We start from the raw sequence: 180,724 nt of genomic DNA on the forward strand, positions 1-180,724 counted from the left end.
TCCCTCCCTCCCCCCCCCCCCCCCCCCCCCCCCCCCCCCACCCCTCCCCCTCCCCCCCCCCCCCCCCCCCCCCCCCCCCCCCCCCCCCCCCCCCCCCCCCCCCCCCCCCCCCCCCCCCCCCCCCCGGCCGTGTTTTCCCGCTCAACCGCCCAGCGGCCCCGGTGCGCGAGGGGCGTCCGGCGCCGGCTCGGGGAGCGGTCCGCGCGCGAGGCGCAGCAGTTCCTCCGGGGTCAGCTCGGCCAGGCGCTCGCGGCTGAGTCGCAGCACCTCGGCGGCCGCGGCCAGCAGCTCGGCGGCCGTCCCGGGGCGGTCGGGCAGGTCGCCGGTCCGGGCAGCGCCGCCTCGGTCGCCGGCGCGCTGGTCGCCGGCACCCCGGGCTCCGGAGCCGGGGGAGGTGCCCGCGGCCAGGAACTCGCCGACCGCGGCGCGCAGCCGTCCGGTGCCGACCTCCCGGACGGTGAACGCGAGGTGCACCGACAGTCCCTGACGACCCGTCGCGGTGTGCGGCGCGCCGCGCGGCACGTACAGCACCTCGCCCGGGGCGAGCACCGTGTTTAGCGCCACCGGCCCCGGCTCCGGGGCGAGCCCCGGGCGCCAGCGCCCGTCCGCCGGCGCCTCGTGGACGGTCCACTCCTTCTGCCCCGCGAGCTGCACGACCAGCACGTCGGCGTCGTCGCGGTGCACGTCCAGGCCGCGCCGGCCGGCGCCCGTCGCGAAGCAGAACACCTCGGTGCGGCGGCCCAGTTGGAGGGCGATGTCGGTGGCCAGCGCGCGCACCGGGGCGTACCACTGGTCCAGCTGCGGCAGCAGCAGGGTGGCGCCCTCGGCCAGCAGGGCGGTGATCCGCTCGGGGTCGGCCCAGCCGTCCTCGCGACGCCCGGCCACCGTGCGGGCGGCGCAGAAACGTTCCGGCTCGACGACCTCGCCGTCCTTCACCATCTCCACGTACGGCACCCGCAGCAGACCGCCGTGCAGGACGGCGTCCAGCTCGCCCGGCCGGGGCAGCCCGGCGGGCCACCCGGCGGTGCGGAACACCCGCGGCCTGCGCTCCTCCAGCGCCCCGGCGAACGCGTCGGCGTCCCCCACCAGGTGGTCCAGTACTCGCCCCATCGTTGGTCCCCTCTCCTCGGACGCGCGGTTCGACGTCCCGTTCGGCCGCTCACCGGCGGCCGGCTGTCCCATGACCAACGGATGAACAAGGGGAACCGGTTGAACGACATCCGCCGCCGTGGCGGGAACCGGCCAGCTTGGCCAGCCCGGCGGACCATCCGCCCGGCGCCGCGATCCCGCAGGTCGGCGGGGTCCGCGGCGGGCCGCCCCCGCACACGGAGGGCCGGAGCGGCGGCTCGGCGGACGGAATCCGGTGACAGTGGGATAGATCACACCCGGTCCGGACCGCCCGCCGGGGTGCGCGATTTTCCCCGAACCCGCCCCGGGCGCCGGGCCGCTCTGGCATGCTCACCCGAATGGCAGTGAGCTGCGGGTGACCGTGGCGTCACGGAACGTCACTGACTGGGCCGGAGGCGGGCAATGGAGTACACCATCAGCGCGACGGCGTTCGTCGCGATCCTCATCGTCATGCGGCTGCGCCGCCGCACCGAGGCGCGCAGCCGCGGCGACGAGGCCTTCACGGTCTTCACCGGCGTCGTGTTCGGCGTCCTGATCGCCGCGACCGCCGGGGGCCACGCGATCCGCCAGCTCGTCGGCATCGCCGCCGACGCCACCCACTGAAGGGGCGCCACCCCCGGTTGGGGCGCCCCCCGGGCGGGGCGCCGGTCGGCGCCGTCACCGGCGAGCCCGTCCCCTTCACCGACGCCCGGCGGCGGCCGACCAGCGGCCGAGCCGGGCCGCCGGCGCCCGGGAGGCCCCGCGCACCGGCACCGTGGCAGCGCTCACGCCGGGTCGGTGTGGACCTCCGCTGCCGCGTCCCGGACGTCCGGCAGCGGGTGGCGTCGGCGGCGTGCGCGGCACCTCCCGCCGGGCGGCGGGCCGGCCGCGCTGCTCCCCGGGCCGCCGCCAGGACGACGGCGAACGGGCCGGGGGCGAGCGGGTCCTCGGCGGCCGGCCGGCGGGCGGCCGTCAGGGCGTGCTCGGGAGCCGCCCGCCGTCCTCGGCGGTGTCCGCGCGGCTGTTCGGTGGCGGCCACCGCCGGGGCCGGGCGGTCGGCGACCGGCTAAGGCCTGTCGTCGGACGGCGTGGTGACGGTGTGGTGGAGCCGGGCGATCTCGGCCTCCCAATCGGGGACCGCGCGGGCGGGGACCAGGATGACGTGCTCGACGCCGGCGTCCGCGAACTCGGCGAGGCGCTCGCGCAGCGCCCGGTCGCCGCCGACGGCGTAGACGTCGCGGCTGGTGCAGCCCTGCTTGTGGGCCGAGACCTCGGCGTCCAGCTCGCGCCGGAGCTCGGGGGTGTCGATGACCGGCGGCACGTAGACGAGCTGTACCGCGCGGGTGATGTGCCCGGTGCGGCCGAGGCGCCGCTGTTCCTCGTCGAGGACCGCCAGGCGCCGGCGGTACTCGGCGGGGGTGATGAACGCGGGGACCCAGCCGTCCGCGAGGGCGGCGACGCGCCGTACGGTCCGCTCCCGGCCTCCGCCCAGCCACACCGGCGGCACCCCGGTCGGGCCGCTGCCACCGGCTTCACCGGCGGACTCCCCGGCGAGGCTGCGCAGGCGGCGCAGGATGTCCTCCAGCGCGGCGGCGGCTTCGGCCGGGTCCCGGATGAGGGCCTCGCGGGGGCCGCCGATGCCGAGCTGGGCGACGAACCGGCCGTTGGACCGCCGGTACAGCTCCGTCAGTTCGCGGACCACGGCGGACGGTTCCAGGCCGGCGGCGACCAGGACGTGCGGGCCGAATACCAGGGCGGATGTCCGGCGGGCCACTTCCCGTGCCAGCTCGAGCGGCGGGGGCATGTCGTCCCCGTTGTTGTTGTAGAACCAGAACGAATCGAACCCGTACTGCTCCACCGCGTCGAGCAATTTCCACAAGTGGTCCCGCGTCACGTCATGGCGCAACGAGGTACCGAAACAGAAGCCGAATTGCAGACCCATGAGATCTCCCTGTCGAGATATTGCCTGCCAGTCCTCGGGAAGTGCGCCCATCCGGGCCGGAAGCCGGTTTACCGGGCCACATTAGGTTCTTCAACCAACCTTCGCAAGATCCACAGGTTTCACCCAAATCAACAGTGCGGTTCGCCCCGAAGTGCACCCTTGCGCGGGCCCCGAGGCGGCAGGAACGCCGGCGAAAGCACCGGATTCGGTGACGGAAGGGGCGGGGGAAGGTCTATGTCCGGAATGTCATGTCCCCGGCACCTGCGAGAATGAGACATCCTCTTTACTCGTTCTTGAAAACTTCCCAGGGCGCCTACAGACTCGCCTCATGAACGGACCCCGGCCTGCCGGAGGTCCGGCCCGGGACGCCGGTCCCGAGAGCGCCGACGCACCTCCAGGTCATTTCGCGGCGCCGGCTCCCACCCGCTCGCGGGCGAACCTCTTGTGTTTGCGGGCTCCGTTCCGGATGGCCGCGCAGCCTCATTCTTCTTCTCGACACCCCACTCGGACCACCGGCCGAGTGCCGCCAGCCCGTACGGAAGGGGAAACCGAAGTGGACAGGAGCGACCTGGTCGCGAATTCGGGTCCGGCCGCGGACACCGAATTCGCATTCCCGCTCTCGGCCCCGGAGTTCGGTATCTGGCTCACCTGTCGGGACCAGCCGGAGTCCTTCAACATCCACCGCGTCTGGGAACTGCGCGGGAAGCTCGACGAGCAGGCCCTGAAGGAGGCCGTCGAGGAGACCGTCGCCCGGCACCCCGTGTTCGCCCGCCGGCTCGTCGACGAGGACGGCGTGCCCTCCTGGGTCCCCGGCGCGCCACGGCCGCGATGGACCACGGTGGACACCGGCGCGGCGGCCGGCGCAGCGCCCTGGGCGCCCCTCGGGCGCCACCGGTTCGACCTCAGACGGGACTGCCCCGTCCGCGTCGACCTGTTCCGGCACCGGCCGGACCACCACGTGCTCTCCCTCCTGGTGCACCACATCGCGTGCGACGGGGCGTCACTGGAGAACGTGCTGGTGGACATCGGTGCCGCGTACGGCGCCCGCACCGCCGGCGGGCCCCCCGTCACCCCGGCACCGGCACCGGCACCGGTACCGGAACCGCCCGCACCGACCGAACCCTCCCGCTTCTGGCCCCTCGAACTGGCGGACGCCCAGTGGCCGGAGGCCCTGCCGCGCACCCCGGGCCCCCGGACGGCCGAAGCCGACGTCCTGGTGCTCCCGCTGCCCCCCGACGAGGCCGACGCGGTGCGCGCGGCGGCCCGCCGCCTGCGCGTCACCCCGTACCTCCTGGGACTCGCCGCCCTCTACGCGGCGTTCGCGACGCAGGGCAACGCCCCCGACATCATGGTCGCCACCCCCTTCGCCTCCCGGACACCGGCCACCGTGTCGCTGGTCGGCTGCTTCGCGCGGATGGTCCCGCTGCGCCAGCGGTGGCCCTCGGGCGCCTCCGGCGCCGAGCTCTGCGACGGTGTGCGGCGGACGGTCGCCGAGGCGCTGTCCCACGCGCACGAGCCGATCATCGAGAGCGCGGACCTCTTCGACGCCGCGGCGCCCGGGCTCACCGTCAGTTTCCAGCTGCGGGATCCGCTCCCGGGGCCGGCACTCGACGGCATCACCGTCCGTTCGCTGGACGCCGATCCCTCGACCGGGTCCCCTCCCGCGACGAACGGCCTCACGCGTTTCGACCTCGAATTCGACCTCTGCCTACGGGCGGACGACGCCTCGGTGACGGTGACCCGCCGGATGCGCGGCGGCACGACCCACGCGGCCGCCGCCGACCTGCTCGCCGTCTACCGCCGGGCCCTGCTCGCCCTCGCCCGCGACCCCGGGGCGCCGCTGCCCCGCTCGACGAGCGCGGCGACGCCGTCCCTGATCGTCGCGCCGACCGATCCGTCGGAGCACGCCCAGCCCCTCATGGACCGGTTCGACACCTGGGTGCGCGCACAACCCCGGCGGCCGGCGGTGCGGTGCGGCGACGACCTCCTCACCTTCGCCGGCCTGGACCGCGAGGTCACCCGGCTCGCCACCGCCCTGCGCCGCCACGGCGCGGGCCCGGGCACGGCGGTGGGCGTCCTGCGCGAGCGGGGCGTCGCCCTGGTCGCGTCCGTGCTGGCGGCGTGGCGGGTGCGGGCCCACGTCGTCGCCCTCGACCCCTCCCAGCCCGACTCCCGTCTCGCGTACGTCGTGGCGGACACCGGCACCCGGGTCGTGCTGTGCGATCCCGCGTCGCGCCACCGGCTCGACCCCTCGCTCACCTTCGTCGACGAGACCCCGGAAACCGAGGACACGCACGCCGGGACTGCGGCCACCGAGGATACGCACGCCGGGACCCTGGCCACCGAGGACGCCGCCCGCCCCCACGACCTGGCGTACGTCCTGCACACCTCGGGCACCACCGGCAGCCCCAAGGGCGTCATGGTCGAGCACCGGGGCCTCGCCGTCCTGGTCGACGCGCAGCCGGCCGGCGCCGGGGCCGCCCGGGTCGGCGTCACCGCCGCCGTCTCCTTCGACGTCTTCTTCCAGCAGCTCCTCTACCTCTTCCGGGGCAGCTGCCTGGTGGTGGCCGACCAGGCCACCTACCGCGACCCGCAGGCGCTGGTGGAGTGGGTCGAGCGCAACGACGTGCGCCTGCTCAGCACCTCGCCGTCGATGTTCGCCGCCATGCGCCCCTTCGGCGTGGAGGAGATGCTCCGGCGGACGGGCCTGGAGCTGGACTTCGGCGGCGAGGCGGTCGACGCCACGACCTGGCGCAGGCTGAGCGAGCTGGGTGTCCGGGGATCCAACGGCTACGGGCCGACCGAAGCCACGATCCAGACCACGTGGTGCGGCTTCGACGAGTACGGGACCCCCAGCATCGGCCGGCCCCTCGACGGCACCTCGGCCTACGTCCTGGGCGCCGACCTGCGCCCCGTGCCGGTCGGTTCCCGCGGCGAGCTGTACCTCGCCGGCCCGCTGGTCACCCGCGGCTACCTCAACGCCCCCGCGCTGACGGCCGAGCGCTATCTCCCGGACCCCTTCGCCCCCACACCCGGCGCCCGGATGTACCGCACGGGGGACCGCGTCACCCTCGGCGCCGACGGGCACCTGATCTACCACGGCCGGACCGACCACCAGCTGAAGGTGCGCGGCCAGCGGGTCGACCCGTACGAGGTGGAGGAGGTGCTGCGCGGCATGCCGGGCGTCCAGGACGCCTACGTGGCACGCCGGGGCCCGATCGGGACGGCCGGGCTCCTCGCCTGGGTCACCCCCCGCCGCCCCGGGCCCGCCCCGGTGCCGGGGGAGCTGCGCGGCCTCGCGGCCCGGCGGCTGGCGCCCGCCGCGGTGCCCGCACACATCGAGGTCGTGGACGCGTTCCCGCTCACGCTCAGCGGAAAGGTCGACGAGCGCGCCCTGCCGGCGCCCGCGCCCGTGCGGCCGCCGGACGGCGACGCGAACCCCGTGGTCCGGCTCTGGGCGCTGACGCTCGGCCGCCCGCCCGCCTCGGACGGCGACAACTTCTTCTCCTGCGGCGGGAGTTCACTGGACGCGGCCCGCCTCGTCGCCGAGGTCAACCAGGAGTGCGGAGTGCGCGTCGACCTCGCCTCGTTCTTCGGCGACCCCACACCGGAAGGGCTGCGGCACCTGGTCGCGCGGGCCGTGCCCGCCGGCGGCGAGCGCCCGTCCACGGCGGCGCCCGCCGGTCTGTCGGCCGCTCAGCGGCGGCTGTGGCTGCTGCACCGGGCGGAGCCGGACAGCCATGAGTTCACCGTGTACTGGGCGCTGCGGCTGAGCGGTCCGCTGGATCCCGCGCGGCTGGAGACGGCCTGGCGCGACGTGCTCGCCGCCCACCCCGAGACGCGGCTGCGGGTCATCGACGACGACGTGGCCCCCGGGCGCGGGCAGTGGCCCCTCACGGCGTTCGGCGTGAACGTGCGGGACGTGCCCGGGCACGCCCTGGCGGAGCACCTGCGGCGCGCGGCCCACCGGCCCTTCGACCTGTTCGAGGAGCCCCTGGTCGAGCTGCGGGTGCTCAGGACCGCCCCCGAGGAGCACGTCCTGGTCTTCGTCGGCCACCACCTCGTGCTCGACCGCCGCTCCACGGAGCTGATCACCGAACAGCTGCTGAGCCGGCTGGCCGGCGGCCCGGCGCTTCCGCCCGCCCCGGCGGGCGCCGTCCCCGGGCCCTCGCCCGCCGAGGCCGAACGGCTGCGCCGGTTCTGGGCCGAGGAACTCGCCGGCGTGTCCGCCCACTCGCCCGTCGCCCTCGGCGGGCCGCCCAGGCCGGGCCCGCTCCGGCGCACCGCGGCGGCGGTCGGCGTCCCGCTGGACGCGGCGCAGTGGCGGCGCGTGACGGAGGCCGCGCGGACCCACCGCACCACCGTGCTCGTCCTCGTCCTGTCGGCGTTCGCGGTGACGGCCGACCGGTACGGCGCGGCGGGCGACGTCCTGGTCGGCACCACCATGGACGTCCGGCCGCCCGGCTTCGACGGGGCCGTCGGCCTCTTCGTCAACCCCGTCCCGGTACGGCTGCGCCCCCGCCCCGGCGGCACCGCCGGCGAGGCGGTCGCCCAGGCGCACGAGGCCTTCCTGCGGGCGCACGCGCACCGCGCGCACCCCTTCGACGAACTCGTCCGCGAGCTCGGCCTGCGGTCCGCTCCGGGGCAGGCCCCCCTGTTCCAGGTGCTGATCGACCACGAGCCGCCCGCCACGGCGCCGGCCGCGCCGCCCGGGCTCCGCGCCCACCCGGTGGAGATCCCGCCGGCCATCGCGAAGTACGACCTGGAGATCCTGGTCCGGGAGACGCCCGACGGCGCCCGGCTGGACGTCCTCCACCGCACCGACCGGTGGACGACGGAGCAGGCCGCGCACCTGGCCGAGCGGATCCGCGGCGCACTGCTCGCGCTGGCGGCCGGGCCCGCCGCACCGGCCGCGCTCCCCGCGGCGCTGGACCCGGGGCGCCTCCCCCTGGAGTGGGGGCGGGGCCCGGAGCCGTCGGCGCCGGCCGTCCCGGTGAGCGAACTCGTCGCCCGGATCGCCCGGCAGGCGCCGGACCGGACCGCCGTGGTCGGCGGGGGCGAGCGGATCACGTACGGGCGGCTGCGGGCCGACGCCCTGGACCTCGCCGCCCGGCTGACCGCCCGGGACGCGGGCCGGGGCGCCCGGGTGGCGGTGCTGACCGAGCGTTCCGCGGGCCTGATGACCGCGCTGCTCGGCGTGCACTTCGCCGGTGCCGCGTACGTCCCGCTCGATCCCCGGCACCCCGACTCCCGCATGGCGGCGTGCCTGGCCGACTGCGGGGCCCGCGCCGTGGTCACCGACGCGGCCATGGCCGGGCGGGCGGCGTCGTTCGGGCTGCCGCTGGTCCCCCTGCGCCCGGCCGCCGAGCCGGGGGCCGAGCCTGCCGCCGAGCCGACCGCCGAGCCGACCGCCGAGCCGGGGGACGAGCCGGGGGCCGATCGGAGTGCCGGACCCGCCGACCCCCTCCCGCCCGGACCGCACGACCCCGCCTACGTCATCTACACCTCCGGGACGACCGGGCGGCCGAAGGGCGTGGTGATCGAGCACGGCACGCTGGCCGCCTCCACGGCCGCCCGCCGCACCGTCTACCCGGGGCGGCCGGTCTTCCTGCTGCTCTCGCCCGCGGCGTTCGACTCGGCCGCGGCCGGCATCTGGGGAACGCTGTCGGCCGGTGGCCGCCTGGTCGTCGCGAGCGACGATGAGGTCCGCGACCCCGAGGCGCTTCTCGCCCTGATCGCCCGGCACGAGGTCACCCGGCTGCTGTGCGTGCCCTCGCTCCACGCCCTGCTGCTCACCGCCGTCGAGCGGGCCGGCTCCACCGTGGTGCGGAGCCTGCGCGAGGTCGTCACGGCCGGGGAACCGCTCCCGGAGGAACTGCTGCGGCGCCACTTCGCCGTCCTGCCACGGGTGGCGCTGGTCAACGAGTACGGGCCCACCGAGGCCACCGTCTGGGCCAGTTACCGCCGCTACCACGGGCCGGAGGCCGTCGACATCGGCGGCCCGGTGCCTGGCTACCGCCTCTACGTCCTGGACCACGCCCTGCGCCCCGTCCCCCCGGGGGTCGACGGCGAACTGTACGTCGGCGGCGCGGGCGTGGGCCGGGGGTACGTCGGCCGGCCCGCCGAGACGGCCGACGCCTTCCTGCCCGACCCGTTCGGCGGCGAGCCCGGGGCCCGGATGTACCGCACCGGCGACCGGGTGCGGTGGCAGGCGCCGGGGTCGCTCGCCTTCGTCGGCCGGCTGGACCACCAGCTCAAGATCCGTGGCCACCGGGTGCAGCCCGCCGAGGTGGAGGCGGCGCTGCGCGGCGCCGAGGGCGTCCGGGAGGCCGCCGTGGTCGCCGACGGCGGCGCACGCCTGGTCGGCTTCGTCACCGGCGGCGCGCGGCCGGACGCCGTACGGCGCGAAGTCGCCGAACTCCTGCCGGAGTTCATGGTCCCCGCCGCGGTCCACGGGCTGGAGCGGCTGCCGGTCACCCCCAACGGCAAGGTGGACCGGCGGGCCCTGGAGCAGGAGGCGGCCCGGCTCCGGGCCGCGGCGCTCGCCCGGCCCGCCGGGGACGTGCCGCCCGGCCACGCGGCGGTCACCGCGGCGTGGCGGGAGGTCCTGGGCGTCGCCGACGTCCCCGGCGACGTCAACTTCTTCGACCTCGGGGGGCACTCACTGCTGGTCCCGACGCTTCAGGAGGCGTTGCACCGGCACACCGGCGTCCGGCTGCCGATCCTCGACCTCTTCCGCCACAGCACCGTCGCCGACCTCGCGGCCCGACTGGCCCGGCCGGCCCGGCCGTCCGACGCTCCGGACGGCGCGACAGCCGGCGCGACGGCCGCTCCGCCCGCCCCCGGCGCGGAACCACCGCCCTCAGCCGGTACGCCCCGTCGCCGCCGCGGCGACGCGGCCCGTACGCTCCGCGACCGCCGCGCCCAGGAGGCCGACCGATGAACCGCGACCGTTCCCTCGACATCGCCGTGACCGGCATGACGGGGCGCTTCCCCGGAGCGGCCGATCCGGCCCAGCTGTGGCGGGCCCTGCGCGACGGACGGGTGCTGACCCGGCGGCTGAGCCGGGAGGAGCTGGCGGCCCGTGGCGTCCCCGCGCCGCTCGCCGACGATCCGGCCTACGTTCCCGTCCACGGGGCGCTCGACGATGCCGACCGCTTCGACCACGAGTTCTTCGGCGTCAGCCCCCGCGAGGCCGGGCTGATGGACCCGCAGCACCGGCTGCTGCTGGAGTGCGCCTGGGCCGCTCTGGAGGACGCCGGCCACAGCGTCACGGCCGGCGACGGGCTGCGGACGGCGGTGTACGCGGCCGCCAGCGGCAGCGGTCACCTGCGGACGCTCCTGGCCTCCGGCTCGCTGGCGCCCCCGGAGTTCGAGGAGGCGCTCCTGGTCAACGAACGCGACTTCCTCGCGACGCGCATCGCCTACAAACTGGGCCTGACCGGGCCCGCGCTGACCGTCCTCACGGCCTGCTCCTCCTCCCTCGTCGCGGTCCACCTGGCCGCCCAGGCGCTGAACAACGGGGAGTGCGACCAGGCCCTGGTGCTCGCCGCCTCGGCCAACGCCCCCCAGGCGGGGCACCTCGCCATCGCGGGCGGGGTGATGTCGCTCAGCGGGCACTGCCGGCCCTTCGACGCCTCGGCGGACGGCACCGTCGGCGGCTCGGGGGCGCTCGGCATCGTCCTGCGCCGCCACGAGGACGTGGCGGACGGCCCGCAGCCCCTGCACGGCGTGCTGCTGGGCTCCGCCGTCAACAACGACGGCACCGCCAAGACGGGCTTCCTCGCGCCCTCGGCGGCGGGTCAGGAGCAGGCGATCCGCGCCGCGCTCGCCGCCGCCGACGTGGACGCCGCGTCCGTCGGCTACCTGGAGAGCCACGGCACCGGCACCCGCATCGGGGACCCCATCGAGTGGTCCGCCGCCTCCTCGGTGTACCGGTCGCTGGGCGCCGCTCCCGGCAGCATCGCGGTCGGCGCGCTCAAGGCGACCATCGGCCACCTCGACGCGGCCGCCGGACTCGCCGGACTGGTGAAGGCGCTGCTGGTGCTCCGGCACGGGTACGTGCCCGCGATTCCCGGGCTGAGCCGGGCCAACCCGCTGCTGGAACGGGAGGACTCGCCGCTGTTCCTGCCCACCGAGGCCGGACCGTGGCGGGGCCCGCAGCCGCGCCGGGCCGCCGTGAGCTCCTTCGGCGTGGGCGGGACCAACGTGCACCTGCTGGTGGAGCAGCCGCCGGAGCCGGCCGCCGCGCCGCCCGCCCCGGCGTCCGGGCGGGAGCGGCTGGTGGTGCTCTCCGCGAAGGACCCGCGGGCCCTCGCCCGGATGCGGGAGCGGCTCGCCGCGCACCTGGCGGACGCCGAACCCGCGCCCGCGCCGGCGGACGTCGGCCGCACCCTCACCCGGCGGGCGGTCCTCCCGTACCGCTCCGCGGCCGTGGGCGCGAGCGCGGCCGAGGTCGTGGCGGCGCTGCGGGCCCCGGCCGAGGCGGCCCCGGAGCCCGCCGCGCACGCCGCCCCGGCGCTGCTGCTCTTCCCGGGGCAGGGGACGCAGTTCCCCGGCATGGCGGCACCCTTCGCCGCCGCCCTGCCCGCCTTCGCCGAGGCACTGGACGCCTGCCTGGCCGCCTTCTCCCCCGAGCTCGCCCGCGAGGTGGGCGAGGCGCTGCACGACGCCGCCTTCCCCGCCGGACGGCTCGCCCGCACGGCGCTCGCCCAGCCCGCGCTGTTCGCCGTCGAGTACGCCGCCGGGACGGCGCTGCTCGCCCTGGGCCTGGTGCCGTGCGCGCTGCTCGGGCACAGCCTGGGGGAGGTCACGGCCGCGACCCTGGCGGGCGCGCTCCCCCTCGACGCCGCCGCCCGTCTCGTGGCACGCCGGGCCCTGCTGATGGAGGACTGCGCCCCGGGCGCGATGGTCTCCCTGGCCTGCGGCGAGGCCGAGGCCCGGGCCCTGCTGGCCGAGACCGGCGCCGCGCTGAGCGTCGCGGCGGTCAACGCCGCCACGAGCACCGTGCTCGCCGGGTCCGCCGAGGCGGTGGCGGCCTTCCGGGAGCGGATCGGCGGCCGGTACACGGCCAAGGTGCTGCGGACGACCCGCGCCTTCCACTCCCCGCTGATCGAACCGGCGGCCGAGGCGCTGCGGGGCACACCGACGGCCGCCGAGGTGCGCCCCGCCGCCCTGCCGTGGATCGAGAACACGCAGGGGCAGCTGCTTCCCGAGGGCTCGCTCACCGACCCGGACCACTTCGCCGGGGCCGCCCGCCGGCCGGTGCGCTTCGCGGACGCGCTGGCGACGGCGCGGGCGAAGTTCCCCGACGCCGTCGCGGTCGAGGTGGGGCCCGGCCGGGTGCTGAGCGGCTTCGCGGAAGCCGCCGGGCTGCCCGCCGTCCCGCTGCTGGACTGCGCGCCGCCGGCCGCCACCGCCCCGGCCGCCTCCCCCGGCCGCCCGGTGCTGACGGCGATCGGCCGGCTGTGGTGCTCCGGCCTCGCCCTGGACCTCTCGCCGCTCCAGACCCCCGGGCGCTCCGTCCCGCTGCCGACCTATCCGTTCCACGGCCCGCGCCATCCGGTGCCGGTCGCCCCGGCGCCCGTACCGGTGCCCGGACCACCCGCCGGGTCCGCCGGCACCGGCGGACCGGCCGACCGGCGCGACGGCCCGGCCGGGGAGGCGGCCGACCCCGTCGAGGACACCCCCGCCGGGATCCTCCGCGCCCTGTGGGCCGAACAGCTGGGGGTGACCGACGTGCCCGACACGGCCGACTTCTTCCACCTGGGCGGTGACTCGCTCACCGTGGCCCGGCTGGCGCGCGGGATGAGCCGCCGGTTCGGCGTCGACGTCCCCGTCGCCGAACTGCTGCAAGCCCGGTCCATCGGACTCCAGCACGCGCTGGTGGAGCGCCTGATCGCCCAGCAGATCCTCGACGAGGCCGCGGAGGAGCTCGGATGACCGCCTCACCCCTCGACCGGCTCACCCCCGGGCAACGCGCCGAACTGGCCGCCCGGCTCCGGGGGCGCGGCCCCTCGGCGGCGCCCGTACCGCCATCGGCCGTACCGTCACCGTCCGTACCGTCACCGGCGCCCCCGTCCCGCCCGGAGGCCGTGACCGGGAGCCACCCCCTCTCGGTCACCCAGTACCGGATGTGGCTCGCCGAGCAGGCGTCCCCCGCCGCATCGGCGGCCTACACGGTGCCCCTGGCCCTCCAGCTCACCGGCCCGCTGGACATCGACCGGCTCCGCGCGTGCCTGGACGCCCTCGCCGGCCGCCACCTGGCCCTGCGGGCCCGCTTCGTCCAGGAGGACGGGGTGCCCCGGCAGCGGTTCGACCTGCCCGCCCGCATCCCGCTGGAGGTACGGCCCGTGCCCTCGGGGGCGCCGGAACGGGACCGCGTCCTCGACGCCGAGGCGGCGCGCCCGTTCCGCCTGGACCGGCCCCCGTACGTCCGTGCCGTCCTGCTGGCCCAGGGGCCGGGGCAGCACACCCTCCTCCTGACCTTCCACCACGCCGTCTGCGACGGATGGTCGTTGGGGGTGCTGATCGACGACCTGCTGGACGCGTACGCCGCCGGGGACGGCCCCGGTTCCACCCGCCCCGCGCCGGCCGCCCAGCACCTCGACTACGTCCACTGGGAGCAGTCGCCGGACGGGCGGGCCGCGCTGGCCGCCCACGCCGCCCACTGGGCCCGCGCCGCCGCCCGCGCCGACGACGGGACGGAACTCCCCTTCGCCGTCGACCCGGCCGCCACGGAGCGGGCCGTCCCGAAGCAGGCCGCCACGGAGCAGGCCACACCGGGACGGGCCGCCCCGGAGCAGGCCGCCCGGATGCCGCACGCCGAGCTGACGCTGCCCCCGGACCTCACCCGGCAGGTCCACGAGTTCGCCCGGCGGCACGCCTGCACCGCGCACGCCGTGTGGCTCGCCGCGTTCGCGGCCACCTGGAGCGCGGTCACCGGCGCCCGGACGGCCTCCGTGAGCGTTCCCACCGCCAACCGGTCAGCGGAGCGCTACGACCTCACCGTGGGCGCCTTCGTCTCCGCGATGCCCCTGATCCTGCCCCTGCCGCCCGCGCTGGGCTTCGCCGAGCTGGCCCGGCGGACCGGCGAGCAACTCCTGACCGGCTCGCAGCACCCGACCCTCCCCCTGACCTCCGACGACACCGCCGTACCCGTACCCGCCGCCGCCTTCGTCCTGACCCGCGAGGACAACCGGCCGCGCCCGGCCGGCCCCCTCACGGTCACTCCGCTGCCGGTGCGCGTCCAGGGCGACCAGGGCGCGCTGACCGTGCAGCTGACGGAACACGCCCACACCGCCGTCGTCCGGCTGACCGGCTCCCCGCAGCACTACACCGACGCGGCCCTCACCCGGCTCGGGCGGGCCTACCGGCGCTGCCTCACCTCCGCGCTCGCCGCCCCCCACGCGCCGCTGGCCACGCTGGACGCGCGCGCCCCGGCCGAGCGCGCGGTCATCGCCGCCGCTTCGACGGCGCCGCCCGCGGCCGGGGCCCGCCTGCCCTACGACGCCTTCGCGGACTGGGCGCGGCGCACCCCCGAGGCGTTCGCCGTCGGGGACGCCACCGGCGGCCACCTCACCTACCGGGCGCTGCACGAGCTCACCGGGCGCACGGCGGCCCACCTGTCCCTGGCCGGGGTCGGCCCCGGCTCGGCGGTGGCCCTGGAGGTGCCGGCGGGCGTCGACTACCCGGCGCTGGCCCTGGCGGTCTGGCGGCTCGGCGGCTGGATCATCGCGCTGCGCCCCGACGACCCCGTGGAACGCCGCCGCGCCCTGCTGCGCAGCGCCCGGGCGGACTTCCTCGTCCGCACGGCCGGCGCCCCCGGGCCCGACGCCGACGGGCACGACGCCCCCGGGCCCGACGCCGACGGGCACGACGCCCCCGGGCCCGACGCCGACGGGCACGACGCCCCCGGTGAGGGCGGTGCCGACAGCGGAGCGCCGGGGAGGGCCCCGCGGACGATCCGGCTCCCCCGAGGGGGCGTGCGGGAGCTGCCGGCCACCGGGGCGGTGCCGCCGGTGGCCCGCACGGGCCCGCAGGACCTCGCCTACGCCGTGTTCACCTCCGGCACGACCGGTACGCCCAAGTGCGTCCCGGTGCCGCTGGGGGCGCTGGCCAACGAACTCGCCTGGCGCCGCGAGGCGATCGGCCTCGCCGCCCCCGACCGGGTGCTCCAGACCATTCCCCTGGTCTTCGACCCGTCGCTGTGGCAGTGCTTCGGACCGCTGGTCGCCGGGGCCGGCGTGGTCTTCCCCGGCGTCGACCTCGGGACGCGCCCGGCCGCCCTGGTGGAGGCCGCCCTGGAGCACTCCGCGACCGTGGTCGACGTCGTCCCGTCCCTGCTCGCCGCCCTGGACGACGAGGACCTGCGCCGGCTCCCGGCCCGGGTCGTCTTCTGCGGCGGGGAGGCGCTGCCCTCGGCGCAGGCCGACCGCTACCTGCGCGTCGGCCGCGGTGAACTGCGCAACCAGTACGGGCCGTCCGAGGCCTGCATCGACGCCACCTCCTACCGGTGCGCGGCGGGGGCCGACGACGGCACCGCCCCCGTGGGCCACCCCATCTCCGGCGTGCGCCTGCACATCCTCGACGGCGCGCTGCGTCCGGTGCCGATCGGGGTCACCGGCGAGCTGTACATCGGCGGCACCGGGGTGGCGCACGGCTACCGGGGCCGTCCGGCCGAGACGGCGGCCCGGTTCCTGCCCGACCCGTCCGGCCCCCCGGGCTCGCGGATGTACCGCACCGGGGACCGGGTGCGGTGGAACCCCGACGGAAGCGTGCAGTTCGTCGGCCGCAGCGACAACCAGGTCAAGGTGCGCGGCCACCGGGTGGAGCTGGAGGAGGTCGACCGGCACCTCGTGGACGCGCCGGGGGTGCGGGAGGCGGCCACCGTGGTCGTCGGGGAACGCGTCAGCCGCCTGGTGGGCTTCGTCACCGGCGAGCCCGCCCCGGACCCTGCCGCGGTGCGCGCCCACCTGGCCCGTACCCTGCCGCCGTACATGGTGCCCGGCGAGATCCGGGTGCTCCCGAGGCTGCCGGTGACGGCCAACGGGAAGGCGGACCGCCGCGCGCTGCTGGCGGCGGCGCGCTCCGCGCGCACGGCGGAGGGCCCCGCCGCCGTCCACGACCGGGCGGCCGCCGCCGTGGTGGAGGCGTTCGCGGCGGCGCTCGACCGGCCGGCGGCCACCCTGGACGACCACCTCTACGACCTCGGCGGGGCGTCGCTGGGGGCGGCCCGGATCGCCGCCGCGCTGAGCCGCCGCCTCGGGGTGGAGGTCCCCGTGCGCACGGTGCTGACGCACCCGCTGGCCGCCGAACTCGCCACCGAGGTCCGCACGTTGCTCGCGCAAGCGGCTCCGGAGGCGGAGGCGGCACCGCCCGGCGCCTCCGACGGTTCCCGCACCCCCGAACAGCTCCTGGTGGCCCAGCAGGAGCGGGCCCTGGGACGCCCCGCTCCGCCGATCCCGCTGCTGCTCGGGCTCGACGCCCCCGTGGATCCGCGGGACGTGGAGCGGGCGGTCCGAGCCCTGGTCGCCCGGCACGAGGTGCTGCGGCCCCCGGCCCCGCAGGCCGCGCCCGGGACGACGGAGGAGGCACCGGGAGCCGCCGGACCCGGACGGCACGACCGGTGGCAGCCCTGCCCCGTGGCCCCGCTGCCGGCCCGGCCCGCCCTGGTCCACTGGGACACCGCGCTGGTTGAGCGGCCGCTGCCCGCCGGGTCACCGGGGCTGGAGGTCGTCCTGCTGACCGGGGAGGACGGCACCGTCCGGCACCTGCTCCTGCGGCTGGCCCGCCACCGGGGCGACGGCGCCTCCGTGGGCATCCTCGCCGACGAGCTCCTCACCCTGCTCGCCGGCCGTGACCTGCCGCGGCCGGCCCCGCGCTACAGCGACTACGCCCGTGCCAGGGCCGCCCGCCGCACCGCCCGGCGCGCCGAGCTGGAACGGTACTGGCGCACGAGCCTGGGCCCGGTCCCCCCGGATCCGTTCGCCGGGCGCCGCGTCGGCCCGAGGACCTTCCGCAACCACGGGGTGCGCTCCCTCCTGCCCGCCGACGCGTACGCCCGCCTCCAGCAGGCGGGCCGGACGGCGGGGACGACCACCACGGCCGCCTTCCTCGACGTGCTCGGCCGGATCGTCTCCCGGATCTCGGGCGGCACGTCCACGGCGATCGGCATGCCGGTCTCCCACCGCTCGGCGGCCACCGAGGGATCGCTCGTCGGCCGCGCCGTCGACCTGCTGCCCGTGGTGCTCGGCGCCACCGGGGCCGGCCACGCCCACCGGGCGCTGCTGTCCGCCCTGGACCACGCCGACCTGCCGCTGCTGCACATCGCCGAGCTCACCGATCCGGTCGATCCGGCGCTGCGGCCGCCGGTCTGCGCGGCCGGGCTGGTCGTCCACGGGCAGGAGGAGAACCCGGCCGTGGTGCCGGACGACCTGCCCCACGACACCGTGCCCGAGCACTGGGCGGACCTGGACCTCGTCCTCCATGTGCAACCGACCCGCTCGGGAGGGTGCTCGGTGCTCCTGACCGGAGCCGTCGGCCTCTTCACCCAGGCCGAGCTGCGCGGGCACCTCGCCCGGGCCCTGGCGGAGCTCGAACCCGACCGGAGCTGAGCTCCACCCCAGCCGTACCCCCGCGCGGTGCCTCCCCCGGGCCCGCGCCCCACCGCCCGCTCTCCGACAAAAAAGGAAGAGTCATGGACGAAGAGCAGAAGTACCTGTTCGACCTGCGCGGCTACCTGGTCCTGGAGGACGTCCTCTCCGCGCAGGAACTCGCCTCCGTCAACGCCGCACTCGACGGCCACGGCCTGTGGGACGGCGAGAACAAGCTCGGCTACCCGCTGCTGAAGCAGTACAACCCGTTCATCGCCAACGCCGGGCCGCTCCACACCACCCCGCGCCCGGTGCGCGACCTGATCAGCCACGAGAAGGTGCTGCCTTACCTGGAGGAGGTGCTCGGCCCCGACCTGCGCTACGACGAGGGCCAGGTGCTCTACGCACGCAAGGGCGCCGGAGCGCTGATCCTGCACAACGGCAACACCCCCTGGGAGTACCCGCCGCTGACCTACCAGGTCCGCGACGGCCGGATCTACGGCGGGCACATGATCGCCGCGTTCTGCCTCACCGACGCCCTCGCCGACCAGGGCGGCTTCGCCGTGGTCCCCGGCAGCCACAAGTCGGCCTTCGAGATCCCGGAGGACTTCCAGACCTGGCAGAAGGTCGGCGACTGGGTCTCCCGCGTCCCGGTCAGGGCCGGCTCGGTGGTCCTCTTCGCGGACACCGCCACCCACGGCAGCTGGCCCTGGGCCGCCGACTTCGAACGCCGGGTCGTCTTCTGCCGCTACACCGCGGGCATGGTGCAGCACACCGCCCCCGCGCCCGTACCCGAGGACCTCCCGGACGAGGAGTGGACCCCGGTCGAACGCCGGCTGCTCCGCCCGCCGTACGCCTGGCACTTCCACGACCGGGGCGCGGGCTACACGGAGCAGCAGCGCACCTCGGTGCGCACCGCCGAGGGCTGGACGATGAACGACCACTCCCAGCAGATCATCACGCTCGCGGGAGACGCGGCAGACGCGGGAGCCGTGAACGACGCGGGAGACGCGGGAGACGCGGAGGCGTCCGCCGGGGGGCGGGGTTAGCCATGGCGAGCATCACCGTGAGTTCGCTCGGCCACCAGGAGTTCGACCAGGAGCTCGGGAGCGACCCCCTGGGGCTGATGACGCGGCTGCGCGACGAAGGGACGGTCAGCGCCGTCCCGCTGGAGGACGGCACGCGGCTGATCGTCGCGGCGGAGCCCGCCGTCGCCGCCGCGGCCCTCGCCCACGGCACCCGCAACCACCGGGGGCTGCTGCGCGAACTGGTCGGCAGCGGACTGTTCGTGGTCGCCTCCGGGGAGCAGTGGCGCCACCGCCGCGCCCTGCTGCGCCCGATGTTCTCGGCCCGGGCCGTCGCGACGCTGCACACCCTGGTGCTGGAGAGCGCGGAGGACTTCGTGCGCCGTCGGCTGCTGCCCGGGGCGGGCCGCGAGTTCGACCTCGGGCACACCCTCCAGCAGCTGAGCATCGAGATCATCCTCCGGCTCGTGGACCCGGAGCTGACCGGCGCCGAACTGGCGCGCCTGGCCTCGGCGGTGGACGCGGCCGTCCACTACCTGGACCGGCGGCTGTTCGCCCCGGACACCGTCACCGACGCGGACGGCGAGGCGTTCGTGCGGGACAGGGCGGTGCTGGAGGAGTTCATCGCGCACCGGGCGGCCCGGGAGACCGAGACGGCCACGGCCGACGGGGTCCTGCCGTCGCTCGTCGCCGCCCTGCGCCGGCGGGGGGAGACGCCCGGCGAGCGCCCCGAGGACGTGCTGCGCGAGGAGCTGATGTCGGTCTTCGTGGCCGGGGTGGAGACCATGGGCACCCTGCTCACCTGGATCTTCCACAACCTGGCCGGCTCGCCCCCGGCCCTGGCCCGCACCCTCGACGAGGTCCGCGCCACCGACCTCGGCGCCCTGCGCGCCGCACCGTCGATCCCCCAGGGGACCCTGCCGTACACGCTGGCTGTGGTCGAGGAGTCCCTGCGGCTGCACCCGCCCGCGTGGGCGCTCTTCCGCCGCATCGACACCCCCGTCGAAGCGGCCGGCGTACGGCTCGATCCCGGTGACCTCGTCCTGGCGAGCACCTACGCCATCCACCGCTCCCCGGCCCTGTGGGAGGCACCCGAGGAGTTCCGCCCGGACCGCTTCCTGGGCCGGCGCCCGCCCGTCCAGCAGTACTTCCCCTTCGGAGCGGGCCCCCACCAGTGCCTGGGGCGGCAGTTCTCGCTGCTGGAGGCGCAGCTCGCCACGGCCACGATCCTCGCCCACGGCCGGTTCGCCCTGCGGGGCGACCGGGCCGCGACCGGGCTGCGACCGGCCATCGCGCTGACTCCGGACCCCAGCCCGCGCGCGGTGTTCACCCCGCACCCCGACCCCGGTACCGGCACCGCCGGCCTGGGCACCGCCGGCCTGGGCACCGCCCGCAAGCACCCGTCGGGGGCACGATGACGACCGCGCCGCACCCCCGGATCGAGCAGTGCTTCACCACCGTGGCCGAGGCGTTCCCCGAGCGTGTGGCGCTGGCCGACCGGTACGGCGAGATCCGCTACGGGGAGCTCCTGACCCGGGTGCGCGCCGCGGCGGCGTCGCTCCGCGCGAAGGGCGTCACCCCCGGCACTCCCGTGCTGATCGTCGGACACGGCGACCGCCGGACCGTCCTCGCCATGCTGGCCGTCCTGATGGCGGGCGGCTGCTACGTGCCGGTGGACCCCCGGTACCCGGCGGACCGCGTCCGGCTCATGGCCGGCACGGCCCGGGCGGCCCTGGCCCTGCACGCCGACGACGGCGCCCGGGGTGCCGACGGCGCCGACGGCCCGGCCCCGGCGGACCTGGGCGTACCCGTGTACGCCATCCCCTCCCTCCTCACGGAGCCGGCCACCACGGCGGTGCCGGCCTCCCCGGCCGGCCCCGACGACCTGGCCTGCGTCATGTTCACCTCCGGCACCACGGGAGCCCCCAAGGCCGTGGGCGTCACCCACCGGGGGATCACCGGGCTGGCGCTCGGGGCGCAGTCCCTGCGGCTGGGCCCCGACGACGGCGTGCTCCTGCACTCCACCCTCGCCTTCGACGCGTCCACGTTCGAGATCTGGTCCCCCCTGCTGGCCGGGGCCCGGATCACGGCCGCGGACCACCACCCCCTCGCCCTCCACGAACTGGCCGCCCTGCTGGCCCGGCCGCAGGTCACCACGGCCTGGCTGACGGCCCCGCTCTTCCGCCTCATGGCCACCCACCACGGCCCGGCGCTGGGCACCCTGCGCACCCTCGTCACCGGCGGCGACACCGTCCCGGCCGGCGTCGCGCGCTCCTTCACCGCCGCCCACCCCGCCACCCGGCTGGTCAACGGCTACGGACCGACCGAGAACACCACCTTCAGCACCCTGGGGGACGCCGCCGCGTGGGACCGCGAGCACTGCGCCGCGTTCCCCATCGGCACCGCCGTCGCGGAAACGACCTGCCACGTCCTCGACGAGCGGCTGCGGCCCGTCGCCCCGGGCGTGGTGGGCGAGCTCTTCCTCGGCGGCCCCCGGCTCGCCCGCGGCTACCTGCACGACCCCGCCGCGACCGCCGCGCGGTTCGTGCCCGACCCCTTCTCCGACCGGCCCGGTGCCCGGATGTACCGCACCGGCGACCGCGTACGGCAACTCCCCGACGGCGCCCTGGACTTCCTCGGGCGCGCCGACGACGAGGTGAAGGTCAGGGGCTTCCGCACCGATCCGGCGGAGGCGGCGGCGCTCCTCGCCGCCGACCCCGCCGTCGACGACGCCGTGGTCATCGCCGGCACCGGGCCCGACGGCGCCGTCCTGACCGCCTTCGTCACACCGGCCTCCGTCGACACCGACGCGGTGCGCCGGGGCGCGTGGCAGCGGGCACCGCGCCACCTGGTGGCCGAGCGGATCATCGCGGTCGACACCCTGCCGCTGGGGCCCACCGGGAAGGTGGACCGCGCGGCCCTCGCCCGCCTCGCGGACGCCCGGACGCACGACGCGGGCGACCCGGGTGACGCGCACGACGCGGGCGACGCCGCCGCACTCGACCACCCCGCACTCGCCGTGGTCTGGGAGGCCCAGACGGGGTACCCCCCGCTGCCCGATTCCGACTTCTTCGCCGACGGCGGCACCTCCCTGGGGCTGATGCGGCTGGTCGAGCAGGTGCGCACCCAGCTCGGAACGACCCTTGACTTCGCCCAGCTCTACGCCGCTCCCACGTACGCCGATCTGTGCCGGATGGCCACCCCGAGCGCCGCCCCGGCACCCCACGGCGACCGAACCCAGGAGACCGTCGCATGACACAGGTGATGCGGGATCAGGACAATGATCTGGCCAGAATGGACGGCCTGTGGATCCGGGTGATCGAACCCCAGTCGCCCGCCCGGCACGCCCGGGACTTCACCCGGGTCCACACCTGGCTGCGCCAGTACCTCAGCCGGCCCCACGACGAGATCGGCCGCACCGGACCGGTCTGCCCCTTCATCCCGCCCGCCCTCAGCGGCAAGGACGTCCAGTTCAGCTTCCGCTACGACATCGCGGGGGAGGACGAGCGGCAGCTGCGCGAGGCCCTGGAGGCGGAGATGTCCACGTTCGCCCTCGGCACCGAGCGCAGCCGCACCCACACCGGGGCCTCCCTCGACTGCCGCATCGTGGTGCTGCCGGCCACCGGGCCGGAGGGCTGGCGGGTCCTCGACGAGGCGTACGAAGGCCTGAAGAACAGCGCGGTCGCCCAGGGCCTGATGGTAGGTCAGTTTCACCCGCACTGCGACGAACGGGCCGTGCGCAACCCGCTCTTCCCCGTCTCCGTGGCCCCCGTCGGCCTGTTCGCGATCCGCCGGATGGCGCCCCACGATGTGCTTTTCTTGTACGAGCACGACGCGTGGTTCAGGATCTACGATCAGAACTTCCGCGCCCACTACGAGCGGGGCCGCGTGCGCGACCCGCTCCTGCGCGAGTTGTACACGACCGCCGTGGAACGCCACGGCCTGCCCGAGCTCACGCCGAAGGCAAAGGAGGACGAGGCGCCGTGACCGAGGACCAGTACCACATCGTCGTCAACCACGAGGAGCAGTACTCGATCTGGCCCACCTACCACGACGTCCCCCAGGGGTGGCGGACGGTGGGTGAGCCGGCCTCCCGCGAGGACTGCCTGCGCAGGATCGCGGAGGTCTGGGACGACATGACCCCGAAGTCCGCCCGGCGCGAGGCGACTTCCGCCACACCGGTTCCCGTCGCACCGGCTCCCGCGGGTCCGGCTTCCGTCGCACCGGCTCCCGGCGCTCCGGCTCCCGTTGCACCGGCTCCCGGCGCTCCGGCTCCCGCGGGTCCGGCCGACCTCCCGGGGTCCCCGTGACCGACCCCCTCCCCACGGTCGCCGTCGTCTACGGCAGGGGCTCGGCGGGGCCGGCCGAGATCCTCAGCGCCGCCCGCGGCCTGTGCGACGTGGTCTTCGTCTGCGACCCGGCCGTACCGGGCGTGGCCCCGCTGCTCGCGGGGATGCGCCGACGGGCACGGGTCTGCGAGATCAGCGGAGACGGCGCCCCCGCCGCCGAACTGCTGCGCGAGCACGGCCCGGTGGGCATCGTCACCTTCAGCGAGTACTGCCTGGCCGCCACCGCGCGGCTCGCCGAGGCCCTCGGCCTGCCCTACCACCGGCCGGATACCGTCCGGCTGCTCACCGACAAGGCCGACCAGCGCGCGGCGTTCGCGGCGGCGGGGGTCGACCACACCCCGAGCCTCGTGGTGCGCTCCGCCGCCGAGGTCGACGCCGCCGTGCGGCGCCTGGGCTACCCCGTGGTGCTCAAACCCCGCACCGGCGCGGGCAGCCAGGACACCGTACGGCTGGCGGACGCGGAGCAGCAGCGGCACGCCCTGGCCGACGTCGGCCTGGCTCACGTCGACCCGGGCGGCGACCCCGATGACGGGCGGGCGGGCCCGGGCGGCGGCCCGCGCGACTTCGTCGTGGAAAAGTACCTGCCAGGGGACCCGGAGGTGGCCGGACCGGACTGGGGGGACTACGTCTCCGTCGAGGCCGTCGTGCAGCGCGCGGAGGTCACGACCCTGTGCGTCACCGGCAAGTTCGCCCTGGCGGACCCGCTCCGGGAGACCGGCCTGTTCCTGCCCGCCACCCTCACGCCCGCCGTGGAGAAGGACGTCGCCGAGCTCGCGGCGGCCGCGGTCCGGGCCCTCGGCGTGACGACCGGGGTGACCCACACGGAGGTGAAACTCACCCCGGACGGCCCCCGTGTCATCGAGGTCAACGGACGTGTCGGCGGCCGCGCCGTGGGCCTGCTGGACCGCGCGCTGGGCGTCGATCTGCTCGCCCTCGCCTTCGCGCTGGCCCTGGGACGCACCGTCGAGCCCGTCCCGGCCCCCCGGCCGGCGGCGGTGACCTTCGAGTACTTCATCGTGCCACCGCGCATCGTCGGCACCGTCCGGGCGGTCGACGGCGCCGACGCCGTACGGGCCCTGCCCGGCGTCGACGAGGTCGACGTGGCGACGGCCCCGGGGCAGCCCGTCGACTGGCGCCACCCCGCGCAGCGTCTGGCCTTCGTCCGGGGTGCCGTCGCCACCCATGAGGAACTGCTCCGGCTCGTCACGTCCGTCCACGACAGATTCCACCTGGAGTTCGCAGCCCAGTGAAGAGAACGTTCCCCACCACGGATCACAGTGGAAAAGCGGAGAAGCAGAGAGGAAGTCGATGCTCGACAAGGTGCGGCAGCCACTGAAACACCGGCCCTTCCGGCGGGTGTGGCTGGGCGAGACCGTCTCCCTGGTGGGGGACTACAGCTTCGAGGTCGCCTTCATCTGGCTGATCCTGAACGAGACCGGGTCCACGACCGCGCTGGCCACGATCCTGCTCGTCCAGGCCGTCCCCCGGGGCGTGCTGATGCTGGTGGGCGGCGCGGTGACCGACCGGTTCTCCCCGCGCGCCGTCATGTTCTGCTCCCACACGCTCCGGGGGCTCGCCGTCACCACCCTGGGGCTGATCGCCCTGACGGACCACGTGAGCACATGGCACTTCTACGCCCTCGGCGCGCTCACCGGCATCGCCGAAGCGTTCTTCTGGCCGGCCGCCGGCAGCATCATCCCCTCCCTCCTGCCGCCCGAGCACCTCGCCCGGGGCAACGCGCTGGTCGGCTTCGGCGAGCAGGGGGCCCGGCTGCTGGGCCCGATCCTGGGCGGCGCCCTCGTGGGCGCGGTGGGGACGTCGACCACCATCCTGCTCAACGCCTTCACCTTCTTCTTCGCCGCCCTGACGGTCTTCGGCTCACCGCGCAAGGAGCCGTCCGCCCAGGCCTCCGAGCAGGCGGGCGAGGCCGACGAGCCCGCCAAGTCCCTCACGGTGATCCGGCGGGAGATCGTCGAAGGGCTCCGCTACGCGGGACGCAGCCGGGAGATCCGCACCGTCCTCCTGCTGATCGGCGCGGCGGCCCTCAGCTACAGCGGCCTGTTCAGCGTGGGGCTTCCCGCGCTGGCCAAGACCTTCCCCGAGGGCTCGCTCGCGCTGGGCGTCCTGCTGTCCGCCTGGGGACTGGGGCAGCTGATCGGCACCATCGGCGCGGTCTTCACCGGGCTGCCGCGCCGTTGGGGGCTGCTCATCATCGGGATGACGCTCTGCGAGGGGACCGCCTTCGTGCTGCTGGGCTTCCTGCCCAGCGTGTGGAGCGCGGCGTTGGTGCTCACCCTGCTGGGGATCGGCGTCGCGTACTCCAGCGACGTCGCACTGCCGACGTTCATCCAGACCAGGACCCCGACGGACGTACTGGGCCGGGTCAGCAGCGTGATGGAACTGCCCCGGGCCACGCTGGAACCGCTCTCCATCGCGGCCATGGGCCTGCTGGTCGGCTGGGACATCGAGTGGGGGTTCGCACTCGCCGCGATCCCCATGCTGGCCGTCGGCCTCCACCTGGCCCTCGACCGCGAGGCCCGCGCCCTGAGCACCACGGCCCCGGAGGCCCACCCCCCGGCCAAGGACCCCCTCGTCTTATAGGCCCGCTCCTTGTCGGCCCGCTCCACCCCGGGGGCGGTCGGCGGCCCATGCCCTGGGCCATCGGCCGCCCCCACACCCGGCCTCGACGCCCGACCTCGACGCACGGGCTCGACGCACGGGCACCGACCAGCCCCAAGCGGCCCCTGCTGGCCCGCCCCAGCATCCGCGCCGCCGGGGAGGAGGGGGAACTGCCGAGGTCTCCGAGTACCCACCGCCCGCTCAACGGGCCTTTCTCGTCGACCCGTTGGCCGGTGCGGGGGCCGGCCGGTGCGCGGGACGGCCGGGGCGGGGCGGCGGTCGCGGGGTGAGGCAGGTACCGGCAGGACGACGTCGCCGCGCCCTGTCACCGACGGGCTGTCGGGGGTGCGACTGCCGCGCGGGCGCACGGGGCGGAGTTCGAGGCTGGCTTCGCGTACGCCCGCCGTGCACCAGGTGACCCGCCCGCTGCACGAGCGGATCGGGCGGTCGCCCGCCGCGCGGCGGGCGACCTGTCGGTGGCGCTGGCGCTGGGCGAGGGGGCGCGCCGAGCCGTTTCGCCGTCGGCCCGGCCCTGTCGGGGCCGCTGTCCGATGCCGCGCAGGAGAGGGCCGTGGTGTGCGTGGTGGACGACGCGCAGGCGCTGGCGTTCGCGGCCAGGCGGGGGAGCGGACCTTCGCCGAGGCGCGCGCGGCAATCCGCTGGCGCTGCTGGAGCTGCCGCGCCGATTCGGCCCCGCCGCGCTGGCGGGCGGCTTCGGCTCCCGACGCCGCTCTCCCCGGCCGGCCGGATCGAGCAGAGCTACCGGCAACGGGCCTTTCGGCTCTCCCCGGACGCCCGGACGCCCGCTGTTGGTGGCGACCACCGAACCCCTGGGGATCCCGGGCCGCTGTGGCGGGCGGCCGGTCTTCTGGGCGTGGGGCTGCGGGCCGGACCGGAGGCCGAGGCAAGCGAACTGATCGAACCGGGCGGGCAGCCGTGGTTCCGGCACCCGCCGGTGCGCTCGGCGGCGTACACGGTGGTGTCGCCCGCAGAGCGCCGTCGCGTCCACGGGGCCCCTCGCGGCGGCCACGATCCGCCGACGGCACCCGACCGGCGTTCGTGGCACCGCGCCGAGTCCCTCTCCCGGCCGGACGAGGGGGAGGCGGCGGATCCACTGCGCTGCGCGGAGCGGACGCGGCCCCCGGTCATCCGGTTTTCCGGCCGGAGCCGGGGGGTGGCTCACGGACGGGGGCTCACTGGCCCTCGATCTCACGGAGTCCCGTCGGCGCGGTGAACGTCGGCTCGACACCGGTCAGTTCGCAGCTGGCCTCCCACAGGCGCGCAGCGGTCGTCGTATCGGTCAGGTGGTTCCAGAGCGGTTCGACCCTGGGCGCACCGCGCAGCCCGAACGCCCGGGGGCTCAGCATCAGACCGCCGCGCACGCCCGGGTCGAGCACGGCCCGCACGGCGGGCCAGGCGGCGGCGTCCTTGCCCTGGACGACCAGGCCGAGCGGCAGGCGGCTCAGCCGCTCGCCGGTGGTCCGGACATGGATGGGCGGGCGCGAGGGCGTCAGGGAGTCGAGCGCGCCGCCGGGATGGACGAGCACGCTCGTCGTCGTGCTGCCGGCGGCACGCAGCCGGCGGTCGAGTTCGAGGGCGAAGAGCATCTGGGCCAGCTTGGAGCGCGAGTAGGTGCGCTTGGGCCGGTAGTCGTGGGCGCTCTGGAGGTCGTCGAGGTCCAGGCGTTCGGACTTGGCCGCGAAGCTGCCGGTGGTGACGACCCGGCTCCCCGGGGTCGCCGCGAGCAGGGGGGCGAGGTGGTGGGTCAGCGCAAAGTGCCCCAGGTGGTTGGTCGCGAACATCAGCTCGTGGCCGCCCGTGGTCTCGCGGCGCGGCGGATGGTCGAGCGCCACCCCCGCGTTGTGCACGACCGCGTCGAGGCGGTCGGACCCGAGCGCGTCCACGGAGGCCCTGAGCGAGGCGAGGTCGGCCAGGTCCAGGGGCACGTGCCGCACCTCGGCACCGGGGACGCGCGAGCCGATGGAGGCGATCGCGGCCTCGGCCTTCGCCCGGTCGCGGCTGCCGAGGACGACCGTGGCGCCGGTGGCGGCGAGCTGCTCGGCGACGAAGTAGCCGATGCCCGCGTTGCCGCCGGTGACCAGGAAGCGCTTCCCGTCGGCGCGGGGCAGCCGGTGGACGTCCCACTGCGGGAGCCGGTGGACGGACCGTGCGGAGGGCGCGGAGGAGGTGGTGGGCATGGCGGGCTCCCGGACGTTCGACGTGGTCTGAGGGGCGGGCGGGCCCGCGCCTTCACGGTCGGCCTCGCCCAGTCCCCACCGTCCCGGGGGCCGCTCACATCCCACCGGCAGGCCGCTGTCCCCCCTGACAGCCGACCGGCACGGCGGGCACCGGGCAGGTGCCGGAGGGGGCCTGCCGGGGCAGCCCGCCGGTCATCCTGGCGGCGTTGGACGCCGACGCGCTGACTCCACCTCACCACGACCACGTGATGTACGGGTTGGCGATGAATCCCGCACTGCCGCCGGCCCCATGATCCGGCGGCTGTTCGCATGGCGGCATGGCTTGGGGCGGGTGGCACGGCGTCCGGACCTCACCGAGGCCATGGTCTCCGAGATCGTCGCGACCGGCGACGGCTGGCTACTGCACAGCCTGGCGCTCAACGACCGGCTGCCGGACCGCTTCCGCGTCCGTCTGGCCGCCCATCGGGACAGCGGGGTGCGGTCCGCGCTCGTCATCCGTGCCGAGACCGCGCCGAGCGAGATGCTGGAGCGGCTCATCGATGATCCGGATCCTTTCCTTGCAGTGGTACCTGAACTCCGCCGCACCCACGGAACTGCGGCCCCTGCGCCTGCCGTGGGTCGCGGCCGATCCGCTGCCCGCATGTCGACTCGCCCTACGTCAGCTTCTGGGCCGTCGGCGGCCGCGAGCAAGGCAATTCCTGCCGAAGCGGTGGCCCGGTTCCTCGACGACAAGGAGGAGGTCGTCCGCCTCACCACGGCAGCCACCGCCCCGCACCCGGCCGATCCCGCGACCGCCGAGAACATCGAGCGCCGCTACCGCCGCAGACGGGACAAGCTCACGCTCCGGTGGGACAAGGCTGGGGTTCTACCGTTCCCGCCGGCGACCCTGCGACGCTTCGCCACGGACCCCGAGCCCCGGCTCCGCTCGCTCGCACCCCGCGATCCGGACCTGCGACCTGCCCCGGAACTCGCCGAGCAGCTGGCCCACGATGCCGAGGAACGCGTCCGCCTCACGGCTGCGGCCCACGCAACCTCCCGCTCCCGTCGTTGCTGCGCCTCCTCGCCGACGCCTCGGAGCGCATCGCGGAGACCGTCGGCGCCTCGCCGTACCTTCCCGTCGAGCACATGGACCGGCTGCTGACGCGGGCGGGCCTGTAGCCGTAGAGCCACCCGGCTCCGCTGGGGCGGTGGTTCCGGGCCGGCCGGTGGCCGATCCGCATCACCGCGCCCACGTTCCGGCCGGTCAGTACGTGGGACAGATGTGCTTGCGGACCGCCGCCAGGATCTTCGCCGCCTTCTCAGACCCGAAGCCCTCCGGGTGCTTGGGCGAGGTGAACCGCTTGTTGGCGAGGTCGACGAGCTTCGCCTGGTCCGTCGGCCACTCGGAGACGGACGTGCACTGGTCGCGACCGCGGCTGACCGCCCGGTCCGGCTTCTCGCCGACGATCTCCGGATCGATGGCCGTCAACGCCGCGATGTAGGCGGAGGTGGTCGCGGCATCCGGCTTGGGCGGCGGCCCGCTCGGCTTTGCCCCGGCGGCCTCGGGCGCCGTCGTCACGGCGGGTGCCGGGGCCTCGGGCGCAGCGGGCACGGCTGCCGCCGAGGCCGGCTGGGCGGCGGCCGTGCTGCTCGCGGACGCCTTGGTGCCGCCGGCGGACGAGGTGGAGCTGGAGCAGGCCGCGAGGCCAAGAGCGGCCAGACCAGCGATGACGGCTGTGGTGGTGGTACGGGTACGCATGGTCCCCCCCTGGGACGGTGTGGTGTCCGCCGACCGTATCGAGTCACCGGCCGGTCACAACAGGTTCGTGGCCGATCTGTGACCCGGCGTCGGCCGCCGGGCCGGTCAGCCGCCCGGGTCACCGGACCCCCGTGGTCCGCGATTCCGGCAGCCTGGCCGCCGTGCAGGCCGCCCCCGGCTGGCCGGCTACCGCATCCGGATCAACGCGATGATCAATAAGCGGGAGGGCTTCCGGCCCTTCGCCCCGATGGCCGTGCCCGAGGCCGCCGGCACCTATTTCGAGCTGACCGACACCGCCGCGAACCACGACTTCATGTCGTTCGTGGTACGGGTGCGCCCGAACACCGGGACGCGCTCGACGCCGTCACCCACCTCGACAGCACCGCCAGACTCCAGATCGTTGCCCCGGAGGGGGAACGAGCGGGGCCATCGCCTCGTCACCCGCTTCGGCGACCTCATCGGCGTGCCGGTGCTGCACAACACCTCGATGAACAACGGCGCCGAGCCGATCGTCCAGAGCGTCGGGTACGCGCTGACCTGCCTGCTGACCAGGGCCCTCGACCGCCTCGTCGTCGAGGACTTCGTGGTCCGCCGTCGGCCCGGCTTCCTGCCCGCGCTCGACGCCTGGCGTGTGACCGGCCGGCATCCCCGACTACGGCGACGAACTCATCGCCCTCACCGGGCTGTCCACCTCGCCAGGGCAGCCTCTGGCTCCGACGTGGTCGTGGACTGCCTCTATCCCGAGGTAGCGGCCGCGCACCTGGGCGGAGTCCACCCCCGGGGAGGAAGCGGTGGACGTCGCGCGCCCTTCTCCCTGTCGCCGGACACCGAACCGACGCTGACGGTCCCACGTCCACCGGCTGCCGCCCGCCAACAGCATGGAGCTGCTCCTGCGCCGCGTGGTGGACGCCGTCCGCACGCGCTCCCACGAGTTCGACGACCCGCTCCCCAACGACGCCCGCACGCTCGACCGCCTGATCCGGGCGGCGGAGGGTGCGGGACGGGGAATGCACCTCCGGAGATGCGGCCAGGCACATAGGATGCTCCGCAAGCTCTTTGACATTCGACACACGCGCGTAAAGAAATGGCAAAGCCACCCCATCGCCCCAGGCCGCGAAGGTCCTCCCCGCACCCGCAGGGGTCGGCCGTCGACGTCGGGAAGGGGGTCGTCCTCGCACCCGCAGAGGCCAGCCGCCGGCCAGCCACCTCCCGGGGTCTCCTTGTCGTCCTTGAGTGGCCCGAGCTGGCTGCTCCCGATCTGTCCGCCGCTAGGCTGGGCGACCCCGCCACAGAGGAGGACCAGGTGGACGACGAGGGCGAATCGCTGGAGCAGTGGGCCGCGCGACGGGATGCCCGGCGTAGGCCGGTCGGCGAACGCAAGGCGCTGACCATCGGTCACGAGACCGCCTCGGCTCACCTCCACCAGGACGCACCTCGGCTCGTCTCTAGCTGGGACGGCTACCAGTGGGTGCCGGAGGCGATCGCCCTGGACTACGCAGCCGCGCAGCGCCTCCTCCACGGCATCGACGGTGACGGGGTGATCCCGATGCCGGCCGCCCAGCCCCCGAAGAAGCCGACGGGGAGGCACCGCAAACCCTGACCGGCCGAGCGCTGGCGCGTGCATGCTGGGCTGGCGGATACATCTCCGGAGATGCGGCCAGGCGCATAGGACGCTCCGCGAGCCCTTTGACATCTCATCACCAACGCGTAAAGAAGTCGCAAAGCCGCCACATCGCCCCAGGTCGCAAAGGGTCTTCCCTGCACCCGCAGGGGTCAGCCGCCGCCGAGGGCGCCCCACACGTTGAAGCTGGGGTCTTCCCTGCACCCGCAGGGGTCAGCCGGCCGGCGGGTCCAGCGCACGGGCCGTCGACACCGTCTTCCCTGCACGCGCAGGGGTCAGCCGTCACACCGACCCCCTTCGGGGGAGAGGTGTGTGTCTTTCCTGCACGCGCAGGGGTCAGTCGAGCGGACTGGAGAGCATGCAGTGACCGACATCGTGCAGACCAATGCCTTGGCCGTCCAGGGCCGTTGCCCTCGGCGCCGCCCTCGCGCCGCTGGTCTGCTCTGGTGGGTAGTCCGTGGGCCCCACTGGGCGCTGGAGGCATGCTCCGAGGGGTGGCGCAGAACCTAGGCCAGCCGCCGTGGCCCCCGCCCATCCCGGCGTGATGGTGAGGCTGGCCGATATCGGACAACTTGGCCCTCACCAGGGAATGCGGTCCTCAGGGACGAGCAGTCCGTTCAGGAGTTCCAGCAAAGACCCTGAACCACCGCCCCCGCAACACGGCCCGCCCGGCCGCCGCCGGGCGGGGCGCATCGTCGGTTTCGCGAGGGCTATCCGAACGGCAGCACCGCGGTGCTGCGAGCGGTCAGCGTACGTGAGTAGTCGGCTGCTTCGTCGGTCACAGGCCGGTAGTTGAGCACCGGGTCACCTGCGGCCACCAGGGCGGTGGAACACGCCAGGCACCAGGGCCGAGGGGGATCGACGTCCATGTCCTCGATGGCTGCGTCCGCGGTTTGGCACTCGGTGCAGAGCGGCATGCTGCCGGCCTCCTCTAGCTCAGGCCCAGGTCGAGCCGCACTGGGTGCAGCCCCACCGGCCGTCCATGGTCTGATAGGTGGCACCCGATCCGCAGACGGGGCACACCATGGCGGCCGCGGTTCGGTGGCTGTTCAGCACGGTACCGGGCTGAGGGTTGTCGTGGGCCGCGTTCGGGGTCTCGGGACGGTCGAGCAGGGCTGCACTCATGACGCACGCTCCTCCGGTGAGGATCGGGATGGGGATGCGCCCGGCCGGGGCACTTCCCAGACAACCCGCTCGGTGGCCGCCTGGGGAGGCACGGACGGGGCTTCCGCACGCCGTGTGCGTGCTCCGCACACGCCGTGCGCGCCCTGTCCACGGGTACGTTCCCGTCGGTACGGTGGCGGCCCCGTGTGGACAGAGGGGGCGTCGTGTCCTATCAGCGTCGACTCGGGACGGCCATCAGGGCCGCCCGGTGCGCACAGCGGATGACGCAGGCCCAGCTGGGCCGGACATGCGGCTATTTGGCATCCGCGATCAGCCGGGTGGAGGCTGGCCTGCTGCGCCCGGCCGACCAGCCGCTCGCGGTCATCGTTCAGGTGCTGGGCCTGCGACTTGATGCCCTCGGCCTGGCTGGAGCGGATACTCTGGCACGAGATATGACCCCGGATCAGGAGGATGCCATGCTCCGCAGGCAGCTGCTCGTGGCTGGCATGGCGGCGGCCGGCGCCTCGGTGGTCCCGTCGACGGCCGCGGCCGCGACCCGACCGGACGCGTCGGCCCGGATCATCGGGGCGCTCTACGAGTCGACGGCGTCGGCACCGGTGCCGTTGCAGCAGCTCGGCCGGTCCCTGGCTGCGGCGCACACGCAGTTCACGGCGGCCCGGTACGAGGATCTCGCCGCTGCTCTGCCCGGCCTGCTGGGTGCGGCCCAGGCGACCCGGGATGCGTCGTCCGGTCGGGTCCGGGAGGAGGCGCATGCGATTGTGGCCCGTGCCTGGGTCCTGGCGACGGAGCTCGCGTTGAAAGCGCACCACTCGGACATCGCGTGGCCGGCTGCGGACCGGGCCCTGGCCGCGGCCGAGGCCAGCGGCGACCCGGTGGTCCAGGGCGAGGCAGCACGGGTCCTGGCGATCACGATGCGGCGTGCCGGTCGGCCGGCCGCCGCCGTCGACCTCCTGCGTCGTACGGCCCGATCGCTTGACCAGGGCCCGGGCGGCACCTCCCGGGCGGTGGCGGCGACATTGCTGATGACGGCGGCCTACACGGCGGCGTGCGGGCAGCGCCGTGCGGACGCTGTCGAGCTGATGGCGGGAGCCGAGGAAGCGGTCAGCCGCCTGGCCGTCGCCGCCACTCGACCGCGGTCGCAGCTGTTCACGGTCGACGCCACCAGCGCGCAGGCCAACCTGTACTGGGTCGGCGTGCACACCGCCCTGGGGACCCCGGACGAGGGGGTGCCGTACGCGGCACGGATCGCCGCGGGGCGGCTGCCGACTGCGGAGCGCCGGGCTCGGTACGGCACGGACTGTGCCCGCATGTGGCACCGCCTCGGCGACCATCGCCGTACGTTCGCCGCCCTGCGGTTCACCGAGCAGGTCGCCCCGGAGGAGGTGTGCCGACCCGCCCTGCGGGCGCTGACGGCGGACCTCCTGTACGCACCGGTGACCGTGGCCGGAGTGCGTGAGTTCGCCGCGCGCACTGGCGTGTCGTAGCGGGTCGGGGCCCGGGGGTCCCGTGCGCGGTGACCGATCCCGACCCGATCAGTGCGATGCCGGCGGTCTCGGCCGGACGAGTGCTCAGGGCGGGCCTCAGGCGCTGTACTCGTAGCCGATGGTGTATCTGGTCGGGATGCACCACTCGCCGTACTCGATCACGCCTTGTTCGTCCGACCAGCGGTGGACTCCGGCGAGGATCGCGGCGCCGGTGGGGATGCCCAGCGCCGAGGCTTCGCGCTGGTTGGCGGTCCGGCCGTGCATGTCGTCGCGCGCGTGGGTGATGGTCCGGCCGGTGGCTTCGAGGATGCGACCGAGGAGCCCGGCGCTTTTCCCCGGCGCGGTGCTCAGCAGGTCGGGGATCCGGGCGGCGAACTCGGCCGGGTAGTAGACCCCTTGGTACATGGTCCGCTGCCTGCCCCTGCCGGTGACGAACTCGCGTCGCACCAACTGGTCACCGGGATCGAGCCCGAAAAGCTCCTGGACGTACAGCGGGGGGACCTTGAGTTCGGCCACGGTCACGACGCACGTCTCGTGCTCCATGAGGCTGGAGCGGACTCGCTGGACCTGGAGCAGCCGGTCACGGCCGGACGCCGCGACGATGGGCTCATCGGCCACGAACGTTCCGCGCGGCGAGGTGAACAGGTAGCCCTCGACGACGAGTTGCTGGAGAGCCCTGGTCATCGTGGCGGCGGACACGCCCCACGATTTACACATGTCACGCTGCGTCGGCAGTCTGGTCCCGGCGTCGAGTTCTCCAGTGAGTATCTGCTGCCGGTAGTGGTCGGCGATTTTCGAGAACGTGTTGCGGGCAGCCATCAAGGATCGCCTTTCCTGACTGTCACTCATGAGTGAACTAGGACACCGGCACAGAGTATCGCGTGACGCCTCGAATGCGTAGCGTTATGTCCTGCTACAGCCTGGCGGAGTCCTAGGAGGCTAGTGATGAGCGCTGTCGTCAGACGCGAGGTTCCGAAGAGGGTCGTCGAACTCCTGGCCGCTTGTCGGGCGGACTACCTGGAAGGCGAGGCCGAGCGACGAATGAACCCCCCGGCGTTCCCTAAACCCCCGTGCTGCCGTTGCCCCGACGCCGAATGCCGAGCGGCGAGGGCAGCCGGAGAGGCGGACGGCGATGCAGACTGACGCCGAGGTCCGGTCCGGTGCAGACAAGGATCCGATGCCTGTGCAGGAGTGTTCCAGGTGCCGGGAGTTGGACGCGATCGCGTGCGCGGCGTTGCGCGCCACCGACCCGGCGACCGGCCACTGGTACCGGGACGTCTCACGCCTGAGCGACGTTCGCGTGCTGCGGGAGCGCCACGCGCCGTACTGTGAGCACCCCCGGGGTGGTGGGCGTGGGTGAGCCCGATTCCCTGCCGCCGGAGGACCCGGCGGCGGAGGGCCTGCTGCCGGAGGACCCGGGGACGGTAGGCGCCGTGCAGGTCGGCGGCGGTCCGCCGCCCCTGGAACCCGCCGAGTCGGACACCATGCGGCTCCTGCGCGAACGCACCCGGGAGCTGCGGCACCGCCGCGCCGCCGATTGGCGCTGGATTTTCGAATGAGGAACACCATGACCGACACCCCCGCGAGCCCGGCGCCCGCGCACCCGGGCTGCGCCCCGATCGAGCAGCACCTGGACGATCTCCCCGCCCCGCGTGAGGACGACCCCGCGCCTCCGGAAGGTCTGGCGCTTCACGGACTGGACGCAGAGCCGCGCCGCGGACGAGCCCGACCTGCCCCCGGTGAGGCACCGGTTCCAGTGCCTCTCGGAGGACGAGGACGGCCGGGTGTGCGGGGCCGAGGGCCCCGAGCAGGAGTCCTTCGAGACCGCCCAGGGCTGGCCGTTCCCGCCCGTCGAGGACGCCCCCGACCACCGTACGTACGACCACGTCGCACGGGTGCCGTGGACGGTCTCGCCGGCCTCGTGACGGGCGGCTGATACGGCAACGTCGAAGCCTGTCCGTCCGGTGCTCCCAAGTGCCAGATCCGTCCGCTGGCGGCCCTCGGGGGACCTCGTGCGGGCAGTCCGTGCCGGTCTACCGTGGCGGGGTGAGCGAGGAGACGAACGGGTGCACCGGGCGGGTACTGGTACTGGTGCTGCCCGAGGTGAATCTGCTGGACCTCGGTGGTCCTGTACAGGTTTTCGATGCCGCGGCGCACCTCGGCGGCGGCTACAGGCTGGAGTACGTCGCCGAGGCGGGTGCTCTGCGGTCCGCCCAGGGCCTGCGGCTGGCCGGTCTGGCACCGCTGCCGACGATCCGGCCGACGGCCGGTGACCTGGTGCTCGTACCGGGGCCCCGGCTGGCCGGATCCGACCGGCTGGTGACTCCCGCCGTGGTGCGCTGGGTGCGCGAGGCCTACGACGCGGGCGCCCGGGTGGCGTCGGTGTGCAGCGGCGCCGTCGTCCTGGGGGAGGCGGGACTGCTGGACGGCAGGGCGTGCACGACCCACTGGTCACTCACCTCGGCGATGCGCGACCGGTACCCGCGGGCCCGGGTGCGCGAGGCCGCACTCTACGTCCACGACGGGCGGATCAGCACCAGCGCGGGCATCTCGTCGGGGATCGATCTCGCGCTGTCCCTGGTCGAACGGGACCGCGGCCCGGAACTGGCCGCAGGAGTCGCGCGCGAACTGGTGTTGTATCTGCGGCGGGACGGTGACACGGCACAGATCAGTCCGTTCCTGCGGCACCGCAACCATATCCAGCCCGCGGTGCACCGGGTGCAGGACCATCTGGCGCAGCACCTGGACGCCGCATTCACCCTGCGTGAACTCGCCGGCGTCGCCGGGCTGTCCCCACGCGGTCTGACACGGGCCTTCACCGTGGTCACCGGCATCACCCCGTTCGCCTACCAGCGGCAACTGCGGCTGGAGAGGGCCCGCGCCCTGCTGTTCGGTACCGACTTGACGGTGGAGGCGGTCGCGATCCGCTGCGGTTTCCGCGACGCACGGCAGCTGCGCCGGGTGGTGACCGCCGCATTCGGTTCCCCGCCCTCGCGGCTGCGCGCGCCTCTGCGGCCGTCCGCCTGACAGACCAGGCCCCCTGTGTGAGGGCGGTTTCCCTCCCACGGTCTCCCCCGCTCTTCCCGTTTCCACGAGGGCCGACGGCACCACGCTGCCGATCAGTGCCCGGATTGTGAGGTATGTCTTGTCCGAGGTGAGTTCCGAGGTCCGCCAGGGGCACCGGGCCCTGCGCCGTGTCGGCTGGGCACTGCTGGCTACGGCGCTGTCCGCGGCCTCCTTCGCGGGGATCGCCTTCGCGGGGGTGCGCGCGTCGATGGCCGAGAGCTTCGCCGCCGCCCCCCGCGGATCCGACGCCAGGGCGTGGCCGGCCGCCCGGCCGGTTCCGGACGGCCGGATCACGGTGGCGGTCGCGGTCAGCAACGCGGGCTCCGTGGCCACCGACGTACTCGCGCCCTACCAGGTGTTCGCCGAGTCGCCGGAGATGTTCGTCTACACGGTGGCCACCGAACGCCATGTCGCCCCGCTGTCCGGCGGTGCCCATCTGCTGCCCGACCACACGCTGGCCGAGGTGGCGGACGGCACCCTGCCGGAACCCGACGTGGTGGTCGTGCCCGCGGTGACCGACCCCACTGGCGCGGGCGAGGAAAGCCTGCGCCGGTGGATCGTCGAACGCCACCGCAAGGGCGCCCGGATCCTCGGGGTGTGCGCGGGCTCCGAGCTGCTGGCCGCTTCCGGTCTGCTCGACGACCGCGACGCCACGTCGTTCTGGTCCAACATCGGCTCCCTGGAACGCGATTACCCGAAGGTCAACTGGAAGCGCGGGCAGCGCTACGTCGAGGACGACCGGGTGACCACCACTGCGGGCGTCACCTCCGGCACCGTGGGCGCCCTGCGGGTGGTCGAGGAACTGATCGGCGGGGCGGAAGCGACCCGTATCGGCACCGGGCTGTCCTACCCCGGCTGGGCTCCGGACGGACCGACCGCGATACCGGCCAACCACCTCGCCCCCGGCGACCTGCCGTACGCCCTCAACGCCGCGTTCCCGTGGCTGCGCCCCACCACCGCCATCGGCCTGGTCGACGGGATCGAGGAGATCGACGCGGCCGCGGCCGTCGAAGGATACGGCGGAGTCTCCTTCGCCACCCGGACGGTGGTGATCGGCGCCGGCGACACCGTCACCACCCGCCACGGCCTGGTCCTCGTCACCCGGCCGGCGAACGAGGACGTCCACGGGGTGGACCGCTTCGTGGTGCCCGGCGTCAAGGACCCCTCCGGCCTCGGCAATGCGCTGAGCGGCTGGGCCCGCCGCAACGGGCTCACCGCCGAACTGCCCGACGGGGGACGACGGCCCGGGGAGTTCGGCTTCGATCCCGTTCTGCGGGACCTCGCCGAGCACAGCGACCGCCGTACGGCGCTGGCCACCGCGAAGTTCTCCGAGTACCCCTCGGCCCATCTGGAGCTGACGGGCCCGTCCTGGCCCTGGCGGTCCACCCTGCTGGCCGCAGCGACGGTCGTCCTGAGCGTGGGAGTGGGGCTGGCGCCGACGGCGATACGACGGACGGTACGACGGCGGCGTCCCCCACGGCATCCGGCCGCGTAGTCCCCAGGACGCCGTGAGCACGCCGGTGCGCGGGGACACGTCAGGGGAGCAGGCTGTCGGACGCCTGGGGGGCGATCCCCCCAAGACGATCCGGATCCGGGGGAGTTTCAAGGTGATGCAAAGTCATGAAGCATCAGAGCAGGCCGAGTCGTCCAGGCGGTGAAAGGTTCCTCGAAAGCCCTCTGGACACCACCGAGCAGGCCGTTCACCAGGCAGGTTGCTCATGGTCAGCCCGCCCGGCTGTTGCTGACCAGTCCCCGGAAACGCTCTCTTCGCAGGGACCCATTGCCAACGAGTCCGTGGAACCCTACAGCAGAGCCGTAGGGTGAGTTCTCCGACGAGGTGACGCGAGGGCAGAGCTGGGGAAGTGACCGCGGACCCAGCCGCGTTCGGCGGCGTCGCGGGCGAGGGTCTGCTCGACTTCGCGTCGTGCCCGCAGCCGTGGCGCGCACTCGGGTGTCGTGACGAATTTGGCGCAGGTCAGGCAGAGGTCGCCCTCGCAGGGGCCTTCGGCGGGCCCCCGGCGCGGATGCACCGCCGGTGGCAGGCAGCTCCGGAAGTCGCTCGTCGGCTCGCCCCCGGACGGAACCGGCGGCGCACCGGCGTGACCGGCACCGGGCCCGTTCGTTGCACACCGAGGGGTCGCCCTCACCGCACGGGCGACCAGGAGCCGGAGGTGCGCGCAGCATGGGGTTGGCCGAGGGAACAGCGGGAAGTGGGCGGACCCGGCGTCGTTTCCTGGCCGGCGCCGCCGCGCTGGGCGGGGCCCTCGCCCTCGGGCCCGGGGCGGGCGCCGCTGCCGGGCTCCCAGGGCTCTCCGGCCTCCCGCGCAGCCGCCGTGGCTCCGGGCCGGCCGTGGCGGTCCTCGGCGGCGGGGTCTCCGGCCTGAGCGCGGCGCACGAACTGGCCGAGCGCGGTTACCGGGTGACGGTGTACGAGTACTACGCCGCGCTCGGCGGCAAGGCCCGGAGCATGGACGTGCCGGGCAGCGCGACCGGCGGCCGGCGGGCACTGCCGGGCGAGCACGGCTTCCGGTTCTTCCCCGGCTTCTACCGCAACCTGCCGGACACCCTGCGCCGCATCCCCTACGCGGGCAACCCTGGCGGCGTCCACGACAACCTGCGCGACGCCACCCAGGCGCTGCTGGCCTACGACGCCCCGCGCCCGGGCCTGCTGCTCCCGTTCCAGACCCTCACCCGTCCGCTCAACCTGGGCGACCTCGCCCCGGACGCGCTGCGGCGGACCCTGGCCGGCGCGCTGGACGAGGTGCTGCACCTGCCCGCAGACGAGCTGCTCTACTTCGTCGACCGGCTCCTGGTCCACCTGACCAGCTGCGACCTGCGCCGCGAGCAGCAGTGGGAGCGGGTGCCGTGGTGGGAGTTCATCAGGGCCGAGCGGATGTCCCACGACTACCAGCGCCTCCTCGGGGTCGGGCTGACCCGGGACCTGGTCGCGACGCGGGCGGAGCGGGCGAGCACCCGTACGGTGGCCCGTACCGTCGTCGAGGCCTTCCTGCTGAACGGGCTGCTCGGGCGCGGCGTCGACGGACAGCCCGACCGGGTGCTCAACGGCCCCACCAGCGAGGCCTGGATCGACCCGTGGGTGGCCCATCTGTCCTCGCTGGGCGTCGAGTTCCGCACCGGGACCGAGGTCCGGGAGGTGTTGTACGACGGGGTCCGGATCACCGGGGTCCGGGTGGCGCCGGCCGGCGGCGGCGGGGGCGAGACGGTGCGGGCCGACTACTACCTCAGCGCGCTGCCGGTCGAGCACGCCCGCGCCACCTGGGGCCCGAGGCTGCGTGCCGCCGATCCCCAGCTGGCGCGGTGCGACGCGATCGAGACGGACTGGATGACGGGCATCCAGTTCTACCTGCGCCGTCCGGTGCGGATGGTGCACGGCCACGCCGTCTGCCTGGACTCTCCGTGGTCGCTCACCACGGTTCACCAGGCGCAGTTCTGGGACCGGGACTTCGCGGCCGCCTACGGCGACGGAACGGTGCGCGACTGCCTCTCGGTCTGCGTCTCGGACTGGGACCGCCCCGGGATCCTCTACGGCAGGACGGCCAGGGAGTGCACCCGCGAGCAGGTGGCCCGCGAGGTGTGGGCGCAGTGCCGGCGGGCCTTCGACCGGCCGGGCGCCGAGTGGCTCGCGGACGAGGACGTGCACTCGTGGTTCCTCGACCCGGCCGTCACCGGCCTGGGCGGGCCGGCGCCCGCCAACCGTGAGCAGCTGCTGGTCCACCCCGTCGGCACCCTCTACCACCGGCCGTCCGCCGCGACCGCCGTGGGCAACTTCTTCCTGGCAGGCGACTACGTCCGCACCGAGGTCGACCTGGCCACCATGGAGGGCGCCAACGAGTCCGCCCGGCGCGCCGTCAACGCCCTGCTGGACGCGGACGGCTCGGCGGCCGCGCGCTGCCGGATCTGGGGGCTGTTCCGGCCGCCGGAGCTGGAGCCGCTCAAGCTGGTCGACGAGGGCCGCTACCGCCTCGGCCTGCCGAACACCTTCGACCTCGGGTGACCGTGGCCCGGGCGCCCGCGCCCGGCCTGGTCGGCGGCGGGCCGATGTGGCGGAGTCGACGTCGGCTCGGGTGAGTTGGTCCAACCTCTCCTGGTCGCGGTGCGTGCACCTGACGGGCTGAGTGTCGAGGGGGGACGGCGTCGTGGAGCTGCTGGCGGACGGCCATGCGCTGGGCGGTATGCGTCCGGTCCTGGAAGCGGGCGAGGCCGTCCTGGGCCACGAGCCTGAGGACGCCTTCCCGGACCGCTGCTGGGTCCTGCACACCGCCAGGGTCGACGGCGAGCGGGTCCGGTGGAACGACGTGCTGGCCCAGGTCGGCAAGCGCCTGGAGGACTGGCCGTACACCCCCTCCTCCAGGGTCTTCGCCGGGCTGGACCTGCCCGAGGGCTTCGAGCGGCCGCGACTGGGCGAGATCGACCGCGACAGCCTGGACCGCCTGATCGAGGTCCTCGCGCGCCACAGCCCCGAGGGAACGCGGACGGAGTGCTACTGGGCCCAGGCGGCGATCGAGTGCCTGGGCTACCCGGTCCCGGCCCGCCGGGGACGGCTGGACGAGGCGGCCGCCCACCACGAGGCCTGCGCCTCGCTCCATGGGGCCGTCAGCACGCAGTTCCCCGCCCATTGGTGGCCCGTGGAGAGGTCGTCGTGGTTCGTCGTGACCAACTGGGACCTCAGCGCCACCGAGGTCTTCGGCCCCCCGGCCCTGATCGCCGATCTCCTCTCCGACGAGGGGCTGGACGCCGTGCGGCACCCGAGCGTCGGCGAGGTGCAGCCCTACCGCGCGCAGTGGCGCGAGGAGGGCCCACGAGGCTGACGGGTCCTACCGCTGTGGTTCGACACTCCCGCAGTCGGGTGTACGGGCGTTCCTCCGCCCTGTCCGACGCGCCAGTGAGACGCCGGCGCGCGCCGGAACGGTGACCGCCATCGCCAGGAAACCGCCGCCGAGGGCGAGGACGAAGCTCGCCGCCACGGCGGGCACGAGGAGGACGGCGACGAACAGGAGCCTGCCCAGCGGCATGTCGTCGAAGCGGCCGTCGGTCGCGGACCACAGCCGTCCCACCGCGTAGAGCACACCGGCGAGGAAGGTGATCGCCGCGCCCGTGAGGTAGGAGCGCTCGGCCCTCCCCGGCGTGACAGAGGGCTGCCCGGATGGCGATGCGGCCGCTCTCCGAGGTGCCGGCCCGACCCGGTACCCGCTGGAAGTCCCCACTCGCCCCACCCAACTCCTGCGTCACGGAGGGCACATCGTACCCAGCGCGGCGGTCGCCGCCGGGGGATGCCGCCCCTTCGTCCCCGCAGCGCGAGTCGCCCTCGTGCTCAATCCGTTCGTGCGTCTCCGGCGTCCAGGCGCTCGGATGACTTGAGCAGATACTCGGGAAGCTTGGAGTCGGCCGCCAACACCTCGATGCCGATGAGGCGCCCGTGCTCGTCGAAGTCGAGGTTGATCATGCCGTCGCCCCCCGCTGGATCACAGGGATACGTGTACGAGGACTTCGTGCGTACCTGCGGATCCGTGAGGTACACGTACGCCGCGTTCGCGGTCTCGTCATAGGTGACTCGGACGTCTGCCATGGCTGGCATGCTCCCCTGGTGTAGTCGGCGGCGGCAAAGACGATCTTCGGCCGCGAAGATCCAAACAGACAGGGGCACCCCGCGCCACCCGGCAGAGCCGCCGGGGGATCGGTTTGGGTGGGCACGTCTCCTGCGGGTTCTTACACGCCTTTGCCGTCGCTCTGCCGAGCGGCTGACGGGCGCCCGGCACAGTCGTACCCACACCGACCGCAGGACGCACGGAGGGCACGGCGATGACGACGAGCACGAACACGAGCACGACCACGACGAGCACGAACACGAGCACGACCACGACGAGCACGAGCAGGACCAAGACCACGAACGGCGCGAAGAGGCGTGCCACCCTGGCGGCCGCGACCCTGGCCGTCCTGGCGGCCGCACTGCCCCTCACCTCCGCGCAGGCCGCCCCCGCCGCGCAGGCCGCCCCCGCCGCGCAGGCCTCCTCCGCCGACACCCAGGGCCGACCCGCATGGTGCCCGACCGTCCCCGGGCACCAGGTCGACTGCACGACCATGCGCCGCCCGCTGGTCGCCGACGAGCCGCGCCTGGGCGGCATCGACGTGAGCTACGCGGTGGTGCGCCACAGCCGCCCCGGCCCCGCGCTGGGCACCGTCGCGCTCAACCCCGGCGGCCCCGGCGAGACCATGATCGACCGCGCCGAGCAGGTGGCCGGCGCCTTGCAGGGGGTGCTGGACGACTACGACGTGCTGCTGCTGGACCCGCGCGGCACCGGCCGCTCCGGCCGGCTGCCCTGCGACGTCACCGAGGCCGAGTACCGCTGGGCCCCGCGGGCCGGTCAGCGAGAGGCCGTCGCCGAGTGCGCCGAGGAGCTCGGCCCGCGCGCCCGCGGCTACACCAGCGCCGCCACCGCCGACGACATCGACGCCGCCCGCGAGCGCCTGGGCGCCCCCAAGCTGGTGCTGTACGGCCTGTCGTACGGCACCTACCTGATGCCGGTCTACGCCGACCGCCACCCCGAGCGGGTCGAGAAGATGGTGCTCTCCGGCGCCTACCCGATCGCCTTCGACTCCCTGGCCCGGGCCGGCGCCCAGCAGGTCTCCCTGACGCTGCGCCGGATCTGCGAGCGCAGCGGCGCCTGCGACCCGGACACCGTGCTGCACGACCTCGCCGCCGTCACCGAACGGCTGCGCACCCGCCCGCTGAAGGTCACCGGCACGGTCGGCGGAGAGCGGCGCACCGTGCTGTTCACCGAGGACAAGCTCGCCAACCTGATGTACGAGCCGGCCACCCGCGGCATCGGCCTGCACCCCGGGGAGCCCGGGCTGCTCGGCGCCCTGCCCGCCGCCCTCCACGCCTTCGCCGTGGGCGACGAGGGGCCGCTGACCGCCCTGGTGCGCGGCGAGATGGAGGGCACCGGCACCGAGGACCAGGCCTCGTTCCTGGCCGTCACCTGCAACGACTACGTCCGCGCCTGGGACCCGGACGCCCCGGTGGCGGAGCGCCGCCGCCAGTACCGCGCCGCCCTGGCCGCCGCCGACCCGGCCGACTTCGGGGCCTTCAGCCCCCAGGGCTGGACGGAGGGCCAGACCGACGGCGGGGACAACTGCCTGAACTGGCCGCGCCGGGGCACCGCCCGCCCGCAGCCGACCGACCTGAAGGACCTGCCCGACGTGCCCGTCCTGGTGCTCTCCGGGGACCTCGACACCAACACCTCCGAGGTCAACTCCCGCCAGTCGGCGGCCCAGTTCCGCCACAGCGCGTTCGTCTCGGTCCCCAACAGCGGACACCTTCCGGAGATGGAGTCCACCGGCTGCGCCCTGGAGATCTCCAGCCGCTTCGTCCGCACCGGCGAGGTCGGCGACACCTCCTGCCTGGCGCACGTCCCGCCGGTCACCGTCGTCCCCGTCCCGCGCTGACCAGCCCCTTCCGCTGACCCGCCCCGCCCGCCCTGCCGCTGGCCCGCCGCTCCTGCCGCCCTGCCGCCCTGCCGCTGGCCCGCCCCCCCAGGGTCCCGCGCTGACCGACCCGCCACCCCGACCGGCATGACCACGCCCCCCACCAGCGAAAATGACGCCATGACAGATCCCACCGCCACCGCCCGGCGCACCATCCTGGTCGTCGAGGACGACCCCGGCGTCCGCAGCACCCTCGACCACCTCCTGCGCTTCGAGGGCTACCGGGTGCTCACCACCGCCGACGGCCAGGAGGCCCTGGAGCTCCTGGAACACCGGCGCCCCGACCTCGCGGTGGTGGACGTGGTCATGCCCCGCCTCGACGGCCTCGCGCTGTGCCGGATGCTGCGCCGGCGCGACGACCGCCTGCCCGTCCTGGTCCTCACCGCACGCCACCAGCTCGGCGACCGGGTCGCCGGGCTGGACGCGGGCGCCGACGACTACCTCGCCAAACCCTTCGCCACCGAGGAACTGCTGGCCCGGATACGCGCCCTGCTGCGCCGCACCGAGCCGCCCCGCCCCGAGGACGGCGAGGGCACCGGCAGCGCCCGCCTCGCCCTCGCCGACCTCGCCCTGGACCCCGCCGCCCGCCTCGCCCACCGCGGCGCACGCCGGCTCGACCTGACCAAGACCGAGTTCGACCTGCTGGAACTGCTCCTGCGCAACCAGGGCACCGTCCTGACCCGCCACCAGATCTACCAGCGCATCTGGGGCTACGACTTCGACACCGACTCGCGCTCGCTCGACGTCTACGTCGGCTACCTGCGGCGCAAGACCGAGGAAGGCGGCGCACCCCGGCTGATCCACACCGTGCGCAACGTCGGCTACACCGCCAGGACCGCCTGATGCTGCGCACCAGGATCGGCCTCGTCGTCCTCGCCTCCGTCCTGCTGGCGATCGCGGTGCCCGTCACCGCCGCCTACCGGGGCGTCAGCACCCTGGTCTCCGACCAGCTCGACCGGAGCCTCCAGGACCGCGCCCACACCGTGCTCGCCGCCCTGGACCTCGGCCGCCTGCCGCCCGCCAGGCCCGACACCGTCGAACAGCTGCTGCCCGCCGACGGCACCGCACGCCCGCTGGCCCCGGGCGGCCCCGCCCTGCCGGTCTCGGCCCGCGCCCTGGAGGTGGCCCGCACCGGGCAGGGCTCCCACCAGGAGGACGTCACCGTCGACGGCACCCCCTACGGCGTCCTCACCCGGGCCCGCCCGGACGGGCAGGGAGCGGTGATGGTCGGCCAGACCTACGCCGGGGCCGCCGAGGTCGACGAGGCGTTCCTGCGGCGGATCACCGTCACCAGCGCGGCGGCGGCGGCCTCCTGCGCCCTGCTCAGCTGGCTCGTCATCGGCCGGATCCTGCGCCCGGTGCGGCGCCTGGCCCGCGCCGCCGAGCACATCACCACCACCCGCGACCTGACCACCCCGCTGCCGGCCGCCGGGCGCGACGAGGTCGGCGGCCTCACCCGGGCCTTCGAGTCGATGGTCGGCGCGCTGCGCCGCTCGCGCGAGCAGCAGCAGCGCCTGGTCCAGGACGCCAGCCACGAGCTCCGCACCCCGCTGACCTCGGTGCGCGGCTGCGCCGAACTCCTCCAGCGCGCCCGCGGCCGGCTCGCCCCCGAGGACGAGGAGCAGATCCTCGCCACGCTGGTCACCGAGACCGTCGCGCTCGACGAAATCGTGCGCGAGCTGGTCGAGTTGGCCACCGACCGGCAGACCGCCGAGGACCCGGAGCCGCTCGACCTGCCGGCCGCCGCCGAGGACAGCGCCCGGCGCTTCCACCGCCGTACCGGCCGCGAGATCGCCGTCACCGTCGAGCGCCCGGTGCCGGTGCTCGCCCGCCCGCGCGCACTGCAACGCTGCGTGGACAACCTGGTGGGCAACGCCGTCAAGTTCAGCCCGGAGGGCACTCCGGTGGAGATCCGGGTCACCGGCACCCGCCTGTCCGTGCGCGACCACGGGCCCGGCATCGCCCCCGGCGACCGGCAGGCCGTCTTCGAGCGCTTCTACCGCGGCGCCGGCACCCAGGCCACCCCGGGCTCGGGACTGGGCCTCGCCATCGTCCACGACCTCGTCGCCGCCGACCACGGCACCGTCTTCGCGACCGCCGCCCCCGACGGCGGCGCCGAGGTCGGCTTCCACCTGCCGCCCGCCCCGCGGCACTGACCACCCGTCGGGGGAGCGGGCGCCGCCTCGTGCCGACGAGCCCGGCCAAGCCGCGAACTCACCGTAACCTCCCAGGAACTGACCGCGCTGCTGCCCGAGGACGTCCGACATGACAGGCTCGCCCGCTGCCACGAAGTGCTCCCCCTCGGCTGCTCGCGGCCCTTGAGGCCGTCGTCAACCGGCCGACGGTCCCGTGCGACGAGGACTCCGGCGAGGGGCCCCAGCCCTCGCCCACCCTTGCCGGACCGCCGGTGGCTCAGGGACAGGGCTTCCGGTACGGCGTACCGCCGGGCACGTACCGCTCCCACTGATCTTTCGTGATGGTGTCGCCCACGGACCCGCAGATGGCCTCAAGGGTGCCGGGCTGGTTCGTGCTCCAGACGTCCACGGTCTCGCCGACCGTCGCGATGAGCTTCCCGTCGGGACTCACCGAGATCTCGGAAGGCCGGAGCGCGTTCGTCGAACCCATGGCAACCACGGCCTGGAGCGTGGGGACCCGCCAGTTGCCGACATCCCAGAGCTCGATGTGCGAGTACCTCGGTCCCACGGCGGCGTAGCTGTCTCCCGTGCCCGTCATGGCAAGGGTATGGCCGTCCGGGCTGAAGGAGATCCCGGGGCCGGTCCCGGGCGCTTGCACGACCACCGGCTCCGCGTCGCTCAGCCGGTCGCCGTTGACCTCCCACAGCCTGGTCGCGCCCGTGGAGTCGGACACCGCCAGCAGGCGGCCGTCCGGGCTGAAGGCCGGCTCGGACATGTCCGCACCGGCGGTGAGCGGCTTCGGCGGCAGGGCGGCCGGCTGCCGGAGGTCGGTGGTGTCCCAGAGCCACAGCGAGTCCGCGCCGCCACCGGCCAGCAGACGATGGTCGGGGGAGAAGGCCAGGCGCCGGACATTGCCCGGCAGGACGGCGATCCGCCGGGGACGCGTGTGGTCCGCCAGGTCGTACAGCTTCACCGCCGGAGTGATCCGGCCGTCCAGGGCGTCGTTGGTGTCGGACACCGCCAGCGTGCGGCCGTCGGAAGCGAAGGCGAGGGCACCGGCGGAGTTGTCGAGGTCGTCGATGGTGGACAGCACGGCCACGTCCGGCTGCTCGGTGCTGCGCAGGCGGACCACGGGGTTCCCGTTCTGGTCCAGCTCGCCGGTGGCCAGGACGCGGCCGTCGGGGCTGAAGGCGACGCCGCCCGCGCCCAGTTGGCCGCTGCCGGGCAGGACGGCGAGCCGGTGGTGCGGTGCGTCGCCGCTGAGATCCCAGAGTGCCCCGTCACTGTCTCCTTCCCAGGCGAGCAGCCGCCGCGGGCCGGGACTGAACGCCACCGGCACGACGAACCCGCTCGGCGCCTGGCCCAGGCTGGCCGCTGCGCCGGACTGGAAGGGGTTGGTCACATCGGTCAGGTGCACCCCCCGTCCGGTGGCGGTGAGCAGCAGGCTCGTCACGGACTTGGCCAACAGCGGGTTGCCCGCGGGTACGAACAGGGCGGGGCCGGCGGTGTTGCCGGCTTCGTCGACGCTGGGCTCGTCCAGCGCGTTGATGGCGACGACGTCGAGCGGATCGTCGCTCACCTGCCACAGCAACGCGGAGTGCTCGCAGGTGGTGGCGAGCAGGTGCCCGTCCGGGCTGAACGCGGCCGACACCAGGCGCGATCGGCAGTCCGGCACGGCGGCGCGGTCCGCGGTCTTCGCCAGACGCGGCCGGGCCGGGCTCCGCACGTCCCAGAGCCGGAGCGCGTTGCCGTCTCCGTCCCCGGGGCCGGCCAGCAGGTGCCCGTCCGGGCTGAACGTCAGCCGGTGCAGCGGCTTGTGCTGGAGATCATTGGTGAGCGGGCCGCCGTCGAGTTCCGGCAGGGCGACCGGCCGGGCGGGCTCGGCGAGATCCCAGAGGTGCACCGACGTGTCGGCGCCGGCGCTGGCCAGGGTGCGCCCCGAGGGGGCGAAGGTGAGCGAGTCGACGACTCCGGTGTGGCCGGTCAGCGCCGGGAGGGGCTTCGGCGCGGCCGGCTCGGACAGGTCCAGGAGCCGGATCGCCCCGCCGTCCGTACCGGCGGCGAGCAGGTGTCCGTCCGGGCTGAAGGCGAGCGACGTCACGCCGGGCTGATCGGTCGCCGGGGGTATCGCACGTTCCTCGGGGTGGGCGGGATCGCCGATGTCCCACAGCCGTACCGCCTGCTTTCCCTGCGGACCGGCGGCCGCGGCGACCAGGCGCCCGTCCGGGCTCAGGGCGACCGGGCCGGCGCCCGGAAGCTGGACACGGCCTTCGCTGAAGCCCGCCGTGCTCCAGAGCGCGACCGAGTTCCCGGTCGAGATGGCCAGGCGGCGCCCGTCCGCGCTCTGGGCCAGGTCCGCCACCCGGTCCTGGCCGTCGAAGACGCCGTCCGTCCCCACTGCGGCGAACAGCGCGGCCGTGTTCGCCTGCGGGTCGAGCCGGTACGCCGTCACAGCGAGCTGCTTGGCCAAGCCGGGCTGGCTGTTGCGCAGGTCGACGGCTTCGGCCGCGACCAGCTGGGCCACCGCGTGCTGCTGCTGGGCGCGGGATTCCCGCTGGAAGGCGAGTGCCAGGCCACCGCCGCCCACCGACAGCAGGGTCAGCACCACCAGGGAGGCGATCGCCGCCCTCCCGCGCCGGACCCGGCGCAGCTCGTACCGCTTCGAGCGGTCGAGGAACTCCGCCAGTCGTGGCGGAAGTTCCTCCGCCAGGCCGGCCTCGGCAGCACCCTCGCGGGCGGCCGTCAGCCGGGTGCCGCGATACAGCAGCGAAGGGTCCTGTCCGGCCTCCCACCAGGTCTCGGCGTCGGCGGCGAGCCGCTGACGGGTGCGCAGCCAGTCGCGGTCCGCGTCCACCCACTCGCGCAGACGCAGCCAGCCGCGCAGGAGGGCGTCATGGCTCAGCGCGACGGTCTGCTCGTCCAGGACGAGCAGCCGGGCCTCGGCGAACCGGTGCAGGGCCCGCTCAGCCGCCTCGGGGTCGGGCAGCCCGTGCACCAGGCCGGCGCGGTCGACCCGCTGGGCGGTGTCCACGCTCCGGTCGTCGACCCGGACCAGGCGGGGCAGCATCCGGCGGAGGGCACTGCGGCCCGCCTCGTCCAGCCGGTCGTAGGTGTCGTCGGCGGTGTGGGCGATCGCCTGGGTGATCCCGCCGGTGGCCCGCAGCCCGGCCACGGTCAGCCGGGCGCCGTGGCGCTGCCGCCAGATGGCCCACAGGGTGTGGGAGAGCATCGGCAGCGTGCCCGGCTCCGGGCCGGTGAGCTGGGTGGCGCCCAGTTCGTGCAGCAGGAGGTCGGCCAGGCCCTCGTCGAGCGTCAGCCCCGCCAGCTCGGCCGGCCGCTCGATCGCCGCGCGCAGTTCCTCCGGCCGCATCGCCACGGCCTGCACCTGGTGGTCGCGCAGGGCCGCCGCCAGCTCCGGGAAGACCAGGGCCTGACCGTAGAAGTCGGCCCGCAGAGCCAGTACCACCAGGGCCGGGCAGTCGGCGGCGAGGGCCGCCAGCGCGGCCAGGAAGGCCCTGCGGTCCGCCTGACTCCGGCAGACGGTGAACAGCTCCTCCAGCTGGTCGATCACCAGCACCAGCCGCTCGGCGGACCCTTCCGCCAGTGCGCCGCGGACCAGCGCCACCGCCGAAGCAGGGTCCGCACGCAGGGCTCCGGCGGTGCCGTCCGGGCGCAGCGCAGCGGCCAGGGCGTGCAGTGGCTGCGCCCCGGGGGTGAGCAGCACGCTGGGCCAGCCGGCCGAGCCGGGCAACTCCGGTACGCCCCGGCCCAGGGCGGCGACCAGCCCGGCGTGCAGAACCGATGTCTTCCCCGCGCCGGAGGGCCCGACCACGATCACCGGCTGCCGCCCGGCCAGCGCTTTGCCGCAGGCCCGCACCAGCTCTGCCACCAGCCGCTCCCGGCCGTGGAAGAACTCCGCGTCGTCCACGGCGAAGGATTCCAGGCCCGGGTACGGGCAGCGGCCCGGGGACGGTTCCTCCTCGACCGGGCCCACCGGCTCGGGCTGGGCCGGGTTGACGGCGAGCACCAGCCCGCCCGAACGGTCGCCGGCCTGGCGACGGGGCAACGGGCCCTGCTGGGCACGGAGGGTGCGGAACAGATAGTCATACGCCGCGTCCAGGGTCAGCAGCCGTGGGCCACGCGGATCACCCTCGTCGAACAGCTTGATCAGCGCCCCGGTGAAGGCGGTGTACTGCCCGTCCTCGGGTGCCAGGGCGAGCTGCTCGGCCGAGCCGAGCAGATACATGCCGTGGGCGGGCGGGAGCGTGAACTGCTGTGGCGAGCGGTTCGCGAGCTTGGCGCGCCCGGAGAAGCAGCAGTCGAGGACCACCACGACCGAGTGGGCCCGGCAGGCGCTCAGCGCTTCCCGCAGGTCAGCCAGTCGCAGCGCCTGATGGGCAGCCAGTCCGGGCGTCAGCTGGTCGGTGCTGCTCGCCGCGAGGTACAGCTCGTCGCCGGGGCCGATGAGGCCGTGCCCGAGGTAGTAGACCAGCAGTGTGGTCCGGGCTTGCAGCGCCTCCTCGGCGACGGCCGTGGCCATGTCCCGGGCGGTCGCCGGGTCGGCCAGTAGGCGCACCTGGTCGGCGGGCACGCCGCACCGGCTGATCAGACGATCCCGTAGGGCTTCAACGGTCCGGAGGACGGCGGGAACGGAAGTCAGCGTCGGACCCGCGTGCGTTGCCGTGCCGATCAGCAGCACTCGGACGCCCGCCCCCGACAGATCCGTCATCGCGGGCCCTCCACCTCGCCCGTGTCCTGCACCGCTTCCAGTACGCGGGTGGCGTCGGCCAGCAGTGCCCGGATCGCGCGGTCGTCCAGACCCTGGACGCGCTTGCCCGAGAACTCGACCGAGGCCCCGTCCGGCCGGCTGATCTTGAGGGTCACCTCGCCGCGACGCTGACGGATCCAGGAGAAGACCGCGGTGGCCAGCGCTGTCGCGACGCCGCCCGGCCCGAGAGCCACGGCCAGTGCGTCGAGGACCGGGCCGAGCGTGCCCGGGACAGGCGGACTCTCCACCGAGGTGACCCGGCCGCGCAGTTCGTCGACGTCGGCGAGCCAGGCGCGCAGCGAGCGCAGCTCGTCCGCTTCCTGACCGCCTGCTGCGGTGAGCGTTACGTCCAAGGTGCTCCCCTTGCCAGATAAGTGACGTACCGTCAACAGTACAAGTGGAGAAGCCCCCTGTGGGGCTGGTTGTGGCAACGCGTGAACCGCACCGCTCCGTGGACTTGTGCATCCCGTGCGCAGTGGTCGTCGACCTTGCGCGTCGACTCGTGGACACGGGTACCCGTGTGGGTTGAGCCGCTTCGTCCGCGCTGGTGCGTCGAAGGGCGGACGCACATCGCGTGTCCGCCCTTCGACGCACGTGGCCCACTCGGGGGCGTCAGTTCGAAGGTTGACTACGGCCAGTTGGGTGGGTGACGCTATGTCATGTCCACTCGCCGAGTCGTACCTTGGGGGGACTGTGGGCGATCTTCTGACGATCAGGGTGGCCGGCGACGACCGGGCCGCCGTCGCTTCCCTGCTGGCCTGGCTGCGGGCCGAGGACGAACTCCGGGGGCGTGTCGAGCTGGTCGGGGCGCCGCCCCCGCCCGGCGCGCTGGGCGCGGTCGCGGACGTGCTCACCGTCGCGGTCGGTGCGGGCGGGGCGATCTCCGGCCTGACGAGCGCGCTGATAGCGTGGATCCGGCGTCGCGCGGGCAACACCGTGGTTCAGGTGACGCGTGCGGACGGGAGTTCCATCGAGCTGCGGGCGACGGCCGTTCATGGACTCAACGCCGAGGGAATCGCCGCCCTCGTGCGGGAGGTCGGCGAATCGCTCACCAGCGAGCCGAGCCCAGGAGCTGCCGCAGGACCGGCCTCGACCCAGTCAACCCGCGGTGAGTGACAGCGGCCTGCCGCTGGGGCTTCCCGGAGCGCGGGTGCTGGTGGTGGGGACCGGGAGCCACGTGCCCGGCTCGGTCCTTCCGGCGGTCCCCGCGGCGGCCGGCACCGTGCACGCGGTCGCGAACGCGCTGATCACCAGGTGCGGCCTCGACCCGGCCCATGTGCACACCGTGGTCGACCCGGAGGACCCGTACACGTTCGGCGAGGCGCTGATCGGGGCGGCCGAGTCGGCGGAGACGGTCCTCCTCGTGTACTACGTCGGCCACGGCCTGGTGGGCCTCGACAACGAGCTGTACCTGGCGACCCGCATCACCGACGACCTGACCCGGGGGCTCGCCTACAAGGCGCTGCGCTACTCGGACCTGCGCGAGACCCTGGCCTCCTCCAGGGCGCGGTCGGTCGTCCTCGTCCTGGACTGCTGCTTCTCCGGCCGGGCGGCACCCGTCGGCGGCGCGGCCGACACGTTCGAGACGTCCTATCCCGGCGGCGGGTTCGTCCTGGCCTCCGCCGCACCCGAGGAGCTCGCGCTGGCACCCGCCGGCGCCCCGTACACCGCTTTCAGCGGCGAGCTGCTGCGCCTGCTGGAGGAAGGCGACCCCACCGGGCCGACGCAGCTGACGCTGGAACACGTCTACCGTTCCCTGCGGCGCCGCCTGCGCGAGAAGGGCTTCCCGCTGCCGCGCCGCCAGTCCGAGGGCCAGGTCGGTGAGCTGGTACTGGCTGCCAACCCCGCCTACCGGCCCCCGCACGGACCCCTGGGGGCAGGCGGCTCGGACGGCTCGGACGGTTCGGACGGCGAGGGGCCGAACGGGCCGAACGGCGGCCCGGAGCCCGACCTGGACACCTGCCCCTACCGGGGCCTGGCCCCGTTCGGCTCGGAGGACGCCCGGTTCTTCTTCGGCCGCGAGAAACCGACCCGCGAACTCGTCTCCGCCGTGTCCGCGCGGCTCTCGGACAGCGGTCCGCTCGTGGTCGTCGGCCCCTCCGGCGTCGGCAAGTCCTCTCTCCTGCGCGCGGGCCTGCTGCCGGCGCTGGACCGCGGACTGCCCGCCGCGCCGGAGAGCTTCCGCTGGCCGCGTGCGGTGATCACCCCGGGCGAGCACCCGTTGGCGCAACTCGCACGGGTGCTGGCCGACCTGATCCACCAGGACCCGGAGTCGCTCCGCGAAGAACTGGAGGCGCGACCGGCGTCCGTCGCCGGCCGGCTGGCCGACGGCCTGGCGGAGAGCGGTTCCCGACTGGTGCTGGTGGTCGACCAGTTCGAGGAGCTCTTCACCGCCTGCTCCGACGAACGCGAACGGGAACGGTTCGTCCGGGCGCTCTGGGCCGCGTGCACGCACACCGAGGAGGGAGCGGACCCGCGCGCACTGGTGGTGCTGGGACTGCGCGCCGACTTCTACGGGCACTGCGCGGCCTACCCCGTCCTGGCGGAGGCGATGCGGAGCAGCCAGGTGCTGGTCGACCCGATGCCTCACGAGGAACTGCGCAGCGCCGTCGAGAAGCCGGCCCGGCTCGCCGGACTGAGCCTGGAACCAGGCCTGGTGGACCTGCTGCTGCGCGACCTGCGCACCGGCGCGTCCGACCGGCACGGTACGACGGCGCTGCCGCTGCTGTCGCACGCGCTGCTCGCCACCTGGCAGAACCGGGCGGGCCGCACCCTGACGATGGCGGGCTATCAGACGGCAGGCGGTGTCTGGGGCGCGGTCGCGCGCACCGCGCAGGCCACCTACGACGGATCGGACCCGGCCGCGCGGGAGGCCGCGCGGCGGGTGCTGCTGCGCATGGTGCGCCTCGGCGAAGGCACCGAGGACACCCGGCGAAGGGTCTCACTCGCCGAACTGGACCGCGACGCCGACCCGGCCGTCGCGGCCGTCCTCGACGCGTTCGTCCGCGCCCGGCTGATCGTCCTGGACGGCGGGTACGCCGAGCTGGCCCACGAGGCCCTGCTGCGGGCCTGGCCGCAACTGGCCGAATGGATCGACCACGACAGGGCCGGCCTGCTGGTCCGCCAGCGCCTGCACGAAGCCGCGGACGCCTGGGAGCGGGACGGACGCGACGAGGGGGCGCTGTACCGGGGCGTGCGGCTGGCGGCGGCGCGCCAGTGGATCGAGGAGTCCGCCGAGCATCACGGGATCACGTCGGTGGCACGGGAGTTCGTCGCCGCGGGCACTGCCCGGCAGGAGGCCGAACAGCGGGCCGAGCGCCGTCGCACCACCCGGCTGCGCGCGCTGGCGCTCACCCTGTCCGTGCTGCTGGTCGCCGCGGTCGCCGGGTTCGGTGTGGCGGTGCGGCAGACCCGGGTGGCGGACGAGCAGCGCGACGTCCTCGCCTCCAAGGTGGGGGCGCAGGCCTCCGACCGGGTCAGGGCCACCGATCCGACCCTGGCCCTGCAACTGGCCCTCTCGGCCCGCAAGGTCGCGGACACCCCGGAGGCGCGCGGCAGCCTGTTCAGCGCGGCGATGGCCCCGTACTACACACCGCTCACGGGGCACACGGGCAAAGTCACGAAGCTCGTCCACAGCGCCGACCGGCACCTGCTGGCCAGCCTGAGCGGCGACCGCACCGTCCGGCTCTGGGACCTGTCGGATCCAGGCCGGGCCGAGCCCCGGGCGGTCCGGGACGCCGCCTCCGACAAGGCCGGCCTCGCCCTGAGCGGGGACGGCCGGCTGCTGGCGGTGGGGGACACGGACACCTCCGTGCGGCTGTGGGACGTCACCGATCCCGCCGCTCCGGTCACGGTGGCCACCCTGCCCGACACCAGAGGATCGCTGGCGTTCCGCCCGGACGGCCACGTGCTGGCCGCCGTCGGCAAGGGCCGGTCCGCCCTGTGGGACCTCACCGATCCCCGACGGCCGGTGCGGGCGGGTGCCTTGCCGGACGACACCACCAGGGCGTCGGGCGGCTCCTTCAGCGCGGACGGGCGTCTCCTGGCCGCCGTCGTGGACCTGCCGGACGGCAGCACGGAGGCCCGGCTGTGGAACGTCACGGATCCCGCCAAACCGGTGTTGACCGCCGGGCTCCCCAACAGCCACGCGCTGACGGTGGCCTTCAGCCCCCGGGGAACACTGCTGGCGGTCGGCACCAACCACTGGGGTGTGCAACTGTGGGACACCGGTGACCCGGCCAAGCCGGCCCAGGTCACCCAGCCGGAGAGCAGCCGGAAGCCGGGGCCGCCCTACTCGGAGTACCCGGTGAAGATCGCCTCCGGCCAGATCGTGGCGGCCGTCGCGTTCTCGCCGGACGGCCGGATCCTGGCGTTCGGAAGCTCCGCGGACGACCCGTACAAGGTCGGCCACGCCGGAGCGGTGGACATCACCGACCCGCACGTACCGGACCCCACCGTCAGCTACCCCACCTCCGGCAAGGTCTACTCGGTCGCGGTCGGCGACGACCCGGCGTCCCTGCTCAGCGCGAGCGACGAGCAGGTCATCCGGCGCTGGCACCCCGCCCCCGCGCCGATGATCCCCGACACCGGTGTCCAGGGGACGTTCACCCGGGACGGTGGCGTCCTCGCCTGGGAGTCCGACAGGGGCGGCTACTCGGCCGACCGGGAGCTGCGGCTGTGGCGGACGGCCGGACCGTACGACCTGCGCCCGGCGGGCACGTTCACGGTTCCGAACGGTGGGATCGTGCGCGCGGTCAACCCCCGGACCGTTCTCGCGTTCAGTGACGTGGGCCTCCCGCAGTTGTGGGACGTCACCGACCCGGACCACCCGAGAGCGGGCGGCACGCTCAACCAGATCGCCCCGTTCGTCGAGCACACCGGCAGCATGTCCACCTTCGACACCGACGTGGACTTCGCGGACTGCCTCGTCGTCGTCAACGGGAGCGACGGCCGGATCCACGTGTGGGACGTCGGCGACCCGCTGGCACCGCGACTCCTCTCCACGGTCGAAGCCCCGCAGCCCCCGGGCCGGCTGCACCTCGTCAACCGCAGGCTCGTCTCCGTCGACCGGCTGGAGGACGGCCCGGCACGGGTCTGGGACCTCAGCGACCCCCGCCACCCGATCGCCCTCGCTCCCCTCGACACCGGTGGCGGCTCCGTGGAGGAGGTGCGAGGCGCCGGGGTGATCGCCTTCGCCATCTCCGCGAGCGCGGAGCTGAACCCCAAGATCCTCCGGCTGTGGAACCTGAACGACCCCCAGCACCCTGACCGCGGCGAGCTGCCGGGCGGGATCGTGCACGACTTCTCGATCAGTCACAACGGGCGAACCCTCGCGGTGGCGACCGACAAGGCCATCGACCTCTGGGACATCAGCGACGTCCGCCGGCCCGTGAAGGTCAGGTCCCTCGCCGCCGAGCGGCAGTACTCCGTGGGGTTCAGCCTCGACGACCGGCTGCTCCTCAGCCGTTCCGACTCGCAGCGGCGGGGCGACCCCGAGGCGGCACAGGTACGGCTGTGGCAGGTGGCGGACCCGCGCACCGCCGGCGAGATCGGCACGCTCACCGCTCCCCGTCCCATCCGCATCGCGGGAGTCAACCCCGACGGGAACAGCGTCCTGATCAACGACACGCCCGACGACGACGTGCGCGGCCGGGTCTACCTCGCCGACACCGACATCGACCGGCTCACCGGGCGGCTGTGCGGGGCCGTGGGAGGCACCATCACCATCGAGCAGTGGAAGCAGTACTTTCCCGGTACGCCCTACCAGCCGCCGTGCCGTTGACAGGGGGGCAACGGTCGCCGGACAGGAGGTGAGGGACAGTCGGGACCGTCAGCGCCCGCACCCGGGCGATCAGGGAAGCCGCCGCGGCCTCGCCCGGGGCCGCCCGCCAGTACTCCGGCCACGGCAAGGTCGGCAACGGCCGGATCGGGACGGGTGTCCTCGACCACATCGAGGGGACGGACGGCGCGGTCCGCATCCGCTTCGGCGCCGTTCCGGTCGGACTTCCCGAGCCGGTCGCCGAGCTGACCCTCCACCATGTCGCCGTCCGCCGCAGCCATGCCGTCCGAGCGTGAGCGGACGCACGCCGGCTCTTTCCCGGCGGCCGGCCCGGCCGTCCGATCAGCGCCTGGGCGATGGGAGAATGACTGCGCAAGCTCGGCACCAAACTCTCGGAGACCCGCTCAACCGCTCTGTTCCAGCCGGCCGCCGAGCCGCCGGCTGCCGTTCTCGCCCGCACCCTCGGCATCGGCGTCACCGTCGCCGTCAAACGGCAGCGCGCCGCCGTCGGCGACTGGGCCGCCCACGCCGCCGAGGTCGGCCGGCGCTCCAGCCGTGTTCACCAGCAAGGAGAAGACCGACATGCCCCTCGACGACCGGCACGCGTGGACGCTGCTGCGAGAACTCGATGATCCGGAGCACATGGAGTTCCCGCGCGATTACGACCACACGGCTACCCGGGCCCGGTTCGACCAACTCGCTGCCAGGCTGGATCAGCGGTTCGACTGCACCTGCCTCGTCGACCGAGGCGTCCAGGACGCCAGCCACCACGGGACGATCGTCATCCCCACCAGCGCGACGGCCAGCGGCGACCACATCGTCATCCGTGTCAGCAACTTCGGCAATCTGGCCGCGGTGACGCTGGGCCACCCGGGCAGCTACGACGAGGAAGAAGAGAACCTCCTCCTCGACACTGCCGACCGGCACCGCATCGAGGACGAACTCGAAGGGCTCGGCTACATCGCCATATCCGGGCACCTGCTCCGGACCGACTACGACGGTGCCAGCGAACTCGTTTCCTACTTCCCGCCCGAGTACCCCCCGACCTGGCGGACCCGCTTCTTCGACTACCTGTGAGTCAGCCCCCGAGCAGCCCTTGGGGGCAGGCATTCGGACGGTTCCAGTACCGACTCCACCATGACGCACTCGCAGGAGCTGGAGACCGGGATGGCGCCGGTGCCGGACGGCTGGGAGCCAAGGGATACCGTCGCCCGATCCGAGGGCGACCCGTACGGGTTCCGTGCGCTTCCCGGTGACGGCGACGAAGGCTCAGTGACACGCGCTACGGATCGGTGGGGCCGAGGCCGGACGGTGGGCGCGGCGGGCCGGGGGCGAGGTGTTCCAGGATCTCGTCGACGCCGCCGTCGGGCCGGTAGAGGGTGCGGTAGGCGTAGAGGTGGGTGGCGCCGGGGAGGGTGGCGACGCCTTCGGCGGTGAGGGTGCGGCCCTCGGTGATGGCGCGCAGCCGAAGGTCGACGTCGGGCGGCAGGCGGGCCTGGTCGGGTGCGGGCGGGCGGCGGTGGCGGCCGGGCATGTCAGGCCCCGGCCTTCTCGGCGGGCCCGATCAGGGCGCGTGGGTCCGCGCCGGGGGCCCAGCCGTGGACGGAGAAGCCCCGGCCGCCGTTCAGGTAGGCGGTGAGGGCGGCGTGGGCGGTGGGGAACATCGGGGTCGGCAGCGCGCCGACGTCCCGCCACTCCACGGCGAGGTGTTTGTCCGGCTCGGTGTTGGCCGGCTCGCCGTGCCAGCGCGTGGCGGCGAACGCGGAGAGCAGGAACGGGGTCCTGCCGTCCCAGCCGGCCCTGACCTGGACGGTGTGGACCAGCCGCAGTTCCTCGGGGTCGACGGTGAGGCCGGTCTCCTCCCGCAGTTCGCGGGCGGCGGCCTCGTCCAGGCGTTCGCCCTCCTCGACCTTGCCGCCCGGCACCGTCCACACCGGGTTCGCGGACCAGCCGTGGTTCGCGTAGTGGACGCAGAGGATCCGGGCCGCCGCCTCGTCGTGGACGATGACACACACGGCCTGGCGCAGGGACTCCATGGACGACACTCCGACCGGTAGGGGGACTTGGGGCGCGACGGCTCCGCGGCGGTGCTCGGCCCGGCCGGCCCGGCGGCGGAGACCGCACTGCCCTCGGTGATCCGGGCTCCGGCGTGCGCGGTACCGACAGTGACAGGCAGCTTACTGCGCGCGGGCGCGGGACGACCCCGGGACTACGGAGCTTGCCTGCCATGAACCGGCTACCGCCGTACCGGAGCCCGGCCATGCCCTTCCCCGGCCACCCGCAGGCCCACCGCCCTTACCGGGCAGGGGACTTCCGGTCGCCGAGCACGCCCACGCGCACACGACCAAGCTCCCGGTCCGGCATCGTGAGCGGGATCGTCCGTCGGCCGAGCGGTACGTCCGCGCGGCCGTCAAAGTGAGCGACCACCACGAGGAGTTGCTGTCAGCGGGGACGCGCACCGAGCCGTCGGCCAGTGCTCCCGGGGCGAGGTCGTGGCGGGCCCGGGGGCTGCCGAGCCGCCGGCCAGGGGCGTCAGCCGCGATGGTGCCCGGCCGCCTCCGCCTGCTCCCGGGCTGCCATCACGTCGTCGCCGTGTTCGAAGGCCCAGGCGCCGAACGCCTCCACCGGCTCCAGCAGTGTCCGCCCCAGCCCGGTGAGGCCGTACTCCACGTGCGGCGGTGAACCGGCGTACGCGTGGCGCTCCACCAGGCCGTTGAACTGGAGCCGACGCAGCGTCTCCGTGAGTACCTTGGGGCTGATCCCCCCCGATCCGCTCGCGCAGGTCACCGGGCCGCGAGGGCCCCTCGCGCAGCGCCCACACCACGACGGCGTTCCAGGTGTTGGCGAGCAGGTCGAAGGCGAGCCGGGCGCGGCAGTCGGCGATGAAGCCGTGGTCAGTGGTCACTTACCAGATGGTGCCCGAGCGGTTTCCTAGTGTCGTCCCGATTCGACTGACAGGTCGTCGCGAGGAGGTCGGGCAGGATGAGGATCGGGATCGCCGGTACGGGAAGCATGGCGCGGGCACTGGGTGCGCGGTGGGCGCGGGCCGGCCACGACGTGCTGGTGGGCGGGCGGGACACGGCCCGTGCCGCTGTGCTCGCCGACCGGATCGGAGCACGGGCGGGAACGGTGCGGGACGCCGCCGAGCACGGCCGGGAGGCGGTGTTGCTGGCCGTGCCGTACTCGGTGGCGGTGGGCGTGGTGTCCGGCCTGGCGGACGCCCTGCGGGGACGGACGCTGGTCGACTGCACCAACCCGGTGGCGCCGGGCTTCGTCCTGGAGACCCGGGGCGGGCCCTCGGCCGCCGAGCGCATCGCGGCCGCGGCGCCCGGCGCGTCGGTGGTCAAGGCGTTCAACCTCTGTCACGAGAGCGTGTGGTCCAGGACCCCGCCCGTCTTCGGCGGGCGCCCGCTCGCGGTGCCGCTCTGCGGTGACGACGCACCGGCTCTCGAAACCGTCCGGCTCCTCGTCCGTGATCTCGGCTGCGTGCCGCTCAACGGAGGAGGGCTCGACCGGGCGGGCCTGCTGGAGGCGACGGCGGCGTTCCTGATCGGTCTGTGGGTGGGCGAGGGCGCGGACGCTCAGGCGATCGCGCCGCCGCTGGAGTACGCGGGGGTCGACCCTTCCTGATCCGCGATCCCGCCGCCGGATCCGCCAGGGCGGCGACGGCCACCGGGTGATCACCGGGGTTGTGCCGACTCCCCACCGTCCGCCCGTCCGCCCGTCCGCCCGGCAGCAGCCGGCCGGCCGGGCGCCGCAGTCAGCTGAAGGTGCGGCGGTAGGTCTGCGGGCTGACTCCGGTGGTGCGCTTGAAGCGGTCGCGGAAGGTGGTGGGGGAGCCGAAGCCGACCTGGGCGCCGATGCGTTCGACGGAGTGCCCGGTGGTCTCCAGCAGGTGCTGTGCCCGGCGCACGCGGGCCCGGTACAGCCACTGGAGCGGGGTGGTCCCGGTCTGCTCGCGGAACCGGCGGATCAGCGTCCGGGTGCTGGTCCCGGACTGCGCGGCGATGTCGGCCAGGGTGAGGTCGCGGGCCAGGTTGTCCCGCAACCAGACCAGCAAGGGCTCCAGTTCGGAACCCTGCGGGGTGGGCGCGTGGTCGGCGACGATGAACTGCGCCTGCCCGCCCTCCCGTTCCAGGGGCATCACCGACAGCCGGGCCGCGTCGGCGGCGACGGCCGAACCGTAGTCGCGGCGGATCAGGTGCAGGCACAGGTCCATGCCCGCGGCCGCGCCCGCCGAGGTGAGGAACTGGCCGTTGTCGACGTAGAGGACGTCCGGATCGACCTCGATCTCCGGGTGCCGGGCGGCCAGCAGCGGGGCCGCGAGCCAGTGCGTGGTCGCCCGCAGCCCGTCGAGCAGGCCGGTGGCGGCCAGCGGGAAGGTGCCCACGCACAGGGAGGCGATCCGCGTTCCGTCGGCGGCGGCCGACCGCAGGGCGTCGCGCACGGACGGCGGCAGCGGCGCCACGGGATCGCCGATGCCGGGCACGATGATCGTGTCCGCGCCGCGCAGACCCTCCAGGCCCCAGGGGGCGCGCAGCCGGAACGTCCCCGTGTCGATCTCCTCGCGCTCCGCGCAGACCCTGATCCGGTAGCCGGGGCGCCCGTCGGGCAACCGGGTGCGGCTGAACACCTCGATCGGGGTGGACAGATCGAACGGGATCACCTGTTCCAGCGCCAGGATCGCGACGGTGTGCATGGCCGGAACCCACCCTCTCGTCGGCTCGGCCGCGTCCCGGCCGGCAGTGCTGAACCATCATGTCAGCGCAGTGCGACAGCTTGCGGAAGCCGTTGGCGTTTTCCCGTTGAAGACTGTCACTCGTGCCACTGGGCGATCACGGTGGCGGCCGGTTGACTTCAGGCGTCCGTCAACGACACCCGGAGGTACACCCATGCACATCGGCGCGCACCCGACCGGCCAGGAGCGCCGGGCGTGACCAAGCTCTTCCTGTCCCTGCACGTCCTGGCCGCCGTCGTCGCCGTCGGCCCGGTCACCGTCGCCGCGAGCATGTTTCCGGCGACGCTGCGCCGCGACGGCTCTGACGGCCGCGACGACTCCGGCGGCTCCGGCAGCGACAAGCAGGCGACCCTGCGGACGCTGCACCGGATCTGCCGGGTCTACGCGGGGGTCGGCATCGCCGTTCCCGTGTTCGGCTTCGCGACGGCCGCCGGCCTCGGTGTCCTCGGCAGCCCGTGGCTCATCACCTCGATGGTGCTGACGGCGGCCCCCGCCGGGGTCCTGGTCCTGCTGATCCTCCCCGCGCAGAGCCGAGCACTGGACCGGGCAGCAGGCTCCGGCCCGTCCGGGAGACGGCCGCCGCCCCGCCGCCGGGCCGACTGGCCATGTTCACCGGCGTGTTCAACCTGCTGTGGGCCGCCGTCACCGTGCTGATGATCGTCCGTCCCGGCTCCACGACGGGGGTGTGACCGTGCACCCACGCCACCTGCGGCGCCCGCGCCGGCCACATCACCCGCGCCACCTGCACACCGCGGCCCATGCCGAACTCGCCTCGCTGGCACTGATGTCGGCCAACCTGTTCACCGTCCACCTGAAACCCGTCTCCGCGCTGCTGGGCCCCACCCACGGCTGCGCCTACCTGTTCGTCGTGGTCGCGACCTGGCGCCTGGCGGAGGCGACGGCCGCTGCCAAGGCCCTGGCCCTCGTCCCGGGAGCCGGCGGGCTGCTCGCACTGCGGCGACTGGGCACCACCGAACCCACCCGGGACCAACCGAAGGAGGCCGTCCCGTCATGAGCTACGTCGCGCCGATCATCGTCGGCATCGTCTACTGCCTGCTGATGTCCCTGATCAAGGAACCGCACCGGCGCCGCTTCAACGCGATCATGGTGGCCGGGGCCGGCGCCGCCTACCTGAGCGGCGGCGGCTTCGGCCCCTGGGAACTGCCGGTCGTCGCCCTCACGGCGTACGTCGCCTACCGGGGCCTGGAATCCTGGACCTTCATCGGCATCGGCTGGCTGCTGCACACCGCGTGGGACGTGGCCCACACCCTCAAGGGCAATCCGATCCTGCCCTTCGCCCACACCTCGTCCACGGGCTGCGCCATCTGCGATCCCGTCATCGCCCTCTGGTGCTTCCGCGGCGGCCCCACGGTGACCATCCTCGTCCGCCGCCGGGCCGAACCTGCCTCTGACGGCGGGATCTCCGACGCCGGCCGGGCTGGCCGTCCTGACCGGGAGATCGCGGCCTGACGGCGGCGCCGCCCTCTCGGCGGGCGTTCGGGACCGGTTCGGGCTGCCGCCGCGAGGGGCCGCGGGTGGAGGCCGTGCCCGATTCCGGCGGTCCCCCGCGGTCGGATGGAGCCGCCGGTGCGGGGTAGCGCTTCGCGCCGGCCGTGGCCGGCCGTACGGCGCGTCGGAGCGGCGACCGGACCCGGCCCGGGCATTCTCCGCTCGGGCACGGGGGCCGTCGCGCCCGGGGCCGACGCGTCCCCACCACCCCTCCGCCGTACCGCGCCGCCCGCTACCGCAGCACCGACTCCAGGAAGTCGCTGCCGAGCCGCACCACCACCGACAGGTCGAGCTGGTGCAGGACGTAGCGCCCCCGGCGCCGGGTGATCAGCAGCCCGGCCTTCCGCAGGACGGCGAGGTGGCGGGAGACCTCGGGGGCGGTGATGCCGTACGCGTCGGCCAGCTCGCTCGTCGAGTACGCGCTGCGCGAGAGGTTGCGGCACAGGCTCATCCGCATCGGGTGGGTCAGCGCGTCCAGGCGCAACCTGACCGCCTCCACCGGCTCGGTGCCGCCCACCTCGTGGGAGGCGGCCGGGTACTGGATCACGGGCTGCCAGCCCGGCGAGTACAGGGAGAACAGGTGCGGCCAGCCGAAGACCGTCGGCAGCAGGGTGACGGCGGTGCCGCGCGCCTCGGTGCGCCCGTGCACCAGCTTGTCGACGACGATGCGGCTGCCGCTCTCGTCCTCCTCCAGGCTCAGCGCCGACGACGCCGCGGTGAGCGCCTGCGCCAGGCCCTTGCGGCGCAGCAGCTCGGTCTTGTGCCGGGCGTCGGCGGCGAGCTGGACGCCGACCCGGCGCCAGGTGTCGGCGAAGAACGCCTGGTCGCAGTCCTCCAGCAGGCGCCGTATCCACGCCCGGGTGGCGGTGGGCTCGGCGAGCATCCGCTCGACGAAGGCCGCCTGGCGCGGGCCGCGGGCCGCCGCCAGGTCGAGCGCGCGGCGCCGTGCCCACGCGTCGACCAGCGGCGATGGCAGGCCCTTGGGGTAGTGGCTGGTGCTGCACGAGATCTCCAGGGCCGCGCCGACGAACCTCTCGTCGTCCATGCGGTCGAGGTCGTCCAGCTCCTCGGCGAGGGTCTCCCGCGGCTGGGCGGGCATCAGGAAGTCGGAGCGCGTCGAGCGCCACATGAAGTCGGCTTCCAGCAGCCGGTCGGCCAGCTCCGCTTCGAGTGCGGCGGAGGTCGCCGTCGTCCAGGCGTGCAGCCGGACGTGGTGAGCGGGTTCGGCGAGCGCGTGCAGCGCGTTGCCGAGCTCGGCCAGCGGCGAGGGGCAGAAGGTGATCCGCTCGTGCGGCAGTCCGGTGATGTCGATGGTCACGCTCACCCCCCAATGATGCAGGTCCGGGCGAGGACGCCCGCACGTCGTTTGACCAGGGCCGTCAATCGACGGGACCTGCGGCGCGGCCCCGGTGGAAGGTGAGCGCATGAACGCACTCCAGCAGCACCTCTTCGACAGCTACCGGGCCGCCCAGCACGGCGAACCCGCCCCGCCCCTGCCCGGCACCCACGACGTCGCGGCGCTGCGCGCGGCCCGCGACCACCGCCGCTTCGAGGCCGTCCTCGCCGGCCGCCCCACCACCGGGCGGCTGCGCTTCGCCCTGCGCCGCTGGCTCGACCCCGGGGCCTGCTGAGGGGTGTCCGGCGGGTGGCCTCCGAGCCGCCACGGGCGTGCCCGGTCGTGCCGGGGAATGCCGGGGAATATCGGAGAGTGCCGGGGAGCGCCTCCTCCACGGGACAGCCCTCAGTGACCGGCCGGGGCCACCGCTCCGGTGTCCGTGTCCGTGTCCGTGTGGGTGTCCGCGCCCGTGTCGCGTTCGCGGAACGCCCAGTAGCCCGCGATGCCGACGCCGACGAGCAGCCATACCAGGCCCACGAGTTGGGCGTGCGGATTGGCGTTCCACAGGGCGTAGCCGAGCACCAGGATGCCGAGCAGGGGCGAGATCCAGTGCAGGAACCAGTTCCGGCTGCGCCCCCGGATGCCGAAGTGGACGACGACGGCGACGTTGAGCAGGATGTAGGCGGTCAGCGCGCCGAAGGTGACGAGCGTGGTGAGCAGTTCCTGCTGGGTGGTGCCGACGACGCCGACGACCAGGGACAGTCCGGCGATCAGGAACATCGCGTTCCGGGGCACCTGGTGCTTGCCGACTTCCGCGAAGACGGCGGGCAGTTGACGGTCGCGGGCCATGCTGAACACCAGGCGGCTGGAGGTGGCCTGGGAGGCGATCGAGTTGGCGAAGATCGCGACGAGGGCGGACGTCAGGGTGATGACCACCTTGAACCACGGCCCGACGACCTTGCTGGCGATGTCGTAGAACGCGTTGTTGACGGGATCGCCGTCCGCGAAGACGGTGTCGGTGGGCACGAAGATCGCGGCGAGGTACACCTGACTGACGAACAGCAGGGTGACGACGACGAGGACGATCATGGTCGCCTTCGACACGGTCCTTCCGCCACCCTTCGCCTCTTCGTTCAGGGTGGAGATCGCGTCGAAGCCGATGTAGCTGAGGGCGGCGATGGGGATCGCGCCGAAGACGATCTCCCAGGAGAACTCGTCGGCCCGGAAGATCGGGTCGAGGGAGAACGTTCCGCGCCCCTGGGCGACGGCGATCGCGGCGCCGATCACGAAGACCGCGAGGACGAGGCACTGGACGACCAGGAACACCAGGTTCATGCCGGCGGTGAGGGTGATGCCGCGCAGGTTGATCGCCGCCGCGAGGACGACGAAGAGGATCACCCACACGAATCCCGGCACGCCCGGAACGACGCTCGTCATCGCGGCCGCGGCGAACACCGAGAGCAGGGCCGGGAGCAGGAGGTAGTCCAGCAGGATCGCCCACCCCGAGACGAATCCGAAGAACCGGTTGATGCCGAGGCGGACGTAGGAGTAGACGGACCCGGCGACGGGGAAGCGCTTCGCCATCTCCTTGTAGCTCATCGCGCTGAACACCATGGCGACGCCGGCGACGACGTACACCAGGGCGGGCATGCCGTGGGAGAAGTTGTAGATGATGCCGAAGACCGCGAGCGGTGCCATCGGGACCATGTAGATGAGCCCGAACACGACGACGTCGCCGAGCGACATCGTCCGCTTGAGTTCCTGCGCGTACCCGAGTTCTTCGAGGGTGGCGTCAGGTCTTGACAGGTCGTGGTGGTGCGGACTGGCCAAGGGACTTTCCTTCCGGAACTAGTGGGCACCGAGGAAGCCGCGGAGCGCGGCGAGGTAGGCCTCGGGCTGTTCGAGGTGGACGTTGTGGGTGCCCGGCAGGACGGCGAACTCACTGCGCGGGTTGGCTCCGGCGAACTCGCGGAGGGTGCCGGGGCGCGCTTCGTCGTCCGTGCCGGAGATCCAGAGCGTGGGGACGTCCACGGAGGCGGCGATCCCGGAGAGGTCGGTGCCGCGGAGGGTCCCGGTCTGGCTGAACTCGTTCGGCCCCCACATGCTCTCGTACACGTCGGTCGCCAGTCGGCTCATCGAGTCCCGCAGGGGGCTCGGCCAGGGGTCCAGGGCGCAGAAGTGCCGGCGGTAGAACTCCTTCTCGGCGTCCGCGTAGCCCGGCTCGCCCGGCCCGGCGTCGATCGCGTGCCGCATCGGCGCCGGCAGGTCGCCGGTCAGCCGCCGGGCGTCCTCGCACCACCGGTCGACGCTGACCAGGGGGCTCGCGAGGACCAGGGACGCGACCCGTGCGGGGTGGGCGGAGTAGGAGGAGAGCGCGAGGAGCCCGCCCCAGGAGTGCCCGAAGAGGTGGACCCGGTCGTAGCCGAGGTGTTCGCGCACGAGGTCCACGTGCTCGGTGAAGACCCCGAGGGTGAGGGCGGCCGGATCGGCGGGGCTGTCGGATCGTCCGCAGCCGAGCTGGTCGAACACGATCACGGGGCGTTCGTCGGCGAGTTCGAACAGCGGGGACAGGTACTCGCCGGGCATCCCCGGCCCTCCGTGCAGCACGAGCAACGGGAGCCCGGCGGTGTGGTCCGGGACGTGTGCGCGGTAGGCCAGACGCCCTTGCGGGGTCGGGACGAAACCCGTCCGAACATCGACTTCAGGTCGTATGGGGGGAGATGTCAGCACCTCGACTCCTTTGGCTGGTGGCCCACCTTCTCACAAAAGGTTCTGTGGGGGAACCTTTAAGGGGATGGACCCCTGGCGGATGATGGAGGGGTGCCGGAACCTGAAGAGATCCACGTCGAACCGTTCCCGCGGGACGCCCGGTCGCGGACGCTGGGGGAGCAGATCGGGGACCGCCTGATCGTCGCGATCGCGATCGGCGAGTACCTGCCCGGGGTGCAACTCCCGCCGGAGCGAGAGCTCGCCGAGTCCCTGGGGGTGGGGCGGGTGACGGTGCGCGCCGCGATCGCCCGGCTCGTGGACCTCGGGCTCCTGCGGAAGCGGCGCGGGCGCAGCGGCGGCACCTTCGTCATCGGCTCGGACGCCGTGCGCACGGAGTCCGAGATCGTCCGGGTCCTCACCGCCGCACGCGCACGACTGCTCGACCAGTACGAGGCGGAGAGCTGGATGCACGGAGCCATCGCGGCGGCGGCGGCGCAACGCCACACCGGGTCCGACCGGGAGACGCTGCTGGTCCGCCTCGACGAGTTCCGGGCGGCGGGCTCGGGGCCCGAAGCCCAGGCCGCGGACGAGCTGCTGCACGAGACGATCGCGAACGCGGCTCAGAGCCCGGCGCTGCACGACGCCCTGCTGACGCTGGAACGCCGCATCCACATCCGTGCTCCGCTGCATCCCTGGGGGACGGAGCCGACCTGGCAGGACATGGAGCGCCGGGCCCTGCGCGATCACGAACGCCTCGTCGACGCGATCCTCGCGCGGGACGTGGCCGCGGCCCACGAGATCGGGCGCCTGCACGCCCGCATCAACATCGAGCACATCGAAGCGGCCCACTTCAACGCGGCCCACTTCAACACCCGGACAGGGACGGACGAACAGCCCGGGGCCTGAGGTCCGTCGCCGGGGCGTTCCGCCGCCCGGCGAAGGACCTCACTGAGGGGGCGTCGCTCAGCGTTCCACGGCGAGGCGCACGCCCAGGCCGATGAACACGCCGCCGGTCGCCACGTCGATCCGGCGGCGTGCGGCCCGGCGACGGCCGAGCCAGTTCCCGATCCGGCCCGCGAGCACACCCACGGTGCCGTCCACCAGGAACTCCAGCCCGACGAAGACCGCGCCGAGGATCAGGAACTGCAACCAGACGTGGCCGAGCCGGGGATCGACGAACTGGGGGAGGAAGGCGATCGTGAAGGTGACCATCTTCGGGTTCACCAGGTTCGTCAGCAGCCCGCGGAGGTACGCGCGGCGGCCGGAGATCCGGCCCGCGCCCGCCTGCTCGACCTGCTCCTCGCCACGGTGGCGGATGGCCTGCACGCCGAGGTACACGAGGTAACCGGCGCCCAGCAGGCGCAGCGCGGTGAACGCGGTCGGCGCGGCCGCGAAGAACGCGGACAGTCCGCCGGCCGCGAGCGCGATGTGCACGATCTCGCTGGTCGCGACCCCGGCGGTGGCGAGCAGTCCGGCCCGCGCGCCGCCGCGCATCCCGCAGCCGAGGACGAACAGCATGTCGGGTCCCGGGCTGATCATCGCAACGAAGGTGGTGATGAGGAACAGGGCGAAGAGGTGCTGTTCGACAGGCATGGGCCGATGCTCGTGCGGGCGGGGTGGCCGCGCAAGCGATATTCGGGCCCCGGGACGCGGCCGCCGCCGCCCGGTTTGGGCCCACGCGGGCCGGAAGCGTCCCGCGCGCACGGTCACGGATCCGGACGGACTTCGTGTCAGCCCCGGCCGGGTGCCTCGGGGTTCAGGAGGGCCGTCCGCCGAACTGCCAGCCGTGCACCTCGATGTCGGCGTACCGGGCGGGGGTCAGGATGGCGCGGGCCGCCTCCGGGGCCGGTGCCCGGACCAGCGCCGCCGTGCCCAGCCAGGTGGCGCCGTCGTCGGACAGCAGCGGCCCGTAGGCGATCAGCTCGTCCTGGCCGGACGGCCGGGCGAGGTCGGCGGGCCGCACCGGACCGAGGCCCAGCACCAGGTAGCGGTTGCCGCCGGTCCGGCCGCCGGGGAAGTCCCACATGGTGCGCCCCAGCAGGTTGCGCCAGCGCCGCAGCAGCACGTCACGGTAGGCGCCGGCCTGGTAGCCGGGCTCGTCGAAGGCGAACGCGCGGGCGGCGGCGGGATCCGGGAGGTCGACGATGTGCACGCTGCCGGTGAGCGTGCCGCCGTCGGCGGAGAAGGTCGGGCCGCGGGCGATCATCTCCTTCGCGTACCGGTCCATGTAGGACCAGTGCTCCTCCAGCAGTTCCCTGCGCAGTGCGCCGGAGCCCGGCCGATCGCGGTGGTAGACGAAGAACTCCATGGCTGGAGGATCTCCTGAAGCCGGTCGCCGCGTCGAGCGGCGGGGAGAAGGGCTCCGCCCCGAAGGCGGAGACGACGGCTCAGTGCCCGGCCGCCCCCTGATCGGTCGCCAGCCGCGCGGGTCCGTCGGGCTGCCCCTGCCCCTGCCCCGCCGCCGTGCCGCCCGGTGTCCCGGGCCGGGTGCGTTCGGCCCAGGCGGCCACCGGCGGGCCGGCCGCGCCCAGGGCGGCGAAGAACACGGCGAGGAGCAGCCACCCGGTGTGGCCGAGCGCGAGGACGACGCCGGTCAGGATCGCGGGCGCGAGGGCCTGGCCCGCGTCGAAGCCGATGCCGAGGAAGCCCTGGTACTGCCCCTGGGCGTGGTCGGGGGCGAGCCCGAAGCCGAGCGCGTAGCCGCCCGAGGACTCCCACACCTCTCCGACGCTGTGGACGCTCACGGCGAGGACGGCGAGCACCGGTGCGACCCAGGTGGGGACGTCGGCGGTCAGCGCCATCAGCGGGCAGCTGACGAGGAACAGGATCCCGGCGAGGCGCAGGGCGCGCCCGCCCTGCCGGGGGGTCTCCACCGTGGAGCCGAGCCTGCTCTGGAGCAGGACGCAGACGACGCTGTTGACCGCGTAGACCGCGGCCACCGTCCAGCGAGGGGCGTCGGTGTGGGCGCTGAGCCAGAGCGGCAGCAGCAGGGAGACGGTCGGGTACTGGAGGCCCAGGGCGCTGTAGAGGGCGACGAAGGACACGTACGGCCGGTCGGTCAGGACGGCCCACTGGCGGTGTTCCCCGGGCCGGGGCAGCGGCGGGTAGTGCGGCAGGCCCAGGAGGGCGACCAGCGCGGCGCCGGCGAAGCTGGCGGCGTTGGCGAGGATCAGCGCGGTGTAGGCGGCGCGGGTGTCGGCCTGGATGGCGAAGGCCGCGCCGACGGTGCCCACCACGACGCCGAGGTTGACGAAGGTGCGCAGTCTGGCCCGGAAGGCGGCCGGGCTCTCGCTGCCGACCCTGGCGATCAGCGCGCCGCCCGCGGCGCCGGCCGCCGTGGCCGCCAGCCGGTCCAGGGTGGCCACCAGGGTGAAGGCGAACCAGCCGTCGATGAGGACGAACGCCGCCATGGTGACGGCCTGAAGGGTCTGGGCCGTCAGCCAGACCGCGCGCGGCCCGTACCGGTCGGCCAGGTTCCCCGCCGGCACCCCGGCCGCCAGGCCGCAGACGCCGGCGATCGTCAGACCCGCTCCCACCTGGGCGGCGGGCAGGTGCACCACGAGCGTGAAGTAGAGGACGGCGGCGGTGTTGAACAGACCGTTGCCGACCCTGCTGACGAAACTGGCGATGATCAGCGCTCGCTGCGGTCCGGTATCCGACCCGCCGCCCGCCCACCGCCTGGACCCCCTCCTGGACATGCCAATCAGGCTAACAGGAGCGCCCGCCGCCGCTTCGACGCCACTGCCCGGCCCCGCAGCTGGTGGTGCCGCCGGCGAGGAGCGTCAAGTGGCCCTCCCCGAGCCCGGGTTGACCTAACCGGGCCCGGGATGTCCCCGCCCGCCGCGCTACGGCGACGGGCGGGGGCCGACCGCCAGGCGGTGCCCGGCGGATGGCCGCGCCGGGTCGGGCGCCGCGGAGGCCGTCGCCGGGAGGGCGGGCTCCTCGGGCGCCGGCCCGGCGTGCCCGGCGGACTCGGCCCGTTCCGCTCCCCGGGTGGCGACGGTGAGGCAGGCCGCGATCAGCACGATGTTCTTGAGGACGTACTGCCCGTCCATCGTCGGGACGGGCGGGACACCGTCCACCCACACGTCCTCCGGCAGCAGGACGAGCGTCGCGAACACCCCGGCCATGTGCGTGAAGAACACGGCCAGGGTGAGGGGCAGCAGCAGCCCGGTGACCAGCCCGGCCCCGATCAGGACCTCCATGAGCGCCAGCAGGGGCCGGGAGACGCCGGGTGGCACCAGGTCGAAGGTCATCACGCTCATGCAGCGGGTGGCGAGGTCCTCCGCGGGGCTGGCCCCGGGGACGAACTTGAGCAGCCCGAACCAGAGGTAGACCAGCCCGACACTGATCCGCAGGACCGCGGGGGCCACCCGCCGGTAGCCGCGGGAGAAAGCCCCGGCCCGGCGTCTGCCCGACCGCACCGCCCGTGCGAGATACGACTCCATCCGCCCCTCCTTCAGATCCCTTCACGGTCCCGGGCACCGAAGAGGACGGGACGCACCGGGGGCTGGCGGGATCCGGGTGAGGGGCTGCCCGAAGGACCAGCCGGGCGCGGACTGTCAGGTGCCGGCTCGGAGTTCCGCAGCTTAGCGCCCTCGTGGCGCCATGGATAGGTTGATCGCTTTGCCAGATCGTGGGATGACGCTCCGTCCGCGCGGCTGTTCGCTCCGTCTCCGGAATCGAACCGGCACCCCGGCCGCCGCCGGGCCGGGGTCCTGACCGTCGCCGGGCCGAGGCCCTGACCGTCGCCGGAGCGCAGCCGGGCCGACGCCGCTGACGTGGCATCAACCAGGCGCGAAGAAGCCCGGATCGGCGTGGAGCCGGCCCCGCGGACTTGACAGAACTTGACACCCCCGGCCCCCAGTGGTCCAAACCATTGACCAGGCCATGACGTCGTGTGAATGTTCGGGAACCCGAGCGCGGACGGCCCGCACGGCCGTCCCCACATCACGGCCCCGCGGTGTGCCACCAGCCATGCCGTCCGCGTCGAGGAACCCCCACATGCAAGGAGCCTCGATGCAACACAGAGTTTCCGCGGGCCGGTTGCTGACCGCTGCGACCACCCTGACCGTGCTGGCCGGCATGATCGCCGCCACCGCCGGGCCGGCCACCGCCGCGCCCACCCCGGCCCCGGCGCCGAGCGCCCTGGCCGCCGCCGTGAACGCCGCCGACGCCGCGGCCGCGAGCGGACTGGATGCGCTGGCCAAGGGCCAGGACGAGACGTACGAGCGCAAGGCCGTCACCCCGTGGCTCGGCGGCCTCTACTCCGTCGCGTACGAGCGCAGCTACCACGGCCTGCCCGTGGTCGGCGGCGACGCCGTCGTGCTCTCCGACGGACAGGGCAAGGTCCGCGGCCTCCAGTCGGCCGCCCGCGGCCCGGTCAGCGCGCCCACCAAGGCGAGGATCAGCGCCGAGAAGGCGGAGCGGACCGCGCGCACCAAGCTGGCCTCGGTCGACGCGGTGGAGTCCCGCCGCCTGGTCGTCCGGGTCACCGACGGCGCCGCCGGCCGGCTCGCCTGGGAGACCGTGCTCACCGGCCGCACCGACTCCGCGCCCAGCCGGCTGCACGTCTTCGTGGACGCCGTCACCGGCGAGGTCGTCGACAGCTACGACGACGTCCGCGCCGGCACCGTGAACAGCAAGTGGAACGGCCCCGGCCCGCTCACCATCAGCACCACCAACTCCGGTGGCTCGTACTCGCTGCGCGACCCGGGCCGCCCCGGCCTGAGCTGCTCCGACTACAGCACCGGCCAGGTCTTCTCCAAGTCCAGCGACTCCTGGGGCAACGGCAGCCCCTCCAGCAAGGAGACCGGCTGCGGCGACGCCATGTACGCCGCGCAGCAGGAGTGGAACATGCTGCGCGACTGGCTCGGCCGCAACGGACACGACGGCAACGGCGGCAGCTGGCCGATCAAGGTCGGCCTCAACGACGTGAACGCGTACTGGGACGGCAGTTCGGTGTCCATCGGCCACAGCCAGGCCGGTGAGTGGATCGGCTCCCAGGACGTGGTCGGCCACGAGTTCGGGCACGGCATCGACCAGTACACCCCGGGCGGCGCCAACAACGAGAACGGCCTCGGCGAGGGCACCGGCGACATCTTCGGCGCGCTCACCAAGGAGTACAGCAACCAGCCGGCGCCCTACGACTACCCGGACTACCAGGTCGGCCGGCAGATCAACCTGGTCGGCAACGGCCCGATCCGCAACATGTACAACCCCTCGCTGGTGAGCAACAACCCCAACTGCTACTCGGCCTCCATCCCCAGCACCGAGGTCCACGCGGCCGCCGGTCCGCTGAACCACTGGTTCTACCTGCTGGCCCTGGGCTCCAACCCGGGCGGCGGCAAGCCCTCCAGCCCGACCTGCAACAACTCCTCCGTCACCGGCATCGGGGTCAAGCAGGCCGGCCAGGTCTTCTACGGCGGCATGCTGCTCAAGACCAGCGGCATGACCTACAAGCGCTACCGCACCACCACCCTGACGGCGGCCAAGAACCTCGACCCGACCTGCGGCCTGTTCAACCAGACGAAGGCCGCCTGGGACGCGATCAGCGTGCCCGCCCAGACCGGTGACCCGACCTGCTCGTCCAACCCGGGCAGCAACGACTTCTCGCTCTCGCTCACCCCGGGCTCCGGCTCCGTCCAGCCCGGCGCCTCCACCACGGCGACGGTGAACACCGCCGTCGTCTCGGGCGCCGCGCAGAGCGTCAGCCTGACCGCCTCGGGCCTGCCGTCGGGCGTCACCGCCACGTTCAACCCCTCGTCGGTGCAGGCCGGTTCGTCCGCCACGCTGACCCTCGCGGCCTCCTCGACGGCGGCCTCCGGGACGTACCAGATCACCGTGACCGGCACCGCCGGCGCCACCACCCACACCGCCCAGTACACCCTGGCCGTCGGTGGCGGCGGCACCCCGAACCCGGGCGGCACCTGGGCCGCCGGAACCACCTACCAGGCCGGTGACGTGGTGACCTACAACGGGGTCAGCTACCGCTGCCTCCAGGGCCACACCGCCCAGGTCGGCTGGGAGCCGCCGAACGTCCCGGCGCTCTGGCAGCGGGTGTGACCGGCAGTCGGTGACAGTTGGTGACAACTAGTGACAACGGGTGACAACCGCTGAAACCCGGTGAAACACGCCGCGCCGCGGTCCGTCGAGGGGGACGGACCGCGGCGCGGTCGCGGGTGGGCCACCGGGGCGGGGCACCTCAGCGGTCGGTGCTCAGTGCTCAGTGCTCAGTGCTCGGTGCTCGGTGTTCAGCGCTCAGCGCGGACGCGGTCAGAAGACGAGCCGCCAGGCGTCGATGCGGCCCGAGTCGGTGCGGTACATGTCCTGCACCCGCAGCCGCCAGGTGCCGTTGGCGACCTGGGTGGAGGCGTCCACCGTGTAGGTCTCGACGACGTCGGCGGCCGAGTCGCCGATGTTGCTCTTCTTCAGCGGGTACACCGTGCCGTCCGGGCCGACCAGGTCGATGGCCAGGTCACCGCGCCAGGTGTGCTTGATGTCCACGCCGACCTTGAGGTCGCTCGGCGCCCGGCCCGGGATGCGGTCGACGACGATGTCCGAGAAGACCGCCGGGCCCCCGTCCGGGATCGGCGTCGACGTGCTGTTGGTGAAGATGCCCGGCGAGACCTTCCAGGTGAACGTCGTCGAGGTGCTGCTGTGGTGGGAGGCCTTGGCGGTGACGGTGACCGTGTAGGTCGCGGGAACGGTCGGGGTGCCGGTGATGCGGCCGGTGACCGGGTGGAGCTTCACGCCCTCGGGGAGTCCGGTCGCGTGGAAGGTGACGGCGCCGGGGTTGAAGTTGGTGGCCGTGACCTGGAGGTCGGCGGGGGCGCCGACCTCGGTGATCTGGCCGGCGACGGTGTCCAGCAGGATGCCGTCCACGACGCGCGGGCCGACGTTGACGGCTGCCCAGGCGTTGGCGGTGTTCATGTAGGTCGCGCTGGTCGGCCCGTACAGGTCGGCGGCGGCCCGCAGGGTGGCGGTGCGGGCGCCCGCGTAGTCGGTCGAGGAGGTCATGTAGGTGGTGAGCGCCCGGTACCAGATCTTGGCGGCGGCGTCCCGGCCGATGCCGGTCACCGGCAGGCCGTCGGAGGTCGGGGAGTCGTAGGCCACGCCGTTGACGGTCTTGGCGCCGCTGCCCTCGGAGGCCAGGTAGAACCAGTGGTTGGCCGGGCCGGAGGAGTAGTGCACGTCGACGGAGCCGAGGTCGGGCGACCAGGAGTCCCGGGAGCGGCCGTCCTTGGAGGGCTTGTCCATGTAGCGCAGCGGGCTGCCGTCGCCCCGGATGTCGATCTTCTCGCCGACCAGGTAGTCGCCCGGGTCCTGGGGGTTGTCGGCCCAGAACTCGATGGCGGCGGCCATGATGTCGGAGGTGGCCTCGTTCAGGCCGCCGGACTCGCCGCTGTAGATCAGCTTCGCGGTGCCGGCGGTGACACCGTGGGTCATCTCGTGGGCGCCGACGTCGATGGAGGTCAGCGGCTTGACGTTGCCCGCGCCGTCGCCGTAGGTCATGCAGAAGCAGCTGTCGGACCAGAACGCGTTGACGTAGTTGTTGCCGTAGTGGACCCGGCTGTAGGCGCCGACGCCGTCGTCCTTGATGCCGTTGCGGCCGTGGACGTTCTTGTAGTAGTCCCAGGTGAGCTGGGCGCCGTAGGCGGCGTCCACGGCGGCGGTCTGCCGGTTGGCGACGGTCCCGTCGCCCCAGGTGTCGGTCGGATTGGTGAACAGCTTCCTGGTGGAGCTGGTGCCGTTCAGGTCGTAGGTGCTGTGGCCGCCGCGGGTGGTGTCGGTCATCGCGAAGCCGCCGTCGGCCGCCGTGGTGCCGATGGTGACCTGGCCCGAGTACTTGCTGTTGCCGATGCCGGTCTCGATGCCCTGGTACTCCAGGATCTTCTTGCCGGTGTTCGCGTCGGTGATGACGTGCAGCTCGGACGGCGTGCCGTCCTCCTGCGTGCCGGTGACCACCGTCTCCCAGGCCAGCCGGGGGGTGCCGGACGCGGCCCAGACCACCTTGCGGGCGTTGTCGACGGTCGGCTCCACGACCTTCGCGCTCCCGGCGCTGTCGAGCGCGAGGCCCCGCGCGGCGTCGGCTCTCCCCGGCGGTGGTGTCCACGGCGATGTTCGCCTTGGTGGCCTTGGTGACGCCCTTCGTGGAGCCGTCCGCGGCGGTGTGGACGACGAGGTCGCCGCCGAGCACCGGGAGTCCGTCGAAGGTCCGCTCGTAGCGGGTGTGCAGGGTGCCGTCGGCGTCCTTGGTGACGCCCTTGACGACCAGCGCCTCCTTCGGCCCCAGCTCCAGTGATCTGGCGGTCTGCGCCAGCGACGCGTCCGCCGAGGCCAGCAGCGCGCCGCGCTGCTCCGGTGACAGCTGCACCGGCAGCGCGCCGGCGAGGGCGCGGGCCTCGGCGGGGGCCTGGACGGGGGTGTCGTCGGCGGCGGCGACGCCGGACGTCAGAGTGGTCACGACCATCGCGGCGCCGGCTATCAACGCGCCTGCGGCGGTGGACTTTCGGAAGGATCGAGTCACACTGAACTCCTTCTGCGGCGGCCGCGAGGGTACGGCCGGAGTCAGCCGGGCGGCCGAGCGTGATGCCGTCCGGTAGAGCTGGTGGTTCGCGTGGGGGGAACAGCCTCCGGGTGATCGCCGCAGGGGGTGGTGCGCGTGCGGCTGTGAGGGTCCCTGCGTCTGCGAGGGCCTCTGCGGCGATGGGACGGTACAGTGCCAGCTTTGTTGGGGACGCGTCACTGGTGCCGCGGCAAGTTGGCCGAAATGCTGTGCCGAAGTCGTAATGTCGAGGTAATCGATCGTCAGAAGCCGGGTAATGCAGGCGAAAACAGGCGGGAGTGGGGGCCGGCCCGGCATCGGCCCCCGCTCCCGGTGCCGGTGAACGGCCGGACGTCGCGGCCCGTCGCCTTCGGTTCGGCCGGGGGTTCCGGAGAAGCCCGATCGAGAAGCTTGATCGAGAAACCCGATCGGGAAGCCAGATCGGAAAGCCCGATCGGGAAGCCCCATCGCCCCCGTGCGGTGGCCGCCACGTGAGCGAGCGGCGAACGCCCGCAGACCTTCCGTCGTCGCCCGGGTGGCGGGGGCTTCTCCCCCTCCGTGGGATCTCCCTCGGGGCGGGCACGGAATTCCCCCCTCCGCGGCCGGGAGAGCGGGGATTTTGACATTCCTCTGGTCTTCGGAGATTCTTCTCGGCATGTCTGACCGTCACCCGATCGAGTGCGCCGCCATCGAGCTGGCGCTGATCGGCGTGGCCGCGCACTGCGTTTCCGACAACTTCTGTCGCTGAACCCGCCTGTCCCGACGCGTTGCGGTGATCGCCGCTTCGGGGCGCCCCTTCCCGCGGGCGTGGTGCTGCTCACCCTTTCCCCGAAGCCTCACTGCCGCCCGCCTTCCTCCGCACACACCATCGGTAGCGAAAGGCTCCCTTTCCGATGTCTCGAACCACCCTCACCCCCCGCCGTCTCGCCGCGGCGACCGCCACCGTCGCGCTCGTCGTCGGACTGGCGGCGTGCGGACCGAAGGCCGACGGCGGCGCGAGCGCCGACAGCAAGGCGGCGCCGCAGCGGGGTGGCACCCTCACCGTCCTCAACCAGCTCCCCCAGGAGCAGTTCGACCCCGCACGGCTCTACACCTCCGGCGGCGGCAACGTCCCCTCGCTCGTCTTCCGCACCCTCACCACCCGCAACCGGGCCGACGGCGCGGCCGGCGCCAAGGTGGTCCCGGACCTCGCCACCGACACCGGCACCCCGTCCGAGGGGGCGACGGTGTGGACGTTCCGGCTCAAGGACAACCTGAAGTTCGAGGACGGATCGCCGATCACCACCGCCGACATCAAGTACGGCATCGAGAGGTCATTCGCTCCCGAACTCTCCGGCGGCGCACCGTTCCTGAGGGACTGGCTGGTCGGCGCCGCCGACTACCAGGGCCCGTACAAGGACGGCCGCACCCTGGACGCCATCGAGACGCCGGACGAGAAGACCATCGTCTTCCACCTCAACAAGCCCGAGGGCGACTTCCCGTACCTCGCGACCCAGACGCAGTTCGCACCCGTTCCCAAGGCCAAGGACACCGGGGCGAAGTACCAGGACCACCCCGTCTCCTCCGGCCCCTACCAGGTCGTCAAGAACGAGAACGACGGCGCCCACCTCGTCCTCGAACGCAACCCCAACTGGTCGGCGGAGACGGACGACCAGCGCAAGGCGTACCCCGACACCATCGACGTGCAGTCCGGGCTCGACCCGGCGGTGATCAACCAGCGGCTCACCGCCGGCACCGGCGCCGACGCGGCCGCCGTCACCACCGACACCAACCTCGGCCCCTCCGAACTCGCCCGGGTGAAGGACGACAAGGCGCTCGCCGCCCGCGTCGGCACCGGCCACTTCGGGTTCGTCAACTACCTCGCGTTCAACCCCAAGGTCAAGCCCTTCGACGACCCGAAGGTCCGGCAGGCCATCGCCTACGCGATCAACCGCACCTCGGTGGTCAACGCCGTCGGCGGCTCCTCGCTCGCCGAGCCCGCCACCACCTTCCTGCCCGGCCAGGAGACCTTCGGGTACACGCCGTACGACCCGTTCCCGGCCGGCGCCACCGGCAACCCGGAGAAGGCCAGGGAGCTGCTGAAGGAGGCCGGTCACCCGGACGGCCTGACCGTCACCCTCACCCACTCCACCGCCTCGGGCAAGGCCTACGGCCCGGACGTGGCCACCGCCGTCCAGGACGGGCTGAAGGCGGCCGGGATCACCGTCCAGCTGGAGCCCCTGGACGCCACCAGGTACTCCAAGACGGTCCACGACGTCAGCACCGAGCCCGGCCTCTTCCTCACCGGCTGGGGCGCCGACTGGCCCTCCGGCGGCCCGTTCCTGGCGCCGATCTTCGACGGCCGGCAGATCGTCACCGACGGCTCCAACTTCAACTCCGCGCAGCTGAACGACCCTTCGGTGAACGACGAGATCGACCAGATCAACAAGATCACCGACCACGCCGAGGCCGCCAAGCGCTGGGGAGCCCTGGACAAGCGCATCGGCGAGCAGGCCCTGACCGTCCCGCTGTTCCACCCCGTGTACAAGCGGCTGTCCGGCAAGGACGTCCGCAACATCGTGATCAGCGACTGGACCGGCGTGCTGGACATCTCCCAGGTCGCGGTCAAGTAGCGGACGCGGCGGACGGATCGAACGGACAACCATGGCTCCACAGGAACCCAGCGCCGGGGAGGCCCTCGCGGCCTCCCCGGCCCCCGGGGGACGGCAGGTGTGGCGGCGGCTGCTCGCGCGGCGCACCGCCTGCGCCGCCGGCCTCGTCATCGTCCTGCTCGTCCTGATCGCGGCGGCGGCGCCGCTGCTCAGCGCGCTCGAAGGGCAGGACCCCACCAGCTTCCACAACGACCTCCTCGACTCGGCGGCCGGCGGCGTGCCCACCGGCTCCTTCGGCGGCGTCAGCGCCGAGCACTGGCTGGGCGTCGAACCGGGCACCGGGCGCGACGTCTTCGCCCGGCTCGTCCACGGCGCCCGGATCTCGCTGCTCGTCGCCCTCGGCGCCACCCTCGTCCAGGTCACCATCGGCGTCCTGCTCGGCCTCGCCGCGGGCCTCGGCAGCCGGGTGCTCGACCAGCTGATCGGCAACACCACCGAGGTGATGCTCGCCCTGCCCACGCTGGTCTTCGCCATCTCGCTGATGGCCGTCGTGCCCTCCGGCTTCCCCCGCCCGCTGCTGCTGACCCTGGTCATCGGGCTGCTGGGCTGGGCGGGCACCTCGCGGATCGTCCGGGCGCAGACGCTCGCCCTGCGGCAGCTCGACTACGTGGCCGCGGCCCGGCTGGCCGGCGCCGGCCGGTGGCGGATCGCCCGCCGGGAGCTGCTGCCGTCGCTGGCCGCGCCGGTCATCACCTACGCGGCGGTGCTGCTGCCGGGCAACGTGGTCGCCGAGGCCGGGCTGTCCTTCCTCGGGGTGGGCGTCAAGCCGCCGACCTCGTCCTGGGGCCAGATGCTCTCCGGCGCGACCACCTGGTTCCGCGCGGACCCGACGTACGTGCTGCTGCCGTCGGCGCTGCTGTTCGTCACCGTCCTCGCCTTCACGGTGCTCGGCGACGCCGTGCGCACCGAGCTCGACCCCAGGGCGTTCTCCCGGCTGCGGGTCGGGGCGTCGGGCGCCCGCGCGGGCTCGGCGGGCACGGCGGGCACGGGGCCGTCCGGCGCCGGTCCCTCCGATGCGGGCCGGCCCGGTCCGTCGAACGCCGTCGAGGGGGCGACCGCATGACCCGCTTCCTGCTCCGCAAGGCCGTCGGCATGCTCGGCGTGCTGCTCGCCCTCTCCGTGATCGTCTACGCGGTGTTCTACATCGCCCCCGGCGACCCGGCCCAGCTCGCCTGCGGCGAGAAGTGCAGCCCCGCCCAGGTGGCCCAGGTGCGCGAACGCCTCGGCCTGGACGCGCCCGTGTACCTCCAGTACGCCCACTTCCTCCAGGGCATCGTCGCCGGCCGCGACTTCAGCGCCGGCACCGGACTGCTGCACTGCCCGGCCCCCTGCCTCGGCGTCTCCTACCGCAGCGGCGAGCAGGTCACCGACATGATCACCGCCCGGCTCCCGGTGACGGCCTCGCTGGCGCTCGGCGCGATGGTGGTCTGGCTGGTCCTCGGGGTCGGCACCGGGCTGCTCTCCGCGCTGCGCCGGGGCCGGCTCAGCGAGCGCCTGCTGACCGGCCTGACGCTGGCCGGCAGCTCCGTGCCGGTGTTCATCATCGGGCTGGTGCTGCTCATCGTGCTGTGCGCCCAGCTCCAGTGGCTGCCGTTCCCGAGCTACGTGCCGCTCACCGAGGACTCCCAGCAGTGGTTCTGGGGGCTGCTGCTGCCCTGGATCTCGCTCGCCCTGATCGAGTCCGCCAAGTACGCCCGGCTGACCCGCTCGTCCATGCTGGAGACCCTCGCCGACGACCACATCCGGACCTTCCGGGCGTACGGCGTTAGCGAACGGCACCTGGTGACCAGGCACGCGCTGCGCGGCGCGCTCACCCCGGTGATCGCGCTCACCGCCATCGACCTCGGGACGATGTTCGGTGGCGCGGTGCTGACCGAGTCGCTCTTCGGCCTCCCGGGGCTCGGCAAGCTGCTGGTCACCTCCGTCGGCCTGATCGACCTGCCGACCGTCGTCGGACTCACCCTCGTCACCGGGTTCTGCGTGGTCCTCGCCAACGTCGTCGCGGACGTGCTCTACGCGGTGACCGATCGAAGGGTGGTCCTGACGTGAGCACCGCACCACTGGTCGACGTCCGGGACCTGGTCGTCGACTTCCCGGTCGGCGACGGCCACCTGCGCGCCGTCGACGGCGTGGGCTTCACCCTGGAGGCCGGGCAGGCGCTCGGCATCGTCGGCGAGTCCGGCTCCGGGAAGAGCACCATCGCCCACGGCCTGCTCGGCCTGCACCGGGGGACCGGCGCCCGGATCGGCGGCTCGGTCCTCGTCGCCGGGGTCGACGCCGTCACGGCGCAGGGCGCGGAACTCCGGCGCCTGCGCGGCGGACTGGCCGCCATGGTCTTCCAGGACCCGCTCTCCGCGCTCGACCCCTACCACGCGGTGGGCGACCAGATCGCCGAGGTGGTGCGGGTCCACCGCGACATCTCCCGCCGGGCCGCCAGGGCCCGGGCCGTCGAGGTGCTCGACCGCGTCGGCATCCCCGACGCGGCGCGGCGCTCGCGCTCGCGCCCGCACGAGTTCAGCGGCGGCATGCGCCAGCGGGTGCTGATCGCGATGGCCCTGGCCTGCGAGCCCCGGCTGCTGGTCGCCGACGAGCCGACGACCGCGCTGGACGTCACCGTCCAGGCCCAGATCCTCGACCTGCTGCACGAGTTGCGCACCGAGACCGGAGCCGGGCTGGTGCTGGTCACCCACGACCTGGGCGTGGTCGCCGGGAGCGTCGACCGGGTGCTGGTGATGAAGGACGGCCGGGCGGTGGAACACGGCCCGGTCACCGAGGTGCTGGGCACTCCGCGCGAGCCGTACACCCGCGCACTGGTGGCGGCGGTGCCCCGGGTGGAGGCGCCGCAGGCTCCGGCCGCGCCCGACGCCCCGAGCGGGCCGGACGCGGGCGAGGTGCTGCTCGAAGCCGTCGACCTGCGCCGGGAGTTCGCCACCCGAGGCCGCCTCACCGGGCGCACCGCCCCGGTCACCGCCGTCGACGGCGTCTCGCTCACCGTACGGGCGGGCGAGACGCTGGGCGTCGTCGGCGAGTCCGGCTCCGGGAAGACCACGCTCGGGCGGATGCTCGTCCGGCTGCTGGATCCGACCGGCGGCCGGCTCCACTACCGGGGCCGGGACATCGGGGCGCTCGGGGAGAAGGAGCTGCGTCCGCTGCGCCGGGAGCTCCAGATGGTCTTCCAGGACCCGGTCTCCTCGCTCAACCCGCGCCGCACCATCGGCGAGTCCGTCGCCGACCCGCTGCGCGTCGCCGGCGAGAGCGACGAGCGCCGCATCCGCACCCGGGTCGGTGAGCTGCTCGAACGGGTGGGGCTCGACCCCGACTGGTACCACCGCTACCCGCACGAGTTCTCCGGCGGGCAGCGGCAGCGGGTCGGCATCGCCCGGGCGCTGGCCCCCGAGCCACGGCTGATCGTCTGCGACGAGCCGGTCTCCGCGCTGGACGTCACCACCCAGGCCCAGGTGGTCGAACTGCTCGGCGAGTTGCAGCGGGACCTCGGCCTCGCGCTGGTGTTCATCGCCCACGACCTCGCCGTGGTCCGGCAGGTCAGCGACCGGGTCGCGGTGATGCGCGCCGGGCGGATCGTGGAGCACGGCGACGCCGCCACCGTGTACGACTCGCCCCAGCACCCCTACACCCGGGGCCTGCTGGCCGCCGTACCGGTGCTGGACCCGGCCGAGGCCGCCGCCCGTCCAGGCGGCGGGTGCCACCACGGCCTACGGCGCCAGTCGTCGGGCTTCCTCCCCGGCTCGATTCAGAGGATGTTCCACGCGAGCCCGTGGTGGCCGGACCGCAGTCCTTGGACGCGGCGTCGTACCTCCAGCAGTGTCGGGCTCCCGGGTGAGGCCCGCTTGGCGTTGGTGGTGATCATCCGCAGCTCGCGGAGCGCGGACAGCACGGGGTAGCCCGACCACGAGGTCACGTCGAAACCGTACCGGTCGGCGAACTCCTGGTAGTGGGCCGAGCCGTAGCCGAAGCGGCGGCAGTGGATCTCGACGGTCACGAGGTCGAGTTCGGGCTGCCCGAAGCAGGCGGTGTCCCAGTCGCACAGGACTGCGGCGTTCCCGTGGTGGAGGGCGTTCCGGTGCTGGGGGTCGCCCTGCAACAGCCCCGGCGGCAGAACGTACCGCACATGGGGAAGGGCCTCTTCCAGCTCGGCCAGCCGCTGTTCGAGCCAATCGGTGTCTTCCCGAGGCAACGCGGTGATCTCCGTGATCGACCGTTTGATGGCCCCGGCGGTGTCGACGGGGCGGATCTCGAAGGGGGGAGGCGGGAGCCGGTGAAGGGTGCGGAGGGGAACGGCGAGGTGCGCCGCCGGAACAGGGCGGTCAGGCTGGGGCAGATAGCGCCAGAACGTCACGGCGTGCCCGCCGACCACCACCGGTTGCCGCACCGGCAGCAGCTCGACGGTCGGGAAGTTCTCGCTGGTGAGCCACCGCACGAGCCGGAGGGTACGGCGGACGCTGTCCAAAGGCGTGCCCGCCCTCGCGATCTTGGCGACCGCCCCGGCGGTCGGCAGCGTGTAGACGGCGTTGGTGTGGCCGCGCAGCAGCACAGCGTCGACCGGATCGATCCCGACCCGGTCGCAGGCAGCGTTGAGAACGGTGACAACCTCGGATTCGGCGAACCCGCCGATCCGGAGAACCGGAGTACTCATACCCGCCAGGCTGACGGGCACGGGAGGCGACTGTCACGCCCTGTCGGCGGGAAGGGCCAGAAGTTCGCCGAGTTCTCGGGCAGCGCGAGGCCGTACTTCCCTCGGCGTTATTCTGATGATGTCCGCCGCGCGGGCGCCGAGGATCTGAGTGCGGTGGTCCGCAGGCACCGCCAGGTAGGCGGCCCGCGCCAGCTGGCAGGCCTCGGATACGCTCCGCTGCCGAACCAGGCACATGGCCTGTTCCAGGTGCAGCAGTGCCGGGTCGATACCGGTGTGGTCGGGATAGAGGCGCAGTGCCTCCTGCTGGGCCCGGCCGGCGTGAACCGTGTCGCCGAGGGCGGTGTAGGCGCCCGACAGGTAGAGCTGGAGCCGCCGGTAGGGGAACGCCCAGGCGTCGTCCTCCGGGGCCGTCTGACGGCTGCGCTCGAACAGTGCGCGGGCTTGTGCGATCGCCTCGCGGGCGCCTTCTTCGTCGCCTTGACAGGCCTTGACCCGGGCCTCCGCAGCGAAGGCGAACGCTCCTGTCACGGACGGCCGCCCGCGGTTGAGGAGCACGGCCTCGTGAGTGAGGTCTGCTGCCTCGGTCAGGGGCCCGTAGTAGAACGGCAGCATCGCCGCTTGCACCCGTACCCGTGTACGTAGCTCTCGGTTGCCGCTGTCATCGGCGGCCGACTTCGCGGTCCCGTACCAGTCCCGCGCCTGCTCTGTGCGCCCCAGCTTCATCAGGGCGTCCGCGGTCAGGGTCGCCAGCACGGCGATCATCTCGGACAGCCGCACCTGAACGACCGCGGGCTGCCGTTCTTCGGAGTACTGCCGGACCTCCTCCAGGGTCGTCAGCAGCCGTGCCAGCATCACCATCGGGGGGTCGGACACGTAGTCCCGCCGCAGTGTGAGGAGCTTTCCGTCCAAGGACTCGAGTTCGCCGGCAGTGAGCGTCGTGCTGGCCAGCGTGCGTTCGATGGCACGCCGGTGGGAACGTGCGATGGTGTCGAGCGGGTCGCCCGCACCCAGCAGCGCGGGGACAGCCGCCTGCTCGGCTGCCGCCGGAAGTCGAGGTTCGGGAAACGGGGTGAATACGGCCATGGACGTGGAGGCGTCCGTCCGGTAGCCGCCGGCGAGTCCCAGCCCTTGTGCGTCGGTCCGGTAGAGACGGCACAGCAGATCGATGGTCCGAGCACGCGGCATCCGGGAGTTCCGTTCCCAAGCGCCTAGCTGCTCAGCGTCCAGGCTTGGACGATCGAGCGCCAACTCATCGCACAGGTCGATCAGTTCGCTAACAGCGCGAGCTCGTGTCCACCCCCGGGCGAGGCGGTGAGCACGGAGGAGCGTGACGCCGCAGCACTCGACGATCACGGCCGCCGTCATGTCGATCGTTCAGCCCTTCGCCGCGGCACTGGCCCTGGCGCGTGCTGCGCAGGAGGGCTTGTGAACCACGCCTCACCTCCTCTGCTGCTGAGGGCAGCCTAGCCATTAGCGGCTGCTGATTCCTGGTCAAAAGCAGTAACTCATTACCGGTTTGCATTGCTTGGCGCGTCGAACCAGTGACTTCGGCTCACAGCAGCAACTTCTTCCGGTTGCCTCCCGGCCCCGACGGGGCGAGTCTCGGTGGACACGCGATGACCACCACTCGCCACCCCCGCCACGGCCCGGAGGAACAGCCATGCACCGTGTCCTGGAGTTCAGCGCCAAGATCACGACCGCCTCCCTCGGTGCCGTCCGAAACCTGCTGTCCGAGGAGGTCGTGAGAGCCGGCATCGTCCTCGACGACTCCAGGGCGTACGCGCTTCGCGTGTGTTCCTCGGAGTTCATCGACAACGCGATCAAGCACGTCGTCGGTGAAAGGCGCGGGTATGAAGCCGGGCTGTTGATCGAGGCTGATGTCGACCGGGGGCGCGGTCGTTTGCGGATCACCGTGACGGACCCGAGCGTCGTCGTGCCGACGATGAACGGCAGCGTCGACGACCTGGACGCGACCTGCGGCCGCGGACTGGTGGTCGCGGCCGGGTACGCGGACGACATCGGATGGCACCAGCGTCTCGACCCCCGAGGACGGCCGACCGGTTGGTCCGTGTGGTTCGAACTCGATGTGGCACCGGAGACCTTCGGCCAGACCGCCGCCGGTTACGCGCGAGTGCGGCCGGAAGCCGTCATCCAGCTGCCGGAGTACCAGGAGAAGGCTGTCTCCGGGACGCCGCGAAGGAGCGCGGACAAGCCGCACTGGCCGGTCCGACGGCACCAGGAAGGCCCGGTCCCATAGACGATTCCCCGTCTCCCGCCCCCTACCTACCCACTTCGACCCGAGGACTGCGCCGTGAGTGTCGGACCACGAACCACAGCACTGCTCAAGACCGCCACCCCGGCCCACAGGTCGGACATCGCCGTCTCCTACCGGGCCCTGACACAGGCCTGCGCGGCCGGCGCCGACGACGCAGGGCGGGCCGAGCTGGTCAGCGACAGTCCCAACCACCTGTGGTCACTGCCCACCTCGCGCGCCCTCGCGATCGTGCACCCCGACCCGCACGAGGGCAGGGCCCTGCTGAAGAGCGCACAACTCCTGCGCCGCCACCACATCGCCGTCATCTCCCCTCGGTACACCGACGTCCACGCGTGCGCCGAGGGGCGGGCGGTGACGTTCTGGCGGCCCTGTGGGAAGCCGAGCACCGACACCTCCCTGTCCGCGTGGGTGACCGTCCTCACCCACCGCATCGACCCGGCGACGGCAGCGTGGCTCCAGGAGCACGACCCGTTCGCCGCCCTGCCGACCGAGCCGGAGGGCCTGGACGACGACCTGCTGGACGAGCCGAGCCGCGCCTTCCTGTGCGAGCACACCGCTCAGCTTCGTGAGGAGTGGGACTACCTCGACTGGCCGACACCCGATGCCGTCGTCCTCGGTGGCCACGGCATGGTGCCCGTCCACGACGACGGTGTCCACGTCGGGCTCCTGCCACGCCGCCCACTGACGCGCGGCCACCGGGAGTGGGACCTGGTCGCCGCCCGCTGGCGCAGCGAACTGCTCACCGGCCCGCGCGACGGCCACCGGACCTACGCCGAGACGTATCTCTCCTACCAGTGCGAGGACCGGCTCCCGAGCTACCCCTACATCGGTGCCTGGTCCGGCTACCGGACCGTACGCGACGTCATCGTGCTCAGCACGGTCATGGACACGGTGCGCCGCGCCCGTTTCGACGCCCGGGCCCGCCACCTGGTCACCCATCAGGTCGCGTGCCTGCGCGGCGCCCACCCCGCTCCGTGGAACCGGGGACCGCGATGAGGGCCGCCCTTCCGCTCGGTGAACACCGCAAGTACCCTGCTCCGGATGCGCGGGTGGCACGGAAACCCGGCATCGCCCGCGCCCTCCGCCTCCGGCCCGCACCCCCCTTGGACAGACTGTGAGCAACCGCTTCGACGGCCACCGCGTCGTCATCACCGGCGCCTCGCGCGACTTCGGCCGCACGCTCGCCATCCGTTTCGCGCAGGAAGGCGCGGAGGTCTTCCTCTCGGCCCGTACGCTCGCCGGAGCACGGAAGGTGCGGGACGAGATCCGCGCCCTTGGCCACGGTCCGGTCCACGCCTTCGCCTGCGACCTCGCCGATCCTGCCTCGATCCGCGAGTTCGCCGCGGAGGTGGCCGGGGTGACGGACCGGATCGACGTCCTGGTCAACAACGGGGCCCGCTGGCTGGAGGGTGCCGACCTGCTCTCCGCCTCCGACGAGGACGTGGTCGACACCATCGCCTCCGGCGCCGTCGGTACGGTCCTGGTCACCAAGAACCTGTTGCCGCTGCTGCTCGCCTCCGAGCGCCCCGACATCGTCACGATGGTCTCCACCTGCGGTGCCCAGGGATACAGCCGGTCCAGCGCCCACGACGCCTTCTACGCCGCGAAGCACGCCCAGGCGGGCTTCTCCGACATCCTTTCCGAGCGGTTGCGCGGCCAGGGCGTGCGGGTGATCTCCCTGTACCCGCCGGACTTCCGCAACGCCGATCCGCTGTCGGACGACTGGGAGACCGCGCCGCGCACCGCCGACTCGGCGCTGACCTCCCAGTCGCTGTCGGAGTGCGTGCTCTTCGCGGTGGGGCAGCCCCGCGACTGCTTCATCAAGTCCTTCCACTTCGAGCAGGCCTGACCGGGGCGGCGGGCGCGGTTCCGAACGCCGCCCCGGCCGGCGTCGAGGCGCGGGAGATCGCCCCACCCGGTGACGGCCTAGAACTCGTCCCCCACGTCGGCGTCGGGCAGCGTCTCGCCGAACCGCTCCCGCGCCGCCTCCGGTCCGCAGCCGAAGGCGCGGCCGATGTACTCCCAGGTCATCAGGTTGTCGCGGGCCCTGCGGCCGGCCAGCAGCGCGGTCGAACCGGCGGCGCGCTCCAGCCGGGCGGCCGCGCGGGCGGCGGCGTACGGCTTGCTCTCCGTCAGGTCGCAGATGCGGTCGACCAGCGCCGCGATCAGCTCCTCGACCTCGCGCGGCACCACACCCTCGGCCAGGTCGACGTGCTGCTCCCAGTCCGCGAACGGCCCGGTGGCCTCGCCCACCGCCTCGGTCGCCGCGTCGTCACCGAAGTCCAGCGGGTGCATCCGCTCGCCCCGCCAGCCGCAGGCGCAACCGCCGCGCACCGCGACGGCCCGAGGGCCGTCCGCACCGTTGTAGAGCCACCAGGTGGTGCGCCCGTCCGGCAACGGCGCCGGCTCGCTGCCGTCCGCCAACACCGCCGCCGGGAAACCCCGGTGGCGCTTGCTCTCGTCAACCCATGGCATGCCGTGTCCTCGTGTCCTCGGAGTACGGCACCAGGGTTCTCAGCCCGTGACGCACCTGTCAAGCCGCACGACGGCCGGAATCCCCCGACCCTCCCGCCGGCATGGCGGAAACGCATCAGTCTCGGTGCCACGACCCACCCCTGTCAGTCCGTATGGTTCCGGATTCCGCACCCAGCGGCAGGTGGCTACCGTCCGAACCGTCGGAACTCCGGCGGTCGGAGCGGACCGCCGCCACGCGCGCCCTCAGGAGGTCACGGTGACCACGAACCACCCCACCCGCAGGAGCATCCTCAAGTCCGCCGGCGGCCTCGGCGCCGCCCTGGCGCTCGGCGGCGCGGGCGTCCTCGCGACGGCCTCGGCCGCCCACGCGGCCGGCGACGGCTTCGGCCTGCACATCACCGACCGCAACGAGGGCGACGCCCGGATGTGGTACTACCGCTTCCACACCGCCGAGATCGGCTGGGACCCGGCCGTCAACGTGCTGCTCCCCGACGACTACCACACCAGCGGCCGCACCTACCCCGTCCTCTACCTCCTGCACGGCGGCCTCCAGGACTTCATCGAGTTCGACCGCCGGGGCGTGCGCGACTGGACCATCGGCAAGCCGCTGATCGTCGTGATGCCCGACGGCGGCCAGGCCGGCTGGTACTCGAACCCGGTCAGCACCAACGTCGGCCCCCGCAACTGGGAGAACTTCCACATCAACCAGCTGATCCCCTGGGTCGACGCCAACTTCCGCACCTTCGCCGAACCCGAGGGCCGGGCCGTCTCCGGCTTCTCCATGGGCGGGTTCGGCGCGCTGAAGTACGCGGCCAAGTACTGGGGCCACTTCGCCTCGGTGAGCGCCCACTCCGGCCCGGCCAGCATCCGCCACAACGGCGGCGCGGTCGTGCACTGGGCCAACGTCTCCTCCGCCGTCAAGGACCTGGCCGGCGGCACGATCTACGGCGCGCCGCTGTGGGACCAGGCCCGGGTGAGCGCCGACAACCCGGTCGAGCGCCTGGAGAGCTACCGCAACAAGCGGATCTTCCTGGTGGCCGGGACCAGCCCCGACCCGACCAACCCCTTCGACCAGTTCAACGAGTCCGAAGTGCTCGCCGAGCAGCGGGAGTTCCGCTCCCTGCTGGACGGCGCGGGCATCCCCTACGAGGCGCACGAGGAGCCGGGCGGCCACTTCATCCGCCCCGACATGATGCTGCGCGACATCGACGGCATCATCGGCCGCCTCCGCAAGGCCTGAGGGGCACCGCGATGGCCTCCCGCACCTCGTGGCCGGCCCTGGCCTCGGTCGCCCTGCTGCTGGCGGTCGGCGCGCCGGCCGCCCCCGCCGTAGCCGCCCCCGCTCTGGCCACCCCCGCCGCAGCCGCCCCCGCCGCAGGTCCCGCCGTGGCCGCCCCCGCCCGGATCGCCGGTTTCGCGGCGGCCTGCCCGGCCCGCGGCCAGATCTCCCAGCACTACACCGCGGAGCACAACGGCATCGACATCGCCAACGACTACGGCACCCCGATCTACGCCGTCGGCGACGGCAGGGTCATCCTCTCCGGCACGGAGCCCGGCTACGGCCAGTGGATCCGCATCCTGCACCCGGACGGGACGATCACCGAGTACGGGCACATGCAGCGCCGGGACGTGTTCGAGGGCCAGGACGTGACGGCCGGCCAGCAGATCGCGCTGATGGGCAGCGAGGGCAACTCCACGGGCCCGCACCTGCACCTGCGGGTCTGGGCCGACTCGAACGCGTCCCAGCGCACCGACCCGGAGCCCTACCTCGCGGATCGCGGTGTGATCGTGCCCTGCGTTCCCGGCAGCGGCCCCCGTCCCACTCCGGTGGTGTATCCGGCGGAGTCCGGCCGGGTGGTCTCGGCCCGGTCGGCGGACGGGCGCCTCGAAGTCTTCGCGGCTGGCCGGAACGGTGTTTCGCACGCCTGGCAGACCGCGGCCAACGGCGGCTGGTCCGAGTGGGAGGACCTCGGTGGCCCGGCCGGGGCCGAACTCGCCATCGGCCCCAACGCCGACGGGCGGCTGGAGGTGTTCGCCCTCAACGGCTCCACCTTCCAGCACCGTTACCAGCTCCAGCCCTCCGGTGCCTGGTCCGGCTGGGAGGACTTCGGTGGCGGGGGTCACGACATCGCCGTCGGCGCCAACCAGGACGGCCGTCTGGAGGTCTTCGCCTCCGGACCGGTGGGTGTCTTCCACAAGTACCAGACGGCACCGAACAGCGGCTGGTCCGGCTGGGAAGGCGCCGGCGGGGGCCCCGCGAACAGCGAGATCGAACTCGGTAAGGCCCCCGACGGCCGTCTGGAGGTGTTCGCCCTCAACGGGAGCACCTTCCAGCACCAGTGGCAGACCGCCGTCAACGGAGGCTGGTCGAGCTGGGAGGACTTCGGCGGCGGGGGCCACGACCTCACCGTCAGCCACAACCAGGACGGCCGCCTGGAGGTCTTCGCCTCCGGACCGGTCGGTGTCTTCCACAAGTACCAGACGAATCCGACCAGTTGGTCCGGCTGGGAGGCCACCGGCGGCCCCGCCGACTCCCGGCTCACCAGCCAGCAGACCGCGGACGGCCGGGTCGAGGTCTTCGCCATCAACGGCAGCACCGCGCAGCACATCTGGCAGACCGGCCTCAACGCCCCGTACGGCCCCTGGGACACCTTCGGCACCGGCGGCACCGAGATCGGCGCCGCCACCAACGCCGACGGCCGGATCGAGGTCTTCGGTTCCAACACCGACGGCGTCCACCACAAGTGGCAGACCGGCTTCTCCACCTGGTCCGAATGGGCCTGGCTCAACACCACACCCGGACCCGCCGTCAGCCGAGGAGCCACCCCGTGACCGGCCCGCAGCGCGCCCGCCGGGCGCCCCACCGCGTCCTGCTGTCCGCGATCGCCGCCCTGGGCGTGACGACGGGCCTGATGGTCGCCGCCCCCTCGGCGCCCGCCGCCACCGGCAGCGACCTGTGCGCCGAAGTCGGCTACCGGGCGGGCTTCCGGGGCGAGGCCCTGGTGACCGCGATCGCCGTCGGCCTCGCCGAGTCCAGCTGCAACCCGCTGGCCTCCAACACCCAGGGCAACACCCCGAACACCTCGACCGACCGAGGCCTGTGGGAGATCAACGACCACTGGCACAGCGAGGTCTCCGACGCGTGCGCCTACGACGCCCAGTGCAACGCCGACGCGGCCTACCGGATCTCCAACGGCGGCCTCGACTGGCACCAGTGGTCGACCTACAACGCGGGCGCGCACCTGCGGCACATGGACGAGGCGCGGGCCGCCGCCGACCGGCTCGGCCACCAGGAGCCCGGTCCCGCGCCGCTGGTGTACCCGGCGGAGTCCGGCCGGGTGGTGGCGACCCGGTCGGCGGATGGGCGCCTCGAAGTCTTCGCGGCCGGCCGGAACGGTGTCTCGCACGCCTGGCAGACCGCGATCAACGGCGGCTGGTCCGAGTGGGAGGACCTCGGCGGCCCGGCCGGCGCCGAACTCGCCATCGCCCCCAACGCCGACCGCCGCCTGGAGGTGTTCGCCATCAACGGCTCCACCTTCCAGCACCGTTACCAGCTCCAGCCCTCCGGTGCCTGGTCCGGCTGGGAGGACTTCGGCGGCGGGGGCCATGACATCGCCGTCGGCGCCAACCAGGACGGCCGTCTGGAGGTCTTCGCCTCCGGGCCGGTGGGCGTCTTCCACCGCTACCAGACGGCACCGAACAGCGGCTGGTCCGGCTGGGAGGGCGCCGGCGGGGGCCCCGCGAACAGCGAGATCGAACTCGGTAAGGCCCCCGACGGCCGTCTGGAGGTGTTCGCCCTCAACGGGAGCACCTTCCAGCACCAGTGGCAGACCGCCGTCAACGGCGGCTGGTCCACCTGGGAGGACTTCGGCGGCGGGGGCCACGACCTCACCGTCAGCCACAACCAGGACGGCCGCCTGGAGGTCTTCGCCTCCGGACCGGTCGGTGTCTTCCACAAGTACCAGACGAACCCGACCAGTTGGTCCGGGTGGGAGGCCACCGGCGGCCCCGCCGACTCCCAGCTGACCAGTGAGCGTTCGCCCGACGGCCGGGTGGAGGTGTTCGCCATCAACGGCAGTACGGCGCAGCACATCTGGCAGACCGGCCTCAACGCCCCGTACGGCCAGTGGGAGACGTTCGGTACGGGCGGCACCGAGATCGGCGCGGCCGGCAACGCCGACGGCCGGATCGAGGTGTTCGGTTCCAACACCGACGGCGTCCACCACAAGTGGCAGACCGGCTTCTCCACCTGGTCCGAGTGGGCCTGGCTGAACACCACCCACGGACCCGCCGTCGGCTGACCGAACGCCCCGCCGTCGGCTGACCGGACCGGCAACCCCTGGAGCACAGCGATGTACCCGATCAGCAGGCGCGGCCTGCTGCGGGCGGCCGGAGCGGGAGCACTCGTGCTCCCGCTCGCGGGCCGTACCGCCCTCGCCGCGTCCACCGGCCCCCACCTGTGGGTCGGCACCGGCCCGTTCGAGCACGTCTACGACCCCTCGACCGCGCGCCGCCGTTACCTGAACGACCACACCCTGGTGCGGGCCGGTGGCCGCTGGCACCTGTTCGGCATCGTCGGCGACAGCGCGCCGCCCGGGCGGGTGCCCGACAGCGCGGCCGAGGTCTCGTTCGCGCACGCCTCGGCGCCCACCCCGTCCGGGCCGTGGAGCAGCCACCCGGACGCGCTGACCGTCGACACCTCGTACTTCGGCGAGGAGCACCTGTGGGCCCCGCACGTGGTCGAGTCGGGCGGCGTGTACTGGATGTTCTACGCGGCGGGCGGGCGCGCCGGGGCGGCGATCAACGCCGCCACCTCCACCGACCTCTTCACCTGGACCAGGCTGCCCTCCGGACCGCTGTTCCGCGGGATCGCCGCCCGCGACCCGATGGTGCTGCGGGCCGGCGCCGAGTGGGTGATGTACTACACCGAGCTGTCCGCCCCCGGCGGCCGCCACCAGGTCTGCTACCGGCGCTCCGCCGACCTGCTGACCTGGGGCGAGCCCGGCGTGGCCTTCGCCGACGCGGCCACCGCCGCCGACGGCGTCTCGGTCACCGAGTCGCCCTTCGTGGTGGCCCGGGACGGCTGGTACTACCTGTTCCTCGGGCCGCGCAACGGCTACGAGGGCACCGACGTCCTCGCCTCCCGGGACCCGTTCCGCTTCTCCCTCGACGGCTACGCCGGCCATGTGCCCGGCCACGCGGTGGAGGTGGTCACCGACGGGCAGCGGTGGTGGGCGAGCGCCGCCGGCTGGTTCCGGCGCGGCCTCCACCTGGCCCCGCTGGACTGGCGGTCCACCCCGCCGCCCTGGCAGAGCCCGGACAACCCGGTCGCCGCCCTGGACGGGCAGGGCCGGCTGAACGTGTTCGCCCTCGACGCCGCGGACCGGTCGGTGCTGCGCCGGGTCCAGACCGACCCGGACGCCGACGCCTGGTCCGACTGGGAGGTGTTCGGAACCCCCGCCGGCGCCGTCCCCGTGCCGGCCCGCAACGCCGACGGCCGGCTGGAGGTGTTCGCGCTCGCCCCGGGCGGCGCCGGACTGCACCGCCGCGTCCAGCGGGCGGACGGCGGCTGGACGGACTGGGAGGTTTTCGGCGGCCCGGCCGGCGCCGCCCCCGCCGTCGCCCGCGACGCCGACGGCCGGCTGGAGGCGTTCGCGCTCGCCCCGGGCGGAGCCCTGATCGCCCACCGCCGCCAGTCCTCGCCGGGCTCGACCGCCTGGGACGACTGGGACGCGGGCTTCGGCGGTGCGGCGGGCGCGCCGCCGGTGGCCGCCGCCAACGCGGACGGCCGGCTGGAGGTGTTCGCGCTCGCCCCCGGCGGCGCGGCGCTGACGCACCGCTGGCAGACCTCGCCCGGCGGCGCCTGGTCCGCCTGGGAGCGCTTCGGGACGCCCGCCGGGTCCGCGCCGCGAGTGGCCCGCGACGGCACCGGGCGGCTGAACGTCACCGCGATCGCCCCCTCCGGCACGGCCGCCTTCCGGCGCCGCCAGTCAGTGCCCAGCGGGGGCTGGGACCCCTGGCAGCCGCTGCTGGACTGGTCCACCGCCGCACCCCTGGCGATCGCCGGCGCGGACGGTCGACTGGAGGCCTTCACCCTCTTCCCCGGCGGCGAACGGCTCGCCCACCGATGGCAGTCGGCGCCCGACGGGGCCTGGGCGCCGGCCGGCGCCGACGGTGAGGACTTCGGCGAGCCGGGACCGGTGCTCGCCGCGCCGCCCTCCGCCGCCGCCGACCCCACCGGACGGCTGCACGTCTTCGCCGTGGCCGAGGACGGGCGGCTGCGCACCAGGGTCCAGGACCGGCCCGGAGGTGCCTGGCGGCCGTGGGCCGCCTTCACCGACCGCCCGGTGGCACCGCTGCGGACGGGCACGCCCATGCTCTGACCGAACGCCCGTACCCGCTTCTCCGACCTTGTCAAGTAGCCTGCGACATCCGGTTTATTGTCGTACGCGAAGAGGTACCGTTCGTCCGTCCCGTTCGTCCGTCCGGCAACGAGCCGGTGCGCGGAACGGGGGAGCGGTGAGGGAAACGGGGGAGCGGTGAGCGGGATTGTCGTCCACCTGCCGGCGGGGAACGGCGACGACACGGTGACGTTACGGCTCGGGCCGGGGGAGCGGGCGCGCTTCGGTCGCGGCTCCGCCCACACCCCCGTGGAGCTGCGCCTCGGCGACGAGTCGGTCTCCCGCCTGGCCGGCGAGGTCCACGCGACCGACGACCACTGGCAGTTGAGCAATTTCAGCAACACCCACGCCTACCTGGTGGAGAACCCGGAGGGCGCCGGCGAGTACCTGCGGGTGCCGCCGCGGCGGATCGGCGCGCCGATCCCCTTCGAGTTCTCCCGGGTGGTGCTGCCCTCCCGGCGGGAGACCCCGCTGTCCTTCCAGGTGTTCGCGCCCGACCACGTCTACCTGGACCCGGACGCCCGCGGCGGCTCCCGGGAGAGCCGGACCATGACGGCGTACTCGCTGGACGAGACCGCCACCTACTTCCTGGTCCTGGTCGCGCTCTGCGAGCCGTGGCTGCGCGACCACTCCCTCGCCGCCGTGCCCACCACCCCGCAGGTGGTCGCGCGGCTGCAGGGCCACCCGGCGTGCGCCCGGCTCACCGCCCGCGCGGTCAGCTCGCACCTCGACTACCTCGCCGACGAGAAGCTCCGCATCGACCTGCCCGACGGCGACCGCGCCGACCGCCGCAGCGGCAAGCGCGAGGCCGTGGTCGGGCTCGCCCTGAAGTTCGGCATCGTCCGCGAGGAGCACCTCGCGCTGCTGCCGAGCCCCGAACCCGGCCGGACCGGACGGTAGGGAGGGCCGGCGATGCTGCGAGACCCGGCCTTTCCCGGGGACGGCGAGGACCTGCTGCCGGCCGGCCACCGGATCGGCGAGTGGACGGTCACCGGGTCGATCGGCGAGGGCGGCTGGGCGACGGTCTACGCCGCCCGCCGGACCGACGGCTCCGGCGGCCCGGACGACACCGTCGCGCTGAAGGTGCTGCCGACCGCCGGACTCGCCCCCCGCCAGGCCCGCCAGGTCGCCGAAGCAGCCCGCCGCGAGGCCGAGTTGGGCCGCAGCGCCCCGCACCCCCGGCTGGTCCGGCTGCTCGACACCCTCGTCCTGGCCGCCCCCGACCAGCCCGCGCTCGACGGCGCGACCGTCCTGGTCATGGAACGGGCCCGGTGCACCCTGCGCGACCTGCTCGCCACCGGCGTCGACGAGGCCGAGGGCGCCCGGATCGTCACCGGCATCTGCGAGGGCCTGGCCCACCTGCACCGCTCCGGCTGGGTCCACACCGACCTCAAGCCGGAGAACGTCCTGATCGGCGCGGACGGCGAGGTCCGGCTCTCCGACTTCGGCCTCGCCATCGAACTCACCGGCACCCACGGCCACAGCGCCCCGATGGGCACCCCCGACTACCTCCCGCCGGAGCGCTGGCGCGAACCGCTCGGCGCACACGGCGTCAAGGTCCGTGCCACCGCCGACATCTGGGCACTCGGCATCGTGATCCACGAGGTCTTCGCCGCCGGCACCAGCCCCTTCCCCGGCGCCACCCCCACCGCCCGCAGCGCCGCCGCCCAGCAGTACGCCGAAGGCCGCGCCGCCCTGCGACTGGCCGCCTCCGTCCCCCCGTTCTGGCGCGACCTGGCCACCGACTGCCTCGCCCCGACCCACGCCGCCCGCGCCCCGCACACCGCGGAGAGCCTGCTCGCCCGCATCCGCGCCCACCACGGCGGCCGGCGCCCGCGCCGCCCCCGCCTTCGCCCCCGCCCGCGCACCGCCCTGATCGCCCTCGCCTCCTGCGCCACGGCCGTCGCCACCGTCACCGCGCTGTGGCCGCACCAGGAACCGGCCGGACAGCGGGCCCACATCCGGGTCTTCAACGCCGAACGCGGCTGCCAGGAGCGCACCGACCGCGACCCCCGGTGCAGCCTCGGCCTCGCCGTCGACCCGCTGCGCCCGTACACCGCCGACAACACCGTCCCCGTCCGGGTCTGGCACGACGACACGCTCGACGCCGACTGCCAGCTCCCCACCGGCCTCCCCGTCATCAACGAGGAGGACGCGGCCTCCACCCTCTGGTACCGCGTCCGCCTGCCCGGCCCCACCACGGCCTGGCTCCCCGCCGTCCGCACCCGCGACCGCCCCGCCCTCCGCCGCTGCCCATGACCCTCCACCCGGCCGGGGCCACCCGCGCCGCTGTACCGCACGACCCTGCGGCCGCCCGGGGCCGGCTCAGCGCTTCGCCGCGGCCTGAGCGGTCGGCGACCAGAGCGCGGCCCACAGGGGGATCACCTCGACGGTGGCGGTGCAGCCGCCGGAGGGGGCCTCGGCGGTACGCCCGGCCACGGTGGCCTGTCCGGCGGTCGTCGGGAAGGAGGTCATGTTCGTCACGGGGGTCATGCACGGCAACGTACCGGTGGGCACTGACATCGGTGCTGATACTCGGGTGCCGGCGGGCGCGGGACAGGGGTCGACGCGCCGGTGGCCGAGGCGCTCCCGTTCTCGTCTGCCGCGCGTTTGCCCTGGTCATTTGTGGTTGGCTCCCCGAGCTGCCAGGGTGAGCGGCATGAAGATCACCATCACCGTGGAGGACCCGACCCCTGAGGCCCTCGAAAAGCTGCTCGCCCTCGCGGCCATGCCCAGCGCTGTCGTCACCGCCGTACCCGACGACCACTGGACACCGGAGCGCGCCCGCTCGTACTACGACCGCCTCCCGCCCCGCGCCCAGCAGATCCTGCTCCAGGTCGTCGAGGGCCAAGGGGAGCGCTCCGCCGAGGAGTTGAAGGCCGACGGCCGCAGCCTGCGCGGCTCCACCGGCGCCTTCCGCCGGGTGCTGACCGAGGGCAAGCGCACCGGCCTGTGGCCGGACGCCCTGCCCGTCCCGCTGGTCTCCCACATCGTCAGCGGGCAGCTCAAGAAGCTGGAGATGCCGGGGTACGGCACCGACCACTACCTGTACCCGGCCTTCGAAGACGGCTTGCGCGACCTGCTGGGCCGGTGACCGCCGGGTCGACCACCGGGCCGCTCGGCGGCCCAGGCGTCGAAGAGCAGCACCGGCGTGCAGACATCCTTCTGGCGCCGTGCTGGCGCTGCGCCATGAGGCGTTGGCGCGCTCGCCGTACGATGTGCCCCTGCCCACACCGCACGTCACCGGATTCCCCGGTCGGCGGGAATCCGTGGCCCAACCCGTCCGGAGGCTGCTGCCATGTTGTTGGCCCATCACGTTCCCATGTGCCGTCAGCGCATCGAGCCCGACGAGTGGGAACGCCACGGCGGGGCCGCCCTGGGCGACCGGGCCGAGTGGTCCGATCGGGCCTGCGGCATGGCAGCACTGCGGATGATCCTGCTGGCGTACGGCCGGCAGCCCCCGACCCTCACCGAGCTGGTTCAACTCGGCGTCAAGAGAGGCGCGTTGACGGAGCACGGTTGGCTGCACGCCGGCATTGCCGGTCTGGCGGAGGACTACGGCGTTCCCGGCCGTGCCGAAGCGGTGCCGGCCGAGGAGCTGATCGACCGCCTGAAGGAGGCTCCGCTGATCATCTCCGTCACGGAGCGGTTCCCCGAGGACGGCCGCAAGGGCGGCCACCTGGTGGTGGCCCGGGGCTTCGAGCCCGGGGAGGACGGCGAGGACCCCACCGTCCTCTTCCGTGACCCCTCGGGCTGGGGGCAGCAGAACGACCGCGTTCCCCTGAGCCGCCTCAGCGCCTCCTACAGCGGGCGCGCCATCGTCTTCCCCGCCCTGACCCGCACCATCGCCGTGCTCGGCGAAATGCTGGAGCTGGGCGAGACGGCCGGGGAAGAACACCGGGCCGTAGGACGCATGGTCGGCGAACAAGGAATCGATCAACTCGTCGTCGTCGGCAACAGCCCCAACGTCATCCAGCTGACTGCCGGTGCGCTCGCGGGCGGCGTGGCCGAGGTCGCGAGGGTGGCGGACAACCACACTGCCGCCGCCTACCTGGAGAGCATCGTCCGCCCCGGGGACAAAGTCCTCCTGAAGGCATCGCGCAGCGGAGAGCTGTGGCAGATCGCCCAGGAGCTCTTGGGACAGCCGGTCACGGGCCACTGAGCCGCCCGTTCTTCATACTTCCCAGGACACCGCACAACGCGGCCCCCGAGGCTGGTAGAAGTGCTGGTGGCACTCACAACTCCCCGCCAGGAAAGCGGATTCAGGTCTCCGCACTCTGGCGGGCCCCACGGAGGGACCAGCATGGGTAAGCACGGAGGCGGGGACGGCGACGGCAAGGGCGGCGGCCGGCAGGACGACAGCAACAAGGGAGCGACGCACGGCGGCGGCGGTTCGGACGAGGGCGGCAACACCTCGGACGGCCAGAACCCGGCCGGCGGCCGGTGACCGGCCAGACGCACCAGGAGGCGGGCCCCCAGGGGCTCGCCTCCGCGCTGGTGGCCAAGGGCGCTCTCCCATCGGACTGGCTCCCCTCCTTCACCGCCGTACCCCGCGAGCTGTTCGTCCCGGAGCGGATCTGGCCGGGCATCGCGGACGGCACGCGGCAGAACCCCGTGGTGCACCGGTCGCAGGACCCCGAGGCGTGGCGGAACGCGGTCTACTCCGACATCCCGCTGACGACACAGTGGGACGACGGCCGGCACGAGGGCGACGGCCTCGGCACGGCCCCGACGTCCTCCAGCTCCATGCCCACCATGGTGGCCTCCATGCTCCGCGACCTGGACGTCCGCCCGGGGGCCAAGGTGCTGGAGATCGGCACCGGCACGGGGTGGAACGCCGGACTCCTGACTCACCGGCTGGGCAGCTCCAACGTGGTGTCCGTCGAGTACGACCCGGACGTCGCGCGCGGTGCCCGGAAGAATCTGGAGAGCGCCGGACTGGCGCCCACCGTGATCGAGGGCGACGGCCGGGACGGATGGGCCGAGGGCGGTCCGTACGACCGGATCATCGCCACGTGCTCCGTGCTGGAGATTCCTCCGGCCTGGCTGGAGCAGTCCGTACCGGGCGGGGTGATCGTCGCCCCGTTCGGCACCGAGTACGGCGGCGAGCAGATCGTCCGGCTCACCGTGAGCGACGACGGCACCAGCGCGAGCGGCAACTTCACGGGCGGGTCCGCGTTCATGCGGCTTCGCCAGCAACGGACGCGGCGGCCTCTGTTCGAGGAGTACCTGCACGGGGTGCCGTGGCCGGCGGACGGTGAACGGAGCACGACCACACTGTCCCCGAGGGAAACGGGCGAGTGGTTCCACCAGTTCGTGATCGGCCTCGGCGTGCCCGGGGCGTTCTGGCGCGCGGAACGCTACGACAACGACGCGTACACCCTGTGGGTCCACAGCCGGGACAAGAAGTCGTGGGCCTCCGCGGACTACGAGCGGAACCGCACCGAGTACGAGGTGTACCAGTCCGGCCCTCGCAGGCTCTGGGACGAGGTGGAGGCCACCTACCGGTGGTGGGAGGACCGGGGCAGGCCCGGCTACGCGCGGTTCGGCCTGACGGTCACACCCGAGGGCCGGACAGCCTGGCTGGACGCCCCGGACAACCCTGTGCCCCAGCCGTCCTGAGCTGCCGCCCCCGGCCGCCCCCGGCCGCCCCCGGCGGCCGGGGCGGACACCGGATCGCTGCCCGCCCGCTCAGGTTTTCCGGTGGTAGACCTTGTTGGCGATGCGCCAGCTGCCGTCGACGTGGACCAGCAGGAAGACGTCGGTGAAGGTGTCCGGGCCGTGCCAGAGCGTCATGGACGCGGTTGCGACGGTGCCGTGGACATCGATGGCGTCGATGCGGCGGGAGCGGAGCGGTTCGTCCGGGGCCGGCCGGCCGGTGAACAGGGCGCAGTACTCGTCCAGGCGCCACGAGACGAACGCGCCGTCCCGGAGTCCCTCGATGTGGGCAGTCGGCAGGAACGCGTCGCGGAAGTGGGTGGGGTCGCCGGTGGCGTGCCCGCGGACGTAGGCGCGGAGCGGTTCGAGTACGGCGTCACCCACGGCGGGGACCGTGGCGGCGACGGCGATGTCGGCTTCAGGGTCGGCAGGGGTGCCGGCCAGGTCAGCCGCGCTGCGCAGGGGGGTGTTCGACGCCGAGGCCAGCAGCGCCATGTCCTTGGCCAGCGCGCCGATCGTGAACTCGGCCGTGGCGCCCGCGGCGCCGGTCGGCTGGTCGGCGAGGAGGCCTCTCTTGCGGGCGACGAGCCCGCCGAGCCGGCCGAGTTCGAGGACGTCCAGCACCTGGGCACGGGGCAGACCCAGGGCGTCGGCCTGCCGCAGTGAGTCGCGCAGGGCGAGCACGGCACCCGCGAGGCTGCTGTTGGCGACCAGCTTGAGGGCGGCCGCGGTGGCGGCGTCCTCCACGGGCCGCACGGTGCCAAGCGCTTCCAGAACCGGGCGGACTCGCTCCAGCGCCTCCCGGTCCGCGGCGGCGAGGATCTCCAAGGCGCCGGCGGCGGCAGCCGGCACGGAGCCGAGCACGGGCGCGTGGACGTAGGACGGGCCGAGCCGCCGGGCCAGTGCCGCCGCCTCGGCGGGGGCGATGGTGCTGGTGTTCAGCACCGTCGTGTCCGTTCGCAGCGAGTCGCGGACGCGGTCGACGACCTGACGGCAGGCCAGGCCGTCGAACAGGGCCAGGAGCACGACGTCGGCCTTCGCCACGGCGTCGTTCGGGTCGCCGGTCGTCTCGACAGCGCCTGTCGGGCGCCCGGAGCGGGTCCAACCGACGACGTCCCAGTCGTGGTCGGCGAGTCGTGTCGCGATCGCGGCGCCCATGCGGCCCAGGCCGAGGACGGCGATCGTGTGCGGTGCGGTCATGCGTCCCAGCGTGGGGGCATGGCGATATCCGCCACAAGCGCGGATGTCGCAGGGCGACGATGCGGGACGCGCATACCCGGCAGGCACACTGGTGCCATGGAGTTGACTGCGTGGCGGACGTTCGTGACGGTGTGCCGACTCGGGTCGCTGTCGGCGGCGGCCGCCGAGCTCGGGTACACGCAGTCGGCCGTTTCCCGGCAGATCGCCGGGCTGGAGCGCCGGCTCGGGGCGCCGCTGGTGCATCGGCACGTGCGCGGCGTGCGTCCGACGCCTGCCGGCGAGGTGTTCCGTCACCACGCCCTGGTCGCGCTCGACGAGGCCGACCGTGCGGTGCGTGCCGTGCGGGAGGTCCGTGACGGGACGCCCAGGCGGCCGCTGGCTGTCGGCGCGACGCCGTCCCTGGCCGCCGGGATCGTGCCCGCCGCGATCCGCCGCCTGCTGGAGACGGCCGGACCCCTCCGGTGGAGCCTGCTGCCCGGGCTGAGCCCGGAACTGCACGACCGCGTGACCGCCGGGGACCTCGACGTCGCTGTTGTCACCGACGCACCACCGGGGCTACCCGAGGACCCGCGTGTCGAACGACGGTTCCTGGGGATGGACGAGATGGTCGTCGCGCTGCCCGTCGCCCACCCGCGGGCAGGGCGCGGCCCGGTGCGCATCCAGGCGCTGGCCGACCAGACCTGGGCCGAGGACAACGACGGCTCGGCGGCGCTGCTGCGTCGGCACGCCGCCCGCGCCGGAGTCTCCGTTCGCATCGACCTCACCGCGGCCGACCTGCCCGGCAAGATGGCGCTGGTCGCGACCGGCCACGCCATCGCCCTGATACCCGGGGTGCTGACGTGCGCACTGCGGACCGACGTCACCACGGTCCCGCTCGTCGATCCCCCGTCCCGTGGCATCTACACGATCACACCACGGCGCGACCCGCACCCGTTCGCAGCGCCCCTGCTCGACCAGCTCGCGACAGCCTTCGACGCGGATCGCCCCGCCCAGGCGGCACCACGGCCGGCTGGGGCGGACGCCCACAGCGCTGCCCCGGCACTTCCCGACGGCATCGCGGAAGCGCACGACGGCGAACCCGGGCAACGGGCGTGAATCGGCGTCATTCCAGGGCGCCTGAACCCACACCCCGGCGGCGAACCGGAGCAAGGCCCGCTTCCCGCCCTCTGACGGTTCCGGGCGGCCGTTCCCCGCGCAGCGTTGCCCCCGGGGCGCCGGGGAAGCGGCGGATGCGGAGCCCCTGACTCCGGGTTTCCGGACGATCGCATTCGGTGGCATGATCCGGCGGGTGGACTACCAACGCTGCGTGGACATCCTCGCCAGGATGCACGAGAACCCCCACAGGCTTCCCCGGCCGACACGGCAGGCGAACGTCTCCAGACTGCTGGAGGCGCTGGGCCGCCCCCAGCGGGATCTGCGCGGGATGCTGGTCGTCGGCACGAACGGCAAGGGATCGACCTGCGCGTACGCGGTGTCGGCGGTGGCCGCGACCGGTGCGAGGGTCGGCAGCATGCCCAGCCCGCACCTCCAGGAACCCAGGGAACGGATCCGGATCGACGGAGTCCCCGTCAGCCGCGCCGAGTACACGGCCGCCTTCGCCGAGGTCTGGCAGGCCATCGAGCGGCACGAGCTGCCCGTCCTGTCCCAGGGCGTCTTCGCGGCCACCGCCGCCGTGCACTTCCGGCGGGCGGGCGTAGACCTGGCCGTGGCCGAGGCGAGCATCGGCGGCAGCCGGGCCGCCGCCGCCGAACTCGGCCTGGACGTGAAGGTCCTCACCGGCGTGGGGCTCGACCACACCCGGCTGCTCGGCGGCTCCCTGGCCGAGATCACCCGGGCCAAGATCTCGGGCGCGCGGGACGGAGACCACGTGGTGCTCGGGCGGCTGGCCCCCGAGGCGGCCCACAGCGCGGAACTGGTCCTCAAGGAGCATACGGGACTGTCCGTGTGGCGCATGGACCACGAGATCCACTACACCGCCCGCACCACCCACCCCGACGGCGGCCACGGCCCGGTGACCCTGCTGGACGTCACGACCCCCCGCGCCGTCCACCGCGACCTCCCCTGCCCGCTGCCCGGCACGCACCAGCACCACAACCTCGCCGTCGCCATCGCCGCCGTCGACGCCATGATCGAACGCGGCCACATCCGCGAGCCCGACGGCGAACAGCTCCGCACGCGCCTGGCCGCCACCCGCTGGCCCGGCCGCCTCGAACTCGTCCCGCACGCCCGGCTCGGCGACTGGACGGGCCGCGTGCTTCTCGAAGGCGCCACCAACCCGCAGGGCGCCGAGACCGTCGCGCCGGAGATCCTGCGCCACGCCCGCGCCGGCGGCCACCAGCGCCCGCCCGTCAAGGTCTTCGCGGCGATGAACGGCAAGGACGTCTCCGACATGCTCGCCCCGCTGCCCGCCGACTGGCCGATCGTCCTCACCCGCACCGACTCCCACCAGGCCGAGGACCCCGCCACCCTGCACGACCGGATCTCCCCGAGCCGCCAGGGCCCCTGCGTGACCGCCGAGGACACGCCGTCGGCGCTGCGCCGAGCCGCCGAACTCGCCGGCCCCGGCGGCCTGATCGTCGTCTTCGGCTCGCTGCGCCTCGTGGGCGAGGCGCGCACGGCGCTGGCCCTGCCACCGGCGTGAGGCCCGGGACACGGCTGCCGTCGCTCCGTACGGGTGCCGGACGGGCCTACCCGCGGCGACGGGAGCCGAACCCGGGCGGCAGTTCGCCGACCGGCGCGAGCACGTGCCCGCCCTCGCCCGCGCACCACCACACGGCCGCTCCGTCCCGCGCCGCGCCGTGGACGCCGAGGCCGTGGCGGGCGCACTCCGGCCAGACCTGCCAGGTCCGTTCGAGCAGACTCTCCTGAACCATGACCGCCAGGCTGGTCAGCGCCGTGGCCGGGTCCTCGCACATGCCCGGCAGGATGCGACCGCCCCAGTCGAGCACGTCGCCGTCGGCGAGGCGGACACCGGCTCCCGCCGGGAAGCAGCCCTCCGGGAGCTCGATCTCCGGCTCGCCCTCGATCCCGCGCGCGGCCAGGTCGCGGGCCACGATCCGCAGCGCGGCGCGCAGCGTCTCCAGCCGCTCGGGGGCGAGGTCGAAGCCGGGCTCGAAGCCCGCGTCGTCCAGGATGCGCCGGGCCAGGGCCGCCATCTCCGGCGGGGACACCTCGGCCGGGTCCCGTTCGACGACCTCCAGAACGGCGCCGGTGCCCTGGCACCGGTCGAACAGTTCACAGGCGAGGGCGATGACGTGCCGTGGGTCGAGGTCGCCCTCGCGCAGGCCGAGGTAGACCCTCCGCATCAACTGTTCGGGATCCGCCGCTTCGTGCCCGGCCATCGCGTCGCTCACCGGCCCAGTATCCCGACGTGGCACGGCCTTCCGCCGCACGTTTTCCGCCCGGCTGCTCGACGCACTCACCAGCGGGACCACGACCTCCCCGCCCTACTCCAGTGGAGTGCCTTCAGACTTGAGGGTGAAGCTCAACCTTAGGGTGATCCCTGGCATCGCGGAGGCCGGGGCTGTTGGCCGGCTCATCGCCCACTCCTGCGGCCACGGCCCGGCATCGGCCTCGTGGGCGCCGGCCACGCAGAGCGCGGGCCAGGAAGGAGCGTCGTGGCCCCGCACGACCGCGGTGACGTGGCGTCGGCCGCCGCAGTCCGTGAGCTGCTCCATCGGCTCGGTGTCGCCGGTCGGAGCACTGGGGCGGGTGCCGAAAGCCGACCAGATTCACCTCCTTGGGATCGCCTTTCCGCCCGTCTCGTGAAGGCCGGCCTGGGCGGCTCCGTGGCGCAGTGCCTGGAGTCCGAGGGCTGTGACGGGACCGTGGGCACCGGGTGTGAGGGCGGAATCGGGGGTGGCGGCGTGGCTCGCGCCCCAGGCGAGTAGGGAGCCGGTCATCTCGTAGGGGTCGGGGCCGGTGAGTGCGCTGGTGGCCAGGGCCTTGCCCGCCGCGTCGCGGGCGACGGCGAGGACGAGGGCCCGGCCGTCGGTGTCGGGTTCGCGGGTGGAGCCGGGGAGGTGCTGGGAGAGCTTGGTGACGGCGCCGCGGATCACGGGGGTGCGCAGGAGGGGTGCGGCGAGGTGGATCGCGGGCTGGACGACACGGGTGGCTCGGCCGAACCAGCCCAGGCTCACGTCGACGCTGTCGAGGTGGGGGAAGGCTTCGGGAAGGCCCAGGTGTTCGGAGCCGCCGACGGTCAGCGCGGCTCGGGTGATGCCCGCGTACCGGAAGGTGAGCAGGCGGGCGCCGGTGTGTTCGGTGGTGAGGCGGGCGGGGCCGCCGGTGCGGGGGCGGCGGTGGGCGAAGGCGTCCTCGACGGCGGAGCCGACCAGTGAGGCGCGGGTGCCGCCGGTGGTGAGGGTGAAGGCGTCGCGCAGGGTGCTGCGGTAGCGCGTCTCGTCGCCGTGGCCGGAGCGGGTGAGGAAGTAGCCGATCTCGACGCGGCGCGCTTGTTCGCCCGCACGGGTGAGGGCGAGGGCGCCGGCGAGGTTGCCGGGGACGTAGTCGTAGCCGAAGGCGGGGATGATGCTCGCGCCGCCGGCGGCCGCGATGTCGTTCAGGGTGAAGGCCTGCCGGATGAAGGGGGCTCTCCGGTGGAGTCGAGGTAGTGGGCTCCGGCCCTGGCCGCGGCGGTGACCGCTGGCAGGCCGAGCTGCGCGAACGGTCCTACGGTGGAGACGACGACGTCGTTGTCCGTGAAGATGCGGATGAGGTCGGCCGTCGAGGTGGCGTCGGCCTCGACGACGTCCAGCTCCGTGTGGAGGCGGGCGGCCAGGGCGAGCATCTTCGCGCGGCTGCGGCCGACCAGGGTGGGCTTCTCGCCGCGGGCGATCAGTTCGCGCAGCACGCGCCGGCCGGTGAAGCCGGTCGCTCCGAGCAGGACGATTCTGCGCTTGTCCATGACGGCGCCTTTCGGTCGGGGACTTCGGGAACACTCCCGGACTTTACACACTTAGAGTGCGGTGTTAAATTCGTAGACATGCCGAAGGTTCCCTCCTCCCAGCTCGTCCTCGATGCCGCCTACCGCTGCTTCTGCCGCAACGGCTACCGGCGCACCACGGTCTCCGACATCGTCGAGGAATCGCGGCTGTCGCGCCCGACGGTCTACAAGTACGTCGGGAGCAAGGAGGAGGCGATCGTCAAGGTCGTCCGGTCGCTACTGGAGCAGGCCGGCGCGGCCGCGCGGGCGGCGGCAGAGACCGCGGGTACGCCCGAGGAGAAGGTCCTCGCCGTCCTCACGGTGAAGCTGGAGGTCGCCATCCGCCTCTGGCAGGACAGCCCCGCCCACGCGCAGGAGCTGCTGTCCGCCGCCACGGCCCAGGCTCCTGGCCTGGTCACCGACTACACCGACCACCTGGCCGAACTCCTGACCGCGGCCCTCACCCAGGACGCCGGGGACGGCGCGCGGCAGGCCGCCGCCGTGCTGCTCACCTTCACCCGCGGCCTGGAAGAGGACCTGCGTGACGCCGACGCCGTGCGCGACGAGCTCAAGGCCGGCGCGCGGATGATCACCCGTGGAGCCCGCACCAGCCCCGCACCCACCCCTGCCTGACCCCCCACGGGCCGGGCCGCCCGAAAGGCGCACCCTCATGAACACCACCCCCGCCCCCGACTACTACCGCGACCAGCAGGCCTGGCGCGACCTCCAGCAGTTCCTGCCCGAACGCCTGCGGCTGACCGACGCCACCGCCCCGGAGGAGGAGTACTGGAACTGGCGCGGCCACCGCGTCCACCTCGACCGCTACCGCAATCCGGAGGCCAGGGCCAAGGTCGTCCTGCACCACGGGGTGGGCACCAACGGCCGCCAGATGTCCCTCATCCTCGGCGCCCCGCTCGCCCGGCGCGGCTTCGAGACCGTCGCCCTGGACAACCTCGGCTACGGCCTCACCAAGGTCAAGCCCGGCGCCACCCCCTCCTACGACGACTGGGTCGACCTCGTCGTCGACTTCCTCGCCTTCGAGCAGTCCCGCGACGACCGCCCGATCGTGCTGTACGGGCTGAGCGCCGGCGGCATGCTCACCTACCACGTCGCCGCGAAGGCTCCCCGCGGCACCCTGCGCGGCATCGTCGGCATGACCTTCCTCGACCAGCGCGACCAGCGCGACCAGCGGGTCCGCGACGAGACCTCCCACGACAAGCTCACCGCCCGCGCCGGCGTCCCCCTGATGGGCCTGCTCGCCAAGACCCCGGCCGCCGCGGCCAAGTACCCGATGAGCCTGGCTTCCAAGATGTCCGCGCTCGCCAACGACCCGGGTGCCATGAAGGTCCTCATGAAGGACCGTACCTCCGCCGCCAACTGGGTCAGCGTCCGCTTCCTCGACAGCTACGCCACCTACACCCCCGCCGTCGAACCGCCCGACTTCGACGCCTGCCCGGTCCTGCTCACCCAGCCCGCCGAGGACCGCTGGACCCCCCACCACCTCAGCGTCCCCGTCCTGTCCCGCATCACCAAGGTCCCCGTCGACACCGTCATGCTCGAAAACGCGGGCCACTACCCCCTCGAAGATCCCGGCCTCCAGCAGATGGAGGACGCCATCGCCGACTTCGTCACCAAGAACACTGCCTGACCGGCCCCGATGCGCCCCCGGACCGTCGGGAGCGGACCGCCCCGGGCCCGTTCGAACGGCCTGGTGCTCCGGTCCGGCTTCGTGACCGATGCCGCAGAGCGCGGGGAGTCGTATCACCGCTCCGTCGCGCCCGTCAGGGAGAAGAGCGATCGAGACGGCGCCGGAGGAGCTCAGGGTGCTTCCGCGTAGCGGTGTGCGAGCACCGCGACGGCCTTGGCAATGGCTTGCCTCAATTCGGGTGGGCCGAGCACCTCTGCCTCCGTGCCGAGTCTGAGCAGGTCGCTGACCGCGACGGCCTGCGTCTCGACCGGCATCTCCACCTGCACCCAGCCTTCGTGGTCCGGTGGCCCGGCGCTTTCGAGGGCTCGCGTGCCCACCGCGCCGAACTGCACGGGCAGCAGGCGCTGTGCCCGGCGGGAGATCCGCAGACGCGCGGTTTCCTGGTGGAGCGCGTCCTCCAGTTGCCGAGAGGACTCCTCCCAGTAGGCGGCCAGGTCGAATCCGGCCGGTCGTTCGAAGACTTCGTCGGTGACGTCCACGGCCAGGAGCCGTGAGATCCGGTAGGTCCGCACATCCTCGTCGGCGAGCGCCACCAGGTACCAGATGCCGCTTTTGAGGACGATGCCGAGGGGGTGCAGTTCCCGGTGGACCTCACCGCGCCAACGCCGGTAGTGCGCGGCCAGCACCCGCTGTTCCCACACCGCCTGCGCGACCGGCGCCAGATGGGGAACAGGATCGGCGTCCCGGAACCAGGCCGGCGCGTCGAGGTGGAACCGATCCTGAACACGCCGGGTGCGCTCTGCCAGTTCGACCGGGAGGGCGGCCCGCAGTTTCAGCTGAGCGGTCGCCAGCACCGCCCCGAAGCCCAGATCCCGTGCGGGGCCGGGTACTCCGGCGAGGAAGAGCGCGCCGGCCTCGGCGTCAGTGAGGCCGGTCAGCCGCGTGCGGTATCCGTCCATGAGGCGGTAGCCGCCGACGGGCCCGCGGTCGGCACGGACCGGTACACCGGAGGAGCTGAGTGCCTCGATGTCCCGGTAGACCGTACGGACCGACACCTCGAGCTCCGCGGCAAGCTCGGTAGCGGTCATCCGCCCACGATTCTGGAGCAGCAAGAGCAAGGAGAGAAGGCGGTCGGCACGCATGGAGGCATTGTCCCGCGTACCTGACAGGAGGTGTCAGGTACGGAGGCCAGGCTGGGCATGCACCGCGCGCACAAGATGCGCGCCGATCGAGAGGACATCCATGCCCGTGCAGACGACCGGTCACATCACGTACGCCGGCTGGGAGGAACACGCGGTCGGTTCGAGCGAAGCGAGCCCGAAACTCGCCCACGCCTCCGTCACCAACACCTTCTCCGGCGGCATCGAGGCCGCCCACACGACCTGCGAGTACACCATCGTCTACGTCACCGAGAAGACCGGTACCTTCACGGGCATGGAGGTGCTGGCCGGGCGCCTGGACGGACGCGAAGGCACCTTCGTCGTCGAGGAACGCGGCTCGTTCGACGCCGACGGCACCGTGCGCTGCACCTTCGAGGTGGTGCCTGGAACCGGCACCGGAGAGCTGACCGGACTGCGTGGAACCGGCAGCTTCACCTCCACGCCCGGCGAGTCGCCGTTCCCGTATGCCTTCACCTATGACCTGGGCTGACCGCGGACTACGACGGCCTTGAAGACCGTACGACTCCCCAGCCCGCGGAATAGCTCGGCGAGCACCTCGGAGCCGACGACGGCGCGCTGATCGGTGACGGGAGGGGTTCCTGAAGGCGGCGAAGCCAGGCCTGGACTGTTGGTCCGATCAGGACATATAGTCCAGGCCGTGGAGAATGCCGAAGAGAGCACAGATCCCCGGGTCCGGATGTGGGCGCCCGTGGGGCAGGCCGTCGCGCTGTTGCTCGGCCCGTACGCCGAGGTGGTGCTGCACGACCCGGAGACCGACCGGATCCTGGCGATCTGGAACCCGACCGGGTCCCGCGTCCCGGGGGACCCTTCGCTGCTGGGGGAGCTGGACGCGCTGGACCCGTCGGCGCGGGACGTGTTCGGGCCGTACGAGAAGCTGCTCGCGGACGGCCGGCGGCTGTCCTCGGTCAGCGCCGTGCTGCGCGGGCCGGACGGCAGCGCCACCGCGGTGCTGTGCGTCAACCTCGACCGCACGCCGCTGGAGCAGGCGGCGGCCGTGCTGTCCGCCTTCGGCGCCCCGACGACGCCCCGGCCGGAGCCGCTGTTCGAGCAGGACTGGAACGAGCGCGTCCAGCACGTCGTCGGCGCGTACGTGCGCGAGTGCGGTCGCCCCGTCGAGCGGCTGACCCGCGCCGACCGGCTGGCCGTCCTCGCCCGCCTGGACGAGGCCAAGGTGTTCGCCGTGCGCCGCGCCACCCCCGTCGTCGCCGCCGCCCTGCGGGTCTCCCGCTCCACCCTCTACGCCCTGCTGGCCGAACTCCGAGCCCCGAGGAAGGACCACACGCCGTGACCCGCCTGCCCGACTTCCGCCTGGAAACCCACTTCTCCCGGTGGGAGTTCACCGCGCGCCACCACCTGACGGCCTCCGACGTCCAGAGCATGACCCTGCGCGAGCTGCTCGCCCTGGCCGACGACCAGGACCGCGCCGCCTTCGAGGACCTGCCGCTGGGCTACACCGAGACGTACGGGGACCCGGCCCTGCGCGAGGTGATCGCCGCGACGTACGAGCGGGCGGACGCGGCCGACGTGCTCTGCTTCGCCGGCGCCGAGGAGGCCCTCTACCTGGCGATGAACGTGCTGCTGGACGCGGGTGACCACGCGGTGGTGGTGACCCCGAACTACCAGGCGGCCGAGACCGTGCCGCTCGCCCTGTGCGAGGTCACCGGCGTCGCCCTCGACCCCGACCGGGACTGGGCCCTGGACCTCGACGCGGTGAAGGCGGCGATCCGCCCGAACACCCGGGTCGTCTCGGTGAACTTCCCGAACAACCCCACCGGCAAGGTCATCGGCGCCGCCGACTTCACCGAGCTGGCGCGGCTGTGCGACGAGCGCGGCATCCACCTGTTCAGCGACGAGGTCTACCGTGGTCTGGAGCGCGACGCGGCCCGCATCCTGCCGCAGGCCGCCGACCTGTCCGAGCGCGCCCTGTCGCTGAACGTCACCTCCAAGTCGCTCGGCCTGCCGGGCCTGCGGATCGGCTGGATCGTCTGCCGCGACCGTGAGTTGCTGTCCCGTCTGGAGCGGGCCAAGCACTACACCTCCATCTGCAACTCCGCGCCCAGCGAGGTGCTGGCCCGCGTCGCGCTCAAGGCCCGCGCCACGATCCTGGAGCGCAACCGGGCCCTCATCGCCCGCAACCTGCCGCTCTTCGACGCCTTCTTCGCCGAGTTCGCCGACCTCTTCGAGTGGCGGGCGCCGGACGGCGGCTGCGTCGCCTACCCCCGCTTCCTCGGCTCCGAGGGCGTGGAGGAGTTCTGCACCCGGCTGGTCGAGGAGGCGGGCGTCCTGCTGCTGCCCGCCGGCATCTACCGCTCCGAGCTCACCCCCACCCCCACCGACCGCTTCCGCATCGGCGTCGGCCGCGCCGACCCGGAGGCGGGCCTGGACGCGTTCGCCCGGTGGCTGCGCGAGAAGCGGTGATCGGACCGGCCTTCGGTATCCCGCCGGTCGCCGGCACCCCACCGGGCCCCGGTACCCCGCCGGCGGCTGCGCGGGTCAGCCGGTGGCGACGCTGAAGGGCCCGTTGTCCCCGAAGACGAGCCTGGCGAAGTTCTCGCCGATGCGGCGGTGCCCCTCCGGACCGGGGTGGACCGCGTCCGGCAGCGGGAACTCGTCGTGGTCGCTCTCGCCGTAGAGGTCGAGTCCGTCGAGGTAGTGGAGGTTGGGGTCCTCGGCGGACCGCTGCTCGACGATGCCGGCGAGGACGTCGCGGACGATCGTGAGCGTCAGCCGTCCGGCGGCGGTCTCGGCCGGATCACCGGTGGCCCGGAACCTCAGGGTTCCGTCGGAGAAGTCCGGCATGAGGGGGCCGGGAGTGTGCTCGTGGGTCGGACACAGGACGGGGGAGACCAGGAGCAGGGGAGCGGTGGGGTGGCCCTCGCGGATGGTGTCGAGGAAGCCGTGGACGGCCGGGACGAAGGCCCGCAGGCGCATGGCGTCGCTGTTGACGACGTTGATGCCGAGCTTGACGCTGATCAGGTCGGCGGGAGTGTCGCGCATCGCGCGGGCGGTGAACGGATCGACCAGCGCGCTGCCGCCGAAGCCGAGGTTGACCAGTTCCACGCCGCCCGCGGAGGCGGCCAGGGCGGGCCAGATGGTGCTGGGGCGGACGGCGTTGGACCCGTGGCTGATGGAACTGCCGTGGTGCAGCCACACCCGGCGCCCGGACCTGGGGGCCGGTTCGACGGGGGCGTCGGTGCGCAGGGCGATGACCTCGGTGACCTCCGTGTGCGGGAGCCAGATCTCGATGTCCTTCTCACCGGCGGGCAGGTCGGTGAAGCGGGCGGTGCCGGCGGGGCCCGGGGTGAACTCCGCGGCCTGGGTCGACATGTCGGTGACGGTGCGCACGTTCCCGCCGTCCACGGTGGCCCGGGCGGTGAGGCGGCCGTCGACCAGGAGGTCGTAGACGCCGTCCGGCGGGGGCGGGAAGCCCGCGTAGACGCGCTTGGTGGGCAGGGTGTCGAGGTGGATGGTGGTGGCGCCGGTGCGGAAGGCCAGCCGGACACCGGAGGGCTGGGCCTCGGCCACGGCCAGCCGGTCGTCGGGGATCTGCCGGCGCGCCCGGGCGGGCAGCCGGTGCGGCAGGAGGCCGTGGGCGGTCTCCTCCACCTCAAGGTGACCGCGCAGGAAGTCCGCGGTGATGGGGGTGGTGATCAGGTTCTGCTCGGTGCTCATGGCCTCAAGCCTCTTGAGTCGGGGCGTGGGGTACCGGGCGGTCGTCGCGGGTGACGTGGCCGGTCAGAGGGTGGATCGGCTCCGCAGCGCGGTGTCGAGGCAGTCCAGGGTCCAGGCCCAGGACTGCTGCGCGGCGACGTCCGTGTGGTCGAAGGCGCCGGCCGCCTCCAGGGAGGCGTAGCCGTGGAAGACGCTGCCCAGCATGCGGACCGCGTGCGTCTGGTCCGGCTCACCCAGGTCGTAGCCGCGAAGGATTGCCCGCGTCATCTGCGCGTGCCGGACGCCCGCGCTGGACGCGGCGGTCTGCGGGTCGAGCCGGTACCGGGCGGCTTCGTACCGGCCGGGGTGCGCCCGGGCGTAGTCCCGGTAGGCGTTCGCGAAGGCCGTCAGGGCGTCCTTGCCCGCACGCCCGGCCACGGCGTCGGCGACCCGGTCGGCGAGCTCCGCCAGTGCGAACAGGGCGATCCGGGTCTTCAGCTCGTGGGAGTTCCTGACGTGTGCGTACAGGCTCGCCGGTTTCACGTCGAAGCGCCGGGCGAGCGCGGACAGGGTCACCTGGTCGAAGCCGGCCTCGTCGGCGAGTTCCGCCCCGGCGAGCGTCAGCCGCTCCGGGCTCAGTCCAGCGCGGACCATGACCATCACCTACTTTCACTTTGCCTATGGAGACTCTATATCTACCTACAGGCTTTAGGCAAAGGGTGTGCAGGGGCCGGCGCCTCACCACGGCGGGCCGGCGCGGGTACGTCACGCCGGCCCGGCGCGGAAACGTCACGCCGGACCGGCAATCGAGTCGACCTCGTGGCCGCGATCAGTCGTCGTGCCGGTCCGCCCGTTCCTTCTCGCGGCGGGGGAGCCGGTGGGACTGGACCGGTCGTCCGCCGACGAGGTGCTCGGTGACGATGCGGCCGACGACGGCCGGATCGACCCTCCCGTACCAGACGTCGTCCGGTTGCACGGTGACGACGGGGGCCTGGTTGCAGGGGAACTGGCACCCCGTCTGGGTGACGAGCACGTCGTCGTCGCCGAGGCCTCGCCCGGTCAGTTCCCCCACCAGGGCGCGCAGTCCCTCCTCCGCGCCCAGGGCCGTGCAGCGCGGACCCCGGCACACCAGGACCTGGTGCCGGTGGCCGGTGACGTCCTCCCAGGCCGCGGACGTGAGGCCGGGTTCCTCACCGGTGATGGGCCTCGTCGCCGAGGCCACGGCGGCGACCGCGTCCGGCGAGCCGGCGAGGCGGGTCGCGACGAGGAGTTCGGGGCGGTGGCCCGTGCGCTCGCGCCACCAGTGGGCGGCGATCCGCCGCAGCCAGGACTGGGCCGGGCCGGAGCCCGCGAGACGGACGCCGATCAGGACCACGGTCTCGGTGCCCGCGTCGGCCAGCCTGGTCAGCTCGGCCGACAGGGACGGGTCCGCCTGTTGCAGGAACGCGATCGAGGCCCGGTGTGACGCCGCGGCCCGCAGGAGTTCGTCGCGGCGGACGGCCTCGGCGATCGACATGCCGACCAGGAGCACGGCACTGCGGCGGGCGGGGGTGTCCGGGCCGAGGGCGTCCGGGCCGGGGGAGGTCATGGCGGGGGTGTCCGGGCCGAGGGCGTCCGGACCGGGGGAGGTCATGGCGAAGTCCTTTCGTGGAGCAGTCCGTTCCACCGGATGTGCGGTCTGTCGTGCCGGGGATGCCGTTCCACGGTGGCGTCGACGCCGTAGACGCGCGCGATCGTGGCGGAGGTGAGCACGTCGCAGACGGGCCCGTGGGCGACCAGCCGGCCGTCGAGCAGGACGGCGACCTCGTCGCAGTAGGCGGCGGCGAGTTCGAGGTCGTGCAGCGCGGCCACCGTGGTGATGCCCAGCCCGCGTACGGTGCCGAGGAAACCGAGCTGGTGGCGCAGGTCGAGGTGGTTGGTGGGCTCGTCGAGCAGGAGCACGCCGGGCTCCTGCGCCAGCGCCCGCGCGAGCTGGACCCGCTGCCGCTCGCCGCCCGACAGCGTCGGCCAGGACCGGCCGAGCAGGTGGCCGACGTCGGCCGCGGCGACGGCATCGGCGATCACGGACCGCTCGTGGGCGTCGGCGGCGGCGTCCGTCGGTACGGGCCAGCGGCCGCGGTGCGGCGTGCGTCCGAGGTCGATGACCTGACGAACCGTCAGCGACAAGCGGGTGTCGGCCTGTTGCTCCATGAAGGCCACCTGGCGTGCGCGTCGGCGGGCGGTGAGGGCGTGGAGGTCCTCCCCGTCGAGGAGGACCCGCCCCGCGCTCGGCCGGGTCAGTCCGGCGACCGCGCGCAGCAGGGTGGTCTTCCCGGCGCCGTTGGGCCCGAGCAGGCCCGTGACCCGGCCGGGGCTGAACGCGAGCGAGACGGCGTCCAGCAGCGTGGCGCCGCCGACGCGTACGAGAAGCCCCTCCGCGCGCAGTCGCACGGGCGGCGCCACCGGCCCTGCTTCCTGCCCTCGACCCGTCACTGCCCGCTCCCCTCGGCCCGTCCCTGGCGCCACAGCAGCCAGGCGAAGAAGGGCGCCCCGAGCCCGGCCGTGATGACGCCCAGGGGGATCTCCCGGTCGGGGAGGACCGAGCGCGCCACGAGGTCGCTGCCCACCAGGACGGACGCCCCCACCAGTGCCGACACCGGCAGCAGGAGGGCGTGGCGCGGGCCGCAGACGAGACGGACCACGTGCGGCACGACCAGGCCGAGGAACCCGATGACGCCGGTGTGGGCGACCAGGCAGGCGGTCACCAGCGCGGCGGTCGCGATGAGGACCCAGCGGGTGCGCTCGACGTGGACGCCGAGGGAGCGGGCGGCGGTCTCGCCGAAGGCGAAGGCGTCCAGGTCGCGGGCCGAGGAGGCCAGCACCGTGACCCCGGCCAGCGCGACCGCGACCAGGAAGACGGCGGTGGGCCACCGTACGCCTGCGACCGAACCCAGCGTCCACTCCATGACGCCGCGTGCCGCGTTGCGGTCCCCGAGGACCATCACGACGAACGAGGTGTAGGCCCCGCACATCTGCCCGACCGCGATGCCGGCGAGCACCGTCCGGGTGGTCGGCAGCGACCGGGTGCGCGCGCCGGCCAGTGCCAGGACGACGACCGCGGCGAGCAGGGCGCCGGCGAAGGCCGCCGTCGACACCGCGCCGGTGCCGACGGCGCCGGACACGCCGACGCCGAGGACGATCACGGTGACCGCGCCGGCGGCGGCGCCGTCCGAGATCCCGAGCAGGAAGGGATCGGCCAGGTCGTTGCCGGTCAGCGTCTGCAACACCGCGCCGCAGACCGCGAGGCCGGCGCCGGTGGCGGCCGCCCCCAGAACCCGGGGCAGCCGCAACTGCCAGACGATCTGGTCGTCCAGCAGCGTCACCGGCGGATCGCCCAGCCCGAGGCGGCGCACCACGACATCGAGCACCGTCCGGACCGACTCGTGCTGCGAGCCCACGGCCAGGCCGAGGAGCACGGTGGCCAGCAGCAGGGCCGCACCGACGGCCAGGGCCGCCGCCGCGCGGCCCGGACCGGCGGGCCGCGCGACGGGGCGGGGTGCGGTGGTCATGAAGCCGGGTGCAGTCGGCCCAGCCCCTCGGACACTCGGGCGGCGCCGTCGGCGAGCAGCACGCCGGGTGTCGACTCCGAGAACGGCACCACCACGAACGCCTTGCGCCGCACGGCGGTGAGCTTGCTCAGCACCGGGTCGTTCTCCAGGTAGTCGATCTTGGACTGGGCCGTGTCCCAGCCGGCGTCCGCGACCACGATGGCGTCCGGGTCCGCCGCGACGACCTTCTCCCAGCTCACGTTCTGCCAGCCACCGGGCAGGTCCGCGAAGACGTTGCGGGCGCCCACGGCGTCGAGCACGAGCTGCGGTCCGCCACGGCCGGCCCCGACGAACGGCGCCTTGGTGTCCGAGTCGTACCACAGGACCTTCAGGTCCTTGCCCGCGGCCGCCGCCTTGAGCTGGTCCAGCTGCTGCTCCTGCTCCCGCCGGATCGAGGCGGCCCGCTCCTGGACGCCGAAGACCTCGGCGACGTCGTTCAGTTCGCCCCACGCCGCCTGCCAGGTCGTCGGCGGCACCTGGCTCTTGTCCGCGCAGCCGAACGGGGACAGGTACGACGGGACGCCCTGTCCGCGCAGCTCCTCCCGGGTGCCCGCGACCTTGTCGGTGAACGCGCTGGCGTAGGAGGCGTACAGGAAGTCGGGACGGGCCGCGAGGAGCTTCTCCTTCGTCGGGTAGTCCTTGGAGAGCACCGGGACGGAGTCGTAGGCCGCCTTCCACTTCTCCGGGACGGAGTCGTCGAGGTAGGCGGTACCGGCCATGCGGGACTGGAGGCCGAGGGCCAGGGCCACCTCGGTGGCGCCCTGGTTGAGCGTCACCAGCCGCTCGGGCGGCGCGGAGACCGTCACGGTGGTCCCGCAGTTGTCCACGCTGACGGGCGAGGCACTTCCGGTCGTCCCACCGGACGCGACGGGCGCGGGGGCGCTCGTGCAGGCTCCGAGCACGCCGAGGAACAGGAAGGTCGCGACCGCCCGGCCGACGCGCACCGGACCTGTGGGGCGTACCGGACGCACGGAACGTATGGACGGAAATGGGCGCGGCGGAGCGCTGGGCACGTGTTCTCCAAAACCCTCGTGGAACATGTCGCGCCGTGGCCGGTCTCCTGGCTTCCGCATCGACGCGCCGCGGCCGACCTTCCCGAGCGGTTCTTCCGACCCGCCCAGTGGCCCTGACCGCTGGGTAAGCCGGTCAGCGAGGGCCGCGGAACTCCGCGGCAACAGTGGCGAGGGCCGCACCGGACTTCGACCGGTTTCCCGAACACCACGGCGATGGCACCGTACCAGGCGTGGTCAGGCCGGATGCCGGCCAGGTCGTGGGGTGATCGTTCCGGGTCGTTCCCCGACGGGCTCCGCCACCGCGCCGCTTCGGAACCGAACGTCCCGCGGCAACTGACCGGCCGCCAGCCCCGCGACGACTGACCGGCCGCCGGCCCCGCGGCGGCGGCCCGGTGAACCGGCGGACCCCACGGCTCCCCGGCCGAGCCGCGCGAGGGGCGCCGGCAGCGGGCGCGGATAGGGCGCGGATCGGGCGCGTATCGGTGGAACGACCGATGTGCGGGCGGCCCTGGCGCGGCCATAGTCCAGGGAGGAGCGCCCGCGGACGGCCGCGCGCGCCCGCCTCCCGAAAGGTCGCCCTGTGCACACGTACGCGGATCTGGTGTTTCTCGACGGACAGGTGGTCACGGTCGACGCGGACTTCTCCGTCGCCTCGGCCCTGGCGGTGACCGGAGGGGTCATCAGCGCCGTCGGCCGCAGGGACGACGTCGCACCGCTCATCGGGCCGCGCACCCGGGTCGTCGACCTGCGGGGGGCGACCCTGCTGCCCGGTATCAACGACTCCCACCTGCACGGTTGCGCCTTCGGCATGTCCACCCCGCCGCTCTCCCTCGACCTCGGACACCCCGCGGTGTCCTCGCTGCGGGACGTGGCCGAGGCGGTACGGGAGGCGGTCGGGCGGACCCCGGCCGGGCAGTGGGTCACCGGGCACGGCTGGGACACCGGGTACCTCGACGAGTGCCTCCAGGACCCGTCGCGCACGCCCTCGCGGCGCGACCTCGACGCGGTGAGCCCGGACCACCCCGTGGTGCTGTACTCCTTCTCCGGGCACGCCACCTGGGTCAACTCCAAGGCCCTGGAGCTCATCGGGATCGACCGCGGCACCGTCGCCCCGCCCGGCGGAGCCATCGTCGTGGACGAGACGGGGGAGCCCACCGGGCTGCTCCACGAAGGGGCCCAGGCCCTCGTCCAGAACGCGCTGCCGCCGCTCAGCCGCCAGGAGCGGACCGACGCGATCAGGGCGGCCCTCGCCACCCTCGCCCGGCTCGGCGTGACCAGCTACACCGAGCCCGGACTGGGCCCCGGCGGCGAGGGCATCATGCGGGGCGCTCTCGGCGCGGAGACCCTCGACGTCTACCGAGGCCTGCTGGCCGACGGCGAACTGACCGCCCGCGTCGGCGTCCTGCTGCTGCCCACCGGCATGGCGAGCACCACCGAGGAGTTCGCCCGAGGCCTCGCGGAGCTCGGCGCACCGGGCGACACCGATCCGCGCCGCCTCGCGGTCCACGGGGTCAAGGTCTTCGCCGACGGCATCGTCCCCAACAAGACCGCCTGGATGCACGAACCGTACGTCGGCGGCGGCTGCGGCTCCCTGTGCGTCGGCGGCGACACCGACACCGAGCGCACCGCCGGGATCGGCGCCATGATCCGGCTCGCCCACGCCGCCGGGCACCAGTTGGGCGTCCACGTCACCGGAGACCGGGCCATCGACACCGTCGTGGACGCCTTCGCCGAGGCCGTGGCCGAGCACCCGCGCGCCGACGCCCGCCACTACGTCATCCATGGCGACTTCCTCACCGCGCACAGCATGGAGGTGCTGGCCGCGCACGGCTTCGGCGTCAACATGAACCCCACCATCAAGTGGACGGTCGCGGACATGGAGGAGGACCTCGTCGGCGCCGAACGGGCCGCGTACGCGTGGCCGTACCGCGACGCCATCGACGCCGGCGTGCGGGTCGCCAGCGGCTCCGACGCGCCCGTCACCCACCCCGACTGGCGCCAGGGCCTCGCCACCATGATGCTGCGCGAGTCCAAGGCGGCCGGCCGGGTCAGCGGCCCGGAGCAGCGCATCGGCCTGGCGGAGGCGCTGCGCACCTACACGATCGACGCGGCCTGGCAGGACTTCGCCGACGACTGGAAGGGCTCGCTGGAGGTGGGCAAGGCCGCGGACCTGTGCGTGCTCGACGGGGACCTGCTCGCCGCCGACCCCCGGGACATCCCGGCGATGCCCGTCGTCCTGACCGTCATGGACGGGCGGATCGTGCACGAGGTCCCGCGCGTGCACGAGGCCCCGGGCGTTGAGGAGGCCCCGCGCGTTTGACGCATTCCGGGCACATGATCATCCTTGGATGATGGCAGCGGAGCGGAACGTGGCGCGGATCCTGGACGCGGCCGTCGGCGTCCGCGAGGCCGCCCGGAGCGCGGTGGCCGGCACGACCGGCCTCGACACGGTCCTGACGGCCCTGGCGGGGGTGATGGAGTACGACCACGCCTCCCTGGCCCGGTGGGATCCGGCGCGCGGCCGCCACACCACCCTGGCCGGGAGCTACCCGGACGACGCCACCGCGTACATCGAGACCCGCCTGCACCACGACCCGGTGTTCCCGGTGCTCCGCAGCCCGGCCCGGGGCGGACTGTGGCTCAGGGACGTCCCCGGGCGACTCCTCGCGGCCTCCCCGGGTTTCCGGGACGTGCTGCGCCCGCTCGGCATCGAGGACGGCGTGGCCCAGTGCCTCTTCGCGGCCGACGGCCGGTACGTCGGGATGCTGAACGTGAGCGTCCGCCGGCCGCGGTGCGCGCCCGACCCCGCCCGTGCGGCGGTCACCCTGCTCAGCGAGGCGCTCGCCGCGGCCGTCGCCCCCAACCCGGGCCCGTCCTCCGAGGGGCCGGCCGCGTCCGGTCCGGGCGCCGTCGGCCCCTCGGAGGACGGCCCGGGCGCCGCCGCCCGGCCGGGCGGGCTCTCGCCACGGGAACTCCAGGTCCTGGCCGAACTGACGACCGGCCGCACCAACCGGGAGATCGCCGAGCGGCTGTACGTCACGCCGCGCACCGTGGGGACCCACGTCGAGCACATCCTCGCCAAGCTCGGCCTCCCCAACCGGGCGGCCGCCGCCGCCCGGGCCGCCGCGTGGGGGATCGGCCGCTCCCGCTGACGCGGACCGGCGGGGCCGACCGGTCAGTGGCCGGGCTCAGGCTCCCAGGGGCCGCCCCGGGCCGGGCGGCGTCGCCGCGCCGGCGCCCCTGAGGGACGTCGGGGCGCGGCCTCGGGCGGAGCTCGTCGCCGTCGCCGAGACCAACCCGGCGTACTTCCCGCCGGGCCAGGGCCGGCACTACTCCAACACCGACTACCTGCTGCTCGGAATGCTCATCGAGAAGACCACCGGCCGCACGTGGCAACAGGAGGTCGAGGGGCGGATCATCCGGCCGCTCGGCCTGAGCGAGACCACGATGCCGGAGGACGACCCCGCCGTCCCCGGCCGCCACACCCGCGCCTACGCCGAGCTGCCCGGCGGCCCGGTGGACATCACGCTGTTCGACCCGACCATCGCCGGCCCGTCCGGCGCCGGCATCTCCACCACCGCCGACCTCACCGCCTTCATGTCCGCCCTGCTCGCGGGCAGGCTCCTCGGGCCCGCCGAACTCGCCGAGATGAAGCACACCGCGGGCATCGGAGGCGGGGCCGACTACGGCCTGGTCCTGGAGCGCACACCCACCCCGTGCGGGGACTTCTGGGGCCACCGTGGTGACAGCCTCGGCTACAGCAGCGTCATGCTCAGCGACGACACCGGGCGGCGCCAGGTCGTGCTCTCCCGCAACCCCTACGACGCCGCCGGCGGCAGGCCTCCGATGCCGCCTTCGACCAACTGGTGACCGCCGCGGCCTGCGCCGGCCGGACCGCCTAACCCCCCGCACCGGGCGCCCGGCCCACCGCGCCACCGGCTCGTCGGCTCCCGGGCGTCCGGCCGTGACCGGGCACCCGCCGGCCCCCGGAGCCCGGGACGTCGGCGTATCGGGTGGTTTCCGCGCGGGCGGAGGGGGAAGCCGCGAAACGTCCGCCGCCCGGTCGGTCATTCGTGTCCGTCCCGGACGCCTCGGTGGCCGTCCCCCGAGGGGGCACCGCCTCCACCGAGGCGGGCGGCGGGCCGGTATCACCGTACGAAGGCCGGACGACGGCTCCTGCGACCGGAAGGAATTCAGCGATGGGCATCGTCATCAGCAGCCCGCTGCCGGACAGCGAACGCAAGACGACCGGAGACGCGCTCCAGGGCGCCCTGGTCGACCTGCTGGACCTCTCCCTGGTGGCCAAGCAGGCGCACTGGAACCTCTACGGGCCCCGCTTCCGCTCCGTCCACCTGCAACTCGACGAGGTGGTCGCCACCGCGCGCACCTTCGCCGACGACGTGGCCGAGCGCGCCGCCGCGATCGGGGTCAGCCCGGACGGCCGGGCCGCCACGGTCGCCGCCTCCAGCGGCCTGCCCGAGTTCCCCGAGGGCTGGACGGCCGACACGGAGGTGGTCGAGCACCTGGTGAAGGCGTTCGGGGCCGTGATCGAGCGCATGCGGACGCGGATCGAGGTGACGGGCCCGGCGGACCCCGTCACCCAGGACCTCCTGATCGGGCTCACGGCCGCGCTGGAGAAGCACAGCTGGATGTTCCAGGCGGAGAGCCGGGGCTGATGCCCGCGGAGCGTGCGCGGCGCGTACGGCGGAGCGGTGGGCCGGCGGCCGCGCCGGCCCCCTGATGATCGCCGTACGGTGCCCGCCCGGCGGCTGTGCCGGGCGGGCGCCGACGCGTGCCGGTGGCCCGGCGGCCCAACCCCGCGTGCGAACGGCGGGCCCGTCGGCGACGCTGGCGGTGGGCCGTCCCCCCACGGCCCGGCGGCGGCCCGGCCGACGTCCCGACCGGGCACCGCGAGGAGCGCGACGCCATGGCCCTCCACCACCCGTCCGAGCGCAGCCGCGACGGGCGGGGCCGGTTCGAACGGTTCGCCGAGGCCGCGTCGAACCTCACCAGCTCACCGCCCTTCTACGTCGGCTGCCTGCTCCTGGTGGCCGCCTTCGTGGTGGTGCACGCCGCCGGCCTCGCCCTGACCTGGCAGATCCTGGTCGGGGACCTCATGACGGCGCTCAGCCTGCTGCTCCTGACCCTGCTCAAGAACTCCGAGCGCCGCGCAGAGCACGCCGTCCAGCGCAAACTCGACGCCATCGCCACCGCCCTGTTGCGGCAGATGGACGGGCAGGACCCGGCCGGGGCCCGCAGAGGCCTCGAAGAGGCCATCGGCATGGAGGAGGAGGTCTGAGCGGCGCCCTCCACGCTGTTCGGGGCGCCGCGGGGCTCACCTCGGCAGGCCGGCCGCCGCACGGCCACCAGGCACGTTCCTGACAGGGAACGGTGGTGCGCGCGGCGGACCGCGTCCCGGCCCGCCGGGACGCCCGGACGCGGGCCCGCCGGGACGGGAAGCCCCGGGCCCGTCAGCGCAGGCCGTCCCAGAGCAGCCGTTCGGGGCGGCCCGGGTCCCGCAGGACGGCGGGTGCCGTGTCGTCCAGCCGCATGACGAGGCGGTCCGGCAGGTAGGCGGGCCAGGACGGCAGGCCGTCGTGCCGGGGGCGGCCCTCCCGGGCGAAGGACGTCCAGGCGCCGCGCAGGCGCTCGGACAGCCGCGGGTGGCGGGCCGGGTCCGCCAGCGGGTCGTCGGGGTCGCCGAAGAGCAGGCCGAGCTCGGCCATGTGGCAGGCGCCGAGGGCGCCGTCCAGGGCGGGGGAGGGCTGGGCGAACTCGTAGAAGTGGGTGTCGGCGCCATGCGCGGCCCGGGCCTCCGCTATGCGGATGGCGGGCACGCGGTAGCCGTGGTCGGACATCACGGCCGAGAAGAGGTCGGCCGCGCCGGCCCCGGGCCGGGAGTCGGCGTAGCGGGCCCGCGCGGCGGCCGGGTCGAGCCCCAGGGCGGCGAGGAAGCCGTGGAGGAAGGCGTCGTCGATGCGGCCGGCCATGCCGAGCGGCACCAGGAACAGACGGAACTCCTCGCTGGTGACGCCCGTGAGCAGGTCGAGGTGGCGCCCCGCGCCGGCGCGGACGGCGTCGACGGGGCGCTCGGGCAGCGTCGCCGTCCCGAACACCGGGAGGACAGTCGTGCCGCCGCCGGCGGACTCGCCCCAGAGCCCGGGCTCGGTACTACGGGCGATCTCCTGGGCGAGCCGGGCGTCGGCGGCCATCAGGTCCTGCGGGCTGAGCGCCGCGAGGGCCTCGGTGGTGCACTCGACGCCGGCCAGTTCGGCCAGCCGCTCGGTGATGCGGCGCGCCGTCTCGGGCGCGTGGGCGTGGTGCCCGGCCCCGCTCTGGGTGATGGCCCGTCGGAACAGGCCCTCGGCCCGGGGCATCGTCATGAGCGCGGTGATGCTGATCGCGCCGGCCGACTGGCCGAAGACGGTCACGTTCGCCGGATCCCCGCCGAACCCGGCGATGTTGTCGCGGACCCACTCCAGGGCGGCGATCTGGTCCAGCAGCCCGAGGTTGGCGGTGCCGTCCGGAAGCAGGAGGAAACCCTCCGGGCCCAGCCGGTAGTTGAGCGTCACGCAGACCACGCCGTCGCGGGCGAGGGCGGAACCCTCGTAGGTCGGCAGCGAGCCCGATCCGTTGCGGAACGCGCCGCCGTGGATCCACACCATGACGGGCAGCCCGCGCTCCGAGCGGTGCGGCGAGGGCGTCCAGACGTTGAGGTTGAGACAGTCCTCGCCCTGCGGTCCGGCCGGGCGCAGCAGGCCGGTCATGGCGGGCCCGTAGCCCGGCTGCGGGGCGGCCGCGCCGTGCTCGAACGCGTCGCGCACCCCGCTCCACGGCTCCGGTGGCCGGGGCGCGCGCAGCCGGCCGGCACCGAACGGCGGTGCCGCGTACGGGATTCCGAGGAACGACGCGGTGCCGTTGTGCAGGCGTCCGCGGACCGGACCGTGAAGGGTGTCGACGACGATGCTGTTCATGGCAGGAGGTGCTTTCCGGGCAGACGTACGGTGTTAGGGCGCTATGAGACATTTCCGTGTACTCGGACCGATCGCAACCGATTTTCGCCGGGTGGGGCGGTTCCGGTGCCCCGTGGGCAGGCACGGCCGGGGACGGCCGGACGAACGACGGTGGGAGCGTGCGCTGATGAGGCCCGCCCGGAAACGGGCGGACGGCGGACGGCGGACGGCGGGCGGCGCCGTGCGGCGCCGCCCGCCGTGGTCCGAGGCCGCAGCCCGGTCAGGCCGGGTGCCCCGGGTCGATGTCCGCCACGTCGCGGAAGGAGAGCACGGGCGCCGCCGGTTCCGAGGCGTGGACGTGGACCGGCTCCAGGAGGAAGCCGGTGTGGTCACCCCAGTCGGCCTGGTCCAGCACCCCGCCGACGAACCAGGCCGGCGCCCGGTCGAGGATCGGGACGCCCTCCGGGCCGCGGTGCCAGGCGACGTCGGCGAACTTGTCGCAGTCGTCCCCCGTCCGGCCGCCGAACAGCTCGGCCAGCCGGTGGTCGGACGGCAGCAGGTGCACGCCGAGCGCCCGCGCGCCCAGGGCGACGGCGTGGGTGTGGTTCGCCTTCGACAACCAGACCGTGAACCGCGCCGGACGGATCGAGCACTGCCCGGCGAACCCCACCAGGCAGCCGGCCGGCTCCGGTCCGGCCGCGGTCACGACGTACACCGGGTAGTCCAGCAGGCCCGTGAAGGCGTCGAACCCCGTCACCGCCCGGCCTCCGTGCCGACGGCGCTCAGCGGCGAGGCCAGCGACTCCAGGCTGCGCCGTTCGGCCTTGACGCCGATGGCGGCCTCGACCAGGCCGGCGGCGGTCATGAGGGCGGCGCCGATGCAGAACGCGAGGGTGGTGTCCGAGACCCGGCCGCTGCTGACGAGCCCGTTGAACAGCAGCGGGCCGCTGATCCCGCCGACGGCGGTGCCGACGGCGTAGAAGAAGGCGATGCACAGGGCGCGGGTCTCCAGTGGGAAGACCTCGCTGACCGTCAGGTAGGCCGAACTGGCGCCCGCCGAGGCGAGGAACAGGACGGCCGTCCAGCAGCCGGTCAGCGTGGTGGCGGAGAGCGAGCCCCGCTGGAACAGGGCGGCGGTGGCGAAGAGCAGCACGCCGGAGCCGATGTAGGTGCCGGCGATCATGGGTTTGCGGCCGACCGTGTCGAAGAGGTGGCCGAGCAGCAGCGGGCCGAGGAAGTTGCCGACCGCGATCACCGCGAAGTAGTAGCCGGTGTGGCCCTCGGGCACGGCGAAGTAGGTGGTCAGGATGGTCGCGTAGCCGAAGGTCACCGCGTTGTAGAGGAACGCCTGCCCGACGAACAGCGCGAAGCCCAGTGCGGTGCGGCGCGGGTAGCGGGTGACCACGGTGCGGGCGATGGTGACGAACCCCAGCGGCCCGCGTTCGCGGATCCGGATGGGCTCCTCCTCGACGGGCGGCAGGGGCTCGCCGGTCTGCCGCTCCACCGTCCGTTCGGCCTCGGCGACGATCCGTTCGGCCTCCTCCGCCCGCCCGTGGGTGAACAGCCAGCGCGGACTCTCGGGGACGTGCCGCCGCACGAGCAGGATGACCAGGCCGAGGACGACGCCGATCCCGAAGGCGAGCCGCCAGCCCACGTCGGTCGCGAAGAGCGAGGTGTCGAGCAGCGCGATCGACGCGAAGGCGCCGAAGGCGGCGCCGACCCAGAAGCTGCCGTTGATGACGAGGTCGATCCGTCCGCGCACCCGGGCGGGGATCAGCTCGTCGATGGCGGAGTTGATCGCCGCGTACTCGCCGCCGATGCCGAAGCCGGTGAAGAAGCGGCAGAGGAAGAAGAACCACGCCGTCCAGGAGACGGCGGTGACGGCGGTCGCCGCCAGGTAGACGGCGAGGGTGAGCATGAAGAGCTTCTTGCGGCCGAGCCGGTCGGTCAGCCAGCCGAAGAACAGCGCGCCGCTACAGGCGCCGGCGACGTAGACGGCGGCGGCGACGGTGGTCACCTGGGCGGTGCTGATGGCGATGCCGCTGCCGTCCTGGGCGAGTCGTCCGGCCATGTTGCCGACGATCGTCACCTCCAGGCCGTCCAGGATCCAGACGGTGCCCAGACCGATCACAATCCGCCAGTGCCAGCCCGACCAGGGCAGGCGGTCGAGGCGGGCGGGGACGTCGGTGGTGATCACGCCGGACTCCGCCTCCCGCGTGCGTCCGGACGGTTTCGCCGGGTCGGCCATGGTGGACCTCCTTGTCCTCGGGGCGGTGATCGGTCGGCGTGTGCCCGGTTCCGCGCGGTCCAAGCCGGCGCGGGGTGCGGGTCCTCTCGGGGCAGTGCCGAGCATGCCGTCCGAGGCGCGGCGGGGCCGGGCGACAGGCCGTTCCTTTCGCCACGCGGCGAGCGCGGGGGCGGCCTGGCGGGGCCGTCCTGGCGGGGGTCGACCTGGCCGGCGCGCCCGTCAGCCGGCCTCCGGGGTGATCTCGTACATCCCGGGGCCGTCCAGGTAGCGCACCGTGTTGAGGTCGCGCTGGAGGACGGCGTCCACCGGGTGGCTGAGCGTCAGGGTGGCCGGGTACTCCCGGTCGTAGGTGGTCGCGGTGATCGCGTCGCCGGGCCTCACCAGCACGGTGAGGGAGTGGAAACTCGACAGCCGTTCGAGCCGGTCCAGCGCGCGGTAGCCCCGCAGCCGTCCCGAGGCCGGCGCGACCAGCGCGGCCCAGGCGAACGCGTGCCGCCGCCGGTAGGGCCGGCCCGCCCGGGCGTAGAAGCGCTCGGGCCGGACGTAGGCGTCGACGGTCCACTCCAGCTGGCCCTCGCCCAGGACGTCGGCCGTGTAGTAGGGCAGCCCCGACACGCGGGCGCCCACCTCGACCAGCCGCGGGCCGTCCGGGGTCAGCTTGATCTCCAGGTGCGCCGCGCCGTACCGGATGCCGAGGGCGTCCAGCACCCGGCGCCCGTAGTCGAAGAGCTCGCCGACCGGCTGTTCGTCGGAGCGCAGCAGCACCTGCGCGGTCACCAGGTCCCGCACCCCGTTGGCCTCGATCCGCTCGGTGCGCCAGGCGTCGGTCAGCTGGTGCACGCCCGCGCAACTGACCGTGTTGACGATGTACTCGGCGCCCACCAGGTACTCCTGGGCGACGACCTCGGTGACCGGCTCGCCCAGCACCGTCCGGCGCTCGCGCAGTCCGCGCAGCGCGGCGGCCGAGTCCCGCGGCAGGTCGCAGAACGACACGCCGTCACCCCAGTAGCCGCGCAGGGGCTTGACGACCACGCTCCCGCCCACGCTCTCGTGCCAGGCCAGCAGCTCGGCCTCGTCGCCGGTCCGCAGCTGCCGCATCCCGGGGACGCCCCGGGCCTTGATCGTTTCGATCTGCACGTACTTGTCGCGCCGGGCGCTGCTCAGGGCCGTGCCGTTGGAGGCCAGCCCCAGCCGCTCGGAGAGGGCGTCGGCGAGCTCCACCCCGGTCTCGCGGCCGGCCAGGACCGCGATCGGCCCCAGCGCGGCGAGCCGCGCGGCCAGGGCCTCGAACCCGCCGTCGTGGACCAGCACGTGACCGAAGGCCCCCTCGTCCACCGGATCGACTCCGGGAGGAGGGGCGGGCGTGCTCCGGACCTGGATCACCTCGCCGCCCACCGCGCCGAACGCGCCGGTGAACCCGAAGGACGTGCCGAACGCGTCGACGACCGCGACACGGAATGCTGACATGGCTGCCTGCCTTACTGGTCGGCCGGAGTGGAACCGGGGTGGGCGAGATCGGCGCGGAGCGCGAGGAGCCGGTACACCGCGTTGGTGAGCACGTGCCGGACGCTGAAACCCGACGTGCCCGGGTCCCGGCCGTCCAGGATGTCGTGCTCGCGGCCCTGCTCGTGGATGTCGCGGCGGGTCAGCCCGCTGCGCTCCGGGAACGCCTCGGGGAGGACGTGCCGGGTGACGCCCAGGTGCGCCATCCGGAAGTCCACGAACTTGTCGATCACCCTGACCAGCCGGTCGCGGTCCGCGCGGTCGAGCACCAGCCGGCCGTCCCGCAGCCGCTGGGACACGTTCGCCCCGCGGATGGAGTCGCCGCGCCACCGCGCGATGACGGGCCGGGACCACGAGGGGAAGTAGGACATCGACTGGTCCAGGAAGACGCCGTACTCCTTCGACGGCGGCAGGAGGGCCAGTTCGAGGAGGTGGACGCTGGGCATGAACGCCCCGCTCGCGCCGCGCGGTCCGCCGGGATGGCCCATGTGGTAGGGGCGGAACCGGTCGAACGCCTGCTGCGACAGCCTGCGGTACCTGGCCATGTACCGCGTGAACTCCGCGAGCGACTCGACGGCGTCGTCCAGGACCGCGGCCGGCCGGGCGCCGGCCGTCGGCAGGACCAGCGAGCGCAGGCCGTGGGCGGCCGACTTGGCCCAGGGCTCGGAGAGGTGGTGGCCGAGGTAGAAGTCCCGTTCGAGAGCGGCGTCCCGGCCCGAGGTGAACACCCGGATGTCTCCGCTGCGCCGGTACTCCTCGCAGTTGACGTCGATCAGGAGTTCGTAGCTCAGATGGGGATCCAGGGCGGGGAACCTGCCGCACTGGGCGGAGATCAGCTCGACCAGGGCCCGGGGTGCGGCCTGGGGCCCCGCGGGCGCGTAGCCGTTGAGCAGGAAGAGCAGATCGAGCTGGAGGAGGCGCGCGGCCCGCTCGTCGTCCTCGGTCGGGAACCGCGGAGTGACCGTCCGGAGCATCCGCTCCTGGGACTCGGCTAATTGATGGTACGTCAGATTTCCTGATGCGAGGTCGCCGAGGGCGGCGGGCAGGCTGTGCAGGACGTAGTCGCGCAGCGGCGAGCCCGAGCGGCCGGGGGCGGTATCGGGGCCGGAGGCGGGGGAGATGTGCTGCCAGAGGTCTGTGGCATCGTCGAAGAGCCGGTTGCTGATCACGTCTGCTCCTTGTCGGCCGCCGCGGCGGCCCGGGGCGGCAGTGGGGTCGGCGTTGCTCGGAGCCCCGGCCGCTGTGCCCTGCCGTGAGGCCCGTCGGTCATCACTGTCACGTGCGGCTCGTCCGGCTCGCATCAGTCATATGACGCTGAGTCCGCGACGGCCCCCGGCCGGAGGTGACCGAAGCCGTGCGGCCCGGCGTGGCCGAGGGCCGCTTCCACCGGGCCTTGTAGGCGCCGCCCACCCGGGCAGGGTCCGCCCCGGCCGGGGCGGACCCTGCCGTAGGGCACGCGTCGGCGGGGTCCGGCTCCCCGTCGGGAACCGGACCCCGCCGGGTCCTTCGGCCGCCGGTCCGGCGGTGCTACTTCTGCCAGCCGATGGTCTCGGGCAGCGGGCTGTGGAAGATGGTGGCCCCGACGTTGGCGAGGCCCTTCTTGATGCCGTAGGTGGAGGGGCCGCTGTACAGCGGCAGGAAGGCGTACTGCTGGAGGGCCTTCTGCTCGACCTTGTTGACGGCCGCGATCTGCTCGCCGAGGTCGGCGATGTCCCCGGTGGCGCGGATCTCCGCGTCCAGCTCGGGGGTGCCGGACCCGGTGATGTTGGAGTCGCGGTCCGAGCAGTAGAAGTCGCACAGGTACCGCGCGCCGAAGGGGTCCGTCGAGCGGTTGCCGGAGACGAAGAGGTCGAAGCGGCGGTCGCTGAGCACCTTGGAGAAGTCGTTCTCGGAGACCTTGTTGACCTCCAGCTTCACGCCGACGGCCTTGAGCATCGCGGTGAACGCGCCGGCGGTGGCCTTCTCGATGGGGTCGTCGCCGAGCAGCGTGTAGCCGAGTTCGAGCCGCTTGCCGTCCTTGGCGCGGACGCCGTCGGCCCCGGGCTTCCAGCCGGCCGCCTCCAGGGTCCTGCGCGCCTCCTCCGGGTCGTACTTCAGCACGGCGGCGACGTTGTCCTGGTAGCCCTGCTGGAAGCTGTAGAGCACCGCCGAGCCGGGCAGCGGCTCGGAGTAGTCGAGGCCCTGGAAGCGGATCTTCGCGATCTGCGCGCGGTCGATGCTCTCCTGCACCGCCTTGCGGACCTGGAGGTCGCCGAGCAGGGGGGACTTGGTGTTGAGGTACAGCGAGTACTCGAAGGGGCTGCCGCCGCGGCGGACCTCGGCGTCCTTGACCGTCTTCACCTGCTTGAGGCTCTCCGCGGCGGCGGCGGAGGTGTAGTCGAGTTCGCCGTTCTTGAAGGCGTTGATCGAGGCGGCGCCGCGACGCCGCGCACGGCCTCCACCAGCACGAGCAGCAGGAAGATCACCACGCCGGCGACGGCGGTCCGGTTGCGCAGGAAGCGGCGCAGGTAGAGGCGGCGCCGGCCCAGTTAGCGGCCGTCGCGGTCGGTTCCGTCGGGCCCGGTGGCGAGCGGGCCTTCCACGGTCGCGTCGGCGGTCACAGGAGTGCCCATCTCAGCTCACCCGTACCCTCGGGTCGAGGGCGACGGTGGCGAGGTCCGCGAGGATCGCGCCGACCGCGGTCAGGGCGGCGGCGAAGGCGGCGGTCGCCACGGTGCCGTGCACGTCGTTCTTGCCGATGGTCTGGATGAAGTACTGGCCCATGCCGTTCCAGCCGAAGATCGTCTCGGTGAGGACCGCGCCGGTGAACACGGCCGGGATGCTGAACGCCACGGACTGGGGGGTGGGGATCAGCGCGGTGCGCAGGGCGTGCCGGCGGATCGCCTGGGCGCGGGTGAGCCCGGTGGCCCGGGCGGTGCGCACGAAGTCGGAGCCGATGACGTCCAGCAGCTGGGAGCGCTGGGTGAGGTGGTAGCCCACGTACCCCGTCAGGGTGAGGGTGAGCGTCGGCAGGACCAGGTGCAGCAGCCGGTCTCCGACCGTCGCCCAGAAGCCTTGCACGTCGGGGGAGTTCTCCCCCGCGACGTACAGGAAGTGCCAGCCCGCGTGCTCGTTCAGCTGGATGGCCAGCAGCACCAGGGCGAGGGCGGCGATGGACACCGGGACGTTGAAGAGCGCCATGGACAGGGCCTGGGCGGTCCGGTCCCGCCAGTCGTACTGGCGCGAGGCGGTGTGGACGGCGAGCGCGACGCCGACGACGGCGGACAGGACCGTCGCGCCGATCACCAGCTCGGCGCTGACCAGGGAGCGGTAGCCGATCTCGCCGTTCACCCGGACCCCGACGGGGGAGCGGCCCCAGTCGAAGCGCAGGACCACCCCGGTCAGCCACTCCCACCAGCGGTGGAGCAGCGGCTCGTGCGGGTCGAGGTTGTAGGGGGCCAGGGCCCGGGAGATCTGCTCCTCGGTGCGGACCGGCCGCAGCTCCTTGAAGTTCGAGCGCGGATCGAGGAACCAACTGGCCAGGAAGTACGTGGCGTTGGTGGCCACGGCGATCACCAGGAACCAGCCCGCCACCCTGCGTGTCACGTACCGGAGCACGGGTGCCACCTCCTCACCGGGTGCGGTGGGCACGGCTGGGGAGCGCCGGGTCTGGGCGAACTGGGCATGCGGGTGGAACTTCCTCGATCCAAGGGGTGGTCGCACGAACGTGCAGAGCCAGTTTGTGAGCGACCGACACGCGGAACCAGGGATCGGGGCATCCGGACACGAAGAGGTAACGCCGCGCAGCAAACGGATGTGTCCGCGTCACATTCCCGTCGAGTTCGCAGGTGGGAGGGGGTGCGGGGCCTCGATGCGGAGCGACGGCCACACCTGCGCCGCGCTGCTCGCCCTCGGCATGCCGGCGACCTTCCTCATTCCCCGGCCCGAGCCGATCGTCCGGTCGTCGGGAGAGGGCGACGCCGTCGACGGGGCACCGGACGCCGGGATCGACGCCGGCCGGACCCGCACCCGACGGCAGTCAACCGAAGGGACCGCAGTACTGCCTCCCGGCGCCCGGATCACCCTCACGAGCGACGCCGCACGTGCGTCGGCTCGCTCGTCGGTCAAGACTTCATGGCGACGAGCGCCCGGGCGCGCTCGGTCAGCTCTCGGACCCGGACGTTGCCGGTGTGGGGCCGGGTGCCGGCGATCATCTCCCGGAAGTGATCATCTGCCCTGGCGGAGGACAGGGTTTCGTAGTCGTCCAGGAAGGCGTGCCAGGTCACGGTCGCGCGTTCGACGTGCCCGACCTCCATCTGCCGCTGCGCCAACAGGCCATTGGCGTGTGCGCGCCCCTGCTTCTCTGTCGGTGGGCGCAGCCGCTGGGACTGCTGCATGGCGACGATCGACCCGGGAACATCCCCCAGGGCGTAGAGGACGCTGGAGACGTGGAAGTGGTAGGAGGCGATGTCGTAGCCCCCTACGTGGTCGTTCCGGCCCTCCGCCATCGACAGGGACTTCTCCGTCTGCTGAAGTCGTGTGAATGCCAGCCTCCGGTCTTTCACCAGGGCGGCCCCCTGGGCCTGTTGCCCGGAGAGGAAGGCGGCCAGGCGCGGGCCGGCCTTCGGAGCAGCCTCGGCAGCGGCGTCCGCGAGGTCCAGCGCCTTGCGGCCGTGCTTCAAGTTCGCGGCCTGGAGGGCCATGCCGCGCAGGGTCCGGCAGTACGTGATGTGGTCGTCGGCGGCTCCCGCGAGTTCCAGCGCCCGGTAGTAGTAGGTCTGTCCGAGACCGTGCTCGATCTCGTACATCGCCATCCAGCCCATCAGGTAGACCAAGTCGGCGGCGGCGGTCAGCATGTCGGCCCTGACCTTGCTGGTGGACTCCGCGCGTAGGTAGGTGCCGACGGTGTTCGTCAGAAACGCGGCGGCCATCGGTCGGGCGTGGCCGGCGCCGAGTTCGTCCAGGATGTCGGCGATCCGCTCCGTCATGCGGCGGACGGTTTCGACTTCGTTCCCTCCTACCCGAACCGTGCGGCCCGTCAGTGCCGAAGCCGCCTTGGCACGGTCGCCCAGGTCCGCGAATCCCGGAACGCCCAGCGCGGCCGAGTAGAGTCCGACCTTCAGTACGTTACGCCGTGATGGGTCCATGTCGGCCCTCCCGAGGTTCACGATCTTGTCCACGACGTCACCCGAACTCGGGTGCAACACATCGTCGTTGGGGCGGGAGAAGCCCGCCTCAGCTGACGTTACAGTCCGGCCCAGCCTGCTGCTGAGAACCGCGCAGATGACCGGCTGGACCTGTGCGGCGGGTTGGGTTCCTCTGACCCAGTGGGACACCGCGGAGTGGTTGTACCGGAGATCCAACTGAATCTCTCGGCCGGCGCGGTTCACGGCCTGGGCCGGTTGCGTCCTGGTCCACTGCCGGACATGCAGCCGACCGCCTCCTTGACCCTCACTCGTCTGAGGAAGTGCATCGGGCCGCTCCCCCGTGCCAGGGGAGCGGCCCTTGCGAGCAGGTCAGACCGTGAACGCGTCCACGAACCTCTCGATGCAGTTGTTGTCGGCGCCGCCGCTGTAGGAGGACCTGAACCAGATGGCCACATCGGTGAGTTCGGGTGTTGTCGTGTGCTTGGTCATCTGATGGTGATCTCTCGGGTGAGTTGTTGTAGGAATTCGCCTGGGGGAGGGTGGACGGCGTGCGAGAGCCGACGCGGCCGCGGCTGCCGGTGTCCGGTCGAAGCCGGTTTGGCCGCCTCAGGGAAGGTCACCGGGCCGGTCGCCACGAGGTATCGACAACCCGGAGGTGGTTTCGCTGCCGATCCTGTCCGGGCCGCAGCTCTACCTGGACTGGATCACCCGGGCGACGCGACCCGCAGGAGGTTAGGACACCCTGCCGCGTTCGAGGAGTTCAGTGACCGGGGAGAGCCGGCGGTGTCGTCGAAGTCGGTGGAGGAGGATGTGGGCGCGGTCGGCGGGCGAGTCGAGGTGAGCCCCTGTGGGAGGTCGAGCACCTACCGGTACGGATCTGCCCAGTAGCCCACACCGAGGGGCCGGAGTATCACCTTCCAGAGCTCGGATCACCCCGCACGAGCGATCCAGTCCGTCCGTCCATGGTCGACGGGGCGCGGGGCCGAGCAGCGTGTTCTACCGGAGGTTGCGGACCATGACGGCGTAGAGCGGGGCGTCCTCGAACGGACGGTGCTCGCCGACCTTCTTGTATGCCCAGCGCTCGTACATCGCCTGGACCCGGGGGTGGGTGACGTCGACGTAGAGCACGGCCAGGGGCTCGTGCCGTTCGGCGAGCAGTGCTTCGTGGGTCTGTTCGGCGATACCCAGCTTTCGCCAACGAGGCCGGACCATGACCTCGGAGACGGCGAAGGTCGCGGTGTGGTCGGGTGCCGGCATGTGCTGACGCCACCACTCGCGCCCGTCGTCCTGTGGAGCGCCGTAGGCATAGCCGACAGGCTCGTCACCGTCGTAGGCGACGACGCAGCTGTAGCCGGGGAGGGAGGTCCAGTGGTTGACGAACCAGGGGAAGCGCTGGACGAAGGGATCATCGGCTTGATCCTGGTACGCGTCCGTGTGGACGTCGATGAGCAGCTGCGCGTGGTCGGTCGGCAGGCTTCCGGCCTCGTAGCGGTGAAGGGCTATCGTCACAGGTGAACTCCTCGGGCATGGATTCGGTCGGTCCACTCTCTCGTAATGGGTGAGGCGGGTGCCAGGGTGATCAAGCCGCGGTGGAAGTCACCCATGAGGGTACGTAGCCGGGGCGGAAGCTCGTCAGTTCCCATGAGGTCGTAGACGTTTGTGGCGGTGACAGCAGCCTGTTCGATGTCCTCCTGGCCGAGCTGTGCGAGCGCGAGGCGGACGGTGGCTGAGGCACGGTTGCGGCGCAGCTGCGAGGGGATGCCGGTGAGGGCGCGGTGTGACGCGCTCTCGGATGCCGCGCTGTCACCGAGCTCCTGATGAACGACGGCACCCAGCGCGGCCAGTTCGGCAGGGCCGTAGAAGTCGGTCCAGGCCGGGCGTGCGCGGTCATCCGCCCTCCCGAGTGAGTCGGTGGCATGCCCGAGGCAGCGCAGGGCGGCCTGGCGGTCGCCTGCGAGGGAGTAGGCGATCGCGGTACGGGCGTGGGCGAGAGAGGCGAGGAAGGGATCGCGGCGGCTCGCCTGGGTGTCCTGGGCAGCGCGAGCGGCGGATAGGGCGGCCGCGGGGGTTCTGCGTTGGAGCCCGACCATGGAGAGGCAGTTGAACACGCGAAGGGCGGTGACCTGCGCCTTGCCGAGCCCGGCCAGGCGCAGGGCCGTCTCCAGGTGCTGTTCGGCGTCCTCCAGACGGCGGTCATCGATGCAGGAGAAACCGGCGGTGGCCGTGTAGTCGGCGGCGAGGCTGTAGAGGCGCCGCTGCACAGTTTCGCTGACGGTGTACTCGATCTTGCTGAGTGCCTGGTTCGCGCCGGCGAGCGCCGTGGCTTCAAGAGAGCCATGCCCGCCACGGTAGTAGTCGAGTTCAACGAGGGCTTTGAGGTTGTTCTGGAGCCGGTCGACGTCGGAGTGTCCGACGGCATGACCTCTGGAGGGCGGGAGGGCAGCGGCGACTGAAGCGGTGAGGAATTGGCGGCGGTGCACGGGTTTCTCCGGCGGTACTCGGGGCTTGACGGCGTTGGGTGGGATGAAGCCGAGCTGCTCGGGAGTGCGGTTCAGCGCACGTTCGAGCGCAACGCGGATTCTGCCCTGTGGCCATCGGGATTTCCCGGAGAGCCAGGTACTCACCGTTCTCACCGTGAGGGTTCCGGGGCAGCCCAGGGCGGAGAGTTCGCGATTGACCAGGAGTGCCAGGTCGGCCCGCGTCAGCCCCAATTCCACCATCACAGTGCGCAGTTGATGGTTGCTATCCACGAACTCACAGTAGCTCGACGGTTACGAGACGTGTACGATTCCAGGTTAAAGAGCTGGTCAAAATTTCCCTTCCTGGAGAGCCCTGCTGTTCGGGAATTTCACTTCCTTGCGGCACCGCACGGGAGTTGAGTAGACGTCAGCAACGCTCAGAGTGATCACATGCCATGGGAGAGCCGTGCACACCATCACGACCAGACTTCCCGCCGAACGAGGGCGGGTCAGAGACCTGCGCCACTGGGCACAGACGGCGCTGCCACTGCTGGGCCTCGACGGCCGGCAGCAGGACGCCGTGCGGGACGACCTGGAGCTCGTGCTGTCCGAGCTCGGTGCCAACGCCGTCGTGCACGGCTGCGGCGGCGACCGGCCGGACGTGCGGCTGACCGCCTCCCTGACACTCACCCCCGGGACGCTGAGGGTGTCCGTGACCGACCCGGGGCCCGGGCGGCCGCAGTACCGGACGGCGGACGACGAGGCGACCAGCGGCCGCGGCCTGCGACTGGTCATGGCCCACGCTGCCCGGTTCGGCGTCGAAGACCTCCTCGACGGCGGCAAGGAGGTCTGGGTCGAGCTCGAACTGCCCGCTCCCGCGCAGCCGGAGGCCGCCGCCGTCGAGCCGATCGGCCTGCGGGTCGCGGTGCTGCGCTCGGACGTCGTCCTGCGGGAGTCCAGGCCTCGGGCGGCCGTCTCCCTGCTGCCCGGGCGTCCGGAGCTCGACCGAATACCCGCCTGATCACCACCTCGTAGACCTCCGGTGGCGCCTGTCGCCCTCGCTCGCGCGGGCCGCCACCGGATTCCAGAACGCCCGCCCCGATCCACTCCCGGAGCGGGTGGCGGAAGAGCACCGCCCTGCCTCCAGGGGCGCACATGCTCACCGCGTCCGGAGCCGCCCCCTCCCCGCTTCCCGAGGGGCTGCCGGCCCGGACAACCCGCGGGACCCCCGGACAGGGGGCCCCGCGACCGGGCGGCGCGAAGTTGGCCGCGCTGCCCGTGTGGGCCCGGCCCTTGGGATGCGGGGCCGGGCCCACACACCCCCGAGACCACCACCCGCCGCCGGGAATCGGGCGCGCGGGATGCGGAGGACCCAGCGGTCCGCCGCCCGTCCCGGCACGGTGCCGGCCGGTACGTGCCACCCGGCACGGGCCCGGCCGGTCCGGGACGACCTCGCCCAGCAGGGCGGCTCGGGACCCTTCAACCGCCTTTCACCCGACTCCGTACCGAGGACCGCGCCGTGAGCGTCGCCATGCGCACCAGAGACCCGTTCAAGACCACCAGCCCGGCCCGCCGAGCAGAAGTCGCCGCCTCCCACGAGGCCCTGAAACAGGCCTGCGCGGCCACCAGCGGCACGACGATCCAGCGGGCTGTACGGGCCAGACTGGTCAGCGACAGCCCGAACCACCTCTGGCGACTGCCCGCCTCCGACTCCCTCGCCATCGTCCACCCGAACGCGGACGAGGCCTGGGCCCTGGTCAGGGACGCGCAGTTCCTGCGGCAGCAACGGGTGGCCGTCACCGCCCCGTACTCCACCGACATCCACACGGCCGCCGACGGCCAGGCCGTCAGCTTCTGGCACCCGTGCGGGCAGCCCAGCCGCGACACCTCCCTGTCCGCGTGGGTGACCGCCCTCACCCACCGCATCGACCCCGGCACCGCCCCGTGGCTGCGGAAGCACGACCCCTTCACCGGCCTCCTCGACGGCCTGGACCGCGCCCCACTGGACGACCACGCCCGCGCCTTCCTCCACGAGCGCGCGGACCAACTGCGTGAGGAGTGGGACCACCTCGACTGGCCGACACCGGACACCGTCATCTTCGGCACCCGCGCCATGGTCCCCGTCCACGACGACGGCGTCCACATCGGCCTCCTGCTGCGCCGCCCGCTCTGGCGCGGCCACCGAGAATGGGACCTGGTCGCCGCCCGCTGGCGCAGCGAACTGCTCCTCGGCCCCCGCGAGGACCACCGGACCTACGCCCACACCTACCGCTCCTACCTACCGGAGGACCCGGGCCACCCCCGCATCGGCGCCTGGCCCGGCTACCGGACGGTCCGCGACCTCATCGTCCTCACCGAGGCGGTGGACGCGGTACGCCGCGCCCACATCGACGGGTACGCCCGCCGACCGGCCGTCCACCGCCTCGCGTGCCTGCGCGGCGCCTTGCCGGCCCCGTGGAACCGGGGACCGCAGTGACCGGCACGGCCACCCGCCTGCTGCCGGCCGTCCACGACCCCCGGGTCCTTCGGTGCGGCCACTACATCACCGAGAAGGTCAGCAGGCATCAGGCCCTGGTACTGAGCCACCTGGTCACCGGCCTCAACGCGATCGAGATCGCGGACGCCGTCAACTCCATGCCCGAGCACGAGGGGAGCGCCCGGGTGACGCCCGACCGGGTGCGGGGATGCCTGAACTCGCTGAGGGTGGAGGTGCGGGCGCGGACCTGGGCACAGATGGTCGACACGGCCTGCCGGATGAAACTGCTCCTCCCGCCCCGGACGGAGCTGGACGAACCGCTGCCCGAGGCGGCCGCGCACACACTCCGGCTCCTGGTCGACGGCCACACCCATCAGCAGATCGCCGCCCTGAACTCCATCTCGCCCCACACGGCCGGAAAGCACCTGGAGACGATCCGCTACCGGATGCGCGCCCGCAGCAACCCGCAGGCGATCTTCCACCTGCACGGCGTGGTACCCGGCGTCCTGGACGGCACCTGCCCCATGTGCGTGAAAGGCCCGGCGAACCTCCCGCCGCCCGGGCGGGCCCGATGACCGACTTCGAGCTCCTCCAGCTCTGGGCCACCCGGAAGCTTCCGGGCGTGCCCTGCGTGGACGGCGTACCGCTCCTGCCCCTGGAGGACGCGCTCAGCCGCATCGCGACGGAACTCCCCCGACTCGGCGGCCCACAGCTCGGCGACCCGCCCATGGACCGCCTCGCGGAGGTGATGGAGGACACCGCCCGCCGGCTGCGCCGCACCGAAGGCGCCGGGCCGCGCCCCACCCTGCTGGCCCTGCTGGCCGACGAACTCCTCGCAGCCGACCAGGAGCTGAAACGGCACGAGCACCTCGCGGCACTGGACCGCGTACGCCGGGTGTGCGTCATGACGGTGTGCCTGGACGAGATCGCCATCCACGCCGCGACATCACCCATCAACCAACCCCCGTCCCTGGAAGGCCCGTTGTGACACCCGAGGAGAGCTGCGCCGCCGTCATCGCGACCGCCGCCGCGGTGCACGTCGCACCCCGGTCGGCAGTTCATGTTCCTGATCGACGTCTGCGAGGGCCTCTTCAAGGACGGCACGCCCCTCGTCTGAAGCGCCCCGGCCCGAAGGGGAGCGCGTTCGGGCAGCGCACAGGCCGGTCGCTCCGACACGATGTCGGGACGACCGGCCCGGACCAGTGTTTCGCCGCAGTGGAATTGACGGTCACTCGGGATTCGGCGCGGTGTGCTCCTGGCGAACCGTCTCCGCCATGGGCTCATCGCCGGTCATCCACCTCAGAAGCCGGCGGTGTCTCGCCGCGGCCCGGCGCTCCGCGAGTGGATGTGCGGTGTGGGCCGCGGTCAGCTGTCGTCGTCGCCGTCGGCGGGGGGCTCGGGCGTGTCGTCGTCATCGGGGTGGCCGTGGCCGCCGGGGTGGCCGTGGTCATCGGGGTGGCCGTGGCCGCCGGGGTGGCCGGGGTGACAGTCGCAGTGCGGCGTCGCGGTGTCGGCGACGGTGACGCTGACGCCGGCGGCGGCGTTGTCGGCGGTCAGGACGAGCGGGCCGAAGACACGGTCGTTGGGGAGGAGGTAGCCGGCCGGGGCTCGGGTCTCTTCCCAGTAGTAGGTGCCGAGCGGAACGTTGCGGGTGCAGGTGCCGTCCGCGCCGGTCACGCAGGGCTCGCCGACGCTGGTGTCGGGATTGGCGCCGGTGATCTGGAGTCCGGGAATGCCGTTGGTCTCCTCCCAGAGCTGGAAGGTGGCACCCGCGAGGGGGGCTTGGGTGTCGGCGTCCTGCTTGAGGACCGTCACGTCGCCGGTGACGACGGCGCAGGGTACCCAGGTGAGCGTGGCCTCGCCGTTGCCCTGACGGGCTCCCGTGACGAACACGGCGTTCGCGGGCCCGCTGCTGGATCCTCCGCCGCCGCCCGCGCCGCTGTTGGAGGCGGTGGGGGACGCGGCCCCGCCGCCGCCCCCGGTGGCCCCTGCGCCTCCGCCGCCGCCCGCGCCACCGTGGGGGTCGAGGATGCTGTTCCCGCCGGCCCCTCCGACCGGTCCGACGGCCGGGCTGCCGTTCTGGCCGTTGGGTTCGGCGTGGGGTGCGTTGATGCCGCCCTGCCCGCCCTCGCCGCCGGACCTGCCGGGCTTGCCCTCGTCGTCTCCCGGGAGCCCATGGCCCGGCTCGCCCGTTTGGCCGGCGTCCCCGCCGCCGATGGCGGTGGAGAAGAACGACGCGCCGCCTCCGCCGCCTCCGCCTGCCACGACCAGAGGTGTCGTACCGGTGCCGACGGTGGTCCGGCCCCCGCCTCCGCCGGCGGCGATGCCGGCGATCTGGCCGTTCGCGACGTAGGCGCCGCCCTGGCCGCCCCCGTTGTAGCCGCCCTGGGTGTGCTCCGGATCGCTGTAGTCCCCGGGGTGCCCGGCGCCGCCCACGTTCACCGTGAGGACTTCTCCCGGCGTCACGTCGAGCACCGCCGACACCTCCGCCCCCCGGCCGCCCGGGACGCCGTACTGGCCTTCCCCTCCGGCGGCCCCGAACGCGTCCACGTTCACCGCGCACACGCCGTCCGGGACGGTGACCTGTTCGGGCGCCCCGGTGAAGGTGAAGGTGGAGCTCTGTAGAACCCGCCGCGCAGCGGGGTCCGTGCCCGCCAGAGCGGGAGCCGGGAACACGGCCATGGTGGTCAGCCCGGCGACCAACGCCCGCCCCGCGAATGAAAGGTAATGTCTCATGAAACGAAGAGTCGGACACGGGGACGGGCGGCGCGCTCCGGGCATCCACCAGGTGGCCGAACCCCGCACCCGGCAGGGATGAGCCCCCCGGATGGCGGTGTCGGGGCGTGGAACTCGCGCGGGAACTGGCCGAGCTGAACGCACGTGGCCGCGCCCAGCCGGCCGTCGTCGCCTGCGAGAGCGGCCTCGCCGAACCGGGGGATGCCCGCCTGAGTCGGTTCGCGGTCAAGCCGGGGGGAGTCTGCCTCACCACGGCGGCGCCCGCACCCGCGGGGACCGAGGTGGCGGACCTTCGGTGAAGGCCCGCCCGGGCCTCGGTCAGCCGGTGCCTTCGACGATGCGGAAGTCGCGCTCGACGCCGTCGGAGAGGACGGCCAGCGCCTCCTGGTAGGCCTCGCTCTCGTACGCCGCGACGGCCTGCTCGAAGCTGTCGAACTCGATCAGGATGGTGCGCTCGGCCATTCCGGCCTCACGCACCACGACCCGGCCGTCAAGGGTGAGCACTCGGCCGCCCCCGGCCCTGACGGCCGCAGGGGCCAGCTCGTTGTAGGCGGCCAGCTTCTCGGGGTCGGAGATGGCGCGGTAGACGCTGAACCAATAGCCCTTGGGCATGGAAACCTCCGGTGTCGGGATGAGTGCGTCTGACGTGCGGGTCGGTCTCGGACGAGCGGGGTGACGCCCCGGCGGATGGCACCCGGTTCCGGAAAGCAGGTCGGCCCCCGGGTGGGACTGTTCCGCCGGGACCTGGTCCGTGATCAGGGCGCGCTCTGCGACCTGGCCCGGTAGGTGCGCTTCTTGGAGAGGGCGCCGCAGGTCCTCATCGAGCACCAGCGGCGGGTGCCCGCGCGGGAGGTGTCGACGAAGGGCGTACCGCACGCGGGGTTCCCGCAGATGCGGACGCGGGTGCGGTGGTCCGAGTGGCAGAGCTCGATCAGGTCCCGCGCGACCAAGGAGAGGACCGCCGCGGCCTTGTCCCCGTGCCGGCGCACGGTGGCCGCGTCGGCTGAGAGTTCGGGCACGGAGGTGGGAGCGGCGGCCGCGTCGTTGATCAGCGCGACGTCCTCGCGGGCGGGTGGGGTCCGGTCCGCCAGGGCCCGGCCCACCCGCTGGATCGCCTCGCGCAGCCCTCTGGCGTGCTCCAGGTCGGCTTCGGTGCAGGCCGGCGCCGCCGTGGTGCAGCCGCTCTCGACGCTCCAGCGGGCCAGGTCCTCCGGCCGGGCCAGCCGTTCGAAGGGCGTGTCCGTGCCGCGGTCGGCCAGGGTGCCGGCGAAGGCGAAGCACAGACGCGCGTCGTCGAAGCGGAAGTCGGCCTTGGTGCGCTGGCGCCCCTCGCGCCGACCGTCCTTGTCGTCCATGTCTACCACTTTATGTGGTTGACATCGCGTCGGGCAAACGCCTAGCTTCAAAGTCCACCGCTTAAACCGGTGGACTTTGAACCCCCCTTTCCACCTCCCGAGCCACGAGGAGGCCGCGTCCATGCGCGCCGCCGTCATCGAAGAACTCAACGAGCCGCTCGTCGTCCGCGACGTGCCCGACCCCGTCTGCCCGCCGGACGGCGCGGTCCTGCGCGTCGGCGCCAACGGGATCTGCCGCACCGACTGGGCCCTGTGGGCCGGGAACTTCTGGACGGGCGGACCGAGCGTCGCGCCCCCGTTCGTCCTCGGCCACGAGTTCGCCGGCACCGTCGTCGACGTCGGCCGGGACGTGCGGGACTGGCGGGAGGGCGACCGCGTCATCTTCCCGATGAACCCCGGCGAGGGCTCCTGCGAGATGTGCCGCAGCGGCAACCAGCAGGTGTGCGAGCAGGTGGACTCGCTCGTGCCCGGGGTGTCCTACTGGGGCGCCTTCGCCGAGTACGTCATGGTCCGCTTCGCCGACGTCAACCTGGTCCGGGTGCCGGAGTCCGTCGGGTTCACGGACGTCGCCGCCCTCGCGTGCCGGTACATGACCGCCTTTCACGGAGTCGTCGACCAGGCGAGGGTCCGCGGCGGGGAGTGGGTCGCGGTGTACGGGGCCGGCGGCGGGATGGGCCTGTCGACGGTGGAGATCGCCGCGGCGACGGGTGCCAACGTCATCGCGATCGACATCACGGAGGAGAAGCTGGAGGCCGCGCGGGCCCTGGGCGCGGTCCACACCGTCAACGCGGCCCGGGACGAGCCCACGGAGGCGGTGAAGACCCTCACCGGGGGCGGAGCGCACGTGTCGGTCGACTCCGTGGGGATCGCCGAGGCCTGCCGCAACTCCGTCCTGTCCCTGCGCAACCGGGGCCGCCACCTCCAGCTCGGGCACACCACCGCCGCGGAGAGGGGGGACGTCGCGCTGCCGATCGACGTCATGATGGTCAAGGAACTGGAGATCCTGAGTGCCTTCGGCATGCAGGGCCAGCGGTTCGGCACGATGTTGAACATGATCGCCGCCGGCCGCCTCGCGCCCGGCCGGATCGTGACCCGCACCGTCGGCCTCCACGAGGCGAGCGGGGTGCTGGAGTCCCTGGAGACGTACGGACCGACCGGAGTGGTCGTCATCGACGAGTTCCAGGCCTGACCCACCCCGCCCGGCGCCGCCCGCGGTGGCGCCCCCCAAGGAGAGAAAGCAGGCACGACCATGCCCACTTCCCGTCTGCTGATGGACCGGGAACTGCGCCAGGCCCTCGACGGCGTCCCCATGACGCCCAACGGTGCGTTCGACCTCACCGACCTTCCCGCGACGCGCGCGGCGTTCCGCGCGCAGGCCGAGGCGATCGCCGAAGGCGAGCCCGACGACCCGTCGGTCACCACGGAGGAGCACCGCATCGGACGGGAGGGCGGCCCCGACGTGCCGGTCCGCCTGCTGCGGCCCGCGACCGCGCGGGGACCACTTCCGGTGATGCTCTGGTTCCACGGCGGCGGCCAGGTACTCGGCTTCGCCGCCCAGGACGACCCGTGGCTCAGGCGGCTGTGCTCGCGGCTCGGCTGCGCCGTCGCCGCGGTCGACTACCGGCTCGCCCCGGAGACACCCTCCCCCGGCGCCGCCGAGGACGGCTTCACCGCCTACCAGTGGCTCGTCCGCGAAGCGGAGGCCCTGGGCCTGGACGGTGCCCGGATCGGCATCGCGGGCCAGAGCGGCGGCGGAGGCATCGCGGCGGCCACCGTCCTGCTCGTCCGGGACCGGGGCGCCGCGGCACCCCTGTTCCAGTCGCTGACGTATCCCATGCTGGACGACCGCAACCTGACCGCGTCGAGCCACGAGATCACCGACATCGGCATCTGGGACCGCTCCACCAACCTCCTGGCCTGGCAGGCGATCCTGGGGGAGCGCACCGGAACCGACGACGTCTCCCCCTACTCCGCCCCGTCCCGCGCGCAGGACCTCAGCGCGCTGCCGCCGACCTTCATCGCGGTCGGCGAACTCGACTGCCTCCGCGACGAGGACCTCGACTACGCCGCGCGCCTGCGCGCCCACGGGGTCGCGGTCGAACTGCACCTCTACCCGGGCGCCTACCACGCCTTCGACCTGTTCGCCCCGCAGTCGCGGCTCGCGGCCGCCTTCCGGCAGACCTGGCTCGACTACCTCGCCCGCCGGTTCCAGGACCCAACCACCCCGTGACCTCCGACCGGCTCGTACGCCCGGACCGCCGGTCGCGGCCCCCCGCGCACCACACCGCATCGCACCGCCGCGAGCTCGCACGTCAGCGCGACCTCACGCAATACGTGAACCACCGCCGACCAGGAGGCGGACCCACGGGGTGCTGATCCGCCGGGCCGGCGGGACCCGTTCCGAGGGCGGGGCCGCCGGAGTGGGCGTGCCGGCGCGCGCACCCGGGCGCGCACCGGCACACGGGGCTCAGGCGCGGGCCGCCGCCATGGCGTCCCGGTGGTCGGCGCCGGGCAGCCGCAGGGTGGCGCGGACCGGCTCGGAGGTGCCGCCGGGCGCCCACACCAGGGCGTGAGTCGGGCGCAGGCGGGCGCCGCGCAGGAGTTTGCCCCGGTAGGCGCCGGTGCCCAGGTCGACCCAGTCGAGGCCGCGTTCGGCGGCCAGCCGCAGCGGCTCGTAGACGCCGAGGTTGAAGTACGCGTACGGCCCGGCGTGCTCGTCGAACCCGGCCGCCCTGACGTGCAGCGTGTCGCCCCAGGCGTAGCAGAGCGCGAAGCCGGTGAGCCGGCCGTCGCGCCGTTCCACCAGGACCTCGCTCCACGGGTCGAGGAAGGCGCTCTGCTGCTCCAGGTAGGACGTCATCGCCTCGTCGCTGTCGTCCTCGCCGTACTTGCGCTGGAGCCGGCCCAGCAGCGGGCCCGCCTCGCGCCAGCAGTCGGACAACCGCACCCGGCCGACCGTACCGCCCGAGGTGGCGAAGGCCCGTGCCTCGCGCCGGAACTCCCGCCGCCGCCGGCCGGAGAGGCTCCGCGCCGACTCCTCGACGGGGACCACCGCCTCGGCGGAGAGCGGCGCGTGCTCGGGCGGCGCCGCGTCCGGGCAGTGCCGCTCCAGCGCCGCCAGGCACTCGGCCGCGTGCGGCTCGGGTGCGTAGAGGAGGGCCATCGCCCCGGCGCCCGAGCGGTCGGCCAGTTCCCCCGCGGCCTCCAGCAGCCGGGCGATCACCAGGGACCGACGCGGAGCGTCGAGCGCCGGGTCGGTCAGCACGCCGCCGTGGTAGCCCGCCCGGGAGCCGAGCAGCAGCAGCGGCAACCACAGCGGCCGCTCGGCCTCGGCCGCCGCTCCCAGCCGCGGGACGGCCAGGAGGTCCAGCGGATGGTAGGCCTGGTTCATGGACAGGCCCGCCCCGCCGCGCCAGAGGTAGCAGGCCAGCGCGCCCAGGAGCCGGCCCTGCGGATCCTCCGCCAGCAGGTAGCCGCTTCGGTACTCGTCCGACCGCTCGGCCCAGTCGAGCCAGGGGTGGCTCAGGTAGACGCTGCGGCCGGCCGAGATCCGGTCCCAGGCCTCGCGGCCGACCTCGGCGATGCTCCCCACCAGGCGGATCGCCGGCGGCCCCGGTGCCGCGGCCGCGTTCACCCGGCCGCTCCGACGGCTTCGCCGGGGCGGGGCCCGCCCCGGTAGAGCCCGGTGCGTTCCAGTTCGCGGACCCGCCGGTAGTCGCGCTCGATCCCCTCGCGGGCGGCCCCGACGAGGTAGAGGTGGCCGGGCGAGGTGAAGAGGTCCACCGTCCGGCGGACCGGTGCGCCCGCCTCCAGCCGGTCCACCGACCCGCACAGGTAGGTGGGCAGGCCGCGGAGCTCCGCGAGCGGCTCGCCCGCGACCCGCCCGTCCCTGGAGGCGATCAGGCACACCACCCGGAGGTGCTGCCGCAGCCGGTAGTCCGTCCCGGGCAGCCGGGCGAAGTCGTCCGGCGCGGTCAGGGCGTCCACGGTCAGCGACACCTGGCTGTGCCCGGTGGCCGCCTCGGGGCCGCGCGAGGTCACCGAGCCCTCCAGCCGGGCGCCGACCTCGATCAGCACCGGGCCGCGCGGGGTGAGCATCACCTCCGCGTGCGCCGGGCCGTGGGCGATGCCGAGCGCGTCCAGCACCCGCACCACGTAGGCCGCCAGGGCCCGCTGCTCGGCGCCCTCGGCGGGCAGCAGCTCCTGGTAGTCGTAGACGACCGCGCTGTCGACGGTGGTGCGCCGCTCCCGCCAGATCTCGTGGACGTAGTGGCGGCCGTCCAGGCTCACCGTGTTGACGAAGTACTGGTCGCCGACCAGCAGTTCCTGCGCCAGCACCCGTTCGTTGAGACCGCCCATCCGGTCCGTCCGGCCGTGGACGCGCCCGAACGCGGCGGCGGTCTGGGCCGGGTCGGCGCAGATCGCCACGGAGTCCGAGCCCGCGCTGGCCAGCGGCTTGATCACCAGCGGCCAGTGGCCGCGCGCCTCGGCCCAGTCGAGCACCTCCTCCAGCCGGTCGGTGGCGAGGCTCGCGGCCGCGTCCAGTCCGGCCTCGCGCAGTCGCTCGGCCATCGCGAACTTGTCCCGGCGGCAGGGGCTCAGCCGGGTGCCGTTGCCGGGCACCCCCAGCTGCTCGGCGAGCCGGTCGGCGGCGGTCACCCCCCACTCGCAGCCGGCGATGACGTGGGCGGGCCGGTACGCTGCGAGCCGCGCGAGCGGGTCGCCGTCGGCGGCGTCCAGCACGGCCCGGTACTGCCCCGGACGGAACCCCGTGCGGAAGTCGGCGGGCACGTTGCCGCCGCCGACCACGGCGACGGCGTCCCAGCCCCGCCGGGCGAGCTCGGGGGCCAGCTGAGAGCCCGTGGAGAACGGCTCGACGACGGCGACCACCGGCCGGGTCACTGCGACCACTCCGTGGGCACCCGGTCCCAGCGGTGGCGGCGCAGCTCGGCCATGAGCTCCTCGCTGAGCGCCGCGCCGTCGCTGACGGCCAGGTTGGCCCGGACGTGCGAGGGCCGGCGCATCCCCGGGATGACCGTCGAGACCGCCGGGTGCTGGAGGACGAAGCGCAGCGCCAGCTCCGGCATCGTCATCCCCTCGGGGACGACCGGGCGCAGCCGCTCCGCCCGCTCGACGCTGGCCGCCAGGTTCTCCGGCACGAAGTAGCTGTTGCGCCAGTCCCCTTCCGGCCAGCGGGAGTCCGGGGTCAGGGTGCCGGTGAGGGTGCCCTCGTCGAACGGCACCCGGGCGATCACCGCGACGTCGTGCCGCTCGCAGGCCGGGAACAGCTCGTCCTCCGGCGCCTGGTCGAAGATGTTGTAGATCACCTGGACCGCGTCGACCAGCCCGGTCTCCAGGGCGGCGAGCACGTTGGCCGGCTCCCAGCGGTTGACGCTGATGCCGAGCGCCTCGATCCGGCCCTCCCGCTTGAGCCGGGCCGCCTGGGCGAGCCACCGCTCGTCCTTGGCCCAGGCGTCCTCCCAGACGTGGTACTGGAGGAGGTCGATCCGGTCGACCCCGAGGTTCGCCAGACTGAGGTCCACGTACTCGTCGACGTGCGCGTCCGGGAAGACCTCGTCGAAACGCGCGTCGCGACGCGGCGGCCACCGGCGGTCCAGCGGCGGGATCTTGGTGGCGAGGCGGAGCCGCTGCCCGGGGTGCTCCCCGCGCAGTTCGCCCAGCAGCCGCTCGCTGACACCGCGGCCGTAGATCCAGGCGGTGTCGAAGAAGTCGCAGCCCTGGGCCACGGCGAGGCGCAGCGCCTCGCGCCCCTCGTCACCGTCCCCGCCGGTCCACCCGCCGGGGCCGCCGCCGATGCCCCACATGCCGTAGCCGACCTCGCCGACCTGCCAACCGGTCCGACCGAAGCGACGTAGACGCATCGGTTCCACCACCCTCCTGCATAGTGCCAATTCCATTGGAAGCTTGAGAGATTGAAGATATCTGACGGCTAGTGAAGGGAGCAGTGGTGCAACCCGAACTCCGACCCGATCCCGAACCCGACCTCCGACACCGGCTCTTGGTCGACTACCAGGGGCCCCGAGTGTCCTACCGCACCGACCGGACGGTCATCCAGCTGATCGAGGAACAGGCACGGCGCGCACCGGAGCGGCCCGCGCTGCTCTGGGACGACCGTTGCCTGCGCTACGGCGAGTTGGACGCGCTCTCCGGCGCCTGGGCGGCAGCGCTGCGCGAGCGGGGCGTGGCGCGCGGCGACTTCGTACCCGTGATCACCGGCGGGGGGCCGGAGCTGGCGGTGGTGATGCTGGCCGCGATGAAGCTCGGCGCGCCCTTCGTCCCGGTGGACGACCAGTGGCCGCGGGCCCGCCTGGCCGACGCCGTCGTCGCGCTGCGGCCCCGCCTGGCGGTGCGCACCGGACCGGGCCCGGTACCGGATCTCGGGGTGCCGGTGCTCCGGGTCGCCGGCCCGGCGCGGCCGGAGGTCCGCACGCCGGCGGTGACCCGGGCCGTGCCGGGCGTGGACGACCTGGCCTACGGCTTCTTCACCTCCGGTTCGACCGGCACGCCCAAGTGCGCCCTCAACCTCCACCGCGGGCTGCTGAACCGCTTCCTGACGATGACCCGGCGCTTCGGCGCCGGGCCGGACGTGGTGTTGCAGAACAGCCGCCACGTCTTCGACTCCTCGCTCTGGCAACTGCTGTGGCCGCTCACCAAGGGCAGCCGCGTGGTGCTGCCCCGCCGGGAGGGCATCCTCGACCTCACCCGCACCGTCGACGAGATCGCCCGCCACCGGGTGACCATGACGGACTTCGTGCCCTCCGTCTTCGACACGCTCGTGGACCTGCTCGCCTCCGACCCCGACCTGCCCGGCCGGCTCTCGTCCCTGCGACGCCTGCTGATCGGCGGTGAGGAGATCGACCCGGCCACCGTCCGCGCGTTCCGTACCCTGCTTCCCCGGATCACCCTGACCAACACTTTCGGCCCCACCGAGGCCTCGATCGGTTCGGTGTTCCACGAGATCGGCGACGCAGACACGGAGGCGATACCGATCGGACGGCCGATCGACAACACCTGCGCGGTGCTGCTCGACCGGCACGGGGCCCTGGTGCCGCCCGGTACCGTCGGCGAGATCCACCTCGGCGGGGACTGCCTCGGGGCCGGCTACCTGGGCGACCCCGAGCGGACGGCCGCCGCCTTCGTGCCGAACGCCTTCCCCGAGATCCCCGGGCCGAGGCTGTACCGCACCGGGGACCTGGCCTGGCAGCGGGAGGACGGTCTGCTGATGTTCGTCGGGCGCCGCGACCAGCAGGTCAAGCTGGGCGGCGTGCTGATCGACCTGCTGGAGGTGGAGGCCGCCGTCGCCGCCCACCCCCTCGTCCACCAGGCGCGCGCGGTCGTCCACGGCGAGGGCGACCTGAGGACCCTCGTCTGCTGCGTCGTCACCGCCCGCTCGGCCCGCCGTCCGGTCGCGGCCGGGGAACTGGCCGAGCACGCCCGGGGCCTGCTGCCCTCCCACGCCGTCCCGCGCGCCTTCCTGGTGCTGGAACAGCTGCCCCTCACCCCCAACGGCAAGACCGACCGGCGGGAGCTGGCCCGGCTCGCCGCCGTCCACCTCGCGGCGCAGCCCGGTGGCACCGTCGCGCTCGACCGCGACGAACAGGCCGTCGCCGCGCTCTGGCAGGCCCTGCTGGCCGACCTCCACGGCGCCACCCCCGCCCCGGACGCCGACTTCTACGCGCTCGGCGGCACCTCACTGACGCTCCAGCGCCTGTCGGCCGGGCTGCAGCGCGGCTCGGGCCTGCGCATCGCGCCGCGCGAACTCGCCGCCGCGACCACCCTGCGCGAGCAGGCCCGGCTGCTGCGCCGCCACCGCGAGGGCTCGCCGTCCGCGGCGCCCTCCGTGGCCGGTGTCCTGCGGGACGTCGAGCGCGCCGCCCGGATCCCCCCGGCGCCGGGGCGCCCGCCGCGCGGTGGGCCTCGGCGGGTGCTGCTGACGGGAGCCACCGGCTTCGTCGGCTCGCACCTGCTCGCCGAACTGCTGGACGGCACCGACGCGGTGGTGCACTGCCTGCTGCGCGCCGAGGACGCGTCCGCGGGTGCCCGGCGGCTCGCCGAGGTCCTGGACGGGATCGGGCGGGGGTACGACCCGGAGCGCGTCGTGGCGGTGCCGGGCGATCTGGCCCGGCCGGAGCTGGGCCTGTCCTCGGGGGTGTGGGCCGCGCTGGCCGCCGAGATCGACTCGGTGGTGCACAGCGGCGCCCTGGTCAACCTGGTGCGGGGCTACCCGGGCCTGCGCGGCCCGAACGTCCACGGCACCACCGAGGTGCTGCGGCTGGCGGCGCGGACGCGGCCGAAACGGCTGCACCACGTCTCCACGCTGGGCGTGTTCGCGGGCGGGCGGACGGCGCTGCTGCCGGTGCGGGAGGAGGACCGGCTCCCCCCGGAGCCGCCCGAGGACGGCTACGGCTGCTCCAAGTGGGCGGCGGAGCGCGTGCTCGCCGCCGCCCGGAGCCGCGGCATCCCCGTCACCGTCCACCGGCTCGGGGAGGTGATGCCCCACTCGCGCACCGGCGCGGGCAACTCCCGCTCCCTGCTGGACCTGCTGCTGCGCGCCTGTGTCCTGCTCGGCGTGCGCCCGCGCACCGGGGCGGTGACCGACTGGACTCCGGTGGACCAGGTGGCGACGGCCGTGGTCGGTGCCCTGCGCGGCGGCCGGGACGACGAGACCTTCCACCTGCTGCGGCCGGGGGCGGTGCGGCTGGAACTGCTCCTCGCGCTGGTCTCCGACCTGGTGCCGCTGCGCGAGGTCGGGTACCGGGAGTTCCACGCGGCCGTCGCCGGCGGCGCGGAGTGCGCGGCGGGCCCGCTGGCCGCGCTGCGGTCGGTGCTGCCCGAACCGGACGCCGAGAACGGGGCCGGGACGGGAGGCGGGGCCGGGGACGGGCTGTCGCGGCTCTTCGGCGACGGGCACGCGGGTTTCGGCGGCAAGCGCGGCAGGGAGCTCGCCGAGTCCTGCGGACTGGACTGGCGGCCGGTCGGCGAGGCCGAACTGCTGCCCTTCGCCCGCCGGCTGGCGAAGGGCTGACGCCCGGGTGGGCGCACCGCTCCGGTGCGCCCACCGGTGGGCTCAGAACCGCGTTCCGGGCAGGGCGAGTTCCGCCTCGACCAGGTCGGTGTAGGTGTCGCGGCGGCGGATCAGCCTGCTGTCCGCGCCCTCCACCAGGACCTCGGCCGGGCGCAGCGAGGAGTTGTACTGGCTGGCCATCGCCATGCCGTACGCACCGGCCCCGAAGACGCAGATCAGGTCGCCCTCGGCCAGGCTCGGCAGGGCCCGGTCGCGGGCGAGGTAGTCGGAGGACTCGCAGATCGGGCCGGCGACGTCGTACCGGTGGAGCCCGGTGAGCCGCGGGTGCTCGGAGCGGCTCGGCGGGACGAGTGCCTGCGCGGGGCGGACGGGCCACATGAAGTGGAAGGAGTCGTAGAAGGCCGCCCGGATCATGTTGTTCATCCCGGCGTCGACCACGGCGACCCGGTGCCCGCCGGCGTCCTTGAGGTAGCGCACCCGGGTGAGCAGCACGCCGGCGTTGGCGGCGATGGAGCGCCCGGGCTCCGTCACCACCCGGCCGCCGGCGGCGACGAAGGGCTTGAGCAGGGGGACGATCGCGGCCGCGTAGGCGTCCCAGCCGGGGGCCAGGCCGGTCTCGTAGTCGGCGGCGAACCCGCCGCCGATGTTGATCAGCTCGATCTCGTGGCCGTCGGCGTTCAGCTTGGCGAGCAGGTCCAGGAGCCTGGTCAGCCCCCGCACGTAGGGGTCGGGCGAGTAGATGGGCGAGCCGAGGTGCATGTGCAGGCCGACCAGCCGCACGCGGGACAGCACCGTGGCGCGGGCGAACAGCCCGGGCACGCGCTCCAGGTCCACGCCGAACTTGCTGCCCCGGGTGCCCGTGGTGGTCTTCTGCGGGGTGCCGTGCCCCTCGACGTCCGGGTTGACGCGGATCGCGGCGCGCACCGTGCGCCCCAGGCCGTCCGCGACCCGGTCGAGCAGCTCCAGCTCGGACTCCGACTCCACGTTGACGCAGCCGATGCCGGCGGCGACCGCCTCGCGCAGCTCGTCCTCGGACTTGCCGACGCCCGCGAAGACGATCCGCTCGGCGGGGATGCCCGCCGTGAGCGCCCGGTAGAGCTCGCCGCCGCTCACCACGTCCGCGCCGGCTCCCGCCTGGCCCAGTTCGTGCAGCAGGTGCAGGTTGCCGCAGGTCTTGACGGCGTAGCAGACCAGCGGATCCAGCTCCGCGAAAGCGGCCGTCAGATCGGCGAGGTGGGTGCGGAAGGTGTCCCGCGAGTACACGTAGGTCGGCGTACCGTACTCGGCGGCCACGTCCTCCAGGTTCACCTCCTCGCAGTGCAGCACTCCGTCGTGGTAGTCGAACCTGTCCACCGTACGTCCTTCCCGGATGAGCGATCGGGGTGATCCTACCGCCGGGAAAGCAGCTGACGTGACGTCATGATCATGTCTCCGCAAGGGATTCGGCGCTCTCGCCGGGCTCGGCGGCGGGCAGTTCGCGGCGCCGGGGCAGCGGTGAGCAGATGATCGCCAGCGGGCCGAGCAGCAGCGCCGTCGACATCACCCACAGGGCGGACCGCAGGCCGATCGCCTCGCCCAGCGCTCCGCCCACCAGGGTGCCGAGCGGCACCGTGCCGTAGGCCACGAAGCGGAACGAGGCGGTCGTCCGCCCGCCGAGCGAGTCGGGGGTGAGTGCCTGGCGCAGCGACACCTGGAGCACGTTCGAGATGCCGACCGCGATCCCGGAGATCGCGAATCCGGCGCAGACGGTGCCGAACACGGCCGCACGGTCACCGCCGGCCGCCGGGACGAGCAGGTACGAGACGCAGCCCAGGGTGGAGCCCACCACCACCGTCGGTCCGAGGCCGATCCGGGCCGACGCCCCCTCGGAGAAGAAGGTGCCGATCATCGCGCCGATCCCGGCCGCCGCCAGGGACAGCCCGAGCAGTGCCGGAGAGAACCCCAACTCCCGTACCGCGTAGACCAGGTAGAGCACCATGATGCCCTGCTCGCAGGCGTTGAAGACGGCCGTCTCCACCACCAGCGCGCGCAGCTCCGCCTGGCCGAGGACGAAGGCCAGGCCGGCCCGGACCTCGGCCCACCAGGAGCGGACGGCCTCGCGCGGCCCTGCGGCCGGGGCCCGGGCCTCCGGCCGGCCCGGGGACTTGATCAGTGCCAGGGTCGCGGCGGAGAAGGCGAAGGAGAACGCGTCGAACAGCAGGGCGACGGGCGCGCCGACCGCCCCGCAGACCATGCCGCCCAGACCGGGCCCGCCGAGGTCCGCGGCGGACTGGCTGGCCTGGAGGTTCCGGTTGGCCCGGGTCAGCCGCTCCCGGCCGACCAGCTGCGGGACGAAGGCCAGGCAGGCCGTTTCGAACACCACCTGGAAGGCGCCGGTCAGGAACGGTACGGCGTACAGCCACCACAACCGGAGCTCGCCGAGCGCGTACAGCACCGGCACCGTGAGGACGAGCACGGCCCGGGCGGCGTCCGCCACCAGCATCATCCGCCGGCGGTCCCCCCGGTCGACCGCGGGGCCCAGTGGCAGGGCCAGCAGCAGGAACGGCAGGTAGCGCAGCGCCCCGATGACACCCAGCTGACCGGCGTCGGCGCCGAGCGAGACCACCGCGACCAGCGGCAGGGCCAGGGCGCCTATCTGCGTGCCCACCAGGGACAGGCTCTGGCCCAGCCACAGGGCACCGAATCCATACCTCCGCGGTGGTGCCCTCACGTCACTCCTCACGCCTCCGTGCCGGCCGAGATGACCGCCGTGCGGTGGATGCCGTCGTACTGGTCGATCAGATCGCCGTTCAACTCCCGCATCATACGCAGGCGTTCGTCGAGGAGCTCATAGTACGACAGGTGCTCGGTGCCCATCGGCGACAGATAGACGCTGATCACCTCCGGGTCGCGGTCGACGTCGAACTCCAGCCGTTCGCTCTTGTTGCGGAAGTCGGCGGTGCCCGGCAGCAGGGTGCGGTTGAAGACGTTGAAGTACGGCACCACGTGCGTTCCCCGGCTCAGCAGCGCCTCCTTCAGCTGGAGGCTGCGCCTGAGGTAGTGGTCGATGGCGGGCCGGTCGTCGCCGTCGTGGCCGATCAGCACGTTGAAGGTCTGGTACGTCACGCCGTAGTCGAGCATGGCGTCGAGGATCTCCAGTTCCTCCTCGAAACCGCGGAGCTTGTTGAAGCGGCTGGTCGGGTCCTCGCCGAGGAACTCCAGGGGGATCTGCACCCGGTAGCAGCCGCGCCAGGTCCCGCCGGAGCGGTCGCTCCAGAACATGTGTTCCATGAGCTCCAGGTCCGGCTTGCCGAGGTCGAGGAACTTGCCGAACTCCAGGCCGTTGGCGAACTCCCAGGAGAAGCCGTACTCGCGGGCCAGCCGGAAGATCTCCATGACCTCCTCGCGGCCGGTCTTGTGCAGCATGGTGCCGCGACCGCTGCGCTGGAGCCGGGAGAGGATGTTGTCCTCCTGGAACAGGATGTTCCGGATGCCCATGGAGCGGAAGTACGCGAAGTGCTTCTCCACCGACTCGGCGGACATGTAGCGGTACTTGCCGCGCATCGGCGTGGCGCAGAACGAGCAGGTGCGGTAGCACCCGCGGGAGGACTCGAAGCAGGTGAAGGGCGCGGCGACGGTGGACGGAGGGGTGCCCTCCCCGGTGTCGTTGTACCGCTCCAGGCCCTCCACCAGGTCCAGCGCCATCGGGTGCAGGTCGTTCATGTTGAGGTTGGGCCCGCCGAAGACGATCTGCCCGTTGCCGTACTCGCGGCAGAACACCGCCTCCTTGAGCGGGGTGCCCTTGGCGGTGGCCTCGACCACCTTGGCGAAGATGTACTCGCCCTCCAGCTGGACCACCACGTCGAAGCCGTTGTCCAGGTACCACTCGGAGCGGGCGGTCGCGTCCATGCCCCCGGCGACGACCAGCGCCCGCGGGTTGACGGCCTTCGCGTACTTGGCGAAGTCGGTCACGGCGCCGGCCGAGTTCGTGAAGTTGTTGGAGATGCCGATGACGTCGGCCTCCCGCAGCGAGGCGTCGTAGCGCTCGAACGCCCCTCCGTAGCGCAGGCACTCGATGGTGCGCGGGCCGTAGGAGAAGGACTTGTAGAGCACCGGCTCGTCGTCGTCCACCTGGGTGTCGATGATCCGGAACTCGGCGTCGACGCCCCACTCGTCGAGGTAGGCGCGGGCGCCGGCCGCGAGGGTCGCCAGGGCGCTCTTCGGGTTGAACACCCGGATCGGGCTGATGGTGTCCGGCTCCCCGGCGAACCGCTGGCCCGGGTAGGGGGCGTAGTAGAGGTTGACGCGCATCGCCGTCACACCCCCGCCGCGGTCGACCCGGCGTAGATGCCGTCGTAGAGCCGGTGCATCTCGCGGTCGTTGAGGGAGTTCGTCATCTCCAGCCGCTTCCGGTAGACGTCCCAGTAGCTGAAGTGCGGGGTGTTGATCGCGGACAGGAAGATCCCGATCACCTCGGGGTTCTCGTCCACGTCGAAGGCCAGCAGGTCGCGCAGCGTGGTGTAGTCGCGCGCGCCCGGCAGGAGCGAGAGGTTGAAGACGTTGAAGTACGGCTGGTAGGTGCTGCCGCCCAGGGCGCCCAGCTCGTCCTTGATGCGCAGGCAGTACTCGTTGAACTGGTCCACCGCGGCCGCGTCCTGCTCGGGGTAGCCGATGAACAGGTCGTAGGTCTGGTGGCCGACCCCGTAGTCGGTGAGCATGGTGGCCAGGATGTCGACCTGCTCGTCGAAGCCGAGCAGCTTGGGGAAGCGGCTCTTGGCGATGTTCATGTTGTCCAGCGGGATCTGCACCCGGTAGCAGCCCGTCCAGCCGTCCGCCGACTTCTCGTTGCCCAGCAGCGCCTCGGCCAGCTCGTGGTCGAACCGGCCCTTCTGGCTGAACTTGCCGAATTCGATGCCGTTCGCGAACTCCCAGGCGAAGCCGTACTCGCGGATCATCCGGAAGATCTCCAGCAGCTCCTCGCGGCCGCTGTCGTAGAGGAAGCGCCCGGTGCCGTTCTGCTGGATGCGGGAGAGCGGGTTGTCCTCCTGCCAGACGATGGTCCGGATGCCCAGCTCCCGGAAGTACCTGAGGTGCTGCTCCACGGCGCCCGGCGACATGTAGCGGTACTTGCCGCGCGAGGGCGCGGTGCAGAAGGAGCAGCGCCACGCGCACCCGCGGGAGGTCTCCCAGCAGATGAAGTTCGAGCCGACGCCCTCCGGCGGCGGGCCCTCGGCGGTGTCGGTGTAGAGCGACAGGTCGCCGACCAGGTCCAGGGCCATCGGCGGCAGCTCGTTCATGTCGAGGATGTGCGACATGTCGACCTTCGGGGCGATCCGCTCGCGGGTGGCGGTGTTGGGTATCCCGCCGTAGTCCCCGCCGTTGGCGTAGGCCTGCACCACCCGGGAGAAGACCCACTCGCCCTCGCCCTGGACCACCAGGTCGACCCCGCGCTCCAGGTAGTAGTACGGGCGGGCGGTGGGGTCGACCCCCCCCGCCACCACGAACGCCTTGGGGTTGACGCTCTTGATGAACCGGGCGAGGTCCGCGGTGATCTGGGCGCTATTGGTGAAATTGCAGGTGAGCCCGTGGATGTCGGCTTCCCTGATCTTCTCGACGTAGTCCTCGAAGGGGGAGCCGAAGCGGAAGCAGTCCATTTGGTGCGGGCCGTACGGGATGGTCTTGTAGTGGATGCGCTGGCCCCCGAGCTGCATGTCGACGATCTCGATGTCGCAGTCGAAGCCCATGGTCTCCGAGAACATCCTCAGCCCGCTGGCCAGCGTCGGCAGGGCGCTCTTCGGATTCAGCGGCCGCTCGGTGTTGATGGGTTCGTCGCACCCCCTGAAGACCTGGGAGGGGAAGGGGGCGTAGTACAGATTGACTTTCACGCGAGAGGCTCCCTGATGCGTCACCGGAGGACTTGTCGGGCCTGGTGTTCCAGTGTCACCACAGCGGTGACGGCAGGTCAATGTCTCGTCCGTAAAAGGGAGTTGTCATATTGACGGTGTTTCACTTCCGCAGCAAGGAAGGCGCCCACCGGGCGGTGGCGTCGAAAGATCTCCGGTTCTTCGGGGCGTGGGACGGAGATTCTCACGCCCCGTTGTGGTGATCCGCCGAAGTGTGCAGCATTCTTCGGCGTGGACGACCTCTCAGACTCCCTCACGCCACCCGTCGCCGATCCGGCCGGCCGCGCCCCCGATTCCGAGCTCGAACGGCGCAAGCTGCGCAAGCACTTCGGCCGCTTCGACATCCTCTTCTTCCTGCTCTGCACCATCGTCGGCCTGGACACCATCGGCACCGTCGCGGCGCACGGAGCCGAGGCCTTCAGCTGGATGGTGCTGCTGGCGGTGGTGTTCTTCGTCCCCTCTGCCGCGCTCTGCGCGGAGCTGGGCACGGCCTTCCCCCAGGAGGGCGGCCCCTACCTCTGGGTGCGGCTGGCCTTCGGCCACCTGGCCGGAGCGCTGAACAACTTCATGTACTGGGTGACCACCCCGGTCTGGATCGGCGGGACGCTCTCCGTCTCCGCCCTGACCGCCTTCACCACGTTCTTCCGCGACGGCAGGCCGCTGGGCACGGTCGGCTTCTACGCCTTCACGCTGTGCTTCATCTGGCTCGGCGTGCTCACCGCGATCCTCTCCCTCGACATCGGCAAGTGGATTCCGATCCTGGGCGGCTGGGCCCGTCTGCTGCTGCTCGCCCTGTTCACCGCCACCGTGCTGGTGTACGCGGCCGAGCACGGCCTGCACGGCTTCGGGGTCTCCGACTTCACCCCCAGCTGGGCCGGCTTCATCGGCCTGGTGCCGGTGCTGATGTTCAACTTCGTCGGCTTCGAGCTGCCCAACAGCGCCGGAGACGAGATGCGCGACCCGCAGCGGGACGTCCCCTTCGCCATCCTGCGCGGCGGCGCGCTCAGCGTCCTGCTCTACACGCTGCCGATCCTGGGCATCCTGCTCGTCCTGCCGACCGAGGCCGTCACCGGCCTGCACGGCTTCCTCGACGCCATCCGCCAGGTGTTCACCGTCTACGGCGGCCGGATCGAGGGCGACGGGACGGTCGTCCTGAGCGGGGCGGGCCTGCTCCTCGGCGGCCTCACCGCGGTGCTGTTCGCGCTGACCCTGTTCTCCTCCGGCGTGGCCTGGCTGATGGGCACCGACCGGGCCCTGGCCGTCTCCGGATACGACGGAGCCGCGCCGCGGGCGCTCGGCGTGATATCGGCGAGATTCGGCACGCCCGTCCGGGTCAACCTGCTCAGCGGGCTGGTCGCCACCGGCGTACTCGTCCCCGCCCACGAACTCACGGGCGGGGACGCCGCCAAACTCTTCGGCGCGGTGCTCTCGCTGGCCGTCTCCACGACGCTGGTCAGCTACCTGGGCATCTTCCCCGCGCTGCCCGTCCTGCGGCGCAAGTTCCCGCTGGCCGAGCGGCCCTTCCGCACGCCCTACCCCACCGCCGTGTCCGCGCTGCTGACCCTGCTGATCGCGTTCGCCACGGTCCAGCTGATCGCGCCCGGGCTGGGCGCGGACTGGTTCGGCGAGGGCTACGCCCCCTCCGGCTGGACGCACGCGGAGCGGTGGACCTACCTGGCCACCCAGGGCATCCCGCTCGCCGCCTTCGCCCTCATCGCGGTGGGCTTCTGGGCCTCGGGAGCGCCCGCTCGCCGCCGCCGGCGGGGCTAGCGGCCGGAGTCGGAGATTCGTCGTTGGTCGGGTGTGAGTCGTTCCGGTCCGACGATCCCGCCGTCGTCGGTCACCGACGCCCAGCGGGAGATGCCGCGGTCCGGCCGTCGCGACGCAGTCCGACAAACGCTCCTACGTCCTCCACGGCACAGCCACCGCCGCGTCGATACGCCTCTGGCCCAGGCCGTGGTCAGCTCGCGTCCGGAGCGTCGGCCCGCTTCGCCAGCTCGGCGGTGACCTGACTCAGCAGCACCGTTGGCGATGGCGTGACGGCGTACCAGGTGTTCGCACTCTCGTCGGCGGCCGGGGCCCAGGCCGTCACCACGGGGAGTTCACAGTTTTCGCCGGCCTCCAGCGGGGGCAGCGTCCAGGACAGGCCGTGGTGGTAGCCGTAGTCCACGCCCCACGTGCTGACCGAATGATCGTGCACCTCGTCGATCAGCGCAGCCCACCGCCGCGGTACCTCTCCCGCGTCGGCGCCCCAGCAGATCGCCTCCTCGTCGTTGCCCCCGATGGTGAGCCGGGTCGTCTCGTCCTCCACCGTGATCGCAGCCAGTGCCTGACCCCCGTCGTACCCTCCGTCGGCCCCCTCCGGAAGCCGCGCCGGCAGCCCCGCGGAGAACCGCACCCGCCCGAGCGGTGCGAGGGCGTCGATCCGCCAGACCGCCGCGCGACAGTCGGTCAGCGGCCCCCAGCGCGCGGGGTCGAGCTCGGGATCGTACGGGGTGAGCAGCAGCTCGACGCGGGCGTCACACCTCACCCAGCGGGCGAGCGTCCGGTCACCCGGCAGCTGGAACAGCTCATCAGGCTGCGGCGAAAGGCCGGTGTTCCCGATGGCCGTGGTGAAGGTCAGCGGGCCGAATGGCGTGTCGACAGCCGGCTGATCGACGGAACGCAGGCGGATGCGCGGGACGGCGGGGAGCAGCACCGCCCCAGCGTACTGTGGCGTGACCTGCCACGACGCGCCGGACGGAACCCGGTGCTGTGACCGGGGACGTTCACCGGGCTGGCGATGGCGGGGCCTCGGGGCGGGGTCGGATGTGCGGGGTTCGCAGGGCGAGGATGGCCATGTCGTCGTGGCCGTCGCTGGGGTGGTGGTCGGCCAGCGCCTGGACGAAGTCCTGTAGGGGCAGGGCGGCGTGGGTGGTGGCGAGGTCGGCGAGCTCGTCCAGACTCCGATCGATGGGGCGGTCGTGGCGTTCGATGAGCCCGTCGGTGAAGAAGACCACGGTGGTGTCCGGGGGCAGGTGGCGGGTGTGGTCGGGGCGGGGCTGCGCCGTGCTGACTCCGAGCGGTAGTCCGGGCTCGGCGAACAGGTATTCCGCTCGCCCGTCGGGGGTGATCAGCAGCGGTGGGACGTGGCCCGCGGTGCTCCAGTGCAGCCTCCAGGCGTGCCCGTCGGGCTCGATGCGAGCCAGGCTGGTGGTGGTGACGGGGTTGTCGGTGATGGCCTGCAGGGTGCGGTCGAGCTGGGCGAGGACCGCGCTGGGCGGAGTGCGCCGGTCGAACAGCAGAGCGCGCAGCATGTTGCGGGTGGAAGCCATGGCGGCGGCGGCACGCAGATCGTGGCCGACCACGTCGCCGATGACGACCGTCACCGTGTCGTCGGGCAGCAGGATGGCGTCGTACCAGTCGCCGCCGAGCCGGTTGGGCTCGGCGGCGGGCTGGTAGACGGCGGCGGCGGTGAAGGGCGTGAGGTCGGGCAGGGCCGGCAGCAGAAGCCGCTGGAACAACTCGGATCCGCCACGAACCTGTTCGAACAGCCGGGCGTTCTCGATCGCGATGCCGGCGGCGCCGGCCAGGGCGGCGACGACGTTCTCGTCGTGGGCGTCGAAGGGCTGCTGGTCGCGACGCTCGGAGAGGTAGAGGTCGCCGTAGATCTCGCCGCGGACGCTGATGGCGACGCCCAGGAGGGTGCGCATGCGCGGGTGGCCGGGTGGGAACCCGATGGAGGACGGGTGGGAGGAGATGTCCTCGACCCGCAGGGGTTCGGGGTGGCGGAGCATGTGCCCGAGGACGCCTCGGCCGTGTGGGAAGCCGATCCCGGCCAGGTCGGCGCGTTCCTCCTCGGACAGGCCGGCGACGATGAACTCCTCCAGGTACTCGCCGGACTCGTGCAGCACTCCCAGTGCCCCGTAGCGGGCGCCGGCCAGTTCCATGGCGGTGGTCACGATGCGGTGCAGCACCGCGGGCAGTTCCACCTCCCGGCTGATGGCCAGCACCGCGTCCAACAGGCCCTCCAGCCGGTCCTTGGCGGCAGCCAGGGCGCCCAGTTGCTCGGCCATGTGGTCGAGTTCGGCGGACAGACGCCGCAGGTCGGGAAAGGGCGGCTGCTTCGGTTCTTCTTCCCCGCTCCCTCCCGCCATCACGAGCGCCTGGTGGTCCGGCGCTCGGCCCCGGTGGTCTGGAGCCGGTAACACTCGGTGCCGGTCTCGATCAGCGCGTCGACGTCCGGCACGGACATCCTCGGCGGCGGCTGCGTGCGCCCGCCTTCCGCGGTCTTCAAGGTCATGCCGTGCCTTCCTCGGTGGGCCTGCGCGTGAGCAGGCGGTCGTACTTCGACAAGGACGGCAGCGGCCGATTGTCGGCGGCGGGGGCCTGCGGGCGTGCAGGGAGATGGTCAAGGCCCCCAGCCTGTCGCGTCCAACCGGAGCAGTCGATGACATTGCTCCGAAGGCGGCGTGTCGCACCGCCGGCGGAGGTGGCTCTCGATCCCACTGTCGAAACCGGCTCTGAAAGGAGGCCCATGCCTGCGCCGGTCTCGTGTGGCCGAAGCGGAAACACGTGGACCACCCGGGCAAGGACATGGTCGACTTCGCGCATGAGCTTGTTGGTCGATGTGTTCACCACTGACGAGAACGGCGAGTCCCGCTTCCTCGACGTCCCCGAAGGGGCGTCGGATCTTGCCGGCTTCGAGAGCTGGCGTACTACGGTCTGGGGATCGGAAACCGTCCGTGCGCTCGGGGCGCGGTTCTTCCCTCAACTGGCTGGTAGCGACCTCCGCGTTGCCCCGGAAAACGTTCCGGAGTTCATCGACGAAGTCCTCCTTCTCCAGAACAACATCGAGGCCATCGCCGCTCGCATGGACTCGGCCAAGCCCATCGGCCAGCGCACCGGCGAGATCGCGGATCGTCTGAACAATATCCGCGACGCCGCCCAGCGAGCGGCGCAGATGGGCGGCGGTGTACAGATCTGGTAGCTGACGTGCTCGATACAGCGGCGAAGCCGGTAACTCACCGCGACCGGGGTCGCAGAAGTCGAACCAGAACCTGAAATGACGGCTCAGCCACAGACTTCATGAAGTCGATCACGAAGCCGTTGCGGTCCGTTGTCGGCTCGGCTGCCTGACCCGGACGGCTGTGCCCGGCGGCTCGCGGCGAGAGAGAATGCCCGGCATGACGACTTGAAGAGCACCCGCGGGGCGTCAGCACTGGCGCAAGGTCAGCATGGGTTGGTCCGCCTTCGACGGAGAACGCCGGGTCTGCGCCGCATGCGGGACGCCGGTCCGCTCGTACCAGTACCGGTTCCACCCGCCCGAGTCCTCCGGTTTCGAGCGCTGCATCGGATTCGCCTGGTGTTCCGGCTGTCGGATCTACTCCGGCAACATGGTGCACGTTCCACGGACGCGAGTGCTTGTCGACGCACTCGCTTCTCTTCCCCAGGAGCAACGGGAACGGCTTCTTCGTTCGGAAACGCGACTGATCGAGTTCCTGGACCGTCAGGCCCGAGACGGCAGGGGCTAGTCGGTCATGGGCTCGTCGCCGTGGGGGTTCGTCGGCTGGCCGCGATCAGCAGGAGCCGCTTGCGGAGCAGGGGCGGCTGCGCTCGGGTGCCGCAGGGACAGCGATCTCGTCCACCCGCTCACGGCTGCGCAGGGCGTTTCGCGCTCTGCCGACGGCGGCCCCCCGCTCCGGTCCTCGTCCCGGCCGGGTGGGCGCCGAGCTTCCTGGATGTGCTGGCGGACTCCCTCCCGGACGCCCTGGAACAGGTCCGCTCGGCCCCGGCCGAGCTGGTCGGTGCCGAACTGGAGCGGGTCTACGCACCCGCGCGCACGCCTGCCCCGGCATGGATCCATGGACTGCATGCACCGGGGCGCCCCGAGGCATGGCGCTCGATCCATCGTGCGCAGCACGCAGCGTTCGAGGGGCTGCTCGGCCCGGTCTGGGCGCAGGTGCAGGACCTGCACCCCGCCGAGTTCGTGCGTCGGGTCGTGCGGCACCGCTTGCGCGTGCTCGGCGAGCAGGCCGGCGCTGACGCCGAGGCCGGCGGCGTTCCGCCGGGGCCGGTCAGCCCATGTCGGCGCAGCGGAGCACCCGATCGAACCGCAGCTCCGCCAGATCGGCCCGGCGGATCACCCAGTGCACGATCCCCGCATCCGGGCCGCCCCTGGCCTCGCCGCACCGCCACGAGGCGAGCAGCACCCAGTCCTGCGACGCGCCGTCCTCCTGGAGGGCGTCGTACACCGGGTCGTACTGCGGCGAGGTCGGGTGGCCGCCCAGCTGGAACTCCCACGGCGGCCGGTGGCCGCCGGTCCCCGCCCATATCGTGGCCAGCTCGTCCGCCAGCTCGAACTGCTCGTCGTCCGGGTCCTCGCCCCAGAGGTCGAGCGCGAAGTAGTCGTCCATCTGCGCGGACGGCTCCACCCAGACCGTCCCCAGCCGGTGTTCCTCGTAGTGCTCTTCCGTCTCCCGCCGTACGGTCGGTGTCCCCGCCGGGACGTACCGGACCGCGTCCGCCACCTCCCGGCCGGAGTTGACGACGTCCGGCTCGCCGAAGAACAGCAGCCGCCCGTCGGCGGGCAGCGGCAGGTTCGTCGCACCGGCCGGCAGCGCCGCGAGGTCGACGGATGCCGCCAGCGGGGCGCACGGCACCTCGGCCCCCGCGGGCAGCCACGGGTCACCGCCCGCCACGGCGGCGGCCGGGCCCTCGCCCCCGGCCGCCAGGTACACCGCCGGCCGCAGGTGGCCGAGCCAGCGCTCCACCTCCGCGTCCGGCAGGCCATTCTCCGCGGCGGCGTCCCGGAACCGCGCCACCCTGTCCGTGATCGTCTTGTTCATGCGCTCAACCTACCGGCGGGCACTGACGGTTGGGGTCGCGCGGGCAGCGCGCGGGCCTCGGCGGCGGACGGGCGGGGTCGGCCCGCGCGGTCGCCCGGCGGAGCCGGCCGTGGGCGTCAGCGGACGCGGTGGTCCTCCAGCGGGGCGGCGTGCCGGACGGGGCCGGCTTCGCCGGGCAGGTGGGGCTGGTGGTCGACCAGGCGGGCGGAGTTGCCGACGACGGCGATGCTGCTGGTGTTGTGGAGCAGGGCGGCGATCACCGGGCTGAGCGAGCCACCGGCGCCGGCGAGCAGGCCGGCCAGGTTGTGGCCTGGACGTCGGGCGTGGAGTTCTGGCTGTTGTGGACGTAGACCTTGATCTGCTTCTCGGCGATCTGCCGGTCGACGGTGGCCTTGTCCTGGGCGGTCGGATCGGTGCCCTCGCTGATCGCGTCGAGGAAGGACTCGGGGGTGAGCAGCTTCAGCTTCAGCTCGTCGGCGAGCGGGGTCACGATCGACTCGGAGGCGCCGATCGGGGTGTCCGCGTACCGGCCGCGGATGTCGGCGATCAGCTGGTCGTAGCGGGCGAGGCCCCTGGCCTCGTACGCGGCCTTCTGCCGGTCGAAGTAGGCGGCGTCGGCCGGGTCGAGCTTGCGGTAGTCCGCGGTGATCCGCTCGATGACCCGGTGGACGTCCGAGGGGGAGTACCAGCGGTGCGGGTTGCCGCCCTGGCCGACGCCGACGAGGTCGCCGACGGTCAGCACCGTGCGGCCGGACACCGGGTTGGCGTCCAGCAGCTTGGCCGCCCACGCGTCGTAGCCGACCCCGTTGACCACGGCGTACCGGGCGCCGGCGACCGTACGGGCGTCGGCGGCGGTCGGCTCGTAGTCGTGGGGGTCGGCGTTCGGGTTGCTGATGATGTCGGTGACCCTCACGTGCTCACCCCCGAGCTGGGCGGCGATGCTGCCCCAGAAGTTCTCGGCGGCCACCACCTGGATGGCCCCGCCCGACGGGGAGGGAGCGGACGGACCGCTGCCGGGGGCGCCGGAGCAGGCCGCCGTCACGGCCAGCGCCAGCGCCAGGGCCGCGGCGTCGCGGAGTGCCGGCCGTAAGGGGCGGTGGGACACCGGGCCGGACCTGGAAGCAGCCATCGGTCCGCTCCCCGTTCGCTGGAGGACTTTCGGGCTCCTTCCACGCTAAGGGAGCTCATGTCCGGATTCCTGCCAAGCGGCCGACGGGCCGCCGGCCGCTCGGCAGGCCCGGCGCCCCGCGTTCAGCGGCCGGTGGCGCCGTAGCGGCGCTCGAACAGCTCGACGCGGCCGGCCGTGTCCAGCACCCGGCTCTTCCCGGTGTAGAAGGGGTGGCTGGCCGAGGAGATCTCGACGTCGACCACGGGATAGGTGCGGCCGTCCTCCCACTCGACGGTGGCGGAGCTGGTCAGGGTCGACCGGGTGAGGAAGGCGAGGCCGCCGGCCTTGTCGCGGAAGACGACCGGGCGGTACTCGGGGTGGATTCCGGGCTTCATGTGCTCTCCTGTCGGGTCCGGGGCCGGCTCTGCCGGTCCGGGGTCAGCGCTCTTCGCGGAAGTCGACGTGCTGCCTGGCGACCGGGTCGTACTTGCGCAGGATCAGGCGGTCCGGGTCGTTGCGGCGGTTCTTGCGGGTCACGTAGGTGTAGCCGGTGCCTGCGGTGGAGCAGAGCTTGATGATCGGGCGCAGTTCGTCGCGTGCCATGCGAGGCCTCCTTCGGATCGGTCAGGACTATAGCAAAATGAAATCCATGTTCATGTAGAGTGCTTCCGCATCGACCGACAGAACGGAGCCCCCGATGTCCGCCCACTGCCAACTGACCGGCCGCAAGCCGGGCTTCGGCAACGCGATCTCGCACTCGCACCGCCGCACCCCCCGCCGCTTCGACCCCAACATCCAGCGCAAGCGCTACTGGCTGCCCAGCGAGGGCCGCTACGTGCGCCTCACGCTCAGCGCCAAGGGCCTGAAGACCGTCGACACCATCGGGATCGAGGCCGCCGTCGCCCGCATCCGCGCCCGGGGGGAGAAGGTCTGATGGCCAAGCAGAGCAAGATCGCCAAGAACGAGCGGCGTCGTGCCCTCGTCGCCCGCTACGCCGAGCGCCGCGCCGAGCTGAAGAAGACCATCGCGCGGCCCACCAGCACCCCCGAGGAGCGCGCCGCCGCCCAGCGCGAGCTGGCCCGCCAGCCCCGGGACGCCAGCGCCACCCGGGTCCGCAATCGCGACGCCGTGGACGGCCGCCCGCGTGGCTACCAGCGCGCCTTCGGCCTCTCCCGGATCAACCTGCGCACCATGGCCCACGCCGGACAGCTGCCGGGCGTGCGCAAGTCGAGCTGGTGAGCGCCGTGCCCGAACACGTCAGGCTCCCCGTCGTCGTGGTCGCCGGCCTGCACCGCGCCGAACGCCGCCGCGCCGTCCAGGAGTTGCTGGACGGCGGCGTCGACGGCGTGGTCCTCCACCACGACCTGCGCGACGCCGGCCGGGGCACCGTCCACCGCGAACTGCGCGACTCCGACGGCGTGTACGACACCGCCGACCTGCCGTTGACCAACGGCTGCCCGTGCTGCGCCCTGCGCGAGGACCTGCTGCCGCTGCTCGCCGGCCTCGCCGAGGCCGGCGAGCACGGGCTGGCGATCGTCGAGCTGTGGGGCGGCAGCGACCCGCACCCGATGGTCGAGGTGATCGCCGGCGGCGAGGTGGACGGCCGCCCGATGGACGAGCTGATCGAGGTGGCCGGAGTGGTCACCGCGGTCGATCCCGACCGGCTGATCGGTGAACTCTCCGTCTCCGACGACCTCTGCGAGCACGGCGAGCACACCTGCGCCGACGACGCCCGCACCCGCGCCGAGGCGCTCGCCCATCAGGTCGAGTACGCCACCACGATCGCCGTCGCCCGCGGCGGCGAGGCCGGACTGTCGATGCTGCGCCAGCTGCACCCGACCGCGCGCCGGGTGCTGCTCGGCAGCGGCGAGCTGCTGCGCGCGGCGCTCGGGGGCTTCGACGTCGCGGCCGCCCGCGACCGGGTCAACCCGGCGCTGGCCCTGCTGCCGCAGGAGCACGACGAGGCGGGCGTGGCCACCCTGGTGTGGGAGCGCCGCCGCCCGCTGCATCCGGCGCGGCTGCACGACGCGCTGGAACTGCTCGTCCCGGCCGCCCAGCGCAGCCGCGGCCGGTTCTGGCTGGCCAACCGGCCGGAGCTGATGCTGGCCTGGGACGCGGCCGGAGCCAACCTCGCGGTGGAGGAGTGCGGGCCGTGGCTGGCCTCGCTGCCGGACGGCGCCTGGGACCTTTACCCGCCGGCCCGCCGGGCCGCCGCCGCCCTGGACTGGGACCCTGCCCACGGCGACCGCGTCCAGCAACTGGTCTTCCTGGCCGAGGGGCTGGACGCCGACGGCATCGTCGAGCTGCTGGACTCCTGCCTGCTCACCGACGCCGAGCTGATGGCGGGGGAGCAGGGCTGGAAGTCCCTCCCCGACGCCTTCGCCGACCTGCTCGAACCCGTTTCCTGACCATCCGAAGAAAGGATCCGACATGGCCGGACGCCCCGGCGGCCGCAGCGCCGCCCGCCCGCGCCCGAACCCCCTGTTCGAGGCCGGCATCACCTCCGTGGACTACAAGGACACCGACCTCCTGCGGAGGTTCGTCTCCGACCGCGGCAAGATACGCGGCCGCAGGGTCACCCGGTTGACCGTCCGGCAGCAGCGCGCGGTGGCCAGGGCGATCAAGAACGCCCGGGAGATGGCCCTGCTGCCGTACGCCTCCACCGCCCGCTGAACTCCGACCCAACCCACGGGAGATCCGACATGGCCGTTCCGAAGCGCAAGACGTCCCGGAGCAACAGTCTCCCTCCTTGCCCACCGACGGGCAGGAGGGGCCCACCCGCCGTTCGCAGTGGAAGGCCGCTGCCCCGCAGCTGGTGCCGATCACCGTCGATGGCCGTGAGCACCTGGTTCCGCGCAACCTGGTGAAGGCCTACGAGCGGGGCCTGCTCGTGCCGTGAGGCGGCGGGCCGTACGCCGAGGGGTCGCAGTCCGTGGGGGGCTGCGACCCCTCGGCCGTTCCGGGGCGCCGCCGGCCCCGCCGAGGCCGAGGAGGAATCCGGCCGGGGGAGGCGGTGTTCATGACGGGCCGCCCCCGGGCCGGACCCGGCGCGGGGCGCGGTTCAGCCGGCGACGGCCGGCTCCTGAACGGCGGCCCTGGCGGTGAGGGCGAGGCCGTAGCGGCGCAGCAGGAGGACGGCGGTGGTGGCGAGGCCGATGAGCAGGCCGAGCCACAGGCCGCGGGTCTCCTGGCCGAGGGGGTAGGCGAGGAGCCAGGCGGCGGGCAGGCCGATGAGCCAGTAGCCGACGAGGGTGATGCGGAATCCGCTCCCGGTGTCGTCGAGGCCGCGCAGCAGGCCGACGCCGATGTTCTGCGCGCAGTCGAAGAACTGGAGGACGGCGACGACGGTCAGGAGGCCGGTGGCGATGTGCAGGCCCTGCTGGTCGGCGGCCGTGCCGGGGTCGAAGTAGGGCCGCAGGACGAGGCCGGGGACGGTGAGGTAGGCGATGCCGACGAGGGTGGTGACGACGGCGCCGCAGGCCAGTGCGGTGTTCTTGATCCGGCGGGCGGCGGCGTGGTCGCCGAGGGCGAGTTCGCGGCTGACGTTGATGGAGGCGGCGTGGGAGAGGCCGACGGCGACCTGGAAGACGATGTAGATCAGCTGGTTGACGGCGGTGTGGGCGGCGAGCGCCGCGGCGCCGAAGCTGCCGGCGAGCAGGGCGGTGACGGAGAAGAACCCGGCCTCGGAGCCGTAGGTGGCGGCGATGGGGGTTCCGAGACCGAGCAGTCGGCGCACCGTGGCCGGGTCGGCGCGCCAGAAGTCCGGGGTCAGCAGCGGGGCGAGCCGCGGGTCGCGCCGGGCGGAGGCGTAGAGGGCGAGGAAGGAGAGCAGGTGGACGCAGCTGGTGGCCACCCCGATGCCGGTGAGGCCGAGCTCGGGCAGGCCCCAGGTGCCGTGGACGAACACCCAGTTGAGCGCGGCGTTGACCGCGATGGAGGCGATGGTGATCCGCAGCAGGGCCTGCGGGCGGCGCATGCCGACGGTGAACTGGCGGATCGCCTGGAACCAGAGGCACGGCACCAGCCCGGGGGCGAGGGCGGCGAGCATGCCCTGGGCGCGGTGGGCGACGTCCGCGTCCTGGCCGAGGAGGGTGGCGCCCTGGCCGATGAGGACCATCAGGACGGCGCCCGCGACGCCGGCGAGGGTGGCGACGGCCATCGCCGCCCGGACCAGGCCGCGCACCTCGTCGCCGTTGCCGGTCCCGGCGCCGGCGTCGGCGCCGGGCTCCTCGGCCTGTTCGGCCTGTTCGGCGCGGGCGGCGGCGGCCGCGACCTGGTTGCCGACGGAGGTGACGAGGCCGACGCCCATGGTGCGCAGCTGGTTGAAGACGACCAGGGCGAGGCCGCCGGCCGCCAGGGCCTCGGTGCCGAGCGCGCCCATCATGACGGTGTCGGTGGTGGTGAGGGCGACCTGGGCGAGCTGGGTGAGGGCGAGCGGGACGGCGAGGGCGGCGAGGGCGCGGCTGTCGCGGGCGAGGGTGGCTGGCTGCTGCATCGGCGCTTTCAGTTCCTGCGGAGTTTGGACAGTGACTCGTCGATCCCGGCTTCGACGGCCGGGGCGAGGAGGTCGCGGGCGGACATCCAGTCGTCGTCGAAGACGGTGTCCAGGTACTTCTCACCGCCGTCGTTGACGAACGCGACCATAACGGCGTCGGGGGCGAGCCGGGGCAGCCGGTCCAGGGCCTCGTACACGACGCCGCCGGCGGAGCCGCCGATGAGCAGGCCGGTGCGGCGGGCGACGGCGCGGGCGGTGGCGAAGGCCTCGATGTCGCCGACCTTGACGCCCTCGTCGATGAGGTCGTAGTCGACGAGCAGTCCGATGGTGGCGCCCTCGGGGGTGCCGGTGCCGGACTGGTAGTAGTCGTGGGCGGGCGGGCCGAAGGCGATCGAACCCCGGGGTTCGACGCCGACGACGGTCAGGCCCGGGACGCTCTTTTTCAACTCCCTGGCGGTTCCGCACAGTCCGCCGCCGGTGCCGACGGCGCCGATCAGGACGTCGACCCGGTTGCCGAGGGCCTGGGCGATCTCGCGGCCGACGGCGTGGTAGCCGACCGCGTTGCTGGGGTTGTTGTGCTGTTCGGTGAAGAAGGTGTTGTCCTTGCCGCGGGCCATGGACTCGGCGAGTTCCTCGCGGGCGGCGGTGTGGAGTTCCCCGCCGTCGGTGCCGGCGTCGACGTGGACGAGTTCGGTGCCCATGGCCTTCATGGCGCGCAGCTTGTCGGCGGCGGCGTGGTGGTCGACGACGGCGGTGAAGCGGTAGCCGCGTTCGGCGGCGACGACGGCGAGTCCGAGGCCGGTGTTGCCGGAGGTGGACTCGATGATGTGGCCGCCCTCGCGCAGGTCGCCGCGCTGTTCGGCGTCGAGGACCATCTGGCGGGCCATGCGGATCTTCGCGCTGCCGGTGGGGTTGAACATCTCCAGTTTGAGGAGCAGGCGGGCGCCGTTGTCGGCGCGGGCGAGTTCGAACAGCGGGGTGTGGCCGATGAGGTCGGAGATCCGGCTGACCACCGGGGGGCGGGTCAGGGCGTCGGTCATGGCGTGGGGCTCCGTCAGGTGTGGTGGACGCGGCGGTCAGGGGCGGCGGTCGAGGCGCCAGCGGGGCCGGCCGCCTTCGTCGGGGTGGTCGATGACGACCTTCGGCGGCAGCGGCAGCTCGTGGAAGGGGGACTCGTTGGAGTCCATCTGGTAGCCCGCGGTGTTGGGGTAGACGAGGAGGTCGCCGACCCCGGGCCGGGTGGGGAAGGGGATCTTGCGCCAGGTGAGCAGGTCGGAGTCCAGGCAGCTCGCGCCGCCGACGCACGCCGGGAAGGGCGTGGGCGGCGTGGTCCCGGGTGCGCGTGCGGGCAGCAGCCGCGGTTCGGGCAGGTACTCGCTGTTGAACCACTGCTCGGACAGGCTCAGGCTGGTGCCGTCGACGGTGACGATGCCGTACCCGGCGCGGTCCTTGACGCCCAGGACGCGGAAGACCGAGGAGCCGGCCCGGTCCAGCAGGGCGCGGCCGGGCTCCAGCAGCAGCGTCACGCCGGCCTCGCGCAGCCGCTCCGCGAGGCTCGTGCCCGTGCCGCCCGGGCGGGCGGCGAGGATCGCGCGCAGGGCGTCGGCGCCGGCGACGGGGGAGTGGTAGGGGTAGAAGTCGCTTGTGGTGAAGGACCTTTGGCCGTGGTAGTGCCCGGGGCCCTGGGCGGTGAGGAAGGCGTCCCAGGTGTCGGCGGCGAGGTAGTCGACGGGGAAGCCGCCGCCGATGCTGATCCGGTCCGCCCGCAGGCCCGACGCCCTTGCCCGGAGGCAGAGTTCGACGAGTTCTCCGGCGAGGTCGGCGCGTTCCTGGATCTCGTAGCCGGAGAGGTGGAAGCTGAACCCTTCCATGCGGACGGCGTCGCCGGCCTCGGCGCAGCGGTCGAGCGCCTGCCGCAGCCCCGGGTCGTCGAGGCCGAAGCGGCTGCGGCTCTGGGAGGGCGGGTGGCGGCGCAGCAGCACCCGGGCGGGGCGTTCGCCCGTGAGGGCGAGCAGCCGGTCGAGTTCGTCGAGGGCGTCGACGGCGATCAGCGCGCCCTGCCGTACGGCGACGCGCAGCAACTGCCCGGATTTGGCCGGGCCGGTGACGACGAGGTCCTCGCCGCGCACGCCGTGGCCCAGGGCCTCGCGCAGCTCGCCGAGGGAGGCGACGTCGACGCCCGCCCCCGCGGCGGCGCAGCGGTCGACGAACGCGCCGGCCTTGTTGGCCTTCTTGGCGTAGTAGACGCGGCCTTCGACCCGGGCGTCGGTGAGCGCGGTGCGGAAGGCGGCCAGGTTGGCGTCGAAGCGTTCGGGCAGCAGGTAGTGGAAGGGGCCGCCGAGGCCGTGGGCGAGTTCGTGGAGCAGGGGACCGGCGTGCAGGCGCTCGGTCAGCGGGTCGGGGTGGGCGGGCAGGGTCAGCGCCACAGGGCCACCTCGGTGCCGAGGTCCTGGGCGGCGGCGAGCTGGGCGAAGCGGTGGCCCAGTGCGATGTCGGTGACGACGAGTCCGCTGTTGTAGGCGAAGATCCGCTGGTCGGGGGCGGTGCGGGCCCGGGCGGCGCCGGAGATGGCGACCGGCAGCTCCAGGTCGACGTCCGGGAGGCGGCCGTGCTGGTCGGCCAGGTCGGTGCCGGTGACGCGCATCTGGGCCTCGCTGGTGGCGATCACCCGGTCCGCACGGTGGAGGGTGGACGGCGCGAGGCCGTGGCCGACGAGGATCGACACCGTGCCGGGCGCCAGCCAGTCGGCCTCGACGGCGGCCGGGGTGTGGGCTCCGGCGGTGGCGACGATGACATCGGCGTCGCGGGCGGCGGCCCGGAGGTCGGTGACCAGCTCCGGTTCGCGGCCGGGGAAGTGGCGGGCGAGTTCGGCGCGGACGGCGGCGATGCCGTCGGGGTGGGTGCCGGACAGCAGCAGGCGCTCCAGGTGGGGCAGCGTGGTGAGCAGGAACGGCAGGGCGAGGCGGCCCTGGGTGCCGGTGCCGATGACCAGCGCGGTCGAGGCGCCGGGGGCGGCGCACTCGCGGGCCAGCAGCGCGGAGACGGCCGGGGTGCGCAGGGAGCCGATGCGCGAGCAGTCCATCATGGCGACGGGCAGGCCGGTGACGTCGTCGTAGACGGTCAGGGTCGTGTAGTAGTGCTGCTCGTCGCGGCCCTTGTCGAGGCCGTGCTTGTACGAGGTCTTGATGGCGACGACGTCGCGCATGCCGTCGCGGCCGAGCATGGCGTAGGACACCGAGTGGCCGTCGGCGGGTTTGACGGTGAGCTTGCGCGGGTTGTCGGACTTGCCGGCGGCCAGGGTGCGGTAGGCCTGCTCGACGGTGTCGACGACGTCGGCGAGGCTGATGTCCAGGCCGGCGAGGTCGCTGGTGGACAGTACGCGCAGGGTGGTGTCGTCCCGGTCCATGGGGTGCCCTTTCGAGGGGGGGTGAGGCGGCGTCGGTGGCGGGGCTCAGGCGGCCCAGGCGGTGAGGGCGGCCTGCCCGTAGCCGTGTTCGTCGTGCTCGGCGAGCGGGCGGGTGGGGCGGTTCTCGACGCGGACGGAGGCGCGCTTGAGCCAGCGGTCGGTGCCGTCGTAGCGGGCCCGGAAGGGGACGCGGCCGTGGACGACGATGTCGTTGTCGACGACCAGGACGTCGCCGGGCTCCAGGCTGACCGCGACCGAGACGCGGGCCAGTTCCCGTCCGAGGCGCTCGTACGCCTCGCGCCACGCCCGGTCGCTCTCCTCCAGTGGGGTGTAGGCGGGGTCGTAGCGCATGGTCAGGCCCTCGGGGGAGTCGAAGAGGGTGGGCACCGGCGCGGGCCGGCCGGGGAACCGCCGGGCCCGCTCGTAGGCGTCGTCGGGCAGGATCGGGGCGACGGGCCGCTGGAGCTGTTCCAGGTCGGCCGGCGCGAGTTCGGTCAGGCGCACACTGGCGGCGGTGGTGGCGACGCCGTCGTGGTTGCGCAGGCAGCACAGCAGCAGCAGGTGGGCGCGGCCCGGGTGGAAGGCGTCCTCGGTGTGCGGGGTCAGCAGGACCGAGCTGGAGGCGCCGGTCTGCTCGTCCTCGTGGCCGGGCGAGGGGACGATGTTGTGGACGAACCGGCCGTCCTGCTGGCCGTCCCAGGCGATCGGGGTGCCCATCAGGGCGGAGACGAGCAGCAGGGTCACGTCCCACACCGCGCCGGCGCCGGCGGCGGTCGACCAGTGCCCAGGGGTCGGGCCGAGTCCGGCGTCGTCGAGGTCCAGGCCGCGCAGCACGAACAGGCCGTCGGCGGTGTCGACCGGGCGCAGCCGGTGGCGCAGCGCCGCACTGAACGGGGCGCACGTGGCGGGCAGGTCGGCCAGCAGGGCGGCGCTGGTCGCGCGGCCGTGGCGCGCCAGCAACTCGGCGGCGGCGGAGGTGAGTTCCGCGGCGGTGGCGGCGTCGAGACGGCGTACCGGGGCAGGGGAGGTGGGCACGGCGGGGCCTTCCGGGGACGGGGAGGAGGGTTGGTGCGCGGGCACGTGGCATCACCGCGCCGGTGTGGGACGGCGGCGGGAGCTGCGCGTGGGGCGTGATCCTGGACGGCTCGAACGGCCGGACGACAGGAAACCTAACAACGACTCAGAAGTTAGGCAAGCCTTACCCGGTCGGATGTCCCGAGGGTGCGCGGTCCCGTTTTCCCGGGGGCGGCGCAGGCGGCGCACCGGCCCAACTCGCCAGCTCAGGAGGGGTTTCGCGATCGGCGGGGCGCACGGCCGGGGGTGGGGTGCGCTGCGCCCGGAGGGTTGCGCCCTGTCCCGAACTTAGGATAGGTAAACCTAAGCAATTTGGGGTGCGACTCGAATCGAGGAACGAACGTGGGCGTCACCAGACGACAGCTGCTGTGGGCCGGTGCCGGTATCGGGGCCGCCGGCGCACTCGCTGCCTGCGGCGGCGGCACGGGCGGATCCGGGAACGCCTCGCCCTCCGGTGCTGCCTCCCAGCAGCCCCGCGCCGGGGGCACGTTGAAGGTCGGCGCGCTCGGCAAGGCCTCGGCGGTCACCCGCGATCCGCACGGCACCCAGGCCAACGAGAGCGACTACCTGATCATCAGCCTGATCTATGACACGCTCGCGATACCCGGGGCCACGACCAACACCGCCCCCCGCCTGGCCGCCTCGTGGAAGCCGTCGCAGGACCTGAAGACCTGGCGCTTCACCCTGGCCGACGGCGCCACCTTCCACGACGGCACCCCGGTCACCGCCGACGACGTGGTCTGGTCGCTCAGGCGCCTGCGCAACACCCCGGCCGGCCGGAGCCGCCTGCCCGGCATCCAGCCCGAGGGCATCACCGCCGAGGACCCGAAGACCGTCGTCCTGGTCTCCGACTACCCCAACGCCGACCTCCCGCCGCTGACCCGCCTGACCACCTTCGTCCTCAAGAAGGACACCAAGGACGACGCGATCGCCGGCGCCCCCGGCACCGGCCCGTTCAAACTCGACTGGTACCGCGACGGCAACGCCCGCCTGGTGCGCAACGACAGCTGGTACGGCGGCAAGGTCCTCCTCGACGCCATCGAGGTACGCCTCTTCGAGAGCCCCCAGGCCCTGGCCAACGCCCTGCTCGCCGGACAGATCGACGTCGCGTCCAACGTCGGCGCCGTCGCCGCCCGCACCGCCGAGGCCCGCAAGGACGTCCGGATCGTGCGCCGCCCCAACGACATGGCGATGCCCATCGTCATGCGCACGGCCGACGGCCCGTTCGCCGACGTCCGGGTGCGCGAGGCCCTCAAGCTCGCCGTCGACCGCGAGGCCATGGTCAAGCAGGTCCTCTCCGGCTACGGCAGCGTCGCCAACGACATCCTCGGCACCGGCGACCCCGCCTTCGCCAAGGACATCCCGCAGCGCACCCGGGACCTCACCAGGGCCAGGCAGCTCCTCGCCGACGCCGGCTTCGACACCTCCAGGACCTACGACCTGATCACCACCGAGGACATCGCCGGCCTCGCCGAGTCCGCGACCCTGTTCGCCACCCAGGCCCGCGAGGCCGGGGTGAAGATCAACGTCGTCAAGCAGGACTCCAAGGCGTTCTGGGACGCCACCTGGCTCAAGGGCACCCTCTACACCACCTACTGGGGCACCAACGACTCCGTCGTCTTCTTCGCCTCCAAGACGATGCTCTCCGACGCGGGGCAGAACGAGTCCGGCTGGAACGAGCCCGCCTTCGACGAGACCTACCGCAAGGCCATGGGCACCGCCGACGCCGCCGAGCGCGACAAGCTCCTCCACCAGCTCCAGGAGACCGAGTTCGCCCGGTCCGGCTACCTGCTCTGGGGCATGGCCGACGGCATCGACCTCGCCGGAGCGGCCGTGCGCGACCTGCCCACGCTCCCCGGCTACGGCCGCGTGCAGCTCGAAAAGACCTGGCTGGCGCGTTGACCACCCTCCACCCCGCGGACGCGCGAGCGTCCCGGAGCCTGCCGGCCCGCATCCTCCCCGGTGCGGGCCGGGTCGCCCGGCAGGCGGTGCGGCGCCTGGTCCTGCTCGTCGTCCTGCTCGCCGCCGTCTTCGCCGCCGTCGAGCTCCTGCCGGGCGACGCCGCGGGCGCCACCTCGGACCGGGGCGTCACCGCCGCCGACCTCGCCGCCCGCCGCGCCGCCCTCGGGCTCGACCGCCCGGTCGCCGAACGCTTCTGGGACTGGATGACCGGCCTGCCCACCGGCGACCTCGGCACCACCGCCCACGGCCGGCACGTCACCGACGTCCTGGCCGGCCCCTTCCCCAACACCCTCCTGCTCGGCGGCCTCGCGCTGGTCCTGAGCACCGCCGGCGCGCTCGCCCTCGGCGGCTGGGCCGCGCTGCGACCGGGCGGGCGCACCGACCGGGCCGTCGACGCCCTGTCCACCACCGCGTTCGCCCTGCCGGAGTTCGTCGTCTCCGTCGGCCTGCTCCTGCCACTGTCCCAGTGGACCGGCTGGCTGCCCGCCGTCACCCTCACCGGCCCGGACGGCAGCCCCGAGTCCTGGACGATGCTCGTCCTGCCGCTGCTCTCCCTGACGATCCCCCAGATCGGTTGGAACACCCGCATCGTGCGCGGCGCCCTCGCCGACCAGGCCGCCCTCCCGCACGTCCAGGCCGCGATCCTCGACGGCCTGCCCCGCCGACGCGTCCTCAGCCACCACATGCTCCCCGGCGCCCTGCCCGCCGCCGCCGTCGGCATCGCGACCTCCGCCGGCATGCTGCTGGGCGGCACCGTCGTCGTCGAGACCCTCTTCAACTACCCAGGCGTCGGCGCCGTCCTGGCCGGAGCCATCACCGACCGCGACACCCCGCTCGTCGCCGGAGTCGTGGCCGCGGCAGGAGCCTCCATCAGCCTGCTCCTGCTGCTCGCCGACCTGATCCGCACCACCACCCTCGGAGACGAGCGCCGATGACCGTCCCGACCAAGCCCGCGGCCGACAAGCCCGCCACCCGCCGGACGGGGCGCGTACTTCTGCGCGCCGCCCCCGCCCTGCTGCTCGTCGCCCTCGCCCTCGCCGGGCCGCTGCTGGCCCCGCACCCCATCGACGCCCCGGTCACCTTCCCCTACACCGCGGCGGGCGACGGCGCACCGCTGGGCGGCGACCAGCTCGGCCGCGACGTCCTCAGCCGCCTGCTGACCGGCGGCGCGCCCCTGATCGCCACCGCCCTGGCCGTCGCCGTCACCGTCACCTCGGCCGCCACCGCCCTCGGCATCCTCGCCGCACTGCGCCCCGCCCTCGGACGGTGGATCGAACGCGCCGCCGACCTGACGATCCTGCTGCCGTCCGTCCTCGCCATCATGCTCATCGCCCTCGCCTGGCCCGGCGGCGGACGCCTCGCCGTCGCGGCCGCCGCCACCCTGCTCGGCATCCCCTACGCGGTGCGCATCGTCGCCGCCGCGGCCGCCCCCCTCGCCGCCACCGGCTACGTCGAAGCCGCGGCGGCAGGCGGCGAGAGCCTGTGGCACCTCACCGTGCGCGAGGTGCTGCCCAACCTGCGCTCCACCGTCCTCGCCCTGTTCGGCCTGCGCTTCGTCGAAGGCGTCTACATCGTCTCCGTCGCCGCCTTCCTCCAGCTCGGACCCCAACCACCCGAAGCCGACTGGGCGTTGATGATCCGCGAGAACGCCGCCGGCATCACCCTCAACCCCTGGGCCGTCGGCGCCCCCTGCCTCGCCATCGGCCTGCTCGCCATCAGCGTCAACCTCGCCGCCGAGGCTCTCGCCCCCGCCCGGCCCACCCCGGAGACCCCGCTGTGAGGACCCGCGCCCCCGCCGCCCAGGCGACCGGACTGACCATCAGCCTCGACGGCACCCCGCTGCTGACCGACGCCACCCTCACCCTCACCCCGGGCCGCGTCACCGCCATCACCGGACCCTCCGGCGCCGGCAAGACCACCCTGCTGCGCGCCCTCGCCGGAGCCCTCCGCCCGGGCGCCCGCGTCCGCGCCGGAACCCTCACCGTCCTCGGCCACGACATCCTCGCCCTGCCGCCCGAGGAACTGCGCCGCCTGCGCCGCCACCAGCTCGCCTTCGTCGGCCAGGACCCCGGCTCCAGCCTCAACCCCCGCATGCGCGTCGCCCGGCTCATCACCGAGACCGCCGCCGACCGCCGTGACAGCTCCGTCGCGGACCTGCTGTGCGCGGTCCGCCTGCCGTCCGGCGAAGGCCTCGAACGCCGCCGCCCCGCGGGCCTGTCCGGCGGCCAGCAACGACGCGTCGCCCTCGCCCGCGCCCTCGCCCGACGGCCCGCCGTCCTCCTGCTCGACGAACCCACCGCCGGGCTCGACACCGCCCTGCGCGACGACATCGCCGACCTCCTGCGCGACCTCGCCGACCGCGAGGACATCGCCATCGCCCTCACCAGCCACGACCCCGACTTCGTCGCCCGCTGCGCCGACGACGTCCTCGCCCTGGGGCCCCACCGCCTGGAGTCCCACCGCCTGGGGCCCCACCGCCTGGGGCCCCACCGCGTGGAGCCCCACCGCCACGCCGGCGACCCGGCGCCGTCCAGCGCGGCCGCGCGCAGCCGCGTACCCCTCCCCACGACGGAGCCCGTCGTGACGGTCAGGGCACTGGAGGCCACCGTCGGCACGGGCCGCGACCGCCACCACGTCCTCACCGCCCTCGACCTCGACCTGCCGCCCGGCGCCCTCACCGGGATCACCGGCCCGTCCGGCTGCGGCAAGACCACCCTGCTGCGCGTCCTCGCGGGCCTCCACCGGCCCGACGCCGGCACCATCACCCTCGGCGGCGAACAGCTGGCCGCCTCCTACCGGCGCCGCAGCCGGGACCAGCGCCGCCGCATCCAGCTCGTCCCCCAGAACCCGCTCGGCGCCCTCAACCCCGCCCACACCGTCGGCGCCACCCTCACGCGCCCGCTGAAGCTCCACTTCGCCGCGCCCACCGCCCGCTGCCTGGAACGCGTCGCCGACCTGCTCACCGCCGTGGGCCTCACGCCCGGCCACGCCGCCCGGTACCCCCACGAACTCTCCGGCGGACAGCGCCAGCGTGTTTCCATCGCCCGCGCCCTGGCCGCCGAACCCGACGTCCTGCTCTGCGACGAGATCACGTCCGCCCTCGACGCCGACACCGCCGACGGCATCATGGGCCTGCTGCGCGAGCTACGGGACGACCGCGGCCTCGCCGCCGTCCTCGTCAGCCACGACCTGCCCCTGGTGTCCGCCCACGCCGACACCGTCCTCGCGCTCGGGCACTCCGGCGCGTCCCCGGCCACGGACCGCCGCCCGGCCCCGAGCCCCGTGCCGAACTGAGCCCGACGTGCGGCTCGGCCCCGACCGGATGGCCGGCCGGGCCCACCTCGACGTGGCCGACGACGGCCCCGCCGCGACCGAACCGGGCGCCCGGGAGAACATCTTCGAACGGTTCGCCCGCCTCGACGAGACCCGAAGCCGGGACGACGGCGGCGCCGGCCTCGGTCCTCCGACCACCCGCGACCCCGCGGCCGCCCACGGCGGCACGCTCACCGTCCTCGACACCCCCGGCACGGCGGTCCTTCGGACCTGCCTCCCGATGCCGGGCGATCCGGCGAGGTCCTGACGATCCGGGGGGCGGTGGTGACCCGTCCGGGACGCCAGGTGGACGCTGACCTGCTCGCGATCGTCGACAACTTCGAGCGCGGCGTCGTCACGATGCGCGGCTCGGAGCGCATCGGCCTCGAGGTCCCGCGTCCCGAGAGCTTCGTGTACGGCACCTTCAAGGCGCACTGATGGCCGCCCGCAAGCCCCGTTACCTTCTTCGTGGCCCTGAAACGGGGCTCCTGGCCTCCGGGTCCGGCATGACTGTTGCCCCCTGTCGATCGCATGACCTGGGGGGTGG

At 73.5% G+C, this 180,724-nt stretch carries 153 protein-coding genes, 5 pseudogenes and 1 riboswitch; of the genes and pseudogenes, 84 read left to right on the forward strand and 74 right to left on the reverse strand.

The features are described from left to right. Positions 1 to 141: 141 nt before the first annotated feature. A complete protein-coding gene (locus ACZ55U_RS11385; RefSeq protein ID WP_465524916.1) occupies positions 142 to 1,110 on the reverse strand; it encodes a JmjC domain-containing protein in 969 nt (322 codons plus the stop codon). A 420-nt stretch (positions 1,111 to 1,530) separates the two neighbouring features. Here ACZ55U_RS11385 and ACZ55U_RS11390 point away from each other — a divergent pair, with 420 nt between their 5' ends. After that, complete coding sequence (locus ACZ55U_RS11390; protein WP_465524918.1) at positions 1,531 to 1,731, forward strand: hypothetical protein; 201 nt, start codon at positions 1,531 to 1,533, stop codon at positions 1,729 to 1,731. A 442-nt stretch (positions 1,732 to 2,173) separates the two neighbouring features. Here ACZ55U_RS11390 and ACZ55U_RS11395 read toward each other — a convergent pair whose 3' ends face one another. Continuing rightward, positions 2,174 to 3,049, reverse strand: coding sequence for an LLM class flavin-dependent oxidoreductase (locus tag ACZ55U_RS11395; protein ID WP_465524920.1), 876 nt, complete (start codon positions 3,047 to 3,049; stop codon positions 2,174 to 2,176). A 553-nt stretch (positions 3,050 to 3,602) separates the two neighbouring features. On the opposite strand from ACZ55U_RS11395, the gene ACZ55U_RS11400 reads away from it, so the two are divergent. From ACZ55U_RS11400 to ACZ55U_RS11445, 10 genes are all read left to right on the forward strand, one after another. After that, positions 3,603 to 9,992: an amino acid adenylation domain-containing protein gene (locus tag ACZ55U_RS11400; RefSeq protein WP_465524922.1), complete on the forward strand. Its 6,390-nt coding sequence runs from the start codon at positions 3,603 to 3,605 to the stop codon at positions 9,990 to 9,992. Then, on the forward strand, positions 9,989 to 12,991 hold the full coding sequence (locus ACZ55U_RS11405; RefSeq protein WP_465524924.1) for a type I polyketide synthase: 3,003 nt from the start codon (positions 9,989 to 9,991) through the stop codon (positions 12,989 to 12,991). The genes ACZ55U_RS11400 and ACZ55U_RS11405 overlap by 4 nt, the downstream gene beginning before the upstream one ends. Further along, the gene (locus ACZ55U_RS11410; protein WP_465524926.1) at positions 12,988 to 17,664 is read left to right on the forward strand and encodes a non-ribosomal peptide synthetase; all 4,677 of its coding nucleotides are present in this window, start codon (positions 12,988 to 12,990) and stop codon (positions 17,662 to 17,664) included. The genes ACZ55U_RS11405 and ACZ55U_RS11410 overlap by 4 nt, the downstream gene beginning before the upstream one ends. A gap of 83 nt (positions 17,665 to 17,747) precedes the next feature. Further along, complete coding sequence (locus ACZ55U_RS11415; RefSeq protein ID WP_465524928.1) at positions 17,748 to 18,692, forward strand: phytanoyl-CoA dioxygenase family protein; 945 nt, start codon at positions 17,748 to 17,750, stop codon at positions 18,690 to 18,692. Between the two features lie 2 nt (positions 18,693 to 18,694). Continuing rightward, the gene (locus tag ACZ55U_RS11420; RefSeq protein ID WP_465524930.1) at positions 18,695 to 20,086 is read left to right on the forward strand and encodes a cytochrome P450; all 1,392 of its coding nucleotides are present in this window, start codon (positions 18,695 to 18,697) and stop codon (positions 20,084 to 20,086) included. Next, entirely contained in the window at positions 20,083 to 21,924 is a 1,842-nt protein-coding gene (locus ACZ55U_RS11425; RefSeq protein ID WP_465524932.1) for a non-ribosomal peptide synthetase, read from the forward strand. The genes ACZ55U_RS11420 and ACZ55U_RS11425 overlap by 4 nt, the downstream gene beginning before the upstream one ends. Continuing rightward, the gene (locus ACZ55U_RS11430; protein WP_465524934.1) at positions 21,921 to 22,655 is read left to right on the forward strand and encodes a DUF6875 domain-containing protein; all 735 of its coding nucleotides are present in this window, start codon (positions 21,921 to 21,923) and stop codon (positions 22,653 to 22,655) included. The genes ACZ55U_RS11425 and ACZ55U_RS11430 overlap by 4 nt, the downstream gene beginning before the upstream one ends. Continuing rightward, the gene (locus ACZ55U_RS11435) at positions 22,652 to 22,978 is read left to right on the forward strand and encodes an MbtH family protein (protein WP_465524936.1); all 327 of its coding nucleotides are present in this window, start codon (positions 22,652 to 22,654) and stop codon (positions 22,976 to 22,978) included. The genes ACZ55U_RS11430 and ACZ55U_RS11435 overlap by 4 nt, the downstream gene beginning before the upstream one ends. Then, positions 22,975 to 24,267 carry an ATP-grasp domain-containing protein gene (locus tag ACZ55U_RS11440; RefSeq protein ID WP_465524938.1) on the forward strand — a complete coding sequence of 431 codons (1,293 nt, stop codon included), beginning with the start codon at positions 22,975 to 22,977 and terminating at the stop codon, positions 24,265 to 24,267. The genes ACZ55U_RS11435 and ACZ55U_RS11440 overlap by 4 nt, the downstream gene beginning before the upstream one ends. Positions 24,268 to 24,325: 58 nt before the next feature. Next, positions 24,326 to 25,618: an MFS transporter gene (locus tag ACZ55U_RS11445; protein ID WP_465524940.1), complete on the forward strand. Its 1,293-nt coding sequence runs from the start codon at positions 24,326 to 24,328 to the stop codon at positions 25,616 to 25,618. Positions 25,619 to 26,829: 1,211 nt separating this feature from the next. On the opposite strand, the gene ACZ55U_RS11450 is transcribed toward ACZ55U_RS11445, so the two are convergent. Continuing rightward, complete coding sequence (locus tag ACZ55U_RS11450) at positions 26,830 to 27,834, reverse strand: SDR family NAD(P)-dependent oxidoreductase (protein WP_465524942.1); 1,005 nt, start codon at positions 27,832 to 27,834, stop codon at positions 26,830 to 26,832. 1,243 nt (positions 27,835 to 29,077) lie between these two features. Then, positions 29,078 to 29,572 carry a hypothetical protein gene (locus ACZ55U_RS11455; RefSeq protein WP_465524944.1) on the reverse strand — a complete coding sequence of 165 codons (495 nt, stop codon included), beginning with the start codon at positions 29,570 to 29,572 and terminating at the stop codon, positions 29,078 to 29,080. A 178-nt stretch (positions 29,573 to 29,750) separates the two neighbouring features. Here ACZ55U_RS11455 and ACZ55U_RS11460 point away from each other — a divergent pair, with 178 nt between their 5' ends. Both ACZ55U_RS11460 and ACZ55U_RS11465 read left to right on the forward strand, forming a co-directional pair. Further along, positions 29,751 to 30,611: a carbamoyltransferase C-terminal domain-containing protein gene (locus ACZ55U_RS11460; RefSeq protein ID WP_465525203.1), complete on the forward strand. Its 861-nt coding sequence runs from the start codon at positions 29,751 to 29,753 to the stop codon at positions 30,609 to 30,611. Positions 30,612 to 30,875: 264 nt separating this feature from the next. Continuing rightward, positions 30,876 to 31,172, forward strand: a complete 297-nt coding sequence (locus ACZ55U_RS11465) for a DUF6087 family protein (RefSeq protein WP_465524946.1) — start codon at positions 30,876 to 30,878, stop codon at positions 31,170 to 31,172. Positions 31,173 to 31,903: 731 nt separating this feature from the next. Here the strand turns inward: ACZ55U_RS11465 and ACZ55U_RS11470 are convergent. Beyond that, a complete protein-coding gene (locus ACZ55U_RS11470) occupies positions 31,904 to 32,110 on the reverse strand; it encodes a hypothetical protein (RefSeq protein WP_465524948.1) in 207 nt (68 codons plus the stop codon). Positions 32,111 to 32,129: 19 nt separating this feature from the next. Next, the gene (locus ACZ55U_RS11475; protein ID WP_465524950.1) at positions 32,130 to 32,318 is read right to left on the reverse strand and encodes a hypothetical protein; all 189 of its coding nucleotides are present in this window, start codon (positions 32,316 to 32,318) and stop codon (positions 32,130 to 32,132) included. Between the two features lie 260 nt (positions 32,319 to 32,578). On the opposite strand from ACZ55U_RS11475, the gene ACZ55U_RS11480 reads away from it, so the two are divergent. Further along, positions 32,579 to 33,802: an XRE family transcriptional regulator gene (locus tag ACZ55U_RS11480; protein WP_465524952.1), complete on the forward strand. Its 1,224-nt coding sequence runs from the start codon at positions 32,579 to 32,581 to the stop codon at positions 33,800 to 33,802. Between the two features lie 96 nt (positions 33,803 to 33,898). Here ACZ55U_RS11480 and ACZ55U_RS11485 read toward each other — a convergent pair whose 3' ends face one another. Next, positions 33,899 to 34,621 carry a GntR family transcriptional regulator gene (locus ACZ55U_RS11485; RefSeq protein ID WP_465524954.1) on the reverse strand — a complete coding sequence of 241 codons (723 nt, stop codon included), beginning with the start codon at positions 34,619 to 34,621 and terminating at the stop codon, positions 33,899 to 33,901. Positions 34,622 to 35,154: 533 nt separating this feature from the next. Here ACZ55U_RS11485 and ACZ55U_RS11490 point away from each other — a divergent pair. From ACZ55U_RS11490 to ACZ55U_RS11515, 6 genes are all read left to right on the forward strand, one after another. After that, on the forward strand, positions 35,155 to 35,361 hold the full coding sequence (locus ACZ55U_RS11490) for a hypothetical protein (protein WP_465524956.1): 207 nt from the start codon (positions 35,155 to 35,157) through the stop codon (positions 35,359 to 35,361). Between the two features lie 93 nt (positions 35,362 to 35,454). Further along, entirely contained in the window at positions 35,455 to 35,727 is a 273-nt protein-coding gene (locus ACZ55U_RS11495) for a DUF7848 domain-containing protein (protein WP_465524958.1), read from the forward strand. 121 nt (positions 35,728 to 35,848) lie between these two features. After that, positions 35,849 to 36,829, forward strand: coding sequence for a GlxA family transcriptional regulator (locus tag ACZ55U_RS11500; protein ID WP_465524960.1), 981 nt, complete (start codon positions 35,849 to 35,851; stop codon positions 36,827 to 36,829). Positions 36,830 to 36,956: 127 nt separating this feature from the next. Further along, entirely contained in the window at positions 36,957 to 38,363 is a 1,407-nt protein-coding gene (locus ACZ55U_RS11505; RefSeq protein ID WP_465525205.1) for a DJ-1/PfpI family protein, read from the forward strand. Between the two features lie 687 nt (positions 38,364 to 39,050). Further along, positions 39,051 to 40,883 (forward strand): hydroxysqualene dehydroxylase, encoded by a 1,833-nt coding sequence (locus ACZ55U_RS11510; protein WP_465524962.1) that lies wholly within the window; start codon positions 39,051 to 39,053, stop codon positions 40,881 to 40,883. A gap of 142 nt (positions 40,884 to 41,025) precedes the next feature. Further along, positions 41,026 to 41,697, forward strand: a complete 672-nt coding sequence (locus ACZ55U_RS11515; RefSeq protein WP_465524964.1) for a hypothetical protein — start codon at positions 41,026 to 41,028, stop codon at positions 41,695 to 41,697. Between the two features lie 6 nt (positions 41,698 to 41,703). On the opposite strand, the gene ACZ55U_RS11520 is transcribed toward ACZ55U_RS11515, so the two are convergent. Both ACZ55U_RS11520 and ACZ55U_RS11525 read right to left on the reverse strand, forming a co-directional pair. Then, complete coding sequence (locus ACZ55U_RS11520) at positions 41,704 to 41,955, reverse strand: hypothetical protein (RefSeq protein ID WP_465524966.1); 252 nt, start codon at positions 41,953 to 41,955, stop codon at positions 41,704 to 41,706. 245 nt (positions 41,956 to 42,200) lie between these two features. Then, the gene (locus tag ACZ55U_RS11525) at positions 42,201 to 42,455 is read right to left on the reverse strand and encodes a DUF2283 domain-containing protein (RefSeq protein ID WP_465524968.1); all 255 of its coding nucleotides are present in this window, start codon (positions 42,453 to 42,455) and stop codon (positions 42,201 to 42,203) included. A gap of 233 nt (positions 42,456 to 42,688) precedes the next feature. Here ACZ55U_RS11525 and ACZ55U_RS11530 point away from each other — a divergent pair, with 233 nt between their 5' ends. The 3 genes from ACZ55U_RS11530 to ACZ55U_RS11540 all read left to right on the forward strand — a co-directional run bounded on the left by ACZ55U_RS11530 (position 42,689) and on the right by ACZ55U_RS11540 (position 46,527). Then, positions 42,689 to 44,332: an alpha/beta fold hydrolase gene (locus tag ACZ55U_RS11530; protein WP_465524970.1), complete on the forward strand. Its 1,644-nt coding sequence runs from the start codon at positions 42,689 to 42,691 to the stop codon at positions 44,330 to 44,332. Positions 44,333 to 44,491: 159 nt separating this feature from the next. Further along, a complete protein-coding gene (locus tag ACZ55U_RS11535; RefSeq protein WP_465524972.1) occupies positions 44,492 to 45,214 on the forward strand; it encodes a response regulator transcription factor in 723 nt (240 codons plus the stop codon). After that, entirely contained in the window at positions 45,214 to 46,527 is a 1,314-nt protein-coding gene (locus tag ACZ55U_RS11540) for a sensor histidine kinase (protein WP_465524974.1), read from the forward strand. Before ACZ55U_RS11535 ends, ACZ55U_RS11540 begins: the two co-directional genes overlap by 1 nt. A 256-nt stretch (positions 46,528 to 46,783) precedes the next feature. On the opposite strand, the gene ACZ55U_RS11545 is transcribed toward ACZ55U_RS11540, so the two are convergent. After that, a complete protein-coding gene (locus tag ACZ55U_RS11545) occupies positions 46,784 to 51,235 on the reverse strand; it encodes a caspase, EACC1-associated type (protein ID WP_465524976.1) in 4,452 nt (1,483 codons plus the stop codon). Then, on the reverse strand, positions 51,232 to 51,627 hold the full coding sequence (locus tag ACZ55U_RS11550; RefSeq protein WP_465524978.1) for an effector-associated constant component EACC1: 396 nt from the start codon (positions 51,625 to 51,627) through the stop codon (positions 51,232 to 51,234). The genes ACZ55U_RS11545 and ACZ55U_RS11550 overlap by 4 nt, the downstream gene beginning before the upstream one ends. Before the next feature lie 340 nt (positions 51,628 to 51,967). Here ACZ55U_RS11550 and ACZ55U_RS11555 point away from each other — a divergent pair, with 340 nt between their 5' ends. Beyond that, positions 51,968 to 52,390, forward strand: a complete 423-nt coding sequence (locus tag ACZ55U_RS11555) for an effector-associated constant component EACC1 (protein ID WP_465524980.1) — start codon at positions 51,968 to 51,970, stop codon at positions 52,388 to 52,390. Continuing rightward, positions 52,383 to 57,056 carry a caspase, EACC1-associated type gene (locus tag ACZ55U_RS11560; RefSeq protein WP_465524982.1) on the forward strand — a complete coding sequence of 1,558 codons (4,674 nt, stop codon included), beginning with the start codon at positions 52,383 to 52,385 and terminating at the stop codon, positions 57,054 to 57,056. The genes ACZ55U_RS11555 and ACZ55U_RS11560 overlap by 8 nt, the downstream gene beginning before the upstream one ends. A 401-nt stretch (positions 57,057 to 57,457) precedes the next feature. Here ACZ55U_RS11560 and ACZ55U_RS11565 read toward each other — a convergent pair whose 3' ends face one another. After that, a complete protein-coding gene (locus tag ACZ55U_RS11565) occupies positions 57,458 to 57,637 on the reverse strand; it encodes a hypothetical protein (protein ID WP_465524984.1) in 180 nt (59 codons plus the stop codon). On the opposite strand from ACZ55U_RS11565, the gene ACZ55U_RS11570 reads away from it, so the two are divergent. After that, on the forward strand, positions 57,636 to 58,130 hold the full coding sequence (locus ACZ55U_RS11570; RefSeq protein ID WP_465524986.1) for a hypothetical protein: 495 nt from the start codon (positions 57,636 to 57,638) through the stop codon (positions 58,128 to 58,130). The two genes, ACZ55U_RS11565 and ACZ55U_RS11570, sit on opposite strands and share 2 nt — an antisense overlap. A 205-nt stretch (positions 58,131 to 58,335) precedes the next feature. Here the strand turns inward: ACZ55U_RS11570 and ACZ55U_RS11575 are convergent, their stop codons facing one another. From ACZ55U_RS11575 to ACZ55U_RS11585, 3 genes and pseudogenes are all read right to left on the reverse strand, one after another. After that, the gene (locus ACZ55U_RS11575; protein WP_465524988.1) at positions 58,336 to 58,587 is read right to left on the reverse strand and encodes a hypothetical protein; all 252 of its coding nucleotides are present in this window, start codon (positions 58,585 to 58,587) and stop codon (positions 58,336 to 58,338) included. A gap of 1 nt (position 58,588) precedes the next feature. Next, positions 58,589 to 59,089, reverse strand: a complete 501-nt coding sequence (locus tag ACZ55U_RS11580) for an NUDIX domain-containing protein (RefSeq protein WP_465524990.1) — start codon at positions 59,087 to 59,089, stop codon at positions 58,589 to 58,591. Positions 59,090 to 59,585: 496 nt separating this feature from the next. Continuing rightward, positions 59,586 to 59,958, reverse strand: a pseudogene (locus tag ACZ55U_RS11585) (winged helix-turn-helix transcriptional regulator). A 77-nt stretch (positions 59,959 to 60,035) separates the two neighbouring features. Between ACZ55U_RS11585 and ACZ55U_RS11590 the strand changes: the two are divergent. After that, positions 60,036 to 60,683 carry an NADPH-dependent F420 reductase gene (locus ACZ55U_RS11590; protein WP_465524992.1) on the forward strand — a complete coding sequence of 216 codons (648 nt, stop codon included), beginning with the start codon at positions 60,036 to 60,038 and terminating at the stop codon, positions 60,681 to 60,683. Between the two features lie 130 nt (positions 60,684 to 60,813). Here ACZ55U_RS11590 and ACZ55U_RS11595 read toward each other — a convergent pair whose 3' ends face one another. After that, positions 60,814 to 61,752: a GlxA family transcriptional regulator gene (locus ACZ55U_RS11595; RefSeq protein ID WP_465524994.1), complete on the reverse strand. Its 939-nt coding sequence runs from the start codon at positions 61,750 to 61,752 to the stop codon at positions 60,814 to 60,816. A gap of 234 nt (positions 61,753 to 61,986) precedes the next feature. On the opposite strand from ACZ55U_RS11595, the pseudogene ACZ55U_RS11600 reads away from it, so the two are divergent. From ACZ55U_RS11600 to ACZ55U_RS11610, 3 genes and pseudogenes are all read left to right on the forward strand, one after another. After that, positions 61,987 to 62,480: pseudogene (locus tag ACZ55U_RS11600) on the forward strand (hypothetical protein). Next, positions 62,477 to 62,806: a DUF3817 domain-containing protein gene (locus tag ACZ55U_RS11605; RefSeq protein WP_465524996.1), complete on the forward strand. Its 330-nt coding sequence runs from the start codon at positions 62,477 to 62,479 to the stop codon at positions 62,804 to 62,806. Before ACZ55U_RS11600 ends, ACZ55U_RS11605 begins: the two are co-directional and overlap by 4 nt. Continuing rightward, positions 62,803 to 63,261: a DUF6010 family protein gene (locus tag ACZ55U_RS11610; RefSeq protein ID WP_465524998.1), complete on the forward strand. Its 459-nt coding sequence runs from the start codon at positions 62,803 to 62,805 to the stop codon at positions 63,259 to 63,261. Before ACZ55U_RS11605 ends, ACZ55U_RS11610 begins: the two co-directional genes overlap by 4 nt. A 271-nt stretch (positions 63,262 to 63,532) precedes the next feature. Here ACZ55U_RS11610 and ACZ55U_RS11615 read toward each other — a convergent pair whose 3' ends face one another. Continuing rightward, entirely contained in the window at positions 63,533 to 64,624 is a 1,092-nt protein-coding gene (locus ACZ55U_RS11615) for a DUF5937 family protein (RefSeq protein ID WP_465525000.1), read from the reverse strand. Positions 64,625 to 64,724: 100 nt separating this feature from the next. Here ACZ55U_RS11615 and ACZ55U_RS11620 point away from each other — a divergent pair, with 100 nt between their 5' ends. Continuing rightward, entirely contained in the window at positions 64,725 to 64,931 is a 207-nt protein-coding gene (locus ACZ55U_RS11620) for a hypothetical protein (RefSeq protein ID WP_465525002.1), read from the forward strand. A 110-nt stretch (positions 64,932 to 65,041) separates the two neighbouring features. Here the strand turns inward: ACZ55U_RS11620 and ACZ55U_RS11625 are convergent, their stop codons facing one another. Both ACZ55U_RS11625 and ACZ55U_RS11630 read right to left on the reverse strand, forming a co-directional pair. Then, positions 65,042 to 66,466 carry an APC family permease gene (locus tag ACZ55U_RS11625; RefSeq protein ID WP_465525004.1) on the reverse strand — a complete coding sequence of 475 codons (1,425 nt, stop codon included), beginning with the start codon at positions 66,464 to 66,466 and terminating at the stop codon, positions 65,042 to 65,044. Positions 66,467 to 66,484: 18 nt separating this feature from the next. Continuing rightward, a complete protein-coding gene (locus ACZ55U_RS11630; protein ID WP_465525006.1) occupies positions 66,485 to 67,366 on the reverse strand; it encodes a proline iminopeptidase-family hydrolase in 882 nt (293 codons plus the stop codon). 90 nt (positions 67,367 to 67,456) lie between these two features. Here ACZ55U_RS11630 and ACZ55U_RS11635 point away from each other — a divergent pair, with 90 nt between their 5' ends. Beyond that, complete coding sequence (locus tag ACZ55U_RS11635; protein ID WP_465525008.1) at positions 67,457 to 68,251, forward strand: FadR/GntR family transcriptional regulator; 795 nt, start codon at positions 67,457 to 67,459, stop codon at positions 68,249 to 68,251. 57 nt (positions 68,252 to 68,308) lie between these two features. Here ACZ55U_RS11635 and ACZ55U_RS11640 read toward each other — a convergent pair whose 3' ends face one another. The 4 genes from ACZ55U_RS11640 to ACZ55U_RS11655 all read right to left on the reverse strand — a co-directional run bounded on the left by ACZ55U_RS11640 (position 68,309) and on the right by ACZ55U_RS11655 (position 71,793). Then, positions 68,309 to 68,938, reverse strand: coding sequence for a LysE family translocator (locus ACZ55U_RS11640; RefSeq protein WP_465525010.1), 630 nt, complete (start codon positions 68,936 to 68,938; stop codon positions 68,309 to 68,311). A 163-nt stretch (positions 68,939 to 69,101) separates the two neighbouring features. After that, positions 69,102 to 69,653, reverse strand: a complete 552-nt coding sequence (locus tag ACZ55U_RS11645) for a YciI family protein (protein WP_465525012.1) — start codon at positions 69,651 to 69,653, stop codon at positions 69,102 to 69,104. A 79-nt stretch (positions 69,654 to 69,732) separates the two neighbouring features. Beyond that, positions 69,733 to 71,043 carry an MFS transporter gene (locus ACZ55U_RS11650; RefSeq protein ID WP_465525014.1) on the reverse strand — a complete coding sequence of 437 codons (1,311 nt, stop codon included), beginning with the start codon at positions 71,041 to 71,043 and terminating at the stop codon, positions 69,733 to 69,735. Positions 71,044 to 71,190: 147 nt separating this feature from the next. Then, on the reverse strand, positions 71,191 to 71,793 hold the full coding sequence (locus ACZ55U_RS11655) for a DoxX family protein (protein WP_465525016.1): 603 nt from the start codon (positions 71,791 to 71,793) through the stop codon (positions 71,191 to 71,193). 601 nt (positions 71,794 to 72,394) lie between these two features. On the opposite strand from ACZ55U_RS11655, the gene ACZ55U_RS11660 reads away from it, so the two are divergent. Beyond that, the gene (locus ACZ55U_RS11660; protein ID WP_465525207.1) at positions 72,395 to 74,410 is read left to right on the forward strand and encodes a M4 family metallopeptidase; all 2,016 of its coding nucleotides are present in this window, start codon (positions 72,395 to 72,397) and stop codon (positions 74,408 to 74,410) included. A 210-nt stretch (positions 74,411 to 74,620) separates the two neighbouring features. Here the strand turns inward: ACZ55U_RS11660 and ACZ55U_RS11665 are convergent. Further along, positions 74,621 to 76,817, reverse strand: a pseudogene (locus tag ACZ55U_RS11665) (M4 family metallopeptidase). 730 nt (positions 76,818 to 77,547) lie between these two features. Here ACZ55U_RS11665 and ACZ55U_RS11670 point away from each other — a divergent pair. From ACZ55U_RS11670 to ACZ55U_RS11690, 5 genes are all read left to right on the forward strand, one after another. Next, positions 77,548 to 77,640 (forward strand): Ms4533A family Cys-rich leader peptide, encoded by a 93-nt coding sequence (locus tag ACZ55U_RS11670; protein ID WP_380700735.1) that lies wholly within the window; start codon positions 77,548 to 77,550, stop codon positions 77,638 to 77,640. A 145-nt stretch (positions 77,641 to 77,785) separates the two neighbouring features. Then, a complete protein-coding gene (locus ACZ55U_RS11675; RefSeq protein ID WP_465525018.1) occupies positions 77,786 to 79,504 on the forward strand; it encodes an ABC transporter substrate-binding protein in 1,719 nt (572 codons plus the stop codon). 31 nt (positions 79,505 to 79,535) lie between these two features. Then, on the forward strand, positions 79,536 to 80,606 hold the full coding sequence (locus ACZ55U_RS11680; protein ID WP_465525020.1) for an ABC transporter permease: 1,071 nt from the start codon (positions 79,536 to 79,538) through the stop codon (positions 80,604 to 80,606). Further along, on the forward strand, positions 80,603 to 81,592 hold the full coding sequence (locus tag ACZ55U_RS11685) for an ABC transporter permease (RefSeq protein WP_465525022.1): 990 nt from the start codon (positions 80,603 to 80,605) through the stop codon (positions 81,590 to 81,592). The genes ACZ55U_RS11680 and ACZ55U_RS11685 overlap by 4 nt, the downstream gene beginning before the upstream one ends. After that, a complete protein-coding gene (locus ACZ55U_RS11690) occupies positions 81,589 to 83,445 on the forward strand; it encodes an ABC transporter ATP-binding protein (RefSeq protein WP_465525024.1) in 1,857 nt (618 codons plus the stop codon). Before ACZ55U_RS11685 ends, ACZ55U_RS11690 begins: the two co-directional genes overlap by 4 nt. A 23-nt stretch (positions 83,446 to 83,468) precedes the next feature. Here the strand turns inward: ACZ55U_RS11690 and ACZ55U_RS11695 are convergent. Beyond that, positions 83,469 to 84,197, reverse strand: a pseudogene (locus ACZ55U_RS11695) (phosphotransferase); the annotation flags it as partial. A gap of 33 nt (positions 84,198 to 84,230) precedes the next feature. After that, positions 84,231 to 85,562, reverse strand: a complete 1,332-nt coding sequence (locus ACZ55U_RS11700; RefSeq protein WP_465525026.1) for a tetratricopeptide repeat protein — start codon at positions 85,560 to 85,562, stop codon at positions 84,231 to 84,233. 295 nt (positions 85,563 to 85,857) lie between these two features. On the opposite strand from ACZ55U_RS11700, the gene ACZ55U_RS11705 reads away from it, so the two are divergent. From ACZ55U_RS11705 to ACZ55U_RS11715, 3 genes are all read left to right on the forward strand, one after another. After that, entirely contained in the window at positions 85,858 to 86,454 is a 597-nt protein-coding gene (locus ACZ55U_RS11705) for an ATP-binding protein (RefSeq protein ID WP_465525028.1), read from the forward strand. Positions 86,455 to 86,508: 54 nt separating this feature from the next. Then, complete coding sequence (locus ACZ55U_RS11710) at positions 86,509 to 87,468, forward strand: hypothetical protein (RefSeq protein WP_465525030.1); 960 nt, start codon at positions 86,509 to 86,511, stop codon at positions 87,466 to 87,468. Between the two features lie 118 nt (positions 87,469 to 87,586). Then, positions 87,587 to 88,321 (forward strand): SDR family oxidoreductase, encoded by a 735-nt coding sequence (locus ACZ55U_RS11715; protein WP_465525032.1) that lies wholly within the window; start codon positions 87,587 to 87,589, stop codon positions 88,319 to 88,321. A 77-nt stretch (positions 88,322 to 88,398) separates the two neighbouring features. On the opposite strand, the gene ACZ55U_RS11720 is transcribed toward ACZ55U_RS11715, so the two are convergent. Further along, on the reverse strand, positions 88,399 to 88,947 hold the full coding sequence (locus ACZ55U_RS11720; RefSeq protein WP_465525034.1) for a hypothetical protein: 549 nt from the start codon (positions 88,945 to 88,947) through the stop codon (positions 88,399 to 88,401). Between the two features lie 256 nt (positions 88,948 to 89,203). Between ACZ55U_RS11720 and ACZ55U_RS11725 the strand changes: the two genes are divergently transcribed. From ACZ55U_RS11725 to ACZ55U_RS11750, 6 genes are all read left to right on the forward strand, one after another. Beyond that, positions 89,204 to 90,187, forward strand: coding sequence for an alpha/beta hydrolase (locus ACZ55U_RS11725; protein WP_465525036.1), 984 nt, complete (start codon positions 89,204 to 89,206; stop codon positions 90,185 to 90,187). Between the two features lie 11 nt (positions 90,188 to 90,198). Beyond that, entirely contained in the window at positions 90,199 to 91,779 is a 1,581-nt protein-coding gene (locus ACZ55U_RS11730) for a DUF8189 domain-containing protein (protein ID WP_465525038.1), read from the forward strand. Positions 91,780 to 91,859: 80 nt separating this feature from the next. Continuing rightward, positions 91,860 to 93,248: a DUF8189 domain-containing protein gene (locus ACZ55U_RS11735; RefSeq protein WP_465525209.1), complete on the forward strand. Its 1,389-nt coding sequence runs from the start codon at positions 91,860 to 91,862 to the stop codon at positions 93,246 to 93,248. Positions 93,249 to 93,299: 51 nt separating this feature from the next. Next, complete coding sequence (locus tag ACZ55U_RS11740) at positions 93,300 to 95,330, forward strand: DUF8189 domain-containing protein (RefSeq protein WP_465525040.1); 2,031 nt, start codon at positions 93,300 to 93,302, stop codon at positions 95,328 to 95,330. Positions 95,331 to 95,486: 156 nt separating this feature from the next. Beyond that, complete coding sequence (locus ACZ55U_RS11745) at positions 95,487 to 96,248, forward strand: serine/threonine protein kinase (RefSeq protein ID WP_465525042.1); 762 nt, start codon at positions 95,487 to 95,489, stop codon at positions 96,246 to 96,248. 12 nt (positions 96,249 to 96,260) lie between these two features. Further along, positions 96,261 to 97,607 (forward strand): serine/threonine-protein kinase, encoded by a 1,347-nt coding sequence (locus ACZ55U_RS11750; RefSeq protein WP_465525044.1) that lies wholly within the window; start codon positions 96,261 to 96,263, stop codon positions 97,605 to 97,607. Positions 97,608 to 97,673: 66 nt separating this feature from the next. On the opposite strand, the gene ACZ55U_RS11755 is transcribed toward ACZ55U_RS11750, so the two are convergent. Continuing rightward, the gene (locus ACZ55U_RS11755) at positions 97,674 to 97,841 is read right to left on the reverse strand and encodes a hypothetical protein (RefSeq protein WP_465525046.1); all 168 of its coding nucleotides are present in this window, start codon (positions 97,839 to 97,841) and stop codon (positions 97,674 to 97,676) included. Positions 97,842 to 98,007: 166 nt separating this feature from the next. Here ACZ55U_RS11755 and ACZ55U_RS11760 point away from each other — a divergent pair, with 166 nt between their 5' ends. The 4 genes from ACZ55U_RS11760 to ACZ55U_RS11775 all read left to right on the forward strand — a co-directional run bounded on the left by ACZ55U_RS11760 (position 98,008) and on the right by ACZ55U_RS11775 (position 100,970). Next, positions 98,008 to 98,442, forward strand: a complete 435-nt coding sequence (locus tag ACZ55U_RS11760) for a hypothetical protein (protein ID WP_465525048.1) — start codon at positions 98,008 to 98,010, stop codon at positions 98,440 to 98,442. A gap of 228 nt (positions 98,443 to 98,670) precedes the next feature. Continuing rightward, a complete protein-coding gene (locus ACZ55U_RS11765) occupies positions 98,671 to 99,510 on the forward strand; it encodes a glutamate ligase domain-containing protein (protein ID WP_465525050.1) in 840 nt (279 codons plus the stop codon). 141 nt (positions 99,511 to 99,651) lie between these two features. Then, the gene (locus tag ACZ55U_RS11770) at positions 99,652 to 99,795 is read left to right on the forward strand and encodes a hypothetical protein (RefSeq protein ID WP_465525052.1); all 144 of its coding nucleotides are present in this window, start codon (positions 99,652 to 99,654) and stop codon (positions 99,793 to 99,795) included. Further along, positions 99,792 to 100,970 carry a methyltransferase domain-containing protein gene (locus tag ACZ55U_RS11775; RefSeq protein ID WP_465525054.1) on the forward strand — a complete coding sequence of 393 codons (1,179 nt, stop codon included), beginning with the start codon at positions 99,792 to 99,794 and terminating at the stop codon, positions 100,968 to 100,970. The genes ACZ55U_RS11770 and ACZ55U_RS11775 overlap by 4 nt, the downstream gene beginning before the upstream one ends. Positions 100,971 to 101,039: 69 nt before the next feature. Here the strand turns inward: ACZ55U_RS11775 and ACZ55U_RS11780 are convergent, their stop codons facing one another. Next, on the reverse strand, positions 101,040 to 102,215 hold the full coding sequence (locus ACZ55U_RS11780) for a nuclear transport factor 2 family protein (protein WP_465525211.1): 1,176 nt from the start codon (positions 102,213 to 102,215) through the stop codon (positions 101,040 to 101,042). An 87-nt stretch (positions 102,216 to 102,302) separates the two neighbouring features. Here ACZ55U_RS11780 and ACZ55U_RS11785 point away from each other — a divergent pair, with 87 nt between their 5' ends. After that, positions 102,303 to 103,301, forward strand: coding sequence for a LysR family transcriptional regulator (locus ACZ55U_RS11785; protein ID WP_465525056.1), 999 nt, complete (start codon positions 102,303 to 102,305; stop codon positions 103,299 to 103,301). Between the two features lie 193 nt (positions 103,302 to 103,494). Continuing rightward, positions 103,495 to 104,847, forward strand: coding sequence for a bifunctional folylpolyglutamate synthase/dihydrofolate synthase (locus tag ACZ55U_RS11790; protein ID WP_465525058.1), 1,353 nt, complete (start codon positions 103,495 to 103,497; stop codon positions 104,845 to 104,847). Positions 104,848 to 104,893: 46 nt separating this feature from the next. Here the strand turns inward: ACZ55U_RS11790 and ACZ55U_RS11795 are convergent, their stop codons facing one another. Together ACZ55U_RS11795 and ACZ55U_RS11800 are read right to left on the reverse strand one after the other, a co-directional pair. After that, positions 104,894 to 105,559, reverse strand: a complete 666-nt coding sequence (locus tag ACZ55U_RS11795) for a hypothetical protein (protein ID WP_465525060.1) — start codon at positions 105,557 to 105,559, stop codon at positions 104,894 to 104,896. Between the two features lie 378 nt (positions 105,560 to 105,937). After that, entirely contained in the window at positions 105,938 to 106,345 is a 408-nt protein-coding gene (locus ACZ55U_RS11800; protein WP_465525062.1) for a hypothetical protein, read from the reverse strand. A gap of 15 nt (positions 106,346 to 106,360) precedes the next feature. Between ACZ55U_RS11800 and ACZ55U_RS11805 the strand changes: the two genes are divergently transcribed. Then, complete coding sequence (locus tag ACZ55U_RS11805) at positions 106,361 to 106,546, forward strand: hypothetical protein (RefSeq protein WP_465525064.1); 186 nt, start codon at positions 106,361 to 106,363, stop codon at positions 106,544 to 106,546. Between the two features lie 221 nt (positions 106,547 to 106,767). Here ACZ55U_RS11805 and ACZ55U_RS11810 read toward each other — a convergent pair whose 3' ends face one another. Then, positions 106,768 to 107,112, reverse strand: a complete 345-nt coding sequence (locus ACZ55U_RS11810) for a saccharopine dehydrogenase NADP-binding domain-containing protein (RefSeq protein ID WP_465525066.1) — start codon at positions 107,110 to 107,112, stop codon at positions 106,768 to 106,770. 78 nt (positions 107,113 to 107,190) lie between these two features. Here ACZ55U_RS11810 and ACZ55U_RS11815 point away from each other — a divergent pair, with 78 nt between their 5' ends. After that, positions 107,191 to 107,763, forward strand: coding sequence for a TetR/AcrR family transcriptional regulator (locus ACZ55U_RS11815; RefSeq protein ID WP_465525068.1), 573 nt, complete (start codon positions 107,191 to 107,193; stop codon positions 107,761 to 107,763). 37 nt (positions 107,764 to 107,800) lie between these two features. Beyond that, the gene (locus ACZ55U_RS11820) at positions 107,801 to 108,778 is read left to right on the forward strand and encodes an alpha/beta hydrolase (protein ID WP_465525070.1); all 978 of its coding nucleotides are present in this window, start codon (positions 107,801 to 107,803) and stop codon (positions 108,776 to 108,778) included. Positions 108,779 to 108,948: 170 nt separating this feature from the next. On the opposite strand, the gene ACZ55U_RS11825 is transcribed toward ACZ55U_RS11820, so the two are convergent. Continuing rightward, positions 108,949 to 109,920 carry a helix-turn-helix transcriptional regulator gene (locus ACZ55U_RS11825; protein WP_465525072.1) on the reverse strand — a complete coding sequence of 324 codons (972 nt, stop codon included), beginning with the start codon at positions 109,918 to 109,920 and terminating at the stop codon, positions 108,949 to 108,951. A 100-nt stretch (positions 109,921 to 110,020) separates the two neighbouring features. Here ACZ55U_RS11825 and ACZ55U_RS11830 point away from each other — a divergent pair, with 100 nt between their 5' ends. The 3 genes from ACZ55U_RS11830 (at position 110,021) to ACZ55U_RS11840 (ending at position 112,377) form a co-directional block, all read left to right on the forward strand. Further along, complete coding sequence (locus ACZ55U_RS11830; RefSeq protein ID WP_465525074.1) at positions 110,021 to 110,428, forward strand: DUF3224 domain-containing protein; 408 nt, start codon at positions 110,021 to 110,023, stop codon at positions 110,426 to 110,428. A 168-nt stretch (positions 110,429 to 110,596) separates the two neighbouring features. Continuing rightward, a complete protein-coding gene (locus ACZ55U_RS11835) occupies positions 110,597 to 111,247 on the forward strand; it encodes a helix-turn-helix transcriptional regulator (RefSeq protein WP_465525076.1) in 651 nt (216 codons plus the stop codon). Then, positions 111,244 to 112,377 (forward strand): aminotransferase class I/II-fold pyridoxal phosphate-dependent enzyme, encoded by a 1,134-nt coding sequence (locus tag ACZ55U_RS11840; protein ID WP_465525078.1) that lies wholly within the window; start codon positions 111,244 to 111,246, stop codon positions 112,375 to 112,377. The genes ACZ55U_RS11835 and ACZ55U_RS11840 overlap by 4 nt, the downstream gene beginning before the upstream one ends. Positions 112,378 to 112,452: 75 nt before the next feature. Here ACZ55U_RS11840 and ACZ55U_RS11845 read toward each other — a convergent pair whose 3' ends face one another. The 6 genes from ACZ55U_RS11845 to ACZ55U_RS11870 all read right to left on the reverse strand — a co-directional run bounded on the left by ACZ55U_RS11845 (position 112,453) and on the right by ACZ55U_RS11870 (position 118,168). Further along, positions 112,453 to 113,631 carry a GDSL-type esterase/lipase family protein gene (locus tag ACZ55U_RS11845; RefSeq protein ID WP_465525080.1) on the reverse strand — a complete coding sequence of 393 codons (1,179 nt, stop codon included), beginning with the start codon at positions 113,629 to 113,631 and terminating at the stop codon, positions 112,453 to 112,455. 63 nt (positions 113,632 to 113,694) lie between these two features. After that, complete coding sequence (locus ACZ55U_RS11850) at positions 113,695 to 114,264, reverse strand: TetR/AcrR family transcriptional regulator (protein WP_465525082.1); 570 nt, start codon at positions 114,262 to 114,264, stop codon at positions 113,695 to 113,697. 175 nt (positions 114,265 to 114,439) lie between these two features. Then, positions 114,440 to 115,243 carry a (2Fe-2S) ferredoxin domain-containing protein gene (locus ACZ55U_RS11855; RefSeq protein ID WP_465525084.1) on the reverse strand — a complete coding sequence of 268 codons (804 nt, stop codon included), beginning with the start codon at positions 115,241 to 115,243 and terminating at the stop codon, positions 114,440 to 114,442. Beyond that, on the reverse strand, positions 115,240 to 116,052 hold the full coding sequence (locus tag ACZ55U_RS11860) for an ABC transporter ATP-binding protein (protein WP_465525086.1): 813 nt from the start codon (positions 116,050 to 116,052) through the stop codon (positions 115,240 to 115,242). The genes ACZ55U_RS11855 and ACZ55U_RS11860 overlap by 4 nt, the downstream gene beginning before the upstream one ends. Positions 116,053 to 116,078: 26 nt before the next feature. Continuing rightward, a complete protein-coding gene (locus tag ACZ55U_RS11865) occupies positions 116,079 to 117,158 on the reverse strand; it encodes a FecCD family ABC transporter permease (RefSeq protein WP_465525088.1) in 1,080 nt (359 codons plus the stop codon). Then, entirely contained in the window at positions 117,155 to 118,168 is a 1,014-nt protein-coding gene (locus ACZ55U_RS11870; protein ID WP_465525090.1) for an ABC transporter substrate-binding protein, read from the reverse strand. The genes ACZ55U_RS11865 and ACZ55U_RS11870 overlap by 4 nt, the downstream gene beginning before the upstream one ends. 62 nt (positions 118,169 to 118,230) lie before the next feature. Next, a riboswitch (cobalamin riboswitch) is annotated at positions 118,231 to 118,435 on the reverse strand. A 355-nt stretch (positions 118,436 to 118,790) separates the two neighbouring features. On the opposite strand from ACZ55U_RS11870, the gene ACZ55U_RS11875 reads away from it, so the two are divergent. The 5 genes from ACZ55U_RS11875 to ACZ55U_RS11895 all read left to right on the forward strand — a co-directional run bounded on the left by ACZ55U_RS11875 (position 118,791) and on the right by ACZ55U_RS11895 (position 123,509). Further along, positions 118,791 to 120,530: an amidohydrolase gene (locus tag ACZ55U_RS11875; RefSeq protein WP_465525092.1), complete on the forward strand. Its 1,740-nt coding sequence runs from the start codon at positions 118,791 to 118,793 to the stop codon at positions 120,528 to 120,530. A gap of 28 nt (positions 120,531 to 120,558) precedes the next feature. Beyond that, a complete protein-coding gene (locus ACZ55U_RS11880; RefSeq protein ID WP_465525094.1) occupies positions 120,559 to 121,362 on the forward strand; it encodes a helix-turn-helix transcriptional regulator in 804 nt (267 codons plus the stop codon). A gap of 88 nt (positions 121,363 to 121,450) precedes the next feature. Then, positions 121,451 to 122,080, forward strand: coding sequence for a serine hydrolase domain-containing protein (locus tag ACZ55U_RS11885; protein ID WP_465525213.1), 630 nt, complete (start codon positions 121,451 to 121,453; stop codon positions 122,078 to 122,080). 329 nt (positions 122,081 to 122,409) lie between these two features. Continuing rightward, entirely contained in the window at positions 122,410 to 122,886 is a 477-nt protein-coding gene (locus ACZ55U_RS11890; protein WP_465525096.1) for a Dps family protein, read from the forward strand. A gap of 251 nt (positions 122,887 to 123,137) precedes the next feature. Beyond that, positions 123,138 to 123,509, forward strand: coding sequence for a low affinity iron permease family protein (locus ACZ55U_RS11895; RefSeq protein WP_465525098.1), 372 nt, complete (start codon positions 123,138 to 123,140; stop codon positions 123,507 to 123,509). Between the two features lie 172 nt (positions 123,510 to 123,681). Here the strand turns inward: ACZ55U_RS11895 and ACZ55U_RS11900 are convergent, their stop codons facing one another. From ACZ55U_RS11900 to ACZ55U_RS11955, 12 genes are all read right to left on the reverse strand, one after another. Continuing rightward, positions 123,682 to 125,184 carry a carboxylesterase/lipase family protein gene (locus ACZ55U_RS11900; protein ID WP_465525100.1) on the reverse strand — a complete coding sequence of 501 codons (1,503 nt, stop codon included), beginning with the start codon at positions 125,182 to 125,184 and terminating at the stop codon, positions 123,682 to 123,684. A gap of 259 nt (positions 125,185 to 125,443) precedes the next feature. Continuing rightward, on the reverse strand, positions 125,444 to 125,920 hold the full coding sequence (locus ACZ55U_RS11905) for a flavin reductase family protein (RefSeq protein ID WP_465525102.1): 477 nt from the start codon (positions 125,918 to 125,920) through the stop codon (positions 125,444 to 125,446). Next, a complete protein-coding gene (locus ACZ55U_RS11910; RefSeq protein WP_465525104.1) occupies positions 125,917 to 127,410 on the reverse strand; it encodes an MFS transporter in 1,494 nt (497 codons plus the stop codon). The genes ACZ55U_RS11905 and ACZ55U_RS11910 overlap by 4 nt, the downstream gene beginning before the upstream one ends. Before the next feature lie 219 nt (positions 127,411 to 127,629). Then, positions 127,630 to 128,877, reverse strand: a complete 1,248-nt coding sequence (locus ACZ55U_RS11915) for an ATP-grasp domain-containing protein (protein ID WP_465525106.1) — start codon at positions 128,875 to 128,877, stop codon at positions 127,630 to 127,632. Positions 128,878 to 128,888: 11 nt separating this feature from the next. Beyond that, on the reverse strand, positions 128,889 to 130,082 hold the full coding sequence (locus tag ACZ55U_RS11920) for a hypothetical protein (protein ID WP_465525108.1): 1,194 nt from the start codon (positions 130,080 to 130,082) through the stop codon (positions 128,889 to 128,891). A gap of 358 nt (positions 130,083 to 130,440) precedes the next feature. Then, entirely contained in the window at positions 130,441 to 131,319 is an 879-nt protein-coding gene (locus ACZ55U_RS11925) for an ABC transporter substrate-binding protein (protein ID WP_465525215.1), read from the reverse strand. Then, the gene (locus tag ACZ55U_RS11930; RefSeq protein ID WP_465525217.1) at positions 131,250 to 131,441 is read right to left on the reverse strand and encodes a hypothetical protein; all 192 of its coding nucleotides are present in this window, start codon (positions 131,439 to 131,441) and stop codon (positions 131,250 to 131,252) included. Before ACZ55U_RS11930 ends, ACZ55U_RS11925 begins: the two co-directional genes overlap by 70 nt. Positions 131,442 to 131,526: 85 nt before the next feature. Then, positions 131,527 to 132,510: an ABC transporter permease gene (locus ACZ55U_RS11935; RefSeq protein ID WP_465525109.1), complete on the reverse strand. Its 984-nt coding sequence runs from the start codon at positions 132,508 to 132,510 to the stop codon at positions 131,527 to 131,529. Between the two features lie 506 nt (positions 132,511 to 133,016). Next, complete coding sequence (locus tag ACZ55U_RS11940) at positions 133,017 to 134,072, reverse strand: hypothetical protein (RefSeq protein WP_465525111.1); 1,056 nt, start codon at positions 134,070 to 134,072, stop codon at positions 133,017 to 133,019. Between the two features lie 336 nt (positions 134,073 to 134,408). After that, positions 134,409 to 134,528, reverse strand: coding sequence for a DUF397 domain-containing protein (locus tag ACZ55U_RS11945; protein ID WP_465525113.1), 120 nt, complete (start codon positions 134,526 to 134,528; stop codon positions 134,409 to 134,411). Positions 134,529 to 135,035: 507 nt separating this feature from the next. Next, complete coding sequence (locus tag ACZ55U_RS11950) at positions 135,036 to 135,548, reverse strand: GNAT family N-acetyltransferase (RefSeq protein ID WP_465525115.1); 513 nt, start codon at positions 135,546 to 135,548, stop codon at positions 135,036 to 135,038. Beyond that, the gene (locus ACZ55U_RS11955; protein ID WP_465525117.1) at positions 135,545 to 136,789 is read right to left on the reverse strand and encodes an XRE family transcriptional regulator; all 1,245 of its coding nucleotides are present in this window, start codon (positions 136,787 to 136,789) and stop codon (positions 135,545 to 135,547) included. Before ACZ55U_RS11955 ends, ACZ55U_RS11950 begins: the two co-directional genes overlap by 4 nt. 175 nt (positions 136,790 to 136,964) lie before the next feature. Between ACZ55U_RS11955 and ACZ55U_RS11960 the strand changes: the two genes are divergently transcribed. From ACZ55U_RS11960 to ACZ55U_RS11975, 4 genes are all read left to right on the forward strand, one after another. Continuing rightward, positions 136,965 to 137,519, forward strand: a complete 555-nt coding sequence (locus ACZ55U_RS11960; RefSeq protein ID WP_465525119.1) for an ATP-binding protein — start codon at positions 136,965 to 136,967, stop codon at positions 137,517 to 137,519. 498 nt (positions 137,520 to 138,017) lie between these two features. Beyond that, on the forward strand, positions 138,018 to 138,974 hold the full coding sequence (locus ACZ55U_RS11965) for a hypothetical protein (RefSeq protein ID WP_465525121.1): 957 nt from the start codon (positions 138,018 to 138,020) through the stop codon (positions 138,972 to 138,974). Further along, entirely contained in the window at positions 138,971 to 139,549 is a 579-nt protein-coding gene (locus tag ACZ55U_RS11970; RefSeq protein ID WP_465525123.1) for a helix-turn-helix transcriptional regulator, read from the forward strand. Before ACZ55U_RS11965 ends, ACZ55U_RS11970 begins: the two co-directional genes overlap by 4 nt. Beyond that, a complete protein-coding gene (locus ACZ55U_RS11975) occupies positions 139,546 to 139,962 on the forward strand; it encodes a hypothetical protein (protein ID WP_465525125.1) in 417 nt (138 codons plus the stop codon). Before ACZ55U_RS11970 ends, ACZ55U_RS11975 begins: the two co-directional genes overlap by 4 nt. A 377-nt stretch (positions 139,963 to 140,339) precedes the next feature. Here the strand turns inward: ACZ55U_RS11975 and ACZ55U_RS11980 are convergent, their stop codons facing one another. The 3 genes from ACZ55U_RS11980 to ACZ55U_RS11990 form a co-directional block, all read right to left on the reverse strand. Beyond that, a complete protein-coding gene (locus tag ACZ55U_RS11980) occupies positions 140,340 to 141,710 on the reverse strand; it encodes a prealbumin-like fold domain-containing protein (protein WP_465525127.1) in 1,371 nt (456 codons plus the stop codon). 318 nt (positions 141,711 to 142,028) lie between these two features. Beyond that, positions 142,029 to 142,322 carry a DUF1330 domain-containing protein gene (locus ACZ55U_RS11985; protein WP_465525129.1) on the reverse strand — a complete coding sequence of 98 codons (294 nt, stop codon included), beginning with the start codon at positions 142,320 to 142,322 and terminating at the stop codon, positions 142,029 to 142,031. A 143-nt stretch (positions 142,323 to 142,465) separates the two neighbouring features. Beyond that, on the reverse strand, positions 142,466 to 143,065 hold the full coding sequence (locus ACZ55U_RS11990; protein WP_465525131.1) for a CGNR zinc finger domain-containing protein: 600 nt from the start codon (positions 143,063 to 143,065) through the stop codon (positions 142,466 to 142,468). Between the two features lie 121 nt (positions 143,066 to 143,186). On the opposite strand from ACZ55U_RS11990, the gene ACZ55U_RS11995 reads away from it, so the two are divergent. Both ACZ55U_RS11995 and ACZ55U_RS12000 read left to right on the forward strand, forming a co-directional pair. Continuing rightward, complete coding sequence (locus ACZ55U_RS11995; protein ID WP_465525133.1) at positions 143,187 to 144,254, forward strand: alcohol dehydrogenase catalytic domain-containing protein; 1,068 nt, start codon at positions 143,187 to 143,189, stop codon at positions 144,252 to 144,254. 60 nt (positions 144,255 to 144,314) lie between these two features. Then, a complete protein-coding gene (locus ACZ55U_RS12000; RefSeq protein ID WP_465525135.1) occupies positions 144,315 to 145,295 on the forward strand; it encodes an alpha/beta hydrolase in 981 nt (326 codons plus the stop codon). A 237-nt stretch (positions 145,296 to 145,532) separates the two neighbouring features. On the opposite strand, the gene ACZ55U_RS12005 is transcribed toward ACZ55U_RS12000, so the two are convergent. Genes ACZ55U_RS12005 through ACZ55U_RS12015 form a run of 3 tightly spaced genes read right to left on the reverse strand, consistent with a single transcriptional unit; the run spans position 145,533 to position 148,947 of the window. Further along, complete coding sequence (locus tag ACZ55U_RS12005) at positions 145,533 to 146,699, reverse strand: GNAT family N-acetyltransferase (protein WP_465525137.1); 1,167 nt, start codon at positions 146,697 to 146,699, stop codon at positions 145,533 to 145,535. Continuing rightward, positions 146,696 to 147,976, reverse strand: a complete 1,281-nt coding sequence (locus ACZ55U_RS12010) for an ATP-grasp domain-containing protein (RefSeq protein WP_465525139.1) — start codon at positions 147,974 to 147,976, stop codon at positions 146,696 to 146,698. The genes ACZ55U_RS12005 and ACZ55U_RS12010 overlap by 4 nt, the downstream gene beginning before the upstream one ends. Next, the gene (locus ACZ55U_RS12015; protein WP_465525141.1) at positions 147,964 to 148,947 is read right to left on the reverse strand and encodes an aldo/keto reductase; all 984 of its coding nucleotides are present in this window, start codon (positions 148,945 to 148,947) and stop codon (positions 147,964 to 147,966) included. The genes ACZ55U_RS12010 and ACZ55U_RS12015 overlap by 13 nt, the downstream gene beginning before the upstream one ends. A gap of 161 nt (positions 148,948 to 149,108) precedes the next feature. Between ACZ55U_RS12015 and ACZ55U_RS12020 the strand changes: the two genes are divergently transcribed. Beyond that, the gene (locus tag ACZ55U_RS12020) at positions 149,109 to 152,111 is read left to right on the forward strand and encodes a non-ribosomal peptide synthetase (RefSeq protein ID WP_465525143.1); all 3,003 of its coding nucleotides are present in this window, start codon (positions 149,109 to 149,111) and stop codon (positions 152,109 to 152,111) included. A 42-nt stretch (positions 152,112 to 152,153) separates the two neighbouring features. Here the strand turns inward: ACZ55U_RS12020 and lysA are convergent, their stop codons facing one another. From lysA to ACZ55U_RS12040, 4 genes are all read right to left on the reverse strand, one after another. Then, on the reverse strand, positions 152,154 to 153,464 hold the full coding sequence (gene lysA / locus ACZ55U_RS12025; protein ID WP_465525145.1) for a diaminopimelate decarboxylase: 1,311 nt from the start codon (positions 153,462 to 153,464) through the stop codon (positions 152,154 to 152,156). Between the two features lie 70 nt (positions 153,465 to 153,534). Beyond that, positions 153,535 to 154,833 carry an MFS transporter gene (locus ACZ55U_RS12030; RefSeq protein ID WP_465525147.1) on the reverse strand — a complete coding sequence of 433 codons (1,299 nt, stop codon included), beginning with the start codon at positions 154,831 to 154,833 and terminating at the stop codon, positions 153,535 to 153,537. Continuing rightward, positions 154,830 to 156,401: a B12-binding domain-containing radical SAM protein gene (locus tag ACZ55U_RS12035; protein WP_465525149.1), complete on the reverse strand. Its 1,572-nt coding sequence runs from the start codon at positions 156,399 to 156,401 to the stop codon at positions 154,830 to 154,832. The genes ACZ55U_RS12030 and ACZ55U_RS12035 overlap by 4 nt, the downstream gene beginning before the upstream one ends. 5 nt (positions 156,402 to 156,406) lie before the next feature. Then, on the reverse strand, positions 156,407 to 157,975 hold the full coding sequence (locus ACZ55U_RS12040; RefSeq protein ID WP_465525151.1) for a B12-binding domain-containing radical SAM protein: 1,569 nt from the start codon (positions 157,973 to 157,975) through the stop codon (positions 156,407 to 156,409). A 249-nt stretch (positions 157,976 to 158,224) separates the two neighbouring features. Between ACZ55U_RS12040 and ACZ55U_RS12045 the strand changes: the two genes are divergently transcribed. Beyond that, entirely contained in the window at positions 158,225 to 159,763 is a 1,539-nt protein-coding gene (locus ACZ55U_RS12045; RefSeq protein WP_465525153.1) for an APC family permease, read from the forward strand. A 190-nt stretch (positions 159,764 to 159,953) separates the two neighbouring features. On the opposite strand, the gene ACZ55U_RS12050 is transcribed toward ACZ55U_RS12045, so the two are convergent. The 3 genes from ACZ55U_RS12050 to ACZ55U_RS12060 form a co-directional block, all read right to left on the reverse strand. Next, entirely contained in the window at positions 159,954 to 160,691 is a 738-nt protein-coding gene (locus ACZ55U_RS12050; RefSeq protein ID WP_465525155.1) for a hypothetical protein, read from the reverse strand. Positions 160,692 to 160,761: 70 nt separating this feature from the next. Beyond that, complete coding sequence (locus tag ACZ55U_RS12055; RefSeq protein ID WP_465525157.1) at positions 160,762 to 162,129, reverse strand: PP2C family protein-serine/threonine phosphatase; 1,368 nt, start codon at positions 162,127 to 162,129, stop codon at positions 160,762 to 160,764. Next, entirely contained in the window at positions 162,129 to 162,275 is a 147-nt protein-coding gene (locus tag ACZ55U_RS12060; RefSeq protein WP_465525159.1) for a hypothetical protein, read from the reverse strand. Before ACZ55U_RS12060 ends, ACZ55U_RS12055 begins: the two co-directional genes overlap by 1 nt. A 309-nt stretch (positions 162,276 to 162,584) precedes the next feature. Here ACZ55U_RS12060 and ACZ55U_RS12065 point away from each other — a divergent pair, with 309 nt between their 5' ends. Beyond that, positions 162,585 to 162,962, forward strand: coding sequence for a hypothetical protein (locus ACZ55U_RS12065; RefSeq protein ID WP_465525161.1), 378 nt, complete (start codon positions 162,585 to 162,587; stop codon positions 162,960 to 162,962). A gap of 1,087 nt (positions 162,963 to 164,049) precedes the next feature. Here the strand turns inward: ACZ55U_RS12065 and ACZ55U_RS12070 are convergent. The 5 genes from ACZ55U_RS12070 to rpmG form a co-directional block, all read right to left on the reverse strand. Next, a complete protein-coding gene (locus ACZ55U_RS12070; protein WP_465525163.1) occupies positions 164,050 to 164,820 on the reverse strand; it encodes a DUF1963 domain-containing protein in 771 nt (256 codons plus the stop codon). A 116-nt stretch (positions 164,821 to 164,936) separates the two neighbouring features. After that, a complete protein-coding gene (locus ACZ55U_RS12075) occupies positions 164,937 to 165,080 on the reverse strand; it encodes a hypothetical protein (protein ID WP_465525165.1) in 144 nt (47 codons plus the stop codon). Further along, on the reverse strand, positions 165,077 to 165,949 hold the full coding sequence (locus ACZ55U_RS12080) for a metal ABC transporter solute-binding protein, Zn/Mn family (RefSeq protein WP_465525167.1): 873 nt from the start codon (positions 165,947 to 165,949) through the stop codon (positions 165,077 to 165,079). Before ACZ55U_RS12080 ends, ACZ55U_RS12075 begins: the two co-directional genes overlap by 4 nt. 122 nt (positions 165,950 to 166,071) lie before the next feature. Beyond that, positions 166,072 to 166,323 (reverse strand): type B 50S ribosomal protein L31, encoded by a 252-nt coding sequence (locus ACZ55U_RS12085; protein WP_465525169.1) that lies wholly within the window; start codon positions 166,321 to 166,323, stop codon positions 166,072 to 166,074. Positions 166,324 to 166,366: 43 nt separating this feature from the next. Next, the gene (gene rpmG / locus ACZ55U_RS12090) at positions 166,367 to 166,531 is read right to left on the reverse strand and encodes a 50S ribosomal protein L33 (RefSeq protein ID WP_465525171.1); all 165 of its coding nucleotides are present in this window, start codon (positions 166,529 to 166,531) and stop codon (positions 166,367 to 166,369) included. A gap of 94 nt (positions 166,532 to 166,625) precedes the next feature. Here rpmG and rpmB point away from each other — a divergent pair, with 94 nt between their 5' ends. The 5 genes and pseudogenes from rpmB to ACZ55U_RS12115 all read left to right on the forward strand — a co-directional run bounded on the left by rpmB (position 166,626) and on the right by ACZ55U_RS12115 (position 168,827). After that, entirely contained in the window at positions 166,626 to 166,862 is a 237-nt protein-coding gene (gene rpmB, locus ACZ55U_RS12095) for a 50S ribosomal protein L28 (protein WP_465525173.1), read from the forward strand. Next, complete coding sequence (gene rpsN / locus ACZ55U_RS12100) at positions 166,862 to 167,167, forward strand: 30S ribosomal protein S14 (protein ID WP_465525175.1); 306 nt, start codon at positions 166,862 to 166,864, stop codon at positions 167,165 to 167,167. The genes rpmB and rpsN overlap by 1 nt, the downstream gene beginning before the upstream one ends. A 5-nt stretch (positions 167,168 to 167,172) precedes the next feature. Further along, on the forward strand, positions 167,173 to 168,336 hold the full coding sequence (locus ACZ55U_RS12105) for a CobW family GTP-binding protein (protein WP_465525177.1): 1,164 nt from the start codon (positions 167,173 to 167,175) through the stop codon (positions 168,334 to 168,336). Between the two features lie 22 nt (positions 168,337 to 168,358). Further along, complete coding sequence (gene rpsR / locus ACZ55U_RS12110) at positions 168,359 to 168,601, forward strand: 30S ribosomal protein S18 (RefSeq protein WP_465525179.1); 243 nt, start codon at positions 168,359 to 168,361, stop codon at positions 168,599 to 168,601. Between the two features lie 29 nt (positions 168,602 to 168,630). After that, positions 168,631 to 168,827, forward strand: a pseudogene (locus ACZ55U_RS12115) (large ribosomal subunit protein bL32). A 162-nt stretch (positions 168,828 to 168,989) separates the two neighbouring features. Here ACZ55U_RS12115 and ACZ55U_RS12120 read toward each other — a convergent pair. Genes ACZ55U_RS12120 through ACZ55U_RS12140 form a run of 5 tightly spaced genes read right to left on the reverse strand, consistent with a single transcriptional unit; the run spans position 168,990 to position 174,864 of the window. Continuing rightward, positions 168,990 to 170,423, reverse strand: a complete 1,434-nt coding sequence (locus ACZ55U_RS12120) for an MATE family efflux transporter (RefSeq protein ID WP_465525181.1) — start codon at positions 170,421 to 170,423, stop codon at positions 168,990 to 168,992. Positions 170,424 to 170,431: 8 nt separating this feature from the next. Beyond that, positions 170,432 to 171,463: a cysteine synthase family protein gene (locus tag ACZ55U_RS12125; RefSeq protein WP_465525183.1), complete on the reverse strand. Its 1,032-nt coding sequence runs from the start codon at positions 171,461 to 171,463 to the stop codon at positions 170,432 to 170,434. 36 nt (positions 171,464 to 171,499) lie between these two features. Further along, complete coding sequence (locus tag ACZ55U_RS12130; protein ID WP_465525185.1) at positions 171,500 to 172,849, reverse strand: type III PLP-dependent enzyme domain-containing protein; 1,350 nt, start codon at positions 172,847 to 172,849, stop codon at positions 171,500 to 171,502. Continuing rightward, on the reverse strand, positions 172,840 to 173,829 hold the full coding sequence (locus ACZ55U_RS12135; protein WP_465525187.1) for an ornithine cyclodeaminase family protein: 990 nt from the start codon (positions 173,827 to 173,829) through the stop codon (positions 172,840 to 172,842). The genes ACZ55U_RS12130 and ACZ55U_RS12135 overlap by 10 nt, the downstream gene beginning before the upstream one ends. Before the next feature lie 45 nt (positions 173,830 to 173,874). Beyond that, positions 173,875 to 174,864: a TauD/TfdA family dioxygenase gene (locus ACZ55U_RS12140; RefSeq protein WP_465525189.1), complete on the reverse strand. Its 990-nt coding sequence runs from the start codon at positions 174,862 to 174,864 to the stop codon at positions 173,875 to 173,877. Positions 174,865 to 175,245: 381 nt separating this feature from the next. Between ACZ55U_RS12140 and ACZ55U_RS12145 the strand changes: the two genes are divergently transcribed. The 6 genes from ACZ55U_RS12145 to ACZ55U_RS12170 are packed head-to-tail and all read left to right on the forward strand — an operon-like array spanning position 175,246 to position 180,615. Continuing rightward, positions 175,246 to 176,805 (forward strand): ABC transporter substrate-binding protein, encoded by a 1,560-nt coding sequence (locus ACZ55U_RS12145; RefSeq protein WP_465525191.1) that lies wholly within the window; start codon positions 175,246 to 175,248, stop codon positions 176,803 to 176,805. After that, on the forward strand, positions 176,802 to 177,800 hold the full coding sequence (locus tag ACZ55U_RS12150; RefSeq protein ID WP_465525193.1) for an ABC transporter permease: 999 nt from the start codon (positions 176,802 to 176,804) through the stop codon (positions 177,798 to 177,800). Before ACZ55U_RS12145 ends, ACZ55U_RS12150 begins: the two co-directional genes overlap by 4 nt. Next, positions 177,797 to 178,645, forward strand: coding sequence for an ABC transporter permease (locus ACZ55U_RS12155; RefSeq protein ID WP_465525195.1), 849 nt, complete (start codon positions 177,797 to 177,799; stop codon positions 178,643 to 178,645). Before ACZ55U_RS12150 ends, ACZ55U_RS12155 begins: the two co-directional genes overlap by 4 nt. Then, positions 178,642 to 180,159, forward strand: coding sequence for an ABC transporter ATP-binding protein (locus ACZ55U_RS12160; RefSeq protein WP_465525197.1), 1,518 nt, complete (start codon positions 178,642 to 178,644; stop codon positions 180,157 to 180,159). Before ACZ55U_RS12155 ends, ACZ55U_RS12160 begins: the two co-directional genes overlap by 4 nt. Positions 180,160 to 180,166: 7 nt before the next feature. Then, complete coding sequence (locus ACZ55U_RS12165; RefSeq protein WP_465525199.1) at positions 180,167 to 180,445, forward strand: ATP-binding protein; 279 nt, start codon at positions 180,167 to 180,169, stop codon at positions 180,443 to 180,445. Between the two features lie 38 nt (positions 180,446 to 180,483). Beyond that, complete coding sequence (locus ACZ55U_RS12170) at positions 180,484 to 180,615, forward strand: hypothetical protein (RefSeq protein WP_465525201.1); 132 nt, start codon at positions 180,484 to 180,486, stop codon at positions 180,613 to 180,615. The last annotated feature ends 109 nt before the right edge of the window (positions 180,616 to 180,724 follow it).

The sequence above is a fragment of the Kitasatospora sp. NPDC034533 genome (assembly GCF_055575155.1).

Excerpts from the sequence above, each read along its gene's own strand:
- ACZ55U_RS11385 (WP_465524916.1), bottom strand. The coding sequence starts at position 1,110 with ATGGGGCGAGTACTGGACCACCTGGTGGGGGACGCCGACGCGTTCGCC.
- ACZ55U_RS11390 (WP_465524918.1), top strand. The coding sequence starts at position 1,531 with ATGGAGTACACCATCAGCGCGACGGCGTTCGTCGCGATCCTCATCGTC.
- ACZ55U_RS11395 (WP_465524920.1), bottom strand. The coding sequence starts at position 3,049 with ATGGGTCTGCAATTCGGCTTCTGTTTCGGTACCTCGTTGCGCCATGAC.
- ACZ55U_RS11405 (WP_465524924.1), top strand. The coding sequence starts at position 9,989 with ATGAACCGCGACCGTTCCCTCGACATCGCCGTGACCGGCATGACGGGG.
- ACZ55U_RS11410 (WP_465524926.1), top strand. The coding sequence starts at position 12,988 with ATGACCGCCTCACCCCTCGACCGGCTCACCCCCGGGCAACGCGCCGAA.
- ACZ55U_RS11415 (WP_465524928.1), top strand. The coding sequence starts at position 17,748 with ATGGACGAAGAGCAGAAGTACCTGTTCGACCTGCGCGGCTACCTGGTC.
- ACZ55U_RS11420 (WP_465524930.1), top strand. The coding sequence starts at position 18,695 with ATGGCGAGCATCACCGTGAGTTCGCTCGGCCACCAGGAGTTCGACCAG.
- ACZ55U_RS11425 (WP_465524932.1), top strand. The coding sequence starts at position 20,083 with ATGACGACCGCGCCGCACCCCCGGATCGAGCAGTGCTTCACCACCGTG.
- ACZ55U_RS11430 (WP_465524934.1), top strand. The coding sequence starts at position 21,921 with ATGACACAGGTGATGCGGGATCAGGACAATGATCTGGCCAGAATGGAC.
- ACZ55U_RS11445 (WP_465524940.1), top strand. The coding sequence starts at position 24,326 with ATGCTCGACAAGGTGCGGCAGCCACTGAAACACCGGCCCTTCCGGCGG.
- ACZ55U_RS11450 (WP_465524942.1), bottom strand. The coding sequence starts at position 27,834 with ATGCCCACCACCTCCTCCGCGCCCTCCGCACGGTCCGTCCACCGGCTC.
- ACZ55U_RS11455 (WP_465524944.1), bottom strand. The coding sequence starts at position 29,572 with ATGCGTACCCGTACCACCACCACAGCCGTCATCGCTGGTCTGGCCGCT.
- ACZ55U_RS11470 (WP_465524948.1), bottom strand. The coding sequence starts at position 32,110 with ATGCCGCTCTGCACCGAGTGCCAAACCGCGGACGCAGCCATCGAGGAC.
- ACZ55U_RS11475 (WP_465524950.1), bottom strand. The coding sequence starts at position 32,318 with ATGAGTGCAGCCCTGCTCGACCGTCCCGAGACCCCGAACGCGGCCCAC.
- ACZ55U_RS11480 (WP_465524952.1), top strand. The coding sequence starts at position 32,579 with ATGACGCAGGCCCAGCTGGGCCGGACATGCGGCTATTTGGCATCCGCG.
- ACZ55U_RS11485 (WP_465524954.1), bottom strand. The coding sequence starts at position 34,621 with ATGGCTGCCCGCAACACGTTCTCGAAAATCGCCGACCACTACCGGCAG.
- ACZ55U_RS11510 (WP_465524962.1), top strand. The coding sequence starts at position 39,051 with ATGGGGTTGGCCGAGGGAACAGCGGGAAGTGGGCGGACCCGGCGTCGT.
- ACZ55U_RS11525 (WP_465524968.1), bottom strand. The coding sequence starts at position 42,455 with ATGGCAGACGTCCGAGTCACCTATGACGAGACCGCGAACGCGGCGTAC.
- ACZ55U_RS11530 (WP_465524970.1), top strand. The coding sequence starts at position 42,689 with ATGACGACGAGCACGAACACGAGCACGACCACGACGAGCACGAACACG.
- ACZ55U_RS11535 (WP_465524972.1), top strand. The coding sequence starts at position 44,492 with ATGACAGATCCCACCGCCACCGCCCGGCGCACCATCCTGGTCGTCGAG.
- ACZ55U_RS11540 (WP_465524974.1), top strand. The coding sequence starts at position 45,214 with ATGCTGCGCACCAGGATCGGCCTCGTCGTCCTCGCCTCCGTCCTGCTG.
- ACZ55U_RS11545 (WP_465524976.1), bottom strand. The coding sequence starts at position 51,235 with ATGACGGATCTGTCGGGGGCGGGCGTCCGAGTGCTGCTGATCGGCACG.
- ACZ55U_RS11570 (WP_465524986.1), top strand. The coding sequence starts at position 57,636 with ATGCCCCTCGACGACCGGCACGCGTGGACGCTGCTGCGAGAACTCGAT.
- ACZ55U_RS11565 (WP_465524984.1), bottom strand. The coding sequence starts at position 57,637 with ATGTCGGTCTTCTCCTTGCTGGTGAACACGGCTGGAGCGCCGGCCGAC.
- ACZ55U_RS11575 (WP_465524988.1), bottom strand. The coding sequence starts at position 58,587 with ATGCCCGGCCGCCACCGCCGCCCGCCCGCACCCGACCAGGCCCGCCTG.
- ACZ55U_RS11580 (WP_465524990.1), bottom strand. The coding sequence starts at position 59,089 with ATGGAGTCCCTGCGCCAGGCCGTGTGTGTCATCGTCCACGACGAGGCG.
- ACZ55U_RS11590 (WP_465524992.1), top strand. The coding sequence starts at position 60,036 with ATGAGGATCGGGATCGCCGGTACGGGAAGCATGGCGCGGGCACTGGGT.
- ACZ55U_RS11595 (WP_465524994.1), bottom strand. The coding sequence starts at position 61,752 with ATGCACACCGTCGCGATCCTGGCGCTGGAACAGGTGATCCCGTTCGAT.
- ACZ55U_RS11610 (WP_465524998.1), top strand. The coding sequence starts at position 62,803 with ATGAGCTACGTCGCGCCGATCATCGTCGGCATCGTCTACTGCCTGCTG.
- ACZ55U_RS11620 (WP_465525002.1), top strand. The coding sequence starts at position 64,725 with ATGAACGCACTCCAGCAGCACCTCTTCGACAGCTACCGGGCCGCCCAG.
- ACZ55U_RS11640 (WP_465525010.1), bottom strand. The coding sequence starts at position 68,938 with ATGCCTGTCGAACAGCACCTCTTCGCCCTGTTCCTCATCACCACCTTC.
- ACZ55U_RS11645 (WP_465525012.1), bottom strand. The coding sequence starts at position 69,653 with ATGGAGTTCTTCGTCTACCACCGCGATCGGCCGGGCTCCGGCGCACTG.
- ACZ55U_RS11650 (WP_465525014.1), bottom strand. The coding sequence starts at position 71,043 with ATGTCCAGGAGGGGGTCCAGGCGGTGGGCGGGCGGCGGGTCGGATACC.
- ACZ55U_RS11655 (WP_465525016.1), bottom strand. The coding sequence starts at position 71,793 with ATGGAGTCGTATCTCGCACGGGCGGTGCGGTCGGGCAGACGCCGGGCC.
- ACZ55U_RS11670 (WP_380700735.1), top strand. The coding sequence starts at position 77,548 with ATGTCTGACCGTCACCCGATCGAGTGCGCCGCCATCGAGCTGGCGCTG.
- ACZ55U_RS11675 (WP_465525018.1), top strand. The coding sequence starts at position 77,786 with ATGTCTCGAACCACCCTCACCCCCCGCCGTCTCGCCGCGGCGACCGCC.
- ACZ55U_RS11680 (WP_465525020.1), top strand. The coding sequence starts at position 79,536 with ATGGCTCCACAGGAACCCAGCGCCGGGGAGGCCCTCGCGGCCTCCCCG.
- ACZ55U_RS11685 (WP_465525022.1), top strand. The coding sequence starts at position 80,603 with ATGACCCGCTTCCTGCTCCGCAAGGCCGTCGGCATGCTCGGCGTGCTG.
- ACZ55U_RS11700 (WP_465525026.1), bottom strand. The coding sequence starts at position 85,562 with ATGACGGCGGCCGTGATCGTCGAGTGCTGCGGCGTCACGCTCCTCCGT.
- ACZ55U_RS11705 (WP_465525028.1), top strand. The coding sequence starts at position 85,858 with ATGCACCGTGTCCTGGAGTTCAGCGCCAAGATCACGACCGCCTCCCTC.
- ACZ55U_RS11720 (WP_465525034.1), bottom strand. The coding sequence starts at position 88,947 with ATGCCATGGGTTGACGAGAGCAAGCGCCACCGGGGTTTCCCGGCGGCG.
- ACZ55U_RS11730 (WP_465525038.1), top strand. The coding sequence starts at position 90,199 with ATGGCCTCCCGCACCTCGTGGCCGGCCCTGGCCTCGGTCGCCCTGCTG.
- ACZ55U_RS11735 (WP_465525209.1), top strand. The coding sequence starts at position 91,860 with ATGGTCGCCGCCCCCTCGGCGCCCGCCGCCACCGGCAGCGACCTGTGC.
- ACZ55U_RS11740 (WP_465525040.1), top strand. The coding sequence starts at position 93,300 with ATGTACCCGATCAGCAGGCGCGGCCTGCTGCGGGCGGCCGGAGCGGGA.
- ACZ55U_RS11750 (WP_465525044.1), top strand. The coding sequence starts at position 96,261 with ATGCTGCGAGACCCGGCCTTTCCCGGGGACGGCGAGGACCTGCTGCCG.
- ACZ55U_RS11755 (WP_465525046.1), bottom strand. The coding sequence starts at position 97,841 with ATGACCCCCGTGACGAACATGACCTCCTTCCCGACGACCGCCGGACAG.
- ACZ55U_RS11760 (WP_465525048.1), top strand. The coding sequence starts at position 98,008 with ATGAAGATCACCATCACCGTGGAGGACCCGACCCCTGAGGCCCTCGAA.
- ACZ55U_RS11765 (WP_465525050.1), top strand. The coding sequence starts at position 98,671 with ATGTGCCGTCAGCGCATCGAGCCCGACGAGTGGGAACGCCACGGCGGG.
- ACZ55U_RS11770 (WP_465525052.1), top strand. The coding sequence starts at position 99,652 with ATGGGTAAGCACGGAGGCGGGGACGGCGACGGCAAGGGCGGCGGCCGG.
- ACZ55U_RS11785 (WP_465525056.1), top strand. The coding sequence starts at position 102,303 with ATGGAGTTGACTGCGTGGCGGACGTTCGTGACGGTGTGCCGACTCGGG.
- ACZ55U_RS11810 (WP_465525066.1), bottom strand. The coding sequence starts at position 107,112 with ATGGACAAGCGCAGAATCGTCCTGCTCGGAGCGACCGGCTTCACCGGC.
- ACZ55U_RS11815 (WP_465525068.1), top strand. The coding sequence starts at position 107,191 with ATGCCGAAGGTTCCCTCCTCCCAGCTCGTCCTCGATGCCGCCTACCGC.
- ACZ55U_RS11820 (WP_465525070.1), top strand. The coding sequence starts at position 107,801 with ATGAACACCACCCCCGCCCCCGACTACTACCGCGACCAGCAGGCCTGG.
- ACZ55U_RS11825 (WP_465525072.1), bottom strand. The coding sequence starts at position 109,920 with ATGCGTGCCGACCGCCTTCTCTCCTTGCTCTTGCTGCTCCAGAATCGT.
- ACZ55U_RS11830 (WP_465525074.1), top strand. The coding sequence starts at position 110,021 with ATGCCCGTGCAGACGACCGGTCACATCACGTACGCCGGCTGGGAGGAA.
- ACZ55U_RS11845 (WP_465525080.1), bottom strand. The coding sequence starts at position 113,631 with ATGAGCACCGAGCAGAACCTGATCACCACCCCCATCACCGCGGACTTC.
- ACZ55U_RS11850 (WP_465525082.1), bottom strand. The coding sequence starts at position 114,264 with ATGGTCCGCGCTGGACTGAGCCCGGAGCGGCTGACGCTCGCCGGGGCG.
- ACZ55U_RS11855 (WP_465525084.1), bottom strand. The coding sequence starts at position 115,243 with ATGACCTCCCCCGGTCCGGACGCCCTCGGCCCGGACACCCCCGCCATG.
- ACZ55U_RS11865 (WP_465525088.1), bottom strand. The coding sequence starts at position 117,158 with ATGACCACCGCACCCCGCCCCGTCGCGCGGCCCGCCGGTCCGGGCCGC.
- ACZ55U_RS11880 (WP_465525094.1), top strand. The coding sequence starts at position 120,559 with ATGATGGCAGCGGAGCGGAACGTGGCGCGGATCCTGGACGCGGCCGTC.
- ACZ55U_RS11890 (WP_465525096.1), top strand. The coding sequence starts at position 122,410 with ATGGGCATCGTCATCAGCAGCCCGCTGCCGGACAGCGAACGCAAGACG.
- ACZ55U_RS11895 (WP_465525098.1), top strand. The coding sequence starts at position 123,138 with ATGGCCCTCCACCACCCGTCCGAGCGCAGCCGCGACGGGCGGGGCCGG.
- ACZ55U_RS11900 (WP_465525100.1), bottom strand. The coding sequence starts at position 125,184 with ATGAACAGCATCGTCGTCGACACCCTTCACGGTCCGGTCCGCGGACGC.
- ACZ55U_RS11910 (WP_465525104.1), bottom strand. The coding sequence starts at position 127,410 with ATGGCCGACCCGGCGAAACCGTCCGGACGCACGCGGGAGGCGGAGTCC.
- ACZ55U_RS11915 (WP_465525106.1), bottom strand. The coding sequence starts at position 128,877 with ATGTCAGCATTCCGTGTCGCGGTCGTCGACGCGTTCGGCACGTCCTTC.
- ACZ55U_RS11945 (WP_465525113.1), bottom strand. The coding sequence starts at position 134,528 with ATGACCAAGCACACGACAACACCCGAACTCACCGATGTGGCCATCTGG.
- ACZ55U_RS11975 (WP_465525125.1), top strand. The coding sequence starts at position 139,546 with ATGACCGACTTCGAGCTCCTCCAGCTCTGGGCCACCCGGAAGCTTCCG.
- ACZ55U_RS11980 (WP_465525127.1), bottom strand. The coding sequence starts at position 141,710 with ATGAGACATTACCTTTCATTCGCGGGGCGGGCGTTGGTCGCCGGGCTG.
- ACZ55U_RS11985 (WP_465525129.1), bottom strand. The coding sequence starts at position 142,322 with ATGCCCAAGGGCTATTGGTTCAGCGTCTACCGCGCCATCTCCGACCCC.
- ACZ55U_RS11990 (WP_465525131.1), bottom strand. The coding sequence starts at position 143,065 with ATGGACGACAAGGACGGTCGGCGCGAGGGGCGCCAGCGCACCAAGGCC.
- ACZ55U_RS11995 (WP_465525133.1), top strand. The coding sequence starts at position 143,187 with ATGCGCGCCGCCGTCATCGAAGAACTCAACGAGCCGCTCGTCGTCCGC.
- ACZ55U_RS12000 (WP_465525135.1), top strand. The coding sequence starts at position 144,315 with ATGCCCACTTCCCGTCTGCTGATGGACCGGGAACTGCGCCAGGCCCTC.
- ACZ55U_RS12015 (WP_465525141.1), bottom strand. The coding sequence starts at position 148,947 with ATGCGTCTACGTCGCTTCGGTCGGACCGGTTGGCAGGTCGGCGAGGTC.
- ACZ55U_RS12035 (WP_465525149.1), bottom strand. The coding sequence starts at position 156,401 with ATGCGCGTCAACCTCTACTACGCCCCCTACCCGGGCCAGCGGTTCGCC.
- ACZ55U_RS12055 (WP_465525157.1), bottom strand. The coding sequence starts at position 162,129 with ATGGCGGGAGGGAGCGGGGAAGAAGAACCGAAGCAGCCGCCCTTTCCC.
- ACZ55U_RS12060 (WP_465525159.1), bottom strand. The coding sequence starts at position 162,275 with ATGACCTTGAAGACCGCGGAAGGCGGGCGCACGCAGCCGCCGCCGAGG.
- ACZ55U_RS12065 (WP_465525161.1), top strand. The coding sequence starts at position 162,585 with ATGAGCTTGTTGGTCGATGTGTTCACCACTGACGAGAACGGCGAGTCC.
- ACZ55U_RS12070 (WP_465525163.1), bottom strand. The coding sequence starts at position 164,820 with ATGAACAAGACGATCACGGACAGGGTGGCGCGGTTCCGGGACGCCGCC.
- ACZ55U_RS12080 (WP_465525167.1), bottom strand. The coding sequence starts at position 165,949 with ATGGCTGCTTCCAGGTCCGGCCCGGTGTCCCACCGCCCCTTACGGCCG.
- ACZ55U_RS12085 (WP_465525169.1), bottom strand. The coding sequence starts at position 166,323 with ATGAAGCCCGGAATCCACCCCGAGTACCGCCCGGTCGTCTTCCGCGAC.
- rpmG (WP_465525171.1), bottom strand. The coding sequence starts at position 166,531 with ATGGCACGCGACGAACTGCGCCCGATCATCAAGCTCTGCTCCACCGCA.
- rpmB (WP_465525173.1), top strand. The coding sequence starts at position 166,626 with ATGTCCGCCCACTGCCAACTGACCGGCCGCAAGCCGGGCTTCGGCAAC.
- rpsN (WP_465525175.1), top strand. The coding sequence starts at position 166,862 with ATGGCCAAGCAGAGCAAGATCGCCAAGAACGAGCGGCGTCGTGCCCTC.
- rpsR (WP_465525179.1), top strand. The coding sequence starts at position 168,359 with ATGGCCGGACGCCCCGGCGGCCGCAGCGCCGCCCGCCCGCGCCCGAAC.
- ACZ55U_RS12120 (WP_465525181.1), bottom strand. The coding sequence starts at position 170,423 with ATGCAGCAGCCAGCCACCCTCGCCCGCGACAGCCGCGCCCTCGCCGCC.
- ACZ55U_RS12125 (WP_465525183.1), bottom strand. The coding sequence starts at position 171,463 with ATGACCGACGCCCTGACCCGCCCCCCGGTGGTCAGCCGGATCTCCGAC.
- ACZ55U_RS12135 (WP_465525187.1), bottom strand. The coding sequence starts at position 173,829 with ATGGACCGGGACGACACCACCCTGCGCGTACTGTCCACCAGCGACCTC.
- ACZ55U_RS12155 (WP_465525195.1), top strand. The coding sequence starts at position 177,797 with ATGACCGTCCCGACCAAGCCCGCGGCCGACAAGCCCGCCACCCGCCGG.